Annotated in this window: 171 protein-coding genes and 1 tRNA gene (1 of these 172 cut by a window edge); 81 read left to right on the top strand and 91 right to left on the bottom strand. The window is 58.2% G+C overall.

From position 1 onward, the window contains the following. The first annotated feature begins 42 nt into the window (after positions 1–42). The 8 genes from ACFQDI_RS00860 (at position 43) to ACFQDI_RS00895 (ending at position 8,028) form a co-directional block, all read left to right on the top strand. Positions 43–118, top strand: a tRNA-Ala gene (locus ACFQDI_RS00860). Positions 119–409: 291 nt separating this feature from the next. Next, on the top strand, positions 410–1,507 hold the full coding sequence (gene dnaN / locus ACFQDI_RS00865) for a DNA polymerase III subunit beta (RefSeq protein WP_377162415.1): 1,098 nt from the start codon (positions 410–412) through the stop codon (positions 1,505–1,507). 26 nt (positions 1,508–1,533) lie between these two features. Further along, a complete protein-coding gene (locus tag ACFQDI_RS00870) occupies positions 1,534–2,022 on the top strand; it encodes a hypothetical protein (protein ID WP_377162417.1) in 489 nt (162 codons plus the stop codon). Positions 2,023–2,134: 112 nt separating this feature from the next. Continuing rightward, positions 2,135–2,998 carry a prephenate dehydrogenase gene (locus ACFQDI_RS00875; RefSeq protein WP_377162419.1) on the top strand — a complete coding sequence of 288 codons (864 nt, stop codon included), beginning with the start codon at positions 2,135–2,137 and terminating at the stop codon, positions 2,996–2,998. Positions 2,999–3,003: 5 nt separating this feature from the next. After that, positions 3,004–4,386, top strand: a complete 1,383-nt coding sequence (gene aroA / locus ACFQDI_RS00880) for a 3-phosphoshikimate 1-carboxyvinyltransferase (RefSeq protein WP_377162421.1) — start codon at positions 3,004–3,006, stop codon at positions 4,384–4,386. After that, positions 4,383–5,024, top strand: coding sequence for a (d)CMP kinase (gene cmk / locus ACFQDI_RS00885; protein ID WP_377162423.1), 642 nt, complete (start codon positions 4,383–4,385; stop codon positions 5,022–5,024). The genes aroA and cmk overlap by 4 nt, the downstream gene beginning before the upstream one ends. Positions 5,025–5,034: 10 nt before the next feature. Then, positions 5,035–5,649, top strand: a complete 615-nt coding sequence (locus ACFQDI_RS00890) for a lysophospholipid acyltransferase family protein (RefSeq protein WP_377162425.1) — start codon at positions 5,035–5,037, stop codon at positions 5,647–5,649. Between the two features lie 252 nt (positions 5,650–5,901). After that, the gene (locus ACFQDI_RS00895; RefSeq protein ID WP_377162427.1) at positions 5,902–8,028 is read left to right on the top strand and encodes a hypothetical protein; all 2,127 of its coding nucleotides are present in this window, start codon (positions 5,902–5,904) and stop codon (positions 8,026–8,028) included. Between the two features lie 60 nt (positions 8,029–8,088). On the opposite strand, the gene ACFQDI_RS00900 is transcribed toward ACFQDI_RS00895, so the two are convergent. The 6 genes from ACFQDI_RS00900 to ACFQDI_RS00925 all read right to left on the bottom strand — a co-directional run bounded on the left by ACFQDI_RS00900 (position 8,089) and on the right by ACFQDI_RS00925 (position 14,954). Then, entirely contained in the window at positions 8,089–8,496 is a 408-nt protein-coding gene (locus tag ACFQDI_RS00900; protein WP_377162429.1) for a DUF2721 domain-containing protein, read from the bottom strand. A gap of 19 nt (positions 8,497–8,515) precedes the next feature. After that, the gene (locus tag ACFQDI_RS00905) at positions 8,516–10,483 is read right to left on the bottom strand and encodes a bifunctional aldolase/short-chain dehydrogenase (protein WP_377162431.1); all 1,968 of its coding nucleotides are present in this window, start codon (positions 10,481–10,483) and stop codon (positions 8,516–8,518) included. 117 nt (positions 10,484–10,600) lie between these two features. Further along, positions 10,601–11,785 carry a metabolite traffic protein EboE gene (gene eboE, locus ACFQDI_RS00910; protein ID WP_377162433.1) on the bottom strand — a complete coding sequence of 395 codons (1,185 nt, stop codon included), beginning with the start codon at positions 11,783–11,785 and terminating at the stop codon, positions 10,601–10,603. 129 nt (positions 11,786–11,914) lie between these two features. Then, positions 11,915–12,607 (bottom strand): 3-keto-disaccharide hydrolase, encoded by a 693-nt coding sequence (locus ACFQDI_RS00915; RefSeq protein ID WP_377162435.1) that lies wholly within the window; start codon positions 12,605–12,607, stop codon positions 11,915–11,917. An 88-nt stretch (positions 12,608–12,695) separates the two neighbouring features. Continuing rightward, on the bottom strand, positions 12,696–14,168 hold the full coding sequence (locus ACFQDI_RS00920; RefSeq protein WP_377162437.1) for a sigma-54-dependent transcriptional regulator: 1,473 nt from the start codon (positions 14,166–14,168) through the stop codon (positions 12,696–12,698). 63 nt (positions 14,169–14,231) lie between these two features. Then, on the bottom strand, positions 14,232–14,954 hold the full coding sequence (locus tag ACFQDI_RS00925; protein ID WP_377162439.1) for an isoprenyl transferase: 723 nt from the start codon (positions 14,952–14,954) through the stop codon (positions 14,232–14,234). A 126-nt stretch (positions 14,955–15,080) separates the two neighbouring features. On the opposite strand from ACFQDI_RS00925, the gene ACFQDI_RS00930 reads away from it, so the two are divergent. Next, positions 15,081–16,289 carry a hypothetical protein gene (locus ACFQDI_RS00930; RefSeq protein ID WP_377162441.1) on the top strand — a complete coding sequence of 403 codons (1,209 nt, stop codon included), beginning with the start codon at positions 15,081–15,083 and terminating at the stop codon, positions 16,287–16,289. Positions 16,290–16,348: 59 nt separating this feature from the next. Here the strand turns inward: ACFQDI_RS00930 and tatC are convergent, their stop codons facing one another. The 3 genes from tatC to argH are packed head-to-tail and all read right to left on the bottom strand — an operon-like array spanning position 16,349 to position 19,504. Next, positions 16,349–17,488: a twin-arginine translocase subunit TatC gene (gene tatC, locus ACFQDI_RS00935; RefSeq protein WP_377162443.1), complete on the bottom strand. Its 1,140-nt coding sequence runs from the start codon at positions 17,486–17,488 to the stop codon at positions 16,349–16,351. A gap of 37 nt (positions 17,489–17,525) precedes the next feature. Further along, entirely contained in the window at positions 17,526–18,128 is a 603-nt protein-coding gene (locus tag ACFQDI_RS00940) for an NUDIX hydrolase (protein WP_377162445.1), read from the bottom strand. Positions 18,129–18,133: 5 nt separating this feature from the next. Then, the gene (gene argH / locus ACFQDI_RS00945) at positions 18,134–19,504 is read right to left on the bottom strand and encodes an argininosuccinate lyase (RefSeq protein WP_377162447.1); all 1,371 of its coding nucleotides are present in this window, start codon (positions 19,502–19,504) and stop codon (positions 18,134–18,136) included. Between the two features lie 195 nt (positions 19,505–19,699). Between argH and ACFQDI_RS00950 the strand changes: the two genes are divergently transcribed. Genes ACFQDI_RS00950 through ACFQDI_RS00965 form a run of 4 tightly spaced genes read left to right on the top strand, consistent with a single transcriptional unit; the run spans position 19,700 to position 23,034 of the window. Then, positions 19,700–19,939, top strand: a complete 240-nt coding sequence (locus ACFQDI_RS00950) for a FeoA family protein (RefSeq protein ID WP_377162449.1) — start codon at positions 19,700–19,702, stop codon at positions 19,937–19,939. Further along, positions 19,936–22,020 (top strand): ferrous iron transport protein B, encoded by a 2,085-nt coding sequence (feoB, locus tag ACFQDI_RS00955; RefSeq protein WP_377162451.1) that lies wholly within the window; start codon positions 19,936–19,938, stop codon positions 22,018–22,020. The genes ACFQDI_RS00950 and feoB overlap by 4 nt, the downstream gene beginning before the upstream one ends. Before the next feature lie 12 nt (positions 22,021–22,032). Continuing rightward, positions 22,033–22,161, top strand: a complete 129-nt coding sequence (locus tag ACFQDI_RS00960; protein ID WP_377162453.1) for a FeoB-associated Cys-rich membrane protein — start codon at positions 22,033–22,035, stop codon at positions 22,159–22,161. Positions 22,162–22,182: 21 nt separating this feature from the next. Then, complete coding sequence (locus ACFQDI_RS00965) at positions 22,183–23,034, top strand: nitrilase-related carbon-nitrogen hydrolase (protein ID WP_377162455.1); 852 nt, start codon at positions 22,183–22,185, stop codon at positions 23,032–23,034. 12 nt (positions 23,035–23,046) lie between these two features. Here the strand turns inward: ACFQDI_RS00965 and ACFQDI_RS00970 are convergent, their stop codons facing one another. Then, positions 23,047–23,847 carry a L,D-transpeptidase family protein gene (locus ACFQDI_RS00970; RefSeq protein ID WP_377162457.1) on the bottom strand — a complete coding sequence of 267 codons (801 nt, stop codon included), beginning with the start codon at positions 23,845–23,847 and terminating at the stop codon, positions 23,047–23,049. 216 nt (positions 23,848–24,063) lie between these two features. On the opposite strand from ACFQDI_RS00970, the gene ACFQDI_RS00975 reads away from it, so the two are divergent. Further along, the gene (locus ACFQDI_RS00975; RefSeq protein WP_377162459.1) at positions 24,064–24,546 is read left to right on the top strand and encodes a GNAT family N-acetyltransferase; all 483 of its coding nucleotides are present in this window, start codon (positions 24,064–24,066) and stop codon (positions 24,544–24,546) included. 85 nt (positions 24,547–24,631) lie between these two features. Next, complete coding sequence (locus ACFQDI_RS00980; RefSeq protein ID WP_377162461.1) at positions 24,632–26,224, top strand: DEAD/DEAH box helicase; 1,593 nt, start codon at positions 24,632–24,634, stop codon at positions 26,222–26,224. On the opposite strand, the gene ACFQDI_RS00985 is transcribed toward ACFQDI_RS00980, so the two are convergent. Beyond that, positions 26,193–26,996 (bottom strand): glycosyltransferase family 2 protein, encoded by an 804-nt coding sequence (locus ACFQDI_RS00985; RefSeq protein ID WP_377162463.1) that lies wholly within the window; start codon positions 26,994–26,996, stop codon positions 26,193–26,195. The two genes, ACFQDI_RS00980 and ACFQDI_RS00985, sit on opposite strands and share 32 nt — an antisense overlap. 103 nt (positions 26,997–27,099) lie before the next feature. On the opposite strand from ACFQDI_RS00985, the gene ACFQDI_RS00990 reads away from it, so the two are divergent. Next, on the top strand, positions 27,100–28,503 hold the full coding sequence (locus ACFQDI_RS00990) for an O-antigen ligase family protein (RefSeq protein ID WP_377162465.1): 1,404 nt from the start codon (positions 27,100–27,102) through the stop codon (positions 28,501–28,503). A gap of 3 nt (positions 28,504–28,506) precedes the next feature. On the opposite strand, the gene ACFQDI_RS00995 is transcribed toward ACFQDI_RS00990, so the two are convergent. From ACFQDI_RS00995 to ACFQDI_RS01110, 24 genes are all read right to left on the bottom strand, one after another. Then, positions 28,507–29,172: a response regulator gene (locus ACFQDI_RS00995; protein ID WP_377162467.1), complete on the bottom strand. Its 666-nt coding sequence runs from the start codon at positions 29,170–29,172 to the stop codon at positions 28,507–28,509. A gap of 132 nt (positions 29,173–29,304) precedes the next feature. Continuing rightward, positions 29,305–30,522 carry an acyltransferase family protein gene (locus ACFQDI_RS01000; RefSeq protein WP_377162469.1) on the bottom strand — a complete coding sequence of 406 codons (1,218 nt, stop codon included), beginning with the start codon at positions 30,520–30,522 and terminating at the stop codon, positions 29,305–29,307. Further along, positions 30,461–31,861 carry a glycosyltransferase family 4 protein gene (locus tag ACFQDI_RS01005; protein ID WP_377162471.1) on the bottom strand — a complete coding sequence of 467 codons (1,401 nt, stop codon included), beginning with the start codon at positions 31,859–31,861 and terminating at the stop codon, positions 30,461–30,463. The genes ACFQDI_RS01000 and ACFQDI_RS01005 overlap by 62 nt, the downstream gene beginning before the upstream one ends. After that, on the bottom strand, positions 31,858–32,934 hold the full coding sequence (locus ACFQDI_RS01010; protein ID WP_377162473.1) for a polysaccharide biosynthesis/export family protein: 1,077 nt from the start codon (positions 32,932–32,934) through the stop codon (positions 31,858–31,860). Before ACFQDI_RS01010 ends, ACFQDI_RS01005 begins: the two co-directional genes overlap by 4 nt. Before the next feature lie 51 nt (positions 32,935–32,985). After that, a complete protein-coding gene (locus ACFQDI_RS01015) occupies positions 32,986–33,666 on the bottom strand; it encodes a response regulator (protein WP_377162475.1) in 681 nt (226 codons plus the stop codon). Between the two features lie 50 nt (positions 33,667–33,716). Beyond that, complete coding sequence (locus ACFQDI_RS01020; protein WP_377162477.1) at positions 33,717–36,584, bottom strand: SLBB domain-containing protein; 2,868 nt, start codon at positions 36,582–36,584, stop codon at positions 33,717–33,719. 173 nt (positions 36,585–36,757) lie between these two features. After that, a complete protein-coding gene (locus tag ACFQDI_RS01025; protein ID WP_377162479.1) occupies positions 36,758–37,618 on the bottom strand; it encodes an ExeA family protein in 861 nt (286 codons plus the stop codon). Positions 37,619–37,655: 37 nt separating this feature from the next. Further along, complete coding sequence (locus ACFQDI_RS01030) at positions 37,656–38,813, bottom strand: glycosyltransferase family 4 protein (RefSeq protein ID WP_377162481.1); 1,158 nt, start codon at positions 38,811–38,813, stop codon at positions 37,656–37,658. Further along, a complete protein-coding gene (locus ACFQDI_RS01035) occupies positions 38,810–40,282 on the bottom strand; it encodes a WecB/TagA/CpsF family glycosyltransferase (protein ID WP_377162483.1) in 1,473 nt (490 codons plus the stop codon). The genes ACFQDI_RS01030 and ACFQDI_RS01035 overlap by 4 nt, the downstream gene beginning before the upstream one ends. Next, complete coding sequence (locus tag ACFQDI_RS01040; protein WP_377162485.1) at positions 40,269–41,498, bottom strand: glycosyltransferase; 1,230 nt, start codon at positions 41,496–41,498, stop codon at positions 40,269–40,271. Before ACFQDI_RS01040 ends, ACFQDI_RS01035 begins: the two co-directional genes overlap by 14 nt. Before the next feature lie 75 nt (positions 41,499–41,573). After that, entirely contained in the window at positions 41,574–42,638 is a 1,065-nt protein-coding gene (locus ACFQDI_RS01045) for a hypothetical protein (protein ID WP_377162487.1), read from the bottom strand. Next, positions 42,635–43,858: a glycosyltransferase family 4 protein gene (locus tag ACFQDI_RS01050; protein ID WP_377162489.1), complete on the bottom strand. Its 1,224-nt coding sequence runs from the start codon at positions 43,856–43,858 to the stop codon at positions 42,635–42,637. The genes ACFQDI_RS01045 and ACFQDI_RS01050 overlap by 4 nt, the downstream gene beginning before the upstream one ends. Continuing rightward, positions 43,855–44,730 (bottom strand): glycosyltransferase family 2 protein, encoded by an 876-nt coding sequence (locus ACFQDI_RS01055; protein ID WP_377162491.1) that lies wholly within the window; start codon positions 44,728–44,730, stop codon positions 43,855–43,857. Before ACFQDI_RS01055 ends, ACFQDI_RS01050 begins: the two co-directional genes overlap by 4 nt. Beyond that, positions 44,727–46,025 carry a glycosyltransferase family 4 protein gene (locus ACFQDI_RS01060; protein ID WP_377162493.1) on the bottom strand — a complete coding sequence of 433 codons (1,299 nt, stop codon included), beginning with the start codon at positions 46,023–46,025 and terminating at the stop codon, positions 44,727–44,729. Before ACFQDI_RS01060 ends, ACFQDI_RS01055 begins: the two co-directional genes overlap by 4 nt. Before the next feature lie 6 nt (positions 46,026–46,031). Further along, complete coding sequence (locus ACFQDI_RS01065; protein ID WP_377162495.1) at positions 46,032–47,600, bottom strand: lipopolysaccharide biosynthesis protein; 1,569 nt, start codon at positions 47,598–47,600, stop codon at positions 46,032–46,034. A gap of 127 nt (positions 47,601–47,727) precedes the next feature. Then, complete coding sequence (locus ACFQDI_RS01070; RefSeq protein WP_377162497.1) at positions 47,728–48,921, bottom strand: alkaline phosphatase family protein; 1,194 nt, start codon at positions 48,919–48,921, stop codon at positions 47,728–47,730. Then, positions 48,918–49,415, bottom strand: a complete 498-nt coding sequence (locus ACFQDI_RS01075) for a response regulator (RefSeq protein ID WP_377162499.1) — start codon at positions 49,413–49,415, stop codon at positions 48,918–48,920. Before ACFQDI_RS01075 ends, ACFQDI_RS01070 begins: the two co-directional genes overlap by 4 nt. Beyond that, positions 49,312–51,084, bottom strand: a complete 1,773-nt coding sequence (locus ACFQDI_RS01080) for a SpoIIE family protein phosphatase (RefSeq protein WP_377162501.1) — start codon at positions 51,082–51,084, stop codon at positions 49,312–49,314. Before ACFQDI_RS01080 ends, ACFQDI_RS01075 begins: the two co-directional genes overlap by 104 nt. A 7-nt stretch (positions 51,085–51,091) precedes the next feature. Then, positions 51,092–51,385, bottom strand: coding sequence for an STAS domain-containing protein (locus ACFQDI_RS01085; RefSeq protein ID WP_377162503.1), 294 nt, complete (start codon positions 51,383–51,385; stop codon positions 51,092–51,094). A 3-nt stretch (positions 51,386–51,388) separates the two neighbouring features. Beyond that, the gene (locus ACFQDI_RS01090; protein WP_377162505.1) at positions 51,389–52,360 is read right to left on the bottom strand and encodes a sugar transferase; all 972 of its coding nucleotides are present in this window, start codon (positions 52,358–52,360) and stop codon (positions 51,389–51,391) included. 339 nt (positions 52,361–52,699) lie between these two features. Continuing rightward, positions 52,700–53,455: a sugar transferase gene (locus ACFQDI_RS01095; protein WP_377162507.1), complete on the bottom strand. Its 756-nt coding sequence runs from the start codon at positions 53,453–53,455 to the stop codon at positions 52,700–52,702. Further along, positions 53,455–54,708: a glycosyltransferase family 4 protein gene (locus ACFQDI_RS01100; RefSeq protein ID WP_377162509.1), complete on the bottom strand. Its 1,254-nt coding sequence runs from the start codon at positions 54,706–54,708 to the stop codon at positions 53,455–53,457. Before ACFQDI_RS01100 ends, ACFQDI_RS01095 begins: the two co-directional genes overlap by 1 nt. Beyond that, a complete protein-coding gene (locus ACFQDI_RS01105; protein WP_377162511.1) occupies positions 54,705–57,692 on the bottom strand; it encodes an ATP-binding protein in 2,988 nt (995 codons plus the stop codon). Before ACFQDI_RS01105 ends, ACFQDI_RS01100 begins: the two co-directional genes overlap by 4 nt. Before the next feature lie 316 nt (positions 57,693–58,008). Beyond that, positions 58,009–58,917, bottom strand: a complete 909-nt coding sequence (locus ACFQDI_RS01110) for a hypothetical protein (protein WP_377162513.1) — start codon at positions 58,915–58,917, stop codon at positions 58,009–58,011. A 102-nt stretch (positions 58,918–59,019) separates the two neighbouring features. Here ACFQDI_RS01110 and ACFQDI_RS01115 point away from each other — a divergent pair, with 102 nt between their 5' ends. From ACFQDI_RS01115 to ACFQDI_RS01135, 5 genes are all read left to right on the top strand, one after another. Beyond that, positions 59,020–59,796, top strand: a complete 777-nt coding sequence (locus tag ACFQDI_RS01115) for a YdcF family protein (protein ID WP_377162515.1) — start codon at positions 59,020–59,022, stop codon at positions 59,794–59,796. Positions 59,797–59,851: 55 nt separating this feature from the next. Then, positions 59,852–61,036, top strand: coding sequence for a polysaccharide pyruvyl transferase family protein (locus ACFQDI_RS01120; RefSeq protein WP_377162517.1), 1,185 nt, complete (start codon positions 59,852–59,854; stop codon positions 61,034–61,036). After that, positions 61,020–62,141, top strand: a complete 1,122-nt coding sequence (locus tag ACFQDI_RS01125) for a glycosyltransferase family 9 protein (protein WP_377162519.1) — start codon at positions 61,020–61,022, stop codon at positions 62,139–62,141. Before ACFQDI_RS01120 ends, ACFQDI_RS01125 begins: the two co-directional genes overlap by 17 nt. 160 nt (positions 62,142–62,301) lie before the next feature. Further along, on the top strand, positions 62,302–63,210 hold the full coding sequence (locus tag ACFQDI_RS01130) for a glycosyltransferase family 2 protein (protein WP_377162521.1): 909 nt from the start codon (positions 62,302–62,304) through the stop codon (positions 63,208–63,210). A gap of 9 nt (positions 63,211–63,219) precedes the next feature. Further along, a complete protein-coding gene (locus ACFQDI_RS01135; protein WP_377162523.1) occupies positions 63,220–64,434 on the top strand; it encodes a glycosyltransferase in 1,215 nt (404 codons plus the stop codon). Here the strand turns inward: ACFQDI_RS01135 and ACFQDI_RS01140 are convergent. The 4 genes from ACFQDI_RS01140 to ACFQDI_RS01155 form a co-directional block, all read right to left on the bottom strand. Then, positions 64,393–65,694 (bottom strand): nucleotide sugar dehydrogenase, encoded by a 1,302-nt coding sequence (locus tag ACFQDI_RS01140; RefSeq protein WP_377162525.1) that lies wholly within the window; start codon positions 65,692–65,694, stop codon positions 64,393–64,395. The two genes, ACFQDI_RS01135 and ACFQDI_RS01140, sit on opposite strands and share 42 nt — an antisense overlap. A gap of 81 nt (positions 65,695–65,775) precedes the next feature. Next, the gene (locus tag ACFQDI_RS01145) at positions 65,776–67,368 is read right to left on the bottom strand and encodes an ArnT family glycosyltransferase (protein WP_377162527.1); all 1,593 of its coding nucleotides are present in this window, start codon (positions 67,366–67,368) and stop codon (positions 65,776–65,778) included. A gap of 19 nt (positions 67,369–67,387) precedes the next feature. Then, positions 67,388–68,095, bottom strand: a complete 708-nt coding sequence (locus ACFQDI_RS01150) for a class I SAM-dependent methyltransferase (protein WP_377162529.1) — start codon at positions 68,093–68,095, stop codon at positions 67,388–67,390. A gap of 11 nt (positions 68,096–68,106) precedes the next feature. After that, positions 68,107–69,291, bottom strand: coding sequence for a glycosyltransferase (locus tag ACFQDI_RS01155; RefSeq protein ID WP_377162531.1), 1,185 nt, complete (start codon positions 69,289–69,291; stop codon positions 68,107–68,109). Between the two features lie 173 nt (positions 69,292–69,464). Here ACFQDI_RS01155 and ACFQDI_RS01160 point away from each other — a divergent pair, with 173 nt between their 5' ends. The 7 genes from ACFQDI_RS01160 (at position 69,465) to ACFQDI_RS01190 (ending at position 77,192) form a co-directional block, all read left to right on the top strand. Then, positions 69,465–70,430: a glycosyltransferase family 2 protein gene (locus ACFQDI_RS01160; RefSeq protein WP_377162533.1), complete on the top strand. Its 966-nt coding sequence runs from the start codon at positions 69,465–69,467 to the stop codon at positions 70,428–70,430. Positions 70,431–70,506: 76 nt separating this feature from the next. After that, positions 70,507–71,853 (top strand): glycosyltransferase, encoded by a 1,347-nt coding sequence (locus ACFQDI_RS01165; RefSeq protein WP_377162535.1) that lies wholly within the window; start codon positions 70,507–70,509, stop codon positions 71,851–71,853. Positions 71,854–71,870: 17 nt separating this feature from the next. Next, complete coding sequence (locus ACFQDI_RS01170; RefSeq protein WP_377162537.1) at positions 71,871–73,415, top strand: polysaccharide biosynthesis C-terminal domain-containing protein; 1,545 nt, start codon at positions 71,871–71,873, stop codon at positions 73,413–73,415. Between the two features lie 95 nt (positions 73,416–73,510). Continuing rightward, positions 73,511–74,416: a hypothetical protein gene (locus ACFQDI_RS01175; protein WP_377162539.1), complete on the top strand. Its 906-nt coding sequence runs from the start codon at positions 73,511–73,513 to the stop codon at positions 74,414–74,416. 5 nt (positions 74,417–74,421) lie between these two features. Continuing rightward, positions 74,422–75,198 carry an FkbM family methyltransferase gene (locus ACFQDI_RS01180; RefSeq protein WP_377162541.1) on the top strand — a complete coding sequence of 259 codons (777 nt, stop codon included), beginning with the start codon at positions 74,422–74,424 and terminating at the stop codon, positions 75,196–75,198. 18 nt (positions 75,199–75,216) lie between these two features. Next, positions 75,217–76,353 (top strand): glycosyltransferase family 4 protein, encoded by a 1,137-nt coding sequence (locus ACFQDI_RS01185; RefSeq protein ID WP_377162543.1) that lies wholly within the window; start codon positions 75,217–75,219, stop codon positions 76,351–76,353. Then, positions 76,350–77,192: an FkbM family methyltransferase gene (locus ACFQDI_RS01190; RefSeq protein WP_377162545.1), complete on the top strand. Its 843-nt coding sequence runs from the start codon at positions 76,350–76,352 to the stop codon at positions 77,190–77,192. The genes ACFQDI_RS01185 and ACFQDI_RS01190 overlap by 4 nt, the downstream gene beginning before the upstream one ends. An 83-nt stretch (positions 77,193–77,275) precedes the next feature. Here ACFQDI_RS01190 and ACFQDI_RS01195 read toward each other — a convergent pair whose 3' ends face one another. The 3 genes from ACFQDI_RS01195 to ACFQDI_RS01205 form a co-directional block, all read right to left on the bottom strand. Then, positions 77,276–78,382 (bottom strand): acyltransferase family protein, encoded by a 1,107-nt coding sequence (locus ACFQDI_RS01195; RefSeq protein WP_377162547.1) that lies wholly within the window; start codon positions 78,380–78,382, stop codon positions 77,276–77,278. Between the two features lie 110 nt (positions 78,383–78,492). After that, positions 78,493–82,647, bottom strand: coding sequence for a beta strand repeat-containing protein (locus ACFQDI_RS01200; RefSeq protein ID WP_377162549.1), 4,155 nt, complete (start codon positions 82,645–82,647; stop codon positions 78,493–78,495). 370 nt (positions 82,648–83,017) lie between these two features. Beyond that, on the bottom strand, positions 83,018–84,184 hold the full coding sequence (locus ACFQDI_RS01205) for a glycosyltransferase family protein (RefSeq protein WP_377162551.1): 1,167 nt from the start codon (positions 84,182–84,184) through the stop codon (positions 83,018–83,020). 143 nt (positions 84,185–84,327) lie between these two features. Between ACFQDI_RS01205 and ACFQDI_RS01210 the strand changes: the two genes are divergently transcribed. Both ACFQDI_RS01210 and ACFQDI_RS01215 read left to right on the top strand, forming a co-directional pair. Continuing rightward, positions 84,328–85,749 (top strand): MBOAT family O-acyltransferase, encoded by a 1,422-nt coding sequence (locus tag ACFQDI_RS01210; RefSeq protein ID WP_377162553.1) that lies wholly within the window; start codon positions 84,328–84,330, stop codon positions 85,747–85,749. After that, complete coding sequence (locus ACFQDI_RS01215) at positions 85,721–86,728, top strand: hypothetical protein (RefSeq protein WP_377162555.1); 1,008 nt, start codon at positions 85,721–85,723, stop codon at positions 86,726–86,728. The genes ACFQDI_RS01210 and ACFQDI_RS01215 overlap by 29 nt, the downstream gene beginning before the upstream one ends. Positions 86,729–86,806: 78 nt before the next feature. On the opposite strand, the gene ACFQDI_RS01220 is transcribed toward ACFQDI_RS01215, so the two are convergent. Then, positions 86,807–87,496, bottom strand: a complete 690-nt coding sequence (locus ACFQDI_RS01220; RefSeq protein WP_377162557.1) for a class I SAM-dependent methyltransferase — start codon at positions 87,494–87,496, stop codon at positions 86,807–86,809. A gap of 215 nt (positions 87,497–87,711) precedes the next feature. Between ACFQDI_RS01220 and ACFQDI_RS01225 the strand changes: the two genes are divergently transcribed. Genes ACFQDI_RS01225 through ACFQDI_RS01235 form a run of 3 tightly spaced genes read left to right on the top strand, consistent with a single transcriptional unit; the run spans position 87,712 to position 92,109 of the window. Beyond that, on the top strand, positions 87,712–88,512 hold the full coding sequence (locus tag ACFQDI_RS01225) for a class I SAM-dependent methyltransferase (RefSeq protein ID WP_377162559.1): 801 nt from the start codon (positions 87,712–87,714) through the stop codon (positions 88,510–88,512). A 7-nt stretch (positions 88,513–88,519) separates the two neighbouring features. Then, positions 88,520–90,142 (top strand): TolC family protein, encoded by a 1,623-nt coding sequence (locus tag ACFQDI_RS01230; protein ID WP_377162561.1) that lies wholly within the window; start codon positions 88,520–88,522, stop codon positions 90,140–90,142. Further along, positions 90,139–92,109 carry an efflux RND transporter periplasmic adaptor subunit gene (locus tag ACFQDI_RS01235; protein ID WP_377162563.1) on the top strand — a complete coding sequence of 657 codons (1,971 nt, stop codon included), beginning with the start codon at positions 90,139–90,141 and terminating at the stop codon, positions 92,107–92,109. The genes ACFQDI_RS01230 and ACFQDI_RS01235 overlap by 4 nt, the downstream gene beginning before the upstream one ends. A gap of 35 nt (positions 92,110–92,144) precedes the next feature. Here the strand turns inward: ACFQDI_RS01235 and ACFQDI_RS01240 are convergent, their stop codons facing one another. The 3 genes from ACFQDI_RS01240 to ACFQDI_RS01250 form a co-directional block, all read right to left on the bottom strand. Then, positions 92,145–92,483 carry a DUF3467 domain-containing protein gene (locus ACFQDI_RS01240; RefSeq protein ID WP_377162565.1) on the bottom strand — a complete coding sequence of 113 codons (339 nt, stop codon included), beginning with the start codon at positions 92,481–92,483 and terminating at the stop codon, positions 92,145–92,147. Positions 92,484–92,548: 65 nt separating this feature from the next. Further along, positions 92,549–94,696 (bottom strand): efflux RND transporter periplasmic adaptor subunit, encoded by a 2,148-nt coding sequence (locus ACFQDI_RS01245; protein WP_377162567.1) that lies wholly within the window; start codon positions 94,694–94,696, stop codon positions 92,549–92,551. Then, the gene (locus tag ACFQDI_RS01250) at positions 94,693–95,466 is read right to left on the bottom strand and encodes an efflux RND transporter periplasmic adaptor subunit (protein ID WP_377162569.1); all 774 of its coding nucleotides are present in this window, start codon (positions 95,464–95,466) and stop codon (positions 94,693–94,695) included. The genes ACFQDI_RS01245 and ACFQDI_RS01250 overlap by 4 nt, the downstream gene beginning before the upstream one ends. A gap of 161 nt (positions 95,467–95,627) precedes the next feature. Between ACFQDI_RS01250 and ACFQDI_RS01255 the strand changes: the two genes are divergently transcribed. The 7 genes from ACFQDI_RS01255 to ACFQDI_RS01285 all read left to right on the top strand — a co-directional run bounded on the left by ACFQDI_RS01255 (position 95,628) and on the right by ACFQDI_RS01285 (position 105,148). After that, complete coding sequence (locus ACFQDI_RS01255; protein WP_377162571.1) at positions 95,628–97,151, top strand: O-antigen ligase family protein; 1,524 nt, start codon at positions 95,628–95,630, stop codon at positions 97,149–97,151. Between the two features lie 552 nt (positions 97,152–97,703). Next, positions 97,704–98,048, top strand: coding sequence for a PLD nuclease N-terminal domain-containing protein (locus ACFQDI_RS01260; protein WP_377162573.1), 345 nt, complete (start codon positions 97,704–97,706; stop codon positions 98,046–98,048). A gap of 22 nt (positions 98,049–98,070) precedes the next feature. After that, the gene (locus tag ACFQDI_RS01265; protein ID WP_377162575.1) at positions 98,071–99,882 is read left to right on the top strand and encodes a porin family protein; all 1,812 of its coding nucleotides are present in this window, start codon (positions 98,071–98,073) and stop codon (positions 99,880–99,882) included. A gap of 54 nt (positions 99,883–99,936) precedes the next feature. Then, positions 99,937–100,878: a hypothetical protein gene (locus ACFQDI_RS01270; RefSeq protein WP_377162577.1), complete on the top strand. Its 942-nt coding sequence runs from the start codon at positions 99,937–99,939 to the stop codon at positions 100,876–100,878. Positions 100,879–100,951: 73 nt separating this feature from the next. Beyond that, entirely contained in the window at positions 100,952–101,617 is a 666-nt protein-coding gene (locus ACFQDI_RS01275) for a polysaccharide biosynthesis/export family protein (protein ID WP_377162579.1), read from the top strand. A 97-nt stretch (positions 101,618–101,714) separates the two neighbouring features. Then, positions 101,715–103,994 carry a polysaccharide biosynthesis tyrosine autokinase gene (locus ACFQDI_RS01280; protein WP_377162581.1) on the top strand — a complete coding sequence of 760 codons (2,280 nt, stop codon included), beginning with the start codon at positions 101,715–101,717 and terminating at the stop codon, positions 103,992–103,994. Beyond that, positions 103,991–105,148 (top strand): endonuclease/exonuclease/phosphatase family protein, encoded by a 1,158-nt coding sequence (locus ACFQDI_RS01285; RefSeq protein WP_377162583.1) that lies wholly within the window; start codon positions 103,991–103,993, stop codon positions 105,146–105,148. Before ACFQDI_RS01280 ends, ACFQDI_RS01285 begins: the two co-directional genes overlap by 4 nt. 9 nt (positions 105,149–105,157) lie before the next feature. On the opposite strand, the gene ACFQDI_RS01290 is transcribed toward ACFQDI_RS01285, so the two are convergent. Genes ACFQDI_RS01290 through ACFQDI_RS01300 form a run of 3 tightly spaced genes read right to left on the bottom strand, consistent with a single transcriptional unit; the run spans position 105,158 to position 108,463 of the window. Then, entirely contained in the window at positions 105,158–105,988 is an 831-nt protein-coding gene (locus ACFQDI_RS01290) for a class I SAM-dependent methyltransferase (RefSeq protein ID WP_377162585.1), read from the bottom strand. A 5-nt stretch (positions 105,989–105,993) separates the two neighbouring features. Continuing rightward, positions 105,994–107,277, bottom strand: coding sequence for a glycosyltransferase family 4 protein (locus tag ACFQDI_RS01295; RefSeq protein WP_377162587.1), 1,284 nt, complete (start codon positions 107,275–107,277; stop codon positions 105,994–105,996). Continuing rightward, complete coding sequence (locus ACFQDI_RS01300; protein ID WP_377162589.1) at positions 107,258–108,463, bottom strand: glycosyltransferase; 1,206 nt, start codon at positions 108,461–108,463, stop codon at positions 107,258–107,260. Before ACFQDI_RS01300 ends, ACFQDI_RS01295 begins: the two co-directional genes overlap by 20 nt. 76 nt (positions 108,464–108,539) lie before the next feature. On the opposite strand from ACFQDI_RS01300, the gene ACFQDI_RS01305 reads away from it, so the two are divergent. Both ACFQDI_RS01305 and ACFQDI_RS01310 read left to right on the top strand, forming a co-directional pair. Next, entirely contained in the window at positions 108,540–109,652 is a 1,113-nt protein-coding gene (locus tag ACFQDI_RS01305; protein ID WP_377162591.1) for a hypothetical protein, read from the top strand. Beyond that, positions 109,628–110,809 (top strand): glycosyltransferase, encoded by a 1,182-nt coding sequence (locus tag ACFQDI_RS01310; RefSeq protein WP_377162593.1) that lies wholly within the window; start codon positions 109,628–109,630, stop codon positions 110,807–110,809. Before ACFQDI_RS01305 ends, ACFQDI_RS01310 begins: the two co-directional genes overlap by 25 nt. Before the next feature lie 12 nt (positions 110,810–110,821). On the opposite strand, the gene ACFQDI_RS01315 is transcribed toward ACFQDI_RS01310, so the two are convergent. Further along, positions 110,822–112,318 (bottom strand): exopolysaccharide biosynthesis polyprenyl glycosylphosphotransferase, encoded by a 1,497-nt coding sequence (locus tag ACFQDI_RS01315; RefSeq protein ID WP_377162595.1) that lies wholly within the window; start codon positions 112,316–112,318, stop codon positions 110,822–110,824. A gap of 139 nt (positions 112,319–112,457) precedes the next feature. Beyond that, positions 112,458–113,636, bottom strand: a complete 1,179-nt coding sequence (locus ACFQDI_RS01320; protein WP_377162597.1) for a glycosyltransferase family 2 protein — start codon at positions 113,634–113,636, stop codon at positions 112,458–112,460. A gap of 329 nt (positions 113,637–113,965) precedes the next feature. Between ACFQDI_RS01320 and ACFQDI_RS01325 the strand changes: the two genes are divergently transcribed. Continuing rightward, positions 113,966–115,501 (top strand): YifB family Mg chelatase-like AAA ATPase, encoded by a 1,536-nt coding sequence (locus ACFQDI_RS01325; protein WP_377164132.1) that lies wholly within the window; start codon positions 113,966–113,968, stop codon positions 115,499–115,501. A 125-nt stretch (positions 115,502–115,626) separates the two neighbouring features. Here ACFQDI_RS01325 and ACFQDI_RS01330 read toward each other — a convergent pair whose 3' ends face one another. After that, on the bottom strand, positions 115,627–116,079 hold the full coding sequence (locus ACFQDI_RS01330; RefSeq protein ID WP_377162599.1) for a DUF5069 domain-containing protein: 453 nt from the start codon (positions 116,077–116,079) through the stop codon (positions 115,627–115,629). Positions 116,080–116,382: 303 nt separating this feature from the next. On the opposite strand from ACFQDI_RS01330, the gene ACFQDI_RS01335 reads away from it, so the two are divergent. Continuing rightward, a complete protein-coding gene (locus ACFQDI_RS01335; RefSeq protein ID WP_377162601.1) occupies positions 116,383–117,051 on the top strand; it encodes a hypothetical protein in 669 nt (222 codons plus the stop codon). Between the two features lie 21 nt (positions 117,052–117,072). Here the strand turns inward: ACFQDI_RS01335 and ACFQDI_RS01340 are convergent, their stop codons facing one another. Both ACFQDI_RS01340 and ACFQDI_RS01345 read right to left on the bottom strand, forming a co-directional pair. After that, positions 117,073–117,684: a helix-turn-helix domain-containing protein gene (locus ACFQDI_RS01340; protein WP_377162603.1), complete on the bottom strand. Its 612-nt coding sequence runs from the start codon at positions 117,682–117,684 to the stop codon at positions 117,073–117,075. A 364-nt stretch (positions 117,685–118,048) separates the two neighbouring features. After that, complete coding sequence (locus ACFQDI_RS01345) at positions 118,049–119,245, bottom strand: Kelch repeat-containing protein (RefSeq protein ID WP_377162605.1); 1,197 nt, start codon at positions 119,243–119,245, stop codon at positions 118,049–118,051. 10 nt (positions 119,246–119,255) lie between these two features. Between ACFQDI_RS01345 and ACFQDI_RS01350 the strand changes: the two genes are divergently transcribed. After that, on the top strand, positions 119,256–120,380 hold the full coding sequence (locus tag ACFQDI_RS01350; RefSeq protein ID WP_377162607.1) for a prenyltransferase/squalene oxidase repeat-containing protein: 1,125 nt from the start codon (positions 119,256–119,258) through the stop codon (positions 120,378–120,380). A gap of 18 nt (positions 120,381–120,398) precedes the next feature. Here the strand turns inward: ACFQDI_RS01350 and ACFQDI_RS01355 are convergent, their stop codons facing one another. After that, on the bottom strand, positions 120,399–121,415 hold the full coding sequence (locus ACFQDI_RS01355; protein ID WP_377162609.1) for a ChuX/HutX family heme-like substrate-binding protein: 1,017 nt from the start codon (positions 121,413–121,415) through the stop codon (positions 120,399–120,401). A gap of 172 nt (positions 121,416–121,587) precedes the next feature. On the opposite strand from ACFQDI_RS01355, the gene ACFQDI_RS01360 reads away from it, so the two are divergent. From ACFQDI_RS01360 to ACFQDI_RS01375, 4 genes are all read left to right on the top strand, one after another. Then, on the top strand, positions 121,588–121,755 hold the full coding sequence (locus tag ACFQDI_RS01360) for a hypothetical protein (RefSeq protein WP_377162611.1): 168 nt from the start codon (positions 121,588–121,590) through the stop codon (positions 121,753–121,755). Further along, on the top strand, positions 121,752–122,045 hold the full coding sequence (locus ACFQDI_RS01365; protein WP_377162613.1) for a cupin domain-containing protein: 294 nt from the start codon (positions 121,752–121,754) through the stop codon (positions 122,043–122,045). Before ACFQDI_RS01360 ends, ACFQDI_RS01365 begins: the two co-directional genes overlap by 4 nt. A gap of 157 nt (positions 122,046–122,202) precedes the next feature. Then, positions 122,203–124,500 (top strand): TonB-dependent hemoglobin/transferrin/lactoferrin family receptor, encoded by a 2,298-nt coding sequence (locus tag ACFQDI_RS01370; protein WP_377162615.1) that lies wholly within the window; start codon positions 122,203–122,205, stop codon positions 124,498–124,500. 348 nt (positions 124,501–124,848) lie between these two features. Beyond that, positions 124,849–125,754, top strand: coding sequence for a DMT family transporter (locus ACFQDI_RS01375; RefSeq protein WP_377162617.1), 906 nt, complete (start codon positions 124,849–124,851; stop codon positions 125,752–125,754). A 7-nt stretch (positions 125,755–125,761) separates the two neighbouring features. On the opposite strand, the gene ACFQDI_RS01380 is transcribed toward ACFQDI_RS01375, so the two are convergent. The 3 genes from ACFQDI_RS01380 to ACFQDI_RS01390 all read right to left on the bottom strand — a co-directional run bounded on the left by ACFQDI_RS01380 (position 125,762) and on the right by ACFQDI_RS01390 (position 135,279). After that, complete coding sequence (locus ACFQDI_RS01380; RefSeq protein ID WP_377162619.1) at positions 125,762–127,834, bottom strand: BamA/OMP85 family outer membrane protein; 2,073 nt, start codon at positions 127,832–127,834, stop codon at positions 125,762–125,764. Continuing rightward, on the bottom strand, positions 127,831–131,628 hold the full coding sequence (locus ACFQDI_RS01385; RefSeq protein WP_377162621.1) for a translocation/assembly module TamB domain-containing protein: 3,798 nt from the start codon (positions 131,626–131,628) through the stop codon (positions 127,831–127,833). Before ACFQDI_RS01385 ends, ACFQDI_RS01380 begins: the two co-directional genes overlap by 4 nt. A 66-nt stretch (positions 131,629–131,694) precedes the next feature. Then, on the bottom strand, positions 131,695–135,279 hold the full coding sequence (locus tag ACFQDI_RS01390; protein ID WP_377162623.1) for a PVC-type heme-binding CxxCH protein: 3,585 nt from the start codon (positions 135,277–135,279) through the stop codon (positions 131,695–131,697). 106 nt (positions 135,280–135,385) lie between these two features. Here ACFQDI_RS01390 and ACFQDI_RS01395 point away from each other — a divergent pair, with 106 nt between their 5' ends. Then, positions 135,386–138,304 (top strand): M28 family peptidase, encoded by a 2,919-nt coding sequence (locus ACFQDI_RS01395; RefSeq protein ID WP_377162625.1) that lies wholly within the window; start codon positions 135,386–135,388, stop codon positions 138,302–138,304. A 25-nt stretch (positions 138,305–138,329) separates the two neighbouring features. Here the strand turns inward: ACFQDI_RS01395 and ACFQDI_RS01400 are convergent, their stop codons facing one another. Continuing rightward, a complete protein-coding gene (locus ACFQDI_RS01400) occupies positions 138,330–139,370 on the bottom strand; it encodes a hypothetical protein (protein ID WP_377162627.1) in 1,041 nt (346 codons plus the stop codon). A 72-nt stretch (positions 139,371–139,442) separates the two neighbouring features. Next, on the bottom strand, positions 139,443–140,987 hold the full coding sequence (locus tag ACFQDI_RS01405; RefSeq protein ID WP_377162628.1) for a DUF1549 domain-containing protein: 1,545 nt from the start codon (positions 140,985–140,987) through the stop codon (positions 139,443–139,445). 92 nt (positions 140,988–141,079) lie between these two features. On the opposite strand from ACFQDI_RS01405, the gene purD reads away from it, so the two are divergent. Next, positions 141,080–142,330, top strand: coding sequence for a phosphoribosylamine--glycine ligase (gene purD / locus ACFQDI_RS01410; RefSeq protein WP_377162630.1), 1,251 nt, complete (start codon positions 141,080–141,082; stop codon positions 142,328–142,330). 55 nt (positions 142,331–142,385) lie between these two features. On the opposite strand, the gene ACFQDI_RS01415 is transcribed toward purD, so the two are convergent. Next, positions 142,386–143,795 carry a DUF362 domain-containing protein gene (locus ACFQDI_RS01415; protein WP_377162632.1) on the bottom strand — a complete coding sequence of 470 codons (1,410 nt, stop codon included), beginning with the start codon at positions 143,793–143,795 and terminating at the stop codon, positions 142,386–142,388. A 74-nt stretch (positions 143,796–143,869) separates the two neighbouring features. On the opposite strand from ACFQDI_RS01415, the gene ACFQDI_RS01420 reads away from it, so the two are divergent. Together ACFQDI_RS01420 and ACFQDI_RS01425 are read left to right on the top strand one after the other, a co-directional pair. Continuing rightward, positions 143,870–144,565, top strand: a complete 696-nt coding sequence (locus ACFQDI_RS01420) for a M23 family metallopeptidase (protein ID WP_377162634.1) — start codon at positions 143,870–143,872, stop codon at positions 144,563–144,565. 31 nt (positions 144,566–144,596) lie between these two features. Next, complete coding sequence (locus ACFQDI_RS01425; protein ID WP_377162636.1) at positions 144,597–145,190, top strand: hypothetical protein; 594 nt, start codon at positions 144,597–144,599, stop codon at positions 145,188–145,190. Between the two features lie 11 nt (positions 145,191–145,201). Here the strand turns inward: ACFQDI_RS01425 and ACFQDI_RS01430 are convergent, their stop codons facing one another. Further along, positions 145,202–146,710 (bottom strand): DUF7133 domain-containing protein, encoded by a 1,509-nt coding sequence (locus ACFQDI_RS01430; RefSeq protein ID WP_377162638.1) that lies wholly within the window; start codon positions 146,708–146,710, stop codon positions 145,202–145,204. Positions 146,711–146,732: 22 nt separating this feature from the next. Beyond that, positions 146,733–148,289: a PA14 domain-containing protein gene (locus ACFQDI_RS01435; protein WP_377162640.1), complete on the bottom strand. Its 1,557-nt coding sequence runs from the start codon at positions 148,287–148,289 to the stop codon at positions 146,733–146,735. Positions 148,290–148,413: 124 nt separating this feature from the next. Between ACFQDI_RS01435 and ACFQDI_RS01440 the strand changes: the two genes are divergently transcribed. Next, positions 148,414–148,959: a hypothetical protein gene (locus ACFQDI_RS01440; protein WP_377162642.1), complete on the top strand. Its 546-nt coding sequence runs from the start codon at positions 148,414–148,416 to the stop codon at positions 148,957–148,959. Positions 148,960–148,965: 6 nt separating this feature from the next. On the opposite strand, the gene ACFQDI_RS01445 is transcribed toward ACFQDI_RS01440, so the two are convergent. Next, complete coding sequence (locus ACFQDI_RS01445) at positions 148,966–149,226, bottom strand: hypothetical protein (RefSeq protein ID WP_377162644.1); 261 nt, start codon at positions 149,224–149,226, stop codon at positions 148,966–148,968. A gap of 141 nt (positions 149,227–149,367) precedes the next feature. Between ACFQDI_RS01445 and ACFQDI_RS01450 the strand changes: the two genes are divergently transcribed. Further along, a complete protein-coding gene (locus tag ACFQDI_RS01450; protein WP_377162646.1) occupies positions 149,368–149,751 on the top strand; it encodes an ATP-dependent Clp protease adaptor ClpS in 384 nt (127 codons plus the stop codon). 10 nt (positions 149,752–149,761) lie between these two features. Here the strand turns inward: ACFQDI_RS01450 and ACFQDI_RS01455 are convergent, their stop codons facing one another. Further along, positions 149,762–151,030, bottom strand: coding sequence for an MFS transporter (locus ACFQDI_RS01455; RefSeq protein ID WP_377162648.1), 1,269 nt, complete (start codon positions 151,028–151,030; stop codon positions 149,762–149,764). A gap of 119 nt (positions 151,031–151,149) precedes the next feature. Between ACFQDI_RS01455 and ACFQDI_RS01460 the strand changes: the two genes are divergently transcribed. Next, positions 151,150–151,680, top strand: coding sequence for a ferritin (locus tag ACFQDI_RS01460; RefSeq protein ID WP_377162650.1), 531 nt, complete (start codon positions 151,150–151,152; stop codon positions 151,678–151,680). 9 nt (positions 151,681–151,689) lie between these two features. Here ACFQDI_RS01460 and ACFQDI_RS01465 read toward each other — a convergent pair whose 3' ends face one another. The 6 genes from ACFQDI_RS01465 to ACFQDI_RS01490 form a co-directional block, all read right to left on the bottom strand. Then, positions 151,690–154,197, bottom strand: coding sequence for a BatD family protein (locus ACFQDI_RS01465; RefSeq protein WP_377162652.1), 2,508 nt, complete (start codon positions 154,195–154,197; stop codon positions 151,690–151,692). A gap of 152 nt (positions 154,198–154,349) precedes the next feature. Beyond that, positions 154,350–156,362, bottom strand: a complete 2,013-nt coding sequence (locus tag ACFQDI_RS01470; RefSeq protein WP_377162654.1) for a VWA domain-containing protein — start codon at positions 156,360–156,362, stop codon at positions 154,350–154,352. A gap of 5 nt (positions 156,363–156,367) precedes the next feature. Next, on the bottom strand, positions 156,368–157,396 hold the full coding sequence (locus ACFQDI_RS01475) for a VWA domain-containing protein (RefSeq protein WP_377162656.1): 1,029 nt from the start codon (positions 157,394–157,396) through the stop codon (positions 156,368–156,370). Beyond that, positions 157,393–157,932, bottom strand: coding sequence for a DUF4381 family protein (locus ACFQDI_RS01480; RefSeq protein WP_377162657.1), 540 nt, complete (start codon positions 157,930–157,932; stop codon positions 157,393–157,395). The genes ACFQDI_RS01475 and ACFQDI_RS01480 overlap by 4 nt, the downstream gene beginning before the upstream one ends. A gap of 17 nt (positions 157,933–157,949) precedes the next feature. Continuing rightward, the gene (locus ACFQDI_RS01485) at positions 157,950–158,870 is read right to left on the bottom strand and encodes a DUF58 domain-containing protein (protein WP_377162659.1); all 921 of its coding nucleotides are present in this window, start codon (positions 158,868–158,870) and stop codon (positions 157,950–157,952) included. A gap of 13 nt (positions 158,871–158,883) precedes the next feature. Continuing rightward, on the bottom strand, positions 158,884–159,885 hold the full coding sequence (locus tag ACFQDI_RS01490; protein ID WP_377162661.1) for an AAA family ATPase: 1,002 nt from the start codon (positions 159,883–159,885) through the stop codon (positions 158,884–158,886). A 125-nt stretch (positions 159,886–160,010) separates the two neighbouring features. Between ACFQDI_RS01490 and araD the strand changes: the two genes are divergently transcribed. Then, positions 160,011–160,709 carry an L-ribulose-5-phosphate 4-epimerase AraD gene (gene araD, locus ACFQDI_RS01495; RefSeq protein ID WP_377162663.1) on the top strand — a complete coding sequence of 233 codons (699 nt, stop codon included), beginning with the start codon at positions 160,011–160,013 and terminating at the stop codon, positions 160,707–160,709. 21 nt (positions 160,710–160,730) lie between these two features. Next, a complete protein-coding gene (locus ACFQDI_RS01500; RefSeq protein ID WP_377162665.1) occupies positions 160,731–160,976 on the top strand; it encodes a hypothetical protein in 246 nt (81 codons plus the stop codon). Positions 160,977–161,485: 509 nt separating this feature from the next. On the opposite strand, the gene ACFQDI_RS01505 is transcribed toward ACFQDI_RS01500, so the two are convergent. After that, a complete protein-coding gene (locus ACFQDI_RS01505; RefSeq protein WP_377162667.1) occupies positions 161,486–161,632 on the bottom strand; it encodes a hypothetical protein in 147 nt (48 codons plus the stop codon). A gap of 359 nt (positions 161,633–161,991) precedes the next feature. Here ACFQDI_RS01505 and ACFQDI_RS01510 point away from each other — a divergent pair, with 359 nt between their 5' ends. The 4 genes from ACFQDI_RS01510 to ACFQDI_RS01525 all read left to right on the top strand — a co-directional run bounded on the left by ACFQDI_RS01510 (position 161,992) and on the right by ACFQDI_RS01525 (position 174,000). Next, the gene (locus tag ACFQDI_RS01510; RefSeq protein ID WP_377162669.1) at positions 161,992–163,398 is read left to right on the top strand and encodes a sensor histidine kinase; all 1,407 of its coding nucleotides are present in this window, start codon (positions 161,992–161,994) and stop codon (positions 163,396–163,398) included. Between the two features lie 7 nt (positions 163,399–163,405). After that, the gene (locus ACFQDI_RS01515; RefSeq protein ID WP_377162671.1) at positions 163,406–165,493 is read left to right on the top strand and encodes a response regulator; all 2,088 of its coding nucleotides are present in this window, start codon (positions 163,406–163,408) and stop codon (positions 165,491–165,493) included. A 65-nt stretch (positions 165,494–165,558) separates the two neighbouring features. Next, positions 165,559–168,753, top strand: a complete 3,195-nt coding sequence (locus tag ACFQDI_RS01520) for a PAS domain S-box protein (protein ID WP_377162673.1) — start codon at positions 165,559–165,561, stop codon at positions 168,751–168,753. A 279-nt stretch (positions 168,754–169,032) separates the two neighbouring features. Continuing rightward, positions 169,033–174,000: a PAS domain S-box protein gene (locus ACFQDI_RS01525; protein WP_377162675.1), complete on the top strand. Its 4,968-nt coding sequence runs from the start codon at positions 169,033–169,035 to the stop codon at positions 173,998–174,000. A gap of 60 nt (positions 174,001–174,060) precedes the next feature. Here the strand turns inward: ACFQDI_RS01525 and ACFQDI_RS01530 are convergent, their stop codons facing one another. Next, a complete protein-coding gene (locus ACFQDI_RS01530) occupies positions 174,061–174,861 on the bottom strand; it encodes a ThuA domain-containing protein (RefSeq protein ID WP_377162677.1) in 801 nt (266 codons plus the stop codon). A gap of 130 nt (positions 174,862–174,991) precedes the next feature. Here ACFQDI_RS01530 and ACFQDI_RS01535 point away from each other — a divergent pair, with 130 nt between their 5' ends. From ACFQDI_RS01535 to ACFQDI_RS01565, 7 genes are all read left to right on the top strand, one after another. Continuing rightward, positions 174,992–183,814: a tetratricopeptide repeat protein gene (locus ACFQDI_RS01535; RefSeq protein ID WP_377162679.1), complete on the top strand. Its 8,823-nt coding sequence runs from the start codon at positions 174,992–174,994 to the stop codon at positions 183,812–183,814. A 61-nt stretch (positions 183,815–183,875) separates the two neighbouring features. Continuing rightward, positions 183,876–185,576: a hypothetical protein gene (locus ACFQDI_RS01540; RefSeq protein ID WP_377162681.1), complete on the top strand. Its 1,701-nt coding sequence runs from the start codon at positions 183,876–183,878 to the stop codon at positions 185,574–185,576. A 73-nt stretch (positions 185,577–185,649) separates the two neighbouring features. Then, positions 185,650–186,630 carry an AAA family ATPase gene (locus ACFQDI_RS01545; RefSeq protein ID WP_377162683.1) on the top strand — a complete coding sequence of 327 codons (981 nt, stop codon included), beginning with the start codon at positions 185,650–185,652 and terminating at the stop codon, positions 186,628–186,630. Then, positions 186,627–187,493 carry a DUF58 domain-containing protein gene (locus tag ACFQDI_RS01550; protein WP_377162685.1) on the top strand — a complete coding sequence of 289 codons (867 nt, stop codon included), beginning with the start codon at positions 186,627–186,629 and terminating at the stop codon, positions 187,491–187,493. The genes ACFQDI_RS01545 and ACFQDI_RS01550 overlap by 4 nt, the downstream gene beginning before the upstream one ends. Continuing rightward, complete coding sequence (locus ACFQDI_RS01555) at positions 187,490–189,199, top strand: BatA and WFA domain-containing protein (RefSeq protein WP_377162687.1); 1,710 nt, start codon at positions 187,490–187,492, stop codon at positions 189,197–189,199. Before ACFQDI_RS01550 ends, ACFQDI_RS01555 begins: the two co-directional genes overlap by 4 nt. Then, positions 189,196–191,703 carry a VWA domain-containing protein gene (locus ACFQDI_RS01560; protein ID WP_377162688.1) on the top strand — a complete coding sequence of 836 codons (2,508 nt, stop codon included), beginning with the start codon at positions 189,196–189,198 and terminating at the stop codon, positions 191,701–191,703. The genes ACFQDI_RS01555 and ACFQDI_RS01560 overlap by 4 nt, the downstream gene beginning before the upstream one ends. A 40-nt stretch (positions 191,704–191,743) precedes the next feature. Next, on the top strand, positions 191,744–192,700 hold the full coding sequence (locus ACFQDI_RS01565) for a D-2-hydroxyacid dehydrogenase (RefSeq protein WP_377162690.1): 957 nt from the start codon (positions 191,744–191,746) through the stop codon (positions 192,698–192,700). A gap of 96 nt (positions 192,701–192,796) precedes the next feature. On the opposite strand, the gene leuB is transcribed toward ACFQDI_RS01565, so the two are convergent. Continuing rightward, on the bottom strand, positions 192,797–193,903 hold the full coding sequence (leuB, locus tag ACFQDI_RS01570; protein WP_377162692.1) for a 3-isopropylmalate dehydrogenase: 1,107 nt from the start codon (positions 193,901–193,903) through the stop codon (positions 192,797–192,799). Positions 193,904–194,184: 281 nt separating this feature from the next. Here leuB and rpsO point away from each other — a divergent pair, with 281 nt between their 5' ends. From rpsO to ACFQDI_RS01585, 3 genes are all read left to right on the top strand, one after another. Beyond that, positions 194,185–194,445, top strand: a complete 261-nt coding sequence (gene rpsO, locus ACFQDI_RS01575; protein WP_377162694.1) for a 30S ribosomal protein S15 — start codon at positions 194,185–194,187, stop codon at positions 194,443–194,445. A 182-nt stretch (positions 194,446–194,627) separates the two neighbouring features. Beyond that, positions 194,628–196,784 (top strand): polyribonucleotide nucleotidyltransferase, encoded by a 2,157-nt coding sequence (locus ACFQDI_RS01580; protein WP_377162696.1) that lies wholly within the window; start codon positions 194,628–194,630, stop codon positions 196,782–196,784. Positions 196,785–196,931: 147 nt separating this feature from the next. After that, entirely contained in the window at positions 196,932–198,365 is a 1,434-nt protein-coding gene (locus ACFQDI_RS01585; RefSeq protein ID WP_377162698.1) for a Gfo/Idh/MocA family protein, read from the top strand. A 112-nt stretch (positions 198,366–198,477) separates the two neighbouring features. On the opposite strand, the gene ACFQDI_RS01590 is transcribed toward ACFQDI_RS01585, so the two are convergent. The 6 genes from ACFQDI_RS01590 to mtnB all read right to left on the bottom strand — a co-directional run bounded on the left by ACFQDI_RS01590 (position 198,478) and on the right by mtnB (position 204,436). Continuing rightward, positions 198,478–198,828: a hypothetical protein gene (locus ACFQDI_RS01590; protein WP_377162700.1), complete on the bottom strand. Its 351-nt coding sequence runs from the start codon at positions 198,826–198,828 to the stop codon at positions 198,478–198,480. A gap of 74 nt (positions 198,829–198,902) precedes the next feature. Then, a complete protein-coding gene (locus ACFQDI_RS01595) occupies positions 198,903–201,302 on the bottom strand; it encodes a vWA domain-containing protein (RefSeq protein WP_377162702.1) in 2,400 nt (799 codons plus the stop codon). Between the two features lie 62 nt (positions 201,303–201,364). Continuing rightward, a complete protein-coding gene (mtnA, locus tag ACFQDI_RS01600; protein WP_377162704.1) occupies positions 201,365–202,486 on the bottom strand; it encodes an S-methyl-5-thioribose-1-phosphate isomerase in 1,122 nt (373 codons plus the stop codon). Continuing rightward, a complete protein-coding gene (mtnC, locus tag ACFQDI_RS01605; protein ID WP_377162706.1) occupies positions 202,483–203,169 on the bottom strand; it encodes an acireductone synthase in 687 nt (228 codons plus the stop codon). The genes mtnA and mtnC overlap by 4 nt, the downstream gene beginning before the upstream one ends. Continuing rightward, positions 203,166–203,759 (bottom strand): 1,2-dihydroxy-3-keto-5-methylthiopentene dioxygenase, encoded by a 594-nt coding sequence (locus tag ACFQDI_RS01610; protein ID WP_377162708.1) that lies wholly within the window; start codon positions 203,757–203,759, stop codon positions 203,166–203,168. The genes mtnC and ACFQDI_RS01610 overlap by 4 nt, the downstream gene beginning before the upstream one ends. 14 nt (positions 203,760–203,773) lie before the next feature. After that, positions 203,774–204,436: a methylthioribulose 1-phosphate dehydratase gene (gene mtnB / locus ACFQDI_RS01615; protein WP_377162710.1), complete on the bottom strand. Its 663-nt coding sequence runs from the start codon at positions 204,434–204,436 to the stop codon at positions 203,774–203,776. 119 nt (positions 204,437–204,555) lie between these two features. Here mtnB and ACFQDI_RS01620 point away from each other — a divergent pair, with 119 nt between their 5' ends. Next, the gene (locus ACFQDI_RS01620; RefSeq protein ID WP_377162712.1) at positions 204,556–204,927 is read left to right on the top strand and encodes a YkvA family protein; all 372 of its coding nucleotides are present in this window, start codon (positions 204,556–204,558) and stop codon (positions 204,925–204,927) included. A gap of 336 nt (positions 204,928–205,263) precedes the next feature. On the opposite strand, the gene ACFQDI_RS01625 is transcribed toward ACFQDI_RS01620, so the two are convergent. Genes ACFQDI_RS01625 through ACFQDI_RS01635 form a run of 3 tightly spaced genes read right to left on the bottom strand, consistent with a single transcriptional unit; the run spans position 205,264 to position 208,029 of the window. Beyond that, on the bottom strand, positions 205,264–205,986 hold the full coding sequence (locus tag ACFQDI_RS01625) for a discoidin domain-containing protein (protein WP_377162714.1): 723 nt from the start codon (positions 205,984–205,986) through the stop codon (positions 205,264–205,266). A 46-nt stretch (positions 205,987–206,032) separates the two neighbouring features. After that, the gene (locus ACFQDI_RS01630; protein WP_377162716.1) at positions 206,033–207,493 is read right to left on the bottom strand and encodes a Gfo/Idh/MocA family protein; all 1,461 of its coding nucleotides are present in this window, start codon (positions 207,491–207,493) and stop codon (positions 206,033–206,035) included. A 53-nt stretch (positions 207,494–207,546) separates the two neighbouring features. Then, positions 207,547–208,029 carry a TQO small subunit DoxD gene (locus ACFQDI_RS01635; protein WP_377162718.1) on the bottom strand — a complete coding sequence of 161 codons (483 nt, stop codon included), beginning with the start codon at positions 208,027–208,029 and terminating at the stop codon, positions 207,547–207,549. A gap of 263 nt (positions 208,030–208,292) precedes the next feature. On the opposite strand from ACFQDI_RS01635, the gene ACFQDI_RS01640 reads away from it, so the two are divergent. From ACFQDI_RS01640 to ACFQDI_RS01650, 3 genes are all read left to right on the top strand, one after another. After that, positions 208,293–208,748, top strand: coding sequence for a Crp/Fnr family transcriptional regulator (locus ACFQDI_RS01640; protein ID WP_294396665.1), 456 nt, complete (start codon positions 208,293–208,295; stop codon positions 208,746–208,748). A gap of 83 nt (positions 208,749–208,831) precedes the next feature. After that, the gene (locus ACFQDI_RS01645; protein WP_377162720.1) at positions 208,832–209,215 is read left to right on the top strand and encodes a DUF3307 domain-containing protein; all 384 of its coding nucleotides are present in this window, start codon (positions 208,832–208,834) and stop codon (positions 209,213–209,215) included. 82 nt (positions 209,216–209,297) lie between these two features. After that, the gene (locus ACFQDI_RS01650) at positions 209,298–210,698 is read left to right on the top strand and encodes an alkaline phosphatase family protein (RefSeq protein WP_377162722.1); all 1,401 of its coding nucleotides are present in this window, start codon (positions 209,298–209,300) and stop codon (positions 210,696–210,698) included. Between the two features lie 326 nt (positions 210,699–211,024). Here the strand turns inward: ACFQDI_RS01650 and thiS are convergent, their stop codons facing one another. The 3 genes from thiS to ACFQDI_RS01665 all read right to left on the bottom strand — a co-directional run bounded on the left by thiS (position 211,025) and on the right by ACFQDI_RS01665 (position 212,940). Further along, entirely contained in the window at positions 211,025–211,225 is a 201-nt protein-coding gene (gene thiS / locus ACFQDI_RS01655; RefSeq protein WP_377162724.1) for a sulfur carrier protein ThiS, read from the bottom strand. Between the two features lie 15 nt (positions 211,226–211,240). Then, on the bottom strand, positions 211,241–212,371 hold the full coding sequence (locus ACFQDI_RS01660; RefSeq protein WP_377162726.1) for a radical SAM protein: 1,131 nt from the start codon (positions 212,369–212,371) through the stop codon (positions 211,241–211,243). Positions 212,372–212,592: 221 nt separating this feature from the next. Next, complete coding sequence (locus tag ACFQDI_RS01665) at positions 212,593–212,940, bottom strand: VOC family protein (RefSeq protein WP_377162728.1); 348 nt, start codon at positions 212,938–212,940, stop codon at positions 212,593–212,595. 285 nt (positions 212,941–213,225) lie between these two features. Between ACFQDI_RS01665 and dacB the strand changes: the two genes are divergently transcribed. Beyond that, a complete protein-coding gene (gene dacB, locus ACFQDI_RS01670; RefSeq protein WP_377162730.1) occupies positions 213,226–214,674 on the top strand; it encodes a D-alanyl-D-alanine carboxypeptidase/D-alanyl-D-alanine endopeptidase in 1,449 nt (482 codons plus the stop codon). A 324-nt stretch (positions 214,675–214,998) separates the two neighbouring features. Here dacB and ACFQDI_RS01675 read toward each other — a convergent pair whose 3' ends face one another. The 5 genes from ACFQDI_RS01675 to ACFQDI_RS01695 form a co-directional block, all read right to left on the bottom strand. Beyond that, entirely contained in the window at positions 214,999–215,631 is a 633-nt protein-coding gene (locus tag ACFQDI_RS01675) for a 3-keto-disaccharide hydrolase (RefSeq protein WP_377162732.1), read from the bottom strand. A 478-nt stretch (positions 215,632–216,109) separates the two neighbouring features. Next, complete coding sequence (locus ACFQDI_RS01680) at positions 216,110–217,633, bottom strand: TolC family protein (protein ID WP_377162734.1); 1,524 nt, start codon at positions 217,631–217,633, stop codon at positions 216,110–216,112. Further along, positions 217,599–220,808 (bottom strand): efflux RND transporter permease subunit, encoded by a 3,210-nt coding sequence (locus ACFQDI_RS01685; RefSeq protein ID WP_377162736.1) that lies wholly within the window; start codon positions 220,806–220,808, stop codon positions 217,599–217,601. The genes ACFQDI_RS01680 and ACFQDI_RS01685 overlap by 35 nt, the downstream gene beginning before the upstream one ends. Positions 220,809–220,820: 12 nt before the next feature. Further along, positions 220,821–221,936: an efflux RND transporter periplasmic adaptor subunit gene (locus ACFQDI_RS01690; protein ID WP_377162738.1), complete on the bottom strand. Its 1,116-nt coding sequence runs from the start codon at positions 221,934–221,936 to the stop codon at positions 220,821–220,823. A 251-nt stretch (positions 221,937–222,187) separates the two neighbouring features. Next, entirely contained in the window at positions 222,188–223,222 is a 1,035-nt protein-coding gene (locus ACFQDI_RS01695; RefSeq protein WP_377162740.1) for a LacI family DNA-binding transcriptional regulator, read from the bottom strand. Between the two features lie 152 nt (positions 223,223–223,374). On the opposite strand from ACFQDI_RS01695, the gene ACFQDI_RS01700 reads away from it, so the two are divergent. The 4 genes from ACFQDI_RS01700 to ACFQDI_RS01715 all read left to right on the top strand — a co-directional run. Further along, positions 223,375–223,785: a (R)-mandelonitrile lyase gene (locus ACFQDI_RS01700; protein WP_377162742.1), complete on the top strand. Its 411-nt coding sequence runs from the start codon at positions 223,375–223,377 to the stop codon at positions 223,783–223,785. Between the two features lie 25 nt (positions 223,786–223,810). Further along, complete coding sequence (locus tag ACFQDI_RS01705) at positions 223,811–224,869, top strand: NAD(P)-dependent alcohol dehydrogenase (protein WP_377162744.1); 1,059 nt, start codon at positions 223,811–223,813, stop codon at positions 224,867–224,869. Positions 224,870–225,393: 524 nt separating this feature from the next. Then, positions 225,394–227,751, top strand: a complete 2,358-nt coding sequence (locus ACFQDI_RS01710; RefSeq protein WP_377162746.1) for an FAD-dependent oxidoreductase — start codon at positions 225,394–225,396, stop codon at positions 227,749–227,751. A gap of 577 nt (positions 227,752–228,328) precedes the next feature. Then, on the top strand, positions 228,329–230,686 hold the beginning of the coding sequence (locus ACFQDI_RS01715) for an aminoglycoside phosphotransferase family protein (protein WP_377162748.1). It continues 3,417 nt past the right edge of the window; 2,358 of the gene's 5,775 nt are visible here — the first part of the coding sequence; it begins with the start codon at positions 228,329–228,331; the stop codon falls past the right edge of the window.

The following is a 230,686-nucleotide window of genomic DNA, read 5'->3' on the forward strand; positions in this document are numbered from 1 at the left end:
CTCCGGCTCCCCAAATCAGGGGAGCCGGTTTTTTTTAATTCCGGGGCATTAGCTCAGTTGGTAGAGCGCCTGCATGGCATGCAGGAGGTCAGCGGTTCGAACCCGCTATGCTCCACCAAACCGCGTGCCGTTTTTCTGATGGTGAAACCAAAAACCATCGAGCAGTGCCAAAACTGAGGGCCTGCCAGCGAAGCTGCCCTGCACAATCTGCGAGTTTCAATTTTTTGAGGCGGCAGCTCTGACAATCTGTGAGAGTATGCGGCGCGTTGACCCTCTGTGCGCATGAAATGACAGGCCCGAAGAAAATGAAGGAAGTCAGATTGCAGTTAGACACCCGGATTTTTCCGCTCAATATCCTTGCCGTTTCATCGGGGTTTGTTAACAAATCGACCCATAGCAGGCATTTTATATGAAGTTTACCATCAGCAAAGAATCCTTCCTGGATGCTATCAACCAGGTTCAGCATGTGGTCAGTTCGCGCACCACGCTCGCCATTCTCTCCAATGTGCTGCTCAAGGCGAAGGATGGGAGGCTCGAGCTTACCACCACGGACCTTGACGTCGGCGTGACCTGCTCGGTTCCCGCCGAGGTGGATGAGCCTGGCGCCACCACCCTCCCAGCCCGCCGTCTGGCCACGATCGTGCGTGAGCTGCCGGCCGAGGAAATCGAGGTCAAGGTGGACGAAAAGAACGTGGCCTCCATCCGCAGCGGCCCCAGCTATTTCAAGGTGCTCGGCCTGACGAGCGAGGAATTCCCCGCGCTGCCCCGGTTTGATGACGCACGCGAGTTCCGCATCGAGCAGCAGGTGCTGCGCGACTGCCTGCGCAAGACCAGCTATGCCATTTCCACGGATGAGACGCGCTATGTCCTCAACGGCATTTTGTTTGCCTTCAAAGACAATGCCCTGACAATGGTGGCCACGGACGGCCGCCGTCTGGCCATGGTCGAGCAGGAGCTGGAATTTCCGCAGAGCCAGGAGATCGATATCATTGTGCCGACCAAGGCTGTGAATGAGCTTTCCCGTCTGCTGGGAGACTCCGGCGAGGTTGCCATCCGTGTCACCGGCTCGCAGGTGGGTTTTGACCTGGGCGAGAGCCTGCTGGTGAGCAAGCTCATCGACGGCAACTACCCGAACTACCGGCAGGTTATCCCTGGGGAGTCCAAGGAGCGCATTCCTCTGGAGCGCGAGGCTTTCCTGCGTGCCATTTCACGTGTGTCCCTTCTGGTCACTGAAAAGTCGAACTCGATCAAATTTATCTTCACCCCTGGCAGCGTGGAAATCGTCGCCACGTCTCCGGATGTCGGAGAGGCGCGTGAGACGGTGGCCATCAACTACAAGGGGGCTTCGATCACCATCGCGTTTAATCCGGAATTTGCGATGGCACCGCTGCGCAATCTGAGCGCGGATGAAGTGCATCTGCACCTCATTGATGAAATCAGCCCAGGGGTGCTGCGCAGCGGCACCAATTTCCTGTATGTGCTGATGCCCATGCGTGTGAACGCCTGATCCCTCCTCTCTTCAATCAACACGCCATGAAACGCTCTCTGCAGGCATCCTTGCTGATAATGACCGCCGCCGGCTTCACCGCATGCCCTGGCCCCAATCCACCGCCTCCTGGAGGCGGGCGTGGGCGGTCTTTGGATGTGCCACCACGCTATGGCGTCCCGCAGGAGCAGTCTCAGTATTTTGACAAGGTCGATCTGACAGACCCGAACGCTGCAGCGGTGCAGACCCCTGACCCGAATGCCCCTGTGACGGGTGACAACGTCACGGCCCCGCCTACGACAGGAAACACGACGGCCCCGCCTCCTGTTTCTGTGACTCCTCCAGGAAGCACCCCGCCTCCTGCGCCAGCTCCGACAGCACCCGCCGAGATCCCGTTCGCCACGCGCATTGCTGGCAAGCCAGGCTTTGTCAAAAGCCCGTTTGATCCGAATGGGCAGGCGATTGATGTCCGGGACTTCCAGTCTGGCCAAAAAGCACGCTGCCCCTACACTGGGAAAGTGTTCCGTGTGCCCTGAGCCGTCTCCCCGTCCCACCTTATGTTATCTTGGGCGGGGGCTGGTGTGACCTGAGCGGGTGCTTGTGGCCTGATCTCAGGGCTTTAGGATTTGACTCTTTTGCATACCCTTCGTGTCCGTCGAACGTTCCATTGCCATTTTCAGTCCCGGCCTGCTTGGCGGGTCACTGGCCAAAACGATCCAGCAGCGCATGCCCGGAGTGGAGGTGCGTGTCTGGGCGCGGCGTGATGAGGCCGTGGAGGAGGTGAGGCAAGTTCTTCCGGGGGTGATCGCCAGCAAGGACATCTCTGCCGTCATGCAGGGAGTTTCTCTGGCGGTTTTGTGCATGCCGATCCAGCACATGCCAGATATTGCCCGTCAGATGGCGCTGTGTGAGCTTGCCGAGGACTTGATTGTGACAGATGTCGGCAGTGTGAAAGGCGGTGTGGTGAGCGAACTGGAGGCCATTTTTCTGCCCACCAAGGCGGCCTTTCTCGGCAGCCACCCGATGGCGGGCTCGCAGCGCACCGGCCTGGCGAATGCTCGGGGGGATCTTTTTCACCAGGCGGCATGCATTTTGACGCCGACAGCTCACACGAGGCCGGAGCATCTTGCAAGGCTGCGCATGTTTTGGGTCAAACTTGGCTGCCGCATGCAGGAAATGACGCCGCAGCAGCACGACCACTGCGTGGCGCGCGTCTCGCACCTGCCGCACGCCATGGCCGTGCTGACGACGCTGGCGGCCCTGAGCAAGGACACCCGGGTTCTGGACAGCTCTGCCGGCGGTTTTCGTGACACGACCCGTGTGGCGGGGGGGGATCCGGCCATGTGGGCGGGGATTTTCATGCAAAACCGCGCTGAGGTCATGGCTGCCCTGCAAGATGCATCATCTGTCCTGAGAGAGTTTCTTGAAATGCTCGAGAGCATGGACGAAGAAGCCCTCCGCCGCTTTCTCGCGCAGGCCAAAGCCCTGCGCGACCTCCTTCCGGCGGTCTGAAGATCATGGCCAGCCTCACGTCGAAGAAACTCAAAAGTATCCCTGCCGAAATCACCGTCCCTGGTGACAAAAGCATTTCCCACCGTTCCGCGATGTTTGCCGGACTCGCGAAGGGCACCACCATCATTGACGGCTTTCTTCCCAGCGAAGACTGCCTCTGCACGGTGCATGCGATGCAGGCGCTCGGCGCCACGATGGAGCCGCTGGAAGAGGTGGAGGGAGTGGGGCTGGTGAAGCTGGCGATCACTGGCAACGGCATGAAGCTGAAGGCTCCCGAGAAGCCGGTGGACTGTGGCAACTCGGGCACGACCATCCGTTTGCTTTCGGGCATCCTGGCTGGGCAGGACTTCAAAACCGAGCTGTTTGGCGATGCTTCTCTCTCGAAGCGGCCCATGAAGCGTGTTGCGGATCCTCTGGGCCAGATGGGGGCAAAAATCACCGGCCAAGGAGAGAAAATTTGCGCCCCGCTCACCATTGAGGGGTCTGCCTTGAAGTCCATTTACTACAAGCTGCCCGTCGCGAGTGCTCAGGTGAAAAGCGCCATTTTGCTGGCCGGACTCTACGCCGCAGGCAAGACGACGGTCGTGGAGCCGGTGGCTACGCGTAATCACACTGAGCGTCTCTTCTCCCACTTTGGCATCAAATGGCTGCGCGAGGACGACTGTGTCAGCGTCTATGGCGGACAGGAGCCGAAGGCCAACGACATCACCGTGCCGGGGGACATTTCCAGTGCTGCGTTCTGGATGGTGGCTGCCGCTGCCTCGCCGGGCTCCCAGATCACCCTCAAGAATGTGGGTCTCAATCCCACCCGTACCGGAATCATCACCGTGCTGCTGCGCATGGGGGCCCAGGTCACGAATTCTGAGACGCATTCGGAAGGCGAGCCCAGGGGCAACATCACTGTCCGCGGAGGTGATTTGAACGCCACGGTCATTGGCGGGGCGGAAATCCCCAACGTCATTGATGAGCTGCCCATTCTGGCGGTAGCGGCTGCGCTGGCCCGGGGCAAAACGCTGATCCGCGACGCCTCCGAACTGCGGGTAAAGGAGACGGACCGAATCGCGGCGGTGGCCTCCAACCTGCGCCTGATGGGGGTCACAGTGACGGAGCACCCAGATGGCATGGAAATCGAGGGTGGGGCCAAGCTGCATGGAGCCACGCTGCCATGCTACGGAGATCATCGCATCGCCATGGCGTTTCTAGTGGCGGGGATGTTTGCCGAAGGCACCACCACGCTGGAGGGGGCTGAGTGCATCTCCACCTCGTACCCGGGTTTTGAGCGTCATCTGGACCTCTTCCTGAATGGGGACGCCGGTGCACGGCCGATCCCGGTTGTGTCCTCAGTTCCCCAGCCGCTGGTGGACAAAATGAACCGTGACAAATCATGAGCGTGGCAGCTTCTGTGATCACGATAGACGGGCCTGCTGCTTCAGGCAAAAGCAGCATCGCACGTCTTGTCGCGCAGCGGCTTGGCCGGACCTACGTCAACACGGGCAACATGTACCGTGCCATGACCTGGGCGGTGCTGCAGGCTGGAGTGGACCCGAAGAATGCCGATGCGGTGCGTGCTGCTGCGGCTGACGTCGTCATCGAATCGCCCGTTGTGGAAGGGAAAATCCAGATCTGCATTTCCGGGCGGACGCTGACGGATGCGGAGCTCAACAGCGATCTCGTCAATCGTGCGGTTTCACTGATCGCCAGTGTGGGTGAAGTGCGCGACCGCCTTGTGGCTGACCAGCGCGCGCTTGCGGCCACCGGCCCCCTGGTCATGGAGGGGCGGGACATCGGCTCTGTGGTATTTCCTGACAGCCCGCACAAGATCTACATTGATGCGAGCGAAGAGGTGCGCGCGAGCCGTCGTGGAGCACAGGGGCTGACGGATCAGATTGCCGAGCGGGACCGCATGGACAAAGAACGCAAGAACAGCCCGCTTGTGATTCCCGCAGGAGCTATCGTCATCGACAACTCCCACATCACTCTTGAGGAGGCTGTAGATCAGGTGATCGCGGCATTGCAACTGACCTAACCGAGAACGGATGATGAACCTCTCCTACTGGCTCTGTCGTCGCATCTTTCGCGAGCTTGCCCTCGGGTTGTTTGATTACCGGGTGGTGGGTGCTGAGAAACTGCAGTTCTCCGGGCCAGCAATCGTCGCATGCAACCACGTGAGCTTTCTGGATCCTCCGCTTGTGGGAATCGCGTTTGACGAGATGGTTTACTCATTTGCCCGAAAAACGCTTTTTGATCATCCGCTTGCAGGAATGATTTTGCGAAGCTGGCAGGTGATTGCAGTGGACCGTGAGAAGCCTGACGCGGCTTCGCTCAAGGCGACGATACGTCTGCTGCGTGACGGCAAAAAGGTGGTGATGTTTCCTGAAGGCACACGCAGCTACGACGGTGTGCCGCGGGCTGCCGAAGCAGGGGTGGGGCTGTTCATCGCGAAGGGCAATGCACCTGTGCTGCCCGTTCGGCTGTTTGGCACGCATGAGGCTTTTCCGAGAGGGGCCAAGACACTGCGCCCGGCCAAGATCACGCTTGTGGTCGGCGATCTCTGGCAGCCTGATCTGAAAAGCTACAAGGAGTCCGGCAAAGAACTCTACCAGTCCCTTGCAGATGATGTTATGCGCCGGATCGCTGAGCTTAGAGTTTGAGCAGGGCCGAAGTGAATGTGCCTGACAAAAAAACACAGGCACGGAGAGGATCTGAAAACAAAATTCTGATCCATCTCAAAACAAGCAATGTGGAAAGCTAGGGAATGCGTGGTTTTTCAGAATTTCTCCACAGAAATCGTTACAGAAGATTCGTCTTCCGTTTAATCTTATTCGTGTAATGGAACAACGTCTGCTTAAAGTAATTCAAATCATCTCAGTCACTCTGTAATGTCTCCGCTTCGGTCCTTGATCGTGAAAACCGCTCTTCCGATCAAACCTCAACCCTCATCGCTCTCCCAAGCACAGCCCGGGTATGAAGAATTCAGCCCGACGGGTGGACCATGGCTGGTGAAGCAGACTTTCATGCGCGCGGAGACGGTCTGGCTTTCGTCCATGCTGGGTGCTTATTTTCCTTCGCTGCCTCGTGTGCTGGACATGCTCAACGAGGGCACGCAGACGAATGTGATGCTGGGAAGTGCGCCAGGCGAGGGGGTGAGGCAGTACTGCAGCCGAGTTGGTCCGTTGCCGATAGGCATCGCGTGCATCCTAGTATGGAGACTGGCGGTGGAGTTGGAGGCGCTGGAGTCCTTCCTGCCTGAGGCGGTTTCATTTGTCGATCCGCTGAGCTGCCGTGTGGGGCTTTGGCAGCAGGATTTTTTACAGCTGTTTGTGGACCGCTTTGAGACGCGACCCCTCGGGCGTGCAGAGATCGCCTCAAGAGTGTTGCAGGTCTGCGCGATGCTGATCAAAGGCCATCCGACCGAGCCGATCAGCGCGTCAGTGGCGGCCAAAGTGCCTTCGTCATTGCTGACGCATCTCCGGGAGTGGCAGTCTGCGGGAAGCACTTTGCTGACTCTGGGGCAGATCAAAGGGCTGATGCTGATGGCAACTGCGGCTGTGACACGCGGGTTGCGCGGCTCCAACATGATGTCGCAGCTTTTTGCGAATGAGCGCTGGCATCCGCTGCTGCCATTCCAGCGGACCACACCGCATGTGTATGGGCGTGCCGAAGGGTCGCGCATGCCGGTGATCTCCGTCCGACTTTCGAGGCTGCTGGCCCACCGGCACCGGCTGACAGAGATCGAAGTCCTGATGCTGCACAACCGTTTGCGCGAACAGGCTGCGGCAGTGCCGGTGCTGGGGCTGGCGCTGGATCCAGAGCATATTCTGCTGCGCCTGCCCGGGCTGCGGGAAAGTGCGCATGACTCCAAGATGCTGGACATACGCCTGGACAGCCTGCCAGAGTTTACGGTCGCCCTGGAGTCTGCGGCTGAATGCCTGACTTTGGGAAGATCTCCGGTGGTCATCCGGGAGGCCGTGGAACCAGGCAAGCCGTTTTCGGATCTGCGGGGTGACATTGACGAACAGCTCAGCCGCCTCTGGCAAACCTTGCAGGATGGCACGTTCAGCCTTTCCGGCTACAACATGGAGGCCATAGGCAACAGAGAACTGCCGGGGCAGTTTTTCTGCTATCTGGGGACGGCTTTTCAACGTGGTGGGCGGATTCAAAGCACAACGCCGCCGCGCAGCACGGTGGTGGCCCAGCAAGCGCAGCAGACACCGCTGATGTCAGCACCGCAGCGGGAGGTGCAGGCTGCCATGACGGAAGAAAGAGTGAAACCGCTCTCCGTTTTTCCTTTGAACCAATCACCCGATAAGCTACCGCAACACCCTATGAAGATGATTCTTATCACCGCTGGCAGCGGGGGCACCGGCAAAAGCACGATTGCCCGCCTTATTTACGAACTGGCTAATTTTGAAGAGCGCGATGACGTGGCCATGTTTGATTGTGATGCTTTGGGCAACCGTGACTTCCAGAAGATTTCTCCCAACAAGATTGAGTCCATGCCCATCGACAATGTGGATTCCATGCGTCGCATCGTGGAGACGGCGATGGATGGAAAGCTTGTTCTGGCGGATCTGCCGGCGAGCTGTCAGGACATCCTGGGGCGTGATCTGAACCCTGAGATCATCCAAAGTCTGCGTGAGGATGACGGCCTTCACTGGCTGCCCATTCACCCTGTGACCGCCAAGGCCGCGACGCTGCCTGCCATCAAGCAGTGGCGCACCTCCATCTTTGGAGAAGCGCCCTCCATCGTGGTGGTGAGCCTCAAAGACGGTCCGGTTTCCTCCGAACTGCTGGACGAGATCATCCGGCCGCAGGATCTGGTGCTGCGCATGCCGGTGCTGGATCAGAGCCTGGCGGCTGCGCTGGATGCCTCCAACGCCACCTGGATGGACATCCTTGAAGGACGTGTGCAGGACAGCCACCGCATGTTTGGCAACCCGCTGGTGAAGCGCCAGCTGCGCTTCAAGCGCAAGGAGTGTGAAGACGCTCTCTTTCCGCTGCTGCGCCGGATCATCAAGGACCCCAGCTAGGCAGAGCTGCCTGCATACTTTTCGCGATCAGCCCGGTCACAAGCCGGGCTTTTCTTTTGCCTACTCGTCCCGGCATTTCACGTCCTGCAGGTGCAGATCCAGTGCCGTGCCGGACATTTGAATTTCCACCAAGGTCAGAATCAGAGATGCCAGCATGAGCAGCAGGCTGATGCCAAAGGTGATCTGGCCGCCGGGCTGCTGCCCGAAGAAAATCAAGGTCATGCTGGCCACACAGAACATCATGCTCAGCACGCCCATGGATTGCATGTGCTTGATGATGCGGATGCGTTTCCGCAGGCTCCGAATCTGTGCCAGCAGCATGGGCTCCTGAGTTGCCTGCCAGTTGGCATGCAGGCCACGGACGACAGTGGCCAACCCCAGAAAGCGGTTGGTATGCGCCAGCAGAAGAAGCGAGATGGCGGGGAAGAGCAGGGAGGGAGTCGAAAGGGGGAGCTCTGGCAGTGTCATGGCTTTCCCCTTTCAGAGCTTAGATCACCCGGTCATTCCCACCATCCACCGGGATTTGCGCCCCGGTGACTTTGGCGAAGAGGGGGGAGGCCATGGCGGAGACCATGTTGCCGATGTCCTTGGATTTGATCTCCACCTTCATGAGGTTTTTGGTCTTGTACTCCTCAACGGTCATGCCGTAGCGGCTGGCGCTCTTGAGCAGGGCTTCGGGGGTCCAGAGCTTGGTGTCGAACACGGCGTCCGGGTGGACGATGTTGACGCGGATCTTGTGAGGGGCGAGCTCGAGTGCGGCGACGCGGCAGAGCTGGGTGAGGGCGGCCTTGGAGCAGGAGTAGGCGCTGGCGCCGGGGCCGGGGGCTTTGAAGTTGCGGCTGCCGACGAAGATGATGCTGGCATCGATGCCCTGCTTCACATAGGGGATGACCTTGTTCATCAGCTTTTGATGGCTGGTGAGGTTGATCATGAGGGTGCGGTCCCAGTCGCCCTGCGCCATGGTGTCGAGAGGGTCGTTCTTGGGGAAGATGCCGGCGTTGCTGACGACGATGTCGATGCCGCCGAATTCGCGCACGGTGAAGTCGATGGCGTCCTGCACGGGCTGGTCTTCGGTGAGGTTCACGACGATGCCGATGCCGCCGATCTTTTTCATGATGTCGGGGATCTCCTTGTCGATGTCGAGACCGACGACCTGAGCGCCTTGCTCGGCGAGGGATTCTGCGATGGCGAAGCCGATGCCGGCGGCGCAACCGGTGACGAGGGCAACCTTGCCCTGATGCACCTTGCGTGCGGGGCCTTTGCGGAGCTTGGCCTGCTCGAGGTCCCAGTATTCGATTTCGAAGATGTCTTTCTCTGGCAGGGGCTCCCAGCCGCCGACGGATTCACCGAGCTGCACGGTGGCGACGGTGGACTCAGCGATGTCAGCGACGATCTTGGCGTCCTTCAGGGTGTCGCCAAAGCTGACGACTCCCTGGCCCGGCCAGATGGCGAAGCGTGGGGCGGGGTCGAGCATGGTCTGGCCGCTGGCGTGACGGCTAAAGTAAGCGGCGTAGTCGTCTGCGTAGCTCTGCACGCTGGCGTCGAGGTCTTCACCGATGAAGGCGGGGGCGCGCTTGGTGCGGATGCTGTGGTCCGGGGTCAGGGGGCCGCGGGTGCCGAAGGTGGAGACGTTGGCGAGATTGGCATAACCGACGGCTTCGGGGGAGGCATTGAGGCGTGCGATTTGCGGGAAGCCACGGCGCTTGGAGACTGCCTGCCGCAGCTTGGCAAGGGCCATGAGGTCCGTGGAGGCAGCGGCAGTGGCGGCTTTGGCACCTTTTTTGGCGAGGTAGTCTTCCGCCATGGTCACCATTTCGATGTGGAGCTCGTAGCTCTTGCGGGCGTCGTCGTCGAAGGTGAAGAGGCCGTGTTTGAGCAGGACCATGCCCTGGATGCCTTCTTTGCGCAGGTCGCGGCCCGCGATGAGATCGGCGATGGTCTTGGCGAGGATGAAGCCGGGCATCACGTAGGGGACGACGATGACGCGGCTGCCGTAGATTTCCTTCACACGGGCTTCGCCTTCTGAGTTGCAGGTGAGGGCGGAGATGGCGTTGGCGTGGCTATGGTCAACGAACTTGAAGGGGAGGATGGCGTGCAGGATGGCCTCGATGCTAGCTGCAGGCGCATTGGGATTGGTCATGGCGGCGCGCTGCTGCAGGACCATGTCTTCATCGCTCATGGCAGCGAGTTTGGACATTTTGAGGAGGGCGTCCATACGCACGGGGGAGAAGCCGGCACGCTCGATGGTGGCCAGATCCCAGCCGCTGCCTTTGACGTAGCAAAGCTCGACGTCGTCGCCGAAGTAATCCTTTTCCGTGACCTTGACCGAGGTATTGCCGCCGCCGTGGAGGACGAGTGCGGGATTGCGGCCGAGCAGGCGTGAGGTGTAGACGCGTTGTCCGAGCAGATCGGTGCCGAAAGTGGCGGCTTCTTGGTCGTTCCAGAGGGATTGCATGTTGGGGAAAGGGGAGTCCAGACTTGGGGGCTGGAAGAGGGGATGTCAAGAGGGCAGGGGGCAAGAAGTCGTCAAGCGAGGCCTGCATAGGCCGCCTGCCCATCTTCCGGCTAGTGATCAGTCTGCCCAGGGTGTCAGATTTCGGCTGCGCATTTCAGCCAGCGTCCATTCGTACTCCCGCACGAGCTGGTCCACCACGTCGCCGCTGCGCATTTCCAGCGGCAGGACTTCCCAGGTGTAGGTCTCCATTTCGATGTGCTGGCATTTGGAGGGGTTTTGGGAGAGCCAGTCCATGGCACCAAGCAGGTGATCCCGTGTGCTGTCAAAACCGCCGCCGGGCTGGGCGTGGATGGGAATGTGGAAATGGACGCGCCATTCTTCGCCGAGGCTGCCGGGGCTGGCAGCGGCAAACTGCAGGGCGTCTGGCAGGTCCTTGAAGCGGCGCAGAGGCTCGTCCTTGCCGTAGCTGGCGATGACCTGGTGGAAGTACACCGGCTCGTCAAAGGCGTGCAGCTTGGACACGTTTTCGGGGGTGGGCTTGAGCTTGAGAGCGGAGCTGAAGTGAAGTTTGCTGATACGGATGCCGGCGCCGGTGATGCGTTTGAGCGCGGTTTGCGCGTCTTCGAACTCGATGGCGAGGTGGCAGGTGTCGTAGTTGAGGCCGACGAATTTGAAAAAGTCGCGGTCCTGCGGGTGGCGGTCGAGGTAGAGGCCGAAGAATTTGAGGGTTTCGCCGCTGGTTTCGAACAGTCCGAGGGGTTCGGGCTCGAGGCCGAGATGGAGGTCGTGGCCGGATTTGGCGGCGACTTTTTCGATGTGCTCGCGGCAGAGTCGGAGATTGGTGAAGATGGCCTGAAACTCGTCCGAGCCAATGGCGAAGGTTTTGTGTGAACCGGGCAGGGTGCTGACGCTGCCGCTGACACCCGGGGGCAGAAGCTGCGCGAGGATGTCGAAGAGCAGATTGGTGTATTCGAGCCGCTCAGGGGTGCTCCAGTCCGGCTTGAAGACGTGCTCCTTGACGCGGGTGCCGTGGAAGGAGCCGTAGGGGAAGCCGTTGATGGTGAAAACGTAGCAGCCATTGGCGTCCAGCCAGGCTTTGAATTCGTCGATTTTTCCGGGAGCGCTGAGTTCCAGGGCGGCCTGAAGGCTGAGGCGCAGGCCGATGCCGTAGGGGCTGCCACTGCTGACACGGTCCTTCACCCTCAGGGTGTAGTTTTTGAGGCCGTTCCAGGTTTCCTCCCACGTTTCTCCGCGGTGGATGTTGGTGCAGTAGCCGAGATGGATGCCGTGGTTGAGGAGCATGGTGCTAGGTGCTCAGAACGAAGCCCCGCGTCAAATGAATCGTCAGGCAAGTTGGCTCATCGGCCGGGCATAAAAAAGCGGGCGTCCTTTTCGGACGCCCGCTGTGAGGGAGGGAATGTGCGTGTCAGATCAAGGAATCACCTTCACAAAGATGTCCTTGTAGTAGGTGGTGCTCTTGGGGTCGTGGCCCTGGATGGCGAAGGTGCCTTCGCTGAGCTTGCGGCCGGGCATGTTTTTCAGCTCCTTGGCGGGGTCCCATCCTTCGGGCTCGACGAAGTCGACCGTGACCTTGCCGTTGACGGAAAGGGTGATGTGCTTGCCTTCGACCTTGATGAGGTAGTCAAACCATTCGCCGTCTGTGCTGGGAGCGAGGGGCACTTTGATATGCTTGCCGCCTTCGGGCTCTTTCTGGCCTTCCAGGAGGGCGAGGATGTTGATGACGCCATAGAGGCTGCCGGTTTTCTTGGGGTCGGTGTGGGTGCTGTTGACCTGGCACTCAAATCCTTTGTCCGGCCAGCCTTTGTCCTGGTACTGGGTGTGGAAGTACACGCCGCTGTTGGAGCCGGGGGTGGTTTTGACTTTGAGCTTGAGCTCGAAGTTTTGGAACTTGGCTTCGCCGGTTTCGCCGACGTAAAACAGATGGGCGCGGCCGCCGCTGACTTTGAGCTCGCCGTTTTCGACGGTGAAGACGCCGGGGACTTCTTCATTGGACTTCCAGCCGGTCAGGTCTTTGCCATTGAACATGGAAATCCAGCCGTCTTCGGCCTGGGAGGTGGTGAATGAGAGCGCCGCAAGGGCGGTGAGCGTGAGTTGTTTGAGCATAGAGAGGTTGGATTAACGTAAGGTCTGAGACGGGTCTAACGACTGAAGCGGCCCGGAAGGGGGGCAGCGGTCTGAGAAGGGCAGTGGTTTAACTGGCTTTTTTGGCCTTTTTCACTGCCGGGACGCTGAGGGTGGGCTCAATGGCCGCCTTTTTGACAGCGGGTGCGCTGAGATGGTTTTGCAGCGCTGCGCCGGTGACGCCAAGGAACTTGGCGGTGCGGTCGGCATCTTCGCTGAAATGACGAAATGCCAGGCGGGAGAGTTCGCGCTCCACCCATGGGAGGAGTTCGATGTCGGGGCTTTTTTCCGCCACGCTGACGAGCATGCTGAGGGCATCGCGCATGCGGGTGACGGTGCTGGAGGGGTCCATGTGGCGGGCGCCTTTGCTGCCAAGCGGAATGTCCGAGGGCAGAAGCACGTCGGAATTGCAGAGGGCGCAGGCGCGCTGGATGGTGTTTTCCAGTTCGCGGACATTGCCGGGCCAGTCGTAGGCGTCGAGCATGTCGAGCGCGTCATCGGTGAAGCGCATTTGCGGCCCACGGCGGCGTGCCGAGAGGCGGTGCAGGAAGAATTCAGCCAGCAGACGAACGTCTTCGCGGCGCTCGCGGAGCGGCGGAATGTGGATGCGGACGACGTTGAGGCGGTAGAACAAGTCCTCGCGGAAATTGCCCTTGGCGACTTCGTCTTCGAGATGCTTGTTGGTGGCGGCGAGGACGCGGACGTCGGTCTTGAGGGTCTGGTTGCTGCCGACGCGGGAGTACTGGCCCTCCTGGAGCACGCGCAGGAGCTTGCTCTGCACAGCCAGGGGCATGTCGCCGATTTCGTCGAGGAAGAGGGTGCCGCCGTCGCACTGTTCAAAGCGTCCGACGCGCTGATTCACCGCGCCGGTGAAGGAGCCTTTTTCGTGGCCGAAGATTTCGCTTTCGAGGAGGTTGTCAGGGATGGCCGTGACGTTGATGGCGACGAACTCCTTCTGGGCACGAGGGCTGAATTTGTGGATGGCACCGGCGACGAGCTCTTTGCCGCAGCCGCTCTCTCCGGTGATCATGACGGGGGCGTCAGAGCGGGAGACACGGCCGATGAGCTTGAAGACCTCCTGCATGGGCGCCGAACGGCCGATGATGGTCTCCTGAATCGATTCGGTGGGAACCTCCGCGCTCTGGGCGCGGGTGGCGTTGCGGGCCTCGATGGAGGTGAGGGCGCTTTCGACAACGGTGCGCAGCTCGTAGGGCAGGCGCTCCTTGCCGAGCACATCGTAGGCGCCAAGGCGCATGGCCTCGATGACGTGGCTGGTGGTGGCGGTGCCGCTGAAGAGGATGACCATGGACTGCGGATCGGTCTGGCGCAGCCGTTTGAGCAGCTCGATGCCGGTGGTGCCATTCAGACGGACTTCAGAGAGAAGCAGGTCGGCGCGCTTTTTCACATAGGAGGCCAGGGCGTCTTCGGCCCGCTCAAATGTGCTGATGGAAACGCCCGGTGCTTTCAGATGGGCGGCAGCCCATGCGAGAAAGTCGGCATCTGGATCCACGATAATGAGGTGGGTATCCGGGTTATCTGGCATTAGGCGTTAATTTTTGGGTTGGAAGTGCGTTATCGCAGCAATTGGGGGGGAGGTCAACATTCGTCATACGCCTCCGAAGCGGCGGTGGCGCTGGTGGAAGGCACGGATGGCGGTTTTCAGATCTTCCTTGGAGAAATCCGGCCAGAGCTTTTCGGTGATGTAAAACTCGGTGTAGCTGACCTGCCAGAGCAGGAAGTTTGACAGACGAACCTCTCCCGAAGTGCGGATAAGGAGGTCAGGATCTGGATAGTAGCGTGTGTAGAGATGCTTGCCGAACATTTCGACATCGATCATGGCTTTGTCCAGGTGTCCGCCTTCGATGCTGCGCAGCAGGCTTTTGACGCCGTCGATGATTTCCTCCCGGCCGCCGTAGCTGAGAGCCAGGATGAGGGTGAGGCCGGTGTTTTGGGAGGTGGCCTCAATGCAGCGGTGGAGCTCGTTCTGGCAGGACTGGGGCAGGTCGTGGAGACGGCCGATGGCCTGGAGCCGGACATTTTGCTTCATCATCAGGGGCAGCTCGCCACGGAGAAAGATTTCGAGCAGCTTCATCAGCGCCTCGACTTCGCGTTTGGGGCGCTTCCAGTTTTCAGAGGAAAAGGCGTAGAGGGTGAGGAATTCGACGCCGATTTCTCCGCAGCATTCGACGACCCGTCGCACGGTTTCCGCGCCGGCGCGGTGGCCTTCGGTGCGTGGCAGCCCCCGCTCTTTCGCCCAGCGACCGTTGCCGTCCATGATCATGGCTATGTGACGGGGAATGGGTTTCAGATCATCATTGGGGCGACTCATGCGAGGGGAAAATCTACTGCATGCCGCCCTGTGCGCCAGAAAGTTCTGCGTGCGCGCCCGTCTTGTGGCGGATTGCTGCAATCAGCTCGCGCAAGAAGCCGCACATGGGGTAAGTTTTTGCGCAAGATGAACCCAGGCACCACCGCCAGTCTGATCTGCCCGGCCTGCGGCCAGGCATTTCTCTCCATGCAGCAAAGCATGGAAGGCATGGTGCAGTGTCCGCATTGCGCGCATAATGCGCTGAGGGGCTATTTTGGCACGCAGGCCCAGGTGGCAGGGGTGGCGCAGGTGCGGAGGCGTGTTTCCCAGGCCCAGGCAGCACCAGTCCCGCCTGTTTTTGCGCAGCCTGCGGCGTGGCAGCCTGCCCAGCCGCCGCCGGTGCCCATGCCTACGATATCTGTGGCACGTCCGACTTTGCACCCTTCACAGGCGCTGCTGCCGACGGGTGGGCCGCCGCCGAGGGACGACTTCACGCCGCCGCCGCACCTGCGCAGCTCCCCCTGGCGCGGAATTTGTGCCGTGCTGGCGTTTGCGGCTGTGTGCGGTGGCGCTCTGTGGCTGTGGTGGGACAGTGTCAACGCATCGGCGGGCCAGCCTGGGGCCGTGGCAGGAGCGTCTCATGGCAAGGAACCGGTGCCGAATGAGCCGAGCGTGCCTCCAACGCAGATTTCCCGTGCCGTGATCCCGGCTCCGGATGCGGGAGCTGTGACCGCAGACACGAAAGCACTGGTTACGGAGCTGTTTGCTGCAGACAGCGCGGAAGGCCGGGCCGCCTGCATCCACGAGGCGGCCAAATACGGTGCTGAAATCGAAGCCTTGTTTGGTGGTGGTGCCAAAACGGAGCTTCGGCTGCTTTCCCGCATTCCTGGAATGCCGCAGACGCTGCCAGGTGGTGAGCCGGTGCTGGTGTTCAAGCTGGTGACTTCAGCCTGTGCCAATGGTGCTCTGGTGCGCCTGGAGAAGGGGGGCGATGGCAAACGCCGGATCAGCTGGCCGCTGCTGAGGGAGACCCACTCAGGGGCTCTGGCCGGCTTTCTCAAAAAGCCCGCAGGAGAGGCGGATTGGTTTTACGTCGCGCTGCGGCCCAGCCACGGTCTGGACATTGCTGTGGAGCTGCGTCCAAGGTACATCACGTTTGACGTGCAGGTTTCGGGCGGGGGGCAGCCGCATTTCGTGGCATGTGTCGAGCGTGACACGCCCCTGGGGCGCTTCATGGATCGTGAAACCGAGTGGGGGAAGTCGTATCTTGCCCGCCTGCTCGTGCGCAGACTCGACATCAAGTCTGATGCGCCGTGTGTGCTGGTCATTGATTGTGAAGGCGCACCTGAACGCTGAAGAGACGCAGCGGGTCACACTGCGTCTCTTTGGCAAGATTTGAGGCGTTCGGCCCGGCGTTATGAATTCTGGGGAGGCTCACCCGAGCGTTTTTCGTCTTCGCGGGCGAGTTCTTCCAGGGTCATTTCGCGGGTCGGAAGGTCTGCCGGATCTTCATCTGGCATCTGAGAACTCTGGTCCTCTCCCTGGTCTTCGACTTCGGAGTGTTCAACGTCTGGTGGTGGCGCGGATGGTTTGGCGGCGGGAGACTGGTAGTCGTCCTTGTCTTCGTCGTCGTCATCGGCTGAGGACCAGGGGTTGTAGTTTTCGTTGTCCCAGTCGTCGTTGGCAGATTCTTCCAGCGCTTTTTCGTCTTTGTCGATGTCGGCGTAGTACTCAGGGTAGGCGGCGCGGTCTTTCTTCTCCATGAAGTAAGCGAGCCAGATGCAGGTCTCATACAGCACATAGAGGGGGCCTGCGAGCACCAGCATGGTGAAGGGGTCGGGGGTGGGGGTGACGACAGCCGCAAAAATGGCGATGGCGACGATGGCGTAGGAGCGCGTCGTGCTCATGAGCTTGTAGTTGAGGAAGTCGAGCTTCACCAGGACCATGACGATGACCGGCAGCTCAAAGGCGACGCCGAAGAGCAGGATGAAGCGGGTGGCAAACTTCACGTAGCCGTCCAGCCGCCAGCCGTTGGACATGCCCAGGCTCTCATTGAAGGTGTAAAAGAATTCGAGCGCCTTGGGGAGCACGACGTAGAAGGCGAAGCTGGCACCCAGAAGAAACAAGCCGGCACCGATGCCGATGGCGGGGAAAATGGCCTTTTTTTCCTCAGGTTTCAGCCCTGGAAGGACAAACTGCAGCAAGAATAAGAGCAGCAAGGGGAAGGATAAAATCACCGCGGCGATCAGGGCCAGATTCATGACCATGAGGAAGCCTTCCTGAGGTGTCAGGATCTGCAGCATGGCCTTGAGCTGCTCCTGGGTTTTGATGACTCCGGTGGCCCAGAGCGGGTGCTTGATGATCTCAAAGAGCTGCTCGTAGAAGCAGAACGTGATGATCGTGGAGACCAGCAGCGTCATGGCCATGCGCACGATCATTTTGCGCAGGTCCTCGAGGTGATCGAGGAAGGGTTTTTCCTCATCGCCTTTGCCGCCCAGATTCAGGGCGACTTTTTCGCGAACTTTGAAGACTTTTTGGAGTAGGCCGGACCACATGGGAGTGAGGGGGGAAGGAAGTTGCGGGTGCGCAGGGCTAGAGCAGTCCTTTGGCCGCGATCCGCGCGTAGAGAGCCAGCGTCAGGGCGTTGGTGATCGCATTGGCAGCAATCATCCCACGCAGTTCTCCCGCGCTGACAAACCGCACGTCGCTGATGTGTTCGCTGCCATCCGGTTCCGGACGGCTGACGACACACACGGGCTTCGCCGTAAACAGATAAACGATCTCGTCGGTAAAACCTTGCGAAGGAAAATACCAGCCAAGCGGCTGGAGCGTGCCCAGATCCGGGTGGAGCGCGCAGCCGCACTCCTCACGGAGTTCATTTTGAATGGTGTGGATGACGGACTCACGGGTCACTGCGGTGTCGATCTGACCGGCGGGAAATTCCCACATGGTCTGCATGACGGGGAGGCGCTCCTGATGAACCATGACGAAGCGGCCGTCCTCCAGCACGGGGGCGATGGCCACGGCGGCCTTGCGCTTGACCACCATCCAGGGAACCTCTGTTCCACGGCTTGGGGTGGTGAAATGAGCTTTTTCGACCCCGACGTGGGGATTGAAAAACAGGGCTTCGCTGCGGGTTTTCTGCCAGCCGGGCTCGGCTCCTGGGGTGTAGAGGTCAAAATCCGGAATCTGCATGCAGGTCACTCAGGGGTGAGGGCTTTGCGCCAGCGTGCAAGCTGAGCTTTCACGTTCTGCGGAGATGGGGCGCCGATGCCTTTGCGGGCCGTCATGGCGGTTTCCAGGTTCAGGCAGGCAGTCACGTCGGCTTCGAAGGCCGGTGAGAAGCGCTGGAATTCTTCAAGCTTCATGTCGCCGAAAGTGCGCTGCTGCTCGATGGAGTAGGCCACCAGTTTGCCGATGACTTCGTGGGCCTGACGGAAGGGGACGCCATGATTGACGAGATAGTCGGCGAGATCGGTGGCCAGGAGCATGGGGTCGCTGGCGGCGGCGGTGGTTTTGGCCTGGTTGACGTCCATGCCTGTGATCATCTCGGTGAAGACTTCGAGCGCGATGACGGTGGTGTCGATGGAGTCGAAGAGGGGTTCCTTGTCTTCCTGCAGGTCGCGGTTGTAGGTCATGGGCAGGCCTTTGAGCAGGGTGAGGATGCTCATGAGATTGCCGATGAGGCGTGCGGATTTGCCGCGAGTGAGCTCGGCGACATCCGGGTTCTTTTTCTGCGGCATCAGGGACGAGCCGGTGGTGTGGGCGTCGCTGAGGGTGACGAAACCGAACTCGGCGCTGGCCCAGAGGATGACGTCTTCGCTGAGGCGGGAGAGATGAACTCCGAGGAGGGAAATAGCGAAGAGAAGCTCGGCGACGAAATCGCGGTCGCTGACGGCATCCATGGAATTTTGAGTCACACCAGCAAAGCCGAGCTGCTGGGCCACAAATTCGCGGTCGAGGATGATGGTGCTGCCCGCCAGTGCGCCAGAGCCGAGGGGCATGACGTTGAGGCGCTGGCGGCAGTCGGCGAGGCGGGAGGCGTCACGTGCGAGCATCTCCACGTAGGCGAGGAGGTGATGGGCGAATAGGACGGGCTGGCCACGCTGCAGATGGGTGTAGCCGGGCATGACGGTGTCTCCGCCGCGCTCGGCACACTCGACGAGGGCCGCCTGCATGGAGGAAATGAGCCCGAGGATGCGGGTGATCTCCGTGCGGCAATACAGGCGCACGTCTGTGGCCACCTGGTCATTGCGGCTGCGGGCGGTATGGAGCTTGGCACCTGCGGGACCAATACGCCGGGTGAGCTCGGACTCGATGTTCATGTGGACGTCTTCGAGAGACTCCTTGAACTCAAAGTCTCCTGCCTCGATCTGATGGCGGATCGCCAGCAGACCGGTTTCGATCTGATGCTGCTCCTCAGAGGTCAGGATGCCTGCTTTGAGCAGTCCTTTGGAGTGAGCGATCGAACCGGCGATGTCGTGGGGGTAGAGCCTCCAGTCAAACGACACAGATTCTCCGTAGCGCTGAACGAGAGCGCTGGTTTCCTGAGCAAATCGGCCTTTCCACATAAAATTTGAGGGCGCGCAGACTAGCGGCTTTCAGCGGCGGTGCAACCGCTGTGGCAAGTGTGTGGAAAGAGGCTGAAATGAGCCTGGGAGCACAAAATCTGCTCAAAGTACGCATTTGCCAGAATGGAGGTTCTTGTTAATCTCAACGCAAAGTTTGCGACAGAGTCTCAATTGCAGCACCGTTTTCTCTTTATCATGCCAGCCGCCACTTTAGCTGAACTCCCCGTTGGCTCCGAAGCCATCGTACAGGCCATGCCCACAGGGCGGTCCGGCCTCACCCGGCTGCGTGAGATGGGCATCGTCCCCGGGACACGCGTGCGGGTGACGCGCCGTGCTCCTCTGGGTGAGCCCATCGAGATCTGCGTGCGCGGCTCCCACCTTTCCATGCGCAATCATGAGGCGGCATTCATCGCCATCTCCCCCGCCGCCGCATGAGCCAGGCCACCACTGAGATACCGCTCATCGCCATCGTGGGGAACCCGAACTCCGGGAAGACCACGCTTTTCAACCTGCTCACCGGGCTGAAGCAGAAGGTGGCCAACTACCCCGGGGTGACCGTGGAGAAGAAAATCGGCGAGTGCTACAGCCAGCACGGCAAAAAGCTGCGGCTGATCGACCTGCCAGGGGCTTACAGCCTGAACGCGCGCTCTCCAGATGAGGCGGTGCTGCGTGATGTGCTGCTGGGGCGCCGGCCGGAGACGCCGCGCCCGGACCGGGTGGTCTGTGTGGTGGATTCGGCCAACTTGGAGCGTAATTTTTATCTTGTCAGCCAGGTGCTGGAGCTGGGGCTGCCGACGATCCTGGTGTTGAACATGGTGGATGTGGCCGAGCAGCGTCAATGGCGCATTGATGCCGCCAAGCTGTCTGAACTGCTGGGGGTGCCGGTGGTGAAGACCCAGGCAGTCTCCGGGCAGGGCCTGATCGAGCTGAAACAGGCCCTCAGCCGTGCGGACCTGACCCTGCCGAAGTGGAAAAGCGCCGTGCTTCCCGAAGGGGTCAAGAAGGCGCTGGAGCAAAGCCGAGGTCCGCTCTGTGAGACGGGGGCGATCCACGCCAGAGCGTCCCTGCTGGAGCCTCTGTACCTGCTGTCAGGGCATGACCCGACGCACTATGGAATCGCGGATTCACAGATGAGCCGAGTGCATGAACTGAGGCAGAGCATCGACGCTGCCTTTCCGGGCTGGGAAGATGAACTGGTGACGGAGCGCTACCGGGGAATCGAGGCGCTTTGCAGCGAGGTGCTCAAACGGCCAGAGCAGGAGGCGCAGACACTGACCAGCAAGCTGGACCGGATTTTTCTGCACCCGGTGCTGGGTTTTGTGAACATGCTGGTGGCGCTGATGGTGCTGGCTTACCTCATTTTCTCCGTGGCCGCCGTGCCGATGGACTGGATTGATGGTGGGTTTGGCCAGCTCGGCAGCTGGGTGGAAGGACTGATGGGGGAAGGGGACCTGAGGGATCTCATCGTCAACGGAGTGATTCCTGGTGTGGGCGGGGTGGTCATCTTCCTGCCGCAGATCGTGATCCTGTTTTTCTTCATCGGCATCATGGAAGACACGGGCTACATGGCGCGGCTGGCCTTCATCATGGACTGGGCGATGAGCAAGGTGGGGCTGAATGGAAAATCCTTCCTGCCTTTCCTCAGCTCGTATGCCTGCGCTGTGCCGGGGGTGATGGCGGCCCGGACGATCGACAATCCGAAAGACCGGCTCATCACCATCCTGATAGCGCCGCTGGCCTCATGCTCTGCGCGTTTGCCGGTGTACACGCTTTTGATCGGAGTTTTGTTTCCCACGGGGAAGGTGGGGGCGCTGACACAGGCCGCGCTGTTTGCGGGCCTGTACGCGCTGGGAACGGGTGGTGCCTTTGTTTTCGCCTGGATTTTCAGCCGCAGCATCATGAAGGGGGCTGTCAGCCCGATGATTCTGGAAATGCCGCCCTACAAGCGTCCGGCCCTGAGGTCCATCCTGCTGCTGGTGTGGCAACGTGCGAAGGCGTTCCTGGTTCGGGCCGGTACGATCATCCTGGGCATTTCCATTCTGATCTGGGCCGCATCCACCTACCCCAAAAGCAACACGGAGGACAAGGCGAAGCAGCTGGAATACAGCTTTGCCGGGCAGGCGGGCCGTCTGATCGAGCCTGCCATCAAGCCCCTCGGGTATGACTGGAAAATCGGCATCGGCCTGATCGGCAGTTTTGCCGCCCGCGAGGTCTTCAATTCGACGATGGCGGTGGTCTATGCGGTGGAGAGTGACGACGAGGAAAACCTCGACCCGCTGCGTGACAAGCTGGCAGCCGAGCGCAAGCCGGACGGGAAGCCAGTCTATACTCCGCTGGTGTGCATCAGCCTGCTGGTATTTTACGTCTTCGCCATGCAGTGCATCAGCACGACGGCGATTGTGAAGCGGGAAACGGGCTCCTGGAAATGGGCGTTGTTTCAGCTCGGATATATGACGGGAACGGCGTATGTACTTAGCCTGCTGATTTTCCAGATTGGCAGCGCGCTGGGCTACTAACCTCTCCACACCATGAACGCAGACTGGCAATCCATCGCAGCGATCGGGGTCGTGCTTGTAACGATCGCCTTGTTCATCATCCGCTCTGCCAAGCGCCGGAAGAAGCCGGGCTGCGGCGGCAGTTGCGGGTGTGGGAAATGAGGCGCAGGGTGTGCCACGGCCATGATTACTGTTGATCTCTGTACGTTTGACCCTGGCGCTGCGGCCAAAACGCCGGCGGCATTTGCCGCGGTGGTGGTGGACTGTGTGGAAGCCTCCTGGGACAGCGGGGCAGACCTTGTGCTGCTGCCGGAATTTACCTGGGTGGGCCTGGAGCCGCTGGTCGAGCCGAGAACGCTCAGGCGGGTGGCCGAGGTTTTCTGGGGCGAAGTGCTGCCGGCGGTGAAATCTCTGCTGATCCGTCCTAGGAAGGCGGTGGTGCTGGGTACTGTGCCGTTCTGGCACGAGGAGAGCCAGGAATTGCGTAACCGTGCCCCGATCCTGGTGGAGGAAAACATCCTGTTTCAGGACAAACTGCACCTGACACCGTGGGAGGCGGAGTTTTCACCGGGCACTGAACTGCGACTGTGGGAATTTGGCGGGCTGCGATTTGCGGTGGTGATCTGCCTGGACATTGAGATCCCCGAAATCAGCGTGCGGCTGCGTGGTGCAGGGGTGGACATGATCCTGGTGCCGAGTGCCACGGAGACCCTCCTGGGGGTGGAACGGGTGGACCGCTGTGCCTCGGCACGCGCGGTGGAGCTGGGTTGCATCGTCGGAGTATCTCACCTGACAGGCAAGGCTGACGCCGGACTGATCGATGAAAATGTGGGGCGCACAGCGGTGTATTTCCCTTCGCAGGCGGCGTTCCGAGAGGAGCCGAGGTGGAACGAGAGCGCGGTGTATGAGGGCGGGATTCAGAAGCAGCGGCTGACCCTTGATCCCAAGCGGCTGCAGATCATGCGCCGGATGCCCCAGGAAACGAATCCCTCGTTGCTGAAAAAAATGCCTGCCTTCGAACTGGTGGTGGGCTGATCCCTGCGCTGGTCAAGCCTTGGCTTTGGACCGGGTGGAAGCATGGCCTGCGACCTTGGTGTCGGACTTGTGCCTGGCCGACTTTCTGGGGGCAGGCTTCTCATTCTCAGCCTCTGGGGTGCGTTTTGAGGACCGGGCTTCGTTTTCTTCAGCGCGCTTCTTTTCACCTTCGGTGGGGACGAGGCGTGCCACTTCGATGGGCTGAGCAGAAGTTGTGGACGGGGCATTGAGCGCGGGTGAGCCGTCCCCATCGGTCACGACCTCAGCAGGTTTTTCCTTTTCGCTGGGGGGAAGGTGGCCTTTGGTGATGACCACTTTGGCGCCGACATTGACGTTGTCGAAAAGATCAACCACATCTTTCATTCCCATGCGTACGCAGCCGTAGCTGGCGGGTTGGCCGAGGCGATTTTCCTCCGGGGTGCCATGGATGTAAATGTAACGGTTGAAGGCGTTTTTGTTGGTGGTCTCCATGCCTCTGAGCCAGAGGATGCGGGAGACGATGGGGTCACGGCCTGGAGCGTTGGGTTTGAGCACTTCACCGTTCCAGCGGCGGCTTTTCAGCACGGCCCCTGCAGGCAGGCCTTTGCCGATTTTGGCGATGACCTCATGCTGACCCAGGGGCGTGCGATTGCTGCCTTTCTGGTCGCCGAGGCCGAATTTTGAAGTCGAGATGACATACTCCTTGGTGAGTTTGCCCTCACTGTAGATGCCGAGTTTTTGATCTTTGACACTGACCACGACATCTCCTTTGGGTGGCGTAGTGCATTGGCTGAGGGAGCCAGCCAGCAGGACACCCGCGACTGCCTTGACCAAGCAGTCAGCAAAACAGGGTTTTCTAAAAGTCCGGCTAAAAAGCAGCATGTGCTAGAAGAATGATATAAACTAAGATGTTCGCAACTCTGAATTAATACTTTGGTCAACGCCAGCAAGCTGGCATGTATTTCGCAAGACCCGTGCCATTTGAGCGATTGATACTTGTCCCAAGGGATAGCATGGCACTCTTTGACCCGTTTTACAACTCTAGCAACCATGGACGAACTACCTCTGCACATCCGCCCTTTTGAGGAGCAAGATTTGTCGCAACTGCGACAAATTACGGTGGCTTCCTTCGGAAGTGTCGCTCTGGAGCAGATGCTGGAGCACAAATTTGGCCTCTGGAATGAGCGGGACTGGAAGGTACGCAAGGCAAGCCACATCGACGACGACGTGGCCCAGTGCCCGGAGGGCTGCTTTGTGGCCGAGCGTGGCGGTGAGATTCTGGGCTACATTACCACCCGGCTGGACCGGGTGAATGAGCGGGGGCGTATTCCCAACATCGCCGTGGTGGAAAGCGCCCGAGGGCTGGGGCTGGGGCGCCGTCTCATCCAGCACGCGCTCGACTACATGCGGACGGAGGGGATGAAACTGGCGCAGATCGAGACGATGGCCTCCAATGCCATCGGCCAGCACCTTTATCCGAGCTGTGGTTTTGAGGAGGTCGCCCGCCAAGTGCACTATGCGATGAAGCTGTGATCCTCCCCCCCGGCCGGATGTCTGCGGGTTTGCATTGTCCCCCAAACTGGTCGATACACCCTGCCTCCTACCTCTAGAAACGCTTGTGACCACCCCACGCAGACCCGAAAACACCCCGAAGAAACCCTCCCTTTTCAGCCGCTTCAAAGCTGGGCTGAAACGTGTCATTGGTGGAGGCAAGAAGAAGGAACCGCCCCATGTGCCTGCCAAAGAGCATGGACATGCGAAAGATCATCACCCTGCCACCATCCACGCCCACAAGCGTCCGCATGAGGACAAACCCCGTGAGCCAGGCGCCCGCCCGCCACGTGAGCGTGAGGGACGCCCGCCGCGCGAACGTGACGGACGCCGCGGCGGACCACGAGGCCGTGACCGGGATGAGAAGCGCCCCGCACGTGGCCCCCGCGAAGACAAGCCTGTGCGTGAAAACCACGCTCCGGTGCCGCCGCCGCCTGCCCCGCCCGTGCCAGAAGGCCCGTACCCGGAGGCGTTTGAAGTGCTGGGTCTTTCGCCTGCTGTTTTGGCGGCTGTGCGCGAAAGCGGCTATGAGAAGCCCACGACGATCCAGGAGAAGTCGATCCCCATCATCCTGACCGGCAAAGATGTGGTCGGCGCATCCCAGACAGGTACTGGCAAGACCGCTGCCTTTGCACTGCCGACGCTCACCCGCATGGGGGCTCCGGGGAAATTCCGTGTGCTCGTCCTCGAACCTGTCCGTGAGCTGGCAGCGCAGGTCGTTGAGCAGTTTGAGAAATACGGCAAGCACACCGGACTGCGGGTTCTTCTCGTGCATGGTGGTGTGGGTTATGAAAAGCAGCGCAAAGGTTTGCAGCAGGGGGTGGACATCGTGGTGGCCACACCGGGACGCCTGCTCGATTTCATGCAGGAAGGCATCGCTGACCTGCGCGACGTGGAGGTGCTGATTCTGGATGAAGTGGACCGCATGCTCGACATGGGCTTTCTGCCTGATGTGCGTCGAATCGTGGAGAAGACACCGACTGCACGGCAGACGCTGTTTTTCTCGGCGACCATGCCACCCCAGATCAAGAGTCTGGCGGATTTCGCGCTCAAAGATCCCGAAAGCATCGAGGTTGGCATCCGCGCCTCGACTGCGGAGACCGTGAGCCACTACATGTACCCCGTGGCAAGCGATCAGCGCATGGAGCTCCTGCTCGCGATCCTGAAGCAGACCCATTTCGAAAGCGTCATGATCTTCACGCGCACCAAGGTGCAGGCTGACCAGATCTACTCCGCGCTGAACCAGCTCAATGAGTACAAGGTGGCCGTCATGCACTCGGACATCGGCCAGCGCGACCGTGAGCGTGCGCTGCAAGGTTTCCGCTCGGGCGAATTTGAAATCATCGTGGCAACCGACCTGGCCGCACGCGGCCTGGATGTGAGCAGCGTGACCCATGTCATCAACTACATGGTGCCGGAGCATTCGGAGGATTATGTGCACCGGATCGGGCGGACGGGCCGTGCGCAAAAAGAAGGGGATGCATTCACTTTGTTTGCGGCAGACGAACTGATGAACGTGGCCTCAATCGAGCGGCTCATCAGTCAGAAGATCGAGCGTCGGAAACTGGAAGGCTTCCCCTACAAGTACACGACGGCTCTCGACGACGAGGACCGCGCGCGCGCCATCCTTACCGGCCGGAAAAAGAAGAAGCGGCGGTAAAGCGCATGAGCGCCCAGGCTTTGAGCCGCTGATAGTGGAATGCCGGTGATGGCATGCCCGGGCGGGGCATGACCAGTGCCTTGAGCATCTGCTGGAGGCTGCGCGTGGCGCCCAGCCAGGCGACATGGAGCTTGTAACGGCGCGCGAAATGAAACACAAGCTGCGCAAACTCGAATGTCCGGTCATGACCGCTGCGGTCGTAGCCAAAACGCAGGGGCAGGCGCTTGCAGATGTGGCCCAGCCGCAGCTGCTCGATGGCCCAGGCGTAATCTTCGGCTGTGAGCAGTGTTTCATCGAAGGGGACGGCCTCCCATGCTTTGCGGCGGATCATGCCCATGCTGTTGCTGTAGATGGAGCCAAACTTGAGTCCTTTGACGAGCAACTCATCCCAGGTGATGGCATCGCTGTAGTATGGGTCGTCGTCCCACTTTGCACTGACACAGGCGACACGCGGGTTTTCAAAAGCCGCGCACATTTGCTCCAGGGCATCGTCATCATCCAGGGTGGTATGAGAGCTCAGAACCAGTATGAGATCGGTCTGCAGATGCGTGAGGCCGTAATTGAGCACGCGTGCATGGTGGTAGGGCTGCGTCCATGCGACCACACTGCCGCCTGCCTGAGTGATGAGTGCTGCTGATCCGTCGGTGCTGCCTGTGTCCACGCCGAGAATGGTGTGGGGGCGGAGGGTCTGCGCGTGCAGCCGGTGAAGGACACGAGGCAGCGTGGCGGCGGAGTTTTTGAAACGGATCAGGATGCCTAGGGTGGGACGCATGAAGCGGATGGTCTGTGGGCAAGACTACGTGCGTGTGGAAAGATTTGCCCCCCCCGCAATCGGGGGCGGTGAGATGAGAGCAGGACAGGGTTTGATTTCCAGGGTGAAGGACTTTTTCAAACTACTCACGGCCCTGCTGCTCTACGGCGGTTTTGCCCCCTTGCTGGGGGGCTTGCTGGCGCCGCGGCGTGCGTGGCAGCGGGCGCTGTTTGGGCTGATGGTTTTCATGCCGTCGCTGCCGCCGGGAAGGTTTACGCTGATGATAGGCAGCATCGAAAAATACCGAGGCCACACCAAGGGCTTTGAGGTTTCCTTGATCGAGGTGTTTGCGATAGCGCTGATCATTGCCGTGGCAAAAAGTCCACGGGACCCGGCCATGCCACGGCGCAAGGGCCTGCCTCCGGGAACCTGGGTGTATGCGATGTGGGCCATGGCAGGCCTTTTGTCTGTCTTCAATGCCTGGGACGCCTCGCTGGCCTGGATGGCGTTTTCACGGTTTGGCAAAGGCACGCTGATCTTTGTGGCTGCGGCGATGTACCTGCGTGATGACAAAGATCTGAGAGCCGCGCTCACAGGGCTGGCGCTCAGCCTGGTGGTGCAGGCGTGGATCTGCATGAAGATGCGCTATCTTGAAGGCTACTTTCAAATCAAAGGCTGGTTTGAGCACCAGAACCCGATGTCCATGTGGGCCTACATGACGGCGTGTGTGGTGTTTGCAGCCGCACTGAACAAGGAGGTCAAGGGGCGGCTGCTCTGGCTGTGCCTTGCGGCATTTGGGGCTGCGGGGCTGTGTGTGCTGCTGTCAGTTTCCAGAGCGGCGCTCGCCGCCTATGCCGTGGGTGCCGCCATTGTGCTGGGGATGGGATGGCTGCGCGGGCCCGGAGTACGCACGGCTTTGCTTTCGGTGATGGGACTGGCCGGAGCTGTGATGGTGATGATGTTTGCGATGGACTCTTTGAACTCAAGGTTGAAAGAGGTGAAGGAGAGCAAGGAAAAGAACGCGGAGGATCTGCGCCCGGTGCTCAACCGCCAGTGCAAGGCCATGCTGCATGACTACCCTCTGCTGGGCATCGGATGGAACAACTACGGCATCGCCAACAGCCGTCCGCTGGGGGCGAAATACAGTGCGGTGCTGGAGGAGTGGGATGAAAGCCGCGGCTTTGCCATCCTGGATGAATTTTACTGGGCCAACCCGCTGACAGAGAGCCTTTACTGGCTGCTGCTGGCGGAGAATGGCTGGACGGGGTGGGGGCTGTTTCTGCTGTTTGAGATAACGACGTTGTGGTGTGCGGCCCGTGCATGGCTCCACTATGGCAGAAGCCTGACGGGCTATGTTGCATTCGGCATACTCGTGGCGCTTTCCATCTGCTACCTGCATGGGACGGTCGAGCGGATTCTCACGCAGACGAAGAACCTTTCCCACTGGCTCATGCTTGCGGGAATGGTGTCCGGGATGGAGATGAGCCGCCGGGCTGAAGACCGGCGCGACAGACTGCAGCGTGCCTGATGGTCAAAACGCGAGCGCCGGCCCCTGCTGATTGCGCACGTATTTGAGCACCGCCTCGGTGCGTGAGCGCACCTTGAGCTTCTGATAGATCGTCTTCAAATAATCCCGCACCGTTTCGTAGCTGATGCCCATTTCGTAGGCGGCCTCCTTGGCGCTGAGACCTTTCACAAACAGGCCCAGAAGTTCATTTTCACGCTGGGTGATGCCGGGGATGCGCGGCTGGGCTGCGGCAGCCCTGGTCTGAAATGTGGAGATCACCATGCGTGAAATGGCAGGGCTGAGCGGCCCTCCGCCGAGAGCGGCAGCGCGAACGGCTTCAAGCAGATGCTCCGTAGGCACAGACTTGAGCACGTAGCCGCAGGCCCCTGCTTTCAACGCTGCAAAGACCTGCTGGGGAGTGTCGTCTCCGGTCAGCATGACGAAAGCGGTTGCGGGCATGTGGGATTCGAGCATGCCCAGGCATTCAATGCCTGTCTTACCCGGCAGTTTCATGTCGAGCAGCACCACATCAGGCCTGGAGTCCAGGATGGATGCCACGGCCTGCTCGGCGTTGTCGAAAACAGCCAGTAGTTCAAAGCCTCGCTCGGGGATCAAAATCTTTCTCAGCAGGGCCTGAAACTGCGGATCATCCTCGACACAGGCGACGCGAATGGAGGGCTGGGTGTTCATGAAGTTAGAAGCTCAAAAGAAACACTGGAAGCGTGTTACATGAGTAAGCTCCGAACGAAATTCGCAAACCGCAAGCCGAGGCCGTTTCAAAGCAGGCCTTTGAAGTGAGAATAAATTAAGATTTAGGATTTACTAAATGTGATTTAACGCCAACTCCGCCGATTGCTTATGGCTCGAAGTTCGTGGGCTGCTGCCGAGACGGCGTCTCAGGCGCAGAAATGGCTGTTCAACCCACCGATGAACTGCAGCTGAAACTGCCAGTGAAAGCAGCAGGGCTGTGACTCCCCGTACCAGTATCAGATTGACCTGGCTCAAGCCTGCAGGGGCCGGCAGCCAGTGCTGCACCAGCGAAAGCAGCAGGGCATGTGTCAGATAAAAGGCATATGAAAGCACGCCCAGCCGGCTGACCCAGCGCCAGTTTAGGAAACGTAGCGGCAGGGCATCGGGGTAACGGATGACCGTGATGAAGATGGGCATGAGTGCGAGTCCCTGAAGGGTGTAACGCCAGGTCTCGCGAAAAGGAACGCTGCGAATGACGAACGTGGCCACCAGCAGCGCGAAACACAAAGGCAGTGCCAGCCACAGCCAGTGACTGCGGCGAATGCGAGTGGGATCCAAGGCCGGATTTCCCCAGACAGCCAGTGCACAGCCGTAAAGAAGGCCGTCAAGACGTGTGTCCGTAGCGTGGCAGGTGCGCGGATGATGTGCGGTGCCGGAGTGCAGATCAACAACGGAGAAGTGATGAACCAGGAGCATGCGCCATGCGAGCACTGAGGCACAGAGTGTCATGAGCAAGGCAAACTGCTTCCGGTGCTCCGGCAGCCACCGCCGCAAGGCGAGGTAGAAGAACGGAAAGAGAAGATAAAAGTGCTCTTCGACGGCGAGCGACCAGAAAATTTCTGTGCCAGGCGGCTGTACGCCGCCGGAGATCTCCCAGTAGTTGGCGCCAAAAAGTGCCTGAGCCATGAATGCCTGACCATGAAATCCTCCCGGGAGAATGTGGAATGCTGTGAGCATGGCGACAGCAGCCAGGACCAGATAGAACGGTGGCAGAATGCGCAGGGTGCGTCGTAGAAAAAACTGGCCGAGACTGATGCTGCCGTGTCGTTCGCACTCCATGCGCAGCAGGGTGGTGATGAGGTAACCGCTGAGGAAAAAGAAAACGGTGACCCCGAACAAGCCAGGCACCACATGGGAAAGGCCTGCATGGCTGAGAAACACAATCATGATGGCGATTGCGCGCATGCCATCGAGCGAGGCGATGTGAAATGCAGCTTGGCTGGACTCACTAGATGCCATGACCGGGAACGAGTGCGGGGTGAAGGACGGACTTAACTGGAGTTTCGGCATCTGCTTCTGGAGGTGCGAAACCCATGGGGGTGCCCCAGTCGGGCTTGGCTGCACGGTGTCCCAGAACCCAGCGGTAAACTTCATGGATCTGAGCTGCTTTGGCTTCCCAGGAGAAATATTTGCGTACGTGTGCCTGCGCCAGCTCGCCTGCTAACTGCAACTGGGTGGGATCTCCATGCAGCTCTGTGAGCAACTGGCGCATGCGGGCGACAATGTCGTCACGCGTGGTCATGGGCAGCACGAAGCCGGTGCCTGGGGGGACCAGCTCAGGGGGGCCTCCATGGTCCAGCACGACGGCGGGGATGCCCAGAGCCATGGCTTCCAGCACCACGCCACCGCCAAATTCGCGGATGCTGGGGAACACGAAGAGATCGCTTTCGCGCAGGCGTGCTCCGAGCTGGGCATGCGGGATCCAGCCGTCCATGGACACACCTGACGAGATGTTTTCTGCCTGCACCATGGACTGCAGCCGTTCGCGTTCAGGGCCGTCTCCTATGATGTCCAGGTGCAATGCACCGCTCCGAACCAGAGGCGCGGCAGCGGAAATGAGCATGTCCACGCCCTTCAGAGCTACGAGACGGCCTACGAAGGAGATACGCAGGGGAGCATTGGCGCCTGTTGAGGCTGTTGCTTTGGGGGATGGGGGAAACTTTTCCAAATCGACTGCATTTTCCGGCATGAAGATGCAGCGGCTGCGCAGATGGGCGGGCATTTCATGGAGAGTCGTGCGTGAGGCTGTGAGGATGGCATGCGCGCATTCACGGGTTTGTTTCAGTCCAGGTGAAAAGCGGTAAAATGAGCGCAGCCGTCCTGCGCCGTCGCGTTCCTGCTGACGCAGATCTTCAAATCCCTGGGGCCAAGGCACACCTCCGTTGAGCGGGCCGAGCACAAAGGGGACGCCGATTTGTTTCAGCCGGGGGGCGATCCAGCTTGGTGTGGTGGGTGAAAGAGGCAGCAGACGATGAACGAGGTCGAATTCTCCGGCGCTCAGCCTGGGCCCGAATGTCTGCCACAATTTGCGCTCAAAGAACGGGTAAACGAGATTGGAAAGGACGGCGTAGAGACTCCAGCTGAAGCTGCCTTTGCGGCTGAACTTTGTGGCCAGGCTCCAGGAGAGGTGCTGGAGGCGCCGGTTGTTGATGGCGGTGAAGTGGACTCCCTCAACCATGCCGGCCTGGAGGAAGTCGGAGCGATTGCGCCACTCTGTGACGATGTGGGCGTCGGTCTGAGCTGAGATGGCCTTCGCACAGGACCAGCCAACCAACGCCGCGCTCGTAAGGGTCGGATTGGCTGCCTCTGCAATGATGAGGGGGCGCAGGCGCCGGGAAACGGGCGTCATTGTGTGGGGCTTGTAGGGCCTATGTTGAGGTTCAAACCAATGGGGGAGCTGTGAAGAGCACCCGCTGCGCTGCCTTCATTGGCCGCAACCAGGCGTGTGAAGGTATTGACCGCGTCATGCAAGAACCCCTGGGGGGACATGCTGCCTCTGCCCGGGACATACACGATGTCTCCGGGCTCAAGGCGCACGTTGGTGGCCTTGCCCTGAATGATGTCCCTGGCGTTGACCGTGGCTATCTGGGGCTCTGTCAGCGAGCCGCGCACAATGGTGACATGCGCGAGGTCTGCCTCCGGGCGGATGCCGAGACCGCGGCCCAGAGCGGTGATCAAATTCATCTCATTCATGAAGCCCACGGGCCTGGGCTCTGTGACCGCACCGAGGACGTAAACTTCGTTGGTCATTGACGACGGGAGATAGATGAAGTCATCGGGCTCGAGATAGATGTTCTGAGTCAGGTCGCCTTCGCGGATGAGCTTTTGAAAATTCACCGGCAGCATTTTGCCGCTGCGTATGAGAAAGCTGTGACTGAGGTCGGCCAGTTCTTCCGTGGTGCCGGTGAAACTTGCGGCGTAAAGCCCGCCGGCCTGGGTGACGGCATCCAGCACCCGCATGGGACGGTTCAGGGGGTAGATGCCCGGGGCATTGACGCGTCCCAGCACCCAAACTCGCTGGCTGACCACCTCTCTCAACGTCAGCGATACCTGCGGCTGCTTGTAGTAGCGGGTGAGCATTTTTTCCATTTCCTCACGGAGCTGCGAGGCAGGCTTTCCCTTCACATCAATGCCTGGAAGCAGATCGAAATAGAGCTTGCTGTCAGGTGTGACAAAAGTGTCCGTCCGTGTACCGGTTTCGCCTATGATTTCGATTTCGAGCTTGTCTCCCGGGCCGAGCGCGCGGGGCTTGGCTGAGGGTTTCAGCCATTCGGGGCGGATCGGTTCCTGCAGTTTGCCTTTGGTGAAGGTGGCGTCTGAGGCAGGACCAGGTGCGCGGGCATCGAATTTTTTCTGCTCCTTCATCAACGCACAGGCATTGAGCAGCGTGAGGCAGCAGGCGGTCATGGCGGTGGCTCTCATGCGCAAACTTCTCTGCTGCGCGGCCAGGCTACAATCCCCGCAGATGTGGGGCTATTTGGTCTGATCGAGGTATTTGATCACGGCTTCGGTCCTTGAACGGACATGCAGCTTTGCATAGACGGCTTTCAGGTAGTCGCGCACTGTGGCATAGCTGATGCCGAGCTTGTCAGACACTTCCTTGGGAACCATGCCCTGCGCCAGCAGATCGAGGATCTGGCTTTCCCGTGGCGTGAGACCAGGCATGCGCTTGGGGGCTGTCTTGGAAGGGGCCTGAAATGACTGGATGAGCAGGCGCGCGATTTCCTGGCTGAGCGGCGCACCGCCGGCACAGGCCTGGCGGATGCCGGCAATGATCTCGGACGGCTTTGAAGTTTTCAGCAGATAGCCGCTTGCGCCTGCACGCAGCGCAGCAAACACCTTTTGCGGATCGTCATGAATGGTGAGCACCACAAAGGCGGTGGCAGGCATGCGTGGTGCGAGATGGTGTATCAGGTCCATGCCGCTGACATGAGGGAGCTCGAGATCAACGACCACCACGTCCGGACGTATTTCCAGCAGAGGTTTGGCAGCGGCTTCTGCGCTTTCCCATGCACCGGCAAACGTCAGACGGTGGTCAGGCCTGCTGATGAGCTTTTTCAAAAAAAGCCTCAAGGTCGGATCATCTTCGATGACAGCCACTTGGAGTGCTCTTGCTTCAGAACGTGGCGTTTCTGGCTCCAAAGTGGCGATCATAGAACAAATAAGCTGAAAAAGATCAGACGAGGCAACTGCATGAATCTTTATTAGCGAAGCTGGGGCAAGATGGGCTGCTGAATGTAGGGACCGATGTTGGCGCGGGTCCAGCCGGACACAGCACCCTGGAGGAAGGCATTGACTGCCATGTGCAGCAGCTCTTCGGCACGTGCCCAGGGCTTGTCTGCGACAAACACAATGTCCTTGGGCTCAAGCCTGAATCCTTTGGCACGTGCGGTGATGACGTCTTCCATATCAACGACAAAGCGTTCCGGCTTGTCGAATGAGCCGCGCACCACGAGCACCCGACGCGTGTAGGCCTTTGGAGTGAAACCGCCTGCCTGGGCGATGGCACTGTGGACGGAGGTGTGGGCAAGCAGGCCCTGAGTGCCCTGCATCCTGACGTCTCCGAGCACATAGATCTCGTTGGAGTTTGCGGAGGGGAAGTAGAGGTAGTCACCAGGCTCGACTGCCGCATTTTGAGTCATGTCACCGCGCAGAAAAAGTGCCTCCAAATTGACAGGGAGCCGGGCCTGCCCACGCATGACAAAGCTGCGGCCGAGGTCTGCCAGCTCAACTGTGTTTTGCTGAAACAGGCCGGTTTCCAAGCCGCCGGCCTCAGCGACAACCTCGAGAATGGTGAGGGGTCTGTCCAGGTTGATGGCTCCTTTTTTCACCACCTTGCCCAGCACATAGACTTTGCGGCTCTGAAAGGTGGAAGGGGTGACGACAACGCGTGCATTACGGTAGTAGCGCCTCAGTGTTGCCGACAGGGTCTCACGCAATTGATCCAGGCTCAACCCCGCGGCCTGGATGTCATGCGCCTGCAGGTAATTCAGCCTGCCATCCGGGCCGACGATCACATCTTTCCGCTCAAGGCCTGCAAAGCCGGGCATGCTGATGTTCACCGCGTCTCCAGGGCCGAGCGGCAGTGCTGTTTGCGCAAGGGCCGGGCTTGTGCTGGCAAGCAACATGGCAAGCGCTGCGAAACGTGCCAGAGACACAGGCCGAAGGACGGGAGCACGGTCCAGCAAGGCGGCGACCAGCCTGCAGCCAGCATCGCGATACATGAGCAGCGAATCCTGCACTTTCTCCACCAGGCATGAGCCGCTTGAGGAAGCCCAGACAAGATTGGGGAGCTGCTCGGCTATGAGCAATGCCTCCGGCTCTTCTACGGCTGGGAGTTCGATGAAGATGACTGCTCCTGGAAGTGTGCGCCAGTGTGCGATAGCAGCCTGCCATTGCAGTCTCTGCGCTGGAGTCCACTGCCAGTCTGCATCCACACCGATCCGGTAAGGGCGGTCATTGATTTCGCAAGCGATGCGAGCCGGACGTTCGGGTTGGGCCATGGCGCCTGTGAGTGTCAGTGCATCGTCAGTCAGTTCATGAGTGATCATGATGCAGGTCTGACCACGGCGTATGACAGCCTCTGCGAGCAGCTTGATCAGGCGCGAGGCGGCGTCGTCTCCGGCGGCATGCATCACACCACAAATGATGGCGCCGCCACCAACGGGTGTGTGCAGCATTGGCTGCAGCCTTGTCCAAGTGCGGAAGGCCCATGCCTCCGCTTCATCAGCGGATGCTGCATTCAGCAGGGGCAATGCGCCCAGCACAGGAAGGCCTGTGGCGCGCCTTAGATCGCCGCTGCTGCGGAGGGTGCCGTCCTTCAGCGTCAGGATGATGCTGATGAGTGCAACCAGAGCTGCACCACCGCCAAAGCCCGCCGCCCCTGCCATGGCGAGTTTTTGCGTGGGCTTTACGGCGCTTACATCCTGAGCGCGAGACATGGAGAACAGACGGAAATAGCCCTGGGAGTTTTCTTCGTAGAGCGCTGCTTCGCGCTGACGGCCTGCCAGCAGGGAGCGCGATGTCTCCAGGGTCTGCTTCCGGGATTTGATGTGGGCGTATTCCATGGCCTGACGGGGGAGTTGCGCCAGGCGCTGATTGATCTCCTCACGCACTGCCACCAGCTTGGTGAGCTGCTCTCCCATCACCTGTTTTTCAGCCCGCAGTCGAACGAGGTCGAGGTACAGACTTTCCGCCACATTGCTTTCTCCGGGTTTGGGAGGGGCGTCTGTGCGCAGCCCGGAAGTCTTCATCTGCAACTCCAAAGAGTTCAGCTTTTCGATGGATTCGATCACGGCGGGATGCTCGTCGGTGTAGCGCACGCGCAAGTCTGCCAGCTCTTTTCGCGCCGTGTCCAGACGTGCCGCGTTGGTGTCCACTTTGCCGAGCTCGCGCTCGATGCCTTGGATTCGAACATCAAGCGTGTCGTGGTCGAGTTTGAGGGTCTCATACTTGAGCGTGAAATTGCCCAGTTCTGCCAGCCATGCGTCCATCTGTTTGTCTGCATCGAGCAAATGGGACTGACGGCCGTAGGCCAGAAGTTCTTCATTCACTTTCAGCAGGTCTGCATCTGTGCGATCGATCTGCTTTTGCAGAAAGACCTTCATGGTGGCTGCATCGCTGCGCTGGAGGTCTCGCGACAGCTGAAGCACCGTCTCGGTGTAGGACCTCAGCATTTCCAGCGCGGCGCTGGCGCTGATGTTTGAGGTCATGCTGATGTTCACGATGTCTGTGTTTCGTTCTGCGGAGATGAGCAGCCCTGAGCGAAGCGCGAACTCTTCATAACGATGCTCCGCGAGTGCGCTGGCGGTGGCAATGGTGGAGCCAGAGTACATCAGCGACATGAGTGTCGGTATGGTGAGGTCACTGGGCTTGAAGGATTCTCCTGAGTCCGACTGCCTGAATGCGGAAGCCTGCTGCTGCTTGATGATCTGGGACCTTGCAGTGTAGAGGGTCTCAAAACGGAGCCAGCCGACAGCGAGCATGGCCGCTGAAAAGATCAAACCCGCCAAAAGCATGAGCCACCAGCGGCGTATGAGGGCATCGACCAGCCGCAGCGGATCGAATGGCATCTTGATGGCGGATGATTCGGATTCAGGAGAAACAGCCGAAAGGTGTGCTGCCTGTGAAGGTGGAGGGGATTCCACCATCAGAGCCGGCTCATGCGGCCTGTGAGCGGAGGCGGGACTGAGGCCTCGTTTGCGATTGATCGCCGTCAGGCTGAATGATGCTGGCTGCCCTGCATTCATGAAGCGCACGAGATAGCGGTGGACATGCCGAGCAGCTGATCCTGGCGGTACAGATCGCAGGCCACATCATGCAGAATCTGAGGGGTGATGCGGTCGCTGCCTGCCGCCCATGCGTGCTCCATGCAGAGCTTTGCCGTGCGATTGACCTCGCGTGGGATGCCACGGGAAAAATGATGGAGATGGAGCAGTGACTCCGTGTCGAACAAACCGCCGTCGGAGTGACCGGCTGCCTTCAGGCGATGCTCCACATAGCTCGCAGTGGCGGATTCTGCCAGGGGGGTGAGGTGAAACCTGAGCCCGATGCGCTGCTGGATGGCCTGATTGCTGTTGATCAAGCGACGCAGCGGTGGCTGGCCGATGAGCAGCAATGTCAGCAGCGGGCGTCCATCGCCGTTGAAATTGGTGAGCCAGCCGATCTGCCGCAAGGTGTCCTCTGGCATGTCCTGAGCCTCATCGAGCAGCACAATCACGTGCCTGCCGCGGTCGGCGGCATTTTCGCAAAGTCTCTTCAGGTGCTCGCAGCGATTGAACTTTCCCTCAGGAACCGATCCGGCGTCGGGGTCGAGCTGCGCAATCATGGAGCGCAGAAGTTCGTCAAAACCGAAGCCGGAATTTTCACAGCGTGCAACGACAAATTCGCAGGGGTCGAGTCTCTGGGCGAGAACGGCAGTGGTGATCGTCTTGCCACAGCCGATGTCTCCCGTCAGCATGCCCAGGTTCATGGTTCTTTCGCTGGCGAGATAGATCAGGCGGTCTAGCGCCTCCTGGTGCTGGGGGCTGTGGTAGTAGAAACGAGTGTCCCACGTGGCCTCAAAGGGTTTCGTGTTCAGCTGCCAGTGATGAAGGAAGTCGGACATGTTTCGTCCGGAAACTTCCGCGCCGATGCGGCTGCTCTCAACCCCCCCAACTGCGGGAACCTGTGAAGGGTTTTTCGTAAACATCCATGACGCGCCTGGCGTTGTCATCCCAGCTGAAGCGTCTGGCATTCTCAAAGCCGGCGGCGATCAGGGCGGCGCGTTTTTCATCATTCTGTGCGATTTCCTGCAATGCCCGAGCAATGTCGCCGACATCCTCGGGGTCGATGATGCGGGCGGCTTTGCCAACGACTTCAGCCAGCGAACCGGATTTCGAACTGATGACCGGGCAGCCACAGGCCATGGCCTCGACGGGGGGAAGGCCGAAGCCCTCAAACAAAGAAGGATAAACCATGGCGGAGGCTGCCTGGTACAAACTGGGCAGCGCCGCGTCCTCAACAAAGCCGAGAAAGCGGATGTCCCTGGAGTGGCGGGACTCGCGTGCTGCTGTGTGAATGTGTTCCGCCCCATGCCAGTCACTCCCTGCCAGAACCAGCTGCCAGGGGGAGCCGCTTGTGTTTTTGAAGTGGTCGAAAGCCTCGATCAACCTGGTGTGATTTTTGGCCGGATGCTCGAGCCGCGAGACATAAAGAAAGAAGGGATCCTGAAGCTGCCAGCGCTGTTCCACCATTGCCTGCGCAGCGTTGGGGTCTCCGGGATGGAAGCGCGCATGGTCGATGCCATTCAGAATCACGTTTTGTTTTTCCATCGGCACGCCGAAGTAATGCTCGACATCCCGGGCCGTGCTGGTGCTCACCGCGATGATGCCATCCTGCCTGCGTGCAAGATGCTTTACAATGACACGGCCATAGATCATGCGGGCGAGGTCATATTTCTTTTTCACATGAAACGGCGCAAGGTCGTGTATCGTCGAAACAAGGTGGCAGTGTGCGCTGTGAACCATGCGACGATAGCTGGGCACGTGAAGCACATCGATCTGCTGCCTGGCCAGCCAGCGTGGCAGCATCTGCTGATGCCACCAGATGTTTCGCACGGCCGGACGCCAGCGTTCATCGACGGGAACAATTTCCATGCGACCACGTGCAAACTCAAAAAGAGGCAGATCCTGCGCCAGCGCCAGAATGTGAAATTTGACGATGTCCGCGTAGGGCATCAGCGCCTTTGTGAGTGCCAGCACATATTGAGCCACGCCAGTTTTTCCGCGCTGGATTACGCTGGTGGAAATGGCTACTTTCATGATGCAAGAAGGTGTTCCATGTGTTCATGACGAAGGGATTCGTGCACGACAGGGCTGGCATTGGTGAAGCGCAGGTGGATGTGCTGGCTGCTGGCATGATCTTTCAGGCGGGCCATCAGTCCTGGGCCGTCGCTGTCCATCAACTGCACGCCTTTGAGGTCAATGACGACAGGGCTGCGGCCATCTGCGGCGTTCTGGATGAGCCCGAGAGCGCCACGCCAAAGGCCATCCACACTGCTGGTGGTGACGGCGCCGCTCCAGTCAAGCTGAAGGGGCTCGGTCTTGGTGCCAGGCGGAGAAGCGGGCATGCTGACATTCAAAATTTTAGCGAGCGCCTCTTCGTGGCTGGAAGCCTGGGTGAAGATGGAGCTCAGTCGTGTCATCTGCAGCAGTTTGAGAACTGCGGGGGAAACACACGAAAGCACCAACTGCTTCCCGGACTGACGGCAGCGTTTTTGCATTCGCATCAGGAGGCCAAGGCCGGTGCTGTCGATGAACAGAGAGCCGCTACAGTCGATGATGACGCCCTCCTCCGGACCTTCGAGGCTGTTCATCCAGCTTTGCTCTATGAGGCGCACTTCGGCGGCATCCAGCCGTTGCGGGCAGGAAAGCTCTGCAACGCTGGAAATGTGGGCGTCTGCAACTTTGACCGGTGCTGGTGCGTGTGTGTTCTCAGCACGCCTGCCGCCTCTGGTCAGCCACCACTGTTTTGCGATGGTCAGTCCGAAAACGACAAAGTCGGTGGCGTAGCGTTTGAACAGCCGTCTTGGCTCCTGCAGGAGCCGGTACAGCCATTCCAGGCCGATCTTTTGCATCCAGATGGGGGCGCGCTGGATGTGGCCGGCGAGAAAATCAATCGTGGCGCCTACGCCTATGCTCACGGGCACACCGGCGCGCTGGTAGTTCATCGCTATCCACTTTTCCTGCTTTGGACAGCCGAAGGAAACGAACAGGAGGTCTGGGCGTGTGGCATGAATGTCTGCGCAGATGGCGGCGTGATCCATTTCATGCAGTGGCTTGAATGGCGGAGACATGACGCCGGCGATCCTGAGCTTTGGATGACGCAGCCGGACTGCCTGCACTGCCTTTGCGGCGACGTCTTTCTGCCCGCCGAGAAAATAAACGCCCCAGTTTTTAATTTCGGCAACTTCAAGGAGCTTGGGCACCAGATCTGAGCCGGCGACACGCTCTGGCAGGGCATTGCCGAGCCAGCGGGAGGCCCACACAAGCGGCATGCCATCGCAGACGACCAGATGTGCATCGAGCAAAATGCGCCGCAACTCCTCGTCATACATGGCGAGAGCGGTGAAGTCGACATTTGCCGTGGCGATGTAGTGAGGTTTGCCAGATGCAATCATCCCTGAGATGGTCTCCAGGGTCTGGCTGGTCGTCACATTATCAAAGCGGACACCCAAGATGGACAAGGCAGCTCCGCTCCGTGGATGGGGGGCTGCTTCAGTTGTGCTCATGGGAGTCCTCCGCAGGCTGGAAATGCTGTGAGTAGTAACTGCTGAGCTGCTGCCCGAGGCCTGGCCAGCCAAACCGGCTGCGGCAGGTCTGCATGCCCCGATCTTCAATTTTTTTGCGCAGTACTTCATCATGGAGCATGCGCTCTGTGTAGTGGGCAAACATCTCTGGGGTGTCGGCAAGCAGGATGTCCGTGCCGTGAAGCAAGTGCAGCCCCTGTGCGCCGATGGTGGTGCTTATCACCGGAGTGCCCATTGCCATGCTTTCCGGGATTTTAAGCCTGGTCCCGCCGCCGATGCGAAGCGGGACGATCTGCGCCCATGCACGGCGATACCACGGCCGTACGTCGGGAACTCCGCCTGTGACTGTGACGTCCGGCAAATCGCCGTATGCAGTCACTTCAGCGACCGGTGATTTGCCAACAATCAGCACTTTCAGGTCAGGCACCGCCTTTTTCAGATAGGAGTGAATCTCACCAAAATACCAACGAAGAGCGTCAATATTCGGCATGTAGTCCATGGCACCGCAATAAAGAACGGTGGGAGACGGGTCGCGTGAGACCTCGGAGGAGGAAGGGCTGAAATAGTCGAGATCCACCCCATTGGTGACCACTTGCACAGGAACGTTTGGGCTGACTTCAGAGTGGATGAACTGTTCGTCGTCGGGACCACAGACTACCTGCACAGAGCTGCGGCGGGCGACCTTGTGTTCGAACCTGCGCAGTTTCCAGATTTGCTCATGGTGCAGGAGGGAAGATTTGAGCCCTTTGGGCATGCGGGCGTACTGCTCTTCCTGGAACTGCAAATCCACCCTGCTGCGGTCTACGCTGAGCGGGATTTGCAAATGGTCATCCAGAAAGTACTGCGCCATGACGATGTCGCACACGTGCACCATGTCATACGAACTTTGGTCGAGCATCTCTGTTATGGTGTCGGCAAGCTGCGGCAGCCACCAGTGGCGCACTGTGGTTGGCAGAGGATTGAGCAGTCTGTTAGGGAACAGCCGGGGCCAGGGCGGATGCTCGAAGGGAACAAAGACCACCTTGCGGCAGAAGGCTTCGAAAATGCCGCGGTGCTCAGCGCGCTCGCCATTTTCGGAAAGAGCGATCAAATCAATCGTGTGTTCTCTGGCCAGCTCTCGCAGCAGATGAAACACCCGCTGATATGTGCCGCGGTCGATCGGGTAGGGGATGTAAGGGTAAACAACCAGGATGTGCATAAGAGCGGGATGTGATTTCTGTACCAAAGCGGCATCCACGGCTAAATGCATCGCCCTCAAGTGGGGGGAGGATGCTTAGTTGAACCGATTCCAGAGCGCGGCGTATTGCCGGATGGAAGACGCGGTTGCCTGGCGTCCGGCCCAGAGCATCGACACCAGCTCATGAAGCAAATGCTCGCGAGGATATCGGGTAATGCCTGATGGCATTCCTCGTGTGCGGAGGTGGATGAAGATGTTTTTCCACAAAGGCACTTCAGGGCATTTGTTGGTTTTGGACTCTATGTAATCGACTGGTGCCGACAATTTGATGGCGAGGCGGCGGCTTTCGAGCTGGAGAAAAATATTTCGGGCCAATTGAGAGAGGGCCGAGAGCTCCGTGATCAACTCGTCCCGTGTTTTTGTAGAGCGGTGCGGGTGCAGCTTGAAGGCGACTCCTGCGGCGTGATGTGAGAGGAGTTCAGGGTCTGTGTCGGGATGCTCCTGAAGTCGGCGATGCCGCTCCAGGCAGCTCCAATGGTAACGTCCTGACATTGTCAAAACCACGTCGCCCAGAGCGAGCTGGGCCTTGGCCAGATTGCGACCGATGAAGTCGGCATCTGCAGCCGTGAGTTTTTCATGGGCAAGCCGTTCATTGGCAAAGAGCAGGCCTGAGCAACGGTTGAAGAGGAGCCGGGTGGCCTCATGCAGCGGAATGCGGGTGGAGTCGCGGTGGTGCTCGCAGCCGGTGAAGAGCTCGTCTCCGCCTATGATCCACCTGTGCCCCATGACCAGATCATAGTAAAACATGCTCACGGGGCTGCGGCGCAGACGGGCTAGCGAAAGAATTTTGAACTCCACATCCAAACCAGCCGCATGAGAAAGGGCTTCTCCAAGCTGGTGCAGGGCGTGCTTGTAAAGACGGTCGTTGATCAGAGTGCTGCCGCGTACAAAAACGAAGAACTCCATGTCGTTGTAAGGCATGTCACTTCCGTTTTCACGCAGCACGCCGCCCTCTCCGCGTCCATAGCCTCCTGCAAGAGCCAGGCCCTGGAGCCTGCCCAAGGCGATGATGCGCTCGACCCCCGACCGCACATGAGCGCAGGTGGCCGCAAGATGCCGCTCAAGACTTTCGCTGCCGTCGATGGTGAAACGAGCACTCATGCAGGAATGGATTCACGGAGGTAATTTTCAACCTGGTCCACAATCGGAGCCATGGCGAAGCGCTCATGGACTTCCCGATGACCGGCTTCTGCAATGGTGGTCCGCAGGTGGTCTTCGCTCTGCAGCAAAAGGATGCGCTCTGCGAGCTGGGTGGCGGCTCCGGCATCGTAGGTGACAGCATTTTGTCCATGGCGGAAAAGTTCACGGCTTCCACCAGTCATCGTGCCGATAACCGGCAGACCACAGGCCATGGCTTCAAGCGGCGTCAGTGCAAAAGGCTCCTCCCACTCCGAGGTGAACAGCAGGGCGTCATGAGCACGATACACATCCGGCATTTCTGCTGGCGTGGCGCTGTGCCAGGCCACTGGCAGGTCATGCTCTGAGGCGAAATTTTTCAGCATTGTGACGTAGGCCTCCTCACCTCTGCCGTAGACATGCAGGGTTCCTGCAAAGGCTGTCTTGATGAGCAACAATGCGCGCAGCGCCGTCAAAATGCCTTTGTCTTCAGCCAGCCGGCCAACCCAGAGCCATTTTTTTGGCGAACGCCTTACAGGTGTGCCCTGGAAGAGGCTGGTGTCCACCGGGCAATGAATGACGCCTCCGTGCATGACATCGTAACCTTGCTGGGCGGTAAGCTCCCTGAGACGGGCGCTGGTGAAGTAAAGCCGCTGAAAACGAATTTCTGAGACGGGGCTGGTGGGAGCGATGGCATCGCAGCGCCGCCGGACTCCGCAAAGAGTCCAAAGGGCACGGTGTATGCGCGATGCAAATGATCCGTGGCCACGGTTCCACCAATCAAGCCAGACGTCTGCGGTCAAGCTGCGCAAAATCCAGTGATCACTGACGTCGTAGACTGTGGGAACGCCGCTTCTCTGCAGCGTGAGGCAGAGTGACTTTGACAAACCGCCCATGCACCAGACATGAACGACATCTGGCCGGAGAACTGTGAGCGCGGCAAGCAGGGTCTGATTGTTGTGAAGTTCCAGATACTTGAGGGCACGAAGGCCGAGCCAAGGATGGCCGTAGTAGCCATGAATACGCAGGCTCCGGTCAACGTGCGGCTCTGCTATAGGCGGACTGCCTTGCACGCCATGATTGGACGTGATCACCTGCACATCGTGGCCACGCAGCCTCAGGGCTTCGGTGATCGCGGCACAGCGGAGCTCATAGCCGCCAACATAGTGGGGGGGATAAAGATTTGTGAGGACAAGTATTTTCATGGGGCGGCCTCCTGCTGCTCGCGCCAGCCCTGACGAAATCCTGCCAGCCTGCCGCGGCGCTGCTCCCAGCGAATGCGCATGGCGTGGGCCATTTCGTGAAAACGACCGTGCTTCAGGCACCAGCCCATATCGTGCCGAACGTCGCTGAGCCAGCCGAGCAGAACGGTCCGGGGCCAGCTGAAAACATCCGGTTTCTGACTCCATGCCTTGCCGATTGCACGGGCGTCACCGAAGGAACGCTTCCAGCTTTGCTGGGGGGTGTAGTTGTGGCTGTGCATGACCACAGACTCCTGAACGTAGGATACCTTGTAGCCCTGTGCAAGGCACCAGCGCGTGTATTCGTCATCCTCCGCATACTGGAGGTCCTCGCGGAAGCCACGCAAATGCCAGACATCTTTGCGAAGGCCGCTGCTTACCATGCTGAAAAAATGCTCCCATTTTGCGGATTCACGCTCCATGCCGAAACAGCGGTCATAGTCGCAGGCAAAAACCGCCTGGCAGTCCGGGCGCGGAATCTGCCGGCCAAAGCATGCTGCGACACGGGTGTCTGCGAGAGTGTCTGCCAAAGGACGGAGCCAGCGATCATTTTGCGGTGTCGCATCGGCATTCAGAAAGATGACACGTTCGCCAGCAGCCAGCCTCATGCCATGATTCATCACCCGGCTTGGGTTGTACTCCTGAGGTGTGATTTGAATAAAATGCGCCGGATTGGCAGCACGGATCAGCTCTTGCGAGCCGTCGGTCGAACCGCTGTCGATGACGATCAGCTCGCGGTTCTGCCAATTTTGCGATAAAAGTGCTGGAAGGGTTTCCTTCAAGGCCCAGGCCTCATTGAAGGAACGCATGACGATGGATATGAGTGGGTCGCTCATGACAGTCCGGCGGTGAACTGCTTCTGCTGGCGATGGAAAAAGCTGCCGGAGGATTTACGACGCTTCAAGTCGATCAACTCCTCGTAAACACGGGCGACCCGGCCTGCGACTGAGGCCACATCATACTCAGCACGCACATGCTCCAGAGCTTCAGTGCTGAGATGGCGGTGCAGCTTGTTGTTGATCATCAGGGTGTCGATGCCGGAATGAAACTCCGCGGGTTGATCGAGATCGTAGAGCAGGCCAGTGCGGCCATGTTCGATCAAAGAGGCCGGTCCGGAAACGCGTGAAGAAAGCACGGGTGTGCCTGCAGCCCAGGCTTCCAGGATGACGATGCCAAAGGGTTCAGCGGACGAGCAAAGCACAAACAGACGTGCGGACTGGATGAGGCCGATCAACTCGGCAGAGCCTGAGGCCAGGCCTCCCGTGAGGAGGACGTCATTCCCCAGACCGAGACGGGCGATTTCGTGATGCAGCTCCTCCACAACAGAACGTGTGGTCCCAGCACCGACAAGCACCAGCATGGCGCGCGGGTGACGGCGTTTGATGGCGGGCATCTGCCGCACCAGCCAGGGCAGGTTTTTGGCGGGATCGAGACGTGCAACTTTGATGATAAGATCACGGCCAGCGATCTGAGGGTAGGCTTTCAGTGCGGCCGCGCGGCAGTCGGTGGCATACTGTGAGGCGGGCACTGAGTGCGGCTGAACGATGATGCGCTGACGAGGGTATTTTTGCTGCAGCAGCGCCGCTTCGCGCGGATTGCAGGTGAAAACTGCGTCTGTGTTTTTCAGCACGTGGCGGCTACGCACGAGGGCTCCCAGAATCTTGCCCCATTCAAAACCGCCCTTGAGCGGCGCAGTGAGCTTGGCATGCACTTCATCCGGAATGTCAAGAGCCCCGCCATGGAGAGTGACCACATGGGGCAGACCGCGTGTTCTGGCGGCCATCAGGCTGATGCCTGCCAGCCTGTTAAGGGCGTGTGAGTGAATCACATCAGAGCCGCTGGCGAGCAACTGCCAGAAAAGCTCGAATGAAAACAGATTCCCCCCCCAGGAGACCAGCGCTTCCCGCTGTGCCGGAGAAATGCCCAGGACAGGGACAAACGCACGGTAGCGAAGGATTTTTGCGCCTGTGTCGCGGAGCGGATCGGGGCCTTCCTCCAAGTCGTATTGCGGAGCATGCACTACCGAGGAAACACCATTTTGCTGCAAGCCCAGCATGAGACGCTGAAGAGCAGTCTCAGTGCCGCCCCATTGCGCAGGATCGTATTTGCGTAGGATGTGGGATGCTTGCATGGCAAATCACGCAGTCTGCAGCGTGGGTGGATTCTTTCTGAAGAGAGAGGGGAACTTTGTGCGAAGGGTCTGGCGCTCGGAAACCGTCAATGCCCAAAACCACACGCAAATGAGTGAGGCCAGGCCGCCGGTTGTGCCCATCACCAAAATCCGAAGCCAGGTGTTCTCGATCTGCCATTCAGGAAAAAGCAGCGGGGCGGCAAGGAGGATGATGGCGGGCATGCAGGCTGCCCAGGACGGCAAAACGGCCTCGCGAAAGAGGCGCCATGGTGAGAGGCTGACATCACGAGCGACCCATGGCCAGAGAAGAAACCAGCCAAAGAAAAGGGATGGGACAAGGGAGCCTATGGCAACCCCCATCACGTTTCTGAGCAGCAGCGCCAGCGTGATGCTCAAGGCGAGATTGGCGACTGCCTCACCGAGGCCAAGCCACATGAGACGACGCTCATGGCCGGTCATCATGTAGATGCGCTTGCTAACGCTGTGAGTTAGCGCCGAGCTGTAAAACCAAAGAAGCAAAAGATGAGCGACCTGCCAGGTTTCCGCCGAGAGGTGGGTGTCCCCGGTGAGCACTTTGAGGAGAGGCTCAAGCTCAAACGCACAGAGTACATATAGTGGGGTGGATATAAGGGCGCTCCAGCGAGTCCCACGCTGAAGCAGGTCGCGCAAAGCCGAGTGGTCTCCACTGGCATGAAGATGTGCCGCAGCGGGGGAGAGCGTGTCCTGAAGCTGCTTCGTGAACTGCGAAAAAACTTCGGCGACTTTGGCGCCGGCCTGATAGACTGCCACGGCGGAAATGGAAAGCGTGGCGCCGAGCACCAGCTGGTCTGTCTTTCCCAAAACAATGTTGGTGGCCGTGCTGATGTAGGCAAAGATGGAAAAGCCCATCGTTTCACGCATGACGGACTTTGAAAAAAGGCGCGGGCGAAGCTTTACCTCCGGCATGTGTCGCAGGGCGAAAAAGGCCGAGACCAGATCCGGGGCGAGAGCGAAAAACAATGCGGTGAGCATGATGGCCAGCAGACTCCAGCCCGCATATACAGCCCATGCGATGACTGCCAGGCGCATGAGCATGGCCAGGGTGATGATGTTATTGACGGTGCTGATGCGCTGCTGCCCGCGAAGAATTTCAGGGAAAATGCCCAAGGGGAACGCGAGGCCGATGGCGGCAAAAAACGCGATGAGAACGATGCGAAACTCATCATGATTGGCGGCTGATACTCCAAAGGAACGGACTATTTCATCGGCGCCGACCGCCACCGTGGCCGCCATAAGAATTGCCACTCCGAGGTAGAAAAACAGAATCGTGCTCAACACCTGGCTGAGCTTTTGCCATTCACCCGTGACCGAGAGTTCGGCGACGCGCTTTTGTGCAGCAAAACCAAAGCCGAAGTCCAGCAAAATGCCGTAACCAAAAACGCTCCAGAGCAGCGACCAAAAGCCAAATGACTCACGAGGAAGCGCCTGGTACAAGAGCCGGAAGGTAAGCAGCCCAACGACAATGCCGACAAAAGTACGCAGGTAGTTCGAGAGAGCGTTGCTCCAGATGCGTTGTTTGACGGAGTCGTAGGTCATCGCGAGTGGGAAACCTCGCTGTGAGTCATAGACTCAACAATCCCCGCAGCTGTGGGGGCCGCCATGCCTCTCAAGTCTTGGCGGAGATAGAGGTGGCGCTTTTTGTGTGAATGGAGAGATGCCGGATTCAGGCCGCCAACGCGCCGGGCGATAATCCGGTGGTCGTGCTCTCCGTTTTGTCCAGGCTCTTTTCCATCAAGCGGTGGATGTGCGGGATGTGGGTGATGTCTGCGGGGATATGAGGTGAGCTGCTGAACAGCGTTGCATAGCTCTGGGGATCGTGCGGATGGTAGCCGTGCATGGCACGGATCGGGCGCTCGCCCATGTGGCTGGGAACGATCAGCACACCTTCCTTTACCAGGAAAATGAGCTCGCCGAACCGGCCATTCTCAAAGTGAGCGCGCAACCGGCGCAATTCTTCCTCCGGCATAATGCGCCCTTCAGGGACTTTTTTCAGGGCTGCGGTGATCTTGTCCCGAGCTTCTATGCTGAAGAACCAGAAGCGCGCCATGGTGCTGTCATAGACTGCATTGTAGTCGGCGCCTATGCGCAGGCCCAAGGCGTCGATCTGACTTTTCAAATCGAGATGATGATCACAGTTTGCCATTCCGTGGTCACTGAAGACGTGGAGGTTCACTTCGCGGTAGTGCTTGCGAGCCGCCTCCATGGTTTGAGTGATCCATGCTTCGTATTCGGCAAGCTTGGAGTCGATTTGAGGGGATTGGTTGCCGACTTGATGGAGCAGGCCGTCGAGGCCTGCCCAGTACTGGAAAGCGAAGTCAATGCGTTCAGTTTCGATGTCGGCGATCAAGCGGTCACGATTGATGGGCTCGCTCAAGCCTGGGTCGGTGACAAAATAGGGGGTTCCCTTTTCAACCAGCAGATCAAATATGTTTGGTCCACGGTTCATGCCCCGTGGCTGCAGGGGGCTCTTTTTCTCGGTGAAGTCAAAAAGGTGAATGAGATGGAAGGGAATGTTGTAGAGATCGAAGTAGCCTTTGAATCCAAGCGCTGATTTGACCATCTTCGTGAGATGACGCCGCACGATTCTGCGGCTGGTGAGCGCCTTGGGAAGCCAGCGAAGCCAGCGCAAGCTGCGGAAAGGGGAGTTTTCAGGATCGTGTATGAAGTAGCACCAGTTGTGATGCTCATCCGGCCAGCGTCCGCTCAGGATGCTGGGAACGCATGTGCTGCTGTAGCCAAAGACGCTTTCAAGTTTTCGGCGGTGGGGCGCGAGTGTCTGGAGAAAATGCGGGCGGTCTTTGATGATCTCCCACCCGCAGGCATCGATCATGATAAAGAGATCCAGACGTTGTTTCATGAGGCGGCTTGCTGAGGTTCGATGGGCTTGGAGGCCGAGATCAGCCGCTCGACTTCACGGCGCAGGAGGGTGGGGCTGAAGGGCTTGGAAACAAACAGCGTGGCTGTTTCAAACCCCTGATACTGACCTAAGGCCAGCTGCCCGCGAGAGCTGAGAATCACGACGGGAATGTCACGTGTCTCATGGTCGGCCTTCAACTGCTGCAGGGCCTGCTTGCCATCCATCACAGGCATGATGTGGTCGAGAAGGATCACGCATGGATGCTGGCTCCTGGCCAGTTTTAGCGCTTCCTGGCCGTCAGCGGCGAGGAGAATGGGGCGTCCCAGCGGTTTCATGCTAAGCTCTGCTACGCGGCGCATGTGAGGCTCGTCATCAACGACAAGGATGGGACTAGCGTTTGGCATGAGACAAAGAGTTCTGGGTGTGTGCGGACAGCGTGTGGGATCCGCGTGTGATGACCATGAAAGTGGCGTCATCCTGCTGGCTGGAAGCATCCACAACACTGCGGTGCAGGCGATGGAGGCTGTCGCGCGAGGCGCTGGCGTCTTCACGTGCGGCCGCGGTGCTGAGCAGCCAGGCGGTGAGCTCATCTCGGCTGAGAATGCCGCCACCGGAGAACACATCGCTCAGGCCATCTGTGTGCAGAAGCACATGTGTGTGTGTGGCGAGGCTGAGCGGATGGTCCTGATAGTCTGCATCTGCCGTGATGCCCAATGGGGGGCCGTCTGCGGTGACCTCCTGAATCTGTCTGCCATCGCTGAGAAGCAACGGGGCATGGCCGGCACCGCAGACGTGCAATGCCAGGCCATCCGCGCTGACATGAACAAGCTGTGCTGTGATAAACATGTCTGAGCGGTCCAATTCTGGAAACATGGCCTGGTTCAGACGCTTCATGAGAGCCGACGGCTTTGAAGCCAGATCGAGGTGCGAGTGCAGGAGGCTGTGGAAGGCTGTGGCGAACAGGGCTGCGGGGACGCCTTTGCCCATCACATCTGCCACCACAAAGAGGAGAGACCCATCGGGAAGCAGGATGCCGTCGAGGTAGTCTCCTCCCACTTCTCCTACCGTGGCCAGATGAGCTGCGCAGTGTACGAACTGGGTTTGGGGAAGCTCAGCTGGCAGCAGGGAACGCTGGATGTCCGCCGCAATCTGCAGCTCGCGCTTCAGGAGCCGTGCCTGATTGGCTTCATCCCTGCGGTTCAGGCCGTGCAAAAGGGCGCCGAGAAAATCTCCCAGACTGCGCGCCACATTCAATTCACGTGCAGAGGGCTCCCAAAGCGGCTGAAAAACCCCCACTGTCAGCACGCCGGTGAGATCACCACCGCTTTCAAGCGGATGCGCCAGTCCGCTGATATGCTCACCTGCTTTTCTAAGCGGATCTGATGGTGCCCAGGGGGTGCTCTTATCAAACCACTGATCCTGGCGCGTGGCGGCTGCCCGGCTTTCAACAGTGTCTGAACTGCGAAGATCCAGAGACGGCTCCCAGGAAATGGCTGAGGGCACGCCGCCAATGAAGGAAAGCCTGCCTGCTTCGGTGCCCGCCGTGCGCAGCACCAAAAAATCAGCCCCAGCCAGTTCACGCAGTTCCTCCAGCCAGCGGGCGGCGAGTGCGATGGGCTCCACATCATTGCCGGCATCTGCGATGAGCCTGAAAATATTGGCAAGGGTCTCGTAACAGGAGGCGACCTCGGCGGTCATGAGATCGAGCGTTGCTTCGATGTCCTCCCGGGCGGCAGGCACAGATTTTCGATCTGCCCGAAGGCAGAGAACGTTTTGTCCCTGGCCACGAAGATACGATGCATGATCTGTCAGCGACTTTATGATAAACAGACCGCGGCCATGGTCGCTTTCATCGTCCTGAGGCAGCTCCACGCTGACGGGCCAGTCGAATCCGATGGTGTGATCTGTGATGCGCACTTCAATTTGGCTTTCGGACAAAACAACCTCAATGGCTGCTGCCTGCCTGGCCTGCTCCGGGGTGGCATACAGCACGGCGTTGTTTGCCGCCTCTGCCAGAACCAGCTCCCATTGCTGGCACTCGGCATCCTGAATTTGGTGATCAGCAAGCCATCCGACCACGGAGCGCACAGCCTCGCGTGCATCATCCAGTGTGGCAGGAAAATCGAGCCTGAATCCTTCGAAATGCTGCTGTGAAAACGCCATGAGCGGATCAGTCGTGGATCATTTCAAAAACGCGATGAAGTCTCGTGAGTTCGATCAGCTGGCACACGGCGGATGAGGGGTTGAGCAGCTTGAGGCTGGCACCACGGGCACGCAGGCTTTTGTTCAATGTCAACAGTACGCCGAGTCCGGAACTGTCGATGAAGCGAGTCTTGGAAAGATCGATGCTGATGTCTTCGTGCTCGGGCTTGATGTCCCGATCCAGGCGGTCTCGCCAGAGGCGGGCGGTGGCGGCGCAGAGTTCGGTCGGAGCGTTGATCTGTACGGATGCAGACAATGTCATGGCTTAGGTGCAGGTTTGAGGTGGGCTGTTGGAGGGCATGCTGTGTTCCTTGCGGGACAGCGGCAGCATAAAGCGTGGCAGGCAGTGAAGCAGGATGCGAAGGTCGAGGCGCAGGCAGCGGTGGATGGAATAACAGGCGCTGTGCGCGGTGTCGTTGTCACTGCTGTGCATGCCGTCGTTCATGATGTCGGCGTAGGAGAAGACACCTGCGGGGGCGTCAAACCACATGCGTTCAAATTCGCTGGTGAGCAGCGATGCGCGGGCCTGGGACAGAGGCCTGTTTCCCACCAGGTGCATGTCTCCACACCAGACGGCCCAGAGCTCGGGCCAGCGGTCGAACAGTCCGTGGGCTGATGCCAGGGAATAGAGCCTTGTGCTGGGGTTGTAACGGTCCTGCTTGGTCGCTGGTGGCAGCACCACCTGGCGGCTCTGAAAGGCTGGCTGCCATTTGAAAACGCGTGTCCAAAGCGCGTAAAGAAGCGCGAGCGGAGCGGTGACAAGCATCAGCAGCAGGGCTGTCATACGCGATATCCAGCCGCTGCGGACACCGCCAAAGGGCTTGTGCGCGAGGTTGGTGAGCAGGAAGTCATCCGTAACCTCAAGAAAGGTCCCTTTGCTCCAGTTTTCGAGACCACTGCCCCAGGCGAAAGAGTTTTGAACATTGGTCAGGGCTCCGACATAGGTGCTAGGCCCGACCCAGCTCTCACTGACAATGGCATGGCGGTCAATGTATGCGGCTTCTTCGATAACTGTTCCAGCGAGGATCTGGGCATTGTCTGCGACGATCACCTGCGGGCCTATCCAGACCGGGCCTTCAATTTTGGCAGTAGCGGCGATGCGTGCGCGAGTGCTGACGTGCACTTCCGGCGCGATCTCGCGCATGGTCAGGTATGACTCAGGCGGTGTGCTGCGCAGATTGCCCAGCATGATGTCAAACAGTGCTGCGGAGCTTTCCCATAGCGGCTTGTGGGGCATGGAGGGCAGCGTATCAAGAGTGATGATGTTTGGTGATCTTTCTCCTGAGTCTTTGCCCGTGAAACGCAAGCGGGTTTCTTCGACACTGGGCTCATGTTTGACAGAAAGGACGGTGACAGACAAACCCCACCGGCCGCCTTTATCCACAGCATGCCGGATTTCGTGCGGGCGGTCAGCCGCCAGGAGAGTGGCGTTTTTGACTCCTGCGGCAGCGAGATGCTCCAGCCACAGATCCAGCAAGGTGCGCCCCAGTACCGGCCAGAGGGCAAGTGGACGGATGCGTCGGGCAAAACCTGCACATTTACGATAATCCGGGCAGATGATAAAAACGTCCATGACTTACATGCCTTTGCCCAGCACGATGGCCGGAATGGTTTTGAGAAGGATCCAGAGATCTCTCAGGAAAGAATGGCTTTCAATGTAACGCACATCGAGGGAGACCTGCTCACCGAAGTCGATGCTGTTGCGGTCGCCGATTTCCCAAAAGCGTCCTTCACGCTCGCCCACCTGCCACAAGCAGGTGATGCCTGGCTTGGCATGGAGCCTGCGCCGGTCAGCGCTGGAATACAGAGCAGCCTCACGCGGCAGGCACGGGCGCGGACCAACGATGGACATGTCTCCTCTGAGGACATTGAAAAACTGGGGGAGTTCGTCAATCGATGCCTTGCGGATGAACCGCCCGATGGGGGTCACCCGCGGGTCGTTCTTCATCTTGAAGGTAATCCCCTGGGACTTTTCGTTTTGCGCGAGGAGCTGGCTGAGTCTGGCCTCGGCATCGATACACATGGATCGAAACTTGAGCATTTCAAAATCGCGGCCATTGAAGCCGATACGGCGCTGTCTGAAAAAGATGGGCCCGCCGTCGCGACGGATGAGCAGCGCGATTACTAGCATCAAGGGAGACGCAAGGATCAGTGCTATGATGCTGATCAGGATGTCGAACAGGCGCTTGACAGCAAGCGTGCCATTGACCACAGCGAGCCACATGCAGCGCTTGAGGCGCATCGCAAAACGCATTCTGAGGCGCCCCAATCGGCTCTGGGCCTCGAGGATGCGCCGCACTTCAGGGGCGTCAGGAGCGGGCAGTGTTTTCATCACGCCGGAACTGTAACGACGTGGCCGGAACTGTAACCCCCCTCAAGTGGGGGACTCGGGTGTGTGCAACTGCGGGATTCGCTTATGGCGCGGTCAAACATCGCCTCAAGACCAGCAATGTAGGATGGGAAGTCATAGCGTGCACTGACCAGCTGGAGACCATTCTCACCGAGTTGCCTAGCCCGCGCTTTGTTCTGAAGCAGATCATCAAGACTGGCGGCAAATGCATCTCGATTCATCCAGGGCACGAGGTGGCCGTTAAATCCGTCCTTCAGCCAGTCTTTGATTCCGCCGGCGTCAAATGCCACGACCGGCAGTGCATAACGCATGACCTCGAGGCCGATGGTGGCAATCGGCTCCGGCCAGACGCTGCTGAGCGCGACAACACTGCACTCCCGGTAGTAAGACTTGAGCTCTTCCTGGGGAATGAAGCCTTTGAAATGCACCCGGTCATCCAGTCCAAGTCTATGGCTCAAGGCCTCGCAGTAACTTTTGTGATTGCCGTCACCGAGAATGACGCACTCAAATTTGGATTTTACCCGTGCAAGAGATTCAAGCAGCACGTCAACCCCTTTGCCACGGATGATCTGACCAGCGTAGAGTATGAGATTACGGTCGCTAAATGTGCTCCTCAGGGAGGGATCTCCCATGCGTGGCACTGGAGCATGGATTTCAATGCGCGAGGCATCGAAGCCGTTTCGGAGCAGTTCATCGCGCATGTACTCTGTGACCACCACCATGCGGTGGAAGCGTTGGTTGAGCGCAATCTCCCGCTTCTTTGCCCGGTAGCTGACCCATTTGAGAGGGAAGCCGCCGCCGTTATTTTTGACGATGCAGGCCCCGCAGCCAAACACGCAGTACAGAGAGGCGGGACGTGTGCAGATTTTGCGCGAGAAGTAGTGGTACTTGTAGCTGCGCATGCAGTAGATGTCGTGATCATGCACCATGCGGACGAGGGGAAGCCCGCTGTTCACAAGAGACTGAATCACGTCCAGGTCGGCCATTTTATGGACATAGACTGCGTCGGGCTGGAATGCCGTGAGCGCCGCCCGTGTGCGGGCTGCATTGTCACCTGCCAGTTCAAAGCGTTCGCTGAACACACTATTCCATGCGTCTTCGTTTTTGCCTGTGCCCGGTCCATGAAGAATGCCAACCTGATGGGATCTGCCCCTGAGTTCCTGGGCTGTGATGAATGCATTTGCCTCAGCGCCTGCCAAGGCCCCAAACCGTTCGTGAACGTAGAGAATTTTCATGAGGTGACAGTAGTGGACCTGAGATGTTCAAGCTCCTGGCGCAGAGAGGGCTCGGCGGAAGCAAAACCGTGCCTGATCTGCTCTACCAGGGAGGGCTGGCCAGCGTGGCTGCCTGATTCCGCCAGATGCTCGAGGTCTTGGCACAGGGCATAAATGTGGGTGAGGCCGAAGAGCGAGCTGCTTCCTTTCAACGAGTGTGCGGTGCGTCGTAGCGCAGGCTGATCCTGACCTGCCGCGAGGTTTTCAAGATCCGAGATGCGTTCAGGTGTGTCTTTAAGCCAGTTTTCAATGAGTTCTGCCGTGTCTTCCGTGCTCAATTCATCTGCCAGCAGCTTGACGGCGTCTTTGGTTGTTTCTGCCTCCTCTTCAGTCCAGCCGCCGAGCGCGGGGGGGGGCGCGACAGGTTCTTGGGTATGAATGCTGGCCAGAGCCTCGGTCAGTGCCTTTGCCCTCAGAGGTTTGGATATGTAGTCATCCATGCCGGCCTCGAAGCAGCGCTCGCGCTCGCCATCCATGACGTTCGCAGTCATGGCGATAATGCAGCAACGTGGTCGTTTCCAGTGCGTGCTGGTTTCGATTTCTCGAATGGCACGAGTGGCCTCATAGCCGTCCATCCGCGGCATGTGGCAGTCCATCAGGATCGCATCATAGGGGCGTGCGGCGAATTGATTGAGCGCCTGCTCACCGTCACGAGCTACATCGGCGCTGAATCCGTGTTTTTCCAGCATCATGATGGCCATCCGAAGATTCACTTCGTTATCTTCCACGACGAGCAATCTTAGCTTTTTGGCGCCGGGGAGTGCGAGCGACTGCTCGGGCGATTTTGTCTCGGTGTTTTTTACGGCAAGCTGCTCAGATGCGGACACCTGATGGACTGGCAGTTTAAACCAGAAACGCGAGCCAAGTCCTGGTGTGCTGTGCACACCGATGGTGCCTCCCATCAGTTCGACAAGCCGCTTGCTGATGGCAAGCCCCAGTCCGGTGCCTCCGTAGCGACGTGTCGTGGAGCTGTCCACCTGTGAAAAGGGTTGGAACAGCTTGCGCTGCTGCTCCTCATTCATCCCTATGCCGCTGTCAGTCACACTAATCTCAATCTGTTCGCGTTCGCCTTCGGGTGCGGTCACTGGGATGAGCTGAATGCAGATGCTTCCATGCTCGGTAAACTTGATGCCATTGCCGACAAGATTCATCAAAATCTGACGAAGACGTCCAGGGTCAGCTTTTATCACCAGTGGAATTGCAGGGTCGATTGCAACTTTCAGATCGACCCCGCGGGAGATGGCTTTGTGCTGCAGCAATCCTACGACACCGTCTACGATGGAATCCAGCCTGCAGGTTTCCTCAACCAGGTCGAGCCTGCGCGCTTCGATTTTGGAGAAATCGAGAATGTCCTCGATAATGGTCATGAGCGCTTCACCGCTCTGGCGGACAGCCTCCACCATCTCATGCTGCCTTTCGTCCAGGCTGGTGTCGAGCAGCAGGGATGACATGCCGATGATGCCATTCATCGGGGTGCGAATTTCGTGGCTCATGGTGGCCAGGAATTCGCTTTTGGCGCGATTCGCGCTTTCCGCAGCTTCCTTGGCGCTCACCAAGTTCTGCTCGACACACTTGCGGACTATGAACTGACCCAGCTGGTTGCCAATGCCTGCGAATGCTTCCAGCAGGGATTGCTCGGGAGCGCTGGCATCGGAGCTGAACAATTCGAGCACGCCCAGAATGTCACCCTGAGTTACTATGGGAAAGGCGATCGCTCCATGAAGCTGGCACTTTTTGGCCATGGCTGCCCGAGGGCACTCACTCTGTTCTGCCACATCGCGAATCCATTGAGGCTCGCCACTGTGCAGGACGATCCCCGGAAGCCCGCAGCCTCGTTTAAAGGTCATGGTGCGGGAAAGCTCCACGAATCCCGTGATGTCTCTGAGCGGTGAATGCCAAATTTCCACGAGGTGGAGGTTCTGCTGTTCAGAGTCCAGCATCCATAGTGAGCCCGCGATCCAGCCGAGCTGGTTGCATATGAGCTGAATGACTTTGGCCGCCGCCTGGCGGACTGTGTCTGCTTCAGCCAGCGTGCGACTGGTGGAATACTGGAGGGCGCGGCGCTGATCATCCTGCCTGCGCTGGGTGATGTCGCTTTCGATCGACATGAAGTTAACTACCTCGCCTGCGTCATTACGGATTGGCTGGATTTCGATTGAAGACCAGTATTTCCTGCCCGAGCGGTGGTAGTTGAGCATTTCCACACGGAAACCGCGCTGCTGCTGCAGGCACTGGTTCATGAAGTTGTCCGCACCGGGGTCTGCCTCAGGACAGCGCAAAAAATCTCCAGGCTGGCGTCCGATGACCTCATCCAAAAGCCAGCCGGTCATGCGGGTGAATCCCTCATTGACCCACTCGATGCGTCCTGCTGCATCGGTAACAATCACAGCGTTATCTGTTCTGGCAGCCACCAGAGCCAGTTTGTGAGACTGCTCCTCCTGCTCCCGCAGCTGTATGCGCTGTTGTGTGAGCTGGCTGGCCAGTCGCTGCAGGTCAGTGGTGACTTTGCGCTGCATCTGCAGCACCTGCAGCAGATCCAAAGTTTGATCGTGCACGGCAAAATCCTGGATTGTCAGTCCCATTTGATGGGCCTGGTCAGGCTCTGTGAGCCAGGGCGAAGCGAGCATGATGCCCCGTCTTGGACGCTCCAGCAGCATCACCTGCCCGCGCAAGATCACTGTTTTACGCAGGTCTTCCAAGAGGAAAAGCCTGTCTGGATGGGCACGCGCGTGGGCATCACAAAACTCTCCTTCAGGGCTTTGTGAATGGAAGACATCCTGCAGCCGGGCTCCAGGCACCGCCTGCGGGCATATTTTGAGCAGGGAGGCCCCTGATTCTGTGATGACGGAGTTTGCGTCCCAGGCAAAGTAAAATGGGAATACGCGGACGAAATCCCGCACACTTACCTGTGTGTAATCGAGTGATCTGGAGCCCGGCTCGTTCATGCTGCGAGTGATGTCCGGCGTGCCGGGAATGCACCAGACGAATAAGCGGAGATTGTGGACTGAGTCAGACGAACAATGAATGGCGCAACGTAAAAAAGCTGGGCCACAGGTCCGACCGATTCTGGTGCGGGAGCAGAGCGCCGAGCGTTGCCAAATTCAGCTCCGATTTTTACAGAGATGAAATTTTTAGCGGCTTTGTGAACCTGGCTGCGCATGATGACTGTGGATGTGTTTCGCAAACATCGCTGTTCATGCCATGCAGTCATTCCCCGCAGATGCGGGGACTCTGGCAGTCTCTTGACAGAGGCTCCTGCTCTTAGCGTGAAGACGGGGCTTTGCGTGGAATCAGACGAAGTCGATGAATGAGGAGGCTGGCTTCAGGCTCACCTGCAGCCAGAAACAAAACCAGCTGATGAACATCTGTGCAGCCGGTGGATTGTGGCCATTCAATTTGGATCTGCTGACGCCCTGGTGCGATCCATCCTCCTGCCCGAAGACGGGGGCCTGTCTTGCTCTTCAGATCAAGGCGCAGCCCCAATTCGACTTTGTCCGATGCTTGCAGGGTCGCATCAATCTCCAAGCGATCAAAAGAACTCCAATCACGATTGCAGGCGTCCAGGTGCGCGCTGGCCGGTTTTTGGCGTGTGCGCGTCAGAAGCATTGACGCATCCTGCGCGTTACGCTCGCTCGTAGATGCTGAGTCCAGTGACCAAAAAAAACCTCCGTTGCCCGTCTGGAGATCCATCAATTCAGGAAACAGCCTGTCAGCCGCGTGCTTTGCCATCAGCACCCGTGTGAACCAACTCAGCGGAGAGTACATAAGCAGGACAACAGCCACAGCACGCATGATTGTTCGCCATAAGGGTAGTCGAATGATGGAGCCGCCGATCCATAGCGAAGCTGCCGCAATGCCTGTGACGCCCCACATGAAATCCCCGAAGTCTCCCGTGCGATGAAACCATGGTTGAATGATTTCGGCAATGGCAGCCAAAAAAACTGATGACAAAGAGGCCCGGAACATGCTGCCCCAGCTGCCGGTGCTGGAGTTTCTGAACAGCCTTTCCAAGGCAAGACAGCAGATGCCCATCAGCGGAGCGTGCAGGCGGTTAATGCACTCACCTCTCCAGCCAGCAGACCAGCCCCCCGGCAGCGGAAGCAGCAATGATATCCCACCTGTGACAAGCAGCAGGAGCGGAATCAGAAAACGTTGAAATGGAAGCTTCAAGTCGGAGCGGCGGATGGGTTAAATAGGCGTGAGTGATTATATCCCTGTGAATTTTATGCCGCACGTGTTGCAGAAAGCAGCAATGCGACTCTAAACTGCGATGTGAATACGATCCTGAAAACTTTGCTGCTATTTACTCAGCCTCTTTTTTTAGTCTGGCTCTTTCTGGGAATTTGGCTGCTAAGACTGCTGTGGAACCGAAATAATGTTCATAGGTGGATGCCGGTCGTTGCCTGGCTGTTGCTCACGGCCTTTTCATGCACTCCGATAGCCGCTGTGCTTTTGGCGGATCTTGAAAATCGCGTTCCCAGAGTCCAAATGAACACGTTGCCGGAGGCAGATGCGATCTTATGTCTTGGTGGAGGAGTTGAGCCTTCGTTGTCAGAGCCCACAGGATTTCATCTGAAAGTCGGCGCAGACCGACTGAGCACCGCCCTCATGCTTGCGTCTGCGAAAAAGGCTCCTCTGCTGATTCTTGGAGGCGGTGGGTATCCCCAAGAGCGGCGAACTTTTTCTGAGGCTGATGCGATTCGTGACCACCTCACAGCCCATGTGCCGCTCAGCATACAGCTGCACAGCATCGGGGTATGCAGTGATACACACGATGAAGCGCTCAAAGCGGCCGAGGTGATGAAGAAGCGTGGACTGAAGCGGCTTTTGCTCGTCACCAGCGCAAGTCACATGCCACGCGCCATCGCGGTCTTCAGCAAGACGGAAGTCCAGGTGACCCCTGTCCCATGCAACTACCTGAGCAGCCTCAATAACGTCGGTGATTTTCGCTGGCTGCATTGGCCCAGCCATCATGGGTTTGAGCTTTTCACGATGTGGGCACATGAGATCATCGGCCATTATGTGTATCTTTGGCGCGGCTGGATTTGAAAAGGAAGTGCCGGATCATGGGTGATTGTGCATGCATGTTACGTTCCTCATCATAATGAAACTCTTGTCACATATCAGGCTGCTGGCAGACCACTGCGCCTTTTTGTGCATGAGCGTCGCACACAAATGGTCACGGTCTGCAAGAAAAACCAGGCGTGAAGAGGCCTGCTTGATTGTGCACATTGGGCATCACTTTTGGGGGGCGGGCAATGTAGGGGATGACTTGATGCTCGCCGGATTTCTCTCCGAGCTGCGCAAGGCAGAAGTTCCTGTGCGGTTAACCTGCTGTGTGCCTGCACACCATGAACATCTCAGGATCCTGCATCCCGAGGTTGAGTGGAAGCCTTACGCGATGGCGGGGCGTTGGCGAGCCATCAGTGAAGCTGACTGCTGGCTCGGACTGGGAGGGACTCCATTTCAGGTGGACTCTGGCGACTGGCTGGAGCGGCATCTGGACGTAGAGCGTGAAATTTGTGAATGCCTGAACAAGCCCATGTATTTTCTTGGGGTGGGCGTGGGTAATGCCGAAGCGCTGCAAAGGCCGAAATACAAACGATTGATCAATGTGGCCAAGCATTTCTGGGGACGGGATGAAATGTCCACGGCCTTGCTGGCTGAGGCCTCGGGTGGAAAAGCATCGCTGGCAGCTGACATGGCCAACCTTTTTTTTAGCCAGCACAGACCTCTCCATATGGAACGGTCTATTGGCTGCCTTCTGCATTTCGAAGACCGGTCTCATTTTTCTTTGGAGGCCTTCTGCGATCTGTTTGAGCGCCATTCTGATCAGAGCCGTTTATGGCTGATCCAGGAATCAAGGCACCTTCGATGGTCTGAAAAAGCATTATGGCAGGAGCTGCCTGCTGCTGTGCAGGCTGAGATGCGCTTATCTCAACCCGAGTGGGCTGCTCAAAATATGAATGAGCTTTTGAACTGCTGGGGCATGCCAGAGGTGCTGATCAGCAGTCGCTACCATGGCGCGCTGATGGCTGCATGGAGTGGGTCCAGGGTGGTCATCATTGCCAGGAACGGGAAGCTGGCGGGTCTGGCTCGTCAGCTGGGCCTTCTGTCGGTTGCAAAGCTGAGCGACCCAAGCGCTTTGAGCGAAGCGATAAGCCGTTCGAAAGCTGTATCCACGGAGAGCCTCATGAAGTTGGCCCGCATGGCATCTAACTCAGTTAAAGAATGGCTGCAGCAAATGTTCAGTCAAATAGCGCACCCAGCGTATGATCGCCACATTTAGATTTTGGATCTATCTATTGGCGCTGAAAATGGCAGCGCTGGCAGGTGCGTTGGTGAGGCGGCCTCGTCGTCACTATCGTCTGGCAATCCTCAAGCTGGACCGGCTGGGGGATGCCGTGCTGTCTCTGGGGGCGGTGAAGCATTTGGCAGCCGGCCTGCCTGCAGAGGAGGTGCTGCTCGTGGTCTCCCCGATTGCCGAACCGTTGTTTCGCGAGGAATTTCCCAATACGCCGCTGTTGGTGCTGCCTGCCTTTTGTGGGCACTTCTGCCCTGACTTCCTGCGTTTTTTATGGCTGCATAGCGCGCAGCTTTGCGCGTTGGATGTGGATTCGCTGGTCTGTCTGCGGCATCAGCCCTCAGACTACCTGCACGCCATTGCCTGTTTGATTCAGCCAAAGTGCAGCCATGCTTCCACATGGGAAAAGCCGCGAAGTTCCCTGTGTCTGGCTTTTCCTGCGGCGACACAGACGCCTTATCCAAAAATTCGCGAGGAAGTCTGCCTTGAGCTCGAAGCTCATCGACGAGTGCTGGGGAATGCTCTGGGCAAAGAAGTCATGATGAAAGAGATCATGCCTTCAATCTCCTGCGTGACACCGCGCATGGGTGAGACGCTTGTAGTTTGTCCACAGGCAGGCAGCGACATCAGGGAGTATCCCCCGGCATTGCTCGCTGAAGCTTTGCGATTGTTTCTGAAGACCAACTCAATGCCAGTGCACTTTTGTGTCCCACCCGGAGCGCATGCGGGGATATGGCAGCGGGCTATGGATGCATCAGGGGTGGCTGTCGCAGCCTGGCTTACACCTGCCACTTTTAAAGAACTGCTGATTCTTCTCGCGGGTGCGCGTCTTGTCATGGCTCCAGAATCGGGTCCGGCCCATCTTGCTACCGCGATGAACAAGCCAGGGGTCTTTATTCTGGGGGGCGGGCATTATGGCATGTTTGCTCCCTGGCAAAAAAGCAGGCTTCAGATATGGCTCAACCACGCCATGAGATGCGATCAATGCAACTGGGAATGCATCCAAGCAGCACCCTACTGCATCACCCGAATCGCACCGGCTGACATTGCCGCCGCCTTGGTGGAGGTCTACACTGCCTCGGCAATCTGACCTTATGGACCATTGGATCCGGATAGTTATCAAGGCTGGAGAGGCACAGCTAAGCGAGACTAGACTTGATGTGCGCTCCGGTTTGTCAGCTTTAAGGTGATATGTTGGCATGTTGCATTTCCTTGCTTGCGAGCTGACATGCAAGCTCGTATCTGGGAACATGTTAACCTCACCAATTGCACACGGGCAGCATTTGGTTTGGCTCCTTGTTCCTGTGCATAATCGTCGCGACATTACCAGGCGGTGCCTGGTGCATTTGGACAATCTTGGCGTTCGCGGATGGACCCGGGTCATGGTCATTGATGATGGCAGCAATGACGGCACTTGTGAAATGCTGGCGCGGGATTTTTCCTGGGTGCTCACCCTGCGTGGTGACGGAAATCTTTGGTGGGCTGGCGCCATCAGGCTTGGCATGGAAGCGGCGCTGGCTGCTGGAGCTGACTGCATATGCTGGATCAATGATGACAGCCTGCCTGATCAAGGCAGCTTGGAAATGCTGGTGAAAGTCTCTCTCGAACATAAGGCTGTTTGTGGAGGGGTCAGCAGGACTTCGGATGGTGCTTTTGTGTATTCCGGGGGCCTCATCAAGCGCCGCTGGCCACGACATGCGGCAATTGCCCCAAGCCCGAAAGAGTCCCCGATGGCAGTGGAGTGGCTGCATGGCAACATGGTAGCCATTCCTGCATCTGTGTGCGCGCAGATTGAGTTGCCAGACTGTCACTGGATCAAACACAACTTTGCAGACGTCGATTTTACTTTTCGTGCTCACAAGGCCGGTATTCCTGTGCTGCTGGTGCCTTCAGCAACGGGAGTCGCTGAGCGCAACGATACGGCATCTTATTGGTCTTGGGCGGACCCTCGTCTTAAATCGAGGGCTATTTTGCAAGGTTTTGCGAATCCCAAAGTATGGTGGTATGCACCAAGCCTTGTCCGCTTCAAAATATTCCACTTTGGTATCCTTGGTGCCTTGGATTGTGGCTGGCTTTTATGCAAGGCCATGGCAGCCATTATTTTGAAGTATCTGCCCATCCAGAAGTTGACATTCACAAAGCAAAGAATCAGAGATTAATCCAATTCGATGTCCGAAGAATTCAAGACTGGTCAGCATATCCTTTCTGGTTACGAATGGGTGGTTTTTGGGCCCGACTGGGGACGGCATCCTTCAGTCAGCCAGCACTTGTTCAGTGAGTTTCTCGGCTTTAGTCCTGTGTTGTGGGTGGAAACAGTTGGGCTGCGAGAGCCGCAATTGAGCAAGCGAGATCTCATACGCTCGATTCAAAAAATTGTTGATTTCATTTCCGGCAGGCGGCGCCGTTTTGCGTCTGCTCCCAATGGACTGACGGTCATCTGCCCGCCAACCCTGCCTTTTACGAGGATAAGGCTCGTCAGACTCCTCAACGCCTGGCTTGTGCGCCGGGGCGTTGAAATGGCCAGACGACGACTGAATTTGAAGAATCCCACACTTGTAGTCTGCACCCCCTCACAGAGTGATTTTGTAGGGAGCATGGGAGAAGGGGCCAGCATCTACTACTGCTCAGACCAGTACTCCCTTTGGCCCGGGATGAATCAACAGCATGTAGTGCAGATGGAGCGCTCTTTGCTGAAACGTGTGGACGCCATAGTTGCCGTTTCAGATTACCTTGCAGCTCAATTCAAAGAATGTGGCAAACCTGTTTGCACGCTAAAACAGGGGGTGGATCCAGCCCATTTTTCCCGATCTCTGCCAGTGCAACCCACCGGACATTTTGAGATTGTTTATTTTGGAATGATTGACGAGCGGCTTGATCTGGATCTCATCGCCGACATAGCCCGCAAGTTGCCCCAGGCGATCATACGTCTGATTGGTCCAGCCAAGGTCGACTTGAGTAAAATTGCCGGCTTACCCAGCATTCATGTCGAGTCGGCCATACCTTATGAGGATCTGCCCAAGAGCTTGGTGACCACGAATCTTTTCATACTGCCGTTTTTGATGACGGAGCTGGCTCGCAGCTGCAGCCCGCTCAAAATCAAAGAGTATTTGGCATGTGAGCGCCCCGTGATCTCCATGCCGCTACCCGAGGCCGAGATGCTCTCTGAGTTTGTACATGTGGCCAAAAACCAGGCTGCATTCCTGAATGCCGTGGTCGAAGCCAAAGAAGGCAGGCTCTCATTTGATGCGGGCGCAACTCGGCGTTTTATCCAGACTGAGACCTGGCGGGCCAAGGCTGTGGAGTTTTGCAAGTTTGTGCGTGATGTTTGCGCGCAAAAAAGACTACCAACAAATTCCTTCGTACTGCCAAGGGAGGGTGGATAATTCCCTCCAGCCATGAACATCGATCACGATCTGATCAGGATGTGACAGCTCCTGAAGGAGTTCCAGAGAAACGCATTTCTGGGAAACTACGATGACTTCGCTCGACTGCAGCACTTCTTTGGCATCTTGCTTCAAGAGCTGTGCCAGATGAGGCATGCGGGCCTGAATTTGTTGCTCGTTGGCACCAATGAGGCGGGATAGATTGATCTGCGGATCGTAAATGCTGAGTTCGTGGCCTCGCCCCAGGAGGGTCTCGGCGGCTGCCACCATGGGGCTGCCCCGAAGGTCGTCTGTATTCGCCTTGAATGCGAGTCCGAGGAAGCCGATGCGACGTTTTGCCTTGCCCTCAATCAGGCTGACAAAAAGCTCCTGATGGGCTGCGTTTGTTGCCGCAGTGTTTTCAAGCAGCGGCAGGCTGAGGTTTTCCTGACGGGCGAAAGATTTCAAAGCGGAGACATCCTTGGGCAGGCAGGAGCCGCCGAAAGGATTGCCTGGCTTCATATAGTAGCGGGAGATGTTCAGCCGTGTGTCGGAGCACAGCACATCCATGACTCGGGTTCCATCTTCCCCCAAGTGCTTGCAAAGACGGCCGATTTCATTGGCAAAGCCTACTTTCAACGCATGGAAATAATTGCAGGAGTACTTAATCATCTCAGCTCCCTCCCATCCCAAGACGGCTGGCTGGCCTCCCATGATTTCAAACACCTCATTATCTTCAGGCGCTGCACCATCGTGTGTGCCGATGACAACGAGAGAGGGCTCGCGGAAATCTCGAACTGCCGTGCCCTCCCGCAGAAACTCGGGGCAATAATAAACGCGCACCTGGCCGGATGCGAGAAGGTCTGACAGCATGCTGGTCACGAGGGCTCTGGTGCTGCCGGGAAGCATGGTGCTGCGATAGAGCAAGATGTGTCTCTTTTTTGAGCTTCTGATGGCTTCAGCGATCTGCGCAGTGACTTTGTGGACGTATTCGAGATTCAGTTTGCCGGAAGGAAGGGAAGGGGTGCCAACGCAAACAATGCTCACATCTGTGGTCGTCACAGCCCTGTGTACATCCAGCGTGGCTCCCAGCCGATTATCCACTGTCGCACGAGCGAGAAGGTCGTCGATTTCCGGTTCGACGATGGGAGATTTTCCTTTGCCGAAGGACTCAACTTTGGATTCATGCAGATCCACGCCGATGACGTGGTGTCCTTGTTCTGCAAGGCATGCCGAAGTGACTGCACCGACATAACCGAGTCCGAAAACTGAAACATTCATGTGAGGGATTGAGGAAAAGTGAATTGGATAATTCCTTGGGAGAATCTGATGAGTCAAACTGCGCCCGCATGAGGCGGGCGATTAATCTGGAGAGCTGTGGATGGATGAAGGGCTTCTTTGATAGACACGCAGTACACCCGTTTCACCGGGCCTGCGAGTGACCGTTTGTTCAAAGGCAAGCTGCCAGCGATCAGGGGCCAAATTGATTGCAGCGAGCAACTGGCGCTCGTGGGGCTGCTGCCGTTCTGCGGGGGCGGAGAGGTCAACAAAGACCCGTGAAATCCTTAATTTGTCGAGATGGTCGAGCAATTGATCCTGGCTGGCAAACGCAGCCTGATATCCACGTCCCATCCAGTCGCTTGACCCCAGTTCCTTGCTCCCGCGATAGACTCTTAGAGGGGATGGGGAACGTTTTGGGCAGGCAAAAGCAGCCGCCGCTATGACAGCTCCTTCGCCCCGTGGATCTGAGGCGATCAGCCAATAAACGGCCCGACCTTCCTGAGGGGCAGGCAAGGACTTGAGGACCGCAGATCCAAACCCATGCACGTCTTTCGAAGGAATTTCTGAAACCTCCACTGCTCCGAGGACAAAAATGGCGGCAAGTCCTGCTAGACGGCCCCGGCCTAAATATAAGCTTACACGATCTGCCGTCAGCATCGCTCCCACTAACAGTGCAGGGAGGGCGGGCAAAAGATATCTGCCTGCCAGCCCTGCAGGAATCAACAGTATGATCAACAAAGTCCCCACAAGCATCGAGCATAATGTTGCTGACAAAGCCGAATCAGACTGCTGGGCGCGGCTTTTTTTCATAAGCAGCGCCATTCCAATCACGGCGGACAGCGTAAACAGGATGCCGAGCATTCGCGGCAGCTCGTGACTGTAAAAGGTCAATGCCGCAGGGACAAAATCGTGAAGCGGCACATGAATCATGCCTTCGGCGGTGATTTTGGCCGAATACAGCATCCAAGGCCCGGCCAAGATGGCGACAGGCACTGCGGAAAACCACCAGGACACTTTTTTGAGCAGATGCCAGCGACTGCATTGAATTGTAGTCAACGGCGGGATGACACAAAGTGCCATGGCTGATCCCTTGGTAAGAATGGCGGCTGCAGCAAGCAGTCCGAACCCAGCTGACCTGACGAATGAAGGACGGTTAAGATAATCCTTCCATGACATGGCAGCCAGAATGGAGAGCAGGACCATCAGGCCGTCAGACATGACCAGCTGGTTTTGTTTGAGGCTGGCAGGCAGGAGAGTGACCAGCAAGCCTGCCATGAATGCCGCAGGCACCGACATCATCTTGGACGCCAGCCGGTAAGTGAGAGCAGACAGGGCTGCAGACAGAATGCTTTGCAAGATCAGCAAGCTCTGAACGGAGACCCATGGCAGTAGCCACAATCCTGCGAGAATGTAAAATCCCGGCGGGTAGTGCCCCAAGGCGACTTTGGGAAAGTCGGCATAGTATTGGGTGGCGAAACTCATGGGCGACCGGTGCCAGCCATCCGCCAAATAATCACGAACCATCAAACTCGTTACGGCATGAGCGGCTTCGTCCGGATCTCCTCCCAAGTCGGAGCTCCAGCCGCCTTGTCGTGCTACGAATGTCAGATTCAGCGCCAGGCTTATCAAAAAAACCAGCCAAGTGCAGCGCCGCCTCAGAGGATTTTGCGTCATGGGAGTGACGTCCATAGTGCTAGTGAGGGGCTTTCTGTGCCAGGATGAGGTACTGGCCACCCAGCGGGAGCTTGCACAAGGCGGGTTCGAGTGATCTGAGCGCGGCTAGAAATCCAGGGAAAACAAACAAATAGTCGGTCGCCAGAATGTTAAATCCACCCTCCTGCAGAAGACGTCGTGCTTGAGACGGAAACAGCATCTGCGCATCCTTGTCGAAAGGCACCCGGCTCATGACCCAATGTACTGCGGGATTCCATCGGTTATTCTCCCAGAAGGCAAAGACTCCACCCGGCTTGAGGCTTCTCCAGATCAGGCGGACTGCAGCCTGACGCTCTGCAGGCAGGATGTGATGAAAAACGCCATTGCAAAAAGCGAGGTCAAATTTTTCGCTCGGCACCTCCCCGGCTTCTGCTGTGAATGATGCGGCGGGCCATGTGACCGTCTGCTGCGCTTGCTTGATCGAGTCTGAGGATGGATCATACCCCATGTATTCCAATACTCCGAGACCATCCCTGAGAAAGGTGGCAGAGGTGCCCGTGCCACAACCAAAATCGAGGCATGAATTGGTTGCCTTTCCGTGTTCCTGAAGCTTTTGCTTCATCCACCTCACACGTCCGTCCGCATAATACTCCTTTGTTTCACCGGTGAGTGAAAGGCCTTGTTGCAGCGCCGAATCATAATTGGCCGCGTAGGCATCGAATTCAGTGCTGTTGTGCCCATGTTCCATAGAACGCCTCTCTAGCATAAAGAGGCAGCAGCGCCAGCGGTGACTGACTCTAAATTCACCGTGTGGCCGGAGGCGACGGCCGAATAGAGAGACTCATATTTTGCCAGCATGGAGGTCATGGAGTAATGCTTGCAGACGTGTTCACGGCCAGCCTTTCCGATGGACAGAAGTTTTTGCATGTCTGTACCCGCAATGCCGAGCAGCGCCTCTCTGAGCCTGTCCACTGTCGAATAATCTCTGATCCACCCGTGCTCTTCGTCATGGGCTACCTCCTTGGCGCCACATGCCTGATTTGCCAGAACGGGCAGGCCGCAGGCCATGCCCTCAAGAACGGCATTGGGCAAGCCTTCAAAAGAGGAGGCCACAACAAGAGCGTCTGCCGCCTGATAATACGGAAGGGGGTCTTGCTGGAAGCCAGCCCAGTGAATGGCATCTCTCGCCCTGCTCTTTTCCATCTGACTGAGAACATGGTCCTTCTCGGCCCCGCCATCTCCGACCAGCAACAGGCGGAGTTGTGGAGCGGAGGCGTGCGCTTGTTCAAACGCTTGGAGGAGGTCTGCATGCCGCTTGGTATCCCCAAAACGTGCGACTTTTACCAGCCAGAGCCCTTCCGGAGCCAGGCCAAGTTTCTGTCGCAGTGCCGCCTTGTTTTCTGTGGCAGGGCGAAAATGACCGGAGTCTACCCCATTGGTGAGGACTGTCTGCCAGGCATGGCGGTGCCCCATGCGTTTCATCTGGTCCATTTGCTGGCCAGCCACGGTAAAAACACAGTGACAAGCCCGATAAAGCAGTTTGCGCTGCCTTTGGCGTTTCTGGCTGAGGTCCTCCTTGCCCCAAAGTATGTGCTCCGAGTGCACAATCCGTGGGTGCTTGTGGGGGAGTCTTGCCAAAGAGGAATAAATGAGCCCACCCAGGTGGTGGGTGTGAACCACGTCAAAATCCCCCCTACGAATCAGCTTTCTCAGCTTTGCAATGGTGTTGAGGGAAAAGCCTGGTGGCTTTTGCAGCACGCTGACCTCCACATCCGGGTGCAACCTGGAAGCGAAAGGACCGCTGGCGCTCAGACAACAAACTGTGACTGAGGCCCCCCTTGCCTGGAGATGATTGCATACCCGCACCATGATGTTTTCCATGCCTCCGGGACAGAGGCTGTCCACGATCTGGAGAAGACGGACGCGTGAGGTGGGGATGGTCATGTATTGGAATGGTGACAAGCTTGCCTCTGCTCCGTTAGGGCTGCAAAACTATTTGTCATACGTTTCGTTTTCATTTCCGAGTGGCATGGGGAATGTTGCAAGGGAGGGGGGGACGCTCTGCTTGCCAGGCTCCAAGTGCGCGCCATATTTCTCGCTTTGACTGTCAGACTTCAATGATATCCATCATCATTCCTTGTTACAATTACGCTCACTACCTCGCAGATGCTGTTGAGTCGGCTATTCAGCAGAGGCAGGATGGGTTTCAGGTGGAAGTTCTCGTGATGGACGACGGTTCGACTGATGAGACATCACGAGTTGCAACTGGTTTTGGAGATGCCATACGCTACGTCAAGCAGGCAAATGCCGGCCTGTCAGCTACTCGCAATCAGGGCATGCGCATCGCGGCGAATGACCTGGTGGTTTTTTTGGACGCTGATGATGTTTTTCTGCCCGGAGCGGTGAAGGCATTGTGGGAGGCCTGGCAGCAGGCACCTCGGGGGCTGGCCGTCATGGCTGGCAGGGAGGTGGTGGTGGACGCCCAAATGCACCCTAAAGGGCCTCAGGCGCAGGAAGAAACGGGACAGATTCAGGAATTCTCCGCCTACGATCTTGTAGTCAGAAACCGTTTCGCACCAGCTGTGCTTGCAGACAAGCGTGTGCTTTTGGAACTTGGCGGCTTCGAATCCGGGCTCCGTGCTTCTGAAGACCGTGACATGTGGATCCGCGTAGCAGCACGCCATCGAGTTGCGAAACTGGATAAAATTATCCTGTGGAAGCGCGACCATGGTGGAAACATGTCGCGTGCCGCTCATCGACAGACCGAGTGCATACGCCAGGTGATTGCCAGAGCAGCCGCAAACACCGATCTGAAGCTTAATTCGCGCGACTTGCGCACGGCTGTGGCAGTCTGTTGGTACCAGTCAGCTCTGATGTTTGCAGAGGGGGGGCAGTTTGGCATGGCGGCGTGGCGGATGTTATGTTCAATCGCGACAGCACCTTTGATTTCCAGCAAGCAGACCTCGATTGCATTTTTCAGCCGATCCCGAGCTGTGGCAAGGCTGGCACTTGCTTCGCTCCGCAACCAATGGGTGTTATCTTCATGCAGAAAGACTTCTTTAACCTGCCACGGCAATCCATGAAGGTTTGTACTTGTGGTGACCTAGGCCAGCCTCTCCTGACAGGCGTTTTGGGCAAGCTCTTCATGTGATTTCGAGAATGAACTTTCTCAAGCGCCTCCAAATGCTCGCTCTGCTGCGTCTCAAGGACAACATTCGATATTCGCGGACGTTGCGGCACTTGAATGCACTGCGTCTCTATGCCCAGTCACGGATTTCTTCCGATAAGCGGGCGGCGGTTCATGCCTGTCGTGCCCTGGGTTTTAGTGAGTTGTCCAGCTTGGACCAGCGTCTTTCACATTCCCTTAGGCCTTGGATTGACCTGCCGCCTGAAGACGGCTTCTGGGAAAATGTCATCCGCGCTTCTCATCCACGCTATGACGCTCCCTTGCGTCGCGAGCCGGGGTTGACGCGCTCGGTGCTGCTCAAGTCTCCCGCAGGCAGTGGGGAAAAGGGAGTGCTTCTGATGCTTTTCGAATACAACTGGGCACGTCTCGTACTCGGACTCACTCCGGAGGAATTTGCGTGGCTCGACGAGCATTACGATCTGGTGCTCTCCACAAGCTGGTCTCCAACTGACTATGCGGCGTTAGGACTGATCCTGTCTCGGACCTCTGGGCCAGTGTTTGTGCAGGCCTGTAATTTTCAGGAGGTGCCCAAGATTGCCGGATTGCATCCGCGTGTGCGTCTTCTGGAAAGCCTTGGCTGTGATTGGATCAATCCTGACCTTTACCCGCCTTCTTCCGAGCAGCGGACTATTGACTTTCTCATGATTGCAAACTGGGGGGAGTTCAAAAGGCACTGGGACTTTTTTCGTGCGCTGTCTCGCATGCCTGCCAACTTGCGCGTGGTGCTGGTAGGGCAGGCTGAGGGGGGAAGAGATGCGGAATTCATCCGTCGCCAAGCTCGCCTTTTTGGCGTCCCTCAGGCGCTGGAGGTTTATCAGTCCCTGCCTATTGATGAAGTCGCACGGCTGCAGTCGCAAGCACGCGTGGCGCTGATCTTCAGCAGGCGTGAGGGGTGCTGTGTGGCCTTTGTGGAAGCAATGTTCGCTGGCTGCGCTGTGGGCATTCGTGCAGACGCGCATGTGGGGCCTCTGGCCTACGTCAATCAAAGCACCGGTCTGCGATTGAGGCCCGGGCATCTGCCGGAGGATCTGATGAGGCTGCATGAGATTGCCGCTACGGCGCAGCCTGCGGCCTGGGCTCAGGAGCATATCTCCTGTTATCAGTCCCACATGAAACTCAACCGGCTGATGAAACAGAGCAGCCTTGAACGCGGACTGCCATGGACCCAGGATATTGCCTTGCCTCATTGGCGTCCTTATCCTGCCCATGCCCGCCGGGAAGAGGCGGCCGCGCTGATGCCCGCTTACCGTGATTTGCATGAGAGATTTCCCCGGGTGTTCGGAAATGAGTTTTTTGATCAGGTGAATCGAATTCTCTGAATTATTGACCTATCTTCATGACGGCCCCCGCCAACTCACGTTCGTTGAAGCACATACTCTGGTCCACATCACTGCTCGGCATGATGGATCATGTGCTGCGCAGTCTTTCGGTTTTTATAGTCTCACCGCTCCTGATAGGAGGACTTGGGCAGGAAAATTATGGTGTGTGGGTGCTGCTGGTATCTTGGGTCGGCTTGCTTGAAATGCTGGACCTTGGGATGGGAAATACGGCGGCCCGTTATCTCTCGTCGTCTGTCAGCCGGCACAACGCTGAAGAAACTGCATCCTTGGTTGGTTTTTTCCGGAAACATTACCGTCGTGTGGGCTGGGGCGTTTGTTTGCTGGCCATGGTAGGCAGCATCATTTTGCATCTGGTTTGGCCGGCAGCACATCAGAGCAATCCCGCTCTGATGTTTTTGGTGCTCGGTCTTGCGCAAGGGGGAGTGATGCGTTTTCGAGTGTATTCCGCCTTGCTGAAAGGACATCTCAGATATCAAACGATCATATTGGCAGGCTCGGCCAGAGTCGTAGGCTTTGCAGCAGGGCTGTTTTGTCTAAATGCCTCGGGAATTACTTTGCTGGGCACACTGACGCTTCACGTGAGTCTGCTGATCGGTGAACAAATGATTTTCTATATCAAAGGACGCAGGCTGATCCCTCAGGCCGAACCTTTGGCCATGGTGCATTCCAAACAGCGTGAGATCATGGGGTATGCCGGAAAAAACGTGGCTGCGACCGTGGCTCAGCTGCTGAGGGAGAGGATAGACACTCAAATTCTCGCTGCTTTTCTATCGCTGTCTTCGGTGACCCAGTATGCGGTCGGAGTCAGGCTGCCAAACCTAGCCATGGATATTTCCAATTCGTTGTTCGGCGGCCACCTCGTGGCGGGGTTCACCGCTGCCGCCGGGCGAAAATCGCCTGAAGAACTGACTGCTGACCTTCTCAAGGTGCTGCGTTTGAGTGCATGGGTGGGGCTTACAGGCTGTTTGCTTCTTTTTGTGTTCGGCCCGGCCTTTATCATTCGCTGGCTGGGGACGGAGTTCGGACCGGCGGGCAAAGTGTTGCGCGTGCTTGTGCCCGGGATTGCGCTGACAGTCATGCAATACCCTGCCTACTCCCTGCTTCCTGCGCTCAACAGGCATGGGCGCCTGGTGTTGCAATATCTGATCACATCCGGCATCAATTTTGTGGTCAGTGTGATCTTGGTGCAGCGAATTGGCCTGACCGGGGTGGTCTGGGGTACCATGTTTGAACTGGTCCTTCAGGGTTGCGTGGGCATGCCGTTGCTGATCGCAGGCGCTCTGCCTGTCTCCGGAGGCAAATACCTCTGGCATGCTGTGGTCCGGCCTTTGCTCGTGTATGGTGTGCTGCTGGCTCCTCTGTCCTTGTGGTGGCTGGAGAGTTATCAGCCACGCAGCTACGTGGAGATCGGCCTTGGTGTCTGTGGTCTTGGCAGTATTTACCTTCTAACCGGCTTTCTTTTAATTCTCCAGAAGGCCGACCGTCGTTTCATTTGGGGGAGGCTGCGTGCAACGGTTGGTTTTGACAAATCCAGCGAGTAATCAGGAGACGCTATTCCGGGCAGGGGCATACTGCACGGAGAAGGGGAATTCGATTGACTTGACGCATGGCTGGGGCAACGAAGCAGCCTGAGTCGATGACATCCGCAGATCAACAGTTCAGTGTCGATGGTGCCAGCGCGTGTTTTGCCACGCTCGCCTTTGGGCGGGACTACAGATACCATGCAGAGCGGCTGGCTCTTGATTTTGCAGTGCACGCCTCGCATTTCCCTCTTGTGATGCTTGTTGACCGGCCGCAGGACATCATGCCAAGACCCAATCTCCGGACGCTGCTCTACAGGCCTGAAGGAGCATTGCGTCGTTACCACGACAAACGTTTGCTCGTTCGTGCGGGGCTCGATGCTGGATACGCGACTGTTGTGGTGATTGATGCCAACAGCCGGTTGGTTGAGAAACTGCCAGACATGCTTGAACTCAGGAAAGGTGTAAATGCATTCATCACGCAGCCGGTCCTGGAACATTTGCGCGAAGAGGAGGCGGCCGCTTCAACAAGAAAAAGGTTTGCATCTACGGCCCATCAACGGCGTTGCCTGGAACGTGCAGCCCAAAGTCTGGGGCTTTCTTTGGAAAATGTTACATTCATCCAGGAGTCCATTTATGCGCTGCATGGTCCGGAGGATATTCTTAGACAGTTTGTGGAATGCTGGGGGCGGCTGGGACACTTCATGGATTATCATGGCCTGGCATGGTCTGAGGGGTTCGCGATTGGTCTGGCCGCTGCTGCCGTTGGGCTTGATGTTCACGAAAACCGCTTTCTGCCAATGAATTGCTTTTATAAGCATCGGCTGCATGGCGCGGCTTTGGCCCGAGGTCAGCTAGAAGCGCCCCGTGTGTTACAGGCGCAGGAGGACGCCCGGCTGCTGGCTCGCTTCATGCGCAGACACCCCTTGAACAGTCGTCTGCGCTCGCTGTACTCTACTGCAAGCATGGCCGCTCGCTGGGCGGCTTGCCGAATGTCAGGCGAGCCCCGTTTGCTATCGTAACATCAATGACCTCCCTTTACGCATCCACCGCCCAGAAGCTGCGTGCTTTCAGGCACCTCGCGAAGCTTACTTCATGGAGTGACGCATTGCGTTTCACCTTGGCCCGCCTGCGCGGATCTCCTGAGGTGAAGCTTCATCTTAAACATCCTGCATGCCAGATCACGCTGCGGCCGCGCAACAGTGATTTTGATGTTTTGCTGCAGACGTTTGTAAGCGGTGGCTGTGATGTGCGCGCCTTGGTTTCGGGGGCTCGCCGCATCATCGATGGCGGGGCCAACATCGGACTTACAGCCATCCAATTTGCCAGTCACTTTCCTGAAGCAACCATCATAGCTGTCGAGCCTGAACCCGCCAATTTTGATCTGCTAGTTCGAAATACATCTGCCTTTCCCCGTGTGCGGCCGTTGCAGGCGGCCATTTGGCCGCGGAGCGCGAATCTTTCTGTGGGACAGGCGCCTGAAGATGGACGCTCATGGTCTTTCCAGACTCATGAAGCGTTGGAAAGCGAAGCTGGAGTGACGTGCCCGGCTGTTCCTATTGACGAACTTGTTTCCGTGTCCAATCCCTGTGATGTTCTCAAGCTTGATATCGAAGGCGCTGAATGGCCGCTTTTGGAGCAGACGGATTTGTCCTGGATGGGGCATGCCTCATTGCTGGTTTTGGAACTCCACGGGGAAGACAAGGACGCCCGGCTTCAGCGTGCATTGGGCGGACGCTCGTCCAACATGTCGTATCAGCATGAAAAGGTCATCTTGCGGCCCCTGGTTGCCAGTGCGACTTGATTCAACCCGGCGTATTAAATGGCTCGCATTCATTTTATCAAGCACGGCCCCTTCTCTGGGACGAACGAGCATGTCCGCAAGCAACTCGTAGCCGAGTTCCCGGATCACGAACTGCGGGTTATTGATGTCAGGAAGGATTGGATCAATCGCGATCCTGTTATACGGCTCGCAGGCCGGGTGTGGGCCGCTGTGGAATTTTTCCCACTCGTGGCAAGGCGGCGGAGAACCATTGGAGATGTGTATCTGCGGACTCGACGCATGGGGCAGTACCTCAAGCAAAAAGCTCGCAAGGAAGTCGTTTCAAACAAAGATAAGCCTGCATTTACTTTTGCCACTCAGTCACTTTATGATGTGGCAGTTCCCGGTATTCCTCATTTTGTTTTCACGGATCATACCCACCTCGCAAACCTCTATTACCCTGCTTTTGACCGTGATACAATCCTTCCCGAGAAGGTGATCGCAATGGAGAAAGGCGTTTACACGCAAGCCGCACGTGTTTTGGTCATGGGATCGCATGTCAAAAGATCCCTTGAGGAACATTATCAGATTTCTCCCGGAAAAGTAGTGGTCTGCGGCGGAGGGCCGAACGTGATCGATTTTCCAGTTTTAAACAACAGCAGCTATTCCAACGGTCGGATCGCGTTTGTTGGCGTTGAATGGGAGCGCAAGGGCGGGCCAGTTTTACAGGATGCTTTTAAAAAGGTCAAAGCGTTGCATCCTGATGCCAGGCTGGACATTATTGGATGTGAGTTATCAGGTCTGCCTGAGGGAATGGTTTCGCATGGACGTCTTCCCCATGCTGGAGTCGCTGCGCTGTTGGCCCAGGCATCACTTTTTGTGTTTCCCACATTGATCGAGCCATTCGGCATTGCTCCTATTGAGGCGGCAACCATGGGGTTGCCTGTCGTTGCCACTTCTATCGGCGCATTGCCAGACATCGTGCAGGATGGAAAAACTGGGTTTCTCGTTCCTCCGCATGATTCGGACTCACTTGCGGATGCCATATGCCGCCTTCTTGCCGCTCCTGAACTTGCGGCCCGGTTAGGAACTGCTGGCAGGGAGCATGCTTTGATGAACTTCACATGGCGTGGTGCGGGCCGTATCATGGGGCGTGCCATCCGTGAAGGACTTGAACATTTACCTTCATCTCAATGACATATCTCTGCCGAATTCTTCAATTCTACGGTCAACATTTACGCCATCCTGGCCATTGGAGGTTTCTGGAGAAGCTCATCGCTCTTATCCGTCCTGTGCTGCCGGAGACTGCATTGGTCAGGGCGCAAGGCCTTCTCTGGAATTTGCACCCCCGTGACCGTGTGCAGGCAGAGCTGTTCTGGTATGGCGAGAAAGACCGTTGGGACATGTTACAGCTGAAGAAACTTCTCTCTTCAAAGTCTCCTGACCCGGTGATCCTTGATGTGGGAGCCAACTTTGGCTTTTACTCACTTGTTCTTGCCCGGCATCTGGGGCGTTCTGCCCAGGTTCATGCCTTCGAGCCTGGCAAAATTACGGCGGATTGGCTTGAGTCGAATATAAAGCTCAATCATCTCGAAAAAGTGATCACAATACATCGCCTCGCTCTTGGTGCGGAGGCGGGGCAGGCGACTCTGGGGCAACGTGGCGGTGACAGTGGGCAGGCACACTTGATGTCAAAAGCTGCCGACGGAGAATCAGTCGTGGTGGAAACAATGGATGGCTGGGTCCGTTCTCAAGCAAATCTAAGGCGCGTGGATTTCATCAAGATGGATGTAGAAGGGTATGAGCCCGAGGTATTGTTGGGCGGCACTGAAACCCTGAAGCAGCACCGCCCGCTTTTGCTGATTGAACTCAACCCAAATGCGCTTGCTAGGAATGGGCATACGGCTGCCGAGCTTGTGGGAGCCATGGAGGCGCTGGACTACAAGTTGATGGTTACCCGGCGTAAAAAGCTTGTGCCTCTTACATCCTTGCCGGCGAGCGGTGAATTTGTAAACGTGATCGGAGTTCCTCTTTAGGAAGGGGGATGCCAGAAGTGGCCTGGCATCAGGCATATCGACTTAGAATCAGCCAATGCGGTTCAGCGGTCTGTTGTTTCTACCTAGCTCCTTACGAAGGCTGGAAACCAGCGATCTCTCAGCCGCAGCACAGGCACTTCAACGAATTTTGCCACCGCAATGCCGACGAAAATACTGGCTAAAATATACAGGGCACTCAGCAGCATATGGCTCCAGGTGTTTTCCCCGAGACGATTCTTCATCGGTTCCAGCAGCCACCACTGAACCGCGAAGTGCCAGAGGTAAATAGAATAAGAATGAAAGCCGATTCGGGATAAAGCCCGAACGGAAAAGTTATTCGCAGGTAAATTCCAGCTGCAGCAGAGCCAAACCCAGACTCCAGCCGCCAGGTAAATCAAGGTGAATCCAAGGGTCAGAATCCACTGATTTCCTTCGATGGGAACCACAAAGGGCCATCCTAAGACCAGCAAACTGGCAGGCCGCAAATAGAGCGCCCAACGCTGCATTCGCGTTTGAATATGCTGGGCCCCATACACTCTGAACCAAGACAGCAAAACTCCGAAGCCGAGAGAGTCCAGCCTGAGATGGGTTGGGAACATCTGGATTCGGTGATCATACTTCACCACAAGATATGCAGTGAGAATTCGCATGGCCAGACATAACAGGCCCAGGACTATGAAGAGTTTAGGAATGTTACGAAAGGGATTTTCATCGACTTTACGATTTCGCAGCAGGATAGCAGTGAGAAGGGCAAGCCCAAGGTAAAAATGTTCTTCCACAGCAAGCGACCAAGTATGCGGCCACAATCCAGGCCAGTAGTTTTGAACAAATAAAATTTCAGCCGCGAATTTCTGAGAATCCCAAGTTCCCTTGGAGACCCATCTAAAAGAAACTGTCACAATCAGCAGCAGCCACAACGGTGGGTAGATTTTGAATCCACGCCTGATCAGGAATCTGCCAACACTCACGCTGCCCTGGCGCTTCCATTCCTGGAAAAGCAATCCTGACACAAGATATCCGCTCAGCACAAAAAAAAGGTCCACCCCGATCCATCCGCCGCAGCGTGCCAAATTCACAAGATCGCTCCACCAAACCGCTCCACCTGACGGACAGGGCTCCATGTGCCTTAGCAGCACCAAAATGACGGCCACCGCCCTTATCAAATCGAGCCCTTCATTCCGTTTGTTCATGGCCATTCTTTGCCTTCCCTCAGCTTTGTGTCCATACATAAGTATGATTACTTAATGAAAAGCGGCTGCCTGTCACCAGGCAGCCGCTCATCAAGGACCGAACCTAAGGGTTAGCCCAAAACTTCGACATTAGGCAGGGTGATGCCGGCGTTGAAGGTGTTGTTGCGTGTCGCTCCGACTGGAGCCGATGGGTCCTTGATGAGGACCGAATCGCTACCCAATCCTCCGTCAATGGTAACGGCACCATTGAAGATGTTCCCCGCGTTTGCATTGTTGGGGTAGGATCCCGCAAAGAGGGAATCATCCCCGTCTCCGAGGTTGATGTTCACTGCGCCACCGAATGTGGACACACCTGCGATGCTCGCTGAGTTGTCAATCAGGACAATGTCGCTGCCTGCTCCAGTGGAGATGGTGACGGCTCCAGTCATTGAGACGCTCTGCAGATCAACGATAGAGCTTCCAGAACCCATGGAGATGCCCGATGTGCCCAGGACGGATGATTGATAAACACGCACCACATCAGCGGTAAGACGACGCGTCAGTGCTGATGTGGCTGTAAAGTTTCCATGAATGGTCGCGCCATTCACGCCTAGAGCGTTGCCACCGTTGCCCATGCTCACATTGACAAAGGTGCCGATGTCCACGGCTGTGCCGCCGTTTTCAAAGTTGCCAATTTCAACGATGTCAAGGCCTGTGCCACCAGTGTATTGGAGTGAACTGGTCACCGTCGTTGTGGTGGACCAGAGATCCAGCTCATTGTCTCCATTGCCTACTGTGACACTGAGACTGCCAAGGTTTGCGACAGCGCCCTGCAGGCTGATCCAGTTGCTGTCTGCGCCACCTGTGTAGGTGAATGCTCCGGTTACAGTCAGATTGCTGCTGTTTACCAGGATGCTGTTGTCACCTGCATCCAAGCTGAACGTGGCCGAACCCGTGACCTGGAAGGTGTTGTTGATGGCCACTGTGTCGGTGCCTGTTCCTGCGTTGACAATCAAGTTCCCGCCAAGAACGACGCCTTGATTGAAGGTAAGCGTGTTGCTACCCGCGCCCAGATTGAAAGTCGTCGCATTCGCCTGGAGGCTGTTGCTGAAGGTGATGGTATCGTTGCCCGTGCCAACAGCACCCGAGCCGTAGGTGAAGGCTCCTGAGGAGACGATCGAGCCCGTGGTGTTCACCGTGTTGGTGCCAGCTTTGAGGTCGATGTTGACCGAACTGCTGCTTAGCATGCCCAAGGTGAGAGTATCGGTGTCGCTTCCAGAGGTTACGGCAAGCCCTCCAGTCAGGCTGAAGCCAGTGGCTCCTGGCAGGCCGCCTACGGTGATCGTTCCGCTGCCGTTTGTGTTGGTGACAGTCAAGCCTCCAGCAATGGTTGCAGAATTGGCCGCTGTTACCTTGAGGGATTGCGCTTGTCCTGCGGATCCTGTGTTGGTAACGGTGATCGCTCCGCTGTTGATAGTGCCTGCGGCGATGTTGACTGTATTGCTGCCTGCACCAGTCGTCACATTAAGGGCTCCATTGACTGTGAGCGCTGTGCTGGTAAGCGCGAAGTTGTCAGTGCCATTGGTGCCGTTGTAGGTCAGCGCGCCTGATGTGAAGGCGGTGCCAGCAACGGTGGCGGAGTTCGTGCCATCTCCCAAGTCGATCGAGACTGCACCGCTGGAGACAAAGGAGGCGCCGGCTCCGATGCTGACGGTATCCTGTCCGGATCCACCAGTGATGCTGTTTGTGCCGGTGCCAAGCGCAAAGCTGCCGCTGTTAAAGCCTACGGAGTTCGTCCCAGCTCCGAGATTGAGTGCAAATCCATTGTTGGCTGTGGTGGTGAAGGATGTGCCGTTGAACTGCAGCGTGTCATTGCCAGCCCCAGGAGTCACTGCCGAACCGTAGGTGAAGGCACTGGTGCTCAGCGCTCCTGTTGCTGTAAGGGTGTTGTTGCCTGCTCCGAGGAGGGTATTGAGTGCTCCTACGGTGGTAAGGCTCTTCAGTGTCAGTGTATCGTTATCAGCACCAGTGGTGATGTTAAGTGTGCTGGCGAGGTTCAAACTGGTTGTTCCTCCCACGGAAAGAGTTGTGGCGCCATTGCTGCTCGTGATGGCAACAGCTCCGCTCACGGTGCCCGTTGCAGCTGTGAGGTTGATGTTTTGTGCTTGTCCGGCCGTGCCTGTGTTTGTGATTGTGACTGAGGCCAGGTTCATGTTCCCCGTCACCGCCATGTTCACAGTGTTGGCACCTGTGCCTGTGGTGATGTTGACAGCGCCGCTCATTGTGGCGTTGGTGCCAGTCAGGCCAAAGGTATCGTTTCCGGTTCCGCCAGTGTAGGTTAGTCCTGTGACGGTGAAGCCATCAGAGGCAATCTGGGTGCTGTTCGTTCCGTCACCTAGGCTCAATGTGGCTGCTCCACCAGCAGTGAGGGCCGCATTAACAGCCAGAGTATCGCTGCCTGAACCGCCGTTGACCGTGAGGGCCGAGGCAAGTGTGGTTGCGCCTTGAAGGGTCAGGCTGTTAGTGCCATTGCCCAGATTGAAGGTGGCGAAACCTGCATTGAACGTTTGGTTGAAGGTGATGCTGTCGTTGCCAGTGCCCGTCCCGGGCGCCGCCCCCGTGCCGTAAGTGAAGTTGCCAGTGCTCACGGCGCCATTTGCCACAACAGTGTTGTTTCCAGTACCCATGAGGATATTGGCAGCGCCTTGAGCGGCAATGCTTTTCAACGTCAGTGTGTCATTGTCTGTTCCTGTGGTGATGCTCAGCCCGCCGGTGACATCGAAGCTGGATGTGCCTCCCAGAGAGATGGCTGTGGCGCCATTGGTACTGGTAACGGAAACGGCTCCACCCACAGTGCCTGCATTGGCAGTCAAAGTGATATTCTGAGCCTGACCAGCTGTGCCTGTGTTGGTAACAGTCACTGCGCCTGAGGACAAGGTCCCAGTCACTGCCATGTTTACTGTGTTAGCCCCTGTGCCCGTGGTAATATTGACAGCGCCTGCCATGGTAGCGTTGGTGCCTGTCATGCCGAAGTTGTCAGTGCCTGTGCCTCCGGTGTAGGTGAAAGCTCCTGTGATGTTTGATGTGGCTGACGAAATTTGAGCACTGTTAGTCCCGTCTCCGAGATTAATGCTCATGGCTCCGCCCACTGTGTAGCTGGTAGCCCCTAGCGAAACAGTGTCCTGCCCGCTTCCGCCGACAAAGGACACATTGCCCGCAAGATTAACACTTCCTGAGTTCATGGTCACCTGATTGGTGCCATTGCCCAAATTCAAGGTCAGACTGTTAGAGACAGCCGCCAAGGACACTGAGCTTCCGCTAAAATTGAGTGTGTCGTTGCCCGTTGAGCCGCCCACAGGTCCCCAGGTCAACGAGTTGCCGCTCAAACTGCCTGAAGTGTGCTGCAGCGAATTGTCACCTTGACCAAGGTTCAAGGTGATGTCTCCGGTCACTCCGAGGTTGCTGACATTGAGCGATTCATTCCCGGCACCGCCTGTCACCGACAGCAGTCCGCCGACGGTCAAAGAGGTGCCGCTTCCCACTGTGATGGCTGCATCGCCAGCACTGTTGGTCACGTTCATGTTGCCAGTAACCGATCCTGTGGTGCCAGCGCTGATATTCAGCACCTGAGCTGCGCCTGCCTGTCCGGCGTTTGTGACAGTGAAATTTCCGCCCACAGCGCTCCCAACAGTGAAAGCTGCCGGTGTAAAGTTGAGGGTGTTTGTGCCTGCCCCCACGTCGATCGATGTATTCAGGGAAACTTTGGAAAACTCGGCGGTGACCGTGTTGGCAACCGTCATGGTGTCATCTCCCGCTCCCAGGATGAAGCTTGTCGTGCTTCCTGTATGGAAAGTGGTTCCGGTAATCTGCACACTGTCATTCCCTGTTCCTAAGTCGGCCGAAAAGTTCCCGTTGGCTGCAAAATTGTTCAGAACCAGGGTGTCATTGCCTGCTGTGTCAGTGATGGTAACATTGCTGCCGTATGTAACTCCTGAGAGAAGGAGTGTGTCATTTCCATTCCCCAAGACTGTAATCAACGAGTTGACCAAGGGGGCTGAGATGGTTTGTGTGGCGGCTGTTACACCGCCAAAGCTGAACATGGTTCCTGATCCCAGGTGGTCCTGAAAAGTCAGCTGTCCGGGGCCTGCAAGCGATATGCTGACTGCATTGTCAGAAGCGTCTCCGGTAACGCCAATTCCGCCCGTTGTGGGGTTGTATGTGATTGCCACAATACCCGCTGGAACGATTTTTTCTTCAAGGATTTCAACAAGGGGAGTTGGTTTCATAATCTGAGCTATCAACTTTGTTTCTCGAAATTGGGATTATTCTCAATGACCACAGGCAAGCAGCGCATCTAATCAGTGATTTGCACTAGGTCAATGAACTTTAAATGAACATTCAATCGAAGATAAATGAACATCAATTAAAGATTGGATGATGGTTTACGAGCGTTAATAAAAGTTATTATTATAAGGTATCGGCTTAATAATATAGCTATTAAAAAGGGCGTGCATATGCACAAAAATGTAGCCTTGGCTGCTACAGATGAGCCAGTTACAGCCAATGGCTGTGAAAAGAGCGGATGTCCCGCAAGTGGAGTGAAGTGCTTAGGATTCCTTTCCTAAGTAAATCGAAAATTTCCCAATGGTGTCGTTATTAACGATGGGCTTTCAATTTTTGCATGTTGCCGCGGATTTTGGCGGCAAATCGGCGCAAACGCAGCCACAACGATTGAGTGGTGCTGCAAATCTGATGCCAGCGTGAAAGCAGAACCGTTGCGCTGCGACGGCGTGCTATGGCTGATCGGATCTCTATCGCTTGAGCTGTGGTCGGTGCTTGTCGTGACTCTGCCATGATCGCTTCGATGCGTCCAACGGCCCTTCGGAAGACTGCCACCTCGTTGTAGTCACGGACTGCCCGGAGGTAGCCAGCTGCTGCTATTTGCTGGCGTTCTTCTTCGTGGGCCAGATAGTAGCGGCACAGTTCAATGGACTCCTCTGTGGTATCATAAGCGACTATTTCCTTGCCGATTTCGAAGATGTCTCCGAGATGGCTTCTGCAGTCGCAAATTTGCATGACGCCGTTGGCTGGCAGCGCATAAAGCCGCACGTTGATGGGGCCTGAGGAATTGTGCAGGTTGATGCCCACCTTGGTGCGCTTGTAGAGGGGAATGCGGTCCTCTTCAGCGAGGAAGCCCGCCGACCAGCCGAGTCCATGATACCTGCCCTGAGGGAAAGCTTGCGCAATTTTGTCCAGCCGCTCGCGTCTCCAAGGCATTTCACGTTCACACAAAATAGTCAGATCAACGTCGCGAGGCTCTTTTAACACCTGGTCCAGCGTCAAATTGGGGTCTGCGTCATCCCTGCGGTATCCTAGCGGGAGAAATTCAGCCCGGCGGGCGCCCCACTCGAAATAACGATCCACCTCGGAGCGGTTGCATACGAGACATAGGTCATAGGCATGCGCCACAGGCTTTGAAACCGTTTCGGAATTCTCCGGGTCATCAAAATGCTGCATCACTTTGAAGACATTGAGTTGTCGGAGGAACTCTGGGTGGAGATTTTGCCCCCCGTAGTTGTACAGGACATCGCATCCGTCGAGTGCATCCGCCAGCTCTTCGTAAAATTTCATCAGCTGGCGGTCGCCGCGCCGCCAGCAGGTGTCGAGGTAGGGCCAGTTGATCTTGGGGCCTGGGGGATTGACAGTGAAAGGGAAGGCGCGCACATCAAAACCAGCATCACGGTAGCGCTGCATGAGTATTTCCGTCGTTTGGCGGACGTCTACCGGATAGCGATAATAGTGATAGCCGAAGAGAATACGCATGTTGATAGCAGTGGTTTTCTAGCCCTGATCAAGGGAATGTCCATTTTCAATTCATTTCAAAGGCCAGAAAGTCATTCGCGGAGGATCTGCCGTTTACTTGCTCTGTTTCTGTGAATATGTGAAACACCCGAATCCTGTTACGGATGGTCTTCAACTCCTTCACTTTCGCCTTTTTTTTCCTGTTCGTTCTGGCTGTGCTTCCTTGGCTGGATACCAGACGGTCCAATCTTTTTTTGCTAGCCGCCAGTGTGCTGTTTTACGCAGCTTGGGATGTGCGTTTCCTGCTGGTGATTGCCTTTTCCACGGGATTTAATTTCGTGACAGGCCAGCGGATCGCCATGGCGACAGGTTTGCTCAAGAAGCGGTGGGTATGGTTTAACATCACCATCAATCTGGGACTGCTTGGTTTCTTCAAATACTATCAATTTTTTGCGGACAACTTGAACGCTCTGCTGGCCCCCATGGGAATATCTCAGGGGCTGCCGGCGCTTCATATCATTCTTCCGCTGGCGATTTCTTTTTACACCTTCCATTGCATTTCCTATGTCATCGACATTTACAGGGGGCAGTTGCAACCAGCTTCGAGGTTTACGGATTTTGCGCTCTATCTGATGCTTTTTCCCCATCTGGTGGCCGGGCCGATCGTGCGTGCGTCACATCTTTTGCCGCAAATTGCGGCCAGGAGCAGGCCAAGCCAGGGGGATTGGGATGCAGGAATGTTTCTGATTCTGTGGGGATTGTTCAAAAAGGTCGTTGTGGCGGACAACCTGGCCCCAAAAGCTGACCGGCTTTTCGCTTTGTCACAAGCAGGTGCGGCTGAAGTTGTGCTCGGCACTGTGGCATTTGCGTTTCAGATCTATGCTGATTTTTCTGGCTACACAGACATCGCAAGAGGGGCTGCCAGGCTGATGGGCTTCCACTTTGATCTTAACTTTAAATTTCCCTACCTGGCCACCTCCCCTTCAGATTTCTGGCAGCGCTGGCACATTTCGCTCTCCCAGTGGCTGCGGGACTACCTTTACATACCGCTTGGCGGCAACCGGTGCCGAGAATGGCGTGTCAATCTGAACTTGATGCTCACCATGCTGATAGGAGGTTTCTGGCATGGGGCCGCATGGAATTTTGTCCTGTGGGGGGGCTACCATGGGGCGTTGCTTTGTCTGCACCGGGCTTGGAGCCGGCATGTGAGTCCTAGGCTTGGGCTGGGCAAACAAGTGGGTGCATTTAAATGGAGTGCAGTTCCTGCCATACTCTTAATGTTTGGCTTCACGCTGTACGGATGGCTGCTGTTCCGGGCAAGCAGCCTGGTTCAGGTGGCATCTTTTACGCGGGCCTTGTTCGTGCCGCTTTCCTTTCCGGAGCGTGCCTTTTGCACGGAGATGGCGCGTCAGGCTTTTTATTTCATGCCAATGATGCTGGTGGAGGCGTGGATGATCCGGCGGGCCAAAACGGAGTTGGTGTTTGGTTCTCCATGGCGTAATGCCTGTTTTTATGTGGTGCTCGTTTACGCAATTTTATTTTTAGGGGCTAAAAGCGGTGAACAGTTCATCTATTTCAATTTCTAAAGCCGCTCTGATCGGGGTGGCGTGCATTGTGCTCGTCGAATCATATCTGGGCACTTTTTCTGACGATCAGTTTACGAGGATCGGCCTGCAGCGCACGGCTGAACTGGAGCAACAATCAGCTCCATTGATTGAGATTTTTGGGGACTCCGTTGCTGATGGGGGCATCAACGAAGTGCTGCTGGCCCGTGAGCTTGGCTTGAAGCAGGATGAACTGGTGAATGCCTCGATCCCGGGAACTCACGCCTACTACGCCTACTTTGTTCTCAAGCGCCAGATAGACGCGGGGCATGTGCCCAAAAATATCATTCTCGCATACAATGCCCGCTCATATGCACGCGCTCCGGGGGAAAAGTTCTTGGCGAGGTTTGCTCGGTGGCGTGAAATGCCGACGGCTGTCCGCCACGGCATACCATTTGAAGATTTGGCCCGCAGTGTGGTTGCGCGTTTTTCATTTAGCTTGCGGTATCGCGATGAATTGAATGCCATGATACGGACGAAGGAGGGGGGCGGATTTTTCGATCCACAGGTTACCCCAGCGGAGGATCGTGCTGTAAGAACTGCTAGGTTGCCGGTTCTGCGGCCGGAGCCTTCTCGCATGGCTTCTGCATCAGGTTTTAATCCTGGATTTCACGGGGGGGCATTCATTCCCGCCGCAGAGATCACGAGCTCGTTGAGAAGCTTTTTCGAGCTGACGCAAAAGCATCAGATCGAGGTGTTTTTGGTAAGCATGCCAAAGACAGAAGAGGCGAAGAGACGACACAACGAAAACGGATTTGATGCGGCGTACGAAGGTTTTATGGATAATATGGTGATGCAGGGCGGTGCTCACTGGTTGCTACGTGAACAGCTCCCTTTGGCGGCAGATTGTTTCTCGGATGCCGTCCACCTGACTCCTTGTGCAGCCTTTGATTTCAGTCTGCTTCTGGCGGAAAAAATGAAGATGTCCGGTATGCTGCAAGGAATACACGACAAACATTAAACCGAGGCAGCATTGAATGCATCAAGCCGTTTAATGCCTGAACTGGTGGCTCGTTTGTGCCGGGCCTTGAAACACCTCTTACTGCGGGAGTCTTACGCCTTGCAGGTTCAGGCTGACAGGGAATGCTGTATCGCCTACAACGCATGATGCGCTGGAGCAGTCTTTGATTTCACACCATTGATCCTGGCCTGGCTTCCAGGGGGTGATGTTTGTAAATCCGGCGGCGATCATTATATGAGTCAGATGCGCTTGGTCGAAAACGGCTTTGTGAAAGTTAAATGGATAGTCTTGGCCACCCATGAGTACATACTGAATGGCGCTAATTCGGCGACCGGACGCCTCGTAGACACGCAGGATGCTCTCAAAGTCTGGCACGGCAATGCGTAGCAGTCCCCCTGGTTTAAGGATTCGAGCCCACTCTTTCAGAGCGCGGTTCACTTCTTCAATGTCAAGATGCTCCAGGCAATGGCAGACATAAATCATATCAACGGATGCGTTCCCGAACATCGGCAGAGGATAGACCGGTGAAAGGTGATGCACATGAGGAAAGCCAATCGCATCCACGTTGATAAAGCCCTTCTGGTCCACCGGACCGCATCCTAGGTGTAGGCGGACTTGACCGTCAGAGCTGGCAGGATAGGGACGCTTGCCCAAGACTCGTCTGAGCCGCCAGCGCAGATTGGTGATGATTACGCGTTCCTGGCCTCGCCAGGCATCTCGCAAGGATCGTGGCATTAATAAGATGGCGGCCCGGCGGAGAAGTTTCATTGTAGTGACTCGACGTTTTTTGTGAAAAATTGCCTGCGGCAGCTCACCTGGCAGGCCATGAACTCATTCAAGGACAAAGCTGCTTATGCAAGATCGGGTGGTTCTTTTCGCATCAATGCGGAGTGTTGCAACCTTTTCACTTTTTATCTGAGCAAAAGAGCGCAAGAAATCATTCTGCTCGACATGTGGCGGGACACGGATAAATGCTTGGGTGAATGACTGAAAACTTCGGCATCAAACGCGGCTACTGTTCCCGTCCTGCGCCTGACTATTACTCCGATACGTCTAGGCCTGGAGCTGGGGAGATTATTTGGCAGCCTGAAGTCTATGAGGTTGCGGCCCGTATGGCACGCACCCTTGGGCGCAGGCACATCCTGGACATTGGATGCGGTTCTGGGGAAAAGCTCGCCGCGCTTTATCCCGAATTCCAAATCATCGGAGTCGATTTCGGGGGAAATCTGGAGCATTGCCGTGAAAAGTATCCTTTCGGCCAATGGCTTGTTGCAGACTTCGAGAAGGCTGAAAACTTGCCGCTTGATGAAGTGATCTTGAAAGACTGCGTCGTCATTTGCTCAGACGTGATCGAACACCTGGTGGATCCGCGCTCCTTGCTGCGTCTGATTGCCTGTCTTCTCAAGCATGCTCCTCTGGCACTGATTTCCACTCCTGAGCGCAACTTGAAAGAAAAAGGCTGGCTGGACAACGGACCACCGCTCAATCCTCACCACGTTCGGGAATGGAGCTTGAATGAACTGAGTTCTTTTGCGGAGTCCATGGGGTTGAGTCTCGCATACGCAGGGCTGACCATTACCAACAATTTGCGCTGGCAGCGTTCAACCATTCTGCTGGGGGCCAAGGGGGCAACCTGGCCTGCAACCAATGCTGCTCAAAACTGTTTTCCTCCCAGCGTGAGCCCTGCCCTTTACTGGTTCCGGGTGGCGAGGAAGGCCTTTGGTGAGTGGCGAGCTTCGTTGCGCTCAGGTTTGAAGTCCTCCAGCTCCGCGGGTGCCGCATAATCATGCCATGACTCTCTTCCGCTCGTGTCATCATGTGCTGCTGATTGTGTGTCTTGCAATCGCAGCTGATTGTCATGGGCAAAGCTTCGAAGAAACCTTTGGTCTGAGACCGGTGCGGCTGAACATGAGGCAGGTGCTTGCTGGCGCACTGGCAAACAGCCTGGATGTGAAAATTAATTATGCGGACTTTGAGATCGCTCAGGTGCGGATCGATGGGGCCGGAGGGAAGTTTGATCCAGTGCTGAGTTTTACCGGTGCGTGGCAAGACAACCGTACGGTTCAGAACACGCAGGAGTACGTGCAGACAGGCGGCTTGCTCGTTCCACGGGCCTCCCCGCATCTTTTTAATCAAAACAACACCCAGGCTGAGACATCATTGGAATGGCGTATGCCGACGGGAACTTCTGTCGTGCTTTTTTCGCAGGTGGGCAGTTACCTCAATGACCTCAACAGGAACAGTCCTGCGGCGCTTTTTTCTCCTGAGCAGCGAGTCACCAATGGAATGAGTCTTGTTCAGCCGTTGATGAAAGATGCGTGGTTTTCTGCCAACCTGGCTGAGATACGCGCCAGCCGTTCCAATGCTCGCATAGCGGACCTTCAATGGCAGCAAAGCCTCTCGGAGGTCATCGCTGCAGTCATTCGTGACTACTACGCGCTGAGCTATGCATTTGAAAATATCGAGGTGAGGCGCGGTGTCCTGGCCTTTGCCAAAACTCTGCTGCATGAGAATGAGCGACGCATGGAGGCCGGTGTGGGGGCGGCGGTAGAGGTGGAAGAGGCTCGTGTCGGGGTAGCCACCGCTCGTGAAGAGGTGGTGGCGGCGATGGAGCTGATCATTCAGCGCCAGCGGGAACTCAAGACCCAATTGCAGTCCTTTGTGTCTGACGCGCAGGGGATTCTTTTTCTTCCAGCGGACGTGCTCCCTCCTGCTGTGGGTTCTCCTCCGCCACGCACGAAATGCCTGGCTGACGCACTCGTTCGCCGACCTGATCATCTGCGCAAACTTAGGGATGCTGAAAAACAAGACATCATCCTCAAATACGCGCGCAATCAGACGCTTCCGCGACTGGACCTGAAGGCCACCGTTAGCGCAAGTGGCCTGGATGGGAGTGTGTCCCGCGCCTATCAGAACTCCATGGATCGGCAGGGTTACAATTTCATGGTGGGCTTTGAATTCTCCGTCCCGCTGGGGAATCACAAGGCCAGGGCTGCGCGCAATGAAGCCGAGTTGCGCAAAGAGCAGGCGTTGATGACAGTTGCTCAATCCGAGCTGGCAGTGTCGGCGGAGGTGGAGGAGGCGCTTGCGGCCTGGCAGGCGGCGTCGACACGACTCACCTATGCTCGTGATTCTGTGAAAGCTGTTGATCAGATGCTGGCTGCCGAGCAAAAACGCTTTGATCAGGGCGTCGCACGTAGTTTTGATGTTCTGCGGGCCAGACGGCTGGTGGCGGATGCTCGCTCACGTGAAATAGCCGCGCTGGCAGATTGGAATGCGGCCCGCACGGCATTGCATGCGCGTACTGGGGTGCTGCTCGAACAAGTCGGGGTGACCATCGAACATGCGGAAAAAGGGGGGGCTTCTGCGCGGCTTCAGCCACAAGGCCCCGGCCAGCTCGCTCCAGCTCCATGATGGCACCCTCCGCCAAATGTGAAAACGACGGCTCTGCTGCCAGCCAGGATGCTGATTGGCATGTTTTCCTGCGTGATACTTTACCAGACTTTGCGGCACTGAGCGGTCTGCTGGAGCATTTCGGCCAGAAATTCGCTGCTGTGGCGGGAGCTGCCTGGTTCATTGAGACTACTTTTGAAGGGCAAACGGCACTCCGACGTGCTGTTTCCTGGGGAGCTCACCCGGCCTTTTCGGGCTATGCAGATCATCAGGCTGAGGATATGCAGCGCGCGGCTGCAGAAAGTATTCGGACGGGCAAGCCACTGCTGCTGCTGCCAGGCCTAAATGCTCCGGATCGCGGGCTTTTCAATCGTTCGGCGGAGCCGCTGATTTCATTGCCTCTGCTCTGTCGTGGCACTCCCGTTGGAGTGCTGCAGTGGTGGGCTTCCCCAGAGATCGACAGGACCGCACTAGCTCGCTTTGTGGAGCAACTGCAGTCAGACACCGTCATGCTGGGGCTGGCTTGGAAGCAACGTGAGGCGAGGGGCGCGGCGCTCAGGGGGGCGGCCCAGTCGCACATCCTTCAGCTTGCGCTGGATCTGTCAGCGGCACATGACGTTTCTGAGATGGCTCAGAAAATTGCAGTGCATGCATGCGCATTGCTGGGTGGGGAGAGAGCCACAGTGATCGTCCGCACTCGTGGGCAATGGCGTGTTCTGGCAGTTTCAGGTGTGGAGCGGATAGATCCACGAGGGGAACACGCCAGGTCAGCCGTTGACTTGGCGTCAGCCCTTGAGAACGGATCTCCTGCCAGTATCAATGGGTTGAGATTTGCAACGGATCCAGTGGTTGGGTCCGTAGGATGGGAGAACGCTCCGCAGGGCTTTTCTGCCAAAGCCACACTGGAGTGGTCGCAAGAGGGCGGGGGGAAACCTTGGGGGATAATCTGGCTTGAGGGAAGCGGCCCTGAAGTCTTTGAGTACCTGGAAAAGGCTGACAAAGCGGGGGATGAAAAAGCGCTGGCTACGTTACAGTTATTCCGTCGGATGGCTTCTTCTTCTTTGAGTCCTGCCATTGCTCGTGAGCAGGGCTTGTTAGGGCTTCTGGCTTCGCGGTTCGTGCAAAAGGCATCTTTCGACAAGCAAAAAGCAACTGTCCGCTGGGCCTGTAGACTGGGGCCGGTGTTGCTTCTTGTGGCAGCTGCACTTTGGCCGCTACAGGTCAAACTGGAAGCTGACTGCGTTGTGAAACCCGCCGTTAGGGGATTTGTCGCCGCAGAGGTGGCTGGTAGAGTGGATAAAATCCTGGTGCGTGAAGGGGATGTTGTTCAAGCTGGTGAAATCATCGCGCGACTGGATGACAGTCGGCTCGAAACAGAATTGCAGACCGCGGAGCAGCTAAGGCTGCGTCACGAAGGCGAGGCTGAGCGTCATCGGGGCAAGGGAGACGAGGCAATGGCTCGTGTTTCTGCCTCGCAGGCAAGGGCTGCTGAAGCTGCCTGCAGGCAGCTGCAAAGCGAGATTGTGCTCTGCGCACTCAAAACACCAGTCGCTGGCGTGGTAGTGACAAGAGACCTGCACCTTCTCGCTGGAGTCTATTTGGAAGCGGGCCAAAATTTTGCCGAAGTGGCTGGCACGAAGGACTGGAACTTGCGCTTGGATTTGAGAGAGGAAGATTTGGAGTTGCTCTCAAACGATCTCTCCAAAGGCGGCCACCCCGAAGTCAGGTACATCCTTCATACCATGAGTTCTGAGGTTTTAACCACCCACCTGAAGGGGATGGCGGACTTGGGCCCCATGGTTGTTCATGAGGGGGGAAGGGGTGTCGTGCCGTTGTTGGTGGGCCCGTTGGAGCCTCCTGTCAATTCTTCGCTGCGCTTTCGCTCGGGCTTGTCGGGCAAAGCCGTGATCGTCCTGCCGTCACAACCAGCCATCAAGGTCTTGACCCGTGATTTTCGTGCTTGGCTGCGGATGCGATGGTGGTTCTGAGAACAAGTGGTGTGCGGGCAACCCTGCCAGCGAAATCACTTGGCAGCTGTAGGTGGAGAGGGGTCAGTCACTCCACGTTTGGCGAAATCCAATTCGATCTGGCCGTAACGCTGCTCCCATGCCTGAACAGCCTTGGCGAGATTGAGAACTAAACGCTTGGCTCCATCGTAAGTCGTGACTACACGGCTCACGACCTTGGCCTGCTCATCGATCAATTGGCCGTAGGCGTTTAGATTGAGCGCAAAATCAATCACCAGTTCGTTTGGGGTGGGAATAACCCTTGCAACATTGGAAAAGATAGCCGGTGGTGGCGGGCCTTCCGATGTTTTTGAATTGGATGGTTCGTTACCGAGAACTTGAATCTGTTCAGCCATGCTCGCCTTATCCGGGCAGCCTCCTTACTAGTCAAGCTTTTAGTATCGCCGCTGCTATCTTTCGCTCAAAGCCGATAATGCGGATCTATGAACTCCAGCCATCTCTGCCAGAGCCAGCGTCCTAGCGGACTGCTACCGCAATCAAACTGAACACATCCGGTCATTCCTGGGCGTATGCATGCTGCCGGGGGCAGGGGGACGCGGACGCCAAAAAACGTTTCCACGGGCAGCATTCGTCCATCGGCCCCGGTGACGACTGCGAGCTCCTTTTCAAGAGCCTGAGCAATGGACTCTGGCAAGTGGCGGAATGGCTCCGTGTGTTCTGCCTGCTTTGCAACCGCTACGTAAGACTCGCTGGAGCAGCCACTCAGCCGCACATGCGTCTTGGCTTGTTGCGGCAACCAGTCCATGGCGTGCTCTTGCACTGGTACGTAGGCTTCATATGGGCCTTCGGAGACAATTTCACACAGTATTTCTCCCGGACGGTAGCCGCGTCCGAGCTGGCAATCGATCTCCTGGGTGACGACGATTCCCTTTGCGGGGCTGCAGATGCGTGTTTTCTCGAGATTTTGTTTTGCGGCCTTCAAAGCAACCTCTGCAGCAAGAACCTCCGCACGCGCCTGGACTAGTAGTCCGGGGGCCTCGGCTCCCAGCAAACGTTCAGCGTTCAGCTTTGAAGCCTCCACTTGGTGTTCTGCCTGTTCGACGGCAGAATTCAGGCGCGGGCTGGCCAGTGTCATCAGGAGATCACCTGGCTCTACGTGCTGACCAACTGCCACATGAACACTCGCAAGTCTGCCGGCGACCTCGGAGCGAATGACGGCCGTTTGAACCGGCGTGACCAAAGCTTTGCGCACTGGTCTGGTTGGGACGGGCAGCCATGAGACAGCGAATATGATCACTGCCATCGTCGCAAGTCTTTGCAGCCAGCGCGGGTTCCATGGCCCCCCTGGCTGACCTGCCATCCAGCGGAATCTTTCAGACAGGTAACGAAACATTGGAATGCCTAGCATGCCGAACAGAAGGACCAATCCTAGTGCATCGCCAGCCCAGCGGAGCCCCAGCTCCGAGCCGAACCATCTGAGAAGAGCGAAAATGCCGGCAATGACCAGCAGCAAATACATCTGCGATGCAAATCCAAAGACAGCCAGCCAGGTGAGGCGGTTATCACCACTGGTTGACGTCCGGGGGAGGAGTGAGCCAAAAAAGATACGGTCAATCACAGTGACGGCAGCGCTCATGGCTCTCTGACGCAGATTGGGAATGCCTGTCAGATCGCTCAGCATGTAGTATCCGTCGAATTTCATCAGTGGGTTGGCATTGAATAGGACTGTCCAGATGCTTGTGATCATCATCAAGGCAAACAAGACTTCACGCGCTGGTCCGGGACGGGATAGGGCCCATGCGATGGCTGCAAATGCAGCGATGACCAGTTCAACGACAATTCCCGCCGCAGCAACCAGCACACGCTGATGTTTTTTGGGAAAGAGATAACTGTCCGATACATTCACGTAAAAGAACGGAGAGAAAAGGATGAGCAGCAGACCGAGCTCACGCACCTCGCCCCCGTAATGTTTGCAGGTCAGCCCATGGCCCAGCTCATGGAGTATTTTCACGACAACCAGCAATATCCAGGCTGCGGCAAGGTTGGGCAGGTTCATGGACTGCTTTATCGCCGCTGGAAATTCATCCAGACGGGAAAAGACTGCCAAACATGCCCCTGCAAGCAGAATCCCCGCAAAGCGGACGGCGCCGACGCTCCAGCACCAGCGAATGCGCTTCTCAGCCCAGGCTAGCATGGAGTCAGGGTCCACCAGGGGGATGCGGGCAAATAAAAAACCGCTTATCCATGCCCACAACCCCAGCCATCCTGAATGACGATGGTGCCTGCGTGCCATGGCTCGGTGTGAGTCTGCGGTCGCGACTAGCAGGCCGCGTTCAAGCAACTGGGAGGCCAGTGCAGCCACATGTTCTGGATCTGATTTGACCCCCATCTCAGCAGCCAGGTCGGCAATCTGCCTGCAGCTGCGCCTGCCATCAAACAGACAAGCCAGATCATAATCATTCGCAGAGAGCTTGAAATAGGTGCGTGCCAGAGAGTGTTTGACCACGACAATCTCCTGGTCTTCGCGTGACTGCCGCGAATTCGTCAGGTCAGCTCTCAATGAAGGAGGAGACCATGATCTTTGGCCTGATTGGGAGAGTGGGCTCATGGGGCTCGCTCAGGCGCTGCTTTCTCGACCCGCATGCCCGCCTTTAGCTCTCCTTTGTCATTGGCTACGTCAACTCGAACCCGGACTAGGGCGCTTTCTGCATCCAGCACGGGATCCACCAAGGCGATTTTGCCATTGAAAAACTTCTCAGCCTGTCCGTTGCCTGCCAGTTTCATCCTGAAATCGTTCCCGAGGCGAAGCATTGCGGCTTCTTCGGCAGAGACGTAAAATTGCGCATAAACACGGTTCAGTCTCGCTACACGTACCACCACCTCATTGAGGAGCACTGATTCTCCCACCTCTTTGTGGATACGGACAACCACCCCTTCAATCGAACTGAAAATCGTGCGTTGTGCCTCCTTGGCTCGGGCGGTTTCCAACGCGTTGAGGGCTAGATCGAATGTGATTCGCTTGGCCAGTGCCTCGGTGCGGGAGCCGATATTTTCGGCGATAAGTTTGGCTGCCGCCTCATGTTCGAAACGCGCCTGCTCGACCAAGGCCTCGGCTTTTTTTATTTCAAGTTTTTCAAGACGGTCGTCCAGTCGCACAAGGGCATGCCCCTTTTTCACCAGATCGCCCTCGTGCACTTTGATCTCAGCTACAACACCAGGCACTGGGAACGTTAGATCTACGTCCTGAAAAGGCAGGATAATGCCCTTGAGTGGCGGTTCAGCGCCGTTGGAGGCCGTGGCGCAAAGACTGGCAATGAGCAGATACACCCATGACGGCAATCGGTGGATTTCCCAAAAACGCTGAACGACATTAAGCATAAGACGCAGGCTTGCACCAGAGGGTGGGAATTCGCAAGGGGCAAAAATTGACAACATCTGACAAGAGCAATAAAGGCAAACTCCGGCTTTTTTCCTGGTGTGTACATCCAGTGAACAAATTCTCGCGCATCGCCGGGGATGTGATTTGGTGATGTGAGCCCATGGAGTTTCGAGCCGCAGTCTTTTTCCTGTTTTTATACTACATCCGTCCCCAGGACTGGATTGCTGGGCTGGCAGGTTTCAATATCATGCGCCCTCTCATTCTGATCTGGGCTGTTGGTCTGCATGGTTCGCACCAACGCTCGCCATATCCTGGGATTCTCAAAACACCCCATGACTGGGTCATGCTGGCCTACTGGGGGTGGGTAGTATGGACAGCGCCAGATGGACAGGGGACATTTACCGCCTTTTTAACTCTGGTCGTCTTCTATGCTTTCACCGTGCAGTCATTGACAACGTGGGAAAGGATGTTGGCATACTTGAAAGCATGGAACTATGCGATTCTCGGAGTTGCTTTGATTGCCGTTGCCAGCCTGTACAAAATCGACTTTACGGGTGCCAGAGAAATGACCGAGCTCAATGAGGGGAGGCTTGCCATTGGTACATGGATGCACAACAATCCCAATGCGCTAGGCCACTCAGTGGCCGTGGTTGTCCCATTGAGCTTTCTTCTGCATTTCTGGCGTTCGGGACTCGTGGGGAAAATGGTGATCTTCCCGTTACAAAGCGCGCTTGCTCTGTATTGCATCTACGAGACGCAGTCGAAGGGGGCATTCCTGGTGACTGCTGCGTTGATGGTGCTGATTTTTGTTATTGGGCGACCTCTGGTTGTGAAGTTATTTGCCTTGGCGCTGGCTGTTTCACTTGGGGTCTCTGCGTTGAGTTTTCTTCCGCGTATGTCAGACATGAACAACCTCCGCTCTGAAGCTGGGGTGCAGGGAAGGCTGATGGCTTGGGAGCTGGCAAAGACCGCCATGGAGCGCAGTCCGGCAGGGTGGAAGCAGTTTGTGGCTTACATCAACTGGTTTGGACTGACCGAAAAAAAGGCAACTCATTCGAGCTATGTCCAAGTGGGCGCGGATTTGGGGGTGAACGGCATGTTCATTTATCTGCTGGCGTTGTGGGTTTCATTCCGAACGACATTCTTTATTCATCGCTTTACTCGCGAAAATGATGACAAGGAGCGCTGTCGCCGTGCCGCTATGGTCCTGATTATTGCTTATGCAGTGTCGAGCTGGATGATTAACAGGGAGTATCACACGGAATACTTTCTCTTGATTGCCGTGGCTGCTGCTATGCATCGGCTGCATAAAGCTGAGGAGCAGATTGCGCAGAGATCAGAAATTGCTGGATTGGCTTCAGCTGGTTGCTCAGATAATCAAGCGATAGGCACCGCACCCTCAGCGGGGTCAGCCGACATTCTGTCCCCAGGAGTGTTAACGCCTGCTGATCAATTGGACGGCCTATTACGAGCGGTTGAAAGCGACAAAAAGACAGATGCTGCTCGAGCCACTGATCATAAGGCGCTGTCTGCTTATGCCGAAATGCCCGTTAAAAAAATAGATGTCGTCGCTGTTCAGGGCAAACAGACTTGGAATCGCATCGACATCTTGGATCTAGCCGCCGGGGCAGCATTAACTTGGTTGGTGATTTATATTTGGGAATATATTCTTAAGAATCTCTAGTCTGCAAGCTCGGCGTCCCAAATCAATTGCTTTGTCATGGGGGCGGGGTGTTCTCCGGGTCAATTAGCTCAGATTGAGCTTTTTGGACCGGCTGCACCTGGGGGGCAAACCAGCCTCCTGGCGGTGGTCCTTTTCGGTATATTGCAAAGGATGTTACCATAAGGATAACCATAAGGAATAGCATTAGAAGCGACTCGAGTATGCTGAACCCTTTTGGTTGGGGGGTGATGCGTAAGAACATGTATTAACTAGTGAATGCAGTGGCTGGCTTCAGTAGTATTAGAACAGAGGCTCCTCGCGTTGCAGTTTTTTGGGAATGTATGATGACCGAGTCATTCCTTGGGTGGAACCAGCCATACCGAAATAATTCCCGTTATGGCTGTGTCCCAGAGGGTAGCTTGAGCAGCTTGCCAAGAGCATCATTGCGAGGAAAAGATGTATCCGTGATGAGATCATAACGCAAAAAAAGAGAGAATAAAATAAGAGTTGTCACGGAAATGCCGTTTTACAACATCATAATGCCAAGTAAATAGAAAACGACAGAAGAGGAACATGCAGACCATCATCACCAATTTTCTAAACGCATCTGCTTTGAATGTGGAGCCTGCGGTTATTTGGGCTTTGATTTTTGCTTATGCGATGCTTGTTGTCTGCGCTGTTGCAAGTGTTTGGTTTTCAAAGATTGGCAGCGCTGCCAAATTGGTGTGGCTTATGTTAATTGTAGCCTGTCCTTTTTTGGGAGTCATTCTCTACTGCATTGCATGTTTGATGCGTGCAGACTACTCAACCTTTGTTCAGATGGGATTCACAAAGAAAAAGTTACCTAATAAGGCGCATGCTGGCATGAAAAAAGCTTCGATCATGACGCAAATGCAAAAAACCGAGCACCAAGTGTGAGTAATTTTTTTCAACCAACGAAATGTCATTCTCGTACATCAAACGTAAGTTTTTTTTAGTGCTGTGCTTGTGCCTCGCAAGCATATCCACTATTCAATCTGTTTGTGCCGCAGAGCCTGATTCTTCTGCGGCCGCTCTCAAAACCGGCGGGTACTATCCTACCCGGGCTGAGGCGTCTGGACGCGGTAACGGTGGCGAAAGTGGTGTGGGTGCGGTGATTGAGCCGCAATTGCCGGGTGCCTTGCCTTCGGTTTCATCTGGCTTTTTTCCAACGCAAGCCGAATCGCCTCTCCTGCGTGGAGCATCTAATGCAAGAAGCGGATATTCCAACGGATATACCGGGCCTGACATCAGGGCTCAAACGGCTACAGACCTCTTTCCGTATCAGGATCAGACACCTAATTTCTACCAAAGAAATTCCATCTTTCACGGAATGGACGAAGTCTTGGGTGTGTTTGCAGGGCAAAATTCGGTGACGACCGAAAGCGACAGGATGAGGCACTCCGCGCTTACTTTTTCTGCCAACTCAGGTCTGCTGACACGGACATTTTCACCTGACCTTGCTACTTTGAAAGCTGGGCCGCTTGCTCTTGATCTTCTTTACATTGGCGCTGGGGCGGTCTGGTCCGACTATAATGGTGCGCAGAATTTTAAAACAGGTCAGGGGGATGGCTTTGTCAGTTACCTTAATGTAGGGTTTCGTGGTTATGCTAGGCTGACCGACACCATTTACCTGGCGGCAGCTGCACAGTTGATTTACCTGCCCGGAACCAATCAGCTTGCCTTCGGCATGGGTTATGGAAGCGCAAATTCCATGGGTGTGACTTTCAACTACTCAGACACCTGGGGTGCGTGGGATGTTATGCTGAGTGACCGGTTCATCGGCAGGCCTGGCTTGAATTTTTACGCTAGGACAACTGAGGATGGCAGCGATAGAGCTGGTCGATACTGGTTCGGCATTCAGCAATCAAACAACTACACTCGAGGTGATTTCTTTAGCAATAACGGGGCGTTTTTTGGTAACACGGTCCAATTTGCAGCTTCTAGATTGGTTTTGAATAACAAATGGCGTTTTATGAGTAAAATCGATCACTCCGACTTTTGGAGGACATTTGATTTTATTGGTCACAGTCAACGCGAGCATCTGGGGCTTGCAATGGGCTATGAAGGCTCCGTTATTCCATTTGCACCACGTTTTACATATGATGTTTACTCATCTGACAGACTGAAATCATTCAGGCATCTTTTTGGGCTTACTTTGACGGGAAGGATTACTGAAAATATCGACTGGGGTGGATATGTTGGCTACGGGTTTGCAACCGGGGCTACAAAAAACTGGGACAAATTTTTGTGGAACATGCGGTTCAATCAGTCTCTTACGGCGAGAACTGAACACAGCATCTCGTTTGGAGAAAACTTCTTTTTTAATGATTACTCAAGTGACTCACTCAGCGCAAGATATGCGGGTTATCAGTTGACTCATGGATTTGCCAGAAATCTTACCTTGTCTTTGCTGGCCCAGATATCGGATCGTGAGACTTATGCTTCAACTGGCAGCACGACGAGCGGTCTTTCTACATCACGTGCAGGCGGTGGCATACGCATGGCCTACCAGCCGTTGGATTTCACCTCAATCAACGCATCAATTTACCATGATGAAGCGCTGAAGCCTGCGGGCTCTTTTGACCGCTGGATTACGCGGATCAGCATTAATCAGCAGCTCAGCATGCGCCTCACCGGAACTCTCTTTTATCAATATTTAGAAAGCAATGGATATAGTGCCGCTCAATTTTCTGAGCATGCGATAGGATTTACTCTGCGTCGTTATTTCTGAGCAAAAAGCACTTTGATGATTTAGACTGGATATTATCGTAGAAAGCAAGCAATCATGAAAACAATGACAAAAAAGAGCCATCTTTGCAGTGAATCGTTCGGTGCATTCGCTTTTGCGATGCTCGGTTCACTTTGTCTGCACACAAGCGATGCACTCGCGCAAATGTACATCGCGCCAGAGGGGCAATCCAACGTTCAGACCAACAAAGATGCCCCGGCGGACTTTCACAAGTATTACGGTCAGCGTGTGAACTCTTGGAGAGATCGTGAGCGGCAAATCGCAAAAATTGATCTTGATGCCGATATGAATCAGGATGGTAATCTCAGCAATACCGATCCTGCTGACGGAGGCTCCTTTGAGGCTACTCCCCCTGGCATGATTTTGGGGGTCGGCGAGTTAACTCGAATCGTCATTCGTGTGATCCCCTACCGCGTTGACTTCGACGGGCATGTGGTTGTCAGTTTGGAGGCCGAGGGGATCAATCGTGGCGATCGTACCGGTGAATATGCCACTTTGGACGATGAGATGGCCTCAATGGGGCATATTCGCGTTTGGAGAGATGCGGGTAAAAAGCAACTGCTGCTTGATACCAGGGATCCTGCCAAGAGGCTTGTTGAATTCACTACCTCATACAAAACATATCCGTACAACCTTCCATTGACTGTGCCGCGGTACGTTTTTGTTGAAGGGGTGCGGCCTTCTCCGAAATACTCAGGCGATATCAGACTGCTGGTGACTGTGTCACATCGCAGTGCGGATGCACAGGCTGCCGGTGCAAATGCTCTCGCAACCACTGCTGGCAAGGAGCCTGCTCCGGTTGAGCCAGAGAAGAAAACTCTCGGTATCAAAAGCTTCAGAACAAGTTTTGATCACATTCTGTTCACCGTTCAAAAGGAACCGTTGGCAAAGCAGTTTGTTAACGACAATAACGCGGGAGTATGGGTGCCTCCGCCAGGCAAAAAGTACATTGAATTCAATTCAGCAGAAGCTCCTTGATACGTGAAGATTGCATTTGTTTGGCATTAATTTGGAAAACAATCATCAGCATATACTTAACTTAGTGATTAGAATGTCTTTGCGACGCATCGTTTTGCTGGTTTCAGCAGCTACGGGGTTGAGCATGTGCTCAAATGAGAATGTTCCTTTAGTTCCTCCCTCCAAATTAAACTTGGTAAAAAATAACCAGGTAGCTTCTAAAGTTGTTTTTCAACCTGGTGACAAACTTGAACTTTATGTCGAGGAGGATCCATCTTTTAACGGGGATTATATCGTGCGCCCGGGTGGGTATATTCTCATTCCTAAAATTGGACGGCTGAAAGTCGAAGGCCTTGATCGTGATGGAGCTGAACAAGTTCTGACTCAAGCCTTGCAAAGAAGCCAGCTCACTAAAGCTAAAGTTCTAGTGGAGCATGTTTCAGGCAATTATGATAGGCCAGGCCCTCCTGGTGTGCCTAAGATCATGGTTTTTATGACGGGGCAGGTCGCTCGATCGGGGGCTCACTATCTCCCTGTCACAGATGGCAAATCCATCGGGCTCTATGAGGCGCTTTTGATTTCTGGTGGGTTGTCTAAATTTGCTCAGCTTGGCAAGGTTGAGGTGTTTAGAAGCGATGCCAATGGTAGGCGCACTCGTACCATGATTGATCTTCGGCCGATCCGTGACGGCTTGGAGGATGATCCTCCGGTCGCAGATGGTGACATTATCAACGTCAGTGAGAAAGTGTTTGGCTTTTAAGTTGAACACTTTCGCTTCATGAAGTCGTTTACCGATCATCTCTCGCTAGGGTTCGGTGCAGGTGCCGTTCCTAGCGAGTAGTGTGACAAAGATTTTCATGACCCCGTTACCAACCAATTCAAAAAGCAAATTCGACCTGACCGTCGTTATCAAAACTTTGCTTGCCTACGAGGTTCATTGGATTTTGATGGTTGAACTCTTGGCGCTGGGAATTCTGGCTGCTGTTGTTGGGTATGTTTTTGCTCGGCCGTCCTATCTTTCGACGTGCGTTATCAAAGCTTACAGGTACTTGGATTCTACTCAGACAGCCATGCAGCCTGCTGGCGGAGGGGTGAGTATTCCCCTCAGGGCAATAGGGGGTAACATGGAGACTCCCTATGTGATTCTTGAGGCGGGAAAACGTATTGGTCTTGCTGGTCCCAAGACTACTTACAGGGGCTTTCGTGACGACGTAGTTCCAAAAGTTAGAATAGGTTATTTGGACGGTGACCTGATAGAAATGACCATTGAGGCCTTCTCACCTACTGCGGTTGAAGAACTGCCCAAGGCATTGATTGAGGTCTATGAAAGCAACCGTGCAAAAATACGCATGGAGATGCGAGAAAAAGCTGTCCAGAAATACATGGATGAGTTGGCCGTCATGCGTGAGCGGGTTTCAAAACAGCTTGATGCAAGGTTGAAATTTGAAGAAGAAAGCGCAATCGCAACAACTCAGGTGGAACTGGAGCATCTCAGTGATGTGCCTGTTCAGATCGTCAAACTGCGCCACCGGCGTGAAGAGATGGAATTGACGCGCCAGGTTTTGATCAAACAGGGGGAGAAGCTGGGAACGATTGGCCAGTTGGCACTTCTGACCAGTAATTCTAATGGCACAACAGCGTCGGGAACCAGTCTGGAAACAGGGCGTCTCGTAAGATCGAATGCCAACGGGCCTGTAACCTTCAAGAGCCCGGATACAACCAGTCGTACTGAAGTTGTAGTCCAGCCTGCGATGGTTGAGGGGCTTGTGCCTTGGAAGAATTTGGAGAAGCGCAAACGGACGCTTGAAGAGCAACTAAGAATGGACAGCATCAAATACCGTGAAGATCATCAAGGAATCAAGGATCTTAAGGAAGAGATAAAAAAGGTGGAGTCAGCCTTGGAATTGGAACTTTCGGTGGCTCGTCAGGCATTCGAAATCGAATCGGCTCAAGTTAAGGCTGAATTGGAGCAGTATGAGGCCAAATTGCCCGAGTACCACAAAGTGGTCAAAAATTATGATGAGAAGCGCTTGGGGTATGATCTGATGCAAAGAAGCCAATTGGCTTGGGACAACGCCTATGAAAAGCTTGCGAAACAAATTGAAGGGTTGGAGCTTGATGGACTTGGCAGCCCTGTGAATCTTGAACTGAAGGGCTTCACAGAAATGCGTAATGTGATCCCGGTCTCTCCAAGCAAAAGCAAGCTGGCCACGCTGGGGCTCTTGATCGGCATTGGTGCAGCCCTAGGGGTTCCCTTTCTGATGAGGCAGACTGACAGCTCAGTGAACAGCCTGGAAGAGTTTACGACAACGATCGGTCTGAGAGGTATTGGCCTGATCCCCAGAACCGATGAGGCAGTTTTGCAGGAGTTGAATCGATCTCCTGCCATTGGTGCTGTGATACCCAATGCTTTGTTGGAAAACTTCAGGTTGATTCGTAGCAGCATCCTTCTGAGTCCATCGCCATCAGGGGAGGAAAAAGTGATCATGGTGACAAGTGCAAGGCCGGGTGAAGGCAAGTCAACCATCGCATGCAATACGGGATGGGCGTTTGCGTCCATAGGTGAGAAAACCTTGGTAATCGACTGTGACTTGCGACGCGGACGCGTTGCCAACATTGCAGGGGTTGATAATGAGACGGGTTTGACGACGACTCTCATCGGTCAGACAAAGTTCGAGGATTGCCTGAAAAAATCGAGTGCAGTGAATCTTTGGGTGCTGCCTCGCGGGCCTATCATCCAAGGCACCACCGAACTGCTTAACACGCCTACATTCGCGAATTTGCTGGAGCAGCTCAAGAAGCAGTTCACGCGCATCATATTGGACACTCCGCCAGTGTTGGGGCTCAGTGAAACAGCCTTTCTTCAAAATTACGCGGCCGGCATTCTATTGGTAGTGCGTGCGCAGAAAACGCCACGCAAAGATGTGGTGGAAGCCGTCGAAACTTTGAGAAAGCTTGATGCTTACTTCTATGGCTTTGTTTTGAACGATGTTGATTTCTCCAAGAGGTTAAATTCATACCAATACTATTACTACTCTTCAAATTATTATGACCTCAACTGGGAGGCTGGAGAGGAGGGCAATCATCCGACCGCGAACGATGAAAAGTCCGCCACCTTCTTTTCAGATCGTTCTTGATCGACTTTTTTATGAGCAGCAACGGCAGCCGTTGGTTATCTCAAAAACTAAGAAGTCTTGCGGATGACACAGAATCCGGGCGTTTTTTGGAGGTGATTTGGAACGGTGGGAGGAAGCTGACTGTTTGGGTTACTGTTCTCTATGCCATTTTCCTGTTGGGTTTGCGGTTTGCCTTGCAATGGGTTGGTGAACGAAACGTTACAGCGGCTTTTTGTTTGTACCTGCCTCCGCTTGTTTGGCTGCTTCCGCTGTGCCTGCTAATGCCGCTGGCGCTGCTTTTTCACCGCAGGTGCCTCGTTTTCCTTGTCGCTTTGGCCGTTTTCACCATCTGGGGCTGGCTGGGATTTCAAGTGGGGGAGGAAAAGCGGGAAGCCGCTGATGGGCGTGTTAGCCTGAGCGTCATGACCTACAACCGTGGTCAGAACATGAATCAAAGCCTGCAGCCCTTCAAGAATGCCACTCAGCCGGATGTGCTGGTGTTTCAAGAAGCTGGCGGACGCGCTGATGGCTTTCTGCGTGCGACCGGTTATGCAGAATTCGGGCATGGAGTTAGCGTTGGCGAATTCACTCTGCTTAGCCGTTACCCCATCACATCCAACACACTTGTGCAGGATGCCGCATCGCAGCGGCCTGCCAGGGCTGCTAAGTTTACGATCGATTGGAACGGCCGCATGATTTCCGTTTATGCGGTGCATTTGATGACCCCAAGAGACGTGTTGCGCTCCTATATGCGGGGGGCTTTTCTATGGGGTGTACTTGGTGTTCCAGGAACCCCTTGGGCGAAGAAGAGAAAATATTATCAATCCTTCTGGGATGGGCAGATGCAGGATGCGAAAATGATCCTGGACGCAGTTCGCAGTGATCCAAATCCATGCATCGTTGCAGGTGACTTTAATGCGCCACATACAGGTTATCTGCATCGGATGGTTACGCGGGAACTGATCGACTCCCATGCAACCTCCGGGCATGGCTTCGGTTTTACCTTTCCAGGTGTTACGCACAACCCCTTGAGTCTAGGCGGGCCGTGGATGCGGATAGATTACATTTTTCATGACCGTCGTTGGGATGCCCTGGAGTGCATCACGGAAAAAGATCGGCCCTCTCAGCATCGCGCTTTGGTGGCCAAGCTGAGACTCACCAGCGCTGGACCGTAGAAGCATATTTCATCGTGCTTCCGCCCATGCGGCCATTGTCACGGATGGAAATAACCGCACGCTCAACATTTTGCGAACACGCCGGGGGAGCAGCCCCAGGGCGCTTTCGACCAAGTCATTTGCAAAGTTTAGCCCTGCGCCAGGACAAGGCTTGCCAGTGCGATACATGCAGGTCCTGGCAAAGCCGTGCTTGTGGAGCAATTTTCGCATTTCTCGATATGTCCATTCCTGGAAATGAAAGCACTGCAGCGTGTTGCCAAAATGCCGGGAAACGTCATGTGGGCCCGAGTAGCGGTGCGGAGTGTCGAAGACATACACTCCGCCAGGCTTGAGCAACCGTCTGGCCAAAGTGAAATGTGCGTCAACGTCTTCAGGGTGAAGATGCTCAAGAAACTGGTAGCTGAAAAGCACGTCCACAGTGGCGTCCGCCACGGGGAGTTCGTATCCATCGTACACGATCAGCTCAAGATTGGCCGGAGATTGCTCTCCTGGAGAGCGTTGATCGGATATATCCACGCCGATCACACTTCCTGCTTCCTTGGCAACAGCCGCTGCCAGACGGCAGTCGCCTGGGGCGAACTCCAGAAAGACACAGTCCTTGCGGAGAAATGGCCGAAGTAACCTCATCTGAGTCTCGACCTTGCGGCGACTGGACTCCGGTGTCTCGCGCCTGGTCAGCCGTGGGTGATCAGGCACACGTTCAAAAAGCTGAGTGTAGAGAGTTTTGAAAAGCTCGGTGCGTTCCTTTCTCGTGGACTGGCGCATTTGGACGGCCAGCTCACGCTCGACCTCAAAATGATGCCGGATGCGTTCGGGTGTGCGTGGATCTTGGGAGGACATGGCCTTTATGCAGATGTTGACTTGCAACGGGTGGTTAACTCCATGAAGCAGCTAGCGGCCTTCGTCCATGAAAGATTCGTTTCCACTTCTTTCCGCGCTTTTTCGGCCAGTCTCGCAGAGAAGGCGCAGTCTTGGGCGAGGCTTAGTAGAGAGGTGGCAAAAGCTGCCGCACCATCTGCAATCAAGATGTTTTCCCCCGGGGTCACGGCCAGGCCTTCTGCACCGATGGTTGTTGAAACGACTGGCACGCCCATGGCCATGGCTTCATAAATTTTGATGCGTGTGCCACCGCCTGCTTTCAACGGTACCACGATGACATCGCACTGGTGCACATGGCTTTGCACTTCCTCCACGGTGCCGGTGACCTCGATGCCTGCATCTGCGACAGCCAGTTCGCGAATCTTTGCAGGTGGCTTACGCCCGATGATTTTGAAGCGACAGTCTGGCAGCTTGGCCCTGACACTCGGCAGGATTTCATGCACAAAATCAAGTGTCGCATCGATGTTCGGCATCCAATCCATGGAACCAAGAAATCCCATGACAAATGGCTGCCCTGGTGGCCTGGGGGGGGCTGGTTGGAATGAGAGCACATCGACGCCTGTCGGCACATGGCCCAGCACATTTGTCAGCCTGTATTCAGTGCGCGAGATTTCGGCATCCTCCGGAGAGACGGTGATAACCCCATCAAATAGCGATGAAAGGCGAGCCTCCCAGCGCTTCATCCGTCTGTGCTGGATGCCCAGATACCACTTCTTGGTCAGAGAACTTTGGTTTGCTGCAAGGCGCTCCCAAATTTGGGCCTCGATGTTGTGCTGAAACAGTATGACCGGGCATTGAAAACGGAGGCCAATAAAGTTCAGGGCCGGGGCTAGGAAATCGCAGATGACAAGGTCAAACGACTGCTTTTGGGAAAGCTCCCTCAGCTTTTGGTGCAGCGCCCGGGCTTCATAGCGCTGCAATGCGTAGGGGCGAGTGGTGCAAAGGGTGCTTTTTGCGAGGTCTAGCCAGAAACGTAAAGTCCCCTTGGCGGGGGTGCGGGTGCGCACCCATTGTTTCTCCGTGGCATAGGCGTCACCCTCCTCCAGGGCATGAAGTTGTTCCCCTTCGGGCAGCAGGGACAGATAGACGACGTGGTGTGCTTTGCTCATCTCTGTGAGCAAGGCATGAGTCCGGCGTTTTCCACCGGTGTCCAAAGGCAGCAGGGGGCCAGTTTTTACCCAGAGAATACGCATGAAGAATTTGGCAGTGTGAAAGCGGTTGAGTGATCTCTCAAGCAAGTTGTCTGCCATCGGGTTTTTTTCCCCAAAGACTCAGAGGGGAGTGGCGGCAGCGCATGTAGGTGAGCAAGGCGCGTGCGCAACTCCACTGAAGCATCAAAAAGCCAGCGGGCACTGTGACTAGCCGCGAACGAAGCCCTCCAAAGGCACAGCCTGCTATGCCCAGGCCGTAGCAGGCCGTCTGGCAGGTTAGCAGCAGCCAGATCAGGGGGGTTTTGGGAGCGGCTGCATTCAGGGCAAACGCAATGATCATCAGCCACGGGACTGCAAGCCGGGCATATTTGTGGCTGATCAGCTGGATCCAGAGACGGTTGCGCCAGGGCAGCAGCCACCCTGGGTGGCGTTCGATCATCTGGTAGTTACCCACCAATGTTCGCAGCTTTCGTTCGGACTCTTTGGCGGGATCAAGAGTTTGTGGGTCGAAGGCGAGAGCCGTGGGGACATAGGCGATACGCCAGCCCTTGAGGGCGATTTGCATGGGCACCACCACATCATCCAGAATCGTGTCGGGCTGCAGGTCGGTGTAGAGTTCTCTGCGTATGGCGTAAATGGCCCCTGTGCAGCCGATCACAGAATCCACCCTGGCCTCACACTCTCTCAGACGAGTTTCCATACGCCAGTAAAGGTCCACCCCTCTGCCGGCTCCCGACTCAGATTTGGCGATGGTCAGAAGGCCACTCGCTGCACCGACCTCAGGATTGTTGAATGCTTCGGCGAGTCTTTGCAGAGCGTGTTCATCAAAAGACTGCCTGAGATCTGCAAAAATGATGATCGGATGCCGGGCACTTTTCACTGAATCATTGAGCGCCGCCCATTTTCCCCGCTGTTTCGGGTGTGACAGCACTCGCACATTCTTAACACCAGAACTGGCTGCCAGCTCGGCGGAATCGTCTTCACAACCATCGCAAAACACAATGTACTCGCGTTCACCCTCCCACGGGCATGCTGCCAGGTTTTTCAAGCGCTCCTGAATCCTGCCCGCGCCATTGTGAATGCACAGCACAATGCTGACGGCCTCTGGCATCGGTGACTCAGATGCCTGCGGGTGACTTCGCATTTTGGCCAGAGCCCACATGATGCAGGCATATCCGACCTGGATATAAGCGATGGCAAGAAGAGTGATGACCAGCAAAAAGCTCATGAGCGGATCATTCGAGATACCGCGCTGCCATCCAAAGTAAACATGCGTGTTGAACATCGGGGCAATCAGAGGCAGAAAGCAGCATGGCAAAAATCCTGCTTATGTCTGCGAATTTATTTCTTTCTGAGCCGCTATGGTAAAGGCATTCGACAAGTGGCTGCTGCCCTGGCTTCGTCAAAGCCTGCGCTCTTCAAACGCTCCGGTTACGGATGTCATGCTCGCCGTCTGCGATCATTTTGAGCCTTTTCACAGGTCAGACAAAGACGGTGCCATGCGTCGGATGAAAGCTTGGCAGGACAGTCTGCCCGGCATCACCGCGGCCGCTGTGGACCATGATGGGGGCGGTCCACGCCATACCTTTTTTTATCCGATCGAACAGTATGATCCGGATGTCATTCAATCTCTGACCTCACTGTGCCAGCGTACGCGAAATGAAGTCGAGATTCACCTGCATCACGACAATGACACCGCCGAAAATCTGATTCGCGTTTTGGACCAGGGAAAAGCGGACTTGCGCAGGCATGGCCTGCTGGGAGCCAGTCCACTCGGAGGGGCTGCTTTTGGCTTCATCCACGGCAACTGGGCTTTGGACGATTCGGACCCTCAAGGAAAAGGGTGTGGGGTGCGTGGGGAGCTCGCTATTCTCAAGAAGGCTGGCTGCTATGCGGATCTAACGATGCCCTCAGCTCCTCACCGGACTCAGGCTCCCATGGTCAATCAGCTCTATTATTCTCAGAGCAGCCTCGAGGGGTGCTCGCACCATCGGGGGGTGTGCGCCTCTGCCATAGGCTCCACGTCCAAAAACCTGCGTGACAGGGACGATTGGTTGCTTCTGGTTCAGGGGCCTCTTGGTCTCGACTGGCGGCGGCGTAAATGGGGCCTTTTTCCAAGAATCGAGAATGCAGACATCACTTCGGCCAATCCGCCGACCTCGCAACGCGCTGCTGGCTGGATCAATGCGGGCATCAGTGTGACTGGCGCCGAGGGCTGGCGGTTCGTAAAACTTCATACCCACGGCGGCCCGGAGAGGAATCACGCGGCATTGATTGGCGGAGCACGTCGCAAGTTTCACCAGGAACTTGGGGAACTGGCCAGCCGTTCGGGTTTCCGTCTTCACTATGTCAGTGCAAGAGAGATGGTTAACATTCTTCATGCTGCTGAAGACGGGAAGGGCGGGGGGGATGCCGGTTTGTGGAGAGATTACCTCTATTCCCCGCCGCCGTGCCTGCAAAAAAACGATGCATGAACCTTCTTGTAGCCACCAATCTGTTTCCAGATCAGAACGAACCCTGGCGTGGACTTGACAACGCCACACTGGTTCACGCCCTGAAGCGGCAAGACCCTAGGCTCAATGTTCGTGTGATGGCATTTAGGCCTTCATTCAGGCGTTTTGGCTCAGCCGCGGCTCATTTGAAATCCCGGCCTGTCGATGAATGTCTGCAGGTTGAGTATTTTTGGACACCCTACCTGCCCCGCTGGGGCGGCATGAACCACCGCCTGTTTTCGCATGCCTTTGCCAAAGCGCGAAAAGCCTTGCCTGCGGATTTCGTTCCCCAGGCGGTCTTGGTTCCTTGGCTTTTTCCTGATGCCTGTGGCGTGGCGCTGCAAGCTTCAACATGGGGTGTCCCCATCGTTGCAGTTGCCCAGGGCTCTGATGTTCACCAGTATCTCGACATGCCATTCAGGCGCCGCGCCATTCTGGCAATGTCCCGTCGTGTCAAAGCCATCATCACTCGCAGCAACGACCTGGAAAAACGCCTCGTCCGGCAAGGCGTTTCGGGCGCCAAAGTCTGCACAGTTTACAATGGAGTGGATGTCCACACCTTCAAGCCGGCATCCCGAAGTGCTGCGCGTGCAGCCCTCGGGCAGCCAGACGATGAACGGTTGCTTCTTTTCGTGGGCAATTTCCTGCCGGTCAAAGGCCTTGATCTGCTGCTCGCCGCTTCCGCTCAAGTCATGGCCGTGCAGAAGACGAGGCTCGTCTTGATCGGCAGCGGCCCGCTGGAAGGAGCTCTGCGAAGCCAGGCTGCAGAACTGGGAATCTCTGGGCAGGTGCACTTCGTTGGACGCCACGCAGCCCCCCAGGTGGCGCAGTGGATGCAGGCGGCAGACGCAGTTTGTCTGACCAGTCTCAACGAAGGTGTGCCCAATGTGGTCTTGGAGGCCATGTCCAGCGGTCGTGCTCCGGTTTGCATCGATGTTGGGGGCATTGGCGAAGTGGTGATTCCTGCGCTGGGCAAAAAGTTTCTTGTCCCACAGCGGGATGCTTCCGCGTATGCAGCAGCTCTGCAGGCTGCTCTGGATAGCCCACCGGATGAAGTCGCACTGCACGACATCGCCTGTGGGGCTTATTCTTGGGAGAGCTGCGCCAACAAGTATCTGGAGCTGCTTCGCGGTAGCTGAGGCAGGGAAAGGTCAGGCTTCGGCGAGAACCTGAATCTGCGGTCGGTTTGGCATTTCAGTGCTCTCGTCACCGGTATTTGAGATGCCATCTGCAGCGTCTAGGTCCAGTGCAGTCTCCTTGGTGTAACGCTGTCTTGTGGTGGCTTTCAGCCCCCCGCCAATAACGACACGCACAGTGTCCAGCAGAATCAGGCTGTCGAAAAGAACCCCTGCGTGTTTCAAATAATAGAGGTCGTACTCCAGCTTGCATTTGGAATCATTGATGGAAGCCCCATAGGGATAGCACACCTGCGCCCAGCCGGTCAGACCCGGTTGAAGCATGTGACGCTCCTGATAATATGGCAGCAGGTGTGAGAGCTTGGTGACAAATTCCGGACGCTCCGGTCTCGGTCCGACGAAAGACATCTCCCCACGAAAAACGTTCAGCAGCTGCGGGATCTCATCGATCCGATAACGGCGCAAAAATGCCCCGCCGGGAAAGACGCGAGGGTCGGATGAAACCGAAGACCAGACTGCGCCGCCTTTCTCTGCGTCAATGCGCATGCTCCGCAGTTTGTAAATTTGAAAACGCCTGCCAAAGCGTCCTATGCGCTCCTGCTTGAAGAAGACAGGTCCTTCGGGGGAGAAGATGCGCACGATGGCCATGCCCATGAGAAGGAACGGGGACAGAAGGACCAGCAGGATCAGGGAGTTCGTGATGTCAAAAAATCTCTTGAGCTTGCTGAAATACAAGCTGCGTGAATTGGACTCTGACTGCAGCAGCCAGCTCATGGTCACCAGGTGCAGCGGTATGTAGTGCAGGTGCTTTTCACAAATCGCAGTCAGGCTGCTGCAGGTGAAACCAAGATAGCGAAGCCTTCTGAATTCATTTCTTGCCTTTTCGTCTTCAACCCTTTTCTCCAAGAACACAATTTGCTCCAGCTTGTGTCTCCGAATCAGTTTGCGGACATTGCGCAGCCTTCCAAGAAAATCCTCCTCGGCCTCAGGTTCTTCATCAATGCTGATGCGTCCGACGACATGCACGCCGGCCGGGCAAAGTGTGCGCAGAAGCTGATATTCCTCAAGCTCCTCTGCAGATTCTGCGACGAAAGCAATCCGCGTTGGGGCGATGCGGTGCTTGTGATACATGAGCCAGTGGACACCGAGCAGCAGCGGGTAGGCAAAAAGACAGCCCAGCGCCATAAACCCACGGCCAATGCGCAGGTCAAAACTCATGTAGCCAACCAGAGTTATGATCACGAATGAAATGACAAACGCGAAGGTCAGCAGAACGCTGTGAATGATGAATGAGGACCTGCGCTGGGACTCGACAGAGTACAGACCCAAAATATAGACCGATGAACTCAGGGCTGATGCGCCGACCACGATCGGTGCGATGTAATCTTCAAGGCGCCAAAGTTCTGTAAACGTCAGGTAGTTGGCCAGCAGATAAGACCCGATGAATATACAGACATCCCGCAGGGCGCGTACGCCTACTTTGGTCCAATGGCCTCTGGTGGAGTTATGCATGAATCACACTTATTTCAGAAATTAAACTAAGATGTCCAAATAACTTTCGGCTGGGTAGTTAACGAAGCAGTTAAATGGTTGTTTGCAAAACTTATCAGGTGATCATTTCGAAAGATTGGTCAGGAGAACAGCTGGTGGGTTATCTTTGAGCCTTTTTCAGCACGTGCAGCCCCAGCAGGCCGACACAAAATGAAATGGAGATGGCGAGCGGGTGAAACCAGAAAAGCAAATCACGGGCCAAATTTAGGTTTACGAATCCTGAGAGAGACCACCTGATGCCGATGTAGCCTGCCAGCGCTGCACAGGCGCATAAAGTCAAAAGCAGGGAGAAGAAAAGCACCCCTTCATCCAGGTGGATGAGCTTTTGGGTTATTTTCAGCCGACGGTCTGAACTCTGCAGAAACAGCATGCAGCTGAAAAGATAAAACTGAGCCCCGATGATGCCTGCAAGAAGCAGCAGGGCCTCGCTGTGGAGGTCAAAAATGTGAAACACCCCGGCGATGCTCACCGGCCCAGTGCAGAACGCCGTTATCTGCATCAATGTGGTCAGCAGCACTGTCATAAAGCCAAGCAGCTCAAACAACCGAGGCTTTTCGGAAAAAATGAAAAGCAGGTGCCGCATGCCATCCCGCCAGGTTCTCAGATGCGCCACACGGCCTTCCGGCCCTTTGCGGAGTCCTGATGAAATTTCCACCGTGCGCGCACCGGCTTTGAGGGCCTTGATCAGCAGTTCAGAGGCAAACTCCATGCCGTTGGAGCGTATCTGCCATTCCTTGAAAGCTGATTTGCGAATGCAGCGAAAGCCCGAGTTGCAGTCTGAAAGCTTGCCATGAAAAAGCCAGTTGATCAGGGTGGTTAGCACTGGCGTGCCCGCCCACCTGTGCAACCAGGGCATGGCTCCTGGTTCGATGCTGCCAGTCATTCGGGATGCGATGGCCATGTCTGCATTTCCATCCTTCGCCGCCTTGTATAGCGCCGCTGCATCCTCATAAAGGTAGGTGCTGTCGGAGTCTGCAAACATGACATACTCAGCATGACTCGCTTCGATCCCCCCCCGCAGGGCGGCTCCGTAGCCACGTGCAGCCACCGGCACGACACGACAGCCCATGCTCGAGGCGATTTCGCGGGAGCGGTCCGTGCTTCCATTGTCAGCGACGACGATCTCATGACGGATTTCGCTTCCTGCCAGACTGTCCTTAACACGCTGAATGCATGAGCCCAGAGTCGCCTCTTCATTAAGACAGGGGAAGACAAAACTCAAATCAACAGCAGGTGATTCTGCTGGCGGGCTCGTGTTAAGCGGGAGAGTGCTGCTCATGGGGGCGCTTTGCTGCACCTGAATCCACCGAATGGCAAGTTCCCACTTTGCGCTTCAATGGATTCGTTCGCAGGTTTGATTCTAACTTGGGTTAGTCGGCTCATTCTGAAATGAAATTGTGACATTGCAGAATGAAAGAAGCGATAATGAGCCCAAGATCTGTATTCATCTTGGAATCTAATGCAGGATCGTAATGATGAGAGTCATTTTTTTGATGAGACATTGGTTTAAATTAGCATTTAGTCATAAAGTTAAGCGTTTGCTTTAAGCGTGCTTGAGTGGGTATGATGTGCTTGCACTCACCATGTCTCACTGAATACTCGAAACGAATGATCGCCAGAACCTACTCAGCTACTCTCGTCGGTGTGGACGCCGTGGAAGTGGAGATCGAATCGCACGACGGTGGCGGAACCCCGAAGATGTTCATTGTGGGGTTGCCTGACGCTTCAGTTAAAGAAAGTCGCGAGCGGGTGTCTGCGGCGATTTCTTCATCCGGTTTCATGATGAATGACGGGGTGACCACCGTCAACCTCGCGCCGGCTGATCTCAAAAAAGAAGGACCAGGGTTTGACCTGCCCATCGCCATCTCTCTGATCGCGCACAGGGCCAGAATTCCCATGGCGGCTCTGGCGGAGACCGCCATGATTGGCGAACTGGCCCTGAATGGAGAGCTGCGCCCGGTGCGTGGTCTGCTGGCTGTGGCGCTTGAAGCCCGGCGCAAAGGGCGGAAACGCCTTCTGGTGCCGAAACGTGCCGCGCTTGAAGCCAGTGTCGTGGCCGGGATCGAAATTGTGGGTGCACAAAATCTTCGGGAGGCAGTGGATTATCTCAAAGGGGACATTGAAATTGTGCCTGAACCCTGCCGGGCGGCAGAGCTCTTCGCGGCTGTTTCTCATTACGACATTGATTTCAACGATGTCAAAGGACAGGCCGATGCCACGAGGGCCATCGAAATCGCTGTCACCGGAGGCCATGGCTTGCTGATGATCGGCCCTCCAGGGACCGGCAAGTCGATGATCGCCAAGCGCATCCCCACCATCATGCCTGGCATGAGCGAAGATGAGGCGATCGAAACTACCAAAATTCACAGTGCTGCAGGGCTGCTTGGGGAGGCCGGTGCCTTTGTGGCCACACGTCCGTTTCGTTCTCCGCATCATACCATCAGTGACGCGGGTCTGCTTGGCGGCGGCACAAACCCTGGGCCGGGGGAAGTCTCACTGGCACACAATGGGGTGCTGTTTTTGGATGAACTGCCCGAATTTAAACGCAGCACGCTTGAAGTCCTGCGCCAGCCGCTCGAAGACGGAAAAGTCACCATTTCCCGTGCGGCAGGCACTGTGACCTTTCCGGCCAAGATCATGCTGGTTGCGGCGATGAACCCGTGTCCTTGCGGCTATTACGGAGATATCAAGCGAGAGTGCCGTTGTGGCTCGGTTGTCATCCAGCGGTATCGTCAGCGCATCAGCGGCCCTTTGCTGGATCGTATTGATCTTCACGTGGAGGTGCCTCTGGTGGATTATAAATCACTGGCTTCGAGCGAAGGCGGAGAGGCCTCTGAAAACATTCGTCGGCGCGTGGAAACTGCACGTGGTATGCAGCAGGAGCGCTACGCCAAACATGTGGGTATCTATACCAACAGTGCCATGACGCCCCGGCTCATCAAAAAGCACTGCGAACTCGATGCCGAAGCCGCTGGCTGTCTTGAGCACGCCATGGGCGAGATGAATTTCAGCGCCCGTGCGCATGATCGGATCCTCAAGGTGGCGAGAACCCTCGCTGATCTCGGGGGGCGTGACAAGATCTCTGCCGACAACGTGCTCGAAGCTATCGGCTACCGCACTCTGGACCGTCGGATGTGGGTGTGATGTTTTTTTTTAGCTGGCAATGTCCGTGCTCTGCTGAGGAATACGGATCAAGTGATCAGCGCGCGGGGGAGGTGAGGCCCCTGGAGAGACTGGGGCAGTGCGTAAATCGGCCGACAAGGCAGAGGCTATTTCCAGGCATCCCGCCACATGTCTGGATACCAGCGGCCTTCATCCATTTCAATAAGATCGAAGTCTGTCAAAACAGTGCCGTTGTCTGGCAGGCCATACTGTTTGATCATCTCGGGGATGAAGATGTCCGTTTCATCGTCATGCCAGCCACGCTTGCTCATGAAGCTGTTGTAGATGAGCACTTCTTCATCGGTGAGTCTGCGGCCGTTCGCGTAGCACCATTCCAACACCTCAGCATCGCTTTTTCCAGACAGAACCTGGAGTTTTATATCCTCATAGCCAACGCGGAGGTATCTGCATGTCCGCCCATCAAATCCCTGGCCCAGCATGTCGTGATAGTCGTCCGGCAGCATGCCTTGGTGGTGGAGCCGGATCTTGGAGCACATCCGGGCAAAATAGAACAGGCCATGTGTCTTTTCGAAGCAGCCTTTGATTCCTTCCGTTTTCATCGTGATGGTTGCATTTTCAGGTGTGATGGCAAAAGCGCGCCAGCAGGGAGCATAACATGTCTGCAATCGAGTTCTTGCGCACTTTGGCCAAGCTTGAGTTTCTTGGCCCAGTTTGATGGGCCCGGGACATCGTCGAGCCTCAGCATGTGCCCGGCAATGGCATTCTCTCATCGCATGCCTCGCCACGACCCGTCAGCTTTGATCCTGCCAGCGCAAGACATCGACAGTTTCTGACAAATGCCCGCAAGAAGTCCGCGTTTACTGGATGTATGTGGGCGGTGACCCCTCAACACCCTGACTGATATGATCCGCCCATTCCTCGTTCTTTTCGTTTTCAGCCTTCTCCCGCTAGCGGCTTCCGCCCATTCTCTGTGGATCGAAGAGCTGCCGGAACATTCAGGGCTGGGGGTGCGCTTTGCCCAGTGGGGAGACGACTATGAGACTTCACCGGGACATCTCGATTCCTTCATCTTGGTCTCGGGGTGGACTCTTGATGACAAAGGCCAGCCGCAGCTTTTCGACGTCGCCAAAAGGAAGGATCATTTCTTCCTGGGCAAAGTGGATCATGCCAGGCCTGCGTTTGCCCAGGCGCAGTTCACGGTGCGCAAATTGCATGACGACAAACCCGCCCGTTGCCCCATCTTTTACTGCCGTTGGCAGCCCGAGGGGGCTGGTGCAGGTACCCCTGCGATGACCATGGACATTGTCCCCACCGGAAAGCCGGGCGAGGCCCGTGTTTATTTCCGCGGCAAACCCCTCGGTGGCGTCGAGCTTTTGTTCTTCTCACCCAAGGTCAGTGAGCAAAAACTTCAGGCCGATGCCGAAGGGTATGTGCATGCCCCGGACATCTCCACACCCGGTCAGTACCTCCTCGCGGTCGCCCGTTACTCGGAGCCGCTCCCCGGGTTCCTTAACGGCGTCGCGTTTGAGATCACCAGCCACAGCGCCTCTTTGTATTGGACTGTCAAATAAAGGAGGGGCTGCTTTCGCCCGTTATCTGCCTTCGCTTAAACGGCGTACCCATTGAGAAGGGGGGACGCCCTTTTCTTCTGCAAAAGCACGGCTGAAATGGGAAAAGCTCTGGTATCCTACCTCCAGGGCTGCTTCGGAAACATTGCAACGTCCGCTTGCGATGAGAGTGGCCGCCCTCTCAATGCGAACCCGCCGCAGCCACTGAGATAATGTGACGCCTTCCACCTGCGTGAATGTGCGGCTCAGATGGCTGGGATTGCAGCCAACAGTGGCTGCGAGTTCATCCAAAGAAAGGGGGGCATCGATCTGCGCGAGCACCAGGTCCTTCACACGCTGCACGCGCTCCTGGGCCACACGCAGTGTACGGCTGATGGCGTTGCCTGGTTCGGGGGACGCAATGCTGCGAAAGACGGAATGGATGAAAAACTCTGTAAGCCGCGCCGATTCCAGCAATTGCCTGGCCTGCGAGCACAAATGTGGTGGCATAGCCCCACGTGCCCACCCTTCCTCCTCCTCCAGCAGCGGCAGCACCAGTAGGTTGCGCGTGCTGCCACCCACCAGTGGCTCAAAGGCTGTGCTGACCTGCGACGTGACGTCCTTGAGCGTCTGGCGTAGCCAGGCGTCCGGAAACACCAGGGTCAGGCACTCATGCCGGGTGCGGCTCGCCAGGCGGCGTGCGATGGGCAACTCTGCCGGGCTGGCCCGCAGCCAGCAGGTTGTGTGGGGTGAGATCGTGCTGATGCTGCCATCCAGCCAGCGCAGTTCTGCAACGCCACAAAAGTTGAGATGAGCTACCAGGGCATCTGCCTTCGTGGCGCCATGCCAGTCTGCCTCAAGGCGCTCAGGCGCATTTAGCCATGAGCAGAACGGACTTTCGGGGGCAGTACTCGGCATTGTATTGGTAATGAAACTCAATCTCAATAATTAGCAACATCTTACCTTCTCGTGGCTAGCTCTGGAGAGCGGAGGGGGCTGGTGGACGCGGCAAGCCTTGCTGCTAGGGCCTTTTGGCTGCTTGTTTTGCAGGAACGGCTTCCTCGGGCAATGGCTTGGAGTCTGCGGAAGGGACGGAAATAACCTCAGGGGCAGCTTTGGCACCCTCGCCGCTTTCGCCCCCAATGGCGATGATCCTGCCGTCACCACTGCTCAGGAGACGATGAAAATAGCGTGGATGGGCCAGCTTGGCCACGGTCACCCATTCGCTGCCCCTGAGTTCCAGGAGCCGACCTGTCACGCCGCTGGCAAACAACCTTCCTTCCTGCGTCACGGCTGCAAAGCCGAAACCGCCAATTTTCCCTGCAGGCAGCGCTGGCCCATCGCTCCATTGACCGGTCTTTGTATCCAGAACTGAGACAGCACTCGTGGTTTCATTGTCGTCTGTCATGCCGCCTATCGCGTACACTTTGGAGCCGCTGCATTGCACAGCGAGGGCACGGCGCTTGAACGGCTGCGGATGACTTTGCCAAGTCGCATCAGATTGGGTAAGGTCGAGTGTCAGATAAGTGTCATGCCACACGGTGTCTGAGTCGCCCTCCATGCACCAGCCGCCGATCACGTAGAGAATCCCGTCACAAACGATGCTGTCGTGGCTGGAGCGCCGCTGTGGCAGCTTTGGCAGAGGCTTCCATTGCTGGCTTGCGATGTCAAAGCGCGCCGCAGTCTCACTGGACCACAGGTCCTGCTTCTCGCCTTTGGCATTGCGTGCCGCCATGCCACCGATGCGTATTACGCAATCTGTGGCAGCGACCAGTGATGCCCCCTGGGCAGGTTCGTCTTTCGCCAGCGCCTCCCATTGGCCAGCCCCCGCTTTCCAGCGGAAGAGATCCCCATGCACTTCATCGCGGTTGTATTTATGACGTTTGCCGCTGTGTCCTCCGTAGAAATACAGCGCTCCGTCTGCTGTGCTGGTGGCGCCAAAGCTGGCCACGGGCAGCGGCAGTTCCGGTGGCGTTTCGCCCGCTGCCAGTGCGGAGCTGAGACCTGTGACAAAGAGAAAAATCAGGAGAATGGCTTTCATACGGATACCTCCGATACAACGGCTGCCGGCCCGTGCTTGCGCTGCCTTGTGAAATACTGGCGTTGAAATGACATGAACTGCAAATCGTCCGGAAAATGTGGAATGGACAAAAACAGTCCCATTGCCGCCTTTTCCCAGATCCAGGTTGTGCACGGAGAATACGATGGTGCAGTTCACCCCACTCAATATGAAAACGATTCCGTTTCTCTTTTTGCTGCTGACTGGAGTCCTCTCGGCCCAGAGCCGGCAGGATGTGCAGCAGGCCATCACCCGGGGGCTCGATTTTCTCAAATCACGCCAGGACACCCAAAGCGGTCATTGGGTCATGACGGAAGACCCGGCGCTGAGCGCATTGGTGCTGTCAGCCTTGATCCAAAATCCTGCCGGTGCAGGTGCGGCTGAAGAATTGCAGAAGGGCTATGCCTTCCTCCTCAGTAATGTCCAGCCAGACGGCGGCATCTACACCAAGGCGCGGGCCAACTACAACACCGCCATCTGCCTAATGGCCTTGGTGCTGCGTGCCCGTCCGGAGGATGAGGAGGTTATCCGCCGCGCCCGGCGCTTTGTGGCGCATCAGCAGAATGATGCCGACGCACCCGGCAAGACAGACCATCCTTTTGACGGCGGCATTGGCTACGGCGGAGGGCAGGGTGGAGCACATGCGGACCTGTCCAACACCTCCTTCGCCCTTGAGGCCTTGTATTACTCAAAAAAGCTTTTTCAGGACACGGGCAGGCCGGTTGAAAAGCAGGATGATCTCAACTGGGACGCCGCCATCCAGTTCGTCTCACGCTGCCAGAACCGCAAGGAATCCAATGACCAGCCCTGGGCAGGTGCTGACAAAGATAACACGGGAGCCTTTGGCTATACTCCTGTGCCCCAGGCTCCGCGTGGGGGTAAAAAAGACGGAGGTCCGGTCCCCATGCGTTATTACGGCAGCATCAGCTACGCAGGCATGCTGAGCTTCATTTACGCCGGGCTCACGCCGGAAGACCCGCGCATGAAGGCGGCTCTCGAGTGGCTCGGAAACAATTACACGGTGGATGAAAATCCCGGCATGGGCGCGGAGGGCTTGTATTACTACTACCACACCATGGCCAAGGCTCTGGCCACTGCGGGCATCGGCCAGCTGAAAACAAAATCAGGTGCCGTGAACTGGGCGGTGGAGCTGTCACGCAAGCTCATCAGCCTCCAGAACAGCGACGGCTCCTGGGCCAACACCGCCTCCGGCCGCTGGATGGAGAGCGATCCCGTGCTCGTCACCGCCTACACCGTGCTTGCGCTGGAGCAGGTACACAGAGCCATGAAATAGGGAGGCGCGCTTTTTGTTTCAGCATGCAGCTTCACGCAACCAGTGGTTCCACTGTTTGTGGTGTGTGGGGAGGGCCTCCGGCCTCAGTCCCAGCCCGGCGCAGAAGCTCCCGTTCTGGTCGTAGATTTCCAGGCAGAGGTTTTCCCCGTCTTTTGCCCCGAAACGTGTCACCCAGGCTTCAGCCCGGCTCAGTTCATGCCGCAGGGTGAGCTGAGAGGTGCCTGCGAAAAACGTTGTGCCACAGCAGCAGTCCGCCCAGTGGCCGGGGTACATGCCGACTGGCAGAAACACGGCGTCATTGCGTACGCCGATGCCCAGTGGTGCATCCCCCAGAGTCATGGCACGCACCAGGGGCATCACAGCGGTCGTCCTCACCTGCCATGCATGGCGCAGCCCTGCCAGACCTAACGCACGCCGCCGCGAGACACCCTCCAGACCGGGGAAGGTGTTCGTCGGCAGCGTGCGGCGCAGTCCCCCCCAGAGACTGCGCACGGTCTGGGCTGCGGGCCCTGCGATGCTCAAAGCCAATGCATCTGCAGAACCACACACGCCCAAAGACGGCACATGTTGCGGCATCGCATGACGGCGGACCAGATCCTCAAACACCGCGATGTGGCTGCGGTTCGTGAGGAGCAGCTTCAGGCAGCCTTCGCCAGCGCGGTCAAAAAACTGCAGCGAGGCTGTCTGTTGCCCGCCTTCCAGAGACTCCAGCGTGGCGAGCACACCGCCGAGCTTCGCCGAACAAATCTCCAGGCCGGTGCCCAGGCATACCCACTCGGCAGAGTTCGGCACAGCCTCAAACTGTGCTTCCTGCATCGCCATCGCCGCCGTCACCGGCCCCGAGGGGGCGCATGCCATGAGCAGCCCCATGCCACCCAGCGCCGGCAGCAGTCGCGGCCAGCACGGGGCCAGTTGAACATATGAGGAGCCGCACTCATCATCCTGACTCCACAATTCTGGGCACATGCATTCGATGTCGAAGGTGCCGGGGGCGAAGCTGAAGGCGATTCTGTGTGGGAAGTGGGAGGTGTCCATGGCTGCTGTGTGTGCTGTCTTGATACACACTTGCCCGGAGTCGGTGCTTTGGTTGATTTGACGAAATCTGGCGGTCAAATGTGCTGTGCATGCCGCAGGTGCAAACCAGCGGCAGTCTTTGGCAAATCAGCCAAAGCATGGGCGGTCGGTGCATGGCTAAGGGCGTGCCTCCATGCAATACACCAATCTTCACACCCGCCTCAGTGTCCGCTCCGTTCTCAATCCTTCTCTCCTGCGTCGCATTCAGGAGTGCCGTCGCCGCAGCCGCAAAGCCCGCACGCATGCGGAGAAAATGGCCATGGCGGAAAAGACCGGACCTCAAGCTCTCGCCCACCCATGAGCCGCCTGCGTACCGACGCCGATCAACGCTGCCTGTTTTACAACGACTGTGTGCAGGCCCACCTGCTGGGGCTGGACCGTCGTTGCCCATGCTTCGAGGCCTGTGCGAAGGATGAAACCACCGTGGTCATCACCTTTGGTGAAGCTGCTGCGTACCTCGATGGGGCCCAGGTCCGCCTGCGCCGTGGCGAGCGCCTGCGCGTACCCGCCTCCTGTCCGCTGCGCCTCGTGGCTTCCGAGGCCGCAGATGTGCTCTTGCTCCGCTGTCCTGCCTCCGCGAGTGCCGCGTGAAAACGCCACGTTTGCTCCCATTTGCGAAATTGTGTCGGCAGTTTGACGCATCCCTTTATTCACCGCAAGCGAGCGTCATTCCTGGTCATTCCAACCAAAGCACGACATGTCTTCGCGGGGTTACGGCGGCGGTCTCATGAAACCACCTCCCGCTTTATTGCACACAATCTCTCTGTTCATGCTCACCTGCGGCCTGCCCTTGGCGGCTCAGGAACACGCCGTAAACGACATTAAAAAGCTGACAGAAAACGAAGCCAAGCCACAAAACGCCGCGGGAGGCCCCGTGCTGCCGGAAATCGTCATCGTTGCCTCGCGCAGTGCCCAGCCGGGCGCGGAGGTTCCCGCTTCCACCACCGTGCTCAATCAGGATGCCAGCGTCTTCTCACTTGCCACCAGCATGCGCGACTATGCGCGGTATGAGCCTGGTGTGAGCGTGCCCTACGGCTTGGGTGGCACAGGCCCGGCCGCCAATTCGCGTGCCGGTACCTCCAGCATCAACATCCGTGGCCTTGACGGCAATCGTGTGCTGATGACCATGGATGGCATCAGGCAGGCCGATCAGTTCACTTTTGGCGGCGCCTACAACATCGGACGTGACTACGTCGATGTGGACTCACTCAAACAGGTGGAGGTTCTCAAAAACGCAGCCTCCTCCCTTTATGGCAGTGACGCGCTCGCTGGCGTGGTTTCCTTTACCACCATCGACCCTGAGGATCTGCTGGCTCAATCTACCACCGGCAGAAATTCTGTGGCACGGCTTACCACCCGTTACGACAGCACGGATGATAGCTGGGGGCACACCCTCAGCATGGCGCAGCGTGCCGGCAATCTGGAGTTTCTCTTGCATTACACACGACGTGATGGGCACGAGATCGATAATCGCGGTTCCATTCAGCCGGACCGCACCGAGTACAACGTAAACAACTGGCTCTCCAAAATGGTGTGGAGACCCACGGCGCGGAATCGGTTTGAGCTGACGGGGGAATATCTGGAGCGGTCCAGCGACAATGATCTCCTCAGCGCACGCCGCACGGTCGTTGCCGCCCCTGGGGTGAATTACAATGTGAACTCCCTGCTGCTCAACGACGACCTTCGCCGCATGCGCTTCAGCCTGGAGCACAAGTATGACGCCACCGGGCTCGGCTGGATTTTCGACAGCCTGACATGGAGTGGCTATTACCAGCTCTCCGAAACAGCGGAATATCAGGTCGAAGATCGCGACCGCATCACCCCTTCCTATCAGGACCGTCTGCGCATACGTGACTACTTGTACCGTCAGGATCACATCGGGGCCAGCTTCGACTTCACCAAAGCATTCAAAACAGGGACGCTGAATCACACACTGGCCTACGGCACGCAGTTGGTCACCTCCTTCTCCCGTCGTGTGCGCGATGCCACGGAGTACAATTTCACTACAGGCACTCAGACAAAAACCATCACCCCGGACACTTATCCGCTGAAGGACATGCCGGACACACGCACCTCACGTGTGGGTGTTTACATTCAGGATGAAATCACCTGGGGAACAAACCAGCGCCATCACCTGACGCCGGGTCTGCGTGCAGAATTTTACAATGTGGAGACGAATTCTGACCCGCTCTACTTGCGCGCCAGTGCCGGTCGGCCAGCGCAGGATTTCAACCAGTTCGCCATTGCCCCAAAGCTTGCCTACCTTTTCAAGATCAATGAAGAGCACAGTGCCTACTTCCAGTACGCGAACGGCTTCCGCAATCCGAGCGGCGAGGAGCTGAACGCCACCATCACCAACACGGCGTTCGGTTACCAGACCGTGCCCAATCCAAGCCTGAAGAAGGAAACCAGCAACAGCTTCGAAATCGGTGTTCGCCGCAAAGGGAAGTCTTCGTCATGGAACTTCGCGGGCTACTACAATCATTACGAAAACTTCATCAACGGCTTCACGCAGGTGGGTGGTACCGGCGCCCCGGGCGATCCCATCATCTACCAGAGCACCAACCTGTCTTCAGCGGAAATCTATGGCTTCGAGTTCAAGGGGGAGTCAACGTTCGGCTTCATTCATGAGTCGCTGGACAACTTTGGCATCTTCACCAACGCCGCTTACAGCCAGGGCTGGGATGGGCAGAACAAGCAGCCCCTTGCCAGCGTTGATCCCTTCAAGCTTGTCACCGGTCTGCGTTATCGCCGGGAGACCTGGCAGGTGGAGCTGATCTCGACCTACTACGCCCGCAAAGGTTCCACCTTCTCCACTCCCGGCGGCATCAATCAGTTCCAGACGCCAAGCACCCTTACGCTCGACCTCGTCGCCCGCTGGCAGCTCTCCAAGAACATCACACTCAGCGCCGGACTCTACAACCTCACCAACCAAAAGTACTGGCTGTATCAAAATGTGCGTGGTGTGGACGCCGCTAATTCGCAGCTCGACCGCTACACCCAGCCTGGCATCAATGGGCGTGTGGCATTGACGGTGATTTTCTGACGCCACTATTGGGCCGGCGCGCACAGCGTGCGTCGGGGCGGTCAGTCGGACGGGCGGAGCGAGTGGTGTCGCGCCGCCCGTCTCTTTTTATGCGACAGCTGGCAGTCTGGAAAGGTGGAGATGGAGCTGAAGATCAGGTTTGCACTCCCGTATTTCTCATCCATGCTCCCGCGTCTGATGAACCTCAAACCCGCCAGCCGAATTGCGATTCGCGCCGTACTCAAAACGGTGCGCGCCCTTTGGCGTGCTTAACACCACGGTTTGAGGAACCCGCGCAGACAGCGCTCATCATCACGAAAAGCAAAATCAGACATGATGCCAGAAGGTAGCCCTCAAACCGGCACCTCCATGAGCGCCCCAGATACCAAACTTCTGCTTGATCCCCGGCGTGGCACGCAGGCCATGCTGCTTTCACTCGCATGCTTTTCCGGCAATGCCCTTCTGCTCAAAGACCTCTCGTCTCATCGCCATGTGGACCCATGGATGTCCATGACCTTTCGCGCGGCCGTCGGCCTGCTGGTGACGGTCATCCTCTTTGCGCCCGCAGGCTCCTTGAAGCTGCGCCGTTCCTTCCAGAGCTGGCTGCTCGCATCTCGTGGCGTGCTGGGGGCGCTGGGCACCGCAGCTTACTACACCACCATCGGGCCGCTGGGGGCCGGCAAGGCCACGCTCATAGGCAACACCTGGACCATCTTTGCGGCCATCATGGCAGCCTTCGTACTGCATGAGAGGCTCGGGCTCGTGAAGCTCTTTGGCATCCTTCTGGCTTTGACGGGGCTTAGTCTCCTCACAGGACTGGCACCGGGAACGATGGCCCATTTCGGACATCACGAAATGATTGCCCTTGTCGGTGCGGTGCTTGCCGCTGCCGTTGTGGTCGTGATCCGACAGCTGACCCGCACGGAGTCCAGCGCCACGATTTTCTCATCACAATGCATCTACGCACTGCTGCTCTCTCTTCCGCTGGCGGCTGCCAATTTCGTTTCGCTGAATGTCACGGATGTGCTGCTGCTCACTGCTGCGGCGCTATGTGCCAGCATAGGCCAGCTGGCCATGACGGAGGGCTTCCGTTTTCTTTCGGTCGCCGCAGGCGGTGCGTTCCAGATGATGGTGCCTGTCGTCATTTCGTTCGCCAGCATCACCCTGTTTGCCGAACCCTTCACCTTCGCTCAAGCGGCAGGCGGCGTGCTCGTGCTCTGGGGGGGGTATCACACCGTCGTGGGTGGGTTCAGCAAAAAGTCTGGCGCCAGCTGACTGGCGGCTAGAAAGCAAACCCCACCGTTACATGCAGGAATCCGCTCTGTTCCCCAGTGCGGCGGTTGGGATTATGCCCGTAGTCGATGCGGATTGGCCCAAAAGGCAGCTTGTAGCGCAGCCCCGCTCCAATCGCTTCGCGGAAATCTGAAGAATACGACAGAGGCGAGGAGTTGTTCCCCTGGCTCAGGCTGCCGATGTCCCCAAAGATGGCGAACTCCAGATTCGTCATGACCTCGTATGAAAATTCTGCGCTGGCAAAGAGCGCCGATGTACCGCCCAACGGCGTTCCTCCCGGGGTCACGGGTCCTAGTTTGCGCTGGCCAAAGGAGCGCACGCTGTACGGTCCGCCGTTGAACACACGGCTGTCGATGGGGATTTTTTCCGCGGTCGCCCCTTGAATCGTTGACAGCTCGGCACCTGTGGCAAATCGGAACTTCTTGGTGATCGGCACGTACCATGCACCCCGTAAGTCTGAACGCACAAAGCTCACACCTGAGCCCAGGGCGTCCGTGGAACTCTCAATCCGGGCGGAGATATACCAGCCCTTTTTCGGCAGCACCTGGCTGTCCCGCCGGTCATACATCACGTTCGCGCCCAAGTTCATCAGCGAGTAGTTGGTTGGGCCGGTCTGTTTCGCGTTGAGCACTTTTGAGCTGACCGTATTGGCCGTGGTGCCGACGAATACCGAGTAGCTCAGCGCGTGGTCCACCCGGCGTGCCACATCCAGGCTCAGTGCGGTGCCAAGCCGGTCATACTCAAAGCGGTTGAACTGCTCCAGTGCAAAGCGTGTCGTCGCTGAGTGCTGCGAATCAAACACCGCAGGGTTGGTCAGGCTGACAAAGCCCACCGGCCCCGCCATGCTGTAGCTCAGCTCCGCCGCCAGCGTGTTGCCCGTGTCACGCCAGTTCGTGTTTTTGTAAGTCACACCCGCCTGGGGGCCGAGGAAGGTGTCAAAGCCGGGTTCAAAGCCCACGGTTACAGGCTTTGCCTCCTCGCCGGTGATGCGCAGATCACCCGCCGCCATGTTGCCATTGTCAGGCAGTACCTTGGTGTCCAGCAGGGTGAACATGCCGGTGTCCAACGCACGTTTGAAAAAGAAATCCGCCTCTGCGGCCTCGTAGATCTGGCCGGTCAGCGGTTTGAACTTGGCAAGCAGCACACGTTTGGCCCCTGGGCTGAAGGCTTCATGTGCAGTGACACGGGAGATCCGCACACGCTCTCCCGGCACCATGCGGAAAACCACATCGACCGTGCCGCCGGCCTTTCCCAGCGTGTAGTCTGCCGTCGTGGCTGCATGCAGCCAGCCATGTTCAGCGCAGATCGAGTCCAGCCGCTGCTGGATCTGCTGCACCCGCGCTTCATTGAAGGGGGTTCCACTGGCTTCGGTCATGGCCGCCTGCGTCAGTTTCTCCAACTCAGGCGGAGATCCCACGATGGATGCCTTGCCAAAGATGAACTTGGGGCCTGGCTTGATCTCCAGCGTCAGATCGCGCCGCATGTCCGTGCCCGTTGCTGGTGCGGGAAGCAGCAGGGTCTCCGCATTCAGGTAGCCCTCGGCCCGCAGGCGGCGCTGCACCAGCCCCGCGCCCTGCTGCATGTCTGCCTCCACCCACTGTGGCAGCTTTTTGTCCACATCTTCACGTTCCAGAGTCGGCTTCATCAGGTACTTCTTCAGCTCGTCTTCCGGCAGTGGCATCTCACCCTTCAGTGTCACAGTTCCCACTCTCACCGCGTTGCCCGGCTTCACGGTCAGTTCGATCCCGCCCTGGGCCATTTTCCACGCCACTTCAGCGTCAGGCCATCCTTCGCGGATGAAATGCTGACGCACAAAAAACGCCAGGTCATCCGCCAGGGGCTCACCTGCCGGGCCGCTTCCGTTCAGGGTGAGCTGGTCCATCAGCATGCTGCGCAGGGGCTCCCACTGTGCTTCTTCCACGCCCTGCACATTCACCTTTGTCTGGCCAAAATGAACTTCATGTCCCATGCCAGCGCCCAGCAGGCAGAGCATGACCAGCAAAATCAGCCAGGCGCATTGCGCCCGGCCTGCGTTCATCTGGCGTTTTGTGTCATTCATCATTGTGGGTCTTCATCCATGGCCCTTGCGGCTTTGCCAAAGCGCAGCACATAGCCCAGCAGCGCCTTCATGCGGCCTGTCTGCGAGAAGCGGCCGATGAATCTGAATTTGGGAGTGATTTCATACATCGCCTGCATACTGTCATTGGAGCGGTCTGCACCGGAGGGGTTGAATGTCGTGTGCAAACGGGGCGGCTCGGCGCTCACCGTCTTCTTCTTGTGGAAAATTTTGCGGTAAGTTTCGGCGATCACGAGGAAGGCTGCGCGCGTCATCGCCTCGCTGGCCATCTGGGCATTGTCTCCGCCCAGTGTCATGCCCGTGCCCAGCAGGGTCACAATGTCGGCCTCGGACAGCGGTGGTGTGCTGGTGAATCGTGTCTTCGGATTCGAAGCATCGCCATACACATACAGCGTGATGTCATTGCTGCCCACGCGTGATTCGCCTCGCACATCCAGCTTGGGGGTGAATGGATTGTCAGGATTCATCGTCACCACTCCCTTGGTGATCTTCAGCAGGCTGAAGGGCAGCTTCAGCACCATGCGGTCCACGTTCGCAAAGCCTGTCAGCCTCGGGGCTGCTCCCGTGCCGCCGAGGGCGATGTCCGCTGAGATCGCACCGTTCATCAGATTGCCTGAAATCACCACGGGATCTCGCGTCTTCACTTTTAGGTCAAAAGTCCAGTCCTTCAGCATCGGCGGCAGTGCCAGTTTTTGCTCGATCTTGGAGGTGGAAGGCGGTGGCGGGGGCAGTTTTTCGCCTTGCTGGATCATGCCTGTTACATTGGGCAGCAAATTCACCTCCTGAAAAATTCGGCCGCGCACAGCCTCTACCGTACCGCTAACTCGGGCAGCCTTCAGGCTGCCGACGCAGGAGACGTCAGCGTTCGCGCGCACGCTTGAGGTGGGGTTGCGCATCACCAGGGCTTCCCGTGCCTCCACCTTCAGGTCAAATTTCGGATCCCCGGTGTTCGCGGCGTCCAGCACCCCTCCCAGCCGCACCTTGCCGCCTGCCAGCATTACCGAGATGTCCTCCAGCGTCACCTTGCGGTCATGGGTGCGCACCTTCACACGCAGATCTCGCACGCTCGGCATGTCGGCGCTCACAAAATCGATTGTCGGCGCTTTCAGGTCCAGGGCCGAATCAAGCAGCGGAGCCTTCACTGTGCCGCCCACAGTCGCGTGCAGCTTCAGTTTGGCCGGTATGGCCCTGATCATGTCGGGGGCAAACTCACGCACGAAATTCAGATCGCTCTCCGGCAGGTCCAGCGTGGCCTGCAGTGGCAGATCCATCGCTAAATCGGGCTGCTTCATGAGTTTTGTCAGCACCACCGGCACTGCTGCTTTCAAGGTCAGAGGCTGCACCGGCGCCTGCAGCACTTTCAAATCGAGGCCCAGCTGTTCGTTCCTCAGTGTGATCAGCAAGTCGGCAGACGCCGGTTGAAACGACTTGGGCAGCCCCGGCGCCTTCAGGTCTTTCACCCCCACCTTCACCGCCACATCCGCCGAGTCCAGTCGGCCGCCGATCTGGACATCCATGCTCAGAATTCCAGGCGGCACGCTTGTCACGCCGGCGGCGGCGGCAATCTCGTGAATCGGCAGTTCTTGTGCATTCAGCACCACATCCGTCGCCGCTCCGTTGGCCACGTCTGTTTGCATCACATCAAAGGGGGCACGTGCATGCCCGCTCATCAGTTGCCGGTCCTTCTGCCAAAAGCTCAGCTCGCTCAAATGGGCCTCCTTTTCTGTGATTTGTCCTTGGGTGAGCAGCTTCCAAGGCCCCAGCACGGCTTGCAGCCTTTCAATCTTCGCCGTCGTTCCGGCAAAAGTGGTCTTCAGATTCACGTCCGCCGCCTCAGGCATCCCCGCCACCTTCACTTTAGACGCCTGCATCTCGACTCCCCCCTGGCCACGCCATGGGCTCGCATCCCCATTGACAGCCACCTTCACCGCGAGGCCGCCCGACTCCATCGCAGGGGCTTTGAACGATGCGAGCAGCGTGTTCAGGCTGGTGAGCTGAGGCAGCGAGACATCTCCATCCAAGCTGAAGCTCCAGGGGGCTTTCAGGTTCGCCTTGCCGGTCAGTTCAATGTGGTTCTTCTCATCCACCACGATTCGGCAGGGTTGCAGAGTCGCCTCGCCCTTCGCGATATTCACCTTCATCTCGATCTGCGGCAGCGGCGCATCGCCGTACTTTCCGTCCTTCACGCTCAGATCGACGTCAGCGCTCAGGTTCATCACATCATTCACCTTGAGAGCGGCTTTGCCAGAAGTAGTCAGCTTTGCCGTCACCGGTTTTTCCTGTGGCGGCAGCCCCACCGTTTGCATCAATGCCGCCGGATCATTGATCTGGATCTGCCAATCTGCATTCACGGGCATTGCATCATCCATCGTCATGGTCGCGTTCAGATCTACTCGGTTCCCTTCACCCAGCATGAGTGCTGGCACGCTTACCTTTGCCTCCTTGCCGTCCAGGCTCACAGTCATCCCCAGCTTTGGCAAACAGTAGGCTTCAAAGCCCAGTTCGGTGCCGTTCAGCTGTGCTGCGACCTTCGTCGGTGTGGCCCCGACTCCTTTGGCCTCAGCCGTTAGTTCCACCAGGCCGCGTGCCGGTGGCGGCTGCGCAAGCAGTTGCGTCATATCGGCGATCTTCGCCTCCACCCGTGCAGTCCAGGGCGATTTCATCACATCTTCCGCCAGCTTCGCTTCGAACACCGCTGTGACCTCGTTCTTGCCACGCAGCACCTTCAGTTCCTGCACACGGGCCACACCGTCCTTGACCTGCAGTGTGGTGGAAACCGAGTCCAGCATGGCTCCCGCAGCCCGCACTTCGGGAATGCTTACTTGGCCGTCCATGGCAAGCGTCAACGGCTTCAGCGGATCGCCCTCCGCATGCAGCTCCATGCTCACAGGTCCAAATGATATGCCCACAGGCATCTTCAGCGCCTGCAGTTCGCTTGAAGCCAGGCCGCTCACTTTCACCTTGGCCTTTGTCTGCATGCCCCCGCCAAAGATGCCGCTCGCCAGAGCCTCGACGACCACGGCGGCTTTGCCCATGCCTGCGTCGAATTTGACACTGGCCGCGTCCTTGTCCCATTCGCTCAGATTCACCGCGAAAGACTTCAGCCTGGCTCCATACGGCAGATCAAGGTCCGCGATTTCCAGCGTGTGTTCACCCCATGCAACTTTCGCTTTCACGTCCGCCACCCGCAGATCTCCGGGTTCCATCTTAAACTCTGCGAGTTCAAAAATCCCAGGCATGCCGGTTCCGACTCGCAGGGTCAGGCCTTTGATCGTGATCCTGCTCCCGTCTGCCAGTGTCACCACGGCGTTGATGTTTTCAATGTCGATCGCCTTTGGCCAGACCAGCGGCGGTGGCTGGTTGGATTTCGATGCCGGTGGAGTCTCCGGTTTGGGCTCGCTTTTGGGCAGCTTTCGCAGATCCAGCACCACATCCGCATCTTTCAGTGTCACGCTCTTCACGATGTCGATGCTGCCGGTCCGGGCCAGAGTCCAGGTGTCATAAGCTGCGGAAATTTCACCGATCTGCGCCCGTTCCACCAGCGATCCGCTGGCCTCGATGCCGCTGAGCTTCAAGTCTCCCAGAACCGAGCCGTCCACCTGCCACTGGAGCTTCATCCCCGCCATCTCGGCTCCTTTGGCTCCGCCGTAGCCGATGACCCATCGCAGCAAAGGCCCGCGGAAGACGACCGCCAGCGCCACCAGCGCAAAGCCAGCCAGCAGCAGTAGCTTGATCCATTTCCACCAGCGGCGGGTCTTTTTAGGGGGGGCAGAAGGCACGCACATTGGATGCCTCAGATTGAAGCAAGTTCAATCCTGGCTACGAAACCTTTTGCCCCATCCATCCTACTTCGCCAGTTCCTCAGCCGTCCACAGCGCTGTACGCTCCTCATTGGCCGCACGCACGGTTTTCACCTGTTCAGGCGTCACCGCACCCGCCTGGTTGCCGAAATTGGCCCTCACATAGCTGAGCACATCGGCCACCTGCTGGTCGTTCAGCCCCATGGGGGGCATCGGCAGAGGGGCAAGCTGCTTGAACTCCTCGCCATTCACACGAATGGGCCCGCTGAGGCCGTGGGTCAGCATTTTGATCAGGCGTGTGGCATCTCCCGCCACCCAGTCGCTTCCTGCGATGGATGGATACACGCCGGGCAGTCCTTTGCCCTCGGGCTGGTGGCAGTTCAGGCACAGCGCATCATAAACCGCCTTGCCCGGATGATCCGCCACTGCCGCCGCGCTGGCGATTTTCTTCACATACTCAGCGTGTCTGGCATTGCCGCCAAAGCTCAGTTTTGCCAGCACCGGCACGTAGTGTGGTTTCAGGCTCTTCACCACCTGCTTGAGGGCATAATCAATGAACCTGTCCGTTGGCTTGTCCAGGGCCTGCACCGCTGCTTCCACCGCTTCGGGCTTGGTCACATGCGCGCAGGCCACCACCGCCTCAAGACGCACGCGCGGGTTCTCATCCCGCACCGCCTGAGCCAGTAGCTCCAGCGAATGGGTCGCTCTGGCGCCATAGGCACGCACACGCGCATCCTTCGCCTTCAGCAGGCGTTTTACCAAACCTTCGTTCGGTGTCTCGTGCGACTCATACACGCCGCAGATTTCCATCAGCAAATGTTCGTCATCATTTTTCGTGATGAAGTCATCCGCTGCTTTCAGCACTTCCTCCGTCGGTGCATCAAACAGCAGGCGCTTCGCCTGGTAGCGCGTCCAGCGCTCCGGCGCCTTCAGCTGTTCCAGCAGTTCCGCCGGTTTCATCTCTGCCAGCTTTGGCTGCTTCACCGGTGCGCGGCCCTTGGCCGAGATGCGCCAGATGCGTCCATGCGAGCGGTCACGCCGTGGGTCCGCATAGCTGGCCTGGTAGTGGCCGATCACCGGATTGAACCAGTCGCACAGATACATCGCGCCATCCGGCCCGATGCTCACATCCACGGGCCGAAACGAAGTGTCGCTCGATTTCACTAGCTTTGGCAGCTGCGTGCTCTTGAAGCCTGAGCCATCGTCTTCCAGGCGGTGCAGCTCCACCACATTGCCAAAGTACCCTCCAATCAGCGCGCATCCCTGAATGTCATCCGGCAGCGCCTTCGTGCCGATGAATTCCAGGCTGTTCGTCTTCGGATTCGAGTCAAACAACGCGCCTGTGGGATGATACTCATCCGGATCAGCCAGCGCCACCAGCCCCGGTACGCTGTAGTAGCCCACAGGGCGGTCGCCGCTCTTGTGGAAGACCTGGTTGTAGTCATCAAACGCCACGCCCCAGCAGTTGTGCCCCGCCTTGCCGCCGTTGAAGTAGGCTTCCATTTTCTGCGTGCGCGGGTTCAGCTTCCATACGCCTGCCTTCTCCAGCCGCGCCAGCCCCCAGGCTGTTTCCACGCGTGAGAAAGCATGCAGCCCCTGCGTGAACCACAGCGCGCCATCCGGCCCATGACAGATCGAGTTCGCCAGCTGGTGGGTGTCGCCGATGCCAAAGCCTGAAAACAGCACCGTCTTCTCGTCCGCCTTGCCGTCGCCATTTGTGTCCTTCAGATGCACGATCTGGTCAAAGTCACACACATACACACCGCCCGCGCCCACTTCCACGCCCTGAACCATCGTCAGACCTTCCGCAAAACGTGTGGATTTGTCCGCCTTGCCATCACCATCCGTGTCCTCCAGCACCAGGATGAAATCAGACGGCTTGATGCCCAGCCGCGTTTGCGGATACGTCGGTGAGCAGGCCACATACAGTCGCCCGCGTTCATCCCAGGAGAACTGGGTCGGCTTCGCCACGCCCTCCGCCTCGGAGGCGAAAAGATTCATCTCATACCCTTCCGCCACCGTGAAAGCCGCCATCTGCTGCTCCGGTGTGAGCACCGTCTCCGTGACCACGCGAGATTCCGCCTTGGGCTCTTCCTGCACTTTCTCGCCCTTCGCCAGCGCATGGATGCGCGCGTCCAGTTTCGCCACGAGCGGCTTGCGCTCCTCAAAGCTCTCACGCAGGGAAGGGGCGTCCTGCGCAGGCTTGCCAAACATCTGCGTCACCCGGTCGCCATACACAAACGACCAGTTCGCCGGACGCCAGCAGTCAAACCACAGGCGGTTCTTTTCCACGATCGCCGCCTTAACCGCCGCCAGGTCATCGGCATCACTTGCTGAAGCCCCAAGCTGCTGCGCGATCTCCCGCGCCACCACGCGCAGTCCCAGTGCATTCAGGTGCAGACCATCGTCAGTGAGCCGCTCCCCCTTGCGCGCTGCCAGAGGTGTGAACAGATCCACAAACACCGCCCCGCGCTGCTTCGCTACTTCGCGCACCGCCTCCGCATACGCCTTCACATCGGCATTCCGCTGCGTGATGTCCGGCGCATGCGATGCCGTGGGCTTTTCAAACGGCATCGGCGAAACCAGCACCAGGCGCGGTGTCTGCGCAGAAAACTGGTCCAGCAGCCGGTGATACGCCGACTTGAACTCCGCCAGCCGTTTCACGCCATCAAACGACTCCGTCTGGCCAAACTGTGCGATCACAATGCCCGCGCCCGCAGCATCGAGCTGCGCCTTCCAGTCGCCGAAATTCAAATCCCGCCACTGCTCATACACCGTGTCGCCCTCCCAGGCCATCGAGCGAAAACGCGGCCGCTTCGCCGCGAAGGCCGTGCCGAACACCGCTTCAAATTCGCCCACCTTCTGCTCGCGCACCAGATTCTCCTGGCCTGCCATCACGATCACCTCGTCCTGCTCCAGCACAAACTTGCCATCCTTGAACGCCTCATGCTTGGCCACTGCAGCCCCCGGACTGCCAAAGCGGTTCAGCACATCCTTCTCCTCCGGCACCAGCGCGTCCGGCAGGGCCTCGATGGTGATGTTGCGGAAGGAAATCTGCGCCTTGCACTTGCCATGAATCTGCAGGGCGATGAGTCCCTTGAGGTCGATGCCCGGCTCGCGCTCCGTGTAGTCCACCGTGCGCACCTTGTTCACAAACAACTGAATGCGCTGCTCCTCGGCGCGAATTTCATACGTGTTCCACTCGCCTGGCTTCTCCGCTTTTTCGATCAGCTCCTTCGCCGGCTGAAGCAGCATTTTTTTGCGGCGGGACTCGTCATACAGGCAGCCCGTGTAGCCCGCTCCGATGTCCGCCTGATAGCCGCTCATCTCATTCGGCGGCTGTGCGATGCGCACGCTGCGGAACTGCACGCCCCCGTTCACAAAGCCCTCCGTGCCTTCCAGCTTGTACTCCAGCCGAAGGATGAAGTTCCGATACACCTTCTTCGAGGTCAGAAACTCATTCTGCGGATTTCCCTCCAGCGAGCCACCCACGATCACCCCGTCCTGCACGCGCCATACCTTGGTTTTTTCTCCGTCCCAGCCGTTGAGCGTCTTGCCATCAAACAGAGACACTGGTTCCGCGGCGGAAACCAGCAGGGGAAAAAGAGAGAGCAGGGGGAGTAAACGCATGGTTGGGGGGGGAAGTTTGGGCCGGATCAAACCCGGATTCGGGCAAGATGCATGCTCAAAGTTTCTGCAAACATCCTCGCCGGACGTATGTTCTTTCTCTCAAACCATGCGCCTGCTCGCCTTCCTGTTCTTCTCCACTGCCGTCCTTGCCCAGACCGAGGCGGATTTCCTGACAAACACGCGCCAGCTCACCTTCGAGGGCAAACGCTCGGGGGAGGGCTACTTCTCCGCCGATGGCACCAAGATGATCTTCCAGTCCGAGCGCGAGGAGGGAAACCCCTTCTATCAGATTTACCTCATGGATCTCGAAACCGGCGACCAAGAGCGCATCTCCCCCGGCATGGGCAAGACCACCTGCGCCTGGATTCATCCCGATGGCAAACGCGTGCTCTTTGCCTCCACCCATACCGATCCCGACTCCAAAAAGCTGCAAGCCGCTGAGTATGAGGAGCGCAAGAACGCCAAAGTCCGCCGCTACTCCTGGGACTACGACGAGCATTACGACATCTGGGAATACTCCTTGGTGGACAAATCCCTCAAAAACCTCACCCACATCCGCGGCTACGATGCTGAAGGCGACTACTCGCCCGATGGCAAAAAAATCGTCTTCGCCAGCAACCGCCAGGCCTACGAAACCAAACTCAGCAAGGAGGACGAGGAGCGTCTCAAGATCGACAAGCAGTACTTCATGGAGATCTACACCGCCGATGCCGACGGTTCCAACGTGAAGCGCCTCACCGATGCCCCCGGCTACGATGGCGGCCCCTTTTTCAGCGCCGATGGCAAACGCATCTGCTGGCGCCGCTTCACGCCCAAGGGAGACGTTGCTGAAGTCTGGACCATGAACGCCGATGGCAGCGACCAAAAAGCCATCACCAAGCTCGGCGCCATGAGCTGGGCTCCCTACTTCCATCCCAGCGGCGAATACCTCATCTTCACCACCAACCTCAACGGTTTTGCCAATTTCGAGCTCTACATCGTCGATGCCGCTGGCAAGCACGCCCCCGTCCGCGTCACCACCACAGACGGTTTCGACGGCCTCCCTGTCTTTACGCCAGATGGCAAGAAGCTCTCCTGGACCAGCGGTCGCGGGGCAGGGGGAGCCTCCCAGATTTACCTCGCCGACTGGGACCACGACCACGCCCTCACCGCCCTCGGCCTCAAGACCGATCCCCAGGCAGTGGTCGCCAAATCTCCCGAGCCCGATTTTGCCGCCACCGCCGCCGAGATCCGCCCCGAAGACATGAAGCAGCAGGTCACCTACCTCGCCAGCGATGCCCTCGGCGGCCGGCTCACCGGCACCGAAGGCGAAAAACTCGCCACCCAGTATGTCGCCGATGTCTTCCAGAAAATCGGCCTCGCCCCCATGGGCGATGACGACACCTACTTCGACAACTTCGACTTCACCGCCGGCGTCGCCCTCGGCGATGGAAATTCTTTGAAACTCGGCGACCAGTCTTTGGCCGTTGATCAGGACTGGAAACCTCTCTCCTTCTCCCAAAACGGCGAGGTCAAAGCCGCAGGCATCGTCTTCGCCGGTTACGGCATTGAAACCCCGGACGAAGCCACCGGCAACGACGGCAAGAAACTGGAACCCTACAGCAGCTACGCCCACCTCGATGTGAAGGACAAATGGGTGCTCGTTTTCCGCTACCTGCCCGAAGGCATCACGCAGGAGCGCCGCAACGACCTCAGCCGCTACGCCAGCCTGCGCTACAAGGCGCTCACCGCCCGCCAGAAAGGTGCGCGCGGCTTGATCGTCGTAAGCGGCCCCAATTCCAAAGTAGTGCAGCAGCTCTCCCCTCTGACCTTTGATGCCTCCCTAGCCACCAGCGGCATCGCCGCCATCAGCATCACCGATGCCGTCGGCGACAAGCTCCTCGCCAGTGCCGGCAAGAACCTCAAGGAACTCCAGGACAAGCTCGACAATGGCGACCTCATGGGCGGCATCGACTGCAAAGGTCTCACCCTCTCTGCCAATATCGTCATCCAGCAGGAGAAGAAAAAAGGCCGCAATGTCCTCGGCGTGCTGCCTTATGGCGACAAACCCGATCCGCACGTCGCCCCCCTCATCGTTTGTGCGCACGTGGATCACCTCGGCAGCAGCGGCGGTTCCAACTCACGCGCCAAGGGCGATGAAGTGAACAAGATCCACCACGGTGCTGACGACAACGCCTCCGGCACCTCCGCCGTCCTCGAAATCGCCCAGTGGCTCGCCGATCTGAAAAAGCAGGGCAGGCTCCAGCTCAAGCGCGACATCATCTTCGCTGCCTGGAGCGGCGAAGAGCTCGGCCTCCTCGGCAGCAATCACTTCGTCGAAGTCTATGCCAAGATGATCAAGGGAGACGCCAACGCCAAGCTCACCGGCATGTTTGCCGCCTGCCTGAACATGGACATGATAGGCCGCTTCCAGAAGACGCTTGTCATGCAGGGACTTGGCAGCAGCTCCATTTGGGCCAAGGAAATCGAAAAACGCAATGCCCCCATCGGCCTGCCCATCACCACGCAAAACGACGCCCACCTTCCCACTGACAGCACCGCCTTCTACCTGCGCGGCATCCCCACGCTAAACGCCTTCACCGGCTCCCACGCCGACTACCACATGCCCAGCGACACCGCGGACAAGATCGACTACGTCAATGCCGCCAAGATCGCCAAGCTCATGGGCCTCATCGCCCGTGGCATCGCCACCACCGATTCCCCTCCCGACTACGTCGCCATGGAGGCCCCGAAAAACCAGGGGGCCCGCACCGGCCTTCGCGCCTACCTTGGCACCATCCCAGACTACGCACAGGGAGACATCAAAGGCGTCAAACTCAGCGGTGTCTCCCCCATCGGCCCCGCCGCCAAGGCAGGCGTCAAAGCCGGTGACATCATCATCAAACTCGGCGGCAAAGACATCACCAACATCTACGACTACACCTACGTCATGGGAGATCTCAAGATCGGCAAGGAGACAACCATCAGCGTCCAGCGCGAAGGCAAGGAAGTGCAGATGAAGATCACCCCCGGTTCCAGGGACTAGCATCTGATCCAACGCCGGAGCCGGATCAAAGGTAGAGGGATTCCTGGGCCACTTTGCCTTTGCGGCGGATGGCCTGATGCCAGCCGCTCGCATCGTTCAGCACGATCCAGCGCCGCTCTTCCGTGCGGTAAAACCAGTCTTTGTCCTGCTGGAAGTAGATCTGGCAGCCTTCGCGCTCAAGAATGTTGATGATCTCGTTGCTGTGGGATTCCGTGTCACTGATGTCTGTGGTCGCCTTCTGTCCCATCTCGCTGTAAAGATGGTTCAGATCGAGCAGCAGTGACGCCACATCCGGGTCCATGGGCAGCGCGTTGAGTCCGATCTTCTTGGCTTCGTTGATGAGAATCGGATAGGCGTGGGACGGATATTTGGAGTTCAGCGTCGCAGCGATCTCACTCCTCCGGCCCTGGTCCTGAATGTGGTGGGAGAGGATCTCCTCGCAAAGCATCAAGGAAAGCGAGTCTGCCCGGTCCACCGCACCGATCACCAGCGGGTGAATGTGCTGGAACAGCGCATGATAGGGGTTCATGTCGCGCGTGGCGTTCTCGTTTTTTCGCCAAAGGTTGATGATGCGCTTCACTTCGTCCAGGCTCACGCTCACACGGTCATTGTCGCGGTCGATCGGGGACAGATCGTGGGTCAGTGAGGTGTCCACCGCCGTCAGATAAGCGATGGCCCCCATCTGAATGTCCTCCGCCCCCAGGGCGATCATTGTGGCTGCGGAGGCGCACTCAAGAGGCACCAGGGCTACCAGCCTCTGGCAGTAGCGGCGGATGAGGTTCACCATGCGCAGCGCCGCGCGCCCGTTGCCGCCGTCGGATTTGATGAAGATGAAAATCTTCTCCTGCATGCCGATGTGTTCGAGCAGCTTGAACAGTGCCGTCACATCACTGTGGCAGACGGATCCACGCGGTCCGTTCCAGTAAGTCAGCAGCTTGCCACCCAGGCGTTCCTGGATCTTCTTGATCATCGTCTGCGTCTTGTCGAACAGCACCGGCGGCTGTTTAAACCTGGCGGCTGCGCCGTTCTTCCTGCTCTTGCTGTCTTTCGTCCTGGTGGTTGGCATGGCGGGTATGATCTTGTGGTGGTAAGTCTTAACAACTTCCACGTAGCGTCTGCAAATGCTACATCAGCAAACTCACGGCCTGAACATGAACTCCCGTGTGTTCAGCAGAGCCCAGGCGATGTCCTGGGCCGCCGTCTTTGGCGACTCACTGCGGTGCTGCTGGGCGGCCGCTTTTTCCACGCCGCTGGGATAGCGGCCGAGAAAGGAAATGAACAGATCTTCGGTGGACATATCCGCGGGCTCGGCGTCCACGGTGTTTTGCATGTCCGGGCTGTTCATCATGAACCGGGCGAGTTCATGCGAGAGCGGAGTGATGCTTTCATCAGACCACTCACGCGAGCCGCGGCCCAGCATGCGCAGGGGATGCTCCAGCGGCGGCACCTGCGGCAGTTGCCCACTTTTTTCGGCAGACACTACGTCCCAGATCACTTCGGCGGGCAGCCGGCGGATGTGAGGTGCGGGCACCAGAGAGCTGCTGTTCCAGTCAGTGTTCATGACGATGCTGGAGCGCTGGTACGCATCAGTGCGCGCCAGAATGCGCTGGAACTGGCCGATACGATAGCCGCAGCGGCGGAATTCATCCGCCAGCACGACTTCGGCATTGACCGCCGAACGTTGGGCGAAGTTTTGGCCGATCCATGCAAGACTGTTGGGATGCACCGATGCATAGCAGCACCTGCGAGTGGCGGGAATGTCAGATCTCTCGTGTACTTCCTCCCATGAAGGGGCCGGATCGCTTCCGCCCACGGTGCGGTCCACATGCTGGCCGGGCATTCCAAACAAGCTGCTCCATATCCGCATGGCGGCCACGTAGCCAAAGCGCCGGCTGCTTTCATGCGTGATCCAATGCGCCACCTGCATGTGCGGGTCCTGGTCGCGTTTCATGGCAGGTGCGGGCTCGCGGGTCATCTGAAGCAGCCTGGGCTTCACCTGTTCCCCCGACTTTCCATCCCGGTACTTGTATTGTGATGGCAGCCGGATGTTGTCGAACTGGTCATTCTGAGTGAAGCACGCGGCAAACTGGTGGCTCTCCATCTGCGTGTGGTCGTTGAAGGGGTGATCGTGGCACTGCGCACAGTGCAGGTCTTCCCCCAGCACAGCATAGGCTGTCTCCACGCCGGTGCGGTAGGCATTGCCTTCATCGCGGCGGCTCATGTGACCTTCGCCGATCAAATAGGTGATGATCTGATCATACGGCCGGTCATCCGCCGCCGCCTGCCGCAGCCAGGCGATCACGACCTCGTCTTCCTTCACGCGAAACGTCTCCGCCAGCATGCGGAAGCGTACCTCGGCGGCTCCGGGTTCCTTGAGCAGGGCATCAGTCAGCAGGGCTCGTTTGGCTGGGACGCCACTCGTGAGAAAGCTGCGTACCTCGTCTGGCCTCGGCAGTCTGCCGGCAAGGTCGATGCAGGCACGGCGCAGAAAGACGGCATCGTCGGCCAATGGCGGCAGGGCAGGCAGAGGCGTGCGGTTGTGCTGGCGCTGCTGCTGTTGCGCCGTCTGGTAGTCACGCACCAGCGCAGCGTCGATCCGCGTGGCCGGGGTGTCTGCACCGACGTTTTCCTGGCGCATGCAGGAGAAAAGTGCCACAGAGCTCAGAAGAAGGCTGCGTTTCATGCTGCCTCCAACGTCCGGGGCTGAAAGTTCTTAGAACCCGGCCTCTCGTGCAGGCTTGCGCTGCCGCCCCGGCGCGCTAAGCATCCCGGCCCATGAAAATCCTCGTTACTGGCAAAGGCGGACGCGAACACGCACTCATCACGGCGCTCAGCGAATCGCCTCAAAAGCATGAACTCTTCGTCTATCCGGGCAGCGACGCCATCGCCACCCTCGCCACCCGCGTGGACGCCGCCAGCCTGCCCGAGTTGATCACCTGGATGAAGCAGAACAACATCGACCTCTGCATGGCCGGTGAAGAGGCACTCCTCGTCAAAGACGGCGGCCTGTCCAATCTTTGTGCCGAGGCCGGCATCCCCTGCTGGGGCCCCCGCAAGGAAATCGCCCAGCTTGAGGCCTCCAAGACCTTCGCGAAAAAGTTCCTCAAACGCCACGGCATCCCCACGGCTGATTTCACCATCTGCACCAACGCCGCCGAGGCCAAAGCCGCTCTCACGGAGCTCCCCATCGTGCTCAAGTTCGATGGCCTGGCCGCCGGCAAAGGCGTCGCCGTCTGCACCGCCAAAGACGAGGCCGAGGCTTTCGTCGATGACGTCATGGAAAAGCGCTGCTTCGGCCCCGGCGATCTGCTCGTCGAAAAATGCCTCACCGGCCCCGAAATCTCCGTCTTCGCCTCCGTGTGCGACGACAAATATCAGATCCTCATGCCTGCCCGTGACTACAAGCGCATCCGCGACAACGACCAGGGCCCCAACACCGGCGGCATGGGCGCCGTCGCCTCGCTCGAACTTGCCGATCCCGCCCTCATGCAGCGCATCGAGCTCGAGATCGTCCAGCCCACCGTGCAGGGCATCTTGAAGGACGGCCTCAAATATCGCGGCTTCCTCTACTTCGGCCTCATGCTCACCCCCACCGGCCCCCAGGTCATCGAGTACAACTGCCGCTTCGGCGATCCCGAAGCCGAAGCCGTCCTCCCCATGGTGCGCGGAGACTTCGCCACCTACGCCTTCGAGGCCGCCAAAGGAAATCTCCAGCCCGACCTCATCCGCTTCGAGCCCGGCTGGAGCATCTGCCTCATCAGCGCCAGTGCCGGCTATCCCGCTACCTCCCGCTGCGGCGACGTCATCTCCGGCTTGGAATCCGTCAGCGGCGCTCGCGTCTATCACTGCGGCACCAAAAAGAACACCGCAGGCCAGTTCGAGACCAATGGCGGCCGCGTCCTCGCCGTCGTCGCCCAGGGGGCCACTCGCGTCGAAGCCCGCGATAAAGCCTACGCTGAAAGCACCAAGATCACTTTCGATGGTCTCCAGCGCCGCTCAGACATCGGCAAGATGCATTTTGAGTAAGCTCTGAGTGGAGGAGGGATCTTATGGATCCCTCCATCCGTGGGGGGGGCGTGCTTCAAGCACGCTTCCCCATCCGCGCCAGCCTCTCATCGCTCTCCAGATGACCGCTCCACCCAAAGTGGCACTGAAACTCAAAGCAGTCCTTCATCTCCTCAAACGGTCCCTTCCACTCCGCCTTGTTTGAGGCCACCGTGATCTCTGACGGCCTGAATCCCACAATCGGCAGACGCTTCACCTCAAACGCATCCTTGAGCAGCCGCGTCTTCTTCCAGTTGAGCCCCATCAGTTGCGCGCTCACACAATCCACCGCCACCGGATGGGTTCCCGCGATGATGACACCGCTTGCCACAGGATCGCACGACATCGGCCCGTCTCCATCTCCGCCGATGATCCCGTCCACAATCGTCAGGTAGCGCAGCGGCTTCTCCCGCTTCTCGCCACGTCCGTCGAAATAGAAGAAGCACTTGTGCAGGTCCAGGATCATCCGCCACGCCGTGTTGTTCCCATGCCAGTTGCCGGAGCGCACGACCTCCTTCGTATCGCCAAACACCATCCGCCCCAGCTTCTTCAGCGGCACAAAAAGCTTGGAGAGAAAGAACCGCCCAAAGAGGATCTTCTTAGCATTCCGCATCAGCGTCCCTTCCAGCGCCCGCTTGGCGGTGGATTCCGCAAACTGGTCGCCGCCTTCCGCTGGCGTACCCTCCGTGTGGCGCGGCAGCCAGTTCGTGCGCGGCGTGGTACCCACCAAGTTCTTCAGCGCCACCGTCAGCCCCACCTTCTTGTGTGTCTTCAGCTTCGGCACATTGATCAGCACATCCGCGTTCATCGGCGTGCGGCAGATCCGGTATTCATGGTGCGGGTCCGTATGCTGCCGGTTCGTTGTCGCAAAATCAAACGACGCCCCATACAGCTTGCCCAGGCCGGGATGCCCTAGAAACTCGCTGTCCTCATCCAGGTGAATGTCCACGGCCCCGGACGGATCACTCGGCAGTTCCCGTTTCGCGATCGTTACCCCGTCATCAATCGTCCATTCCTCGCAGCGCATGTCAAAAAGCAGGAAGGCCACTCCAGGAAACTCCTTCGTCAGGTCCGTTACCATGTCATCCAGCCGGTGCAGCCTGCGGATGGTCGCAAACGACGAATCACTCTGCGGTGCATCACACAGCGTCACAGAGCCACGTCCCTGCAGCTTCTTTGCCGCCCACCGCGCCACTTCGCGCACTACCAAGGGGTGTGTGATGATCGTCAGCCAGCCGCCTTCATCCTCCGGCTTGCTCGCATTGTGCTCCTTCACCCAGTTCGGCTTGATCACCACCCGGTCCCCCGGCTTGATGAAATCCGCCGAAAGCTCCAGCGCGTTGATCGCGGCCTCGATCTGCTGACGGAGGGCATCGGCGTCATCATAGCTGGCTGGGCCGTTGAAGACGGAGACTTTGGGGGCACCAAACGAGGATGGGGAGATCATGTTCAAAGATAATGCTGACAATAAAGGGAGGCACGTTCCCTTTGCAACGCCACCGCAGCCCTCGAATCTCCCGCATGCAGACACTGGTGCGCATCATGCGAGTACTTTTACCCCTGACTCTCGTGGCGGTGCTGCTTGGCATCATCTGGCTGCGTTTCAGGAGCGGGTTGGCTCAAAAGACCAGGCCGCTTGATCCTGCATTTCTTCGCTTGGCACCGCTCGAAATAGCTGCTTTGCCCGTGGCGGCACGCTTTGACATGCCCATGGGGTCTGAGCATGGCGCACTAACTTACAATGCCCAGCCCTTTCGCATCCAGCGTCATCTGGGAGACGATCTCAACGGCATCGGCGGCGGGAACTCGGATTTGGGAGATGCTGTTTACGCAGCAGGGGCCGGTCAGGTGGTCTATGCGGGAAGTCCCGGTCCAGGTTGGGGCAAAATGATCTTCATAGCTCATCGCCTGCCTGACGGAGACGAACTCGGCCCCGTCGTTCAGACCGTTTACGCCCACCTGGCAACCATTGAAGTGCAGAGCGGGCAGCAAGTGGAACGCGGCCTCCGGATAGGCACCGTTGGCACGGCTGAAGGTGCCTATTTGGCACATCTGCATTTCGAAGTGCGGCTCGGTCCTTATGTGAATCCTGGACAAGGATATGCTGATACTCCTCTCAATCGGGTTTCGCCTGAACAGTTCATTCGAGCACGTCGGGCAGGATCAGATCAATTGCTAAATCCCACGCCAGAAAAATCTAAAATGCCAAAAAGATGATTTGAAGGAAGACCATTTGAATCCGTCATTCATGCAGTCTCTCCCACTCATGCGCCTGATCTCCATTGTTTGCTGTCTGCTGGTCTTGGCGGTTTCGCCAGGATTGAGCCAGCCGGTGAAATCGACTCCGGCCGCAGTCAGTTGCGAAACTCTGTGTGGAGAGCTGTTCACTTCGATCCGCATGGAGCCGGACAAGCTGATCATGAGACTCGAGGAAGCCCTGGTCATTCATGAGGCATGTGCCGGGGAGATCGTCACTGCGGCCATGGATGCGGTGAATGCCGAGCCCGGTCGCGTGCGCAAAATTGTTGAAACCGCCATGGACCTCGCCCCGGCTCGGGCGGCCGTTATCACCGCTGCGGTGAAAAACTACACGTCCCCCGTTGTGGTGGCTGCTGCTGAGGAGCATGAGGAGGTGAGACGTGCGGTCTTGCCGGCAGCTGAGCCCCCCCGTCCTATGGACGGAGAGCAGGTGCGGCGTGCCGAGCTGCCATTGCAGACCCGCAGCATCCCCATCGTCGAAGTGCGGCGCGCTGAACCTGCGGCGGCCATGGAATTCAGTGAGCAGCAGCCCGGGCCATCCGTGAAACTGACGGATGTGCCCAAGGCGGCGCCGCTGAAGTAGGCAGCGCGTGATTACTTCGCCGGAATTTCATTCAGCGTGTAATAGCCCACCTTGTGTAGCAGCGGCAGCTTTTCCGCGCTCCGCACACCGTCCAGGTGCAGCTCATGGATATGCCCCTTGGTCAGCGGTGAGATGGTCAGACGCACCGATTTTCCATCCTCAGAGACCTTTGCAGCCGTGATTTTGGGCAGGATCTCATCGACTTCATCGCCGCCATACTGCTCGCGGTACGCATAGGTAAACTCACGCATGCTGTAGCTCTTCGCATCGCCGGCCGTGGCCGGATCCACCGGCTGTGTGAAGGTCAGTTCAAATCCGTCCGGCTTGGCATGCATTTCATGCACCTCAAAGGGTGTTTTCCCGGTCCATTCGCATTTCTCAAAACAGAAAGGCTTTCCCCCGCGTGCACCCCAGCCGCGGTCACTGCCGCCCACAAACACGCGCCCCTCTTCGTCCATGCGTCCGCCGATGATCCCGCTCGCAAAGCCGCTGCGGAAGGGAATCACCACCCCCTGCTTGATGCCGTTCACCGTTTCGAGATACACACGGCTCAGATTGCTGTGGCTCTGATCGGCGATGAAAAGCTGCTTGCTGAAGGGGCCAAATTTCCCCCCGCTCAGGTCGCAGATGATGGCGCTGGCAGAGTTGCCGACCTTTCCGTGCACCAGATACACCGCTGGCGGCAGCAGCTGCTTGATGCGCTGCCTCTCTATCACCATGCGGTCAGGGTCTCCACCCGGCCGGTCCTCCTTGCGGCTGCGCTCTCCCTGGAAAGCCTCCGGCAGGGGATCGATCGGCCGCGGCCCCATGTTCGGCGCCAGATCATACCAGATGTTCCCACCGGGATGCCCCTGGAAAGTCCCCGGCACCAGATGCTGCAGCGTGCATGAGCCATGCCATGGCCCCTGGTTGTCGCAGTAATAGACTTCGCCGTCTGCATCAAACCCCACGCCCCCCGGACTGCGGATGCCCGAGCACGTCGGCACCATCGTCCCGTCAGGCTTGATCCTCAGCGCCCATCCCCGAAACGGCACCGCGCTGCTGAAAGACCCTGTCAGGCACAGCGTCACCCACAGGTCTCCTGCTTTGTCAAAGCGGCTCCCGATCGCATACTCGTGGTAGTCTCCGGAGACGCCCCAGCTGTCGTTCACGTTCTCAAACACATCCGCTCGTCCGTCATGGTCGGTGTCTTTCAGCCGTGTGATCTCATAACGCGTGGTCGCATACAGGTTCTTGTCCTTGGGATTGTAGGCGATGCCCAGCACCTCGTGCAGGCCTGAAGCAAACAGCTTGTAGCTGACGTTTGAGGCATCATTGCTCCCTGCACCGCTCACGATCCAGATTTCACCCCGGCGTGTGCCCAGCGCCAGCTTGCCGTCCGGCATCAGGTCGATCGAGCCTACCTCCATCGCCGTCTCCTTCGGCGTGTCAAACGTGGTGATCTTGTAATAGTCAGCCTCCACTGGATCTGCGGCCAGCAGTGGGGTGCAAAGCAGGGAGAGAATAAAAAAACGTTTCATGGCAGTGCAAAAAGGCAAAAGGTTACTGTGCCCACTGGTAGGTGATGATCATGATGCCGGTCCGGCCGGGAATGACGAGGTTCTTTCCGGCAATCTGTGCGCCGGCGGCGCTGATGAGGCATGACGGCGTGCCCTTGAGGGTAAAGACGCCATCCTTGCCCTCCAGCGCTCCGCTGCCAATTCGATACCAGGCATTGGCGGGCAGTTTGCCGGAGACCTTCACGGTGCGTATGAGTTTGGCGTTCCCATCCGGCTTGTTGCCGTCGCCCACGGCTTGGAAAGACTCCTCCACTTCCGCCCCCTGCCACGCATAGCGGAATGTCGGACTCCGCTTTGTGTCCAGCGAGTAGCCCCTCCATTCAAATCCCTCATGGCGCTTCACCTTGCCCCATTTCGGCCATTCAGCTTCCGGCTTCTCTGTCACAAAAAACGCCGGCGTCACCTCTCCTGTCGGCTGCAGCACATCATACCCCAGCGGCTTTTCGTGGCCGCCACCGCGTGAGTTCCAGTGACGGGCTGCGTCCATGAAGGCCCCCCGCCAGATCAGCGCCAGGTTCATGCTTTCGGCGCTCCATGCCAGATTCACTCCGCCAGGATAGCCCACACCGATCCCGCGGTTCCCGGCTCCCTGGATGAAGTTGCGGTACATCACCGTCTCATCCTTCACCACCAGCGGGATCGGATCGAACTCCTTCTGCTTCTTCGCGCCGCCCTGCCATTTCGGGTGCAGCCATTTGGAGAGCGGCGTGATCTGCGTGTCCGCCGCCTTCCACGCCGCATACAGCTCGATCTGCCCGCCGGCTTGGAAATACTCCAGACGGAACTCATGCTCTCCTTTCTCCAGTGTCAGCCCTGCCTCCTTGATGTCTCCCGAAGGATGAATCCCGTCATACTCCACGATCTTCTTCCCATCGATCAAGATGCGCGCACCGTCGTCGCTGGAAAGATAAAAACGATACGATCCTTTCTTCGGAGCGACCAGCTTCCCCGTGAAAACCACCCCAAACTCATTCTTGTAGTCGTCCAGCTTCACCTGCAGCAGATTGTCCTCAATCTTGCCCTCCCGGTGCGGCTTCAGCTTCGAAAAATCCGGCAGCTCTTTCCAGTTTCCCAGGTAGAGCGCAAAGTGCAGGTCATGCAGCGTGTCCCCCAGCGGGGCCACTTTCAGCACACCGCGCATCGTCAGCGCGTGACCAGGAAACGTGCAGACATACGGATAGCTGCCTGGTTTTTCAGGAGCAGAAAAGCTCAGCACCTCCTTTTCATGCGGATTGAGCATCTTGGAGTGCGCCCAGATGCGCGGATCATCTGGCAGCCAGTTCCGCTTCAGAGCCTCCTCCGGCTTTTCCATCTGCTTCATTGCCATGGCGGCCGTGTCGGTGCCCGGCTTGCAAAAGACCACGTTGTGCGGGAGGTCATCCCCGTTTTCAAAGGTGATTTTCACTGGCTGGCCCGGCTGCACGAGCATTTCGGTGGTGTCGTATTTCATCTGCGCCGTCATCGTTTTCAGCGCAAAAACGGCGGGTTCGGCTGCCCGCACGGTGGCGGCTAGGAGAATGGCGAAAAGCAGGCGGGTCATAAGGAACGCGTTTAAACGCAGGTGGTGCAGGATGCCTTGCTAAAATGCACCGTCAAAGCCCTCTGTTTGAATTCCTCCTCACTTTGGGCTTGGCGCAGGCTGCGGAATTTGGTTATCTTCCCTCATGCAAAACTGGTATCTGCTCAAAGCCTCGGACAAGGAAGTTTATGAAGCCAAGGATCTCGAAACGCTGCGTGGTTGGGCTGCTGATGCCAAGATTTCCCCCCTCGACAAGATCTCCAGCGACAACCGCATGAGCTGGCAGCGTGCGCCCATGATCGCGGAGCTCCAGATGGATCTCCTCGTTCAAATGCCCGACAACTATCTCTACGGCCCGACAAACGTGGCCACCATTCAGGAGTTTCTGGCCACGGGTGAGATTGATGAAAACGTCACGATCATCAACTGCCTGGACAACACGGAGTCACGCCTGGCGGATTTGTCCTGGTTCCAGGCCAGCCCGCATCATGTGCGCAGCGCCGCCACGACTTTCATTGGCACCGGGCGTCCGGATGACAAGAGCACTGTCGGAGATGTCATGCAGCAGTCACGCATTTCCACTTTGGAAAAGCAGGTGATGGAACTGCAGCGTGTGGTGGATGAATGGCAGCAGGCTTACAATGGCCTGCGCCAGCAATACGTCGAAGCAACCGGCCGTGAGCCGATGTGATCTGACTCAGGCTTCGTCGCTGGTCTCGCTTTCACTGCTCAGGCCCGGGAGATCCTTGGCTTTGTCGGCGTAGCGGTCAAAACGGTTGGAAAGGATCAGCAGGGTTGGGGCCCACAGCCCGATAAAGATTCCCAGACGCTCGGCGTGCGCCTCCTGCTCTGGCGTGTCTCCGTTGAAAAACCACCAGCTCCAGATGGAGAGGATGACGGAAAGCATGCCTGCCTGAAAGCAGATGGTGCTGAGGGTTCGGCAGATGGAAGGATTCATGAATTAAAGTCTGGCACACAGACAGGGCCTTTTGCAAGCAATCCTCGTTGTCAGGTCAAATCCTGCGGACTAAAACGCAGCCGCAGGCGTGCGGCGCTCTCAGCCCTTGAGAATCGGCCGTTCTGTGGCATTGTGCCTCTGATGATCTACTCTGCAGACATCCGTGGCGCTACCGCTCCGGTGACGCCACGGCAGCCTCGCGTGGCTCCGCAGCAGCCTCGTGTGCAGCCGCTTGCAGCTCCGCCAGCCTTGGAGCCTCCTTGGCATGTCATCCTGCTTGATGACGACTGGCACACCTTCGAGTACGTGATCGAAATGCTGCAAGTCATCTTTGGCCATCCCCGGCAGCTCGGCAGGCGAATGGCCGAAGAAGTGGACCAGCGAGGGCGCGTGATCGTCGCCACCGTCCACAAGGAGCTGGCAGAATTGCGACAGCAGCAGATTGAAGGTTACGGGCCCGATCCCAAAGAGACCAATCCTCAAGGGCAGGTCTCCATGAAGGCTTTGATCGAGTGTTCGGAATGATCTTTCCTCTTCAGTTCTGCCCCCGGGGTTCGGGAATGCCGCGTAAAATCAGGATGGAAACGACTGACATGGCTGCTGCCAGGGCGGCGACCATGTAGAACGATCCGCTGAGCGAATGAATGACTCCGCCCAGGCTGGTGGCGAACATCAGAGACCACACGTTGCAAAAGCCCAGCATGGCCTGCAGCGTCGAACGGCGCTCCGGCGGGCAGAGTTCCGCAGTCAGTGTCAGATCCCCCACGCGGTCCAGAAACAGGCCGAAGCCGAGAATGAAGTAGGCAGCGGTAAAGCCTCCGAATGACTGGGTCTGGCTGGCCCAGATGCACATAATGATGCAGATAAGCCGCGAAAGAATCAGCAGCACCCTGCCTCCTTTGTGATAGCCCAGCCATGCGGCCAGCATGCTGCCGAGGATGGTGCCGATGTTTTGGCAGGACACAAAACTGCCTTCATCCGCCTCAGGCCTTCCGGTGGTGTGCAGCGCATGCAGCGTTAGAAACGAAACCACCATCAGATACCCCATCCCGGTAAAGCGGGCTGCGATCAGCCTGAGCAGCTGCGGCTGCCTGCCCAGCAGGCCGGGCAAACTGCGCAGGTAGCTCCAGTAGCTTCCGGTGTGCGGGTGGTAATGGTGTGCCGCTGGCAGCTCGCGCATGAACGACTGCGAGAGCCAGGACAGAAACAAAAAGCCGAATGTGATCAGGTGCAGCACCGCATAGCCTCGCTGCCCCGGCATATGGCTAAGCACCTGGTGGATCACCGCACCGGCCACCATGCCGATGCACGCCTGCGTGATGTAGCGTGCCGCCCAGCCCGCTGCACGCACCCGTTCCGGCACCATGCGCGTGACCATTTCCATCCATGCCACCACGCCTACGCCTCCGATCAGGCCTGAAGCTACCGGAGTCAGCACCACCAGCGGCAGCAGCCATGCCCCGGCATCCTGCCAGTGCCATAGCAGCAGCCCCGTGATGAGATATGGCAGCCTCTGCAGGATGCCGAAACCCATCACCCACGGCTTGAACCTCGTGAGGCGCTCGACCAGGGGAGAAACAAAGAGCCCGGCCATCGCAAACGCTGCGGGCAGGATGGCGGGCATGATTGCGATGATCGCAGAGCGCCCGCCGAGCTGTTCCACCATTTTGGGCATCACCGTCTCCGGCTGGAGAAACGCCACCCCCCCCATGTACAAACCGCCCTCCAGGCAGTGGCAGATGAAATTCCGCCGCACGACCTGCGGGTGGTGTTGAGGGTGTGGGGCTGCGGTGTCTGCGGGCATCGCGGTGGGGTGGGCTCATCGTGGCGTGGACTGGCGCAAATGAAAGCGAATCGTCTTTCATCTGTCTTGCACGCAGGTTCCATTGCTGATTCAATAGGTTCATAACCCAAGAAAACGCTATGACACTCAATCCAAAGCTTACCAAGCTGCTCAATGAGCAGATCAACAATGAAATGTCCTCCAGCTACGTTTATCTCGCCATGGCGGCTTGGTTTGAGCAGACTCCCTACTCCGGCTTTGCCAAATGGATGTTCGCGCAGAGCCGCGAGGAGACCATGCATGCGCTGAAATTCTACCAGTATCTTGTGGATCGCGATGCCAAGGTCGAGTTCCAGCCCATTGCCAAGCCCAAGATGGACTTCAAATCTCCTCTGGATGTCTTCCAGCACAGCCTCAAGCAGGAGCAACGCGTCACCCAGCAGATCAATGATCTCTTTGAGGTCGCGGAGCAGGTCAAAGACCATGCGTCAAAAAACCTGCTTCTCTGGTTCCTCAACGAGCAGATGGAGGAAGAAAAAACTGTGGGGGACATGCTCGAACGCCTCAAGCTCGCCGGCAATGACACAGCCAGCCTCCTTGTCCTCGACCGCGAAGCAGGCGGCCGCCCTGGCGCAGGTGCTGCCTCGGAAGGGGCGGGAATCGGAGCATGATCCGCTCCTTTACGGCAGCAGCATCATGTCCCACGGCCACAGCGGTGTGTACGTGGCAGACTCGATCCACCCGCGTACAGGTTCGTCTTCGCTCGGGACTTCGACATAGCTCCACGCTCCGCGTTTTTCCAGCAGCCTCACCTGGCTGCCGGGCGGGAGGGCAACGACATTGCCCGAAGTGACCGTGGCTGATGTGTAGGCGTTGACGTCGCGTGCTGTCACGACCATCACATCCTTGACACGGTCGCCCGGCGCAGGGCGGATGGCGGCAAAGGTGGCAGACGGAATGAAAACCAGCACGCCGAGGAGCCCGAGTATCAGTGCGTTGGCACTGCCTCCCCCCTTCTGCGACTGCGAAGCAGCAAGAATCCAGCGCATCAGCGCCAGAAGGACGATCCATACGCCTGCCGATGCAGCAATGACCCAGGTGTTTTTGCTCAGCATCAGGCTCCATTCAGCCAGCGGTGACTTTTCCCCAAAGCTGAAAAAGCGCAGCTTTTCATCAAGGTGCCGGAGATTCTGCCGCACTTCAGGGTTCAGCGGATCCAGAAGCTGCGCACGCTGGTACCATAGCGCAGCACGCCCCATGTCCTCCTGTCTGTAGCGGGCGTTGGCGATCAGCGTAAAGACCTCGGAGCTCAAAGCAGGAGGGTGCTGTTTGGTGAGTGATTCGCCGAGGTACTGTGCCTGGGTGAACTTGCCCTTCTCCAGAGCCTCCCGTGCCTGCTGATAAACTGCATCAGGAGAGGCTTCTGCCGCTCCAGCATCAAAGGAGAAGATGGCCAGTGTGGCGATGAAAATGGCGCTGCGTTTCAGCAGCGGCGCCAATGTGGACAGGATGCGGTTGCGCTCACCCGCCCCTAGTGGCTGCCCTGGCGTGGAGGTGCCCGTAAAGCTTTGGGTCTCGTAGCGGTGGATGATCTGCCGTAGCGCCTCGTCCTGTATTTCACCGGGCTGGCTCCGGTGAATGAAGTGGGCGGCCCGTTGCAGAAAATCACGGTCTGCCAGATGACTCTCTTCTAGGCCGCGCCAAAGATCTTGCAGCTCTCCTCTCAGCCCGCTCATCGCTTCCTTGCGGTGACGGCGGTACCACGTGAAGAGTGTCGCCAGAATCACGAGGGCCGCCGGGATGGACTGAATCGCCCAAAAACGTGAACTCGTGGTCAGAGGGGCGTTGGCCGTCGCGGGGCTCAGCCATCTGGCCTTGGCCGGAATGTTCATCAGAATGTCGCTGATCTGCGGCTTCGGCTGCTGCACGGCAGGCGGCTTGGGCGGCTCTGTTCCGGCAGCCGCTTCCACCGCTGCAGTGGCTGTCGCCATGGTGCCTGGCTTGACGCGCAGCGCTATCGGTGACGTGCGTGCGGAAATATATTTTTTCTGCGTGGGGCTGAAGTAGCTCAGCTCAAAAGGTGGCAGCTCCTTGTGCACTTTTTCCGGCACAAACACCATCGAGTAGCCGATGCGGCGCTGGAGGGCCGGGGTCAGATTGGGGTCGATGGGCCCGTCCACATTGTAGCGTCGCGGGGGGTAGGCTTTCCATCCCTCGGGCGGCATCATGCTGGGCGGATTCAGCGCTTCAAAATTGCCCGATCCATCGATGGTGATGTCCACCGCCAGCGGATCTCCAACACCAAGCTCGTTAGGAGTCGCGGTGGCGCTGATGCTGAAATCACCCACTGCTCCGGTGAAATTCTCAGGCTTGCCCTCCGTCGGCAGCGGCAGCACTTTGACTTTCACCTCCTGGCTTTTGACCACGTGCTTGCGCGGCTCCACTCCGCCCATGATCACGCCAAACGGCAGCCCCCGGCTCATCTGCCGCTGGGTGTTTTCGTCCAGCACCTCGTACAGCAGTTCACAAGTCGCCGGGCCCACCTTCAGGTCTCCCGCATGCAGAGCGGAGAGGGTGCTGCGGTAGGTGATCACAATGTAGTCGATGTCGTTGATCCGCTGGGCGTTCTGCTCGGCCTGCTGCGGAAACCGGGCGATGGCAAAATCATTCTTGTTCACATCGATCAGCCCGATGCGCCGCAGCATCACCCCTCTGCGTGGCACAAAAAGGCTGGCGCTGATGGGCACCACCTCGCCTTGATAGACTTCCGTTTTACCGACCTCGATCTGAAACAGCGGAATGCTGGCATCTTCGGCTGCATTCGGCGTGTTGGCTGGAGACTCCGTGACGATGAAACGAACTTCGTTGGTTTTGAGGATCTCTCCGTTGACCAGCACTTCCTGCGGGGGAATGACGAATTCGCCGGGTTCGCTGCCAATCACTCCCCAGGAAAATTGCGTCGAAACGATCTCCTGCCCGCCTCGGATGACAGAACTCTGTCGTGTGGTCAGTGCAGTGCTCATTCCGACCTGCACAGGAAGCCGCAGTTGCGGTTCGCTCTGGATGACGCCGTTTTGCACGGAAATGACGTAGCTGACTTCCTGCCCGGTGTGCGCGTGATCGGGCTGGATGTAAGCGCGGATCGTCGCTGCGGACGCACTGCCGGTGCTGAGCAATATCAGACACATCAGCCCCTCCAGAATGCGGGAGAGTGTGTGTGCCCTCCAGCTGCCTGGCCTCGGGCTCTCAGCCCTGGCTGCTGACCGTTTCCGGATTGAATGGAGATCGAGGCTTTGAGTCATTCGAGTTTGGGATTTCGTGCGCCATTGCCGAAGACGGCTCACCAGTCTTTTTTGTTCGGCGGCGGTGTGTGGTAGCGGGTGGACAGCGGAGCAGTGTTCTCATCCATGTACTGGAGGATGTATCTTTCGGCCTCTCCTGGGGTATAGCCAGTGCGTGGGTTGCGCTGGTCGCTGGTCATTTTCTTCGGGTCTTTGTTCTTGTCCTCGTCAGGCATCGCCACGGCTTTGCTCTGCGGCTCTTTTTTCCCGTCCTGGTTACCACCAGCAGCCTGGAGCCGCCCTTCAGGCAGTTCTTTGGCGTCCTTCCCACCGATGCCGTCATCCGCTTCCTTCTTCTCGCCTTTGATTTCCTTGGGCTCCTTGGGTTCCCCCTGGCCGTTAGGGTCGCTGCCTTGCTGGCCGTCCTCTTGTTCGTCGCCCTCGTCACCTTCTTCCCCTTGCTGGCCTTCACCCTTGTCACCTTTCTGCCCTTTTTGCCCCTTCTGGCCTTTGTTACCTTTTTTACCCTGCTTTTCTTCCAGACGCTTCAGTTCCTGGCGCAGCTGGGCGAGCATTTTGTCCGCATGGTCTCGGTTCTCGCGCAGGTTCTTGTTCTCAGGATCGAGCTCCAGAGCGGCGTCCAGGTGCCGCAGCGCGTCAGTCCAGCGCTGGAGCGTGATCTTGGGCTGCTGCTGCAAACCTTTCACCCCTTGATCATACAAAGTCTGCGCCAGTCCCCGGTGCGCCCTGGCTCGCAGCGACTTGTCCTGCGTGTGGAGTGCTTCGCTGAAATTCTTCACGCTGCCATCGTAGTTCGTGAGATCATGCTCCGCTGTTGCGAGGCCGTAGAGGAGCTCATCGCGGGAGCGCGCATCGAAGTCCTCGCGTTGCAGCAGCTTTCTGTAGATCTCGCGCGCCTTTTCAAACTGGCCGCTCTCAAGTGCTTTGCGCGCCTCGTCAGGAGTCGGGCCGCCAGACTGGAAAAAGAATCCCAGAAAGTCTGAAGCCACCGCTGCCTGCGCACTGGGTGCGGGCGCAAAGACGGCGACTGCCATCGCCAGCACGGCCGGACGTGCGGCGGCAGAGCGGGGCAGGGCGCTGATGATCCAGGCAAGCATGAGCAGGAATATACCCAGACCGAGGGGCCAGGCAAAGCGCTCAATTGGCTTTGACTTCTGCCGGTTGGCAGACTCCTGCTCGGTCAGGCGGTCCAGCACAGGCTGGATCGCCTGGCGGCTCAGGGGGCGGGCGTCCAGTTTCAAAAACCGTCCTCCCGTGGCGGAGGCCAGCTGCTGCAGGACACCGCTTTGCAGCTGCGAGCGCACCACATTGCCAGCCTCGTCTCGGATGTAGTCGCCCTCCACTTCGGGATCTGGAATGAGCGTGCCGCCTTCAGTGCCGACACCTACGGTGACGACCACGACTCCGGCCGCTGTGAGGCGTTGGATGTACGAGGTCAGATTGGCGTCGGCATCGCCTCCATCGCTGAAAATCACCAGCGCATAATTGCTCTTTGGCAGGCTTTTGATGGCACGCAGTGTCACCTCCAGCATGTCCGCCAGATTGCTCCCGCCCCATTCGACGATCGTGTGGTCAAAGGCCAGCAATGACTCGATGATCGCGTCATGATCCGTCGTGAGCGGCGCCTGCAGGTAGGCGCGGCCGGCAAATGCCAGCAGGCCAACCCGCTCGCCGGGGAGTTCCATGATAAGGTCGTGCGCTGCCAGCCTGGCACGCGTGAGACGGTCTGGCGGCACATCACGCGCGAGCATCGAGCGCGATGTGTCTATCGCGATGAAAATGTTGCGCCCCTTGTCTGGGGTCTCAAGCTTTTCCTCCCCCCACCGTGGTTGCGACACCGCGACGATGAGGCATGCCATGGCCATGATGTATAAAAAATACGCGAGCCAGGAGCGCCAGCGCGACCGGCCGGTGACGAGCCCCGTCCGAAGGCGCTCCGCGGTGAACAGCCGCTCGGCCTTGGACCCCTGCGCATCCACCAGCAGTTTCAGCCCCACCAGAGCGGGGATGATCAGCAGGAACCAGAGCAGGTGTTGATGGGCAAAGCTCATGACGATCAGGTGGCGACTGGCTCCGGGGCCGAATGCAAAACGGTCAGGGAAAGCAGCAGCGCGAGAAACAGCGAGATGGCGGATACAGCCAGCGGCCAGGGAAAAAGCTCTTCGGTTTCGACGATTTTGTGATGCTCGATCTTGGTCTTTTCGAGCTTGTCGATGGTGTCAAACACGTCGCTCAGCGAGCTGAGGTTCTGCGCCATGTAAAACTGACCGTTGCCAATCGACGCCACTTCCTTGAGCGTCTCCTCATCAAACAGCTGCTGCCCCACTGGCGTGAAGGTGCCGCGCCTTGGGTCTGGGATGCTGTGAATGCCCGGCGTGCCAATCGCGATGGTGTAGATCTTGATGCCGAGCGTGGCGGCCAGCTTCGCCGCCACCTGCGGGCTCAGCCGGCCGGAGTTGTTCGCGCCGTCGGTCAGCAGCACGATCACCTTGCTTGGAGACTTTTCACGCCGCATGCGGTTGGCGGCGGAGGCGATGCCAGACCCGATCGCGGTCCCGTCACTCACACGCTGTGTCTGCACTCGGTCGAGGTTGTTGATCAGCCAGTCACGGTCCAGAGTCAGCGGGCAGGGCAGGTAGGTCTCCCCTGCAAACGCCACAATCCCGATCTTGTCGCTGCGGCGGCCTTTGATGAAGTCCGCCATCACTCGCTTGGCCGCCGTCAGCCGGTTCACAGGCTGCCCCCCGATGTAGAAATCCTCGATCAGCATCGAAAGCGAAACATCCACCGTCAGCATGATCGCGATGCCCTCGGCCTTTTCCTCCTCATAAGACAGGATTTTCTGCGGGCGGGACAGCGCCGTGATGCCGAAGGCCACGCTTACCAGGATGAGCCCAAAGACGAAGCCGCCCAGACTGCTGCGTGCCGGCCGGCCAAGATCACGCAGCAGCGACGCGGTGGGAAATTTGATGGACGCCCTTTGGCCGCGGGAACCACGCAGCAGGGCCAGCAGCGGCACCAGTGGCAGCAGCAGCAGCCACATAGGGTGGAAGATCTGAAAATTGGGAAACCCCGGGATGATCATGGCTTCTCCTCCTGCATGCGTGCCAGCGCCTGGTCAAGAAGCGCGGCCGATTCCTCCTCCGTGCGCGGAGACGGCATGAACGATATCTCGTCACACAGATGAGCCACCGGCTCAAAACGCTCGCGCCACACTCCCTGGGACCGCGGCACCGGCATTCCTGGCAGTCTCTCCATTTTGCCATCGAAAATTTCGCGTGTCGTACGTGCCGGGGCTGGCACGGCGTAGCGCTCGTGCAGGTAGCGCCGCAGGATCTGGGACACCCTGTGGCTCATGTCCTGTGGAGGGACGGATTGAATGCGTGCGCGCAGTTCGTTCAGTGCTTTGAAAGCTGCGGTCCATGGCTGCCGCAGCGGTGCTGGAGGCTCCTCTTTGGGCCGGATCAGTAGCCACACGATGATGAAGATCAGCAGGCACAGCATCACCAGGGCAGCCCACGGAATCCACCACGGCGGCGGCAGCTGCACACTGTCAGGCGGCGGCAGTTCAGGGTGCGGCATCGGGGCAGGGCCCGTCAGCTGCGCCAGAAGCGTTTGCATCACAAAAAGCGCGGCCTTCATCCACGTTTCCTCCTTTTGCGAGAGCGGAAATAGGCCTTCAGCGCGGGCGCGTAATCTTCATCTGTGCGCACCGTTATGCGTTCCACACCGCAGCGCCGCAGCAGCTGCACCAGCGCGTCCTGCCGCTCGGCAAGCCGTTGCGCATACGCGTCTCGGACAGCGGGGTGGGACGTGTTGACAATGATTTGCTCTCCGGTTTCCGGGTCCTCGAGGCACACGCGTCCTGCGTCCGGCAGTGTGATCTCGCGCGGGTCCAGGATCTGTGCCACCACCACATCATGCTTGGCTGCAACAGCCCGCAGGCTTTTCTCCCAGCTTGCGTCAGGGGTGATGAAATCCGAAACCAAAATCACCAGGGCCCGGTGGGCGATGCGCTCTAGCGCGAGGTCCAGGGCGGGCCTGATGTCCGTTCCCTGCTGCTTCGGTTCGTTGCTTAAAATGTCACGCAAGATGCGCAGCGCATGCGGGGCGCCCTTCATTGCGGGCAGATAGTGCTCGATGCCGCTGGAAAACAGCGAGAGCCCCACCTTGTCCTGGTTCTGCACGGCGCTGAAGGCAAACACGGCCGCAATCTCCGCCGCCCGTTCGCGTTTGGAGTCTTCCTGGCTGCCGTAGTCGCCGGAGCCGCTGACATCGACGCAGATCATCACCGTCAGCTCACGCTCCTCGACATACTTGCGCACAAACGGATCATTCATGCGTGCCGTGACGTTCCAGTCGATGAAGCGCACATCGTCTCCCGGCTGATACTCGCGGAAATCGTCAAACTCAATGCCCTGCCCCTTGAAGCGGGAGTGGTACTGGCCGCCCAGCATTTCTTTGACCATGCCACGAGTGAGCAGCTCGATGCGCCGCACGCGCTTGAGTATGCGTGTGAGTCTGGCGTCGTTGTCGTTCTGCACAGTTTCCCGGTTCACGGTTTGGCCAGTGTTAAGGAACAGGCAGCTTGTCGAGCAGGGTCTTGATCACATCATCCGTGCTCACACCTTCCGCCTCGGCCTCGTATGAAAGCAGAATGCGGTGGCGCAGAATGTCTGGGGCCAGGTCTTTGATGTCCTGCGGAATCACGTAGTTCCGTCCGTTCAGGAAGGCCAGCGCCTTGGCTGCCAGCGCCAGGTTGATCGTGCCTCGCGGCGACGCGCCGCATCGGATCAGCAGCTTTAGGTGCGGCGCCAGCGCTTCGGGGTGCCGCGTGGCATGGATCAGGGCGACGATGTAGTCGCGGATCTTTTCATCCATGAACAGCGAGTTCACCACCGCGCGGCTCGCGCTGATCGCGCTCACATCCGTAACCTGGTTCACATCGAGTTTCGGTGCCGAGGTGGCCATCGCATCCAGCACCATGCGCTCTTCCACCGGAGTCGGGTAGGTCACGCGCACCTTGAGCAGAAAGCGGTCAAGCTGGGCTTCCGGCAGCGTGTACGTACCTTCCTGGTCGATGGGGTTCTGCGTCGCCAGCACCATGAACGGGTCCGGCAGTTTGTGGGTGTTTTCTCCGATCGTGACCTGCCGCTCCTGCATGGCTTCAAGCAGGGCGCTTTGCACCTTGGCCGGCGCGCGGTTGATTTCGTCAGCCAGCACCAGGTTGGCAAAGATCGGTCCCAGACGTGGGGTGAATGTACCGTCTTTCGGGTGGTACACCATCGTGCCAATCACATCTGCAGGCAGCAGGTCGGGGGTGAACTGAATCCGCTGAAACTTGGCTTTCAAGGTCCCGGAAAGGGTTCGCACAGCCAGTGTCTTGGCTATGCCCGGCACACCTTCCAGCAGTACATGGCCGTTTGTCAGCAAGGCCACTAGCAGGCGGTCCACCAAAGCGGTCTGGCCGACCAGCACACGGGCGATTTCGGTTCGGAGCGGCGCCACCCAGAGGGAGGCTTTGGAGATGGCTTCCTGATCAGGAACAGCTTGGGGGGCGGCGGAGGCAGGCATGTGTGTGTGCGGTACAGGTCAACGGGGGCGTTCCCCGCGTCAACCTTCAAGGATCAATGTATTAACGCCCCACAAGCCGGTTTATGTTGCTGGAATTGTAAGACGTTTGGGCTTTCATGCCGCCAATGACCCTCAAAGATCTCCGTCAGCAAGTCTGTGAAGCCAACCGCGCCCTCGAGCCCAGCGGCCTCGTGCGTCTCACCTGGGGCAACGTCAGCGGCATTGACCGCTCGTCTGGCCTCTGGGCCATCAAGCCAAGCGGCGTGGACTATTTGGAGCTCAAACCTGCCGACATCGTCGTTCTCGACCTCGAAGGACAGGTCATCGAGGGCAGTTTGCGCCCCTCTTCAGACACCAAAACGCATCTCGTGCTCTACCGGGAGTTCCCCGAGATCGGCGGCATCACCCACACCCACAGCCTGCATGCCACCATGTTTGCCCAGGCTGGTCGCGAGCTTCCCTGCTATGGCACCACGCATGCAGACCATTTTCACGGCACCGTCCCTCTGGTGCGTGCGCTCACCCCGGCCGAAGTCTCTCAGGATTATGAGCACTTCACCGGCGTCGCCATCGTCGAGCGACTGCGCGAGCTGAAACTCAGCCCGCTCGAAATGCCCGCCGTATTGCAGCTCCACCACGCGCCCTTCACGTTCGGAAAAAGCGCCATGGATTCTCTAAAAAACAGCATCGCCCTCGAAATGTGTGCCCACATGGCTTTGGGCTCTGCCAGCCTGCATCCCACCATAGGCTCCATACCTGGGCACATCCTGGAAAAGCATCATTTGCGCAAGCACGGACCGGACGCGTATTACGGACAGAAATAGCCACCTTCCCTTTACCCGCACATGAATACTTTCAGCACCCGCGTCTCCCTCCGTTTTCAGCGCCATTTGCTGCTGCCTGGCCTGCTGGGCGTGTTCCTCATGGCTGGATGTTCCAGCGAAAGAAGAGATCGGCTCTGGCAGACGCTCGACCCGGCTGGCTACAAGCATGCTCATAGCGAAAGCTTCAATGGAGCCAGAGCCGTGCCGACTCCTGATTTCACCAGGACAACCAAGAGCAACGACATCCCATTGGAACTCGACGAATAAAAAAACTGGAAACGCAAAGCCCGAATCGTTAAGCGGTCCAGGCGCTTCAAATAAAGCATGGCTTAGTTGGGGGGCTTCAGCCTACCCCCTTATGTTTAGGGGTGACCAGCCCCAGATTACCAGCCTCCCCCCCATCATGCCCCGCACCTTCGCAGGGGCTCGGTGCGGCGCGGGTGAGTGCTTCCTCATTGAAAATCAGCGTTATTGCAGGCGTCTGGCTCTTGGCGGTTCTCGCCGGCAGCCTGTTGATGGCCCAGTACTCCCAGACCGCCGGTGCGGCAGGCTCCCCGCCATCTCATTGGCCGGAGACCAGTCAGATGCCCCTCTCACCGGGGCAGCCCACCCTGGTGATGTTTCTGCACCCGCGCTGCCCCTGCTCCCGGGCCACACTCGGAGAGCTGGAGCAGCTTGCGGCTCATTGCCCGGGATTGTTCCATGCTCAGGTCTGGTTCATCAGGCCGGAGGGCATGGCTGAAGAATGGGTGAAAACCGACCTCTGGCACGCTGCCTCAGCCATCCCTGGCGTGCAGGTTCATGTTGACCATGACGGCAAGGAAGCCCGCAGTTTTCAGGCCGCCACCTCCGGCCAGACTCTCCTCTATGACGCTGCCGGCGCCCTTGTTTTTCAAGGCGGTATCACCCTCGCTCGCGGCCATGCCGGAGACAATCCGGGGCGGGACGCCATTGAGGTGTTCCTAAAGCAAAAAAACACTCTTTCTGCCAGTGCCCCGGTTTTCGGCTGTGCCCTCGCAAGGGAAAAAGACCAAACGGAATGCACCACATGTCAGCCGTAGACTCAACCCCAAAGCCACAGGACGCCGCATCAGACACGGCTGACGTTGGGCGGCGTCCATCCTCCGGTGTGCAGCGCCAGCAAGCTCCTCCGCTCGTGGAAGCCCCCTCAGCACGCCCTTTGGTGTTGCCTGAATCTGCTTTGCAACGGCGTGCGCTGGAGCTCTTTCGTGCCTCGGAGAATGATCTGCATCGGCATACAGATCAGCTTTTTGCCCGGCTCATGATCGTCCAGTGGGTCGCAGGCGTTGTCGCCGCATTGTGGATTTCCCCCCGGACCTGGATTGGAGAAACAAGCCAGCTCCATGTGCATGTCTGGGCTGCTCTTTTCCTCGGAGGGGCCATCAGCGGCTTCCCCGTTTGGCTGGCCTGGCGCTGTCCGGGTTTGGTCGTCACGCGCCATGTCATAGCCATTGCCCAGATGCTCACTTCAGCGCTGCTCATCCATCTCACAGGCGGGCGCATCGAGACGCACTTCCATATTTTTGGCTCACTGGCTTTCCTGGCGTTCTATCGCGACTGGCGTGTGCTCACTACGGCCACCGTTGTGGTCGCAGCAGACCATCTCATTCGCGGCCTTTTCTGGCCCCAGTCCGTCTTCGGAGTGCTCACAGCCAGTCATTGGCGCTGGATCGAGCACGTCGGCTGGGTGCTCTTCGAAGACGCCATTCTCATCGTCGCCGTTCATCGCATGCTGCAGGAAATGTCAGAAATATCCCTGCGTCGCGCCACCCTCGAAGGGAGCAATGTTGAAATCGAGCGGCAGGTCGTTGAGCGCACAGCTGAGTTGAGCAAGACGCAGGCGGAGCTGCTTGAGACCTCCCGTCTCGCGGGCATGGCGGAAGTGGCCACCAGCGTGCTGCACAATGTCGGCAATGTGCTCAACAGCGTCGGTGTTTCAGCAGAGCTCGCCACGGGCAAGGTTCGCGATTTTCGCATCAGCAGCCTCAAGAATGTGGCGGAGATGCTCCAGCAGCATGAAGCAGACCTGCCTGCATTCCTCACCACCGACCCGCGCGGCAAAATGCTGCCTGATTATCTGCTCAAGCTGGCCACCCACCTGGCGGAGCCGCAGAAGGTCATCTTGCACGAGATGCAAATGCTGCAGAAAAACATCGACCACATCAAGGAGATCGTCTCCATGCAGCAGCGCTACGCACGCGGCACCGGAGTTGTTGAAGTGCTCTCCGTGGCAGATCTCATCGAAGACAGCATACGCATCAACGCGGCAAGCTTCAGCCGTCATGAAGTCAGCGTGGCTCGTGAGATCGCCCCCGTCCCACCCCTGAAGACGGACAGGCACAAGGTCATGCAGATCCTGGTGAACCTCCTCAGCAATGCCAAGCATGCCCTGGACCATAGCGAAGGCGAACGGCTCATGACCGTGCGTGTGGTGCTAAACCAGGAGGGAATGCTGGAAATTTCTGTCATGGACAACGGTGTCGGCATCTCCCCCGAAAATCTGAAGCGCATTTTCTCCCATGGCTTCACCACCAAAAAAATGGGGCATGGCTTCGGTCTGCACAGCGGCGCGCTCGCCGCCAGGGAGCTGGGAGGAACCTTGAAGGCGCATAGTGACGGTGTTGGGCGGGGAGCCACCTTTACCCTGACGCTCCCGCTGGAGAACTGACCCAACCATGACACACACCACCGCAAAAATGACCGCCCCGCATCGGCGCATTCTTGTCATCGACGACAACCGCTCGATTCATGATGACTTTCGCAAAATCCTGGCCCCCGTCGACGCCTCAGACGACGCCCTCGACGCGGCAGAGGCCGCGCTGTTTGGCACAGCACGGCAGCCTCAGACTTTCACCATAGACACCGCCAGCCAGGGGGAGGAAGGCCTGCAGATGGTCAGGCGCGCACAGGAGGAGGGGCGGCCCTATGCCATGGCCTTTGTCGATGTCCGCATGCCTCCCGGCTGGGATGGCATCGAGACCACCCGGCAGATCTGGCAGGTTTGCCCGGACATGCAGATTGTGATCTGTACCGCCTACGCAGACTGCAACTGGACTGACGTTCAGGAGCAGATCAAGCCCCGCGATCGCATGCTCATTTTGAAGAAGCCCTTCGACATCATCGAGGTTCTCCAGCTTGCCATTTCGCTCACTGAAAAATTCCGTCTGCTGCTGGAGTCCAAGTCCCATTTGGAGGATCTCGAACAGCGGGTGAAACAGCGTACCCAGGAGCTTGAGTCATCCCAGCATGCCGCGCATGAAAAGGCGTCTTTGCTGGACCTCTCCAGAGATGCCATCCTCGTCTGCGGCCTTGATCGCCGTGTCACCTACTGGAACAAAAGCGCTGAACGCCTCTATGGCTGGAGTGCGGCTGAGGCGGTCGGGCGTCCGGTGACGGACATCATTGCAGACAGCAGCAGCGGCTCTTTTCAGCAGGCCTATGACGAAGTCGTCCAGGCCGGGGAGTGGGACGGTGAAATACAGCAGGTCAGAAAGGAGGGCCGCAAGCTCGTGGTGGAGGGGCGCTGGACTCTCCTGCGCGATGCCGCAGGCCAGCCCCGCAGCATTTTGATGATCAATACAGACATCACCGAGCGCAAAAAATTCGAGGAGCAGCTTCTGCGCTCCCAGCGCATGGAAAGCCTCGGAACGCTGGCTGGCGGCATAGCTCATGATCTCAACAACGCGCTCACGCCGATCATGATGTCCATAGAGCTGCTCAAGCTTCATGAAAAGGATGCGCTGCGCATGGGCGTGCTCGCAACCATCGAAAACAGTGCCAGACGCGGTGCGGAGATGGTTCGCCAGGTTCTTTCCTTCTCACGCGGCGTTGAAGGTCAGCGCGTGGATGTGCAGGCCGGGCATCTGCTCAAAGGCATTGAAAAAATCGCCACAGAAACTTTTCTCAAGAGCATCCGCGTCACCAGCGACATTCCGGCAGACCTCTGGATCGTCCAGGGGGACCCTGCGCAGATTCATCAAATGCTGCTCAACCTCTGTGTCAACGCACGCGACGCCATGCCCAATGGCGGCACTCTGACACTCAGCGCGGCCAATCATCTGCTCGATGAGCAGTGCGCAGCGATGATCGCCGGCGCAAAGCCCGGTCCATATCTCCTCATTGAGTTGGAGGACACCGGCATAGGCATGTCGCCCGAGGTTGTGGACCGTATTTTCGAGCCGTTTTTCACCACCAAAGAGCTCGGCAAAGGCACCGGCCTGGGGCTGTCCTCCGCGCTGGCCATCATCAAGAGTCATCAGGGCTTCATTCGTGTCTCCAGTGAGTTGGACAAAGGCTCCAAATTTCAGGTTTATCTGCCGGCGCAGGCGGAGGGCTTGAGCCTGACGTCCCCCGGTCAGGCGGAAATGCCACGAGGAAATGGTCAGCTCGTTCTCCTGATTGATGATGAGGAGCCCGTGCGGCACATCACTGGCCAGACATTGGAATCCTTTGGCTACCGTGTCCTTCCTGCGGCAGATGGTGTGGAGGCCTCCACCCTGTACGCCGAGCACAAAGATCAGGTCGCCGTCGTGCTCACAGACATGATGATGCCCGTGATGGATGGTCCGGCGACCATTCAGGTGCTGATGCGCATGAATCCGCAGGTGCGCATCATCGCCGCCAGCGGCCTGGGCGTGAAAGACATGGTGGCCAAGGCCACCAACGCCGGTGTCACGGATTTCATTCCCAAGCCATACACTGCGGAAACATTGCTCAAAATGCTGCACACAGTTCTCCATAAACGGCGCGCTGCCGCTCTTTGAGCACATGACGACTTCTGCCATGCCTGGGACGGCGTTGCCGCCAACTCCGAAACCATTCTTGAAGCATGACTGAAACGTCTGCCTTCATCCCCGGTGCTGCCGCCACGTGTGTCCTGGCACGGCGGCTTCCTCGGGGGGGCGCAGTCCGCATCAGAATTTTTGTTCTTCTGCTGGTTTCACTCATGGGGGCTCCTGTGGGCCTTTTGGCCCAGGAGCCATCTGTCCCGCACACCATCCGGATCGTGACGGATGACAACTTTCCTCCTTATGTCTTCAGGGACAATGAAGGCAGGCTGCAGGGGATCATCATCGATCAATGGCGCGTCTGGGAAAAGCGCACCGGCGTCACCGCCGAGATTCATGGCATGGACTGCAACGACGCCGTCCGCAGAATGAAAGCGGGAGAGTTTGATGTCATCGACGCCATCTTCAAAACGCCGGAGCGAACCACCTATCTCGACTTCGGAAAGCGGTATTCCACCATCGAGGTCTCCATCTTCTTCCGCTCTTCCATAGCCGGCATCAACAGCCTCTCCTCCCTCCGGGGATTTCCGGTTGCTGCCAGGCTTGGAGACACCGTTGTCAAGCTGCTGCAGGAAAATGAGATCACCCCCATGATGTTGTACAACAACTGTGAGGCCATCATCACAGCGGCCAATGAGCGCAAGGTGAACGTCTTCGTCATGGACAAGCCCCCAGCTCAATACTTCCTCCAAAAAATGGGCATCGGGTCGGAGTTCAGAATGTCCGACCCTGTCAGCATCGGGGAGTTTCATCGTGCTGTGCGCAAGGGCAGCACCAGGCTTCTTCAGCTTGTTGAGAGAGGCTTCGATGATGTGGGTGTCAAAGAGATGGCCTGGATTGAAAATAAGTGGTTCGGCCAGACCCTGGACGGGCACCCCTACCTGCGCAGCCTGGGTTATGCCGCTCTGGCGGCGGTTTCTTTGGTTACCCTGCTGCTCGGTCTGAACTGGATGCTGGCAGGCCAGGTCAGGCTCCGCACACGTGCCCTGCAGGAGCGCGAGGAGCAGCTGCGCCTCTGCGTCGAGCACAGCCCCGCCGCCATTGCCATGCTGGATCGCAGCATGAAGTATCTCGTGGTCAGTCTTCGCTGGATGCACGACTACCGTCTGGGCGGGCAGTCTGTCACCGGGCGCAGCCACTATGATGTGTTCCCTGAAGCGCCGGCTCACTGGGTTGAGATCCACCGCCGCTGCATGGCGGGTGCAGTCGAAAAAAATGACGATGAAAAGTTCGTTCGCGCGGACGGTGCCATCGATTGGATTCGCTGGGAGATTCGTCCGTGGCATCAGGCTGACGGCACGATCGGCGGCATCATCATTTTTTCCGAAGACATCACGACTCGCAAGCAGGCTGAGCTCGCCCTCCGCGCAAGTGAGGCCGAGTTCCGCACCCTCATTGAGTCCGCCTCCGATGGAATCCTCGTGTCCAACACAGCCGGGCGTTTGCTGGACGTCAATGCGGCGGTCTGCCAGATGCTCGGTTACTTTCGCGAAGAGCTCGTTCACATGGGGGTTGTGGACATTGTGGCATCCGGTGAAATGGTGCGGATTTTGCCCGAATTGGCACAGCTGACTGAAGGCGAGGTGGTGCGAAGCGAATGGAACTGCCATCGCAAGGACGGCACGTATTTTCCCTCCGAAGTCAGTTCGACGGTTCTTCCTGACGGACGCCTGCAGTTCATCATGCGCGACATCACCCAGCGCAGGCTTGCCGAGGACAAAATTCGCGAGCAGGCCTCCCTGCTGGACAAAGCTCGCGACGCCATCATCGTCTGCGCTCCGCAGGAGCATCGCATTCTCTATTGGAACCGCAGTGCCGAAAGGCTTTATGGATGGCAGGCGGCGGAGGTCATGGAGCATTCGCTCCAGCAGTTGCTCCAGCCGGACTCTGCGCAGTTTCTTGCCGTTATGGAAGCCGTCTCCGCTCAGGGAGAGTGGGCTGGGGAGCTGCAGCAGCATGACAAAAATGGCCGCCCCGTGATCGTCGAGTCGCGCTGGACCTTGATCAAGGATGCTCTGGGCCGTCCCAAGTCCATCCTCTCCATTAACACCGACATCACCGAACGTAAAAAGCTCGAGCAGCAGTTTCTGCGTTCGCAGCGCATGGAAAGCATCGGCACCCTGGCCGGCGGCATCGCGCACGACCTCAACAACGTGCTGGCTCCCATCATGATGTCCATAGAGCTGCTCAAGCTCCAGGAGCAAAGCGCCCAAAAGCAGGACATACTCGCCACGATCGAATGCAGCGCCAGCCGCGGGGCGGATCTCGTGAAGCAGGTGCTCTCGTTTGCCAGAGGCGTGGAAGGACGGCAGCTGGCCATCCAGGTCGGCCATCTCCTCAAAGAAGTCGAAAAAATCACCAACGAGACCTTTCTGAAAAGCATCCAGGTGCGTTGTGAAATCCCTGCGCCCTTGTGCGTGGTGCAGGGAGATCCCACTCAGATTCATCAGGTTCTGCTCAATCTTTGTGTCAACGCCCGCGACGCCATGCCCAACGGCGGCCAGCTGAAGCTCTCCGCCAGAAATCTTGTCATGGACAGTCAATGCGCTTCAATGATTGCCGGCGCCAGCCCCGGGCAGTACGTCCACATTCAGGTGGCTGACAATGGCACCGGCATGCCTCCCGAAGTCGTTGACCGCATTTTCGAACCCTTTTTCACCACAAAGGAACTTGGCAAAGGCACTGGCCTCGGACTCTCGTCTGTCTTGGCCATCGTCAAAAGCCACCATGGCTTTCTGCGGGTGGAGAGTGAGCTTGGCAAAGGCACCACATTTCACATCTATCTCCCTGCCCACATGTCCGAGCATGCGGAAATCGAGGCGGCTCAGCCTGGAGAGCTTCCCCGTGGCAACGGTGAAACGATTTTGGTGGTCGATGACGAGGCCGCTGTTCAGCAGATCACCAAACAGACTCTCGAAACCTTTGGCTACCATGTCTTGCTGGCGGCAGATGGCGCAGAGGCAGTCGCTCTTTATTCCTCGCATCGCTCTGAAATTGCATTGGTTCTCACAGACATGATGATGCCTGTCATGGACGGTCCGGCGACGATTCAGGTGCTGATGCGGATGAATCCAGAGATCTGCATCGTCGCTGCCAGCGGAATGAACGCCGCCGGTATGGAGGAAAAAGTCGTCGGATCAGGCGTCAAAAATTTCATTCCCAAGCCCTACACGGCCGAAACTTTGCTCAAGACGCTCAATGGGGTGCTCAGGCATCGGGCGCTTGGCGCATGTTAGAAATGCCGGAAATATCCACTTCTTTGATGACCAAAGCATTAGATTCCCGATCTTAATGAAGTAATTTAGGCGTCTATGATTTATAAAATTCACACATCGTGACATAGATGCAATATGTTGGAAGCGCCCTCCATCGCAGCTAATCCGCCTGAGGCTTGTGCGACGGCACAAGCAACTCGCCCGACCTCTAAAAATACGTTTTCAGAGGCATGGCATCTGGACTGGTTGAGCAGTCCGCTGGGACGGAAAAAATCTCCGGCCTTTCCCATGCCGTGCCGCATGCGTGGCTTCATCATCAGCCTCTTCTTGGCTGCGATATGTGTGGTCGCCAGCGGGCAGCAGCCTGCCCGACCGGGCAAGATCACCGTAGTTACAGATGACAACTATCCCCCTTATGTTTTCAGGGACAGTTCAGGCGTTCTCCAGGGCATTATCATGGATCAGTGGCGTGCCTGGGAAAAAAAGACAGGCATCACTGCAGAGGTCCGCGGCATGGACTGGGCGGAGGCTGTTGCGAGGATGAAAGCAGGCGAGTTTGATGTCATTGACACTGTTTTCCACACCCAGGAGCGCGCTGCCTATCTGGAGTTTTCGCGACCTTACGCCACACTCCAGGTTCCCATCTTTTTTCGCACCACGATTTCAGGCATCACCGACCTGGCCTCGCTCAAGGGCTTCCCTGTGGCCGCCAAGGCAGGCGATGCGATCGTGCACCATCTTCAGGTCAATGGCATCGGTCCGCTGCTGCTCTACAAAAACTATGAGGCCATCATCACAGCTGCCAATGAGCGTAAGGTAAACGTCTTCGTTGTAGACAAGCCTCCCGCTCTTTATTTTCTGCACAAGCTCGGCTTGGAGTCGGATTTCAGAATGACAGAGCCCGTCAGCGTAGGCGAATTTCACCGGGCTGTGCGCAAAGGCAACTCAGCCCTCCTGAAGTTGATTGAAGACGGATTCGACGGCGTGGGAAAAGACGAGTTCGCCCAGATCGATAAAAAGTGGTTCGGCCAGAGGCTTGGCAGTGTTCGCTACCTGCGCTATCTCGGCTACGGGGCTCTCGGCGGCGCTTTCCTCTTGGCACTGCTCGTCGGCTGGAACTGGATGCTCACCAGGCAGGTTAAAAAGCGCACCAGGGCTTTGCGGGAGCGGGAGGAGCAGCTGCGTCTCTACACCCAGCACAGCCCTGCTGCCATCGCCATGCTGGACCGCGACATGAAATACCTCGTTGTCAGCCGGCGCTGGATGCAGGACTACCGGCTCGGCTCCCGCTCCGTGGTGGGGCTCAGTCACTACGAAGTCTTTCCTGAAGCCCCGCCCCAATGGCGGGGCATCCATCAGCGCTGCCTGAAAGGCGAGGTCGCCAAATGTGATGAGGAGGCCTTTTTACGCTCTGATGGCAGGACTGACTGGATCCGCTGGGAAATCCAGCCTTGGCGGCAGGCCGATGACTCCATCGGTGGCATCATCATGTTCACCGAAGACATCACGGCCCGCAAGCAGGCCTTGGAGATCCTTCGAGAAGGGGAGGCTCGTCTCATCAAAGCTTTTCGCAGCAGTCCCGTTGCCTTGATCATTGGCCGCATGCGGGACCAGCGGCTTGTGGAGGTGAACGACGCATTTTCCAGCCTTTTGGGCTGGACCCGTGAAGAGGCTGTTGACCGCTCCATGGTGGAGCTCTCCGTGATTGACGAAGCCTCGGCCGGCTTGCTCCGCAAGACTCTGGATGAAAAGCGTTCGATCCGCGACATGGAGCTCGCCTTGCGCGCACGTGATGGAGAAATGCTCCATGTCATCGTCAGCATGGAAACCATCGAATTCCAGGGCGAGCCTCATACCGTGGCCACCTTTGTGGATATCACCGGCCGCAAGCGCACGGCCGCAGCTCTTTCCCAGGTCAGCGCTGACCTCGGGCGTGCCCAGGCGATCAGTCACATAGGCAGCTGGGAGTACAGCGTGGCAGATGGTGCCATCAAATGGTCTGACGAACTCTACCGCATCTTTGGCCTCCAGCCTCAGTCCCTCGTGCTCACGTATGAAAAGCTGCTGGCCATGGTTCACCCGGACGACCGTGCCCGGCATGACGCCTATCAGGCCCAGCTTACACAAGCCACGCCAGGATCGGTCATCCCTCCCTTTGAATACCGGGCGCTGCGCGCAGACGGCCAGGTGGCAAATGTCCTCGTCAAAGTGGAGATACACTTTGATGACCAGGGCAGGGCTGCATGCTGCTTCGGCACGGTGCAGGACATCACTGAGCGCAAGCGGGCTGAAGAAGCCCTCCGGGAAAGCGAGGCCACCTTTGCCGCAGCTTTCGAAAATGCCCCCATCGGCAAGGCCCTCGTGGCTCCGGACGGGCGCTTTCTTCGCGTCAACCGCGTGCTGTGTGACATCGTCGGCTACACCGAGCAGGAGCTGCTTTCGGTCGCTTTTCAGGACATCACTCACCCCGATGATCTTGGCAAGGACCTCGACTATGTGCAGAAAATGCTCCGTCATGAGATCAAAACATATCAGATGGAGAAGCGCTACTATCATCGGGGCGGCGGCGTGGTCTGGGTCTTGCTCTCGGTCTCGATGGTGGACGATGAACAGGGAAGCCCTTCCTTCTTTGTCTCCCAGATGCAGGACATCACCGACCGCAAAAAGGCGGATCAGCGCATCCGCCAGCTCAACCGCCTCTATGCCGTTTTGAGCGGCATCAATGAGACCATTGTCCGTGAAAAAAGCTCGGAGACCATGTTGGCGGAGGCCTGCCGCATCGCCGTTGAAAAGGGCCTCTTTGGCATGGCCTGGGTCGGCCTCCTGGATGCCGCGTCTGGCAGGCTCAAAGTCGCCGCACATGTCGGGGCAAATGACGGGCTGCTTGCTGAGATTGCAGCCTGTGTCGCCGACTCTCCGTCAGGTTTGGGCTGCACCATCACCGCGCGCGCGCTCCGGACCGGGCGGCATGCCGTCTGCAATGACATCGAGCACGATCCCGAAGCCGTCGGATGGCGTGAGCGCGCCTTGAGCAGAAACTATTACTCCATGGCCTCCTTGCCTCTGAAGGAAGGGGAAAAAATCATCGGCGTTTTCAATCTCTACTCCGACGTCGTGGCGTTTTTTGACTCGGACGAGCTTGCCCTGCTCGACGAGCTCGCCATCGATATTGGCTTCGCGCTCGACATCAGCAGGCGTGAGGCCGAGCTGCGCGAAGCTGACAGGCGATTCATCAAACAGCGCAAGACCCTGATCGAGCTCACGCGACACTGGGCGGGAGATGGGGAGGATGCCTTGCTTCTGCTGCGAAAAATCGCCGAGGGAGCCGCCCAGACTCTGAACGTTTCACGCGTCAGCATCTGGCGCTACAACAGCGACCGCTCCGCCATCAGGTGTGTGGATTTGTATGAATGGGAGGAGGGGCGGCACTCATCCGGCACGGAGCTTTCAGCAGCCACCCATCCGGCCTATTTCCAGGCGCTGGTCGATCAGGAAATGATCATCGCAGATGATGCCGCTCGCAATCCCAGCACCGCGGAGTTCGAGGCCGGCTACCTTCGCCCTCACGGCATCACATCCATGTTGGACGTCCCCATCATCGTGGGCGGCTGCCGCACAGGGGTTCTGTGTCTTGAGCATGTGCGCACAGCGCGGGAGTGGACGGCGGACGAGAAAACCTTTGCTCTCGCCATGTCCAATCTGGTTTCTCTTGCCCTGGAAAGCGTGGAGCGCAGGCAGGCGGAGACCTCCCTGCGTGAAAGCGAAAAAAGGTTCCGGCAGTTCGCTGAGACTATCGAGGAGGTCTTCTGGATGACTGACCCCTCGGGCGCTGAAATGATCTATGTCAGCCCGGCATATGAAAAAATTTGGCATCGCACCTGTGCCAGCCTCTATGAGGACTCTCTCAGCTGGCTTGCTTCGGTCCATCCGGATGACCGCCAGCGTGTTGAACTGGCCGTCGCAGCCAAGAGGAAGCGTGGCGAATATGACGAGCGGTTCCGCATCCAGCGTGAAGACGGCACTCTCCGGTGGATCCATGACCGGGCTTTCCCCGTGCGTGATTCCCACGGCAACGTCCTGCGTATCGTCGGCACTGCCGAGGACATCACCGAGAGCAAGCAGGTCGAGGCTCAGCTCCTGCGCTCTCAGCGCATGGAAAGCATCGGCACGCTCGCTGGCGGTATCGCGCACGATCTTAACAACGTGCTCACTCCCATCATGATGTCCATTGAGCTGCTCAAGCTGCAGGAAACCAATGAGCAAAAGCTGAACGTCTTCGCCACGATCGAAAACAGTGCCAGACGCGGTGCGGACATGGTGCAGCAGGTTTTGTCCTTTGCACGGGGAGTGGAAGGCCGGCAGATCGCGGTCGATGTCGGCCGGCTTCTCCGGGAAATCGAAAAAATCACCAACGAGACTTTCCTCAAAAACATCCAGGTTCGCACCCATATTCAGACAGCATTGTGGGGTGTGCAGGGAGATCCCACCCAGTTGCATCAGGTTTTGATCAATCTCTGTGTCAATGCGCGGGATGCCATGTTCAACGGTGGCATCCTCAAACTCTCGGCAAGCAATGTCGTCTTGGACGAACACTGCCGCGAGATGAGCGTCGAAGCCCGGCTCGGAAAGTATGTGCTCATTGAGGTGGAGGACAACGGCGCGGGCATGCCTCCGGATGTGCTGGAGCGTATCTTCGAGCCGTTTTTCACCACAAAGGAGCTGGGAAAGGGCACCGGCCTCGGACTGTCCACCACACTTGCCATCGTCAAGGGGCACAACGGTTTCCTCCGGGTGAGCAGCGCCCTCGATGAAGGCACGAAATTCCAGGTTTATCTGCCGGCAGATGAGGCGGCGGACATGCAGCACTGCACGACTCCGGAGACGGTGCTGCCTCGTGGCAACGGAGAGCTGGTCCTAGTCGTCGATGATGAGGAGACGGTCCGCCAGATCATCAGTCAGACGTTGGAAGCCTTTGGATACCGCGTCCTTCTGGCCTCAGACGGTATCGAGGCTTCGACTCTTTTTACCGCCCACCATCAGGAGGTCGCTGTAGTCCTCACAGACATGATGATGCCCGTCATGGATGGCCTGGCAACTGTTCAGGTCTTGATGCGCATCAATCCGCAGGTCCGTGTCATTGCTGCCAGCGGTTTGGGCCTCAAAGACATGGTGGCCAGGGCGATGAGCGCCGGTGTGAAGCACTTCATCCCGAAACCCTACACGGCTGAGGCATTGCTTGCGGCGCTGCATGCCGTGCTCGGGAAATGACGCCACACGCAGTGCTGGCAGCGCCTCACCTGCCAGATTCGCTGGCCTAAACTTGAAGGCCTATTTCTGTTTTGCCTCGTAGCCCGGCAGTGGTTTGCCGTCGTCTCCCAGCTTGCCGCAGGCCCAGAGCAGGCCTCGTGCAACGAGATCGAGGTACACGGGGGACTGCATGGTTTCATTGCCATGGCCCAGTGTGGTCCCGAAGACCTTGGCTTTGCCATACTCATTCACCCAGATCACATTGTGGTCCATCTTCGTGTCTTCACCGTAGGCCTTGGCCAGGGGGACAAAGTGCTCCCAGAGCTTTTCGTTCTTGTACAATTCATCCTTGGCGTCGAGCCACTCCGCCGGAAAGCCTTTCATCACCGGATGCTCTTCAGCGATGTTTTTCACGTTCAAATCACGGTTTTTCTCGTGGCTCATCGAGGTCTGGCCCACACACTTCCGCCATTCGTCCGTCTTTGCTGCACGGTAGCTGTGCGTGGAGCAGTGCAGCATCACAGCCGGCACTCCGTCATGGTGGGCCTTGGCGATGCGCTCCACAAAAGCCACGTCCTCAATCGCCCCGAAGCACTCGTTGTGCAGCACCACGTCATAGCCTGCGGCCCAGTTGTCTTTTTCATAGATCGAGATCCTGTGGCTCTTGTCTTTCTTGCCCTCGGGTCCCTCTTCATGGACAATGGTGAACTCCACATTTGCACGCGCGCTGAGCCCCTCGCTCAGGATCAGCTTCTGGTTCTCGTAGTCATGGCAGCAGCCCCCGGTGATCATCAGCACCTTGAGTGGCTTCGCCTGCTCGTTTGGTGCGGCGAAGGCAAACAGACAGGCGACAGACAGCAGGGTGATGAGAAGAGGGCGCATGACGGCGGGGTAGGGTTGGGAGCCTGACTATGCGCGGAATGCAGGCCCTGTCTTGCATGAATCTTGATCGCTTCAGTTCTGTCTTGTTGTTGATATGGGAAATTTGGTAATAAATCAGCAAATTTCTTTTATGAAAAAGTTCATTCTTTTCCTTGCCTTGGGGCTGGTATGTTTCGGGCAGACCCCGCAGCAGGCGGCCGAGGTGGGAAAATATCATCAAATGCTCCTCAGGCACCCTAGGGCTGGCCTGGTCTTCGACAGGTTTTACTCAGCATGGATGGAAACAGGCACGCCGGACTCGTTGGCGGAGTTTCTCAGCGCGAAAACCGCCACCGCCGCCGATCTGCTCGTTCTGGCGATCTTTCACGAGCAGCGTGGCAATGAGGCAGAAGCTTTGAAAGCTTACACTTCCGCCTTGGATCGCGAGGGCACAAACCCGCTGGCTTGGTTGCAGAGGGCAAAGTTGGAGGCTCGCATGATGAGTTTTTCCGCCGCCCTGAAATCACTCGCCGAAGCTGAAAAAGCAGGTGCAGATGCTGAGCTTGCCCGCGAGCTGGGCCAGCTGCGCGGGCGCTGGCTGCTGCGCACAGGCAAGCCAGATGCCGCTCTCCAGGCCTGGCAGGACTTGCTCAAGGCTCATGCCGATGACGAAGATCTGACGGAGGAAGTCATCGAACTCCAGCTCGACGAAGGCCTTTTTGCCGAAGCCGAAGCGCAGATGCTGGCTCTGATTGCCAAAACCAAAGACCCGTATGCCAGGGCAGTGCGTCAGTTGCGGCTGTCAGAGATCCAGCTGCGCGCCAGCAGGAAGGACGCCGCGCTGGCTCTGCTGACGGCGACACTCGCGGGCACCGGCCAGGGCACCTGGATCGAGGGCGAAGTGCTTGCGCAGATAGAGGCAATGTTTCGTCGCGACGAGAACCTGAGCGGGCTGGTCAAAGAATTGGAAAAACTCCAGGCCGCTCATCCTCAGCGCACGGCGTTGGATCAGCAGCGCGCGCGGCTCCTGGCTGAGTTGGGCGAAAAAGACAAAGCCCTCGCCATCTATGCGGCGCTGCTGCAAAAAACACCCGGTCAGCGTGCTTTGCGCGAGACCTACCTGGATCTCCTGGCTCGTTTCGAGCAGCACAAGGAGGCCATCCTTCAGACAAACATTCTCCTGGAGCAGTCACCGGATGATCGCGAGCTCCTCATTCGTCTGGCCACATTGCAGGAGCGGGCAAAAGACAGGGCCGCTGTCAGCGCCACGCTCGAAAAGTTTCTGGCCGCCAAAGACACCTCTGAGTTCGATCACCTCCGCGTGGCCCGGCTTTACGAAAGCTGGGAGCGGAATGAAGACGCCACGCAAGCTTATGCCCGCATGGTCGCCGCCTTCCCCGAAAGCAGTTCGGCCAGGGAGGCTCAGGCTCATTACCTTCACCGTATTGGCAAGCGCGATGAGGCGCTGGCCATCTGGCGCGATCTGGCAAAAAAAGGCACCCTCGCACAGCTCATGGCCGTTGGGCAGGCGCTCATGGCGCGCCTCGAACCGCAGGTGGCTTTGGAAGTTTTGCAGGCGCGTCAGCCGGAGTTCCCGGGCGATGAGCGGCTGCTCGGCCTTTTGATCAACGCAGCGCTCGGTTCAAAAAAGGCCTCGGACGCCATTCCTTGGGCCGTGGCGCGCGTGCGTGCCACGGCCAATGTCGCCTTCATGGACGATGCGCTCCGGCAGGCCGTTGCCTGTCTCAAGGCGGACGAGCCCAGGCTTGACGAAACCCTCGCTGCTTTGAAGCGGAATGCTCCCAGCATCCAGGAGCGCATTCTCCTGGCCACACTCCTCGAGGAAAAAAAGGACAGCCTCGGCGCAGAGAACACCCTGCGCCAGATTCCACCCGAGCATGCCCTGGCTGCACAGACTCGGCTGCTCAGCCTCATGGAGTCTCGTCAGGATTGGCTGCGTGCGCTCCAGGAGGCGGAAAAACTCATCGCCATGCCTCAGGGCAAAAACTCCACCAATGCGCAGCGCCTCGTGGAGCTGGCTGAACGCGCCGGAAAACTCGACCAGGCTCTCAAGTGGGTGTCCGAATGGAAGTCACTCTCTCCCGGCTCGCCTTCACCTTGGTTGCGGGAGGCCAGGCTGCTGCAGCTCGGTGGCAAAGGTCGTGAAGCTCTGAACATGCTGCAGACTGCCGCGCACAAATTTGAAGATGACGAGTCGGTCGCGGAGGCGCTGGCCTCCGGTTACATCCAGCAGGGGCAGATGGGTGACGCGGAGCGGATTTACTTCTCTCTTTTTGAAAAGGAGGAAAAGACCGAGGACAAACTCCGCTGGGTTGCTCCACTCGCACGCCTCGCCAGCGATCGCGGCCAGTCCAAGGCGCTTACAGATAAGTTCATCGAACGTCAGCGCACCAACAGTGCGGATGCCGCTCCATGGCTGGCCCTCGCAGAGATCTATCGTGTGACGGGCAGCACCACCGAGCAGGAGCGCTCTCTTCGTGAAGCCATGCGTCTGCGCCCAGACGATGTGAATCTGGCCATCCAGATCGCACGCATGGACCTGGACTTAGGCCAGTGGAAACGGGCCCTCGAGGGGCTTCAGCGTGTCGCCGCCCGTTCCAAAGGTGGGCGGGTGCAGCAGATGATCGCTTCGATTGAGATTGAATACGGAGATGCAAACACCGGCTACCGCATGCTCTACGAACTCGCCGGCGGCGCTGAGATAAGCGCGGATGACGCAATCACACTGGCTAAAAGCATGACGGCGCAGCAGGACTGGAGGCGTGTCATCAGCTTTCTGGAGCCGCTGCTTCAGCGTTTTCCGGAAGACTACCGGCTGGCTTATCTTCAGGCGGTCGCTTTCGAGGAGGCGGACAGGGCAGATGCCGCCATGTCCATTTTTATCCGGCTCATGGGGCACTCTCTGGAACTGCCCTCCGTTAAGGCCCTGGTGACGCCCTCCGTAGTCAGGCCCGGCTATCTTGAAGAGTTGGAGAAGCGCACCCCCAGGGGTTATGTGGATCTGCTTCGTCTGACAGACGGCCGCAGCTACCAGGCTTACAACTATCGTCCGAGTTCCATCCGCTTCTCCGGGCAGAGCCCCAGCAAAGCAGTGATGCTGCCTTCCAGCCTGGACATGCTTCACCCCATGTGTGTGGCGCATGCGGTCACCCTCATGAAAGGGGAGTCGGCTCAGAAAAAGGAGGCATGGATCGCCGAGGCCAAAAACGCGCGCGTTCCCGGCGCACCGTACCTTGACCTCCTCGAGGTGGACCGGTACAACCGCCTGATCATCAGCCCTCCTGAGTTGGAGTCGCATGCCGATGACGACGTTCTGCTGGCCTTCTCCATCAGCAACAGTGAAAACGTCACGTTCAACGTCGCTTCACGCGCATTCGAAAGGTTTAAATCCAAATACCCTGAACTGATGGTGCAGGCCGCCAGGCATGCGGTGATGGCGGACAGCAAGGCTGGAGCGCCGTTGCTTGGGGAGGCCCTGGAGGCACTCGAAAAAATGCCGCCGGAGATGCTGCGGAAAACCAATGTGCCCACCTACTATCTGGGCACATTGATCGGCGGTGGTCAGAGAATGCGGGAGGACTCATACGCCCCCGGATTGCCTGAGCCTTTGTGCCGTCGCATTCTGTCGCTCCTCCTGCGTCAGCTTGATGCCACCGGGCCTGATGCAGCGGCCACGGCATACCTCTCTGGCGTACCCAGCGTCGCCAACGCCTGCCGCAGTCTCAAGGCGTGGAAGGAGTTCGTCGCCCTGATGGAGCGGGAAGTGAAGATCTGGACTGAGCATGAGCCTTCACGTCAGTCCTGGGCCAGATTCCCCTCCTCGGTGAGCCGCAGCAGCCAGTCGTCAAATGGGGGGCTGCTTGCCCCGTTGTCATTTCCCGCGGGCTCCGTCGTCCCCGGCACCCTCAGCCTGTACTTCGGCCGCAAGGACATCTACAATCCTCGGAACGACGACAAACTGGAGCCTGAAGAGGAGCAATACGCCGGAGTAAAGCCCTTCCTGGACAGCATCCAGTCAGCTTCATTGCGCATTCTGCTGGCCTACAAAATGGGCGATCGCGAACGTGTTGAGCGCGAAATCACCCAGCTCCTCGACTCCCCAGCTCCTACCGTGGACGACCTGCTGTTGGCGGCCTCCTGGTACAGCATTTCGTTCAAGCATGAGCGCGTGGCAGAGCTGCTCGTTCGCGCCTCCGGCATGAGCATTTCCCCGGCCATTCGTCCCGCTTATGACGCCGCTCTCGCGCAGGTTGCGTTGAAGTTGAAACCGCAGGCCGGAAGCCCGCTCCTGGAGCCTGCGCAGATGGCCCTGCGTCGCCTCCGCAGTGCGCGCGTGACTTCAGAGCAGAAAGACGAGCTCGTCGCCGCCATGAAGACCCTGCAGATGCCCGATGAGGCGGAGCAGTGGGCTCGTATGGCCGTGGTGGTGCCGTCTGTCCCTCAGCGTTCGGCCAGCTATGCCGGTAGCAGCAACAGCATCGACACCAAAAAACTGCAGACTCTTCTTGGGGGCAAGGATGAGGAGGCCATCGTCAAAGAGGCCGTCACCCAGCTGCGTCATGCGCTGGCTTATGCCGGCAATGGCAATCAAAGCTACGCCGCCAGCAGGGCCAAAGAGATCATGCGCCTTGTCGGCAGGCCGGGCCTGTCTGAAAAAATCCAGGCGGCCTTTGACCTCGGGGAAAGCGCCACGGTGGCAAAAAGGTTCGAGCTCGCACAGTTTTTCGAACTCGTCGGACAAAAGCCCCAGGCCATCACAGTGCTGGAAAAAGTCGTGGAGATGAATCCGAAGCATTTTGAGGCTCGCTTGCGTTTGTGCGCCTTGATTGCCGCCACCGATGCGCCGAGTGCGGTGAAAATGATGCAGGATGTGCCACCCTCCGCTTATCGGCAGAACAACATCGGGAGCCAGATCGCAGAGCTGCTTCGCCGGGATGATCAGATGCCTTTTGAGGCACGCATGAGCATTTTCACCGCCCTTGCTGGGATGTTGGACTCCTCGCCGCCTGCGGCCGACGCCAAGGGCCTTGAATGGATGATCGACCTTCCGTACATGATCGCAAATCAGACATATCGTGAGTCCCCCATGCTCGCCTATCTCTATTTGCGCCCCGCATTGGTCCAGCGGGACGGGGTCGACTTTCACCTGCCACCCACGGCTCCTGCGGCGCAAAAACGTCGCGAGGTGCACGATCACCTCTGCAAGGCGATGATGAAGCATCCCGTGCTCGCGGAGGAAGGCTTTCGTCGCTTCGCGGCCCTGGCCATTCAAGATGGAAACAAACTCAATGAACTCGCAGATGCCGCCCGTCAGATTTTGGAGGCGGCCAAAGCCGCGTCACGCTCGCAGTTGGGGGGCGCGAAGCGCCGGTTTTACTCATCTCAGGAGGTGACTAGCCTTTGGTCGCCTTCGCCGGCAGAGTTTCTCATCTGGAAAGCATGGAAGGAAAATCAGATGGAAGTCATCGCTCAGGAGATTTTGCCCCTCGCAGCTTCAGCTCTGGACAGCTCACAGCAGCGCATCTTGCGCGCGCAGTTGGCTGTCTGGTCCTGCAGTCCCGAGGCTTTCGTCAACAATGCTAGGACTTACCTCGCCGCCATGAGCGGTCGCAGCACTTCCAGCTATGCGGCAGATCAAAATCTGGTTTGGCTCATGGACCGCTGGCAGGAGCGCGGGATCGGGGGGGCGCCGCTCGATGAGCTGCTTGCCACCAGCATGAAGCAGAACAATGGCTTTGGCGAAGGCTATGCCGTCACGCACTACATCGCCGTGCGCCAGCAGATGCGACCTGAGTCTGGAATGACGCCGTTCCTGACACGGCTTGTCTCCGCCACGCTCGGCGCTGACAGCTCGGCCTGGAGCAAGGCCATGAACAGCATGGTCAGTGTGTACTATGGCGGCGGTGGCGGCTCCATCAGCAACCCTCCTGCCTACTCCATGCTTCGGGTCATCAGCAATGCGATACGTCGGCCGGCGACTTTTGGCACAGGCTTGCAGATGGCATCCTTGGTGGGCATTGCAGACAACCCCACATGGTCTCGCAACAGTGCCTCCAGCATGGTCGCAGTCTTGAAATCTCCAGATCATGCTTTTTCCGCACTCGGGGCTCTCGGGTGGCTGGACTCGGCAGAGCAGATGCTCCTGCCGGAAGACCCGGACTGCATGCAGGTGGAGTTCATCAAAAAAGTGCGTGAGAACCGCGAGACCATGCAGGATCTGCGCTCAAAGCTGGCTGCCGTTAAGCAGCGCACGTTTGGTGTGGAACTCTGCGAGTCCTTGCTGCAGGACGCGCCCTCCGGCCCCCTTTCGGCACTGTTGAAACGTCGTGCTGCGGATGTGGCGAAGATCCCCGCAAAAAGCGGCCCCGCCATCATGGCTCTCATCAAGCTGCAGATTCCCGCCCTCAATCAGCCCGCAGGCGCAGATCCCGCTCTGGTCAAAGTGCTCGATCCGCTCCTCTCCCTCGAGAGAAAGCAGGCGCTGGACGAGGTGGACCGCTGGATTGCCGCCGCTCGCATCGAGGAGGTGCACTCAGATGCCCGTAGCTTCTCAGACAAGCTTCAGGCGATGCTGAAATCTCTTGTTCCCGGTGATCTCGACAGGGCACAAAAGCTCTTCCTCCATGCCTGTGAGCTCATGGAGGCCAGGTCCCGCGATGCTTCTTGGAGCAACTACATGGGTGACAACGGCTGGTTCCGTCGCTCGGAAATCCTCGACGCCTTCAAGAAGGATTGGCCCAGACCTGAAACCATGGCCTTCGTCATGCGCCTCCTCCATGAGGACGCCACAGGCAATCTCTCTCCCGACGGCTGGGCCGCTAACAGCGGCTATGGACAGGCATTGATCGAGATCTGGCGCAACAACGGCGGTGGCGCCGCCATGGGGCGCGGCCTTGATGCCATGCTCAAACGCACGGCCGAGGTCATGCAGGACACACCACACACGCTGCTGCCCCTGGCCTTCTTTGATTTTTATCTTCGGCTGCCTCAGAGCCTCCGTGTTCCTGCCATGCAATATGCGGCCCGCATGCCCGCCTCACATCCGCAGGCCGCACTTGGCCGGGAGCTGGATTTCGCAGGCCGTTTCTTTCTCGCCACAGACTCACAGGCCCGGCAGAACGCTGCCGCTCAGAAAGCCGTCGAAGAACTGGGCGGCATGCAGCCCGTGTGGCGGCATTGCCGCGCCATGCTCAGCGCGGACAAGGCCAATGCGCGGGTGCGCCAGGCCCTCGTTCATTTCCTTTCCTATTGGGCGCGGGACAGCATTGACCCCGAATGCGCCAGACTCGGTGCCGCCGCCGCGCTGGTTTCCATGAAGCAGAAGCACTGCATTCATGGTTATCAATACGGCTGGATCATCCGTGCCTTCAACCAGCTGCCGGTCGATGCTGCCTGGCAGGCTGCCGCTCAGGAACACTGGGATGCATGGCTTGCACGGCTCGCGGATGGCGGCCTTTGCAGCTACCAGCCCTGTGACTGGGCCATCAACAGCATGCTGCGCATGACAGCCCGCTCGGGCAAAGATGACTGGATGCGCGCCATGCTGCGCACGCACCATCACACGCTCAGCAATGAGCAGTCTGGCATCGTCAGCCTCATGCTCGGCGGTCGGCCTCAGCTCGCTGCGGAGCACTTCAGGGCCGAGTGGCGCAGCTTCCTCATGGACCCGCAAAAGGAGCTGCTCTGGAGCAGGGAGATTGTCGAAAATCTGCCCGCCTTCAAAGCCGCCTGCGGCGACCCTGGGCTGGCCTTGCTGGGGGAAATTTATCTCTCCTACATCAAAGACCCCGCCAAGCCCGAGCAGGCCGCCATTCCGGGCTTCAAGAACCGAGAGGAACGCTTCAAAGACCTCGCACGACGCTTCAAAGAAACAAAGTTCACCGACGAGGAAATGCGCAAAGACTGCGTCGAGATCATCTGCCAGTTTTATGACGCCGCAGACCTGATCCACGAGGCCGCAGATCAGGTCGCTGCCAAAACCAACATCGAGGCGCTTGCCGCCATCGATCAAACCTGGGAGCACTGGCGTCAGCTCAAGCCCCTGCAGTTCTCCCTTGGCTGGAAGGCCGCGCATGGGGATGTCCAGCCAAACATAGCCGCCTATGACCGCGCTCTCGCCGCTCGCTACAGTCAGAGCTACTACCAGCGCTCAGCTGTCAAGGAAACCGGCTGGGGGCCCACCTGGGTCGCCAACTGGCTCTGGTCCCGCGAGTCCGAGGCCGGGCGTGAGCCGGACGTCCGCGCAGTTTTGCCCTTCCTGGATCATGTGATCACCAAAACCCCCGCCGATCTGCGGGATCTCCATGTCGCCGACTGCGTGACTCAGAAATGGCTCATCCATCTCGTTGTCAATGAGCCCGAAGCCTTCGAATCCTGGCGCAAAGGCTTGAAGGAGGAGGACCGCCGCGACCTCAAAAAGCGCGTGCAGGAGCGCTGGGAGATCTGGGACTACATTCGCCAGCTTTCCGGCACTCAGAAAAAAATGCGCCTCACGCCTGAGCAGCGCGCCCGGCTGGTCGTTGCTGTGCTAGGCGACGAATGGTCCGCTGCAAAGTATCCCGCCGCAGGTCCGGGCATCCCCAATCTTGTCAACGAAATCGTGCAGAAGGGCGGCGTCTTCAAGCCGGACGAGTTTGCTCCCCTCGCAGCTCAGATCGCCGCCGCACTGCCGCGCATGGGCCGCACCGCCGGGGAGGCCGCCGAGCTTCTGGCCGCAAACGGCAAAAGCGAAGCCGCCGCTCCGCTGTTTGCGCTGGCTTTTGAGCACGCACGCAAGGAAAACGAAAAGGACTACGGTCTGGCTGCCGGCTACCTTGTGAAGCAGGCGGAAATCCTGGAGCGCACCGGCAAAAACGCGGAGGCGCTTCAGCGGCTTAAATCACTCGATGAGAAGCGCTTGGGAGGTGGTGTTAAAAAAACCGTTGAGTCCGCCTTATCGCGTCTTTCCAAATAGCCCAAGCAAAATCTTGTCCCAAACGTCTCGCTCTGGTAAAACCTCCGCAATTCCGCTCACCATGCCTGCTCACGATCGAATCCTCGCGTTTCTGTCTGCTGTCAAAGCACGTTTGGATCTCGCCTGGCTGGTCCGGGCCTTCTGCGGCTCTCTCCTCCTCGTCGGCTCCGTGCTTTGCATCTGGTGCTTGGTCTGGGTCTGGCGCGGTTACGCCGTGCCGGCCAGCGGCTACATTGCAGCAGCGGTCGCCTTGCCCTTCATGGCGTTGGCGGCATGGATGCTCGGCCGTGCCTCGCAGCGCAAAGCCGCGCGCATTGCCGACGAGCACTTCGGTCTAAAAGACGCCATCAGCTCCCATCTGGGTTTCACAGACGAGCATCGCGAGGGCGCATTCATCGCTCTGCAGGCCGAGGCCACCGCCGTTCGTGTGCAGGCTCTCTCACCCCGCAGCATACCGGTGCAGTGGCCGCGTCGTATGCTCACCATTGCCAGCGTGCTGCTCATGGCCTGCTTCGTCATGGGCTTCAAAAAAGACTCCCCCCTTGTTCTCGAGCGTATCGCGCTGGAGACTGAGACCCTGCGCAAGAGCGACGAGGTCAACAAAGAGCTCGAAAAGCAGGTCGAGGAGCTCCTTAAAACCGCCACGGATGAAGAAAAGGAGCTGCTGCATCCCGACGAATGGCGTCAGTGGGTCAAAGACCTCCGCGAGACCAAGGACCGCAAAGAGGCCATGCGGCAGTATGCCGAACTCGAGCGCAAGATCAGCGAGGCTGCCCAAAAGCTCAGCCAGCGCGATGCCGAACAACTTCTCGCCAAGGCCGCACAGGAAATGAAACAGACCGCCGAGCTCAAGCCCATCTCCAAATCCCTGGAGGAGCAAAACTACCGCCAGGCCGCCTCCCAGTTGCGGCAGATGAAGCTTCAGGCCGACGTGCGAAAACCCGACGAGGCGCAGAAGGAGCTCGCCAGGCTCAAGTCCGCCTCTCAGCGCATGGCCGCCGCCGCTCGCAATTTTCAGCAGCGCACCGGTCAGCAGGGAAATCAGGGCAAAGGAAATCAGTCTCAGCCCAGCCAGAACCAAAATGCTCAGCAAAGCGGCCAGAATCAGCAGCAGTCTCAGGGCCAGCAAGGCAGCCAGGGGCAGCAGAGCATGGATCAGCAGATGACCTCTTTGGAGCAGGCCGTCCAGAACCTTGAGCAGCAGCTTCAACAACAGCAGCAGCAGAATCAAAGCCAAAGCCAAAGCCAAAGCCAAAGCCAGTGTCAGGCCTGCCAGAATCAGGCCAACCAGGCGCTGCAAAACCTCACCCAGAGCATGTGTCAGTCTTCCGCCAAGCGGGACATGATGAAGAAGCTCCAGTCCCTCGGTCAATGTGCGGGCAAATGCCAGGGCTTCATGTGCAACAAGGAGGGCCAGAGTCTCAGTCAGTGCATGGGCACCCAGCCCGGAGGAAAAAAGGCCGGTTCAGGCAGCGTCGAAAGCCGCCGCGCTGAAAGCGACGCCACCCAGGACAATGGCAATCGCGACCAGCTTACCGGCCAGAAAGGCAGCGGCCCCAGCAATACCAGCATCGAATCCGCTGATAGCGGTACAGGTCGTGCCACTCGCGCCGCCACACTCCAGGAAAAAGCCTTCCAGCGTCAGGTCGAAAGCTTTATCCAGCGCGAAGATGTGCCCGCCGAAGTGAAGGAAGGCGTCAAAGAGTACTTCAAAGGCATCCAGCAGGTTGGCAATGAATCGGCCGCACCTGCGGCAAAATGAATGCCCCCTGACGTCGCTGCACTTCCGTCCCTCTTGTCATCGGCTCATCACCCTACCAGCACACCCCAATCTCATGCCTGACACCCCTGCTTCCGTCGCACACTTCAAGGAAACATTCGAAAAACTCCGCGCCGAAATCTCTAAATTCATCGTCGGTCAGCAGGACATCATCGAGCAGGTGCTCAGTGCTGTGGTCTGCGGCGGTCACGTCCTCCTCGAAGGCGTCCCCGGCCTTGGCAAAACCGCGTTGGTAAACACGCTCGCCAAGGCCCTTCATCTCAAATTCCAGCGCATCCAGTTCACGCCCGACCTCCTTCCCGCAGACATTGTTGGCACTCAGATTCTCGTCGAGCGCGGTGGTCAGAAAGTCTTCGAGTTCCAGCAGGGGCCCGTCTTTTGCAATGTGCTGCTTGCAGACGAAATCAACCGCGCCACCCCCAAGACCCAGTCCGCACTCCTCGAAACCATGCAGGAAAAGCGCGTCACCGTCGCAGGCACCTCGCACAGTCTAGGCTCCCCCTTCTTCGTGCTCGCCACCCAGAACCCCATCGAGCAGGACGGCACTTACCCGCTGCCCGAAGCCCAGCTCGACCGCTTCTTCTTCAAGCTCTACGTCCCCGTCCCCAGCCACGGCGACTTCATCGAGATCCTCAATCGCACCGGCGGCAAGGCCTCTCCCGAAATCAACGCCGTCGCCACCGGCGAAGACATCCTGCAAATGGGGCAGGTCGTCCGCGAAGTCCCGCTGGAGGCCAGCGTGCAGGACTACCTCGTCAAGATCGTCCGCGCCACCCATCCCACCGATGTCAACGCCACCGACCGTGTGAAAAAATACGTGCGCCACGGCTCTTCGCCGCGCGGTGCGCAGACCATCCTTGCCGCCGCTCGCGTGCGTGCTCTCCTCGACGGCCGCTACCACGTCGCCCGTGAAGACATCGCCAAAGCCGCCACCCCCGCTCTCCGCCATCGCATCCTGCTTTCCTTCGAAGGCGAAGCCGAAGGCGTGAAGACAGACGAGGTCATCGCCGATGTGATCGAAAAGGTGAAGGCATGACGCTGACAGATCCAGCCTTCATCCGCCGCCTCGAATCCCTCTACTTGCTCGCACGCAAGATCCTGGGTGGTTCGTTGCAGTCAGACCGGCGCAGCACCAAAAAAGGTGCCGGCATCACCTTTGCCGACTACGCGCAGTACTCGCTTGGAGACGACTACCGCAGCATCGACTGGCGCATCTACGCCAAGTTCGAGTCCCTGCTCATCAAGCTCTTCGAACTGGAGGAAGACGCCACCATCTACCTCCTCGTTGACTGCAGCCCCTCCATGGCCTCCAAGCACGCTTACGCCAAGCAGCTTGCCGCCGCACTGGGCTACATCGCGCTCAACACCCTCGACCGCCTCGCCGTTTACGGCCTCGCAGACCGCCTGCAGCCGCTCTTCGAACCCAGCCGCGGCCGCAATCAGGTCATCCCCTTGCTGCGCTCGCTCGAGGCTGCCAAAACCTTTGGCGGCAACACCGACCTCAACGCCTGCGCACGCGAGTTCGAGGCACGCCATCGCCGCAAAGGCCTCGTCTGCGTCATCTCAGACTTCCTCCTGCCCGGCGGCTATGAGGAGGGCCTCAGCCGCCTCCAGTGGCACAAGCATGACGTCTTCTGCCTCCAAACACTTGATGACAATGACCTCCGCTGTGAGTGGAAAGGGGACGTCACCCTCGAATGCCTCGAAACAGGACGCAGCGAGCGCGTCACCATCTCCCCTCGCGAGGCCAAACTCTATGAAGAGGCCATGGCCGAATGGAATCTCGGTCTGAAACAAACCTGTGCCAAACGCGGTCTCGGCTTTCTCTCCACCAACACCGACGTCTCCTTTGAAGCCGTCATCACAGACCTGCTGCGTCGCGGAGGTCTCGTCACATGACCCTCCTCGCTCCAGCATTCCTCTGGACTTTGGTAGCCCTTGCACCGCTGGCGGCCATCTATTTCCTCAAGGTGCGTCCGCGCAAAAAGCCGGTCACTGCATTCTTCTTGTGGCAGAAGATTTTCACCGAGAAAAAAGCCTCCGCTCTCTTCAAACGCCTGCGCGATGTCTTCTCCCTCCTGCTCATGGCCCTCGCCTTTGCCGCCATCGCCTTCGCCTTGGCCGAGCCCGATTTTGCCGGAGATGAACGCAAAGACCTCCTCATCGTCGTGGATCACTCCGCCTCCATGTCCGCCAAAGACGGCGCCACCACACGCCTCGATAAAGCCAAAAAGCGCGCCCGCGATCTCATCGCCGGCATGAACGGCACCCAGCGCGCCGCCGTCGCCTCCTTTGCGGAAGTCACGCGCATGCTCGAGCATCCCACGCGCCATCGCAAAGCCCTGCTGGAGGCCGTGGACTCCATTCTGCCCACCGAACTTCCTTCACGCGTCGAAGCCCTGCGGGCCCTGCAACCCGGCGACGAATGGATGAAGGATACCCGCGTCCTCCTCATCACCGACGGCTGCCTCGATGCGCCCGATCGCTTGCCCGGTGTTGAAGTGCTCCGCATCACCGACTCCGCCAAAAACATCGGCATCGCTCGCGCTGACCTCCGCAGTGTCCCCGGCGGTCCCGCCCGCCTCGGCCTCTTCATCCTCCCAGTCTCCTCCTTCACCGAACCCGTCAAAACCGACATCACTCTCACTCATGTCGACTCAAACAGGCTCGTGAAGATCATCCCCGTGACCTTGAGCCCCGGAGAAAACGCCGCAGTCACCCTCATCATGGAGGATGCTCCCTCCGGTTCCTGGAAAGCCACGCTCGGTTTGGAGGATGCCCTCGAAAGCGACAACACCGCCTTCCTCTACGTCCCCCCACGCCAGCCCGTGCCCGTCGGTGTTTTGGCTGACGATCCCTTCTTTTTCCAAAATGCTGTCAGCGCCTTTGAGCGCAGCGATCAGATGCTCTCCCTCGCGGAAGATGCCAAGACCGCCCAGCTCATGCTCAGCAAAGGCAGGGTCCCCGCCGGCATCAGCACAGTCGTCTTCCAGCCCTCCGGCGAATCCTCCGTCTGGTCCAGCGTTGGCTCTGAAATCTCCGCGCCAGTACCAAAAGTCCTCGCCAAAGACCACCCGCTCCTGCGCTACCTCGATGCCGAGACGATGACCTTCGCCGGCGCCCGTCAGATCACCGCACCCACCGGGGCCGTCGTCCTCGTCGCCGATGAATCTGGCCCACCGCTCATCTACCTCATGCGCCAGGGCGCACAGACCGTCTGCGTCGTGAATCTCGATCCGCTCGCTGCACAGTTCTACCTCAGCGCCTGGTTCCCCGTCCTCATCCACAACGCCGCCGCACATCTCACCAATCGTGAGGACATGCCACCCGCCACGCTGCCCACCGGTTCCACCGCCCGCGTCCCCGGCCATGCAGATGCCACCCCCTTCGGCCCCATGCTCACCACGGGTTTCCACGAAGCCGACTCCTGGACCTTCGCCACCTCACTCGTCTCTCCAGAGGAAAGCCTGCTTAAAAACGACACGCTCAAAGAAAACGTCAAACCCATCGCCAGCGGCGAAGCCCCCAGCTACTGGCTCTTCGTACTCGCCATTGGCATCCTCGCCGGCGAATCCATCCTTTACCACAGGAGGAAGGTGGGATGAGCTTTACCTCCTTCACACCTCTTCTCTGGCTCCTCTTGCTCCTCAGCGCAGGCTATGGCTACTGGCGTTCCCTCGTTGACCGCCCCACAGGCCTCAAGATCACCTCTTTCGCCCTCCGCGTCCTCGGCGTCATCTTCCTCGCTCTTGCTCTGTGCCAGCCTTATGCCGGCGAGGAAACCGACGAAGCCCACGTGGTCTTCCTGCTGGACGTCTCCCAATCCGTCGATCTCGAATCCGCCAAAGACGCTCTGAAACAAGTCGAAGCCGGAGTCAAAGCGCTGCGCCCCCAGGACACTCACTCGCTCTTTGCCGTGGCCAATGGCCTGCGCGAAAAGAAGCTCCCCGAATTCGTCAAGATGCTCGACGACTGGACCAAAGGCGTCGCCGATGATGCCTTCCGCTCCCACACTCGCCTCGGCGATTCCTTGCTGGCCTCCCGCCTCGCCTTCCCGGCCGGCAAAGCCAAACGCCTCATCGTTTTCAGCGACGGCATCGACACGGAGTCCGGCGTGGACTCATCCCTCGAACAACTCCGGCACGAAGGCGTCGATGTGCGGTTCGCTCCCCTCAAAACCTTGAGCGACCCCGAGGCCGCTCTCGTCAGCCTGGAAAGCGCCTCCCCCTTCGCCTTCCACGGCGAAGTCCTGCGCCTCACCGCCCGTGTCATCGCCAATCAGCCCATGAATGCCCGCGTGCGTCTCCTCAGCAAAGGCGTCGCCGTTCAGGAAAAAACCGTCGCCCTCAAGCCCGGCGAGGATGCGAAAGTCTGGTTCGACACCGAGATGACCACTCCCGGCCCCAGCGTCTGGAGCGCCGAGATCATACCAGAGCTCGATCATTTCCCCATCAACAATCAGGCCACCACCACCATCACCGTCCGTGGCAAGCCCCGCATCCTCGTCATCCATCAGGACGAGAAAAAAATGCGCCCCTTCATCCGCTCACTCAAAGAGCAGGACTTCGACGTCGATCTCCGTGGCAAACGTGGCCTCCCAGAAGGCATGGAAGACATGCTCGCCTTCGACGCCATCGTCCTCGCCAACATGTCTGCCACAGACATGACCCCGCGCCAGATGAGCCTTCTTCGCAGCTACGTCTCCGACTTCGGCGGTGGACTCTTCATGACTGGCAGCGAAAACAGCTTCGGCCTCGGCGGTTACTACAAATCCCCCGTCGAAGAAGTCCTCCCGCTCGTCTCCCGCTTCGAAAAAGAAAAGGAAAAGCCCTCCCTCGCCATGGCTCTCGTCATCGACAAAAGCGGCTCCATGTCCGGCCTTCCGTTGCAAATGGCACGTCAGGCTGCCAAGAGCGCTGCGGAACTCCTCGGCCCGCAGGATCAGATCGCCGTAGTCGCCTTTGATGGCGATGCCCAGATTATCTGCGAAATGACCCCCGCCTCGCAGCAGGGCACCATCCAGGCGGCCATCGACTCCATTGCCGAAGGCGGAGGCACCTTCATGTACACCGGCATGGTCGCTGCGAAGGACATGCTCGAGCGCACCACTGCCAAAGTGAAGCACATGATCTGTCTCACAGACGGCCAGACCCAGGAGGCCGACCACCTGGGCCTCGTCCAGCAGCTTGTCGACAGCGGCGTCACCGTCTCCACCGTCGGCCTCGGGGAGGGCGCGGCACGCGAGCTGCTCGCCCAGATCGCGGAGGCAGGGAAGGGGCGCTATTATGAAAGCAACGACCCCGCCACCCTTCCGCAGATCTTCACCAAGGAAACCACCCAGGCCTCCAAGAGCGCTGTGCAGGAGGGCGTCTTCACCCACCTCGGCATCACCGAGCATCCCATGCTCGCCGGCTACGAGGCCGAAGGTCTCCCCGTCGTTCTCGGCTACGTCATGACAGAGGCCAAACCCGCAGCCCAGGTGCTCCTCGGCGCGGAGAATGGGGATCCCCTCCTCGCCGTCGGCCGCTTCGGCCTTGGCATCGGTCTCGCCTACACCGGAGATCTCACCGAAGTCTGGGGCGGCGAATGGCTCGCCTGGGACGGCTGCGGCCGCTTTTGGGCCCAGGTCCTGCGTGGCGCTCTGCGCAAGGCAGATGTCGAAGGCATGGACTCACGCGGCGAAATCCGCGACGGCGCATGGATCATGAAGATCGACCGCCGTGGCGACGATGGCGCTCCCGTCTCCGGCATCCATTGGAATGCTCAGTCACTCGATGAAAACGGCAACACACAGGACGTCGCCATCCGCGAGACCGGCCTCGGCCGCTACGAGGCCCGCGTCCCCGTCGGCACTCGCAAGCATCTCAGCCTTCGCATGCATGATCGCGACCACGACAAGCTCGAAGTCAAACACTACCACGCTCCCTATCCTGCCGAGTACCGCCTCAATGGCAAAACCCCGGACAGCCTCGCCTCCCTCGCCAAATACGACACTGCCACCCTCACTGCAGGTCTCTCGCCCGCCAAACAACTCCAGCCCGTCGGCCACTGGTTCGCCTGGAGTGCTTTGGGCATGCTCCTCGGCGGCATCCTCCTCCGGCGGATTTGAGTGGAGCGCCGTCAAATCGTCGGCATAGGATCACGTACCCATGAAAATCGTTCTCCTCGACGCCCACACCGCAAATCCTGGCGACCTCTCCTGGCAGCCTCTCGAAGCCATCGCCCCTTGCGAGGTTCACGCACGCACGCCGCTGGATCAAACCGTCGCCCGCTGCGCCGGTGCCGAGATCGTCATCACCAACAAAGCCCCTCTCACCCGCGAAATCATCGCCGCGTTGCCCGCGTTGAAATACATCGGTGTCACCGCCACCGGCTTCAATATCGTCGACGTCGTCGCAGCCAAAGAGCACGGCATCGTCGTCAGCAATGTCCCCGGCTACAGTACTCCCGCTGTCGCTCAGCACGTCATCGCGCTCATGCTTGAAATGACCAATCACGTCGGTCACGCCGCGCAGAGTGTTGCTGACGGTGGCTGGGTCAGGTGCCCCGATTTCGCCTACTGGGATCACCCCATCATCGAGCTTTCCGGCCGCACCCTCGGCATCATCGGCTACGGAGAAATCGGCAGCGCAGTCGCGCGCATCGCCGTCGCTTTCGGCATGAAGGTCCTCGCTTCTAAGCGCACCTGGAAAGAGCCCCCTCCCGCCGGAGTCACCGCCGCCGAGATCGACGACATCTTCCGTCAGTCAGACGTCATCAGCCTCCACTGCCCGCTGACAGACGCCACCAAGCATCTCGTCGGCACGCGCACTCTCGGCCTCATGAAATCCACCGCCATGATCATCAACACCGGTCGCGGCCCCCTCGTCGATGAGCCCGCCCTCGCCCAAGCCCTCAACGAAGGCCGCATCGCAGGTGCCGGACTCGACGTCCTCTCCGTCGAACCCGCCAAGGCAGACAACCCGCTCCTCACCGCCAAAAACTGCCTCATCACCCCCCATGTCGCCTGGGCCAGCCGCGAATCCCGCGCCCGCCTCATCGACATAACCGCCGCAAATCTGCAGGCCTTCCTCGCAGGCAAGCCCGTGAACGTCGTGAACGGTTGAGGTTTCGTCGTTCTAGAAACAATCTGTTCTTCGAAAACAAAAACGCACCGGCAACGATCAGTCGCCGGTGCGTTTTTGTGTTTAGATGGCTCGGATTTACAGCGCCGCGATAACCGCCTCGCCGATCTCCTTCGTGTTCACCTTCTTCGTGCCAGGAGCACCGCTGAAGATGTCACCAGTGCGCAGGCCGTCGTCGATGACCTTCTTCACCGCCGACTCGATGCTTGCCGCTTCTTTTTCCAGGCCCAGCGAGAAGCGCAGCAGCAGCGCCACAGACAGAATCTGCGCGATCGGATTCGCGATCCCCATGCCCGCGATGTCCGGGGCGGTGCCACCGGAAGGCTCGAACAGGCCGAAATACAGCCCGTCGCCCTTCGGCTTGCCAAGGCTTGCGCTCGCCAGCATCCCCAGCGAGCCCGCGATCATCGCCATCTCGTCGCTTAGGATGTCGCCAAAAAGGTTTTCCGTCACCAGCACGTCAAAGCTGCGCGGTGCCTTGATCAGCTGCATCGCCGCATTGTCCACATACAGGTGCGCCAGTGTCACGTCGGGGTACTCCTTCGCCACTTCCACCATTGTCTCACGCCACAGCACGGAATTCGTCAGCACATTCGCCTTGTCCACGCTCGTCACATGCTTGCGGCGCAGTTGGGCGGCCTTGAATGCCACATGGGCGATGCGCACGATCTCGCTCTTCTTATAGACCATCGTGTCGATCACCTCGATGTCGCCATCTGGCAGCGTCGTGCGGCTCTTCGGCTGGCCGAAATACATGCCGCCCGTCAGCTCACGGACGCACAGCACATCAAATCCGCCTTCCACCAGGTCCGGACGGATCGGCGAGGATGACGTCAGGGCAGGGTAGCAGATCCCCGGGCGCAGATTGGCAAACAGGCCAAAATGCTTGCGCAGCGGCAGCAGTGCGCCTCGCTCAGGCTGCTCATTCGGGGGCAGTTTCTCCCACTTCGGGCCTCCTACGGATCCAAACAGGATGGCATCACTCGCCTCACAGGCGGCCACCGTTTCCGCTGGCAGGGCCTTGCCCACCGCATCGATCGCCGCACCACCCACAAGCTGGTGGTTGTATTCAAAGGAAAGACCGGAACGGGCGGCGACGGCATCAAGGACTTTAAGCGCCTCGGCCATGACTTCAGGGCCGATGCCATCTCCGGGGAGGACTGCGAGTTTGTACGTACGTGACATATAGGTAGGGAAGGGGGGCTTAACTGCATCCAAATCCCCCCCCTGGCAAGTCCCCGCCCCAAATTATGAAATTTCAAATCAGCAGACAGCCCTCCGTCTCCAGTCTTCTGGTCCCGCAAAACCACTGTCAACAACCGTCAACCACTGTAAACAACAGTAAACTCCCCATCAAACTTCCCCCAAATTCTCTCTTGCCAAAAAGAGCATCTATGATTCCTTCTCGGCCCCACATCCCAGAATTTCACACCGCCTGACAAGTTGTCCGGCCATTCAAACGAACCATGAGCGAAGCAACCACCATCGATTCCACCTCCTTCAAGATCCACGAAAAAGACACCGGCAGCGCCGACGTCCAGGTGGCTCTCCTGACGAAGCGAATCAACGCTCTTACGCAGCACCTCGCTGCGCATGAGAAAGATCATTCCACACGTCGTGGCCTTCTCCAGATGGTCGCACGTCGTCGCAAGCTGCTTGACTACCTCAAGCTGACCGCTAACGAGCGCTACCAGAAGCTCCTCAAGAGCCTCGGTCTCCGCCGCTAAACAGAACTTCCCAAGGGGTGATGCCACGTGCATCGCCCCTTTTTCTGTTTTCAGGCTATCTACACGCATGTCGGCAAATGCCGACGTTTTCATGCTGCATGATGCACGCTCGTGCATCGCTGCCGGGCTGAAGCCCGGCTCCTGCCTTTCACCCAAACCAAACAAACAACACAAGCCAAATTATGGCCATCCATACACAAAAAATCCAGCTCGGTGCTGGAACCCTCGAAATCGAAACCGGAAAGTTTGCCAAGCTCGCTGACGGTGCCGTCACCGTGCGCCTCGGCGACACCATCGTCCTCGTCACCGCTGTCTCCGCCACGAAAGTGAAGGACGGCCAGGACTTCTTCCCCCTCTCCGTTGAGTACAAGGAAAAAGCCTCCGCAGCAGGCCGCTTCCCTGGTGGCTATTTCAAGCGCGAAGGCCGCCCCACGGAAAAGGAAATCCTCACCTGCCGTATGACGGACCGCCCTCTGCGTCCGCTCTTCCCGAAAGGCTACTACTACGACACCCAGGTCGTCGCCATCCTCCTCAGCGCTGACGGCGAAAACGATCCGGACATCTGCGCCATGAACGGTGCCTCCGCCGCTCTTTGCGTGTCGGACATCCCCTTCGCAGGCCCCGTCGGTGCCGTCCGTATCGGCCGCATCAATGGCGACTTCGTCATCAATCCTACCCAGAGCCAGCGCCTCGACAGCGACCTCGACCTCGTTTACGTCGGCAACAAGACCGACGTCATCATGATCGAAGGTGCCGCCAACGAACTGCCCGAGGCCGAGTTCGTCAAAGCCCTCCACTTCGCCCAGGCTGAAGTCACCAAGATCGTCGCCGCTCAGGAAGAACTCACCCGCCTTGCTGGCAAGACCAAGCGCGAAGTTCCCCTCATGCTGGTGAAGGACGAGCTCCTCGAAATCGCCTACGCCGTCGCTGGCGACCGCATCGAAAGCGCTCTCTACACCCCCTCCAAAGTCGCCCGCGGCAAGGCCGTCGGCGCGCTCAAGGACGAAGTCGAGGCCGCCATCAAGGCCAAGTTCCCCGAAGCCACCGGCTTCGAAATCAGCCAGGCCTTCGACTACCTCCAGAAGAAAGCCTTCCGCATCTCCATCCTCGACAAGAAGAACCGTTGCGACGGCCGCGGCATCGACCAGCTCCGCCCGCTTTCCGGCGAAGCCTCCGTGCTTCCCCGCACCCACGGCTCCGCCAGCTTCACCCGTGGCGAAACGATGGCTCTCTCCATCGCCACCCTCGCTCCTGCTGACGAAGCCCAGGAAATGGACACCTATGCAGGTGGCCCGGACTCCAAGCGCTTCATCCTTCATTACAACTTCCCTCCGTTCTCCGTCGGTGAGACCGGCCGCTTCGGTGGTCAGAACCGTCGCGAAATCGGCCACGGCGCCCTCGCAGAGCGCTCCATCGAGCCCGTGATCCCAGCCAAGGAAACCTTCCCCTACGCCATCCGCGTCAGCAGCGAAGTCATGGAGTCCAACGGCTCCACCTCCATGGCCTCCGTCTGCTCCGGCGTCATGGCCCTCCTCGATGCAGGCGTGCCTCTCAAGCGCCCCGTCGGCGGTATCAGCGTCGGCCTCGTCACCGAGTTCGAAGGCGACAACATGAAGCGCTACCTCACGATGCTCGACATCATCGGTAGCGAAGACCACTTCGGCGACATGGACTTCAAGCTTTGCGGTACCTCCGAAGGCGTCACCGGCTACCAGCTTGACCTCAAGCTCCCCGGCATCCCTCTCAGCATCCTTGAGGAAGCCATCGTCAAGGCCAAGGAAGGCCGCACCCAGGTTCTCGCAGCCATGGCCCAGGCCATCGCTGAAGTGAAGCCTCTCAGCCCATACGCCCCGCGCATCGAGATCATCAAGATCAACCCCGACAAGATCGGTGAGCTCATCGGCCCTGGCGGCAAGAACATCAAGGCCATCCAGGCCGAGTCCGGCGCTGAGATCAGCATCGAAGACGACGGCACCGTTTACGTCTATGCCAGCCGCAAGGAAGGCATCGAGCGCGCGGTCGAAATGATCAGCGGCACCTCCCAGGAAATCGAAGTCGGCAAGATCTACACAGGTCGCGTCGTCAGCACCACAAACTTCGGTGCCTTCATGAACCTCGGCGGCAAGAAGGACGGCCTCATCCACATCAGCGAACTCGCCGACTTCCGCGTCAACAAGACCGAAGACGTCGTCAAGACCGGCGACATCGTCTCCGCCAAGTGCATTGGCATCGACGACAAGGGCCGTATCAAGATGAGCCGCAAGGCCGCCATGAAGGAAAAGGACGCCGCCGCCAAGGCTGAAGCCGAAGGCGCCGCTCCTGCTGCTGACGTGGGCTAAGCCTCATCTGTCTTCAACATTCCCCCCCACGAAGAGGCCGCTGCAAAGCGGCCTCTTTTTTTGTGTCCGTCTAGAATTGGTATTTCTCGAAGGAGTTGCAGTCAGCCCTTCGTTCTGACAAAAATCGATCACATCAACCAACCTCGCATGACCTCACGTCGCTCCTTCATCACCCAGTCCGCCCTCGCCTTTAGCGCTTTGTCCGCCAGCCGCGTGCTCGGTGCCAATGAGACCATCCGCATCGCCTCCATCGGCCTGGGCGGTCAGGGCCTCGGCAACGCGGGCCGCATGGCCAAAGTCCCCGGCGTAGAAATCGCCTACCTCTGCGATCCCGATACCGCCGCCTTGGACAAAGCCAAAAAGGTTTTCCCCAACGCCAAGACCACCCAGGACCTCCGCAAGGTCATGGAAGACAAGAGCATCGACGCCGTCGTCGTCTCCACCGGCAATCACTGGCACGTGCTGGCCTCCATCTGGGCCATGCAGTCCGGCAAGGACGTTTACGTGGAAAAGCCAGTCTCTCACAACATCTGGGAAGGCCGCAAGCTCGTCGAAGCTGCCCGCAAGTACAACCGCATCGTCCAGGGCGGCACCCAGCAGCGCAGCGATCCCCTCCAGGACGAAATCAAAGCCTTCCTCGACGCCGGCAGCATGGGCAAAATCAAATACGTCCGTTGCAATCACTACAGCATGCGCGCCTCCATCGGCAAACGCACCGAGCCCCTCACACCTCCCGCCACCGTGGACTACGACCTCTGGCTTGGCCCTGCCAAAGACGAGCCCATCTACCGCGAAAAATTCCACTACGACTGGCACTGGGACTGGAACACCGGCAACGGCGAAATGGGCAACTGGGGCCCCCACATCCTCGATGACCTTCGCAACGTCGTCTTCCGCGACAAAGTCGCCCTGCCCAAGCGCGTCATCGCTGGCGGCGGCCGCTTCGCCTGGGACGATGCTGGCGAAACACCCAACACCCACTTTGCCTACATGGATACCGGCAGCATCCCGGTCATCATCGACTTTCACAACCTCCCACGCCAAAAAGGCATCAAAGCCCCCGACGTCTATCTGCGTCGCCGCACCGGCGCCTTCCTCATCATCGAGTGCGAAGGCGGCTACTACACCGGCAGCCGCGGCGGCGGCACCGCCTTTGATTCCGAAGGCAAAAAACTCCACATCTTCAAAGGCGATGGCGGCAAAACCCACGCCGCCAATTTCATCGACGCCATCCGCAGCCGCAAATCCGAGGACCTGAAAGGCGAGGTCGAAAAGATCCACTTCTCCAGCGCCTGGTGCCATCTTGCCAACAACTCCTTCCGCCTCGGCCAAAAGTACAATCGCGAACAGGCCGAGGCCGCCGTGAAAGACTTCCAGCCCTGGAACGACGTCATCGCCGATTTCCACCAGCACCTCATCAAAAATGAGCTCGATGCCTCCAAGCTCGACATCAAGATGGGCCCCATGCTCGAGATCGACTCCGCCAAAGAAACCTTCATTGGCGACACCGCCACCCCCGAGGCCTTGGCACTGCTCACGCGTGAGTATCGCTCGGGCTTTGAAGTGCCCCAGTCAGTATAGGCCGGTTCTTTGAAAACAACCCGCAGCCGGGTGCCGCACTCCTTCACATCAGCAAAAGAGCGTCAGGAGAGACCCTCCTGACGCTCTCGCGTTTGTCACAGCAAAGTGAATGTCATTTCGGCACTGCGGGTGCCGCTGGTGCTGGGGTCAGTGCTTCCTTGGCCTTTTTGGCGGCTTCTTCCACGGCTTTCGCTGCTTCAGCAGCTTTCTTCTCTGCGGCTTCCTTGAGGGCGGCGGCTTCCTTTTCAGCGGCAGCCTTCATTTCAGCAGCCTTTTTCTCCGCAGCTTCTTTGGCGGCTTCCAGTTCCTTGGCTGCAGCGTCGGCGTTGGATTTGACGGCCTCTTTGACCGCTTCAGACGCCTTCTTGGTGTCTTCCGCAGCTTTGGAGGCTTCTGGAGTCTTGTTGCATGAGGTGATGCCGCTCGCGAGCAGCCCGATCATAATCAGTGGGGTCAGTTTCATAGGTTTGGTTTTTGAGCGTCTGTGATGTCAGGTCTTTTACAACCTGTATTGAGGATCAGAATGGGATAAGGTGACTACTTAGCATCGAGCTTCAGTTCGCTGAGCGTGTTGGCTTTGATCTCCACTTCCTGCTCGGCCTTTTTGTCGCCTTCGCTCCGCACCACCAGCACCTTGCCCGCTGGGATGAACAGCTTCGTGTTCGCATCGTAGGAGTAGGTGATCTTTTTGCGGTTGCCCTCGGCGTCCGTGCCTCCAAACACCTCCCAGGTGCCGGTAGTGGCAGAGCTCAGCTTCAGGCTTCCTGCGTTCAGATTCAGAGCCTGTGTCATGGTTTTGCCCGCTTGGATCTCGATGTCCGCCTTGGCGGTTGCCGCACCCCTTGTCACCACCAGGGTGTACTTCCCGGCCTTCAGGTGAAATTTCGGCTGCGCATCATAGCTGTAAGCAGCCGTTGGGCGCTCTCCCTCGGCATTCGCCTCACCCAGCACGTTCCAGGTCATCCCGTCCGGGGCCGGATCCGCCCCCTCCGTCATCAGGGCTGTGGCCATCAGGCTCCCGGAGTTGATCACGACGGGTACTTCCGTGAGCTTGCCCGCCGCGACTTCGATCTCTTGCTTCGTCTTGGCTGCCCCCCAGGTGATCTGTAGCAGGTACTTCCCCGCAGGCAGGCTGAAAGTCGGCTGCCCATCATAGCTGTAGCCCGCAGTGGGGCGGTTGCCCTCCGCATCCGCAGCCCCCAGCACTTCCCAGAAGAGGTCTTTGGAAAGTGGTTCCCCTCCCTCCGAAGCGCGCGCCGTGAGCTTGAGCTTGCCAGCTCCCAGTGAGACGACTTGCTCCGTAGTCGCTCCAGCTTTGACCTCCACCATGGCCTTGCCCTTCGCATTGCCATACGCCACTTCGACCAGGTACTTCCCCGCTGGCACTGAAATCGTGGGTTGCGCCTCATAGCTGTACGCCACCTTGGGGCGGTGGCCCTCGGCGTCTGCCTCACCCAGGATGTCCCAGGCCACATCCTTTGCCACAGGCGTTCCCCCCTCCTCCATGACCACCGCCAGCTTCAGCTTGCCGCTTCCCAGCAGAATCACGATGTCCTGCGTCTCTCCCGCTTTCACCTCCACCTCTCTCTGCCCCTTGGCGCTGCCATACGTGGCCACGACGAGGCAGGGGCCTGAAGGCAGCGTCATCTTCGGCTGCGCCTCATAGCTGTAGCCCAGTTTCTTGCGTTGGCCCTCCGCATCAGGCGGCGAGAAAAAATCCCACGCCACATCCTTGGCAATCGGCGGCTGGCCTTCGGCGCTGACCGCGCTCAGCTTCAGATTCCCGCTGCCCAGGATCAGCTTCACCAGTTGCGGCGTTCCCTCCTTCACCGTGACCTCCATGCTCGCGCTCGCATTGCCTCTCGTGGCCATCAGCAGGTACGTGCCCGGTGCCACCTGCAGAAACGGTTTTGCCTCATAGCTGAAGGACACCTTCGCTCGGTTGCCCTCGTTGTCCGCTGGCCCCAGCAGGTCCCAGCTCACCTCCCTTTCAAAGGCGGTTCCGCCCTCCTTGTCATAGGCCTCGGCTTTGAGCCCCGTCTCGGCAAACACGACCTCTTTCGTCACCGTCTCACCTTCCTTCAGCACCACATCCATCTCCATCGACTTGCCGTTAAACTTGGCGCTCAGCGTGTACTTGCCCGCCTTCGGCAGCTCCGTGCTCCAGTGCCCCCCGCTGCCTGTGGCGATCGCACTTTCCCCACCGCCCTCCGCAAAGACCTGGAAGCTCACGCCTTCGAGTATCGCCCCCCCGGAAGACTTCCTGGCTTCGACCACTAGCGTCGGCATCGGCTTTGCCACCTGCTTCATCGCCGCTTCGAGGGAGGTTTTCAGCGTCGCCGCGTCTTTCGCTCCGAGGTACATGCCCCCCGTCTTCTTCGCCAGACACTCCAGACCGGAAGACTCCCCTGGCTTGAGGTCGAAGCCGATCACATGGCACGTGAAATCGATCCCCAGTCGCTCCAGATCCTCCGCCGCCAGGCAGGGGTCTTTGTCGCAGGTTTCCACCCCATCGCTCACGAGAATTACAGACGCCCGCGACTCTTCAAATTTCAAATACTTCGCCGCCTGGATCACCGCCGCCGTCAGTGGCGTCTTGCCTTTCGGCTCCAGTGCAGCCACCGCCTTCAGGATCGCTCCCGCGCTGCCCGGCTGCGGTGGCACCAGCAGCTCGATGTCCTCGCAGTCGCCCTTCTTGCGGTGTCCGTAGGCCATCAGCCCCAGTTCCATTTTCGGATCAACGGAGCCCACAATGTCACTCACCACTTTCTTGGCGATGTCGATCTTCACCCCTCCGGGCACCTGCCCATACATGCTGCCCGAGGCGTCAAAGACGATGATCGCACGCGCCGGCGCGGCAGGTTGTTGGGCTCGTAATTGCGGTGCTCCGGCTAGCAGCGCGCATCCTGTCAGGGTTGCAGTGATGAAGCGTTTCATGGGTCTTGTTGAAAGTGACGCCACACACAGACAAGACAGGCACCCAATACCGCTGAAAAATATTAAAAGATATCTGGTGCGGAGCTTGCTTGCAGCGCGGCTTGCAGTTCTTGCAAGGCCCTGGCCGTGGCCGGAAACACCCCATGCTCGGTCACCAGCGCAGTGACGAGTTCCCCCGGCGTCACATCAAAGCCGTCATTGCGCGCCTGCGTGCCCTCGGGGGTGATCAGCACCTCCTCCCGCCCCCCGGCGGCATTCACTCCGGGCATGTGCGTCACCTCACGCGCACTGCGCTGCTCGATCGGGATGTCACGGATCCCGTCCGTGATCGTCCAGTCTATCGTGCTGACCGGCGTTGCCACATAAAAGGGCACCCCATGCGCCCTCGCCGCCAGCGCCTTCAGATAAGTCCCGATCTTGTTCGCCACATCCCCATGCGCCGTCACCCGGTCCGTGCCCACGATCACCACATCCACCAGCCCGCGCTGCAGCAGGTGCCCCGCATTGTTGTCCACGATCAGTGTGTGCGGCACGCCATGCTCCTTGAGCTCAAACGCCGTCAGCGACGCCCCCTGGCCGCGCGGCCGCGTCTCGCTCACCCACACATGTACCTTCATCCCCGCATCATGCGCCTGGTAGATCGGAGAGATGGCCGTGCCCCAGTCCACCGTCGCCAGCCAGCCGGCGTTGCAGTGCGTCATCACATTGAGCGTCGCAGCCGCATCCCCCTTCTTTTCATGGATGGCCCGGAACAGTTCCAGCCCGTGCCTGCCGATCGCATGATTCGTCACCACATCCGCTTCGCAGATCGCTAGCGCTTCCTGCCAGGCGGCCTCGGCTCTTTCTCCCACATTCCGTCCAGCCACCGCACGCTTCACACGGTCCAGCGCCCAGCGCAGGTTGATCGCTGTCGGCCGCGTGGCATGCAGCACATCATACGCCTTTTGCAGCGCCCCGTCAGTGGCATCATCACGCAGCGCAAAATACAGGCCAAACGCAGCCGTCGCCCCGATCAGCGGCGCTCCCCGCACCCGCATCACCCGGATGGCCTCCGCAGCATCTTCCATCGTCTGCAGCTCGCGCCACTCCACCAGGTGCGGCAGCAAAGTCTGGTCAATGATCCTCGCGGTGCGCGTGGCGTGCTCGGCTTCGATGGATCGGTGCGGCTTTCCGTGAATGTTCATGCGAGGGCAATTTCAGAAAAATGGTGGATGCTGGGGTGCTCATGCGGCGGTGTCGGTTTGTTTCCAGGCCGGACCGCCAGCGCCGTGACCATGCCCGCATTTCGTGCCGCGTTCAATTCCTCCGCGAGATCACTGACGAAGAGAATCTGCTCTGGCCTCAGCCCGCAGTCCGCCGCGATCGCCGCGTAGCTGGCCGCTTCGCGTTTGGGGCCCGTCGTGGTGTCATGGTAGCCTGAGAGGTGCGTCGTCAGATCTCCGTGCTCCGTGTGTGCAAAGAAAAGCCTCTGCGCGTGCACACTGCCGGAGGAGTAGATGCGTATGCCCAGCCCCTCGCGGCGCCAGCGCGCCAGTGCAGCCGGCACGTCTTCAAAGATCCGGCTGCGCAGCTCCCCTTGTCGAAAGCCCTCCTCCCAGATCATGCCCTGCAGCTGCTTCAGCCCCGTCACTTTTGCGTCCGCGTCCATCAGCTCGTGCACAGCCGCCTCGGCTTCCGTCGCAGTCGCAAATGCCTCAGTGCCTGCATCTCGGGCCAGCTGCGAGATCACCTCCGCCCCCCAATGCCTCTCGATGTGGGCCCCTGCATGCTTCCGCGCATACGGAAACATCACATCATGCACAAAGGCCAGCGGCGAGACAGTGCCTTCGATGTCCAGCAGGACAAGGTTGCCTCCAAATCGGATCATGCCGCGATGGAGGCTCCTTGCTCGATCCGGATGCCTTTGCTCACGAGGTAGTTCGGCCCAAAGCACAGCGGCTGATAGCCGCTCGCGATGGCATCGCCCGTGTACAGCGGTGTCCAGCCGGCCTTTTCCCGGAAAAGCCGGATCGCCCGGATCGTGCGGTCCGCGCACAGGTCAAACCAGTGCTTCATCCCGGCGGGCACATTGATCAGATCTCCTTCCTCGACCTCGATGGAAAAGACCGGATCTCCGTTTTCCGGATGGATGTAAAAGATGCCGCGTCCCTTGAGGATGAAGCGCACCTCATCCTCCGCATGGCGGTGCTCCTGGTTGAATCGGTTCAGCATTTCCTGCAGGTTCGGCACATCAGGCGTCACGTTCACCACATCAGCGGTGATGTAGCCGCCCCTCTCCTTCAGCGCCTCCACCTCAGGGGCGTAGGCCTCCAATATTTCCTCCTCGGAGGCATCCCGGCCGGTCCTTCCCGCCACCTGCCATCGGTCGTAATGAATGCCATGGGGCTGGAGAAAGCTGCAGATGTTCGGCACGTCGGCGATGACGCGTGTGCTCGACGGGATGCGGATGTAGGCCATGGCCGGACTGCCGCTCAAAACGAGCCGAAGAGCAAACGTTTCTGCGTGACGACTTCGAGTAGAAACTCCAGCACCTCCACCTGCCGGCGTGCCTCCGCGATGTTTCGGCCCCACGTGTACAGCCCGTGCCCCGCCATCAGAAATCCGTGCCGCAGCGGTCGCGCGGCGTCGTTCAGGCGCAGGCTTATCACCGTCGCCAGCGAGGCAATCTCCTGCGTGTTGGGGTAAATCTCTATCCACGCTTCCGACTCATGCGTGCTGATTCCCGAGAGACCTTTCAGCATTTCATAGCCGGAGAGGCGCACTCCTCCGTCCTTCAGAAAATGCTCGCTCAGCACGGTGGCGGCTACGGAATGCGTGTGCAGCACGGCCCCCGCGCCATGCTTGGCCAGCACGGTATGCAGCAGCGCTTCGGAGGAGGGCTTCAGCCCGTCAGGCTTCAAGGCTCGTGCCTTTTCATCCACCGTCACAAACTGCTCTGGCCGCAGGCGTCCTTTGTCAAAGCCGCTGCCCGTCATCAGCAGCGTCAGCGGCTCACGCTCCGTCACCACGCTGTAATTGCTGCTCGTGCCCAGTGACCAGCCTCGGCGGTGGAAGTCCCGTCCGCATTCAATCAGTTCCTCGCACAAAAGCAGGTTCTCCTCGCTCGCCGCTGTCGGTGTGTCTTTGTTTGGCATGACACGCGATGATTCGGCCCGTGCTGCTGAAGTCAATGGCGGCGATGTGGCAGAATCTCCACATCAGCACGTTCCGGCTGCCTGCTGGACTTCACGGCTGCCTTTGGTTACTTTTACCTATGAGCACTCCCTCAAATGGCGACCACGACCTGGACATTGCCAAGGTCAATCAGCGCGCACAGGAAATTGAACACAAGCTCCCCCGGCTCAAAAAGGTGTTCGGTCACGCCAAGGTCATGCTCAGCATGGTCAAAGATTATTGGACCGGAGCTTATCGCGAAATCCCTTACTGGGCCATCAGCGCGGTTTCGCTGGCACTGCTCTACGTTCTCAATCCTGCCGACGTCATTCCGGACTTCATCGTCGGCGTTGGCTATCTCGACGACGCCACCATCGTGGCCTTTTGCCTCAAACTCGTGGAGCGTGAACTGGAGCGTTACCAGGAGTGGCAGGCCGCTCAGGCCAAAGCTGGCAAGGTCGTTGCCGGGTAGTCTGGTCTCATGCCATGATCCGTTGAAAACAGGTCTGCGTGCCAGACACAGCAGAGATGTTGTCTCAAACAGAAGCGCGGCTGGCTCTCAGTCCGTAAGTCGGCCGTGTTTGGCGTCGAGCGCGTTTCCCACCGCCCTCCACTCCCTCCGCCAAGCCGTCCGACCACGAGGGGCTTCGCATGTCCCGATGTTTGCGTAACGCCGATGGATGCACGGGCTCTCGCTCCCATCCTGCGCATGGCTGCCATGCAACCGCTGGCAGCTTTATCGGCATAAAAAAACCGCCGTGCAGTATGCCTGCACGGCGGCGTGATTGGGTCAGCAGCTCAGTCTGCCTTACTTGGCAGGCGTGCCATAGACCTGAACTTCACAGTAGTGGTTCATGTCGTTGCTGGTGTTGCCATTGCTCCACAGGCGCACATAGCGGGCCTTGATGCCCTTGGCGTCCACCACGCGGCCGTGGTTGGTTTCCACGTAGGCTGGGTCGCTGCCCTTGCCCATGCCGGAGGAGTCGTCATGGTCGGAGTTCCACAGCGTGGTCACGCCGTTCTTGAACTCAGGATCGTCGGACACCTGCACTTCCACGTCGATGTAGGCCTGAGCCTGCTTGTGGTAGTGCCACATCGCGATCTTGTAGATGTTGGCCTCGGCTCCGAGGTCGATCTGCACCCACTGCTTGCCGGGCATCAGTTCCACGAAGGAACCGTCGGCGCCGTCGGCATCACCGTCGGTCACGAGGCTGAGTTCGCCGATGATCGGCGCACTGTCAGAGCTGGTGACGGGCTTGCCTTTGGCCAGGTTCGTGGTGCCTTTCGGGACCATGATGGACTTGATCACCTTGCTGGGGTCTGCCTTCTCGAGGTTTGGCAGCTCAGCAGGCACCGGCGTGCCGATGAACATGGGCTTGGGGAACTCAAGTTTGATCTCTTCAAGATCACCGGCAGGAGCAGCGGGCGCCGCTGCGGCTGCTGTTTCGGCCTTCGTTTCTTCTTTCTTGCCGCAGGAGGCAAGGTTGAGGACGAGCGCAAGGCCCGTGAGGATGTGGAGGGTGTTTTTCATGGGGAATCGGTGGTTGTTGATGGCTTGTTGTATGGTTTGCGCCGTCTTAGGCCTGAAAGTCTTCGGGCTTGAAGATGTATTTGGCCCCGAGGTCTTTCGCCTCGTAGGCCTTCAGCACGGTCACGCAGGACTTGAAGGCTGCTTCCACGTTGCACGTCAGGTGCGCCGGGTTCTTCATCTGCACCGCTTCAATGAAGTTCTGAACGTGTGGCGTGTGCGGCTTCACCTTCAGTTTCACGGCCATCTCCCACTGGGAGAGTGCCTTGCTCTCACGCACGTCAGCCACGCTCACCGCACCGTAGGACGGGGGCTTGGGCTTTTCCCAGTCACGGGGATGTTCCCAGAACTTGTTCTTGGCCTTGTCCGCAGCCTTCATGATCGGCGCGTTCTCACCCAGGGCGTAGGCTTCCCAGTCCTGGCCAGGCTCGGCGTAGAGCTGGTTCCCGTTGGTGTCGAGTTCGGAGATGATCGCCGTGCCGCCGGTTCCCATGTGCTTTTCATACGCACCCTGGGACCCCGTGGTCGTCAGCACCTGGTAGTAGGCGCGGAGCGCTCCGGATGGCGTCTTGAATTCGTAGATGCACATCATGTTGTCCGGCAGTTCGAATTTCGGACGCCCATCGCTGCCGTCGAAGTAATCCACGCCGCCGGAGGCGATCACCGAGACCGGTGTGGACTCATACATCCAGTTGAACATGTCAATCTGGTGCGCTCCCAGGTCGGAGAGCGGGCCGCCGCCGTACTTCGCAAAAAAGCGCCAGTTGCGGAATTCCTCGATGCTTCCATACCCGTGCTTCGTCAGCACATCCTGCGGGATGTCATAGCCTTTCACCGCACCTTGCGGCGCGCTGCCGGAAACCCCTCGGTTCCACTGCGCATACGCATGCGTGATCCGGCCCAGCATCTTGCCTGGCTTGATGATGTTGTCGCGCAGGTTCAGGTAGCGCGGATTCGAGTGGCGCTGATGTCCGATCTGGAAGATCCCGGGGTTCGCCTTGCCGGCGCGCACCATGTCGCGTGCTCCTTCGATCGTGTTGCTCATCATCTTCTCGCAGTACACGTTCTTGCCCCTCTCAAGGCACAGGCGTGAATAAGGCGCATGCATGAAATCCGGTGTCGCGATGAAGACCGCCTCAATCGACGGCTCCTTGTCGAGCATCTCGTTGATGTCTTCGTAGATTTTGATCTCGCCATCGACCTGGTGCTTGTTCTCACCCAGAAAGCCGCCCCGCGTCTTCGCGATGGAAAACTTCCAGATGTCGCACATGGCCACCCACTGGATGCCCGGCACGTCTTTGGAGGCCACGCGCAGGGCGTTGCCTTGGGCGCCGCAGCCGACCAGCGCGCACTTGATCGTACGGCCTTTTTCAGTCTGCTGGGCGATCGCGCCCTTGCTGGTCGCGAGATAGATGCCACTGCTCGTCAGAGCACTGGTGCGGAGGAAGCCGCGGCGGTCCATGAAGCGGGACAGCGGCGCTGGAGAGGAGGGAAGGGGCTGGGAATTCATAGGTGCGTTCAGGCGCGTGGGTTCACTGCCAATGACGACGCTAAGTCGTGGATTTATGCCTTCTTGCGGGAAAGGAGGCCGTCGATCGAGAAGGTTTTCGCCTTCGAGGTCACCAGCGCAGCGGCCACGATCAGAATGGAAAGACCGATGTTGCTGACCACTTCCGTGTCGTCCGGCAGTGCCGCCAGGCCCAGGCCCAGGGAAAGGAACACCAGGCCGGCTGCCAGCAGGCCAAACTCCGTGAAGATGCCGACCGCGACCCAGATGCCCACTGGGATCAGGATGTAGCCGATCGTCGCCGCAAAGGCGTCACAGGCCCACTGCGGCATGAAGCTGTTGTCCGTCATCAGCTTGGCCAGCGGGCCGGTCTTCTTCGCGTAGTTGTCCAGGCCAAAGCTCACAGTCGGTCCGTTGCCCCAGCGGAACTTGTCGAGGCCTGCCATGAAAAGGCGCATGCCGACCCAAAGGCGGAGCAGGACATGGGCGAAATCATAACTAAGGCTGCCGCAGCATTTGGAGGAGGTAGAGTCGGACATGGATGGGGTCGGGGTGGCTGGTTGAAGTGAGGGGTCGATTTTGAACCGATGCCCTTGGAAATCCAGCAAAATTTAGGATGTACATCCTTCGCAAATCTGAACGACCACGGGCGGTGAAAATGCCGGAAGTCAGCCGTTGTTGACCCGGATGTGACGATTTCTACACACAATAAGGCGGATTCGGCAGCTTGTTGCTCGTCGTGCTTGCCATTCCAGGCTTCTCCGCTTAAAAAAGACTGCTTAATTAATCTTAACTCACTCCCATGAGCTCACTCTCGTCCCCCAAACTCCCTGCCCAAGGCATTCTCGAACCTCTGGGCGACGAAGATCGCGACATTCTCAGCGGCTACGGTGAATTTCTTCCGGTTCAGCCAGGTCAGCATTTGATTGAGGAAGGGCAGCAGCAAAACAGCCTCTTCTTTGTCGTCTCCGGCAAGTTCCATGCCACCGCCATGCGTGGGGGCCACAAGGTCCTCCTTGGCTCGATCCAGAAGGGCGAAACCATCGGAGAAATCAACCTTCTCGACCCCAACGTCGCCAGCGCCAGCGTCACCGCAGTCGAGTTCTCCCAGGTCTGGCGCATCGATGGTGAGACTCTCGAAAGCTACATCAATGAGTACCCTCGCGCTGCCGCCTGGCTCCTCATCGGTGTCGGCCGCACCATCTCCCACCGTCTCCGTGCGGTGAACGAGAAGATCGCCGCCTTCTACAGCGCCTGATGCATCACAGTGAGCAGGGCTGTTTTGCGCATGATTTATGAATCGTGCATTGCAGCCCTTCGCTCACGATGGAAAACTCCGGCATGTCTGGCCTGCTGCCATTCCCTCCGCATACCACGCTGGAAGCCATCCAGGTCATTTTTCTTCTCTTCGCCGGCCATGCGCTGATGGATTACCCCTTGCAGGGCGAGTTCCTCTCCACCTGCAAAAATCGTCACCTGCTCTACAAGCTGCAGGACCCCTCCCGCCCCTTGGTCATCTGGCCTTGGTGCATGACGGCCCACTGCCTCATCCACGCAGCAGCCGTCTGGGCCATCACCGGCTGTTTCTATCTCGGCCTCATTGAGTTCGTCCTGCACTGGCTCATCGATTTCGCCAAATGCGAAAACAAGACCACCTTCGTTCAGGATCAGGCACTGCACTTCATCTGCAAGATCGCCTACGTCATCGCTGCCATGCTTTACTGAAGGTTGCTGGTTCTCCGTTCGCAGTTCACGCTTCCCATGCTAACAACAGGGAACTAAAAACCGAGAACAGCGAACTTCCTCCATGCAGCGCACCGCCATTCTGAACGTCGTCGGACTCACCAGCCGCCTCATCGGCGAGCACACTCCGGCCATCCGTGCGTTCGTCGAGCGCAACCGCTCCGCCCTTATCGAGCCCGTCCTCCCCGCCGTCACCTGCACCGCTCAGGCCACCTATCTCACCGGCCGTCTCGCCCGTGACCACGGCGTCGTCGCCAACGGCTGGTATGACCGCGACTACGCCGAGCACCGCTTCTGGAAGCAGCCCGAGCAGCTCATGCACGGCGAAAAACTCTGGGAGGCCCTCCGCCGCGTCGATCCCCAGTTCACCTGCGCCAAGCTCTTCTGGTGGTTCAACATGTACTCCACCGCGGACTTCGCCATCACCCCGCGCCCGCTTTATCCCGCCGATGGCCGCAAGGTCTTCGACATCCACACCCAGCCCATGCCGCTGCGGGACCGCATCAAAAAAGACCTCGGCCCCTTTCCCTTCCGCCACTTCTGGGGCCCCGGCTCCGACATCAAATCCTCCATCTGGATCGCCGAAAGCGCCAAATGGATCGAGGAAAAGCACTGGCCCGGCCTCTCCCTCGTTTACCTCCCCCACCTCGACTACAATCTCCAGCGCGTCGGCCTCGACATGGAGAAAATCCGCACCGACCTCCGCCAGATCGACAACGTCGTCGGCGACCTCATCCGCTTCTACGAGACCCGCAACATCAAGGTCGTACTCCTCTCCGAATACGGCATCACAGACGTCGAGCAGCCCGTTCACCTCAACCGCGTCTTCCGCGAAAAAGGCTGGCTTAGCATCAAAGACGAGCTCGGCCGCGAAACCCTCGACCTCGGCGGCTCCAAAGCCTTCGCCATCGCCGACCACCAGGTCGCCCACATCTACCTCAACGATCCCAGCCTCCTCGCCACCGTCCGCGCCACCCTTGAGGCCACCCCCGGCGTCGCCCAGGTCCTCGGCAAAATGGAAAAGCACCTCGTCGGCCTCAACCACGAACGCAGCGGCGACCTCATCGCCGTCGCCGACGCCAAAAGCTGGTTCACCTACTACTACTGGCAGGACGACAAAAAAGCCCCCGACTTCGCCCGCTGCGTTGACATCCATCGCAAATGTGGCTACGACCCCGCCGAGCTCTTCCTCGATCCCGCCATCAAGTGGCCCAAGCTCAAAGTCGCCTCCAAGCTCGCCAAAAAAGCCCTCGGCCAGCGCATGCTCATGGATGTCATCCCTCTCGACGCCACCCTCGTCAAAGGCTCCCACGGTCGCATCCCCGAAGACCGTGCCGACTGGCCTGTCCTCATCGGCGACTTCGACTCACTCCCCCGCACCGGCATCCTCTCCGCCCACGAAGTCTGCAACCACCTCTTCCGCCTCTGCTCCACCGGCAACGGCTACTCCAGCGTCTCCCGCTAACTCAAAATCGTCCTCGATCTCATACCCTAATGCGATGAAAACGGGTCTGAAGGCGGAGGCACGAGCCGACGGAGGGGGATCATCTTGATCCCCCCACCTGCAGCGTGTTCGTGGATGTGCGAAGACGCTGGGCGACGCGGGAGCGTGTGGGATCAGGACGATCCCACTCCGCCAGAATGCTGACTGGCCGCATGGAATGCTGACTTTCACCCATGAGACCCGTTTTCAGCTATGCGTGGTATGAGTGCTCAGCTCCGTCCTCAAGCCCCGAGCCCCTCAAAGCCTCCGACATTCGTCATTCCGGCTTCGTGATTCGTCATTTCCTCTTACCCCCCCGCCGTGATCTGCACCACCTCGATCACATCCCCCTCGCTCACCACGGCCCCCTCGATCTCCCTCGGCAGCAGCGCCACCTGATTCTGCTCCACCACCACCGGCTTGCCACCCAGCCCAATGCTCTCCAGCAGCGACTTCACCGTCTGCGGCTCCGCCAACTCACGCTTCTCTCCGTTCAAAGTAATCTTCATATCAAAATTCGGGGTTCACGCAGCCAAAATCGACGCATCCCAGTCCTTCCACACCGGGTCCAGCCCCTGCTTCCTCAGCATCTCCGCCACACTCTGCGGTGACCGCTGATCCGCGATCCCAAACTGCCCTTCGGCACGATTCGTTTCCGCCTTCTCCGCCACCTCCACGCGCTTGCCCTTCACCGTCAGGTGCAGGTCTTCCGCCCCCGCGCCCGTGTAGCCGCCTGGTTCCGTATGACTCCCCGCGCTCATCACCGTCACGCCTAGAGGCGCCAGCGCATCCCGCAGCGGTGCAGGCTCCCGCGTGCTCAGGATGATCCCCACTTCCGGGAAAATGATGCGGTAGGCGCAGATCGTCTGCACCAGCGCCCAGTCAGGGAAATCCGTCATCGGGCTGAAACCGCCCGCCGCAGGCCGCAGCCGCGGAAACGCCACCGTGAATGTCGACTTCCAGCAGTGCTTGTACAGATGCTCCAAATGTGCCGCCAGTCGCAGCGCCTCCAGCCGCCAGTCACTCAGGCCAAACAGCGCCCCAATGCCTATGCGGCGAAACCCACCCGCATACCCGCGTTCCGGGCACGCCAGCCGCCAGTCGAAGTCCTTCTTCGGCCCCGCCGTGTGCATGTCCTTGTAAATCTCGCGGTCGTAGGTCTCCTGGTACACCACCAGGCCCTCCGCACCCGCCTTCACCATGCGCTCATACTCCGGCGCCTCTATCGGCCCCACCTCGATCCCAATCGTCGGCACAAAATCCCGGATCGCCCGGATGCACTCCTCCAGGTACCCATCGCTCACAAATTTCGGATGCTCCCCCGCCACCAGCAGGATGTTCCGAAATCCCTGCGCCACCAGATGCCTCGCCTCAGCCACCACCTGGTCGATCGTCAGCGTCACCCGCAGAATGGAATTGTTGTCGCGTGAAAATCCGCAGTAGCTGCAGTTGTTCACGCATTCATTGGAAACATACAGCGGCGCAAACAGCCGCATCGTCCGCCCAAAATTCCGCCGCGTGATCATCCGCGACTCCTTCGCCATCGTCTCGATCTGCCCCGGCCCCTTCGGCTCCAGCAATGCTGCAAACCTCTCCATCAGCGGCGTTTTTCGCGCTGGCAGCGCATCGAGCGTGGGAATGAAGGAAGTCAGCATGGGGAAGGGGGCGGATATAATACGCACCCACCGTCCCATGCAACGCCACGAACACCAAATTCCCCCATCAAGGCGTGGAAGTCTGCGCCCCCGGCAAATCCACCTTCCCCTCTGCCACCTCTGCCACCTCTGCCACCTCTGCCACCTCTGCCTCTTTGCCCCTCTGCGGCAAAAACGAACCTCCCCAAGCCGCACTCCACCACTCCATCATCCCACCTCATTCACCCCACGTACTGCGTGATAAACACCTCGTTCCCCTCCGCATCCCGGTACACCCCCAGCAAAATCGGCTCCCCCTCCCGCTGCTGCGGCGACTGCAAAATCTTGCCACCCGCTCCCGCGATCTTCTCCGCCATCGTCAGCACATCCTCATACTGAAAGCTCAGCCCCGTCGGATTCCGCGAGCCATCATGCCCCCCATGCAGCGCGATGATCGCATCGCCAAACCTCATCTCTGTCCAAAAATCGCTCACAAACAGCGGCTCCAGCCCGATCACATCCCGGTAAAAGCTCACAGCCCGCTTCATGTCCGCCGCCATCAGCATGAACTTCACTTTCTCAGGTTTCATGCCACAAAACTGCCCATCGTTCACCAAACCGCAAGCCCCACGCGCATCTCTCCCTCGTTGAAGAACAGTGGCGCATGACACGAGTGGCCCGTTGCTCACAGCAGGTGGGTCATGGCGTTCTAGAGGCAATAATCTGCTGTTCGCTCCAGTCCATCAGGCTGAGGGGTCACCATACGTCAGCGCCGCGGTGCAGCTTGGCGAACCCAGCATCAAGCTGCGGCACCGCCACCCAGAAAGTCGCTCTTTTCAGAATTCTACTTCTGAAAACACGCTACACTCCTGCGCATGTGGAAAAACCTCCTCATTCTTCTCCTCGGCTCCGCCCTGGCGGCCCTGCTCATCCTCCGCCGTGAGGCAGGTGCGCCCACCACCCCCCCAGTCACCCCTCCGATTTCCATCAAGATCGAGACTCCGCCCGAGCCCCAGCCCCCAGTCCCACAGCCTCCGGCAAAACCAGAGCCGCACCCCATCACCAAACTGCTCCAGGAAGCCCGCGCCAATCCCGCCCTCGCCGGCGCCGCCATCGGCTTCTGCCTCCTCAATGACAAAGGCGAAGTCATTCTCGATGACAACGCCACCACCGCCTTCATCCCCGCCTCCAGCCTCAAGACCCTCACCACCGCCACCGCTTTGGAGATCCTCGGCCCGGACTTCCATTTCACCACCGGGCTCAAAGCCTCCGCTCCCATTCAGAATGGAGAGATCAAGGGCGATCTCGTCATCATCGGCGGCGGTGACCCCATGCTCAAGATGGACGATCTTAAAGCCTGGGTGGCAGAGCTGAAACAGCGCGGCCTCCTGCGCATCACCGGCGGCATCCGTGCAGACACCAGTTTCTTCACCGGCAGCCTCTACAGCGACTACTGGAACTGGGGAGACATCGGCAACGGCTATGGCAGCGGCGTCTCAGGCCTCAACCTCAATCACAACCGCTACATTGTCATGTTCCGTGCCGGCCCCGCTGAAGGCACCCCCGCAGAGCTGCTCGGCATCAATCTCGAACTCCCCCAGGCCGCCTGGAAAAACGAAGTCACCACCGGCCCGGCAGACTCCGGAGACGGCGTCGTCATTCACGGCGGCGAAATCACCACCGCCATTCACCTCCGTGGCACCGTGCCGCTCGGAGCCGCCAAGTTTCAGGCCAAAGGCGCCGTGCCAGACCCGGCTCGTTTCGTCGAGCATCATTTCCGCGCACTCCTCACCGCCGCAGGCATTCAGGTCGGCTCGGCTGCCACCTCCACGGCTCAGCCCTCCTATGCATTGCTCCAGCACGACTCCCCACCCCTCATCGACATCATCAAAAGCATCCACGCCACCTCCGACAACCTCGAAACCGAATGCGTCTTCCGCATGCTCGGCGTGAAGACAGGCAAGCCCCCCGCCCAGGTCATCCGCGAGCACTGGAAACCGCGCGGCCTCGACTTCATCGGCCTGCGCATGGAGGACGGCTGCGGCCTCGCCCGTGCCGACTTCATCCGCCCGCTCGACCTCGCCCGTCTGCAATACCATGCTGGCACCGGCCCGCAGGGCCCCGCCTACAAAGCCTCGCTCCTCTCCAAAGACGGCCTCACCTGGAAAGGCGGCGCCATGTCCGGCATCCGCACCTTCACCGGCTACGCCAAGACCAAATCAGGTGCCGAATACTCCTACGCCCTCATGATCAACCACTACACCGACGGCAAAATCATTTCCGAGTTCTGCCGCCAGGTGTTCGACGCGATGATGGGCCTTTAGCCTCCCATGCCTTGGCATGATGCCCAATCTCGGCGGCCGCATGCCTTCAAAGTCCCGCCATCGCCAGCCGCACCAAAGTAGCCTTGTTCCTGCGGAACAAGGATCGCTCCGCTTCACCCATCCACGTGCATGGCAGTATGCAAAACTCCTTCCCGATGGAGCGCGAACAGGGCGTTGCTTTGCCGCAGAGAATCATGGTCGCAATGGAGCCAAGCCAGAGGTGAAATTCCTCCTTTGCTCCCTCTGCCCCTTTGCGGCAAAATCGAACGTCTCAGCCACTTCGGAAAGCCATTCATCAATGGCTCCTGCCGCTCGCAACGCCCCCTATTTCAGCTCCTGAATCCGCAGATTCCGAAACTTGTACGTCTGTCCCTTCTCACCGTGATGCTGAATCGCGATCACACCGCTCGCATCCTTGTCGTCTTCCACATCCGTCGTCAGCACCCCGTTCACGAAAATTTTCAGACTCTTGCCCCGGCACTCGATCCGGTACGTGTTCCAGTCATTGCGCTTGAAGGCGTCGCCCGCGCGGGCACGGAAGGCAGCCTCGCTCTCCTTGTTGCCCTTGATCGGGCTGATGAACCACATCCGCCGCCCCTCGTCATACAGACCCCCGCTCCACTTGCGGTTCGCATCACCATCCACCTCTGCCTGGTAGCCAAAGACCTTGTTCTTTTCCACGTGCGCGCGGAACATGAATCCGCTGTTCGCCTGGCCTTCGGGCAGCAGAATGTCGCCCTCAAAAATGAAATCACTGTAGGGCTTCTCAGTCACCACAAAGAACTTCTTCTCGCCCGTGAGGTGGATCTCACCATTCACAATGTCGATCTGCCCCCAGTCGTACGGGTTCTTCCAGCCCGTCAGCGTCTTTCCATCAAACAGGGACACAAATTCACCTGCAAAAGCAGGAATCGAGACGACCAGGGCAAGTGCGGCAAGGAGGATGCGGGATTTCATGATTGGGCCGACATGAAAGCGAGGTCCTGCAGATAAAACAAGCAGCTTTGCTCGCAGTGCATCAGCCGCTGGTCTGTGCCAATGGGATGAATGATGCTGAAAACAGATCTGTAGAAGCTGAGAGAGCTGAGAAAGAGCGTCGGCCATCAGGTCATCAAGACACAGCGCCGTGGGCCAAAGGCCCACAGGAGTCAGCTCGGGGCGCAAGCCCTGGGTGTTTGATCTCACTCAACATCGCGCTCCGAAGGAACGCAGGAAAGGCTTCGAGATCATGATCGGAGTACAGGCCCTCCTGCAGCTCTCTCAGCCCTCCAGCGCTCGTTCAGTCGAAGCTGCAGGCCGCTTTCCACAATGGATGGTATGAGACAAAAGACCTGGCATCTCTCCCCTCAAAAAAAGCGGGCTGCACTTTCAGGGGGGAGTCAAACTCTCCTCCAGTGCAGCCCGTAGTTGGTCTAGGCGATGATCTCAGATCTCATCAGTTCCCGCCACGCAGCTGGCCGACAATCTTCGGCACAGCCATCTTCGTGGTGTTCCCAGAGCCGCCAGCCGCGCGGTTGTAGCCACCGCCCAGCGCCTTGTACGCCTTCACAAACGCGTTCAGCTGCTCTTGCTTCAGCTCGATCAGGTCCATCTTCGACTCCAGGGCGTCACGTTGCGTGAAGAGCACTTCCGTGTAGTCCGCACGTGCATTGAAGAACAGCTGTCCTGCAATCGTGATGGAATCATTCAAAGCCGCCACCTGCTGGCTCTTGAGGTCGTAGCTCTTGCCGTAGTTTTTGATCTGCGCCAGCTGGTTCACCGTCTCAATGTACGCCTTCAGCACCGTCTGCTGGTAGGTGTAGATCGCCCCGATCTGCTTCGCGCTCGCGCCCAGGAAGGCCGCCTTGATCGCGCTTCGGTTGATCAGCGGCGCCATCAGGTTGGCTGCGGCACCGTACATGATCGAAGCTGGCGCGTTAAACGCGGAGGCAAGGCTGAAGGACTGCAGGCCCAGCGCACCCTGAATGCTCAGGGCAGGGTAGAACCTCGCTGCCGCCGCTTTCACATCCAGTCCCGTCGCCGCCAGTTCCAGTTCTGCGCGCCGCACGTCCGGGCGGTTGCGCAGGAGCTGCACCGGAAGACCGCTGCCGATGCGCGTCAGCATCAGCTGGTCAAAGCCCTCGGACCGGCGCTTGATCGGCTGGGGATAGCGGCCCACCAGATAGTTCAGGTTGTTTTCCGTCACCGTGATCTGCTGCTGGATCTTGAACTGACGGCTCTGGTTCTTCAGCACTTCAGCTTCGAAACGGCGCACCGCAAGCTCCGTCACCCGCGCGTTCGCTTTCTGCAGCTTCACCGCCTCAAGCGCGTTCTGCTGGATCTCGATCGTGCGCTTCAGCGTGATCAGCTGATTGTCCAGCGCCACTAGTTCATAGTAATTCGTGGCGATCTCGGCCACGATGTTCGTGATCATGAAGTTCCGCCCTTCCTGGGTTCCCAGATAGCGCAGGATCGCTGCGTCACGCTCGTTGCGCAGCTTCCTCCAGATGTCCACTTCCCAGTCAAAATCCGCTCCAAACCCAAAGTTGGGCGTGTTCGTCGGAATCGGCCTTCCCGCAGCGATCTCGTTCGCCGTGTTGTCTTCCGCAGCTCCCGCTGCCGTATGACGTCCCACCTTGTCGATGCCCGCAGTGGTGCCTCCGGTCACGAAGGGGAAAATGGCCCCTCTCGTACGGCGCACGTCCTGTTTCGCAAACTCGATCTCTTGAATCAGGATGTTCAGCTCCTGGTTGTTCTGCAGAGCCTGGCCGATCAGTGAGGTCAGGTTCGGGTCCTTGAAATACTCCTTCCATCCGATCATGGCGGAGTTGTTCGGGCCCGAGGTGTCAGGGAAGTTCGCCGGCAGCGGCGGGTCGCTGGATGGCAGCGGCCCGCGACGGAGCACGGAAGAGCACCCCTGCACCATGACCAACAGACAGACGAAATTAAATGCTAGGAGTTTGTTCTTCAGTTTTTTCATGTTCTTGATGACCGTGGCCGTACTCTCCGAGTTCGCTCAAAGGCATGTCATCTTCATCAGGAAGAAGTTTGCCGCGAGCAGAGATCGTACCGAAAATGTAGTAAAGTCCAGGGACAACCAGCAGGCCAATCACCGTTCCCAGGAACATCCCCCCGGCCGCAGACGCACCGATGGTCTTGTTGGCGATCGCGCCTGCGCCATGGGCCCGGAGCAGGGGAATCATCCCCGCGATGAATGCGAAGGACGTCATCAAAATCGGGCGGAACCGCACCTTGGCGCCTTCAATGGCGGCTTCCAGGATCGTCAGCCCCTCCCCGTGCCGCTGCGAGGCAAACTCCACAATCAGAATGGCGTTCTTGCCCAGTAGGCCCACGAGCATGATCAGCCCCACCTGCGCATAAATGTCATTGCTCAGCCCCATCGCTCTCAGCAGGGCAAACGAGCCCATCACCCCGATCGGCAGGGAGAGAATCACCGCCAGCGGCAGCGTGAAGCTTTCATACTGGCCCACCAGCACCAGGTACACAAACAGCAGCACCACCACAAAGATCACCACAGCCTCGTTTCCGCGTGCGGCTTCATCAAACGAGAGGCCGGCCCAGGCGATGTCATAACCGCGCGGCAGAGACTTCGCCACCTCCTTGATCGCTGCGATGGCTTCACCGCTGCTGTACCCGTCCGCCGGCGCACCTTGGATGCTCGGGGCAGGGTAGGCGTTGTATCGCGTGATCTCGTTCAGGCCCAGCCTTGGCACCAGTTTCATGAACGCTGAGTATGGCACCATCTCGCCCTTCTCATTCGCCACATACAGGTCTTGCAGATCCTTCGGCAGCCTGCGGTAGTCCGGATGCGCCTGGATATACAGCTTCCAGAACCGGTTGAACAGGATGAACCCCTGCTCGTAGGTGCTTCCCACCATGATGTCCAGGTTGTCCATCGCCTTGCCGATCGACACCCCTTTCTGCATGGCGATCTTGTTGTCGATGATCACCTCCTGCTGCGGGTAGTTCGCACTGAAGAACGTGAACAGTCCGCGGATTTCCTTCCGCTTCGCCAGCTTCTCCATGAACTCGTTGTTCACATCCTGCAGCTTGTCGTAGTCACCGGAATTCGTCTTGTCCAGAAGGCTCAGCGCAAAGCCGCCCGCCGCACCGTATCCGGGCACCGCCGGAGGTTCGAAGAACTCGATTCGCACCCCGGAGATCTCTTGGCACTTCTCCTTCAGCTCCGCGATGATCTGCGGCGCGGTCAGATGGCGCTCCTCCCAGTTCGTCAGGTTGATCAGACACGTTCCGGAGTTCGATCCGCGGCCTTCCGTCAGCACTTCGTAGCCCGCCAGCGTGGACACTGAGTCAATCCCTTCAATCGTCTTCGCCACCTTCATCAGCTCGCGAGACTTCGCATACGTACGCTCCAGCGTCGTTCCCGGCGGTGTCTGCAAAATCGCGTAGATCATGCCCTGGTCCTCCGTCGGGATGAATCCCGCAGGCAGCGTCTCATTGATGAAGTAGATCGCCGCACCGGCTCCGCCCAGGATCAGGAACGTGAATGTCCGCAGGTGCACGATGCGCCTCAGGATGCCAACATAAAGGTCCGTGACCTTGTCGAACCAGTAGTTGAAGATCCCCAGCAGCCACGCGATCGGTCCCCGCGACTTGTGGTGGTGGTCCGTCCTCTTCAGAATCATCGCGCATAGCACCGGCGTCAGCGTCAGCGCCATCACACCCGAAAGAATGATGGACACCGCCATCGTGATCGAGAACTGCCGGTAGAACACACCCACCGGACCCGACATGAACGTCACCGGCACAAACACCGCCGTCATCACCAGCGTGATCGCGATCACCGCACCCGCGATTTCATGCAGCACCATCTGCGTCGCCTTGTAGGGCGAGATGAACGTGCCGTGCATCTTCGCATGCACCGCCTCCACCACCACGATCGGGTCATCCACCACGATCCCGATCGCCAGCACCAGCGCGAACAGCGTGATCAGGTTGATGTTCACCCCCAGCAGCTGCATCAGGAAGAAGGCTCCCACCAGGGACACCGGCACCGCCAGCGTCGGGATCAGCGTCGAACGCCAGTCTCCCAGGAACACAAACACCACCAGCGCCACCAGCACGAATGCTTCCACCAGCGTGTGCAGCACCTGGTGGATCGAGGCATCCAGGAAGTTCGACACGTCATAGCTGATCTTGTAGTCCATCCCCGGCGGGAAGGATTTCACCTTCGCGTCCTCCAGCTTCGCCTTCAGCTCCTTGATAACTTCCGCCGCATTGCTGCCATAGCTCTGCTTGATCACGATGGCCGCGGACGGGTCGCCGTCCAGGTCGGAGTAAAGGTCGTAGAACTCGCTTCCCAGCTCCACTTCCGCCACGTCCTTCAGCTTCAGCAGCTCGCCGCTCTCCGTGGAGCGCAGGATCACGTTCCCATACTGCTCCGCCGTGTTAAATCGGCCCGCATACACCAGCACGTATTCCAGCGACTGCGAGGTCTTGCTGTCCGCTCGTCCTATTCGTCCCGGAGAGCCGATCATGCTCTGCTCTCGCAGCGCTTTCATCACCTCCTCGCTTGAGACGTTGTAGGCACGCATGCGGTCCGGCTTCAGCCACACGCGCATCGCATACTGCCGCGTTCCCAGGATCTTCACGTAACCGACTCCGCGTGTGCGGAACAGCTCCGGGAAAAGCGTGATGTACGCGTAGTTGAAGAGGAACTTCATGTCCGCGTTCTTGTCCTTGCTGTACAAGTTCACATACATGAGCATGTTCGGCGCTAGGTTCCACACGATGATGCCCTCTCGCACCACCAGCGGCGGCAGTCGGAACGACACCGCGTTCACACGGTTCAGCACGTTCACCGTCGCCTGGTTGGGGTCCGTCCCCATGTGGAAGAAGATCTGGATCACCGCCTCGCCCGAGCTCGCCGCGCTGGACACCATGTACTTCATGTCCTGCACCCCGTTGATCGACTGCTCCAGCGGAATGAGACAGGACTCTTCGAGCACTTTCGCGCTCGCTCCCGGGTAGTCCAGCGTCACCGTCACCAGAACCGGTGCCACGTTGGGAAATTGTGAAATGGGCAGTGTGAAGATCGAAAGTGCCCCCAGGAAGAGGATGATCAACGAAATCACGATGGCCAGTGCTGGCCTGTGCAGGATCTTTGTAAACATGGTCAGGTTATTTTATTCCGCCTTAATCTTCAGTTCTTTGAAGGCCTCTTCGGGCTTCTCAAATGTGTATTCCCCGGCTTTGTCGCCATCTCTGGCCTGCCGCATCCCTTCAAAGATGATCTTGTCCTCCGTGGTCACACCGGAGCTGACGATGAAAAGGTCTTCCACCTCCTCCACGACATGGATTCTCTCCTGTTTGATGATGTTGTCCTTGCCGACCACATACACATAATGGTGGTCCAAAATCTCAAAGGTGCATTTCTGCGGCACGAGCAGCGCATCCTTCACCAGCTTCTTCATGCGTATGTTGCCCGTCTCTCCGTGCCTCAGCAGGCGGTCCGGATTCGGGAAGTCCGCACGGAAGGGAATGGTGCCGGTCTGGTTGTTAAACTCCGCCTCGATCACGTTGACCCTTCCTGGCTGGTTAAAAATCTTCCCGTTCGCCATCAGCAGCTCCACCTTTTTTCTCTCCTCCGGCTGCTCCTCCGACATGTAATCCAGATACTCCGCCTCAGGCACATTGAAGTACACCCACATCTCGCTGTTGTCAGACAGCGTGGTCAGCAGATCCCCTTCATCCACCAGGCTCCCGTTCCGCAGATACAGCCGGTCCATCAGTCCCGTGAAAGGGGCATTGATGTTGGTAAAGCCCAGATGCGCCTGGGCCAGGTTCACCACCGCCTTCTTTTGCTCCCATTTGGCCTGGGAGATGGCCAGCTCCTTGTCAGACACCACCTTGCTTTCCGTCAGCCTTTTGGTGTTCTCGTATTCCACTTTGGCCACTTGCGCCTCAGCCTCCGCGCTTGTCAGCTCCGCCTGGTAAACCAGCGGCAGGATCTTGAACATCGGTTCGTTTTCCTTCACCACCTGCCCCTCTTTGACAAAGACCGACTGCAGGTAGCCGCGTTCCACTGCCCGCAGCTCAATGTTTCGGCAGGAGCGGATCTGGCACACATATTCGCGCGTGACCAGCGTATCTTTCTTCAGTGGATTTGTCAGCACCAGCTTGGGCTGCTTCTCCTCCTCTTTGTGTTCAGCCTCCTTGTGATGGCAGCCGCTGAAGAGAATGCTGGCCGCTAGGCCGACATAAATGAGGGATTTCCGGGAAGCGAGATGCAGTGGTTCCATTCTTGGTCCTAACGAGCCACAAACTCCAGTCCATTCATATAACCTCTTCAAGGGGTTTTTGGCCCCACCCCCGACACCAGTGCGGCAGTTCGCGTGGGATTTCAGGCGCTACAACGGAATAAAACAAAAACGAATAAAAAGTAGTTCGAGATACTAGGCATAAAACCAAATATTTGACGCCATAAGAGCGTAAACCCTCAGTTCTCCCAGGCACAGCCAGTTTTCTCATCAAAACCTGCGCTGGGCCAGCACTACCCGTCAACCCTCCCCTTTACCCCCCCTGTCCGCCTTGGTTCTGCCTTCTCAAGCTGGGCAGTTCTCCACACGCCCTCCGTCATCACGATTCTGGGAGACTCCGGAATGCCACGCTCATTTTGCTGGTACTGCGTCACCAGCAGGTCCACCGCAGCAGCTCCCAGCACATCCGCCTGCTGGTCCACCCCCGCCACCTCAGGCATGTCCGCTCGCCAGCCCAGCGAGACATGCTGCGGCCTCCGGTCTCTCGGCATCTCCTCCAGCCACTCCTTCACCAGATGTCCGCCATCGATCACCACCTCCGGCTTCGCGCGTCGCAGCCACTCCTGGAAATCACTGCAGTTCAGGGACTTGCGCAGCGCCAGCAGCTCCCCCGGCTTCGTCAGCGGATGATGCGCCAAAAAGCTCGCCGACCACGCCCGAAACATCCGCTCATTGATCGTGCTCCCGCAGTAAAAGCCGATCCGCTTATACCCCTGCTTCTTCAGCATCCGCAGCGCCGTCATCATCCCCAGATAGTGATGGTGGTGCACCCGATGCAGCTGCGGCCTCGCATAGCCCAGCCCGATCACCACACTGCAAAACTTCTCCCACGCCATGCTCACATGCCCCCGGCTGCGCGACACCAGCGGCGAGAGGATGAATCCCGGTATCCCTCGCGCCTCCAGGATCTCCGACAGCCTCCGTCCCGTCATCCCTCTCGCTGCCAGGTGAAACTCCTCCAGCTTAAACCCCAGCTTCTCCGCCTGCCGGTGCGCTCCCAGCACCAGCTGCTGCGACCACGAAGAGCTTTCCCTCTCCCGCGAGCTTCGCTCCGCCCAGACAAACGCCAGCGTCTGCGGCGCGCTCGTTTTCCGCGTCCGCCGCATGTGCGTCATCAGCTTCGCGATCTCAGGGTCCGGCCGGTACCCCAGCTCCGCCGCCGCCTGCAGTATCTTCCCCTTCAGCTCCGCCTCCACATGCTTCCCGCCACGCAGTGCACGCGACACCGTCATCTTGGAAATCCCAAGCCGCAGGGCGATGTCATTCATGGAGGGTCGTGCCATCCCGCATTCTACACAGCACCGCCGCGCGAATCCAATCTTGCTCTTGCCCTCTCTCCCTGGTTTCGCTTCACTGGCTGAAACTTGCGCACAATAAACCGCTGCTAAACCCTTCTCAGGCGTAACCCCCCCATACTCCCATGGACATCCACCGCAACGGCTCACGCCCCTCCGCCCAGGGCCCTGCTTCCTGGTTCACCGGCACCGTGCGCATCGATCCCCTCGTCCAAACCGAGGCCCCCGCCCGCGTCGCCGGCGCCACCGTCACATTCGAGCCCGGCGCCCGCACCGCCTGGCACACCCACCCACTCGGCCAGACCATCATCGTCACCTCCGGCTGCGGTCGCGCCCAGCGCCTCGGCGGCCCCGTCGTCGAAATCCACCCCGGAGATGTCGTCTGGTTCCCGCCCGGCGAAAAACACTGGCACGGTGCCTCCCCCACCACCGCCATGACTCACATCGCCATCCAGGAAAGCCTCGATGGCAAGGCCGTCGACTGGTTGGAGCACGTCACCGACGAAGAATACCAGCAGCCCACTCAGCTCAACTAACCCTCTCAACATCCCCACTACTCCCATGCCCACCGCCAAAGCCTACGCCGCCTCCAGCCCCACCTCCGCCCTCTCCCACCTCAGCATCCCCCGCCGCGACCCCACCGACCGCGACGTCGAGATCGACATCCTCTACTGCGGCGTTTGCCACTCCGACCTCCACCAGGCCCGCAATGAGTGGAGCGCCATGCCCACCGTCTATCCCTGCGTCCCCGGTCACGAAATCGTAGGCCGCATCACCCAGGTCGGCTCCGCCGTCAAAAAGCACAAGGTTGGCGACATCGTCGGCGTCGGCTGCCTCGTCGGCTCAGACCAGTCCTGCCCCCAGTGCGCCGCCAATCTCGAGCAGTTCTGCCCCCACGCCACCTTCACCTACAATTCCCCAGACAAGCACGGCACCGCCCCCGTCACCTACGGTGGCTACTCCTCCTCCATCGTCGTTGATGAGCACTTCGCCCTCGCCGTCCCCGCAAACCTTAGCCTCCCCGGCGTTGCCCCGCTCCTCTGCGCCGGCATCACCACCTACTCCCCCATGCGCCGCTGGGGCGATTTGAAGGGCAAAAAAATCGGCGTCGTCGGTCTCGGCGGCCTCGGCCACATGGGCGTCAAGTTCGCCCACGCCTTCGGTGCCCACACCGTCGTCATCTCCACCTCCCCCAAGAAAAAAGACGCCGCCCTCGCCCTCGGTGCCGATGAAGTCATCATCTCCTCCGACGCCAACGAGATGCAGCGCCACGCCTTCAGCTTCGACTTCATCCTCGACACCGTCTCCGCAGATCACGACATTAACAGCTACCTCAACCTCCTCAAAATCGACGGCACCCTCACCCTCGTCGGCGCACCCGACAAACCGCTCCCCGTCTCCGCCTTCGGCCTCCTCTTCGGTCGCAAGCGCCTCGCCGGATCCCTCATCGGCGGCATCGCTGAGACCCAGGAAATGCTCGACTTCTGCGGCACCCACGGCATCACCTCCGACGTCGAAATCATCCCCATCCAAAAAATCAACGAAGCCTACGACCGCCTCCTCAAGAGCGACGTCAAATACCGCTTCTCCATCGACATGGCCTCCCTCAAAGCCGAATAAAAAGTAGCACGGGCAATCCTGCCCGTGTCCCCCCACCTCTCCTCACGCGGTGCGTCCTCTCGGACCCACCGCGTTTTTCGTGGGAAGTACGACAGGCACTCCTGCCTGTCGATCAGCGCTCCCTTTCTCCCCATCAGCCCACGCCCACCCCTCGTAGGTTGGGTGTGGCGTTAGCCCGCCCGACCACCAGCGCTCCACACTGCCCCACGCCTCCATACCCATTCCACCACGCGGTGCCCTCCCAAAGGCACCGCGTTTTTTATTTCCCGCCATCGTCCCACCATCGTCCCACCATCGTCCCACCATCGTCCCACCATCGTCCTCGTCCTCCTGCTCGAACTCGATCCATCCACTCACCCCTCATCTCCCCATCTGGTTGTCTCATTGTCTGAAAGTCTCCCCATCTTCCCGCATGTCACCACTCCCCCAAATCATAAATCATAAATGCCACCCCACCCTGTTACCGTAACAAACACTCCACGATTGCTTTCCCCCCTCGTCCTCGTTTAAAACCACCCCCAACCATGAAATCTGTCCTCCTCGCCACCCTCCTCACCCTCGCCACCGCCGCGCACGCGCAGCCCCTCTGGCTTGAGGCAGAATCCTTCTCCACCCCCGGCGGCTGGGTCCTCGACACCCAGTTCATCGACATCATGGGCTCCCCCTACCTCATGGCCCACGGCATGGGCAAGCCCGTCAAAGACGCCACCACAGACATCGACCTCCCCGCAGGCACCTACACCCTCTGGGCCCGCACCAAAAACTGGGTCGCCCCCTTCAATGCCACCGGCGCCCCCGGCCGTTTCCAGATCACCGTCAACGGCACCGCCCTCGACCACACCTTTGGCACCACCGGCAAAGACTGGCAGTGGGAAAAAGCCGGTCCCGTCAAACTCTCCGGCGGCAAAGCCACCCTCGCCCTCCACGACCTCACCGGCTTCGATGGCCGCATCGATGCCCTCATCCTCGCCAAAGACGGCGAAGACTTCACCCCGCCCGCCGATTTCGCCGCCACAAATAAACTCCGCCGCCAGCTCCTCGGCCTCCCAGAGAAAGCCCCCGAATCCCCCGAGTTCGACCTCGTCGTCGTAGGCGGCGGTTACTCCGGCATGGGTGCCGCCATCTCCGGCGCACGCCAGGGCCTCAAGGTCGCCTTCATCCAAAACCGCCCCGTCCTCGGCGGCAATGGCTCCAGCGAAATCCAGGTCTGGGCCATGGGCGGCACCCGCCGCGGCCTCTACCCCCATCTCGGCGAGATCGTCGAGGAGTTCGCCGACCGCGCCAGCAACAGCCCCGCCGCCTCCCCCCAGGAGTTCAATGACAAGCTCAAAGAAGACACCGTCAACGCCGAGAAAACCATCTCCCTCCACCTCAACACCCACGTCTACGGCGTCGAAATGACAGCCGACAAAAAGAACATCCGCTCCGTCATCGGCCTCGATACCAAGACCGGCAAAGAAACCCGCTTCCTCGGCAAGCTCTTCGTGGACTGCACCGGCCACGGCAGCGTCGGCGCCCTCGCCGGAGCCGAGTTCATGATGGAAGAAAAAGGCCGCATGGGCATGAGCAACATGTGGGTCATGCAAAACCTCAAGCACCCCGTCACCTGGCCCGCCACCCCCTGGGCCCTCCCCCTCACGCTCGAAGACTTCCCCGAGCCCAAACCCATGGCTCCCGTCGGCAAAAAGAACGCCGAAAACATGAAAGGCTACGACCTCGGCTACACCCCCACACCCGCCCCTGAGGACTACGTCCATGGCGAGTGGTTCTGGGAAAGCGGCTTCGACAAGCACCCCCTCAACGACCTCGAGCTCATCCGCGACCACAACTTCCGCGCCGTCTATGGCGCCGTCTCCGCATTGAAGACCCTCAAGGCCGACAAATACGCCGACTTCGACCTCACCTGGCTCGCCTACATCGGCGGCCCCCGCGAATCCCGCCGCATCGTTGGAGATATGATCCTCAACGGCGAAGACATGGTCAAAGGCATCATCCACCCCGACGGCTGCGTCCCCACCACCTGGGATCAAGACCTCCACTATCCCAAAGAGCAGTACGCCAAAAACTTCCCCGACAATCCCTTCATCTCCCGCGCCGAATTCGGCAAGCACACCGACCGCAAAAACGGCTACCCCGTCCCCTACCGCTGCTTCTACAGCAAGGACATCGGCAATCTCTTCATGGCCGGCCGCACCATCTCCGTCGAGCGCCACGCCCTCGGCTCCACCCGCGTCATGCGCACCTGCGGCATGATGGGCGAAGTCGTTGGCAAAGCCGCCTGGATCTGCGTCCGCCACCACACCACCCCCCGTGGCGTCTATGAGCAATATCTAGACATCCTCAAAGACCTCATGTCCCAGCCCGGAGCCATGCGCCGCGACACCCTCGAAGGGAATCTCTACCTTCCCGCCAACGCCAAAAAACTCCCCGACCTCCCCCCACCCGGTACCTCCGCAGACAGCATCGACCCCAAGAAGCTCGAAGGCATCGTCATCGACGACACCGAAGCCGAGCTCACCGGCAAATGGGCCCACGGCGAAGGCCTCAAGCCCTACGTCGGCAAACACTACAGCTACAGCTCCGATCAAACCGCCAGCGCCCGCTTCCCCTTCAGCGTCAAGCAGACCGGAAATTACGAAGTCCGAATCTACTTCCAGCCCCACGAAAACCGCGCCAAAACCGCCCCAGTAACAATCCTCACCGCCGACGGCGAAAAAACCGTCACCGTCGATCAAACCAAAGCCCCCAAAGACCCCCAAGGCGCCTACAGCTTGGGAACGTACAAGTTCAATTCCGGTGAAGAGTCCGCCGTCATCTTCCGCACCGCCAACGCAGGCGGAAACGTCCACCTAGACGCCGTCCAGGTCCTTCCCGCCAAATGATCCCTCTCTGGGAACTTTAAACTTTAAACCTGAAACTTTAAACTCCCTCCGGCTTCAGTCTCGACGCCATCCAAATCCTCCCCTCCAAGTAACCCAGTTGCGCTTTATTGGTGTCTAGCTTGCCCGATCCTGGAGGCGTCTGTTGGCATTTGGCGAGTAACAGTTTTTGTAGTCCCACGAGCGAAGAAAGACTTGGCTCACACGGCGGTTGCAATTACTGGGAAATGCACAGATGCGTGCCCCTACCGAAGTAGTCACTCAATTTGTTGGCGAGGTATCTCAGCTACGATTCAGAGCAGACTGGAGCAGTGATCAGCTCATGGTCCAGTTTCATCGGATATGCTGGCGGGCATCGCCTCCTCTCGCGCCTTTTTCGTGTTGTAGCGCACCCCGAGCAGGTGAACCCCGCAATGTCCCCGGGTAGTCTATGGAAACCGTTAGAATCGCATGGGGGGGTGGTCCTTTCCTGCTTGGAGTGGAGGCGTAAATGAGGGGGTTGGTGGTGAAGAGTCCTAAAAAAGTCTGTTGCTTTAGTTGCAAATCGCTACCATGGGGCATACCAGTGATCTGAAGATTTATGCCTTGGAAAGCTCTGCCGCCAGAATTTGACGCACTTCGCGATGTCGGCGAAATGGCCGTAAAGTCATGGGCTCCCAATGCGGCTTACACGCTAAAGGCATTAAGTGGCGGTCTTTCTGGGGCAGCGGTGTTCCGTGTTGACTTTAGGCCCTCAGCTGAAGGGGAGGCCTTGAATGGCACCTACATTCTTAAGCTCAGCCTTTGGCCCAGGCACGCTGATCAGACTGCTGAAAATGTTGCGTATAAACTTGCGAGCGAATTTGCTTCGGAATTTGCCGCAAAGCACATTCCAAAGCTGAAAGCAGAATTTCCCCCAGTTGGGACTGATCCCAAGGAGACAAACGGCTACGCGATGCTCTACAGTATTGCAGGTCAGAGCCTTGACGCATTTCAAACTGCGTCAAATCGTGAAGATTCGAGTTTGCGGGAGATGGTTGGATGCGTCTCGCGAGATCTACTTCACGCATGGGTCGCAACCGTGCCAGAGAAGCCGCATACTCCACATGAACTACTCACCGAATGGTTAGGATACCGCCTGTCGCCCGATGATGCACCGGAGTTTCACACACTGGCCAACCGCATCCTGGGCACTAGCGCGACATTTACGGAGGCCGCTGAGGTCCTCATACATCCGCTGCATTTCTGCGAAGAACTGAAGCAGGTACAAATCGAGCCGCGTCCTCAGCTAAAGGCTTTGCTTCACCATGATTTGCATGGAGGTAATTTGCTTTTCTACGCTCGTGATCCGCAATCTCAGCCTTATCAGATTATTGACTTCGGTCTGTCTAAAATGGGACCAGCTGGATTTGACCAAGCCTATCTCGAACTCTACGCGATTCTTAACGCACTTGGCGAGTTGCCCGCATCGGCGCTCATCGGATTGCTGAAGACGGTGGATAGGCCCGAACGGTCGGAGCGGCTCCCTAACGGAGCCCTTTGGGCTGCGGATATTGTCAAGACTTGCCGTGCGGCAGTTCATTCGTGGCAGCAGCAGACATTACCAGATCGGAAGGACGACGTGGATCGACAATTCTACCTCGCTCGCGTGGCAGCCGGGATCAATTGGGCAAATAAGCCGATGGGTGAAAACAAGAGGTTCCTCGCCTTATGCTATGCAGGCTGGGCTGCGCGGCTCTACGTCGAACGCCATGAGCCTACAAGCTTGGGACGCCTTCTTCGTAATACGGCTGTTCATACGCTTTCACACTCGTCACATACGGATGATAAACTTTGGAATGTCTTTCTTGATGTAGTGGGTCAATTTGCTCGCAATACTGGTCGTTATATTTTGGTCGCTGAAGGATTGAGCCATCAGCCGCTCGCTGCAAGTCTCGGCCAGTTGCCGTGGTCGGCGGTGATCGACTTGGACCCGGAGTCCGAAACCAAAGGGTTACATCATCTGGCTTCAGCAATCCTGAAATGCCACCGCGGACTTCATGTATTTGAGCCGACGAGCATTCCGACCAGCAACCTAGATCGAGGTTGCGCCTGGATGCTGGCCGGTGGTCGGTTGCTATCCAAACAGCTGCCGCAGGCACTGGATGATTGGGTAGCCAAGACACTTCCACGTATCCGCGTCCTTCTTCAGAAAGTCTTTCAAGAGACAACGCCGACTCCTCTTTTTGTTGTGATGCTGCCGGGGGCCAGTCGAGACCCGCGCACGCCGATGGAGCGCTTGAATCGCATCGCAGATGTGATGTTCGAGGCCAGTAACGGCGAGGCGACGACGATTATTCTCGGTGGAAGCGACATTCCTTCGCAGCTTCGGCACAAGCATGTCCCGTTAGCTCTGAAAACTTTTCTGGAACGGCTGAATAATCTCTATGGCACATCAACAATCCAGTTCGAAACCGCCGTTCCTTCGGCGAGGGGGTGGACAGTCATCTCAGTAGATCGCCTGCGCACAATGCAAGAATGCCTACTGGTGCTTCATTCTCGTGTGCTTGATGACGAGTCAGAAATTGTTGCCGCACGTGATTCCGTGGAATTCTGGCGGGGCAATCCACCTTTGCTCCATGATCTTGCGGCAGACATTGACATTCCGCGAAATGAAAGCATCGAGAAGTTGCAGCCGACGTTGCGCGACCGGCTTGAGGCACACACTAACCACACCGTGGTTTTCTACCATCAGCCAGGTTCAGGGGGCACGACCGTTGCCTTGCGCGCAGCGTGGGATCTGCGGCTCGAATATCCTGTGGCGATCATTCATAAATGGTCGGACGCAGTAGTGGATCGAGTGGCGAGTCTCTTTCGTCTAGCAGAAAAGCCGGTCTTAGTCGTGGCGGAAGCTAGCGTTCTTTCCGAAACAGACAGAGAGGATTTGCATCGCAACTTGCGTGACAGGAACTGCCGCGCG

The sequence above is a fragment of the Prosthecobacter fluviatilis genome, assembly GCF_042655725.1.
Taxonomy (GTDB): Bacteria; Verrucomicrobiota; Verrucomicrobiia; order Verrucomicrobiales; family Verrucomicrobiaceae; genus Prosthecobacter; species Prosthecobacter fluviatilis.

Bases quoted from the DNA above. Each gene is read 5' to 3' on its own strand.
- dnaN (WP_377162415.1), top strand. From the start codon at position 410: ATGAAGTTTACCATCAGCAAAGAATCCTTCCTGGATGCTATCAACCAG.
- ACFQDI_RS00870 (WP_377162417.1), top strand. From the start codon at position 1,534: ATGAAACGCTCTCTGCAGGCATCCTTGCTGATAATGACCGCCGCCGGC.
- aroA (WP_377162421.1), top strand. From the start codon at position 3,004: ATGGCCAGCCTCACGTCGAAGAAACTCAAAAGTATCCCTGCCGAAATC.
- cmk (WP_377162423.1), top strand. From the start codon at position 4,383: ATGAGCGTGGCAGCTTCTGTGATCACGATAGACGGGCCTGCTGCTTCA.
- ACFQDI_RS00890 (WP_377162425.1), top strand. From the start codon at position 5,035: ATGATGAACCTCTCCTACTGGCTCTGTCGTCGCATCTTTCGCGAGCTT.
- ACFQDI_RS00900 (WP_377162429.1), bottom strand. From the start codon at position 8,496: ATGACACTGCCAGAGCTCCCCCTTTCGACTCCCTCCCTGCTCTTCCCC.
- ACFQDI_RS00905 (WP_377162431.1), bottom strand. From the start codon at position 10,483: ATGCAATCCCTCTGGAACGACCAAGAAGCCGCCACTTTCGGCACCGAT.
- eboE (WP_377162433.1), bottom strand. From the start codon at position 11,785: ATGCTCCTCAACCACGGCATCCATCTCGGCTACTGCACCAACATCCAC.
- ACFQDI_RS00915 (WP_377162435.1), bottom strand. From the start codon at position 12,607: ATGCTCAAACAACTCACGCTCACCGCCCTTGCGGCGCTCTCATTCACC.
- ACFQDI_RS00920 (WP_377162437.1), bottom strand. From the start codon at position 14,168: ATGCCAGATAACCCGGATACCCACCTCATTATCGTGGATCCAGATGCC.
- ACFQDI_RS00925 (WP_377162439.1), bottom strand. From the start codon at position 14,954: ATGAGTCGCCCCAATGATGATCTGAAACCCATTCCCCGTCACATAGCC.
- ACFQDI_RS00930 (WP_377162441.1), top strand. From the start codon at position 15,081: ATGAACCCAGGCACCACCGCCAGTCTGATCTGCCCGGCCTGCGGCCAG.
- tatC (WP_377162443.1), bottom strand. From the start codon at position 17,488: ATGTGGTCCGGCCTACTCCAAAAAGTCTTCAAAGTTCGCGAAAAAGTC.
- ACFQDI_RS00940 (WP_377162445.1), bottom strand. From the start codon at position 18,128: ATGCAGATTCCGGATTTTGACCTCTACACCCCAGGAGCCGAGCCCGGC.
- argH (WP_377162447.1), bottom strand. From the start codon at position 19,504: ATGTGGAAAGGCCGATTTGCTCAGGAAACCAGCGCTCTCGTTCAGCGC.
- ACFQDI_RS00950 (WP_377162449.1), top strand. From the start codon at position 19,700: ATGCCAGCCGCCACTTTAGCTGAACTCCCCGTTGGCTCCGAAGCCATC.
- feoB (WP_377162451.1), top strand. From the start codon at position 19,936: ATGAGCCAGGCCACCACTGAGATACCGCTCATCGCCATCGTGGGGAAC.
- ACFQDI_RS00960 (WP_377162453.1), top strand. From the start codon at position 22,033: ATGAACGCAGACTGGCAATCCATCGCAGCGATCGGGGTCGTGCTTGTA.
- ACFQDI_RS00965 (WP_377162455.1), top strand. From the start codon at position 22,183: ATGATTACTGTTGATCTCTGTACGTTTGACCCTGGCGCTGCGGCCAAA.
- ACFQDI_RS00975 (WP_377162459.1), top strand. From the start codon at position 24,064: ATGGACGAACTACCTCTGCACATCCGCCCTTTTGAGGAGCAAGATTTG.
- ACFQDI_RS00985 (WP_377162463.1), bottom strand. From the start codon at position 26,996: ATGCGTCCCACCCTAGGCATCCTGATCCGTTTCAAAAACTCCGCCGCC.
- ACFQDI_RS00995 (WP_377162467.1), bottom strand. From the start codon at position 29,172: ATGAACACCCAGCCCTCCATTCGCGTCGCCTGTGTCGAGGATGATCCG.
- ACFQDI_RS01000 (WP_377162469.1), bottom strand. From the start codon at position 30,522: ATGCCGAAACTCCAGTTAAGTCCGTCCTTCACCCCGCACTCGTTCCCG.
- ACFQDI_RS01005 (WP_377162471.1), bottom strand. From the start codon at position 31,861: ATGACGCCCGTTTCCCGGCGCCTGCGCCCCCTCATCATTGCAGAGGCA.
- ACFQDI_RS01010 (WP_377162473.1), bottom strand. From the start codon at position 32,934: ATGAGAGCCACCGCCATGACCGCCTGCTGCCTCACGCTGCTCAATGCC.
- ACFQDI_RS01015 (WP_377162475.1), bottom strand. From the start codon at position 33,666: ATGATCGCCACTTTGGAGCCAGAAACGCCACGTTCTGAAGCAAGAGCA.
- ACFQDI_RS01020 (WP_377162477.1), bottom strand. From the start codon at position 36,584: ATGCCATTCGATCCGCTGCGGCTGGTCGATGCCCTCATACGCCGCTGG.
- ACFQDI_RS01025 (WP_377162479.1), bottom strand. From the start codon at position 37,618: ATGTCCGACTTCCTTCATCACTGGCAGCTGAACACGAAACCCTTTGAG.
- ACFQDI_RS01030 (WP_377162481.1), bottom strand. From the start codon at position 38,813: ATGAAAGTAGCCATTTCCACCAGCGTAATCCAGCGCGGAAAAACTGGC.
- ACFQDI_RS01035 (WP_377162483.1), bottom strand. From the start codon at position 40,282: ATGAGCACAACTGAAGCAGCCCCCCATCCACGGAGCGGAGCTGCCTTG.
- ACFQDI_RS01040 (WP_377162485.1), bottom strand. From the start codon at position 41,498: ATGCACATCCTGGTTGTTTACCCTTACATCCCCTACCCGATCGACCGC.
- ACFQDI_RS01045 (WP_377162487.1), bottom strand. From the start codon at position 42,638: ATGAGTGCTCGTTTCACCATCGACGGCAGCGAAAGTCTTGAGCGGCAT.
- ACFQDI_RS01050 (WP_377162489.1), bottom strand. From the start codon at position 43,858: ATGAAAATACTTGTCCTCACAAATCTTTATCCCCCCCACTATGTTGGC.
- ACFQDI_RS01055 (WP_377162491.1), bottom strand. From the start codon at position 44,730: ATGAGCGACCCACTCATATCCATCGTCATGCGTTCCTTCAATGAGGCC.
- ACFQDI_RS01060 (WP_377162493.1), bottom strand. From the start codon at position 46,025: ATGCAAGCATCCCACATCCTACGCAAATACGATCCTGCGCAATGGGGC.
- ACFQDI_RS01065 (WP_377162495.1), bottom strand. From the start codon at position 47,600: ATGACCTACGACTCCGTCAAACAACGCATCTGGAGCAACGCTCTCTCG.
- ACFQDI_RS01070 (WP_377162497.1), bottom strand. From the start codon at position 48,921: ATGAAACAACGTCTGGATCTCTTTATCATGATCGATGCCTGCGGGTGG.
- ACFQDI_RS01075 (WP_377162499.1), bottom strand. From the start codon at position 49,415: ATGCTTCCAGCCAGCAGGATGACGCCACTTTCATGGTCATCACACGCG.
- ACFQDI_RS01080 (WP_377162501.1), bottom strand. From the start codon at position 51,084: ATGGCGTTTTCACAGCAGCATTTCGAAGGATTCAGGCTCGATTTTCCT.
- ACFQDI_RS01085 (WP_377162503.1), bottom strand. From the start codon at position 51,385: ATGACATTGTCTGCATCCGTACAGATCAACGCTCCGACCGAACTCTGC.
- ACFQDI_RS01090 (WP_377162505.1), bottom strand. From the start codon at position 52,360: ATGCCCCACAAGCCGCTATGGGAAAGCTCCGCAGCACTGTTTGACATC.
- ACFQDI_RS01095 (WP_377162507.1), bottom strand. From the start codon at position 53,455: ATGAAAACACTGCCCGCTCCTGACGCCCCTGAAGTGCGGCGCATCCTC.
- ACFQDI_RS01100 (WP_377162509.1), bottom strand. From the start codon at position 54,708: ATGAAAATTCTCTACGTTCACGAACGGTTTGGGGCCTTGGCAGGCGCT.
- ACFQDI_RS01105 (WP_377162511.1), bottom strand. From the start codon at position 57,692: ATGAACGAGCCGGGCTCCAGATCACTCGATTACACACAGGTAAGTGTG.
- ACFQDI_RS01120 (WP_377162517.1), top strand. From the start codon at position 59,852: ATGAAACTCTTGTCACATATCAGGCTGCTGGCAGACCACTGCGCCTTT.
- ACFQDI_RS01125 (WP_377162519.1), top strand. From the start codon at position 61,020: ATGATCGCCACATTTAGATTTTGGATCTATCTATTGGCGCTGAAAATG.
- ACFQDI_RS01130 (WP_377162521.1), top strand. From the start codon at position 62,302: ATGTTAACCTCACCAATTGCACACGGGCAGCATTTGGTTTGGCTCCTT.
- ACFQDI_RS01135 (WP_377162523.1), top strand. From the start codon at position 63,220: ATGTCCGAAGAATTCAAGACTGGTCAGCATATCCTTTCTGGTTACGAA.
- ACFQDI_RS01140 (WP_377162525.1), bottom strand. From the start codon at position 65,694: ATGAATGTTTCAGTTTTCGGACTCGGTTATGTCGGTGCAGTCACTTCG.
- ACFQDI_RS01145 (WP_377162527.1), bottom strand. From the start codon at position 67,368: ATGACGCAAAATCCTCTGAGGCGGCGCTGCACTTGGCTGGTTTTTTTG.
- ACFQDI_RS01150 (WP_377162529.1), bottom strand. From the start codon at position 68,095: ATGGAACATGGGCACAACAGCACTGAATTCGATGCCTACGCGGCCAAT.
- ACFQDI_RS01155 (WP_377162531.1), bottom strand. From the start codon at position 69,291: ATGACCATCCCCACCTCACGCGTCCGTCTTCTCCAGATCGTGGACAGC.
- ACFQDI_RS01160 (WP_377162533.1), top strand. From the start codon at position 69,465: ATGATATCCATCATCATTCCTTGTTACAATTACGCTCACTACCTCGCA.
- ACFQDI_RS01165 (WP_377162535.1), top strand. From the start codon at position 70,507: ATGAACTTTCTCAAGCGCCTCCAAATGCTCGCTCTGCTGCGTCTCAAG.
- ACFQDI_RS01170 (WP_377162537.1), top strand. From the start codon at position 71,871: ATGACGGCCCCCGCCAACTCACGTTCGTTGAAGCACATACTCTGGTCC.
- ACFQDI_RS01175 (WP_377162539.1), top strand. From the start codon at position 73,511: ATGACATCCGCAGATCAACAGTTCAGTGTCGATGGTGCCAGCGCGTGT.
- ACFQDI_RS01180 (WP_377162541.1), top strand. From the start codon at position 74,422: ATGACCTCCCTTTACGCATCCACCGCCCAGAAGCTGCGTGCTTTCAGG.
- ACFQDI_RS01185 (WP_377162543.1), top strand. From the start codon at position 75,217: ATGGCTCGCATTCATTTTATCAAGCACGGCCCCTTCTCTGGGACGAAC.
- ACFQDI_RS01190 (WP_377162545.1), top strand. From the start codon at position 76,350: ATGACATATCTCTGCCGAATTCTTCAATTCTACGGTCAACATTTACGC.
- ACFQDI_RS01195 (WP_377162547.1), bottom strand. From the start codon at position 78,382: ATGAACAAACGGAATGAAGGGCTCGATTTGATAAGGGCGGTGGCCGTC.
- ACFQDI_RS01200 (WP_377162549.1), bottom strand. From the start codon at position 82,647: ATGAAACCAACTCCCCTTGTTGAAATCCTTGAAGAAAAAATCGTTCCA.
- ACFQDI_RS01205 (WP_377162551.1), bottom strand. From the start codon at position 84,184: ATGCGTATTCTCTTCGGCTATCACTATTATCGCTATCCGGTAGACGTC.
- ACFQDI_RS01210 (WP_377162553.1), top strand. From the start codon at position 84,328: ATGGTCTTCAACTCCTTCACTTTCGCCTTTTTTTTCCTGTTCGTTCTG.
- ACFQDI_RS01220 (WP_377162557.1), bottom strand. From the start codon at position 87,496: ATGAAACTTCTCCGCCGGGCCGCCATCTTATTAATGCCACGATCCTTG.
- ACFQDI_RS01225 (WP_377162559.1), top strand. From the start codon at position 87,712: ATGACTGAAAACTTCGGCATCAAACGCGGCTACTGTTCCCGTCCTGCG.
- ACFQDI_RS01230 (WP_377162561.1), top strand. From the start codon at position 88,520: ATGACTCTCTTCCGCTCGTGTCATCATGTGCTGCTGATTGTGTGTCTT.
- ACFQDI_RS01235 (WP_377162563.1), top strand. From the start codon at position 90,139: ATGATGGCACCCTCCGCCAAATGTGAAAACGACGGCTCTGCTGCCAGC.
- ACFQDI_RS01240 (WP_377162565.1), bottom strand. From the start codon at position 92,483: ATGGCTGAACAGATTCAAGTTCTCGGTAACGAACCATCCAATTCAAAA.
- ACFQDI_RS01245 (WP_377162567.1), bottom strand. From the start codon at position 94,696: ATGAGCCCACTCTCCCAATCAGGCCAAAGATCATGGTCTCCTCCTTCA.
- ACFQDI_RS01250 (WP_377162569.1), bottom strand. From the start codon at position 95,466: ATGCTTAATGTCGTTCAGCGTTTTTGGGAAATCCACCGATTGCCGTCA.
- ACFQDI_RS01255 (WP_377162571.1), top strand. From the start codon at position 95,628: ATGGAGTTTCGAGCCGCAGTCTTTTTCCTGTTTTTATACTACATCCGT.
- ACFQDI_RS01260 (WP_377162573.1), top strand. From the start codon at position 97,704: ATGCAGACCATCATCACCAATTTTCTAAACGCATCTGCTTTGAATGTG.
- ACFQDI_RS01265 (WP_377162575.1), top strand. From the start codon at position 98,071: ATGTCATTCTCGTACATCAAACGTAAGTTTTTTTTAGTGCTGTGCTTG.
- ACFQDI_RS01270 (WP_377162577.1), top strand. From the start codon at position 99,937: ATGAAAACAATGACAAAAAAGAGCCATCTTTGCAGTGAATCGTTCGGT.
- ACFQDI_RS01275 (WP_377162579.1), top strand. From the start codon at position 100,952: ATGTCTTTGCGACGCATCGTTTTGCTGGTTTCAGCAGCTACGGGGTTG.
- ACFQDI_RS01280 (WP_377162581.1), top strand. From the start codon at position 101,715: ATGACCCCGTTACCAACCAATTCAAAAAGCAAATTCGACCTGACCGTC.
- ACFQDI_RS01290 (WP_377162585.1), bottom strand. From the start codon at position 105,988: ATGTCCTCCCAAGATCCACGCACACCCGAACGCATCCGGCATCATTTT.
- ACFQDI_RS01295 (WP_377162587.1), bottom strand. From the start codon at position 107,277: ATGGCAGACAACTTGCTTGAGAGATCACTCAACCGCTTTCACACTGCC.
- ACFQDI_RS01300 (WP_377162589.1), bottom strand. From the start codon at position 108,463: ATGTTCAACACGCATGTTTACTTTGGATGGCAGCGCGGTATCTCGAAT.
- ACFQDI_RS01305 (WP_377162591.1), top strand. From the start codon at position 108,540: ATGGTAAAGGCATTCGACAAGTGGCTGCTGCCCTGGCTTCGTCAAAGC.
- ACFQDI_RS01315 (WP_377162595.1), bottom strand. From the start codon at position 112,318: ATGCATAACTCCACCAGAGGCCATTGGACCAAAGTAGGCGTACGCGCC.
- ACFQDI_RS01320 (WP_377162597.1), bottom strand. From the start codon at position 113,636: ATGAGCAGCACTCTCCCGCTTAACACGAGCCCGCCAGCAGAATCACCT.
- ACFQDI_RS01325 (WP_377164132.1), top strand. From the start codon at position 113,966: ATGATCGCCAGAACCTACTCAGCTACTCTCGTCGGTGTGGACGCCGTG.
- ACFQDI_RS01330 (WP_377162599.1), bottom strand. From the start codon at position 116,079: ATGAAAACGGAAGGAATCAAAGGCTGCTTCGAAAAGACACATGGCCTG.
- ACFQDI_RS01335 (WP_377162601.1), top strand. From the start codon at position 116,383: ATGATCCGCCCATTCCTCGTTCTTTTCGTTTTCAGCCTTCTCCCGCTA.
- ACFQDI_RS01350 (WP_377162607.1), top strand. From the start codon at position 119,256: ATGAAAACGATTCCGTTTCTCTTTTTGCTGCTGACTGGAGTCCTCTCG.
- ACFQDI_RS01355 (WP_377162609.1), bottom strand. From the start codon at position 121,415: ATGGACACCTCCCACTTCCCACACAGAATCGCCTTCAGCTTCGCCCCC.
- ACFQDI_RS01360 (WP_377162611.1), top strand. From the start codon at position 121,588: ATGCAATACACCAATCTTCACACCCGCCTCAGTGTCCGCTCCGTTCTC.
- ACFQDI_RS01365 (WP_377162613.1), top strand. From the start codon at position 121,752: ATGAGCCGCCTGCGTACCGACGCCGATCAACGCTGCCTGTTTTACAAC.
- ACFQDI_RS01375 (WP_377162617.1), top strand. From the start codon at position 124,849: ATGAGCGCCCCAGATACCAAACTTCTGCTTGATCCCCGGCGTGGCACG.
- ACFQDI_RS01380 (WP_377162619.1), bottom strand. From the start codon at position 127,834: ATGATGAATGACACAAAACGCCAGATGAACGCAGGCCGGGCGCAATGC.
- ACFQDI_RS01390 (WP_377162623.1), bottom strand. From the start codon at position 135,279: ATGCGTTTACTCCCCCTGCTCTCTCTTTTTCCCCTGCTGGTTTCCGCC.
- ACFQDI_RS01395 (WP_377162625.1), top strand. From the start codon at position 135,386: ATGCGCCTGCTCGCCTTCCTGTTCTTCTCCACTGCCGTCCTTGCCCAG.
- ACFQDI_RS01400 (WP_377162627.1), bottom strand. From the start codon at position 139,370: ATGCCAACCACCAGGACGAAAGACAGCAAGAGCAGGAAGAACGGCGCA.
- ACFQDI_RS01405 (WP_377162628.1), bottom strand. From the start codon at position 140,987: ATGAAACGCAGCCTTCTTCTGAGCTCTGTGGCACTTTTCTCCTGCATG.
- purD (WP_377162630.1), top strand. From the start codon at position 141,080: ATGAAAATCCTCGTTACTGGCAAAGGCGGACGCGAACACGCACTCATC.
- ACFQDI_RS01415 (WP_377162632.1), bottom strand. From the start codon at position 143,795: ATGATCTCCCCATCCTCGTTTGGTGCCCCCAAAGTCTCCGTCTTCAAC.
- ACFQDI_RS01420 (WP_377162634.1), top strand. From the start codon at position 143,870: ATGCAGACACTGGTGCGCATCATGCGAGTACTTTTACCCCTGACTCTC.
- ACFQDI_RS01425 (WP_377162636.1), top strand. From the start codon at position 144,597: ATGCAGTCTCTCCCACTCATGCGCCTGATCTCCATTGTTTGCTGTCTG.
- ACFQDI_RS01430 (WP_377162638.1), bottom strand. From the start codon at position 146,710: ATGAAACGTTTTTTTATTCTCTCCCTGCTTTGCACCCCACTGCTGGCC.
- ACFQDI_RS01435 (WP_377162640.1), bottom strand. From the start codon at position 148,289: ATGACCCGCCTGCTTTTCGCCATTCTCCTAGCCGCCACCGTGCGGGCA.
- ACFQDI_RS01440 (WP_377162642.1), top strand. From the start codon at position 148,414: ATGCAAAACTGGTATCTGCTCAAAGCCTCGGACAAGGAAGTTTATGAA.
- ACFQDI_RS01445 (WP_377162644.1), bottom strand. From the start codon at position 149,226: ATGAATCCTTCCATCTGCCGAACCCTCAGCACCATCTGCTTTCAGGCA.
- ACFQDI_RS01450 (WP_377162646.1), top strand. From the start codon at position 149,368: ATGATCTACTCTGCAGACATCCGTGGCGCTACCGCTCCGGTGACGCCA.
- ACFQDI_RS01455 (WP_377162648.1), bottom strand. From the start codon at position 151,030: ATGCCCGCAGACACCGCAGCCCCACACCCTCAACACCACCCGCAGGTC.
- ACFQDI_RS01460 (WP_377162650.1), top strand. From the start codon at position 151,150: ATGACACTCAATCCAAAGCTTACCAAGCTGCTCAATGAGCAGATCAAC.
- ACFQDI_RS01465 (WP_377162652.1), bottom strand. From the start codon at position 154,197: ATGTGTCTGATATTGCTCAGCACCGGCAGTGCGTCCGCAGCGACGATC.
- ACFQDI_RS01470 (WP_377162654.1), bottom strand. From the start codon at position 156,362: ATGAGCTTTGCCCATCAACACCTGCTCTGGTTCCTGCTGATCATCCCC.
- ACFQDI_RS01475 (WP_377162656.1), bottom strand. From the start codon at position 157,396: ATGATCATCCCGGGGTTTCCCAATTTTCAGATCTTCCACCCTATGTGG.
- ACFQDI_RS01480 (WP_377162657.1), bottom strand. From the start codon at position 157,932: ATGCAAACGCTTCTGGCGCAGCTGACGGGCCCTGCCCCGATGCCGCAC.
- ACFQDI_RS01490 (WP_377162661.1), bottom strand. From the start codon at position 159,885: ATGCCTGCCTCCGCCGCCCCCCAAGCTGTTCCTGATCAGGAAGCCATC.
- araD (WP_377162663.1), top strand. From the start codon at position 160,011: ATGACCCTCAAAGATCTCCGTCAGCAAGTCTGTGAAGCCAACCGCGCC.
- ACFQDI_RS01500 (WP_377162665.1), top strand. From the start codon at position 160,731: ATGAATACTTTCAGCACCCGCGTCTCCCTCCGTTTTCAGCGCCATTTG.
- ACFQDI_RS01505 (WP_377162667.1), bottom strand. From the start codon at position 161,632: ATGGCCGCGAGCGAGGGTGATACCGCCTTGAAAAACAAGGGCGCCGGC.
- ACFQDI_RS01510 (WP_377162669.1), top strand. From the start codon at position 161,992: ATGATCGTCCAGTGGGTCGCAGGCGTTGTCGCCGCATTGTGGATTTCC.
- ACFQDI_RS01515 (WP_377162671.1), top strand. From the start codon at position 163,406: ATGACACACACCACCGCAAAAATGACCGCCCCGCATCGGCGCATTCTT.
- ACFQDI_RS01520 (WP_377162673.1), top strand. From the start codon at position 165,559: ATGACTGAAACGTCTGCCTTCATCCCCGGTGCTGCCGCCACGTGTGTC.
- ACFQDI_RS01525 (WP_377162675.1), top strand. From the start codon at position 169,033: ATGCGTGGCTTCATCATCAGCCTCTTCTTGGCTGCGATATGTGTGGTC.
- ACFQDI_RS01530 (WP_377162677.1), bottom strand. From the start codon at position 174,861: ATGCGCCCTCTTCTCATCACCCTGCTGTCTGTCGCCTGTCTGTTTGCC.
- ACFQDI_RS01535 (WP_377162679.1), top strand. From the start codon at position 174,992: ATGAAAAAGTTCATTCTTTTCCTTGCCTTGGGGCTGGTATGTTTCGGG.
- ACFQDI_RS01540 (WP_377162681.1), top strand. From the start codon at position 183,876: ATGCCTGCTCACGATCGAATCCTCGCGTTTCTGTCTGCTGTCAAAGCA.
- ACFQDI_RS01545 (WP_377162683.1), top strand. From the start codon at position 185,650: ATGCCTGACACCCCTGCTTCCGTCGCACACTTCAAGGAAACATTCGAA.
- ACFQDI_RS01550 (WP_377162685.1), top strand. From the start codon at position 186,627: ATGACGCTGACAGATCCAGCCTTCATCCGCCGCCTCGAATCCCTCTAC.
- ACFQDI_RS01555 (WP_377162687.1), top strand. From the start codon at position 187,490: ATGACCCTCCTCGCTCCAGCATTCCTCTGGACTTTGGTAGCCCTTGCA.
- ACFQDI_RS01560 (WP_377162688.1), top strand. From the start codon at position 189,196: ATGAGCTTTACCTCCTTCACACCTCTTCTCTGGCTCCTCTTGCTCCTC.
- ACFQDI_RS01565 (WP_377162690.1), top strand. From the start codon at position 191,744: ATGAAAATCGTTCTCCTCGACGCCCACACCGCAAATCCTGGCGACCTC.
- leuB (WP_377162692.1), bottom strand. From the start codon at position 193,903: ATGTCACGTACGTACAAACTCGCAGTCCTCCCCGGAGATGGCATCGGC.
- rpsO (WP_377162694.1), top strand. From the start codon at position 194,185: ATGAGCGAAGCAACCACCATCGATTCCACCTCCTTCAAGATCCACGAA.
- ACFQDI_RS01580 (WP_377162696.1), top strand. From the start codon at position 194,628: ATGGCCATCCATACACAAAAAATCCAGCTCGGTGCTGGAACCCTCGAA.
- ACFQDI_RS01585 (WP_377162698.1), top strand. From the start codon at position 196,932: ATGACCTCACGTCGCTCCTTCATCACCCAGTCCGCCCTCGCCTTTAGC.
- ACFQDI_RS01590 (WP_377162700.1), bottom strand. From the start codon at position 198,828: ATGAAACTGACCCCACTGATTATGATCGGGCTGCTCGCGAGCGGCATC.
- ACFQDI_RS01595 (WP_377162702.1), bottom strand. From the start codon at position 201,302: ATGAAACGCTTCATCACTGCAACCCTGACAGGATGCGCGCTGCTAGCC.
- mtnA (WP_377162704.1), bottom strand. From the start codon at position 202,486: ATGAACATTCACGGAAAGCCGCACCGATCCATCGAAGCCGAGCACGCC.
- mtnC (WP_377162706.1), bottom strand. From the start codon at position 203,169: ATGATCCGATTTGGAGGCAACCTTGTCCTGCTGGACATCGAAGGCACT.
- ACFQDI_RS01610 (WP_377162708.1), bottom strand. From the start codon at position 203,759: ATGGCCTACATCCGCATCCCGTCGAGCACACGCGTCATCGCCGACGTG.
- mtnB (WP_377162710.1), bottom strand. From the start codon at position 204,436: ATGCCAAACAAAGACACACCGACAGCGGCGAGCGAGGAGAACCTGCTT.
- ACFQDI_RS01620 (WP_377162712.1), top strand. From the start codon at position 204,556: ATGAGCACTCCCTCAAATGGCGACCACGACCTGGACATTGCCAAGGTC.
- ACFQDI_RS01625 (WP_377162714.1), bottom strand. From the start codon at position 205,986: ATGAAAAACACCCTCCACATCCTCACGGGCCTTGCGCTCGTCCTCAAC.
- ACFQDI_RS01630 (WP_377162716.1), bottom strand. From the start codon at position 207,493: ATGAATTCCCAGCCCCTTCCCTCCTCTCCAGCGCCGCTGTCCCGCTTC.
- ACFQDI_RS01635 (WP_377162718.1), bottom strand. From the start codon at position 208,029: ATGTCCGACTCTACCTCCTCCAAATGCTGCGGCAGCCTTAGTTATGAT.
- ACFQDI_RS01640 (WP_294396665.1), top strand. From the start codon at position 208,293: ATGAGCTCACTCTCGTCCCCCAAACTCCCTGCCCAAGGCATTCTCGAA.
- ACFQDI_RS01645 (WP_377162720.1), top strand. From the start codon at position 208,832: ATGTCTGGCCTGCTGCCATTCCCTCCGCATACCACGCTGGAAGCCATC.
- ACFQDI_RS01650 (WP_377162722.1), top strand. From the start codon at position 209,298: ATGCAGCGCACCGCCATTCTGAACGTCGTCGGACTCACCAGCCGCCTC.
- thiS (WP_377162724.1), bottom strand. From the start codon at position 211,225: ATGAAGATTACTTTGAACGGAGAGAAGCGTGAGTTGGCGGAGCCGCAG.
- ACFQDI_RS01660 (WP_377162726.1), bottom strand. From the start codon at position 212,371: ATGCTGACTTCCTTCATTCCCACGCTCGATGCGCTGCCAGCGCGAAAA.
- ACFQDI_RS01665 (WP_377162728.1), bottom strand. From the start codon at position 212,940: ATGAAACCTGAGAAAGTGAAGTTCATGCTGATGGCGGCGGACATGAAG.
- dacB (WP_377162730.1), top strand. From the start codon at position 213,226: ATGTGGAAAAACCTCCTCATTCTTCTCCTCGGCTCCGCCCTGGCGGCC.
- ACFQDI_RS01675 (WP_377162732.1), bottom strand. From the start codon at position 215,631: ATGAAATCCCGCATCCTCCTTGCCGCACTTGCCCTGGTCGTCTCGATT.
- ACFQDI_RS01680 (WP_377162734.1), bottom strand. From the start codon at position 217,633: ATGAAAAAACTGAAGAACAAACTCCTAGCATTTAATTTCGTCTGTCTG.
- ACFQDI_RS01685 (WP_377162736.1), bottom strand. From the start codon at position 220,808: ATGTTTACAAAGATCCTGCACAGGCCAGCACTGGCCATCGTGATTTCG.
- ACFQDI_RS01690 (WP_377162738.1), bottom strand. From the start codon at position 221,936: ATGGAACCACTGCATCTCGCTTCCCGGAAATCCCTCATTTATGTCGGC.
- ACFQDI_RS01695 (WP_377162740.1), bottom strand. From the start codon at position 223,222: ATGAATGACATCGCCCTGCGGCTTGGGATTTCCAAGATGACGGTGTCG.
- ACFQDI_RS01700 (WP_377162742.1), top strand. From the start codon at position 223,375: ATGGACATCCACCGCAACGGCTCACGCCCCTCCGCCCAGGGCCCTGCT.
- ACFQDI_RS01705 (WP_377162744.1), top strand. From the start codon at position 223,811: ATGCCCACCGCCAAAGCCTACGCCGCCTCCAGCCCCACCTCCGCCCTC.
- ACFQDI_RS01710 (WP_377162746.1), top strand. From the start codon at position 225,394: ATGAAATCTGTCCTCCTCGCCACCCTCCTCACCCTCGCCACCGCCGCG.